Below are 230,686 nucleotides of genomic sequence, written 5' to 3'. Positions count from 1 at the left end.
CAGTTTTTTTATGGAATTTTAAACGTTGATATAAAAGGGTTCTTATTCATGGGTAAAACAATCATAGTCATTTTTTTCAAGGGGTATCAAAAATGAAATATGTGATAAAAGATAAAAATAACAAGATTAAGAAAAGGAGGTTCTGAAAAAATGGCAGGAAGACCTAAAAAACCAATTGAATTAGTAGTCATGGAAGGGCGAAAGCACCTGACTAAAGAAGAAATTGACCGAAGAAAAAAAGAGGAAATAAAGGCGCCTGCCGATAAAATCGAAGCACCTTCTTATTTGACAGCAGCTTTAAAAAAAAGATTTAATTCAATCGCTTTAGAGCTTATAGAGATTGGCATTCTGACAAATCTAGACACTGATGCATTAGGTAGATACGTCTATGCAGAGTATATGCACCAGCAAACCACTAAAAAACTTCGAAAACTGGATATGATTGAAAATATTGTAGAGTTTGAGAAATTGACCAAAATACAGGATCGGTATAACAAGCAAGCGCGAGCAGCTGCGACGGATCTAGGTTTGACCATCAGCAGTAGGGTAAAATTGGTAGTTCCGAAAAAGGAAGAGCCTGAAACGCCAAAAACTCCTGAAGAAAAATTGTTTGGAGGTAGTTTATAGGTGAAATTAGAACAAGAACGAGAAGACTTGCAAAAAAGAGTTATGCAATATGCTGATGACATCCAAAAGGATGAAATAAAAGCATGTAAAAAAGTAAAATGGATGATTCAGCGATTTTATAGTGACCTGCATCAGGTAACTGAACCTGAGTATCCTTTTTTTGTGGATTGGAATGAACTACTTAAGTTTAACCGTTGGGCGGGAATGTTTAAGCACACAAAGGGTGTGCTGGCAGGAGAACATATCAAATTGACAGATTATCAATTATTTTTGGCGGCCAATATTTTTTGTTTTAAGCGAAAGTCGACAGGTTTTAGAAGATTCAGGGAGGCTTACATCCAAGTTGCGAGAAAAAATGCAAAATCTCAATTTTTAGCAATTGTTCTCTCGTTTGTCGCTTTTCTATCCGAGGAACAAGAAGAAATATACATCTCTTGTTGGACGCGCGATCAATCGAACTTAGTATATAACGAGGTCTTGGCGCAAATTGATAAGGTTGAAATGCTAAAAGGTAAATACAGCGATTCATACAACATGATCAGAGTGGTAAAAAATGGTTCGATTATCAAGGCATTATCTCAGGAAGCTAGAAAAACTGGGGAAGGGACAAACCCGTCTGTAGCTGTATTGGATGAATATAAAGACAATCAAACAAACGAATTGAAAGAAACCCAACAGACCGGAATGCTAGCAAGAAAAAGCCCTCTGTTAACTACCATAACAACAGCTGGATTGGACCTATCTGTTCCTTGTTATTCTGACTATGAGTATTTTTCAGATATCTTAAATCCGGATAAAGATACAGAGAATGACGAAATCTTTGTAGCAATCTATGAACTGGATGAAGGCGACGACGTGAATGATGAATCGAATTGGATTAAAGCAAATCCTATAGTTGCGACATATGAAAGAGGCGTGGAGGCTCTGAGAAGTGCACTAAAGCAAGCTCAAGAGCAACCGGAGAAGATGAGATCCTTTCTTACTAAAAACATGAATATGTGGTTGAGTCAATCAGAAAGCGGATATATGGACCTTTCAAAATGGAACGCTTGTAAAATTAAGACTACAGAGAAGATGACGACATTAGTTGAGGGGTGGTCTATCTATGCTGGAATGGACTTATCTATGACGACGGACTTAACTTCTGTAGGGATTGTGGCAGTCAGAGGTGGAAAATTCCGAGTTTTCCAACACTCTTTTATGCCTTCTGAAAAATACAAAGAACGAATGAGTAAAGATAAAGTGAGATACGATTTGTTTGTAGAAGGAGGTTTCCTGACACTAACAGATGGAGAAATCGTAGATTATCGATTTGTCAAAAAGTGGATATTGGACTTTTTCAATTCTTCTAGTATTCGTGAATTGGGTTATGACAAATGGAATGCCACTCATATTGCTCAAGAGCTAGAGGCTGAAGGTGTACCTGTCGTAGAAATTCCACAATCAATTGCTCAATTAAGTATACCGACAAAAGAATTCAGAGAAGCAATTTACAGCGGAAAAGTCGAGCATTTCGGTGACCCCCTTTTAAAATGGGCGCTCGGAAATGCTGTTCTGAAAATGGACGAACAAGAAAATGTGATGGTTGGTAAGAAGGTAAGTAAAAATCGCATCGATCCTGTAGCAGCTGTAATAAATGCATATGCTCGGGCGATGTACGACAATCAAAAAATAGATTTGAATGAGTATATTTTGGGCGATAATTTCAGCTTTTGAGAGGTGGAGAGAATGAAAAATATTTTAATAGACTTATTTTTTTTAATGGGAATCATTTTGATGTTTATACCGCTGTTTCGACTTAGTAAGGATTTAGCTATTTTTTTAGCTGGTTGTTATTGCGCATACAACGCAGTCAACTTGAGTAAGAAACGGGGGGATAAAAAATGATTGTTGATCGTTTATTTCCTAAAACTGAGCAACGGAAGGATACAAGAAGTGAAGCTCAACTACAAACTGGCGGATTTAACTTTTTAACTGAACTTTTCGGATCGAAAAGAAAAACGGTTCGTGTTGATAACGCCGATACATTTGATGACATTTATACGTGTGTCAATATTTTGTCGGATGACGTGGCGAAGTTACCAGTTAAGCTGTACCGTAAAGACGATGAAAAAATAGTTAGGATTAGAAAAAAAGATAACAAATTAGCGAAGCTTCTGACAGGTCGCCCAAATGAATATATGAATATCAGTGATTATTTCAAGCTGCTTATGGTCGATGTGCTCCTTGATGGGAACCACTATTCATTAATGAAATTTGACAAGGACGGAGAAGTTGAAGCGTTGCTACCCCTGCCGAACAGTACACAGCCCGTGAAAGATCAATTGACAGGAGCACTCTATTATCAGACTACAATAGAGAATAAAAATAGGCTGTTACACCCCTGGGAAGTTATTCATGTGAAAGGGTTCAGTAGAGACGGAATCATCGGCAAATCACCGATTAGGGTTATTGCTGAGCGGGTACAGTCGAATGAGTTGGCGAATGATTACAATAAAAATCTTTTAGAACATGGAGGCACTCCTAAAGGTATTCTCAAAGTTCCAGGTATGCTGGCAGCTGACGCAAAGCAAAAGGCTAAAGATGAATGGAAACGTGTGAACGGATCGGACGCAATCGCCGTCATTGATAGCGGGCTGGAATATCAGCAACTTGGTATAACCAACGAAGATATGCAGTTTATTGATTCTCAAAAATTTAATACCCAGAAAATTGCTGCAATCTATAAAGTCCCTCTTCATAAAATAAATGAGATGGGACGAGCGACGTATTCCAATTCAGAAATTCAGTCTTTAGAGTATGTAAAAAATGCTTTGCAGCCATGGATAACCCGCATAGAAATAGAGTTTAATACCAAGATATTCACTGAAAAAGAGCAGGAAGAAGAACATTATATAAAATTCAATCTTGATAGTGAATTGAGAGGAGATTCAAAAACGCGGGCAGAGGTTCATAAAATTCAAGCAGAAACCGGGGCTAAAACGCTTGATGACATTCGAGCAGAAAATGAATCCAGCCCCTATGATGCTGAATGGAGTAAAACACCATTTATTACACTGAATTGGACACAAGCTGATAATTTAGTTCGCTATCAAAATGCTAAGGCTGGAGTTGATAAGATGTTTGAAGCCATGAAGGGAGGTGAGTTAGAAAATGAAAATAAAAACGGGGACGAAGGAGATCAGACAAACAACAACGACAATTGAACTGCGAAATGATCCAGAAAATCAGACTGATTATATTGAGGGGTATGCTCTTAAGTTTAATCGAATGAGTGAATTGTTAGGCGGGTGGTTCCGGGAGAAAATTGCTCCTGAAGCACTAAAGGATACGGATATTTCAAATGTGACAGCGTTGTTCAATCATGAAGAAAGTAAAATTTTAGGACGTTCAGGCATCAACTTAGAGATTGAAATCGATGCTATTGGATTACGTTTCCGTGTAAAACCTACGAAAACAAGTTATTCAGCAGACTTGCTCGAGAACATCCGCCAGGGAATAGTAAATCAATGTTCCTTCGCGTTTACAGTGTCAAGCGATCCAGAGTCGGAGGAGTGGGAACAGACTGACAAAGATGGGGCGGAATATATACGGACTATCCGACGCATAAATAAAATTTATGATGTTTCTATCGTCACCACACCTGCATATTCGGATACAGAGGCGGTAATTGGGTCAAGAAGTCGGGATCAAGTCGAGCAACTGGAACGAAAAAAACTTAATACAGAAATTGAATTATTAAAAATTGAGGCAGAAGCGTACAGCTAAGGAGTTGGAACGCTTTTTTTAGCCTAAAAATCAGAAAAGAGGAATGTAAAAATATGAACGAAAGAGAACTACGTCAACAAGTAGCAACAAAAAAGAAGGCATTTGATGAAGCTGTAAATGCTGGATCGTCTGCGGAAGAGTTGCGAGGATTAAAGGATGAACTGAAAGAAGCACGTGAAAAGCTCGATTTGACACTTGAAGCGCGCGAGTTGGACAATCCCGAAATCGACCCAGTAGAGCAAAAAACTACACTACCAGACGAACGATCCATTTCTGAATTGGATAACAAGGAAGTCGAAAAACGTTATAACGCGGTATTTTTAAAAGCAGTTCGAGGGAAGACGATTACTGCAGACGATGAACAGATTTTTGATCGTGTGAAAGAAATCAGGAGTTTCAGCTCGTCGACAGATGAAGACGGCGGCTTAATTATTCCTATCGATGTTCAAACGAAAATAAATGAGCTGCGTCGCACTTTCGTTGCTCTTGAAAACCTTGTGACAACTGAGCGAGTTAGCACGAAAAGCGGGAGCCGTGTACTCGAAAAGCTTGCAGATATCACACCTTTTGCGAACATTGAAGAATGGGACGAAATCGCAGAAGTTGAAAATCCTAAATTTGCGAATAAAAAATACAGCATTAAGGATTATGCAGGTATTTTGCCAATCCCTAACACCTTGTTGCAGGATTCAGATGCAAATCTATTGACTTATATTTATAAATGGATTGCAAAGAAATCTGTCATCACTCGAAATGCTGTCATTTTAACATTACTCAAGACGTTGCCGCAAACAGCCGATATTAGTGATGTGGATTCTTTGAAAGATGTTTTTAATGTGACATTGGACCCAGCTCTATTAATTACTTCGGGAGTTGTAACGAATCAGGATGGCTTTAACTACCTGGATAAGTTGAAAGATAAAGATGGAAAATATATTCTGCAACCAACACCAACAGATGCAACAAAAATGCAGCTATTCGGGAAATACCCGGTTACTGTCTTAGGCAACAAATTCCTACCTACTGAATCAGACAAGGCGCCGATTTTCTTAGGGGATTTGAAAGAAGCAGTAATCCTATTCGATCGCGGTGTTTATGAAATCAAAGCGACAGATACGGGTGGAAAATCATTTACTCGTAACACTACCGATGTTCGTGTAATTGATCGTTTCGATGTTCAACTATGGGATGATAATGCAGCAGTATTTGGTAAAATCTCAACTACCACGATTCCGGAGGGGTAAACATGAAATATGTAGTTTTAAAGGAATTTAAGGATAAAAAAACAAGTGAGATTTACGCTGTAGGGCAAGAAATCAATTTCACTGCAAAACGTGCTGCCGAAGCTGAAGATAATCTACAAGTTTTCGGCGGCGATTTTTTTGAAAAGGTAAAAGACGAAAAAATTACGCTTGAGAAATGAGGCTAAAGCATGGCAGATAAAGACATTCTACCAATTGACGAGCTGATGTTTTCTGGAAAATGGGAGGCTGAAGAAAAAACAATTGTCCGGAGCTATTTAGACGCATCTATTCAAATCGTGAAAAATGCCGGAGCATTCGATAAGAATAGTAAAATTTTGCCACTCGTCTTGTCATCGATGGTTATGTATCTCATGGAACATAGGGGTGAAGCTACGGATGCTCAATCGGTCGCCTCCTTCCCTTTATCAATTCAAGCACTTGTCAATTCAATCAAGTATTCTATTGGTGAGTCAGATGAGTAAGATTGCCTCGTATAGTCGCCCTGTACAGTTTTATGTTGCTTCTGACTATACTACAGATAAGGGCGGAAACCTTGTGCCCACATGGACTGAGCAAAAAAAGAAATGGTGTAATGTCCGGGATGTTATCAGTAGCAGTAAGGAAAAAGAAGGTTCAGCTGCTACGCTTGCAATCAAACGGGTACGACTTGCTATGCGATACAACAAAGATATTGATAACTCAATGAGTTTTGACTTTGAAGGCGATTTTTACAGCATTGTTTCTGTGGGTGACCCTGTAGGCGACCGCAAAGAATTGATAGTTTTCGGGGAGGTGTTAGCAAATGGCGGAAGGCTTTGATTTTAATATAGATGAAGTCATGAGGAATTTAGATTTGACGGAACAAAGGGTTAACAAAGGTTTGAATAATGTTTTGAAAGAATCTGCTGAGCCGCTAAAAAGTGAAATGCAACAGAATACAAATGTCTCAAATGGATCGTCTCACAGATATGGTGAAGGGCACGCAAGAGATAACGTAGAAATCACAGCAATAAAAGGTGGTGCTACTGATGAAAAATATGTCGAAGTAGGCTTCAATAAAAAGGTAGCTTGGCGAATGTACTTTGTTGAGTTTGGCACAGTTTACCAGCGTCCACAGAATATTGTACAGCGCTCCATCACTGCTAAGAAATCTGAGGTATTAAGGAAACAACAAGAAGGAATGAAAGGATTGTTAAATTTATGATTATTGAGCTTACTGCAGATATCGTGAATGGGGTTCTTTCTATTCCAGAAGTTGTTGAGTGGGTGGCAAGAGTACAAGGTGTACCAAACATATCTGCAAATAAATTGCCTGCGCTCGCCTATCCTGCTATTGCAATCTACGAGCTTGAAAATATTCCAGGAATGTTTGCTGATGATCAGGAGGAAACAAGTGTCGTAACTTTCCAGATTAGCCTTTTTTCAAAAGATGGCAGTCATGGGAATATTCAGAATTTTATTGACGGAAAAATGAAGCACCTTGGTTTTTTAAGAGTTGTGAGTTCGCCTCTTATTTTTGATAAAACAGAGAATACGATCCAGCGAGCATTGATTTATTCACAAGAAATAGAACAAGAAATATACAAGAAAGAAGGAAAATAGCACATGGCTAAAATTGGTATTAATGGTTTATATTGGTTCGAAATGGACGTAGAAACCGATCAGGAAAACGCAGCACAAGCACCAACATACAAGGAGCCTATTAAATTAGCAAAAGCGATTCAATTGACTCTTACCCCACAATTAGCAGAAGGAAACCTATATGCAGATGACTCAATTGACGAGACAGAAACAGCAGTCACTTCTTATGATGTGAGCTTGAATATCAATGATTTATTACCTGATAAAGAGGCATTGTTGCTGGGGCGACAAAAAGATAGTCTGGGTGGCGTAAAGGCAACAACAGAAGATTCAGCCCCATACGGAGCTCTGGCGTTTCGTATGCCACGCTCTAAAGGTGTGGGTGGTGGGTATCAGTACCGTATTTTATACAAAACTCGCTTTCAACCATTCACGGAAGATGCACAGACAAAAGGAGAGTCAATCAATTACCAGACGCCAACTTTGACAGGAAAGTCAATTAGTCGTGATTATGACGGGCTTTTCAATTACAAATTGGATGACGATGGCAAGAAAACTGATGTTACAGAAGTAACAAAGAAATGGTTTGAAGAAGTAACGGAGCCTGCAGCAATCAATACAATCCCAGAAGGTTAGTCTTTTGACTAACCTTCTTTATTTTTGAAAGGAGCATCAGGTATGGATTTAATTTTGACAATCAAAGGTAAAGAAAAGAAGATTCAAAGCCAGCCTATCAATTTCGGGCTTTTTAGAAGGGCAACAGAGATTCTAAAGAAATATAATGCTGGGGATTTCTTAGGCAACGATTATCCAACAGAGGAAATGGATGAAGCCGTGAATCTTATTTGCGAATATTTTAATATTTCATCAAAGCAATTTGAAACAGGTTTTCAAGTCGTCGACTCGACTACATTTTTCATGTTCTTTGCTCAGGTGCTAATGAGCATCCAACTAAATGACGGAAAAAGAGAGGTCGTAACAGACGAGTCGGGAAAGTAGAAACCGACTCTGATGCCATCGATCCAGATATTTTTATCAAGCAATTTTATAAATATCTCATGGAAAAATATGGTTGGCTTCCAGAAAGAATTGATAAAGAAGATTACTTTCAGATGCTTGATTTAGAATTTGGAAATTGGCAGCAGGGGATGACAGATGGTCCTGTCATTGAATATGCTGATCAGCTCAATTTTTAGGGAAGGAGGGCAAATAAATGGCAAGTGGGAATTTAGGTGTACTGAGTGCGAAGGTCGCGCTTGATACGATTGATTTTAATAAGAATATTACAGCGTTAAAACGAGAACTGAAAGTAGCGAAATCCGAAGCGCAGTTGGCATCGAAGGGTATAACGGGTTTTGGAACATCAACTTCTTCCAGTTCAGCACAATTAGGCGCTCTTACCAAACAAATAAATCTGCAACAACAAGCATTAGGAGTATATGATCAACGATATCGCGAAGCAATTGCTACTCAGGGAGAGGGCAGCCGAGCAGCACAGTTAGCCGCCCAAAGCTACAACGAGACTGCATTATCTATCCAAGAACTACAGCGACAGCATGATTTATTGAATGCTCAAATCAATTATCAAAACAGCGGATGGCGACGTGTTGGCGAAGGCATGGAGTCCGCCGGAAACACGATGACGAAAGTCGGGGACGGTATGATTTCCGTTGGGAAAAAATGGTCAATTGCTGGGGCAGCAGTTGGTGGTGTCATGACTTTAGGCGCAAAAGCTGCTATTGATTACGAAAATTCATTTGCAGATGTTACTAAAACCGTTGATGGAACAGCAGAAGAGCTTAATGCGCTCTCTGACGGAATCAGGGCAATGTCTGAGCGTGTGCCAACTTCTGCTGCGGACCTTGCACAGCTGGCAGCTACGGCAGGACAATTGGGAATTAAGACGCCAGAGATTGAAAGCTTCACGGAAACCATTGCAAAACTTGGTACAGCCACCAATCTAGCTGGAGAACAAGGTGCCAGCCAACTTGCTAAATTTGTGAATGTCACCCTCCCTAAAGGGGCTGTTGCTGAATATGATCGTTTAGGATCTTCTATCGTCGCCTTGGGGAACTCATACAGCACTACAGAGGCAGATATTATGAACATGGCTATGCGACTAGGTGCTGCAGGCTCACAAGTTGGAATGTCTCAGTCCGATATTTTAGGCTTATCTGCTGCTTTATCTTCAGTAGGTTTGGAAGCTGAGGCGGGAGGATCAGCAATTTCTAAAGCACTTATTAATATGCAATTAGCAGCAGAAACAGGTGCTGGTGCTTTTAACGAACTGGAGCAGATTGCGTCAGCAAATGGTGTGACCATGGAGCAGGTTTCAGCGGCGTTCCACGCGGGTGGAAAAGAAGCACAAAATCTATCGAATTATTTAGGCTTAGGCAAAAAAGGCATGAGTGAAATGTATAAAAGCGCTGCGGATGCTGAGGGCAAGCTAAGAGACTTTGCAGACGTTGCAGGCATGAGCGGAGAACAGTTCGCCCAAGCGTTTAAAGACGACGCAACAGGAGCCTTGGGAGCATTTATTCAAGGCTTATCAACTGCAGAAGAGCGAGGCACAAGCGCAATAAAAGTGCTTGACGACATGGGAATCACTGAGGTTCGCCTGCGAGATTCGTTATTGCGCGCCAGCAATGCCAGTGAGCTTTTCGCCGGAGCTGTTGATCTGTCTAATACTGCTTGGAAAGAGAACAACGCTTTAAATGCAGAGGCCGAAAATAAATTTGCTACCACAGCAAATCAGATCGAACTTGCAAAAAATAAAATCAATAATTTAGCAATTACATTTGGAAATGAATTATTACCGGTAATAGCTGATACCCTGGAAAAATCAGGCCCCTTGATTCAATCAATAAAAGATATGATTCAAAAATTTGCTGATGCTAAACCTGAAACTAAACAATTTGCTTTGGGCTTAACGGGTATCGTTGTTGCAGGTGGACCAGTATTGACATTCCTAGGAGGACTAACTAAAGGTCTTGGTGGAATAATCACTGGGACTGGTAAAGCAGTCCAATGGGTAGGGCGTGCTAGATCTGGATTATTAGGGCTAGAGTCAGCAGGTTCCGCAGCAAGTGCTGCAACAGTGACAACTGCCAATTCAGTAGCTGGAGCAACAGGCTCAATGAGCTTATTTGCTAAAGCGGCTGTGTGGGCAACTAGTGGTGTTACTGGAGCAACAGGAGCTTTAGGGCTTTTAACTTCTCCTCTAGGAATTGCGGCAGGTGCTCTAGTGGTTGGAACGGCTGTATGGAAACTCTGGGGAGAAGAAGCGTGGAACTCCTCACAACGTGTAAACCGTTGGGGCTTTGATGTTGGCGAGGAAATGGATAAAACCTTACTAGAAGTTCAAGGGTTTTCTACAGATAGCATGGTAGCTATGCAGGGATTTGAACTGGGTATTGATGGGAGCGCCGAAAAGGTAATAAACTCTTTCCGGGATATGCAGGAACAGATAAAAGAGACTGCGGCAGAAACCAACGAAGCAATTCAGGAAATGGCAGATGCGTTACCAGAACACCTACAAGAATCAGCACAGAAAAATGCCGAAACTCAAAAAGCAATGACCGACGAAGTTGTAGAAGCTACAGGGCGTATGGCTGATCAAGTCGCATCTATCTATGAACGACATAAAAACGATACATCGAAATTTACTGCAGAAGAAAAAGCCCTTGTTTTGTCAAATAGACAATCAATGATAGAGGCGGAATTAAACCTACTAAAGATTTCAGGAAAAGAAAAGGAATCAATCCTAAATGGTATGAACAGTAATGTTCAAAAGATGACACAGCAACAATTAGAAAACTTCACAGGTTCGATTGGAAATGCCCTTCGCAAGCAAACAGAGTCTTATAAAGAACAAGTGGAACAGATCACTGAGGCGAAAGATGCTGGTCTAATCAGCGCTGCAGAATATTCACAGGAAATGAGCAGACTCGAAGCTTCAAACGTTGCTATGACGGAAGAACTCGGACAGAAATATGCACAAGCATTGCGAGCTATGGGCTATGATACAGCACAAATTGAGGCAGTATTTAAGCAGCATGGGCTAAATTATCAGGAAATTTCCAGTAAAGCTATTGCGGCTAGTTCAGATTTTGAGGAAGCAAGCACGATTCTAGCAACTTCTACTGAGCATATGACACAAGAGGCAATTTTAGGCAATGAAAAATGGAACAGCTTAGTCTATGACGAAAAAACAGGAACCCTTAAGACCAATGTGAATGAAGTGATTATGGAGGCAGCTCAATCCGAAAGTGGATGGAATGACATCGAATACATTCTTAAACACGCAGAACTGAATACAAATGCTCACGAAACGGTATCGATTGCTCTGGGCGAGTCAGGAAAATGGAATGAAATGACTGTCGAGCAAAAAATGCTTTCAGTTGATAATGATGTTGCGATGATGAAAACTCTGGATGCTATCGCTGAAACAGGTAATTGGAACAACTTCAAAATTTTAGAAAAAGAGTTAGGTATGGAAAACTCAGACTTAATTTTAAAATTGCTAGGATCAGAGGAAGCATTACAACATTTTAATAGTTTGACACCAACACAAAAGGAACTACTAGCAAACAACTCAGATTTAGAAAGTAAAATATCATCATCGAAAGCTACATACAACGCATGGGAAAATATTCCGGATTCCATTAAAAATATTTACCTACAAGCAGACACATCCGGCGCAACATCGGCGCAAAATGCTATTAATAGCGTAAACGGAAAAACAGTCTATATTGATGTAATTACACGAGAACAGTATGTAAGAGGTCCGGGTGGCAAATCGCTTGAAGTAAATGAAAAGGGAACGAATTACCACCCTGGAGGCAATATGCTTGTAAACGATCAATCAGGATCGTTGTACCGAGAGGCAGTCAGATTTCCGGGCGGCGATTGGTTTGTTCCTCAGGGGCGCAATGTTTATATAGATGATGCACCACTCGGTACCCAGGTAATGCCTGCCGGAATGACACGAGCGAAATTTAAAAATTATGAATACGAATCGGGTACGGGTGTTAACGCTGGAATGTTACAACCTATTCCTTTTAAAAAATTGTCAGCGATGGGAACACAAGATGATCAACAAACTACGACAAAAAACACAACCATTACCAGTAAGCCAGTTTTTAACTTTAATTTTGATAATATTCATATTCATTCGGATGATGACATAAACCGATTATCTGAAAAACTGGCAGAAAATACAGAAAGAAGACTGAGGGGGCGTCTAGCATGATAGAGCCATATTTTATTATGAATAATAGAAAATCACTTGATTTTGATATTAAGTTGAAACAAGGATTTGAACTAATCCTGTCAAGTGACGATGTGCTCATTGAAACAGCCCCCGGGCTGAATCGCCGTCTACTCATTTCACGCGATCGTAAGGATGACATCGAAAGAAGTCTATCTGTAAGAATGAAGAAAAATAGAGGAGAAAATATTTTCCTGAAATTTCAAAGAGTTGGTGAATGGTTAAAAGAAAATAGTGATTACACCGATTTCTATTTTTCTGAGATTCCGGATTATTTTTATAAAGCTGTCTGCTTAGGATCAATTACAGCGCCGAAAGAGGCTGCAGGCTGGTTGGACTTCCAAATTCCCTTTTCCTTTCAACCATACATGTTTAAATCGTCGGGAGCCTTTCCCATTTCTGTTACAAATGGTAGCAGTTTGAATAATCCGGAAAGTTACTTTTCCGAACCTGTTCTGTCTTTCTATTTTGATGCGATAGCAAATGGGTCAATTATCATTAATGGAAATCTTTTTCAAGTTGATAAGACGATTGGAAAAGGGAACATAACGATAGACAGCACAGTTGGTATTGCGTACAGAGAGGGCGGACAAAATATTTCAAAGTCTATTTTAATCACACAGAATGGCTACCAGCCGCCGAAGCTACAGCCAGGGAAAAATAAATTTTATATCAATTCAGCAATTCAAAATTTAAAAGTAACACCGAACTGGAGGCGATTAGCTGTATGAGTACATTGTTGCTATATGAAAAAACGAATAACAATTACAATTCAATGGGACTAGGTGCGTTAGTTCATGCGATTCAACCACTTGTAACGAGAGAACGAAATGGGATTTTTACGCTAGGATTCTCTTACCCTGTTTTTTCGCCACTTTTTCATGAGTTGCAAACAGGTTGCATAATCAAAGCCGATGCAGGATCAGGCGAACGATCAAAAGGACAAAGATTTGAGATTGTTTCTATATCTAAACCTTTAAATGGTTTGATAACTATTTATTGTGAGCATATCAGTTATTTAACATTCAAAACAGCATTAAAAAAAGGAAACAATCATGTAAATGTCAGTGCTCAATATGCTCTTGAAGAATGGAAAAAATTGTTGCTTCCAGCTCGAGATTTTACAGTGCTTAGTGATGTAACAACCAAGTCTAGCATTGATTTTTTAGAATTAGGGAAATTCGAAAACGCCCGAGTTGCTTTGGGAGGGACGGAAGGCTCAATCCTTGATAATTTTGGCGGTGAATACATTTTTGATAATAACGAAATTCGTTTGATGAACAGAGCAGGAAAAGACAGCGAGGTTGTGATTGCTTATGGAAAGAACTTAACAGATTTAACGCAAGAAGAATCAATTGAAAATACGTTCACTTCTGTCTATCCATATGCTCGAAAAGACGGTGAAAATGACGAAACGCTCATTTTGCCTGAGTTGTATATTGACAGTGAGCATGTGACAAAATATCCCGAACGTTTAATAAAGATGGTTGACCTAAGTAGCGAAGAAATTGAAACTATTGACCAACTACGAACTGCAGCAAAAAGATACATCACAGTGAATGCAATCGGGGTTCCTTCTGTCAATTTAGCACTCAAGTTCATAGACCTTACTCAGACAGCGACTAGTGAAGAGATTAAACGACTTGAAGACCTAGAACTTTGTGATAACGTAACAGTTGCCTTTAATGAACTAGGGATAAATGCAACAGCGAAAATTATTCAGACTGTTTGGAATGTCTCTCTGGATCGCTATGAATCAATTGAATTGGGAAATGCAAAAAGCAACTTGTCAAAAACATTCTCGGATCAAATGAAAGAACAGGAAAAAATTAGCGATCATCTTTCAATTTTAGAACAGGCACAAAAAGAAGCCACTGACATTTTAACTAACCCGGCGAAAGGTCATGTCGTTGTTTATCCATCGCTTTCTGATCCTCAAGAAATTTTAATAATGGACACTCAGGATATAAACACAGCTAAAAATGTTTGGCGGTGGAATTCAGGAGGTTTGGGATTCAGCTCAACAGGCTATAATGGCAGCTATGGGCTTGCTATGACCAATAATGGGGCAATTGTTGCGGATCGGATCACAACGGGTATTTTAAGAGCAATAACTATTATAGGTGTATATATCGAGGGTAGTGAGATCATCGGGGGGAGAATTGAGGGAGCAACGTTTATTTCTCATGCGCCAATTGGATCGCTTTACTACACTATGGTAATGAAAAACGGTGGGATCAATTTTTATAAGCAAGGCAGTGATATTGAATCGCTATCGAGTCACGCTCAAATACAGGTGGCTCCCCTTTCAACAGAAGGGCAATTATGGATCAAAGTCGGCAACAGTATGTTTACTATTACGGGCGATAATACAGGAACAACAACAAGTAATCTGACCACAGGGTTACAAGTCGGAAAGCTTTTAGAAGCTAATGGAGGTCTGACAGCGAGAAGCCGTTTCACAATACCCAATGGTGTGGCACTGAACTTTTATTCTAGCCTTAACATGAACGGGTATTCTATATTGAATCAATCTGACATACGTTTAAAAGAAAACATTGAGGATACCATTGTGCAAGGAATAAAAGAGACTAAAAAATTGAAAATGGTTGATTTCGATTGGCGATCAGATTACAACAAGTCAGAGACAGAACAACGTCCAGATGAAAGACAATTCGGGATGATCGCACAATATAGCCCGTTCTTATCTCGTCAAGGGGAAGATAATCATTATTTGATGATAGATGTCAATAAGCAAATTAATTTAAATACGAAAACAAATCAGGAACTGATCACAATGGTTGAAAATCTACAGGAACGGATTGAAACAATTGAAAGGAGACTATTAGATGAAAATATTTAATCTGGATATATCTAAAGAAAGTAGTATAAATCCAGTTGTTTTCGGTCGAATTGGGGATAAGGATTTACAAATAATCAAAATAAATCTTTCCAATAATTTTGAGCAATTTGATTTAACAGACTGTGAAGTGAAGTTTGAGGCAGTTACTGCAGCTGATACTAAGGTAATGGATGCAGCAGGAATATCAGTAGTAGATGCCGGAATAGGGGAGTTCAATTATACCTTTCCATCACAAGCCTTTTCAGCAAGTGGAAAATACAAAAGGGCCTATTTCTCTATAACAAAAGGAGATAAGCGTGATACGACCGAAAATATTGACATTTTTGTATATAACAATGCTGATATCACTGGTGATGAAGCTGAAACAGTTATTTCAGAGTATGACAAGCTTGTTTCGGAATTAAACGAGGCGTATACAGCTGCTATTGCAGTTGTAAAAGAACAAAGCGACGCCTTTGATGACTACAGGGAAGAGATCACTGGTAAAGTTAACGAAATACAGACATTTGTTAATGAGAACCTAGCAATATTAGAAACGGCGATCGCTGATATTGAAGAAAAAATCAATAGTCTTGATATTTATACGAAACAGGAAATTGATACTATTATGAATTTGAAAGCTGATAAGGAAAATAGTTACACAAAAATGGAGGTTGATGCCAAACTTTCCAATAAAGCAGATACAGCCCGGGCACAATTGGACAAGTTAACTGCTGATGATGGTAGGCCAATAGCGACGATTCAGAGCGGAACGATTCTCAGTGCTGTACTAAGCAGGGCGCCGGGTATGAAGACATACACATTTACAAATGCAACCTCAGACTATCCGACAAGCGCAAGTACGAGTATGAGAGGTTATGCATATATGGCTTCTGTCAGCTACGGCTACGTTTTCGCTGCAGATATTGGAGGCGGTGTATTCGTCCGAACAATTGTAAACAGTGTATGGGTTGGTGCCTGGACGAAGCTTACCGGCACTGAAAAGATTGTCAATGTCTTTCAGAGCGCATCTTTGACAGGGGAAATGACTATTGAGGGTGAGAAAATTCGAATAGAGTATACAATACCAGATACTAATCAAAAAGGTTTTATGGAAATGAACCCACAGGCAATTGTCGGTACTATCTATGATTCTACTGATAATATTATTTCGATGTTTTCTCTTGATTATACTGGACTTCTTTTACGCCAAGGGGATAAATCAGCTTTGTTGAGTGTTAATGATCTAAGCTTATACACCACTACACTTACAATTGGCTATAACATCAATGCCGTTTTGACAAGATTTGGAAAAATGGTCACTCTTTCTATAACCAGAATTAGCAGGAATTGGTCTGATGTTGGCGAAAATGTACTTCTAACAGCTTCACTGCCGGCTGGCTATAGGCCGCTGACGCCAGAAACAGTTACAATCAATAAAAATAACAGTACGAATATTTCAACACCTGTTTTAATCCATGTTAACACAGATGGAACTATGAGATACACAAACAGTGCTTCTGGTCAGTTTATCTGTTCAGCATCTGCAACTTGGTTTACGAATGACCCATACCCAACATAGAAAAGAGGAAAGATATGAAAAAGAATGTTATGAGTTATCTTGTAGCAATTCAGTCAATTGTAATTGGGCTATGGCTTGTATTGCATCAAGGAAATTTAACTATACAAACGAAGTACGAGGGTTTCAGCGCATGGAATTCTTGAATAGTTGGGTATTTTATTCAGTAGCAATCATTCTGGGATTGTTGCTGATTTTTTCTTTAGTTAAGAAAAATGGTCAGTTACAAAAATGGTCGCTTATAGCAATGAATGGGATATGGTCAGCGTATACAGCTATTCTGATTATCAATGAACTATCCGGAGTACCTAATATGAGCTGGGCGTTGCTCCTTGGATACAACGTTGCTATTTACCTTGCTGCGAGATATGAGGTGGATGCTTAATGGAAAATTGGATGAGTTGGATCACACCAACATTGTTAGCAACTGTAATAACAGGATTTTTAACCTATAAAGGAACAAAGCAAACCAGCCGAGCAAGTATTGACGAGTTGTATCTACCGCGTGTAGAGAAGATGATGACCGAATTTGAGGAAAAGGTTGACAAGTTAAATAAAAAGGTCGCTGAGCTTGAGAGAAAACTAAATGCAAAAGATGAATTGATTATCGAGCTACGAAAAGAAATCAGCAGGCTTGAAAGAGAAAATACAGAACTGAGAGGAGAAGATACAAATGGATAATATTTTGATTGCAGCGACAACCATTATCGTTATTGTAATGGCAGCAACGGAACTTATGAAACGGTACGCAGGGGCAGAAAGCAAGTGGCTTCCGCTTATAAACTTATTAACAGGTTTGATTGTGGGGATTGGCTGGAGCTTGTCATTCGCTCCTGATGATCTTATTGTGTTCGTCTGGGGCGGTCTGATTGCTGGGCTTGCTGCTGGAGGTTTCTATGACCTAGGTGTGAATGCGTTCAGAAAGGATGACAGCGATGTTTAAATCAGAAGCTAAGGTTAAAACAATCGGGACCTTTACTGTTAAAGAAGTAACTGATGATTATATCGAAATGGATTCGTGGGAGAAAGGAACTGAGGAATCCTTAGATCGATATGAGTCACTAGGCTCCACTGAGCTGAACATTGATGGTTCTGAAAAAGAATTTGATGGATTCCAGAAAGGCGACTTCTTTAAATTTGACGGTGCTTATCCAGTTATTGAATCAAATGAGCTGTTCACAAAATTGGAGGTTGAAGGAAAAGAATTGTATTTTCCTAACCACAAATTACAGGAGGTTGGATAATATGTCGATTTGCGGTGGTATTGCAGGAAGTAGAGGAAGAAATCCTTCCGGTGTTGTTATTCACAATGATGCCGGGAGTATAAACGCAACCGCTGCTTTTTATAGGAATTGGTTGCCTAACCATAACTTAGTAAACGGGTTCGCTCATGAGTACGTTTGTAGCGATGGGATTGTACATGCTGAAGATTATGAATTTATGGCTTGGCATACTGCTAATTCTATTGGAAATGCGAACTATATTGGAATTGAAGTTTGTCAGTCTATGGGGAACGAAATAACTGTCATAGCAAATGAACAAGCTAGTTTTAAACTGGCTGCTGAGATTCTTAAGCGCTATGGCCTTGTAGCCAATGTTGCTACAGTTAAACTTCATAGAGAGTTTGTAGCGACTTCCTGTCCGCATCGTTCGTGGGAGCTTCATGGACAGGCAATTGAAGCGGTACGTAGCTACTATATACAAGAGATCAACAAGTACATGAATGCGACAAACGTTACACCAGAAGCACCAGATAACACAAATACAGAAGAAAACAAACAGGAGGAATTTGACATGGTATGTTTATTTGTAATTACACCAGGCGGGCAAGCTCTGCACTATTTTGACGGAAAGAACATCACGACACTGCAGCATCCGGATGAAGGGAATATTTTAAAAGCAATCTACAAGGAAAATTATGGTAAAGATATGCCGGTAATTTATCGTGATGGCGCTTGGTTTCAACGCCTGAAAGATGTAGCACAGCGCAAAGTGTTGTAACAAATAGAAAAGCCATGCCTCTCTTTATTGAGTGACATGGCTTATTTTTTTAACAAAAATGTTCCGCAAAACGTTCCACAGATTATACATAATCATCCCTTTTTTTCGATAGCTAGAAAACACAAAATCCTTATTTACCGCTGGTTTCAGGCTGTATCATAAACTGAAAAGACAACTACCAAGAGTAAATAACAACCTTCATTTCCACCACATTACCCGATGTGGTGGTTTTTTTTATGTATAAAGGGATAACAAAGCGGTTAGTTAGAAACAGTTTTCTCAACACCTTGTTGATTTTTTGTTTGGTCTAATTTATCATGGAGAAAAGTAAAAAGATGTTTTTCATAAAAATCAGGTATTAGAGCATTACTTGGTTAGTGGTGATAGACCTGACTGTTGGAAAAAATAGGAGAATATATGTCAGTTAAGACGGAGAAAACAAGAGATCATATTGTAGCGGTCTTTTTGAAATTGATGAATGATAGCGGCTTTGAAAAGCTTACAGTTGCTAGTATAGCGAGAGAAGCTGGGATCAATCGAGGGACATTCTATTTACATTTCACGGATAAGTATGCTGTTTTGGAGGAAGTTCAAGAGGATATCTATCAAAATTTTGAAACGATCGTGACCAAGTATATAGGTGTTTCTCTTATAGAAAAGCAATTGAATGAGTCAGTCAGCTTAGAAGAGTTGTTTCGCGGGGCTTGTCTAAAGTTGATGAATTTTTTATATGAGCGAAAAGAAGTAGCGCAAATTTTTCTAGGAGAGAATGGTGATGCGCATTTCATTGAGCGATTGGAAAAGGTTTATATTCGTGCTGTTAGAGGAAAAATAAGGAAAAAACTTCCTATCACGGAGGATTTCGAGTTAGAGTTTGTTTTTGCAGGGGCCATCGCTATTGTGAAAAAATGGATTCGAGAGGGAGCGGTTGAACCGCCGGAAACCATAGCAGACTTGCTGGCAGCGTGTATGATATCGTCTCCTATTGAAATATTTGAGCGAATTGAACAGGAGTAAAGTAACAGGTAACAGATTAGAGTACGGTGTACTGCATTTTTTAAACATAGGAATACTGTTAAGGATTTATTAAATGAGAAGTGGGTTTTCCAAACTTGCGCATAGCAAAGGAAGTTAGAAACAAGGGGCATTTCTTTAATAGAGCTTATATATGAACTATAGTAAAAAAGAAGCTTTTGCGAATTTTTCGTAAGGGTTTTTCTTTTTGTTTATGCAGCTGTTATACTGCTAATCAAAAACTGTACTAAAATAAATGTTTTTCTGCTATAATTTACAATGAAGAGATGAACAATGAGCCGTATGCTGGTGTTTTTAATTAAGCAAGGAGGCAGACAATGAAACTGATTTTTCATGGACATTCATGTATAGAGATACAATTGAAGGATGGGACAACTCTTTTGATCGATCCATTTATTACGGGAAATCCAGTTAGCGATCTAAAAGCGGAAGAAGTAAAAATGGATGTCGTTCTTGTCACACATGGTCATGGTGATCATATTGGAGACATGGTACCAATCGCTAAGAGTAATGACGCCTTGGTGATAAGTATTGTTGAAATTGCTAATTTTGCAGGAAAACAGGGGATTGCAAGTCATGGTATGAATTTAGGCGGTAAGTATGATTTTCCGTTTGGACGAATTCAGTTTGTTCCGGCGCTTCATAGCTCCGGATATGATTTTGAAGGCAGTACTCTGTACATGGGCGAGCCTGCGGGAATCATCTTGCAAGCAGAAGGAAAAACAATTTATCATGCAGGGGACACAGCGCTGTTTTCAGATATGAAATTATTGAATACATTTTATGATGTTGATGTTGCATTTTTGCCAATCGGCGATAACTTTACGATGGGACCTGATGAAGCTGTAGTTGCAGCTGAGTACATTGGGGCAAAAACAGTTGTGCCGATCCATTACAACACATTCGATCTTATTCGTCAGGATGCATCCGACTTTGTAGATCAGTTGAAATCAGGTACCGGCAAAATCATGATGGTTGGCGAGAGTATGGAACTATAGGAGGAGTACTATGGCAACAAAACACGATCAAATTTTACAGCATATCGAAGGTCTGCCGATTGGAGACAGGATTTCTGTTCGAAGTATTGCAAAAAATCTGGGGGTCAGCGAAGGTACTGCATATCGTGCAATAAAAGATGCAGAAAATATTGGTTTGGTGTCTACGATCCAGAGAGTAGGAACGATTCGAATTGAGCGAAAGCTGAAAAAGCATATAGAAAAACTAACATTTGGAGAAGTCGTGCGGATTATCGAAGGCGATGTTTTAGGTGGTTCAGCCGGCTTGGACAAGGTATTGAATAAGTTCGTGATTGGTGCGATGACGAAAAAGGCGATGGTTCGCTATATCACACCAGGCTCATTGATGATTGTCGGAAACAGGCATGAGGTACAAAAGCTTGCTCTGGAAAATGGCGCAGCAGTCCTGATTACCGGTGGTTTTGATACAGATGAAGAAATTGAACAGCTAGCGGATGAATTGGAAATGCCGGTTCTGCGAACAACTTATGATACATTTACGGTAGCTACTATGATCAACCGAGCATTGAGCGATCAGCTGATCAAAAAGGATATCATGCTTGTCAGTGATATCTACACGACATTGGACAAAACGAATTATCTTAGCGTGGCGAACAGTATTTCTGATTATCAGAAATTGTCCGAGGAAACCACCCATTCTCGTTTTCCAGTCGTTAACAAAAATATGCGGTTAGTTGGGATTATTACAGCGAAGGATGTTATTGGGAAAAATGATACAACGACAATCGATAAAGTCATGACCAAGGAACCAATCGTGGTCAAGAAGACAATGAGCGTTGCCAGTGTCAGCCATCAAATGATTTGGGATGGGCTGGAGGTCATGCCTGTTGTGGAGGATGACTTCTCTTTGATTGGATTGGTCTCTCGTCAGGACGTCATGAAGGCGATGCAGCTGGTTCAAAGACAGACGCAGATTGCTGATACGATTTCTGATCAAATCTCAGGTGAGGTCATGATTTCTGAAGATCAAAATCAGGAAAAAGGGAAGCTTGAGACACCGTCCTTTACTTTTCATGTTACTCCGCAAATGGTCAATGGTGTTGGGACAATCTCCTTTGGTGTACTGAGTGAAATCGTTTCGAATGTTACCCAGCGGACGATGATCGTTAATCAAAAAAGAAATGTATTGATCGAACAGGTCAATCTTCATTATTTGCGTCTGATTCAGCTGGAAAGTGATTTAGATATACGCCCAAGAATTTTAGAATTGGGCAGACGTTCAGCGAAGCTGGATGTGGAAATTTATTTGGAAAATGCCTTGGTAGCCAAAGCAATCGTTGTTTGCCAAGTGATGGAGCGTTCGTAGGAGGAAAAAGCATGAGTGTGAGAAATGACATTTTCTCAATGATCAAAGAATATGAAATAATAATTATTCATCGGCATCAGCGGCCAGATCCTGATGCTCTTGGTTCACAGGTAGGGCTGGCGGAAATTCTTCGTGCTAGTTTTCCTGAGAAGAACATATATCAGGTGGGTGGTCCAGTAGAAGGCTTGGAATTCCTTGCACTGATGGAGGATATTGCAGATAGTGTGTATCAAGGGGCATTAGTTATCGTGACTGATACGGCAAATTCGCCGAGGGTCAGTGACGCACGATACGCTACAGGTGCAAAGCTGATTAAAATCGATCATCATCCCAACGATGAGCCGTATGGCGATTTAGTTTGGGTAAATACACAGGCTAGCAGCTGCAGTGAAATGATTATGGACTTCTATCTTGAATTTCAGGATGAGTTGGTCATGTCTGATAATGCAGCAAGGCTGCTTTATGCCGGAATTGTTGGTGATACAGGAAGGTTCCTATATCCTGCAACGACCTCTCACACATTAGAGGTTGCGGCTAAGCTAAGAAATTATAACTTTGACGCAACAGGACTTAATCGAGAGCTGGAACAGATTTCAATGTCTGTTGCCAAATTAGCAGGTTCTGTTTATCAAAATTTAGAAGTGGACACGGATGGAGCGGGGAAAGTAATCATTTCTCAAGACATGCTGACTGAGTATGGAATCACCGATGCTGAAACAGCAGCCGTTGTTCCGCTTCCCGGAACGATCGATGAAGTATTGGCTTGGGGCTTGTTCGTGCAGCAGCCGGAAGGCTACTATCGGGTTCGTTTGCGTTCGAAGGGGCCTGTGATCAATGAGATCGCGAAGCGTCATCATGGTGGCGGTCATCCTCTGGCGAGTGGTGCCAATGCGAAGGATATGACTGAGGTTCAAGCGATTTATGAAGAAATCCAGCAGGCTTGTCAAGAATTCATCAAAAGAAAAGAATCATAGGTTCTTAAGAATAAACAATATAGAAACAGAAGCAGCAGCTCTGAAAAAGGAGCTGACTGCTTCTGTGTTTTTTTGTTTTAGAGTGACCATGAGAGTCCTCCAACGCCTCTTTTCTTTTTGATTGAAATACGATAGAATGAAAAGGATGTTGCTGTAAAATACGAGCTATGTCCCAAATCACAATAGGTAGTTGAATAAGGACTGGCGAATTGGCGTTGACTTGATGAAGAAAGTCAGAATCAATAATAATATTAAAGGAGAAATGACATGGAAACTTTACCAAACTGTCCGGAATGCGGATCAACGTATACATATGAGGATCGTGGAATGATGATTTGTCCGGAATGCGGACATGAATGGACACCGGGAGATGCTGTTGAAGAGAATGATTCAGCAATCAAAGACTCTAACGGCAATCTGTTGGCTGATGGCGATACAGTCACTGTCATCAAAGATTTAAAGGTCAAGGGTGCAAGTGGAGCGATCAAGCAAGGAACAAAAGTCAAGAACATTCGATTGGTTGAAAGCAGTGATGGCCACAATATCGACTGTAAAGTGGATGGCTTTGGTCCAATGAAGCTGAAATCAGAGTTCGTTAAAAAAGCATAAAGAAGAGGCTGAGACAGAAGTGTTTAGCTACAAGCAATAAGCCGGAATTCACGAAAATTGTTTCACAAATTTTTGTTGAATTCCGGCTTATTGTCGTAGGAGCTACTTCTGACTCGCCGTTTATTCGGATTTAGGGTATGGAAAAGAGTGGCAACAGATTATTGTCCCACTCTCTTTTTCAATTTCTACGTTCTAAAGCGGAGTAGATACAGCCATCTTACCTACTCAGTGAGGTTTTCAAAGCTAAACACTCTTCCTACAATCTCATCAATGACTGAAGCCGTATTTTTTGATTTCCTTTTGCTTGTGATACACAAGGTGTGCATTGTTTAATGCGGTAATTGCTTCGTTAAAATCCTCGATAAAATCAGCAGCTATATTCATGCCGAAGTCACCCCGTACGACGATGCGCTGAATAACTGTGGTATCCATAGATTTAGGGAGTGGATATGCAGGAACCTGCCAGCCCTTCATCAATAATCGATCAGATAAATCGTAAAGAGTCCATTCTCTTTCAGCGTCTGCTTTCAATTTGTAGCAAACCAACGGCAGCTGCGAGCCGTCATTGATGATTTCGAAAATATCAGTTTTCTGGATTTCCTTTGCTAGAAAAACAGCAATTTCATGGGTTCTTTCATGGATGGCTTGATAGCCGTTGAATCCATAACGGACAAAGTTGTAGTATTGCCCGATCAGCTGAGCTGCACTGTGAGAGAAATTGATGGCCATCGTAGGCAGTTCACCACCTAAATAACTGACCTCAAATACCAATTCTTTTGGCAGATAGTGCTTGTCTCGCCAAACAACCCAGCCGACACCAGGATAAACCAATCCATATTTATGACCAGAGGCATTGATAGATATGACATTTTCCAGTCGAAAATCCCAAAGTAAATCAGGCTCTACAAAAGGAGTATAGAAGCCGCCGGATGCAGCGTCAACATGAATATATACTTTATACTCAGTCTGGGCATTATAAACCTCTACCAGCTCATTTAAGGTCCTGATATCATCATAACGACCTGTGTAGGTAATACCCAATATGCCCACGATGCCAATTGTGTATTCGTCTACATAATCCATTACTGTATTCAAATTTATCGACAGATGTTTTTCGTCTATTGGAATCTCTCGTAGTTCGATATCCCAATAGACACAAAATTTTTCCCAACACACCTGATAGGCAGAGGAGATAACTAAATTTGGTTTTTTAGCCGCAGTATCCAATCCCAGCTTTTCAGCACGTTTTCGCCAAGAAAATTTCATAGCTAAACCAGCCAGCATACAAGCTTCAGAAGAGCCAATCGTTGATGTCCCCATAAATGCTTCATTCTCTTGAGCATGCCATAGGGAGGCAATCATATTCACACAACGGTTTTCGATTTCAGCTGTTCGGGGATACTCTGATTTATCCACTGCATTTTTATCTAGTGTCCGGCTCATCAGCTCTACGGCTTCAGGTTCCATATAGGTCTGGCAGAAGGTTGCCAGATTCAAGCGAGCATTTCCTTCATCCAGCATCTCATCTTGAACCAGTTGAAATGCTGTTCGTGGTTCGATTGGTTCATCGTTTAGCTTATATTTAGGTAAATCAACTTTCTCACTCTCTGAACCAAAAATAGGTTCTAAAAATTCGACTTCATCACGATCTCTTTTTCCATATAGCATTTTATCAACCTCCAAATAAAACGATTCTATTTTACTTTTTGAAAGAGTAGAGGACATCGATTCAGTATGTAGTGACCTGCCGAAAAAACAGCGAAACATGCATGTCAAATCGCTGCAATCAAACGGTTAATTCGGAATAATACCTGGATCGATCACATATTTTGTCAGTGAACAAAGAATGAAATAAACAGTCAGGATGATTATGACCTTACTGTAGTGAGGATTTTTTTGCCATTTATAATAAAGCTTATCTGCCTGAGGCTTGAGCCATTGAATGGTTATGACTGATAAAATGCCCCAAACTACTGCTGATTGCAGGCAAATCCGCCCTTGAAAGTTCATGAACTCATGGGAATAATTCCAGTAGGAATGGTGCAGGATATCAGAACAAAAATAACTGCCTAAAAGCTCAAAAAGAGTCATGAAGCCCATGCCGAAGAAGAACAGCTTGATGGGTTCATGCTTTAAATGCCGTAGTGAGTAGATGATCATGATAGCGCCATAGCCATACATATCAATGACAGGTAATCCCCAGACCACTCGAACCCTTCCAAGTAGTGAGTCAGCTGAGATACTCGGTAAATAGTAGTGAAGATTCCTGTAGGCAAAGAAGAGCCCTCGAAAAGTGAACTCATGGAAATTGATGAGCACCACCGTGGTTTCAAAAATCCATCCTAGAAAACCAAACACGAACAAATAGGTCAGCAGCTGAATATAATTAAACTCTTCTAGATCATCGATAATTCTTCCTGTGATGGAAAGCTCGTCATTTTTCATAGTAGCATCCCTTTCCTATTTAAATATTTCCATAAAGAAAGGCTGGATCAAATAGAACGTATAAAGTAGATTTCAATAGCGGCTTGATTCGTTATTGCCGCGCAAAAAGAGTGATATGTTCACTCTGTATGATGTTCTTTTCTTTCTTGCTGGAATTGATAAATCCGTCGAATACCGCGCCAGCAATTCAAAAAGACAAGAAGTAGGCCGATGATCATAGGCACCCATAAAATATCTGGGGAATAGCCTAACTGCAACTCTAATCGTGCGTCTGCGGACCAAAATTCCTGCAGGACTTGGAAGCTGAACACAGTCAGAAACGAAGCAATCAGCAATAAAATGAACCCTATATAATACTGAACCTGTGATTTTTTTCTGATCCCTTCAAACAGGATATAGAGAACAATCAAAAATAACGGTACACCAAATGCAAAATATCCGTTGAGCATAGTTTTCCCTCCTTATGAAAAATCACTAGCCGTTTCTCCGTCTACGGGTCTCGTCTCATATTACTGCCAGCCGTAACAACTATGGTGATTAGAACACCATTTATAACTGTCTAAGAGGCTGCAGCATACATGTATTGTACCACGCTAAAAAGTCAGTCTATGTAATATATGTTTACTTTATGATACCTGTAAATGCCTCAATTTTCAAAAAATCACCTCTTTTAGTCGCTTGAAATGACAAAATCGTTGTTTTCTAATAAACTGAAGGTATGCTAATCCTTTTATGTCAATGATTTCTTTGGTTTGCTTAAGCCAAAGTTCACTGAAGTCTTTTACATAATTTATATAAGTAGGAGGGATGTTTATGGGAGCATATGAAGCACCAATCAAAACGGCAATAGTCGTTTTTCCGTTTCTGGCATTTGCTATTTCATTTGTCTTTATTATCTATGATTATCGAAAATACGGTATCTTTCTTTTTCGACGAGCAGTTATCCTTTATTCGTTTGTATTCTATCTGTTGTGTGCTTATTTTCTGGTTATCCTACCGTTGCCTCCTCGTGAAGAAGTAGCAAACTACACAAGTCAGATCATTGAACTGCGACCATTTTATTCGGTGGTTCGCTTTTTAGATGAAACAAAGCTGGTCGTCGGTGATTCGAGCACCTATTTGCCAGCTTTGAGGCAGGGTGTGGTTCTTGAACCTGTGTTCAATATTTTGATGCTGCTGCCTTTTGGGATATATTTGAGGTATTACTTCAAACTGCCCTTCAAGAAGGTTGTACTGTTCGGCTTTTTACTTTCACTATTCTTTGAGCTGACACAGCTTAGCGGCTTGTATTTCATTTATCCGCGACCCTATCGATTAGCTGATGTGAATGATTTGATGAACAACACGTTAGGTGCGGTAATTGGGTATGCAGTGACACCTGTCTTTACCTTTTTATTACCGACTCGAGCTGACATCGATGAAGCCGCATATAGGAAAGGCCAGGATGTGACCATTTTTCGAAGGCTCGCTGCGTTTATGATCGACTGGGTGCTGATTTGGTTTGCTTCTTTTGTAATTGAGATTCCGTTACGGCTGATTCCGCAATATAGAGCATGGGATGACCAAGTTCATGTATTTGATAGTCGATGGCTGTTCTTTTTAACCGTATTTCTGGTTTTTATGTTGATCCCTACATTGACAAATGGACAGACACTTGGGAAAAAGGCTGTAAAAATAAGAATAGTGGAGGAAGGGCAATCAAGGATTCGCTTTAGAGCTTTATTCATGAGGTACGGCTACTTCTATTACATTTTTAGTATCAGTTCAGCTTTTCTGTCTTCAGCTGCTATTTGGCTAAATTCAAGTAATCGATGGCTGCAGATTGTCAGTTTCATTTTGACGATTTTCTGTTTTTTTCTGAATACATTATTTGTGATCAATATCGGTTATTCGATTTTGAAGAAAAGAAGGCGTCTGTTTTATGAGAAGGCTAGTCACACCTATACGATCAGTACCATAACTGTAGATGAAAAGTTTGAAAAAAGCAGGGAGCAAGACTGAATTTTATGTTATAATGCTTGAGGACTTATATACAAGAGAGAAAAGAGGTGGGCAAGTGAGTTCATTTGAGCAGTTTCAATTTCAGCCTTTTATTATGAAGGCGATAGAAGATAAAGGATTTAAAGCGCCGACAGAGGTGCAGGAAAAGCTGATTCCCGTAATCAAGAAGGGGAAAAGCGTTATTGGTCAGTCACAAACAGGAAGTGGGAAAACCCATACCTTTTTATTGCCGTTGATGGATAAAATCGATCCAACAATAGATGAGGTAAGTATTGTTATTACAGCACCAAGTAGAGAGTTGGCTGGGCAGATTTATCGAGAAGCCAGTCAAATTGCCCAATTTAGTCAACCGGAAATCCGTGTGACAAATTTTGTTGGAGGCACAGATAAGCAGCGCCAAATCGGTAAGCTTGGGAATCAACAGCCTCACGTAGTTATTGGTACACCAGGTCGTATTTTAGATTTGATCAATGAACAAGCATTAAAGGTTCATACAGCAGCCTATTTTGTTGTAGATGAAGCGGACATGACGTTAGACATGGGCTTTTTAGAAGAGGTCGATCAGATTGCCGGGCGATTGCCTGAACATCTGCAAATGCTGGTCTTTTCAGCAACAATTCCTGAAAAGTTGAAGCCGTTCCTTAAGAAGTATATGGAGAATCCTGTCATTGAGCACATCAAACCAAAGGCGATCATCTCAGAAACAATCGACAATTGGTTGATTTCAACAAAAGGGAAGGATAAAAATCGTCTGATTTATCAATTGTTGACAATTGGACACCCTTATCTAGCCATTGTTTTTGCCAATACAAAGCAGCGAGTAGATGAAATCACTGAGTACCTGAAGAAGCAAGGCTTGAAAGTTGCCAAAATCCATGGTGATATCACACCGAGAGAGAGAAAACGTGTGATGCGTCAGGTTCAGAATTTAGAATACCAATACGTAGTAGCAACAGATTTAGCTGCTCGTGGGATCGATATTGAAGGTGTCTCTCATGTCATCAATGCAGAGGTCCCGGCAGAACTGGATTTCTTTATCCATCGTGTTGGACGGACAGGAAGAAACGGTTTGGAAGGCACAGCGATAACGTTGTATGATCCGTCTGATGATCTGATGATTTCTCAAATAGAGCAGTTGGGCGTCAAGTTCTATCCGAAGGAAATCAAAGACGGAGAAATTGTAGAAACCTATGATCGTAACCGTCGAACAAAACGGACGAAATCAAAGGATGAACTTGATCCTACATTGATTGGTTTAGTGAAGAAAAAGAAAAAGAAAGTCAAACCCGGCTATAAGAAGAAAATCAATTGGGCAATTGCCGATAGTAATAAGAAGAAACGTAAAGTAGAACGCAGACAACAGACGCGTACAGCAAGAAAAGCGAAGAAAAACTCGAATCAATAAAAAATTTGATTGTTAGCGTCAGCTTATTCGATTCAATGTTTGGAGCATTGCCATTTCGGTAAATGCTCCAAACTTTTTTGCTTTAACCTCTATTCATTTTGCATGGAGCAAGTACTGAAAACTGTAGGCTGATTTTCTGGAATGTTTCTCTTCTGGTTCTGTGCTATAATAACCAAGTTAGTATGAAAATGGAGGAAAAAAGATGGATGGAATTCTTCCTTTATGGAAAGAAAAAGGAATGACCAGTCACGACTGTGTCTTTAAATTACGAAAGATTTTACATACAAAAAAAATCGGTCATGGGGGAACCTTAGATCCGGATGTTTCCGGTGTTTTGCCAATCTGTATTGGAAAAGGTACAAAAGTGATCGAATATATGGTGGATTCCGGAAAAACCTATGAGGGAGAAATCACCTTAGGATTTTCAACAACGACTGAGGATGTCAGCGGAGAAATCGTTGAACAAGAGCTTTTGACTGAGCCATTTACACTGGAAGAAATCGATCAGGCAATGGCAAAAATGACTGGTGAAATCACTCAGATTCCGCCAATGTTCTCAGCAGTCAAAGTCAACGGAAAACGTCTGTATGAATATGCTCGAAATGGAGAAGAGGTTGAGCGCCCACAAAGAAAAGCAATGATTTATTCGTTTGAACGGACGAGTCAACCAGTTTTCGATGAGGAAAAAGGGACGCAATCATGGCGCTTCAAGGTTGTTTGTGGTAAAGGGACGTATGTACGTACACTTTCAGTGGATACTGGCAAAGCTTTGGGCGTACCCGCCCATATGTCTGAGCTGGTGAGAACAGCCAGCAGTGGATTGCAAAAGGAGCAATGTGTAACTCTGGCTGAGGTTGCAGAGAAGATGGAGCAAGAAGCGATATCTGAGGTTTTATTGCCAATTGAAGTTGCCATAGCTGATTTTCCTAAGATCGATTTAACTGAGGAGCAGTACAGCAGGGTTAAAAATGGTGTTTTTCTTTCCCGAAAAGAGTTGGGCTTGTCTGATCCAATCGAAGGGTTGCTTGCGCTGTATCATCAGGGACTGGTTGTCAGCCTTTATCAGCAGCATCCAGAGAAAACCCAGCTTTTAAAACCAAGTAAAGTACTCAGAAATAATTAAAAGAAGGAAGTTTTGTGTGATGAAAATTATTTCCATTCGCCATCCGTATGATCCAACGCAGATTCCAACGGATGATGTAGTGATGGTATTAGGTTTTTTTGACGGCGTTCATCAAGGCCATAGAAGAGTGATTGAAGCAGGAAAAAGACTTGCGAAGGAAAAGGGATTGAAGTTGGCTGTAATGACCTTCAATCAACATCCGTCGATCGTTTTTCAAAAAATTGAACCAAAGGCAATGAAGTATCTTACTAGCCTGAAGCAAAAAGAGGATAGGATGGCTGAGTTAGGCGTAGATATTCTTTACGTGATCGATTTTACCTCTGATTTTGCGAAGCTTCCTCCTCAGGAATTTGTTGACCAGTATATCGTCGATCTTCATAGTAAGGCGGCTGTTTCAGGCTTTGATTATACTTATGGACCAAGAGATATTGCTGATGTTGCTCATTTTCCTGAATATGCTCAAGGCAGATTTGAAATCGTAACTGTTCAAAAGGAAGAGATGGATGGAGAGAAAATCAGTTCCACCAGAATTCGGGAAATGATGGATAGTGGAGATATGGAAGAGGCGACAGAGCTGTTAGGCTATGTCTATGAAACCGAAGGAACGGTCGTTCATGGTGATGCACGTGGACGAGAGCTGGGCTTTCCAACCGCAAATATCCGAGTGAAAAGCACAGTGCGCTTGCCGAGAATCGGTGTTTATGTTGTTCAGATCAAGATTGGTGAAACATGGTATGTTGGTATGGGATCAATCGGCCATAATGATACGTTCGGCGAAGGACGAGAGCTGACAGTAGAAGTCTATATCCTCGATTTCAAAAAGGATATTTACGGTGAACAGGTGGTTGTTCGATGGAATCACTATCTGCGTGATCAGGTAAAATTCGAAGGAGCTGAGAAGCTGATCGAACAGTTGAAGCAGGATGAACGTGATACAGCAGCCTACTTCAAATAAAGAGGTAATCAGCTGTCTCTATAATTGCTATAGAGCGACAAACGAAGTAAAGCTAGAGTAAGGGTTCCATGAAAGTAGGATAAAATTTGGAACCCTACGGCTGAGCAAGTAAAGAAAAAGAGGCTGAGACAGAAGTGTTTAGCTACAAGCAATAAGCCGGAATTCACGAAAATTGTTTCACAAATTTTTGTTGAATTCCGGCTTATTGTCGTAGGAGCTACTTCTGACTCGCCGTTTATTCGGATTTAGGGTATGGAAAAGAGTGGCAACAGATTATTGTCCCACTCTCTTTTTCTTCTGTCGTAACCTCTTACTTTAGTTGTTGTTCTGTATGCTTCCGTTTGAGAAGATAATTGAATTCGTCTTATTCTTAATTTTCACAGTATATGTTTGACCGGGCTTGATTGAAAGGTAATTGTACTTATAGCTATTTTCTCCATTCAATGTTTTAGAAACTTGACATAGATTTCCGTCGCTATCGTACAGCTCTACAATTAGTTTTTCTTTTTGATCCAAGCTTATGCCAACAAAAATAGCAGGTTCATTATTATTTTCTTTGATTGTGACTTTAAATTCTTTTTGACTATTAGGTAAATATATAGGGATGTAGCTTCTAAAAACAAACAGAAGTAGAGTCAAGCATATGATTAAACCAACTACTATGCTAAGTCGTGCAGCTACTTTTTTTGAAGTCATTTTTTCTCCTATTCCACTTTTATTTATTAAATTTGTTGAAATCGTTTATGCCGTCTTGAATCATTATACCGTCATCTGAATTATCTCCATATCTGTTATAATTTCAACATTTGCCCAAAATTGATCAGGCATGACCAGATAGCTCTGGCCTATTAATAAAATTTTGCATGCTCTGCGTGAGTTGAATTAAGCCTTCATAAACCAACTGTCGATTTCTTGTCTATCGTAGTCTAAAATGTACGCCTGATATTTCTGATAATAAAAAGCAGCAGTTTCTTTATCCGGTGACCAAATGTCACAACCACGGTCGTCATAAATATGAAACAACAGTTTTTTTGCGGGATTATAAAAGAAGATGCGCTCACTGATTTTCGGTACCAAGGGATTTGATCCGTAAAAATCAGAGTACAAGCAAGCGGTAATCAGTTTGTTCATGTAAAGATCTTGACGATCGATAGAGAACAAGAGAATGCCAGTTGTTCCCTCATAGTAACCGCTAAAGGCATCCGTTACAAAGTGATCGATATGGTGAAGTCTGTTTCTCTTTAGAAATTTTTGGAAGCGAGTGACATGTCCTTGCTCTGGAATAACGATTCCAATAGTCAGTGTTTTTTCGTCATGAAAGATATCTGCCGCAACAGCCCTGGGCAGCCATGAAATTTTGTTGATAGCATCAACAGCTCCCATACTGAAATCGTTTGTCAGCTCCAGTCTGACATTGTACTTTTCTCTGTAGGTGTGATGCTTTTTCAGCAGAAGTTCCTTCAATTCATCAAACATTGTCTTACCCTTCCTTTCATACTCATTCCTTTATTTGAGCATTATTATCATATAGATAGCTTATCCGTGTGTTTACAGTGAAATCATTGGTTTGATTGTACCAAAAGTAGAGATGCCAAACAATCTTTAATAGAAAGGCTTGTTCGACGATGATCCTTGATATCTATCATCTGCAAAAATGATTTGACAACAGCGACTATTTCAAAGAATATAAAGGAGAAGATAGGCAGATTTGATTTTATTGGAAAAGAACTGGCAGGGAGGTATGCGTGTATGGCTATTTATTTAGAAATGCCAAGGTTGGATAAGGAGTTCCCTTTTCGTATACTTGTGAATGACGGCAATATTTTAACAACACCTCATTGGCATCGAGAACTGGAACTGATTTATGTAACCAAGGGGACAATAACCTTAGGAATCAATGATCAGCCGTATACTCTCTCAGAAGGAGGAATTGTCTTCATCAATAGCGGTGACATCCATTATGTTTTAGCATCCCCTGGAAGCGAGCGGCTCGTTTATCAATTTGATTTTAGCTTTTTTTCTTCCGTAAGTACGGAAGAGGCTGATATATCACACAGTTTTCCCGATATTTTTCCGCTAAGTATTCATTGGTCTGAGGAGGATCAAAAGAAGGTTCGAGAAATTCTGGAAAATGTGTATCTGGAAAATCGTGAACGCCATCCAGGCTATCAGTATGTCATAAAATCAGCAATTTTCCAGTTAGCAGTTTTATTTATCAGGAAGCTCCCTAAAAGAGAGAATAGGAAAGTTCAGGAAATCAATGGTATCAAAAACAATGAGATCCTTGAAAAATTGGATCAAGTATTTCGGTATGTGGAAAATCGCTATCAGCAACATATTTCTCTTCAGGATGCAGCGTCGGAGGTTGGCTATAGCCCCTTTTACTTTACTCGTTTTTTCAAGAAAAATACTGGCAAGACATTTATCACATTTTTAAATGATTATCGTATTGACAAGGCGAAGTGGCTCTTGATCAACAGTGATAAAAATGTTTCTCAAATCATTTCAGAGGTAGGCTTTGAAAGTGACAAGACATTTTATCGTCTGTTCAAAAATTCATTGATGCTGTCTCCACTTGAGTATCGCAAAAAAATGAGTATAAACTAAAGAAATGGACGCATAAGAAAAGCGATTCTTTGTTGAAGTGATTGATTTCAGTAAAGAAGGTTTAAGACAAGCGGTAATAGGAATCTTCTGCATTAAGTCAAAATATTATTTAGGGTAATATGAAGGGGAAAATAATGGAAAAGAAAAATTTTAACATAGGCAATATACCTGCGGTTCTTTATGGAAGGTCTGCTGAAAAGGTCTTTCTATTTGTTCATGGACAAAGTGGAAACAAGGAAGAAGCGGAGCAGTTTGCTGCTGTTGCTGCAGAAAAAGGCTGGCAGGTACTGAGTATCGATTTGCCAGAGCATGGGGAAAGGAAGGCAGAGTCCGGTTTTGTTCCGTGGATCGTAGTTCCGGAGCTGCAGCTGGTTTGGCAATATATAGAAACACACTGGCAACGGTTTGGTCTTAGAGGCAATAGCATAGGTGTCTGGTTCAGTCTGCTGGCATTGAGGGACAAGGAAATTGAACAAAGCTTGTTTGTTTCCCCAATTTTGGATATGGAGCAGTTGATACGAAAGATGATGCGTTGGGCAGATGTTTCCGAGGAACAATTGGAAACGGAGAAAATCATTCAAACTGACTTTGGTCAGGAGCTGTCTTGGGAATATCTAACTTTTGCACGACAAAATCAGATAAATAAGTGGAAGAGTCCTAGTGCTATTTTATACGGTGATCAAGATAACCTTACTGACCATGAAACTATAACAGCTTTTTCCCTCAAATTTCAATGTGATCTTACAGTAATGGAGGATGGTGAACATTGGTTTCATACGATGGACCAATTGATTTTTTTAACGAATTGGCTAAAGGAGTCCGTGGGAAATAAATGACTGCAAGACAATAATGATTTTCATATAGAAAAAGGATGGGGTGTTCTTCAAAAATAGAAGCACACCTCATCCTTTTTTTGCGCAATATTTGAGAATAAGAAGTCAATTTTGTGGGAATGAAAACGGTTGATAATTCGTTAATATGATTATATCGTCGACGAACGAAAAGAAATAGATTGTTACATTGAAATAAAAATAGCTATTTTTGAGAGGTACGAGTGCATATGTTTATGGAAAAAGATTTTTTTTGGGGCGGAGCAGTTTCAGCAGCACAGTGTGAGGGAAATTATCTGGCTGATGGCCGAGGAGCCTCTAACTTTGATCAGCTGCCATTGAATGATCAACGATTAAAGCCGGTTTTTAAGAATAAGACGAAGAGTATTTTAACAGAAGAAACTGAGACGATTTATCCCGGTAGGATTGGTATTGATTTTTATCATACCTATAAGGAGGATATCAAATTATTGAGTGAGCTGGGCATCAACAGTTTTCGATTCTCAATTTCATGGTCTCGAATCTTTCCGAAAGGGAACGAAAAAGAACCTAATCAAGCCGGTTTGGCTTATTATGATGCATTGCTGAGTGAGTTGGAACGGTATCAGATCGAGCCGATTGTGACCTTGAGTCATTTTGAAATCCCCATGTATTTGGTGGAGGTATACAATGGGTGGGCAGCAAAAGAGGTAATAGAATATTATGTGCACTATACAAAAACAGTCATGGCGTATTTTGACGGGAGAATCAAGTATTGGATTCCTTTTAACGAAATGAACATGGTATTGCATATTCCATTTATTGGTGGAGGGATACAGTTTGAAGAAGGGCAGGATAATCTGTCATTACAATATCAGGCTGGACATCATCAGTTATTGGCAAATGCATTGACGATCCAAATAGGAAAACAGATCAATGGGAATAACCAGTTTGGAGCTATGTTGGCTGCAGGTAAAACCTATGCTTATACTTGTAGACCATCAGACGTTTTTGCTGCATTGAAGCATGAGCAGGAAAACTTGATGTTTTCAGACGTTCAGGTATTCGGCAGCTACCCGGCACATACAAACCATTTCTTTAAGAAGCATGGAATCAAGCTTGATGTAACGGAGTTGGATCAAAAGGTGTTGAGGGAAAATACCGTTGATTTTGTTTCCTTCAGCTATTACTCAAGTGCTTGTACAGCCGCTGAGACAGAGGGAAAAGAGACCGTTGCAGCCAACGGGTTTATCACCTTAAGAAATCCTCATCTGCCTGAAAGCAAAAGCGTTTGGCAAAATGATCCGATAGGCTTGCGCATCACATTGAATCAGCTTTTTGAACGATACCATAAACCACTTTTTATTGTCGAAAACGGCATTGGTACACAAGATGTATTCAACAAAGAAACGATTGATGACCCATATCGTATCGATTATTTGAATGAGCATATTAAAAACATGATTCTTGCGGTAAGGGAAGATGGCGTAGAGCTGATGGGCTACTTAATGTGGGGAATCATCGATCTTCCTAGTGTCAGTGAAGGCCGGATCAGCAAAAGATATGGCGTTGTTTATGTGGATCAGGACGATAACGGACATGGTTCAGGTAAACGTTACAAGAAAGAAAGCTATCATTTTTATAAGAAAGTAATTGAAACTAAAGGTGCAGCAGTGTTCGAGGAGTTACCTGACAGCACCAAGGATATTCGCAAAAGGAGCGATTAAAATGAATAAAAATAAAGAATTGGCAAAAGCGATCATCACAGCCCTTGGCGGCAGCGAGAATATCTATTCCGTGGTTCATTGTGCTACTCGATTACGGTTTTCTCTGGTAGAGGAGCAACGAGTCGATGAGCAGCAGCTAAAGGACATTGAAGGAGTGGTGGGTGTAAACCCAACACCGACACAGTATCAGGTCATAATTGGCAGTCATGTCAATACAGTTTTTCAGGCTATTATTGAAGAAGGGATAAGAAATGGTGATCTTGAAGCAATACAGGACAAGCAAGAGAGAAACACCTCTGCTTCTGTATTGGATAAAGTAGTAGATACGATTACCGGTTGTATGACACCGATGATTCCGGCGTTGACTGCTGCGGGGATGATCAAGGTGATCCTATCTCTGGGGACAACCTTCAATTGGTTATCCAATGAATCTTCTACGTATCGAGTCTTGGATTTTATTGGTGATGGCGCATTTTACTTTATGCCAATCCTGTTGGCAGTTTTTGCCTCTCGTAAATTCAAGGTGAATACGTCGATTGCTGTAGTCGTTGTAGGTATTTTTCTTCATCCAAATTTCACTTCGTGGGTGGCTTCAGGAGAGCCGATTTCATTTATTGGTTTACCGATTCAAGGAGTTGGCTATGCTGCTTCTGTGATTCCCGCACTTTTGACGGTTTGGGCAATGTCGTATATTGAAAAGGGAGTAGATAAGGTTACGCCGAAAGCAGTGAAGATCCTATTGAACCCGACACTGGTCTTATTGATTTCTGCACCGCTTGCATTGATTGTGATCGGACCTCTTGGCAATTATGCTGGTAACGGTCTGGCTTGGTTTATTGAGCTTATGCAAGGACAGTTAGGCTTCATTATGGTTGCTTTGCTGGCTGCTGCGATGCCATTCATCGTCATGACAGGGATGCATCATGCATTGACGCCCATTTTCGTTGCATCCTTTGCTGCAACCGGTACGGAATCCTTGATTTTAGTGGCTCAGGTTTGTGCGAATCTGGCTCAAGGTGGAGCGACACTCGCCGTTGCGATGAAATCAAAGGATAAAAGTTTGAAAACAATGGCTACAGCCGCCGGGATATCTGCAATTATGGGGATTACAGAACCAGCTCTATATGGCGTTACGATGAAATACAAGAAACCGTTGATCGCAGCTTGTATCAGTGCCGGAATCGCTGGCTGCTTTGCCGGAGTTATGCACGTGACATTGTATGTACCGCAAAATAGTTTAATGGCTATCCTTGGCTTCTCAGGAGAAAAGGGGACAGCGAACATTGTAGCTGGAGTTGTCATGATGCTCGTGTCAACTATCTTATCCTTTGTTCTTACATGGATATTGCAAAAAGAAGAGACGGGCACAGAAGTATCTCAGTCAACAATAGCTGCAGATACGATATAAAAAAGAGGAAAAGTGAGTGGACAATAATCTGTTGCCACTCTTTTCCATACCCTAAATCCGAATAAACAGCGAGTCAGAAGTAGCTCCTACGACAATAAGCCGGAATTCAACAAAAATTTGTGAAACAATTTTCGTGAATTCCGGCTTATTGCTTGTAGCTAAACACTTCTGTCTCAGCCTCTTTTTTCTCTTAGTTTTAGAATAGATGAGGTGTTAGAACCTACCTCTGAAGAACAAGAAGGTTATATAGAAGTTACCAGCTCATCTGCACTCATAGCGTTGTTTGTGTTGCGGAGCATCCTTCCCGTTACCAAAACCATCAATCAGTCATTTCAGTCCAGAGAATAGTTGTCTCGGGACTGTTTTTTTCTTTTTTCTCAACGAAAATGCATGAAAGTATAGTGTTGATAAAAGAAAATCACATTAATTTATAGATATAGACATTATGTAAAGCATGGTCCCATTATTCATAAAAATGTGAAAAAAATCAACAATAATTATATTCAGTGTGTTATTTTAATAATAGAGTTTATTTTATTTATGTTTATTTATTATTTAAAAACAGCAAAAAAACATATCATTTTATTTTCTCAATTCAACTAAAATTGAGAAATAAAATGATATGGACTTGATTACTTATCGCACTGATTTTCATGATTTACTCATTATATGACAATATCATTCTAACAATCGGTTCATTTTATGTCAAGAAAATAAATGAAATATTTTTTTTATCTATTTTCAATCGAAAAAAAGCGATATGAAATCAAAAAAATGTTCGGGAAGGATGTGCCGCTAATGAAATACGCCGTCAAAAAAAATGTCAAAAAATAACGGGAAGGATGCGGATGATTTGGCAAAAAAAGGTGAAAATATTTATAAGCGGAAAGATGGACGCTGGGAAGGACGTTATATTAAGACTCGGTCAACCAGTGGAAGGATCATTTATGGTTCCGTTTATGGAAGAAGGTATGCTGAAGTCAAAGAAAAACTGATCAGAGTAAAGGCCAAGCGCTTGGAAAGCAGCGAGCCTCTGAATCTTTATTACGGTTCTTTTGCGGACTGGTTACAGTATTGGGCGACTACGCAGGTAAAGAACAAAGTAAAAGCAACTACTTATTCTAATTACTATCGCTTAATAAAGAAACATATATTGCCGCTGTTAGGAAATTACCCCCTTACTAAGCTGCAGACAAAGGATATACAAAACTTTATTTATGTTTTGCAGAAGGATTTGACAGCTGGCTCAATCAAGAACGTGTTCAATATTGTAAAAAAATCTCTAAATGATGCAAAACGACAAGCTTATATTTCTGATAATCCATGTGATTTTGTTGAGTTGCCTAAGATGAGAAAGAAAGAGGTCTGTGCATTAACAATACGCCAGCAAAAACGATTGGAAATCATTGCATTTCAGGAAAAAGGCTGTTCTCCTGTGATCCTTTCATTATACTCTGGGATGAGGATTGGGGAAATCAGCGGATTGAAATGGTCAGATATTGATTTTGAAAATGAACTGATCTACGTTAAAAGGACGATATCCAGAGTTCTTGATGAGTCATCACAGGAATCAAAAACAAAATTGATTGAAGGAAGTCCAAAATCCAGATATTCACTTCGTCAAATCCCTTTAGCTTATAATCTGAAAAGCTATCTGCTTGAAAAGAGTAAAAAAGCAGTTTCGGAATATGTTATAGGAAATGGACGTGGTTTGGTAGAACCACGAACAGTTACAAATCATTTCAAAAAGAATTTGGAAGCAGCAGATCTGGATAATGTGAAATTTCACATATTGAGACACACCTTCGCAACCAGATGTATAGAAAAAGGAATCGACATAGCCAGCTTAAGCAAAATACTTGGCCACCAGTCAGTAAAAATGACATTAGATACTTATACGGATTCGTTAATGGAAACTAGACGGATAGCAATGTCCACCATTGATACGATGTTCCATGAGTCGCTATAACACGTCACAAAAATGGTCATAATTTTCGTTTTTCGTTGGTATCAATTGCTTTTGAGCCTATCTTTCTTAATTTTAGTTGAATTAAGAAACTTGTCAAATAATTGAACTGGTAAGAAATCAAATGACATCCGTATCTTGGAGAATAGCACAGAAAGACTGATTTTTTGAAGATGAAAAATAGAATACGAACTAGACGGGAGTAGTGATAAAAGATGTTTGGATTAGGTAAACGTAAAGATGATCAGGATTATGATGAAGTGTACATTTATGAAGATGAAGAAGATTACGGAGAATACACAGATTATGAAGAGGAAGAATATGACGAGCAGCCTCATTTTACCTCTAAGAGAAAAAAGGAAAAGAACGAGCCCCACAGATATGAAGAACCAATGATCTCTCGCCAAGAAGAGCAAGAGATGAAAAATGAAATCGATCACTTGGAAGAAACAGTAGAACGATTGACAGATCAATTGGAAGAGAAACAAGATGAACTTTATAAAGTCACTAATTTATTGACTGAAAAAGAAAACAGGGCTGAGACAGCGATAAACGAATTGCGTAAACAATTGGATGAAGAAATCACCCAAATACGAAGTGAATCAGATGCTGTATTGAGAGAATACAAGAACCATATAGAGCTGTTGGAAGACGAGCTTTCAGAACGGAAAAAACACGTTAGAAAGCAAGACAGTCAGGTAGATTCTGTAAAGCGAACGTATGAAAAGAAAATTGTTGATCAGGAGCAAAGAATCAAGGAATTGGAAATGAAAGTCCATCAGCAGGAAACGTTAAAAAGTGATTTAGCCAATATCATCATTGAAACCAAGGAGCAGCAGCGGGAAGTTATTGCTCGTGCTCAATGGGAGGGCGAGCAGGTTCGCGAGAGTGCTGAAGCAGAAGCACGTAAAGTGTTGTCTGAATCTGCAATGGAGTTGCATCTGATCAAGCAGGAGACAGAAAAACATCGCGGCAAGCTGATTGAACTGAAGGCCGAATCAGATCATATGTTTGACAGGTTAATTGCAAGTGCAGAAAGAGTAAGTCATCTGGAAATACGGGGAGGGAAATTTGCAGGTGAAGAAAAGAGAACTACAGGTGAACATTTACCCGACATCAGCCCCGTCAACAGAAGAGCTTCTTTATGAAGTAGAAACGCTGGAAGAAGTTTGTCAAACTTGTGAAAAGCTTCATTTGGAGAGGCAGCCTATGGGGAAGTGTGTGTATGAACAGGTCAACAAGCGTTTTAGCGCGATGTTTGAAGTGATGACAGCTGTCCACCATTTGGAGATTTCAATATTATCAGGGGAATTAAGTTGGGAGCGGGTTCTGCAAGAATTAGCAGTTCTGCTCCCTCAGTTTGCCTGGCTAAGCTGTAAAACAGAAGTGAGCAAAAATCATCGAAGAGTTTATTATATGGATTTCGTTCCAATTGCTTATAGTGACAATGGCTTTCCTTTCGAAATTCAGCTGCAGACCAGCATCCAGCAGCAGCTGTTTTATTCTGAGAAGGAAGCAGTGAGAGCATTGAGTCAAGAAATAGAAGAGCAGCTCTTGGAAAAAAACTTATGGTTATCTGGGAAAGCAGATAAAAGTGAGAGAAGCAGACCGGCAAAAAAAGCAAGGTCAATAAAGAAGCCAGTAATTTCAAGAGAAGCAGTTAGTGTGGAAAATCAGTTGTTAGTCTATAAAGAAGAAATCAAACGAAGTGATTATACAAAGGAACGCATGCGAATTGCAAACGAAAAACTGGAACTCCTGATTGAAAAATTGGAGCAGACGGTAGTGGACTGTGGAATCAGCTATTTGAGGCACTCAGATGAGGACAAAGAAGCCTCTAAGTATTTACATATTAGTTTGCGTGAGTATTCTTATTTAAAGCAAAAAGCAAAGTATTTAGAAAAATTATGGGACAACAACAAAGCGCTTATCAAGCAGACTGAGAAACTAGTTCCTGTTGGTTCATCAGTAACATATAAGCATAAGCAGGTTGCACAGCTGAAGGAAATGATTTTTGACAGTGACATCTACCTAGTGATGGATGAGTGCAGAGAAATTGATAGTAGAGCAATCATCAATCAATATCCCTGGTTTCGAAATCCCTACGTCAAATTGATGAAGGCTGATTATCATAGCTTAGCGAAGAAAGCTGCTTATTTTGATTTGCTGCAGGGCGAAAATTACTTTTTAAGAAAAATGATTCATAAAGAAGAATCCAAGAAAGAAACACCCTAATGTGTATAGGTTAGTCTTTGAAGGGACCGTACCACGTTCAATCACATCCATAGGGCTTGGTACTTTTTAACAAGGGAAAGATATGGGGGAATACAGAGTGTGCACAGTCAGTGTAGTTAATATCAATGGAGAACTTAATGAGAGATATGTCAATGAATTAACAAGAAATCAATACAATGTTGATTTCACAGAAACAGAAGAACTGTTAGCTGATATAGAAGACGTTGATGCAGTGATCATTCACTTCGATGAAGAAAATGAAGAAGTTATTTGGAAAATATGTAATTTGATTTTTCAAATAAAGGAAAGCTCAAAAGCATTTATCTGGACATTTTCAAACAAAATGATGGAAATCAATCGATTAGTTTATCTAAAACTAGGAATTCATGGCCACATCCCTGCGGTGTGCTCACCAGCAGAATTTGAGCTCATTATACATAACACCGTGAATCATTTTGAAGAAAAACAGATAGAGGAAATGATCGAAGTAATTGAAAATGAGACGAGAGAGAATCAGTTGACTATTTATGAACATAATCGGAGCCTTCAGTTTGAGAATGGGATTGAGATCAATCTGACCAAACTGGAATACCGGTTATTGACGATTCTATGTAGTAAAAAAGGGAAAGTTTTCGGTTATGAAGAACTGAGAAACTTTGTCTGGCAAGAAGAAGAGGTGGACTCTTATAGAGCCAGACTTGCCAATCTAATTTTCTATTTGAGAAAAAAGGTTGAAAGAAGAACCGGATACTCTGAATTTATTCGAACAATTTGGGCAAGAGGATATATGTTGGATTTAGAAATTGAGAAGACTTAGCCTGATAAAAATGAACGATTGAAGACAGGTGCTGATGAATACGGAAATCAATTCCATCAACATAATTATAATTGATTGAAAATTCTGTGAATTTATCACGCTGTTAACTTCATGAAAGAACAGGTCATGTCTTGGATAGCTGAATTTGAGGAAGGGGTTGTTGTTTATATGAATAGACGTCATCAGCAGATAAAGCGCTATACAATGCTGTACTGGTTGCACTTCACCATTTCTCTTGTGCTGCTGTTTATTTTTGGAATCGTATTTTGCTTTTGCTATTTCACTGGTTTTCAGGAAAAAATGACTTTAGCTCATTTGATATTGATGATGCTGATATTGATGCTGACGATTTTCTTTCGAATGAATGCGTGGCATTATCAAAATTTCCTGTGGAAAGAGACAGAGATAACGAAGATAAGAGTAGGTAGAGAACGACAGCAAATGCTGAGAGGGGAACGACAGTTTTATGAATAAAAAAATACACTGTTTACTTGGGCTGTTTGTATGCGGCGGAATACTTGCTTTAGGGATGAAAATGAATCCGGGTCAGCTGATGGCTATGGAGCAGGAACAAAGTGCTAATAATGAATCCATTAATGAGACAACAGAGAGTGCAGATTCAAAAGTTGCTTTTAGCATAGAGTCATCGGATATGGCTGTGGAGGTTTCAGAAGAACCGAACTATTCGGAAACCATCAGTTCAACGATCGATTCAACAACTGATTCTGAAATAGAGGAAACTAACCCATCGACAAGTGAAGTGCCTGCTTCTACAACTCCAAGTGAAAGCAGTATCAAAGAACAAACAACTGATTCATCAACACTAACAGGTCAGATCATAGTAAATGAGCAGCAACCTCAGCAAACACAGAATCCGGAAGCAGCAGAGCCGTCAGAGGATTTGGCCGAATACCTCCCAGGAGTTGCTGAAACAACAGAGGTTGAAGAAAATTATCAGTTTTCTGTGGTGAAAAATCAAAGTACAGGTGAATTCATCGAGTCGATCAGCAGTTTTGCTCAGGAAATTGCTTGGGAAAATGAGCTGTATGCATCGGTCATGATCAGTCAGGCAATCTTGGAGACTGGTTCAGGCAGCAGCAGTCTTTCAAGCCCGCCTAACTATAACCTATTCGGTGTGAAGGGAAGCTATGAAGGAAAAAGCGTCAGTTTTTCGACACAAGAAGACAACGGAAGCGGCAGTCTATATACAATTACAGCAAGCTTCAGAAAATACCCGAGCTATAAGGAGTCGCTAGAGGACTATGCCAAGCTATTGAAAAATGGGATTGATGGCAACAAGAATTTCTACGATAAAACCTGGAAGCCGAATACTGAAAGCTATAAAGATGTAACGATGTTTCTAACTGGTAGGTATGCAACGGATACTAAGTACGGAAGTAAGCTGAATGCATTGATTGAAGCCTATGATTTAACGCAGTTTGATGCAAAGCCGGGAACAAAGAAGCAAGCATCTACAGTGGAGGATTCCAGCACAGCGGAACAAGGTAGCTCTGTTAAAAAGAGGAAAGGTACTTATAAATCAAAGAGCAGCAGTGAAAACAATGACAATGAAGAGGAAACAGCTGCATCTGCAGACAAATCGACGTATATCATCAAAAGCTGGATAGAAAAAAATATTTCTGTTTTCAATCAGCCAGTCAAAGAAATTCTTGGCACTCAAAACATTTCTTCTCCAATAATGAATGAAGAATCTTCATCAACAGATAAGGAGACGAATAATGAATAAAACTATATGGTGCGTAATAGACGTTCTTAATCGTATAAAAATCGAGATGAATCAAAATGAAGAAGTCTAAGTTTGATTCTATACAAGTGACTAGTGGGTGCAAGCTGAAAAGAGTTTGGTTAGATGAACGCGGTTTTTCATTATTGGAAGTGCTTTTTGCAATAGTTCTTTTGGGTGTCTGTTTTCTGTTTATTTCTTCAATGATTTATCAAAATAAACAGGCGATTCAAATCAATACAAAAAAAGAAGAGGCAATTTTTGTACGAGAAGATGTAAAGGAATGGTTGGTATATAAGGCACAGATACAGGACATTGCCAACTTGAACACTTTTGTTTTTGTAGAATCAGCAGCTGTGTTTAATGAAGAACAGCTTGAAAGAAGGAACCATCTGATTTTAGATAATTCAGGTATTCAAAAAGAATCCGGCACAAACAAAGCGAAATATGGAGAGCTGGAGATGCCGGTAACTGATCCAGATCGCGGAACCTTCATTCAGAAAGTCAACTATCGATTGAATGATCCTGATTTCTTACCAGAAGCATTGCAATCAGATGTTAACCAGTTGTATCTGGGCCAATACCTCAATCACTTGGGAGAAGAGACCGACTTCTTGATAGAAGTGGTCGTGCAGCGTAAAGCAGCTATTGCTGAATATGACCCTCGAGTAGATGGCGTCGGTTTGACAATCAAGGTTTATGACCAGAATAGCGGCAGTTTATTAACGGAAACCTACATAAACTGGGTGGCTGAATCATAGGAGGGATAAGTTGAGAAAGCTAATAAAGGATGAGCGGGGACTATCATTAATGGAACTGATTGGTGCCATTATTCTTTTCGGTTTGGCTTCTCTATTGTTTGGCGGTGTGCTATTCAGCATTGCTAAGGCTTCGGAGGTTCAAGGCCAGCAGGTAGCGCTTCAGCAGACTGCTAATGGAATGGTTGCACAAATGGAAAGCATCAGTAGAATTGAAAATATTTATGAGAATGCCGGCTACCGTGGGAAATTCAACAGCAGTAACTGGACAGACACACATATTATAAAGACACTTTCAGAAGATAAGCTGTCAGAAATACAACCATTGGCTCAGGGAGAAAATCCGTTGTATATATCAGATATTTTAGATACCACAAACAAGCGAAGCTCAAGCTATCAAGTGAAAAATAAAAACGTAAAAATCAAGCTGATTCAACAGAAGAACGAAAACGAAGCAACGAATACTATCTATGCTACACCGAACTATCGAGATACATTCAGTATTCAGATCAACGGTATCATTCTTTTTTATGAAGATGAAATTACTTTTGCTGATTATTATGATTCAAGTTCAGGGTTATGGGAGATCGAAGAGCTTTTGCAGCAAAATGAGGCAATGATCGTCTACAGCAGAAGATTTGTTTTGACTTATAGAGATGATGAAAAAGCAAGTGGGGAGGTTCCGGGAAATGGAAGATGGTAGAGAGGAAGCTGGTTACGCATTACTGTACGCGTTAGGTGCGATTATATTGGTCAATGTGATTATTGGCGCCATCTTTGTTTTGGCGAGGACTGTTTTTTCCCAAGTTGAGCAGGTAGATACATTCAAACAGATAAAGGATGTTGAAGAGTATGCACTTCAAGATGCTAGTAATAAAATTAAGAAAAAGCTGGAAGCAGAGCTGTCGGGTCTAGGTTCCGGTGTGAACTTTGGAACGGATGAAGTGGCTCTGAGAAATCTTGTAAAAGGCTGGATCGATGATTTTGAAATGAATAATGAGGACATTGGCAGTAATCAGCAATTCTCTTATCAAGTGTCGTTCAACAGTAGTCAGCTTGAAGCAAAAAAAGTCCTTCCTTATGTATTGGATACGGAAATTGGCAGTTACGGATGGAAGCAGTCGAGTGTTTCTTTGGATAATGTAACGAATATTGAACTGACTTTTCCTATTATTGCAGAAGTTACTGAAATGAAGAGCGGAAAAGCAACGAAAGCTGTAGCTCGATGCGATTATATCTATGAGATCCAGTGGGATGAGGTAGATGTAAATGAAGAAATTTTAGCGTTGGATGTCTGGCGTAACGTATTTTATTCCTATTATCTGCCTAATAGTGCACAAGTAATATCAGCAGATGAATGGATGAGAAAATTTGATCGAATTTATCACTATCAAACCGATACTCAATTGTTCGACTATGCTTCTTACAATAATTATTCGGCTTTTCGATACGGTGAGGTAAATGGTCAAGTGATGGATGTTCGGGATGGCTCTCTATTAGATTTTTCAAGTGGTGATAAAACCATCCGAGATATCACTTTTTCAGGTTCTTTCCTTTTAGAAAATGGTGTAACAGTGAAAGGTACAGCAGGTGGACGACTTCAAACTGATAATTCTCTGGTGCTTCGTAATTCAACTGATCCGTCAGCACCGCAGCTTAACTATTTGCAGCTTGATCAAGTAGCAACAAAAATCGGTACATTCATTGATTTACCTAAAGAGCAGTCGCGACTAATTTTAGATGTTGGTCAATTTGATGCAGGCAATCTGTTGATCAATAACACAAATACAGTGAAGAAAGAAAACAGTTCAACAGAAGGGGTCCTATTTTCCAAAGGAAATCTTGTAATAAATAAACTCACAGGTTCAGAGACATTCTCTTTTGCCAATTATGCAGTGGAATCTGGGAAGAAAAATCCCAAAGATAGCCTGTGGAATGAATTTCTAAAAGGCTCTATGGTGGTGGCCAGCTCCAATTTTTTTGCTGGTCCAGTGAGTGAAGACACTTCTCTTCATTCTGAACAAGACGACCACCGAAACATTTCCGTTAATGGGAATTTTCTGCTGACCAATGCCATGTTATCGAGTGATTTGGGAGAAGAAGGCTTCTCCTATTTTCAAGAGAGTGGTGACTTTACTCATCCGAATACACCAGCAAAAATCACTTTGGATGGCTCGGACACAAAAATGTCAGTATATGGGAAAAGCTTTATTGATTCACCAAAAACAGAGCGAAGAAAAGCATTGACTGAAGATGGCGGAATGAATTTCACAGGGTTTTACAAGGACAAGGAATCTTGGAATTGTATCACACTTAAAAATGGGGCAAGCATGGAGTTAGATTATACAGGAGTTGAACCGTTTAATCTGGAAATCCAAAAAGACTCCTACCTGTCCTTAAAGACCTTGCCTGAGCTAGCTTTATTCGATACAAGCTTTATTGAGTATAGCGTCAGTCGAAGCCAGTTGAATGGAAAACTGATTATTCAACCCTTTAACAGGACAGATGCACTGAGCTTGGAAGCAGACCTGCGCAGCAGCAGTATTCCTGTTGCAATAGCCAATGGTTTTGCTGAAGCGGCAGCTGCCGATGGTGGGCAAGTTGTTATTGTCATGCCGGTAAATACTTCAGATAAAGATTCTATCCAGATGATTTCAAGAACCTTTGACTATGTAAAAGCGATCGATTATTAGAGCTTGCAGAATGAGAAATGGTTTTTAGGAACGCAAGGGCTAGGAAAAATACAGGTATATGTTATGTACCCTATTAAATAGAAAAGCATTCCGAAACCCATGAAAAATGGATGGTGTCGTTGATAAAAGGAGAGAGCAGTTTGAATTATGAGGAACGATTAGGTGGGAGAAATAAGTATAGAGCTGACAGAGCTGATAGTGAAAAACGGGCGATTTCCAATCAGCCCGTAGAACTTTTCAATATGACCTTGGACAAAGAACTGTTGAGACTGATTCCAAGAAGCTTTGCCAAGGAATACAGTGTGTTCCCTATAAAAAGAAAACGAAACCGCTTAGTAGTTGCCATGAGTAATCCGGGAGATTACGCTGCGCTAAATGAGTTGCGTTTGACAACTGGGCTTTTGATTGAGCCCATCAAAGCGAATGAAGCTGATATCCAGCAGATGATTGTTCGAGACTATCCTTCTGACATCAATATCGATGGGCTGTTTGAAGCAGATGCTGTAGAACAGAGTGGAATTGTTGCCAGTGAAAGCAGTAATGATGATTCTCCAATCATCAAACTAGTCAATACACTTTTGCAGGATGCAATCGATCGACGAGCCAGCGATATTCATTTTGATCCACAGGAAAAATATTTGGCTGTTCGAATACGGACAGATGGGGAAATGAAAGAGCTGAAAATCTTGCCTAAAAATGTTCAATCGGCAGTTACTTCTCGCTTGAAAATCATCTCATCACTGGATATAACTGAAACTCGTGTGCCGCAGGATGGGCGAGCAATGCTGAAAAATGGACATAAGATCATCGACTTACGGGTATCTGTGCTGCCTACGATACATGGTGAAAAAATCGTTATTCGAATTTTGGACCGATCGATTGGTATTCGCCAACTAGAAGATTTCAAATTTGATAAGCATACATTAAAGGATTTTCGAAAACTGTTGAAACAGCCTCACGGCATTATTCTGGTTACTGGTCCGACGGGCTCTGGTAAGTCTTCAACGCTGTATGCCGCTCTGGGCGAGCTGAACCAGCCAAATGTCAACATTATCACAGTGGAAGACCCGGTGGAATATCAACTGGAAGGGATCAATCAGGTAGCTGTGAATAGCAGTATTGGTTTGTCTTTTGCTAGTGGGTTACGCTCCATTTTACGACAGGACCCGAATATTGTCATGGTGGGTGAAATTCGTGATGGAGAGACAGCGGAGATTGCGATACGGGCTTCAATGACTGGGCATTTAGTATTGTCCACATTGCATACGAACGATTCAGTCAGTACAGTCAATCGGTTGGTAGATATGGGTGTAGATTCTTTTCTTGTAGCGAATTCTTTAGCTGGTGTTCTTGCTCAACGGCTAGTACGGACGATTTGTTCCAACTGTAAACAGGAGGAGCGGATTTCCAGCACAGAAGCAGCCTTCTTGGAAGAATACCAGCGACATGCTGCGCGTTTAGCTAAAGGAACAGGTTGTGCCAAATGCGGCTATACCGGCTACCAAGGAAGAATGGCTGTTCAAGAGCTGTTAGTGGTCACACCGGAGATGCGCCGCATGATTACCAGACAGGCATCAAATGATGAACTGCAAAAGTATGTGCAGGAATTAGGCATGAAGTTTTTGATCAATGATGGTCTGGATAAAGTATTGGCTGGTTACACGACGATTGAAGAGGTGTTAAAAGTCGCGGTAGAAGAATCATAGATATTTTATGAATGGGGATAAGAAGTAATGAGAGATGAGGAATTAAGACGTTCTAAAAGATATAGCGAAAGAACAGAAAATGAGGTAGAGGGTAGCTTGGGTTCACGTCCTTCTTATCGCTCACGTCGGCCGTCGACCTCAGACTTAATAGAGGAACGACCAAGGAAAAGCAGTCGTTATACAGAGCGGACCTCACCCAAGCAAGAGTTGGATGTTTGGCTGCAGAGCGCAGTGGAAATGCAGGTTTCTGATATCCATTTGATAGAAAATATACCACCTATGTATCGTTTGCATGGCGGTTTACAGCCGATTGAAGGTGCACCGATATTAACATCGGAAAGAATCTCTGCTATGGCTGAATCAATCTGTACGGAGAAACAGTGGCATGAGTTTAATCAAGCAGGCGAAGTTGATTTGGCTTACGAGCTAAAAGATATCAGTCGCTTTCGGGTAAATGTTTTCAAGCAGCTTGGCGCTGTTGCAATTGCACTTAGACAAATTCCCATCGGTATTCCTTCCCTTGACTCGTTAGGTGTACCGGATGTTCTTCGACGTATGATCCACAAAAGTCAGGGATTGTTTCTTGTGACAGGCCCGACTGGATCAGGAAAATCGACAACACTTGCCGCGATGCTGGATTATTTGAATGATTCAAAAAAGACACATGTTCTGACCTTAGAAGATCCAGTCGAGTATGTTCATAAACATAAAAAAAGCATTATTTCCCAAAGAGAGGTTGGGCGGGATACCGAATCCTTTTCTAACGGATTAAGGGCAGCTCTGCGACAAGATCCGGATGTTATCTTAGTTGGTGAAATGCGGGATTTTGAAACGATCTCAATTGCATTGACTGCGGCAGAGACAGGACATTTAGTTCTAGGAACACTGCATACTTCAAGTGCGCCATCAACAATTGAGCGTATTGTAGATGTGTTCCCATCAGAACAACAAGCTCAGGTTCGAACTCAGTTAGCTGGAGCCTTAGTAGGAATTTTGTCACAGCGCTTGTTGCCTACTCGAGATGGTAAAGGCCGAGTAGCGGCGACAGAGATGTTAGTGAATAAAAAGGGAATTGCCAGTATCATTCGTTCCGGAAAAACGCATCAAATCAATAACATGCTGCAAATGGGGAAAAGCGACGGTATGCATACAATGAGTAACTCCATTCAGCGACTGACGCAAGCGGGTCGAGTAGATGCAGATATTGCAGCAACCTATCTTGAAGAAGGAGGCGATTTTTAATGCCTTTGTTTACCTATCAAGGAATGACCTATACTGGCGAGAAATCTCGTGGAAGCATTCGAGCAAATTCTGCAATAGAGGCTGGAAATCTCTTGAAAAAGAAGCATATAAAGCCGCTTTCTTTAGTAGAACAGAAAGATACAGTAGCCAACAAGGAGTTGGATTTTTTTTCAAAGACCAGCTTGAAAGTGCTGGTTGCCTATCTACAACAATATTCCACCTTGATTACAGCAGGGATCACAGTTCTTGAAGCTGCCAGTATGCTGGAAGAACAGCAACAAGATAAAAAATTTAAAAAAGTATTATCCGAAGTAAAGCTGGATTTGGAGGCAGGACATACTCTTTCAGATAGTTACCGTAAGCATCCGAACTCTTTTCCACCATTATTAGTTAATGTTATTGCAGTCGCAGAAATGTCCGGCTCATTAGAGAAGAATCTGCAGCAAATGGCTAGGTATTACGAAAAAAGCTCAGAGAATCGCAGTAGTATCATTACAGCGATGATTTATCCAATAATAATGCTGATTGCTTCTATTGGTGTAGGAGTTTTCCTGATGATTTCGATTGTTCCAATGTTTGTCAGTGTGTTCGAAAGCTTTGATGCTGAGCTGCCAGCTATTACTAAGATAACGATGAAAATCAGTGATTTTCTGCAAACGAAAGGGATTGTCATTGCTGTCGCGATTTTTCTGATTTGGCTGGGAATTTTTCTTGGGAAAAAGAACCCTGCTTTTCGAATGAAGTATGACACGTTAAAACTGAAAATTCCCATTTTTGGCGAGTTTGTTCAAAAAAGCTATTTTTCTGTCTTTATGACGACACTGTCTTCCCTGTTATCAAGCTCTGTTCCAATGGTTACTGCATTATCCATGAGTAAAGAAGTCGTTAATAATCAATTTATTCAAAATATGGTGATGCAATGTGAGATAGAAGTAGAACAGGGCGGTCGATTGAGCAATATATTTTCTCAAAATTGGGCAGTTCCTATATTAGCAACCCAGATGGTCAAAATTGGCGAAAATACAGGTTCACTTGAAGATATGCTGGAGAAGCTCAGTAAAATTTTTGAAGCCGAAGCCGATGAGATGAGCGTGCGAATCAAGACGATCATGGAGCCGTTAGTGATGTTGATTATTAGTGGAATCGTTGGATTTATTATCGCAGCGATTATGATCCCAATGTTCTCTGTATATGGATCCATTCAGGGGTAATACAACGATGCATACTAGCTTTGCTAGAGAGTGGGATTTTTGAAATCTATGTGTTTGGTAGTACAAAAGCAACTACCTAATTCTAATTGTTATTAACTGGAAACCTAGACATCCAGATAATATATATACTTAAAAATGGAAACAACAGGAGGAGAACAAAAAAAATGACAGAAGTTTTAACGTTACAGGAAGAAAGCAGAATGAGTCGCCTTTTAAAAGATGAAAGAGGGATGACCTTAATTGAACTATTAGCTACAGTAGTAATCTTAGCGATTATTTCTGGGATTGGTTTAGTAGCTATTGGTAATGTGATCCAAAATTCTAGAGAAGATGCAGCGATTGCAGACGTTCAACAGGCGATGAATGCAGCTAAATTATATCAGTCTAGTCCATCATCAGCAATTGGTGCTACATTCAAATTAACGGATGTTATTGATGATAAGTTTATGGAAAGTGCAAGTGCAAACTTTGATGATGCAGACAACATCCAATTTGATGTAGATGCAGACGGCACATTAACAATGACAGTACCGGTTGGTGAGCTGAAAGCTGGTTCTAAGAAGAATACTGTAGCAATCACAGCTAGTAATCAAGCAGCCGTTAACGCATTAACTCGTGATTCTTTAGCATTTGCACAGTAATTGATTAGAGTTATGTAGTTATTGAAGAAGGAGTTTTTTTATGAATATATTGAGTTATACCATACCTGCAAGAATCGTTTATTGTTATATATTTGTCATAGGAATGTGTCTGGGCTCGTTCTTCATGGTTGCTGGCTACCGAATTCCTAGAAAGGAAACATTGATGGGACGTTCTCACTGTGAGAATTGCCAGCAGGAACTAGTCTGGTGGCAATTGATTCCAGTTGTCTCATATGTTTTCTTAAAAGGAAAATGCAAATATTGTGCTTCAAAAATAGGGGCAGCAGCCCCTGTTTTTGAAATACTTGCAGGTCTATTATTTATGGCTGTGGCAATTGTTTTCAATTTATCCCCAGAGGTAATGGTTGGTTGGACACTTCTTTCTCTACTGCTGATTATTAGTGTATCCGATGCACTGTATCAGATTATTCCCAACAAGGTGCTGTTGCCGTTCTTTATCGCAGCGATTCTTGAAAGAGTCATTATCCCGCAAAATGATTATTGGTGGTATTCTTTGGCAGGCTTTTTGGTTGGCTTTGTACCGTTATACATTTTAGGAGAACTCAGTAAAAACGGCATGGGAGGCGGCGATATTAAGCTTTTTGCTGTATTAGGTATTTTCCTAGGTCCTTTACAGGTATTTCTTTCCTTATTTTTATCGGCAGTTATTGCCCTTGTTTTTGCTATTATTTTATCCATTTATAAGAAAGAGAAACAGAAATATATCCCGTTTGGACCGTTTATCGCTATCAGTTCAGTGCTGGTTTATCTTTTATCGGCGGTATTAGCTGGGTAAGGACTGAAATTATTTTATTTTGAAAAAGGCAGGTAGAAAGATGTTTGGAAAAAAGAAACATGCAGCAATTGGTATTGATATTCAGAAAAACGTGCTGAGATACTGCACAGTAAAAAGCGGTCAATTTGTTTTTGGTGAAAAAGTGACCAATGGTTCCATTTTTAAAGATGGGAAAATAAGAAATCCAGAGGAATTCATCCATACACTGCAACAGGTTGCAGCGGAAGTACATATGAGAAATCCGGAGTTTATCATTTCTGTGATGAACGGTAAGCTGCTGATTCGCCAGATACCATTAGGGAATATGAAAAGCGAGAAAGAAATTCGCGAGTTCTTATACTTTGAGCTAGGGGATTCAATATCATTGCCTTTTGAAAATCCCATTTTTGATTTATTGATCCTTGAGCAGCAAAGTAAAAAGAAAATACCAAAGAAAAAAAGCAGACAACCGCAGGAAAAGTCTTCACGCAGAGAAGTGAAGATCCAACGGAATCGTTTTGCAGTCAATGGAAAGGTACCGGTAGTTATTACTTCGGAACCGATTTTAGAAGAAATTGGCTATTTGATTCAACGAAGCGGCGGTCAGCTGATTGGCGTGGAATGCAGTGCTTTGGCGTATACTCGCGTATTGCAAAAGCGTATCAATTGGGGACAGAATTTCCTTTTGGTAGAGTTGGATTCCGGTACAGCGACGATCACTATATTTGAGCAGTTAGTCCCGGTATATGTCCAATATGAAGACTATAATCAGGTCAACTGGCGTTATCTGGAAAAGGAACAGTCTGCGAAAACAGAGTTCAATCGCTCTGTTGAGTTGGAGGAGCTTGATAAACTTGGGCGCACAATCAACAATGTTATCCGATATTTTGAAACAGAGATATCGCCAGGGAAAGAGCTGGTACAGATTTATGTGGTTGGTGGTCATCCATTGTTGGATGGCGAGGTAGTGGAGATCATTCAGGAAACCAATGATCTGCCTGTAAAAGAGCTGCAGTCGCCGCTTCGACTAGCGAATCAAAAACGTTTACCGGAACGCTTTTTATTAGCTGCCGGTCTGGCGATGAAAGAGGTTTAAGTTATGAATGTTAATTTATTACCGAAAAAATTTATAAAAAATCGTGCAATGGAAGTTATCATTGTTCTGTCCGCTATTCTATTCGCCATACTAATTGTGGCATTTTTAATTGCGCATCTATTTTTCCAAACGCAGGTGAGAACCTATACGAATGCTGTACAAATGGCTCAACTGGAAAAAATCGGTCTGGAGAAGAACGTTGTAGAGCTTCAGCAGGAGCAATCTAAAGATATGCAGGAATTTATTCAGGTTTTAAAAGGAGAACAAAAGCTGATGGAGCCAATCATGACTGCCATAAGTGAGGCTGCCAATGAGCTTTCTCTGACGTTGACAAATTATGATATCTATTTAGCTGATGGCGATGGTTTAGACAACCAACTGTTAGTAGGAGCAGATGGAACAGAACTCCTACCCTCAATAACAGTTAAGTTTAGAGGCGATTTATTCACAAATTCTCCAAGCTTTAAAGATCGGATTGAAAAAATGGAATGGGTCTATGACTGTCAGCCGATTGCAATGAGCCGAGACAATGAGTATACAGAGTCAGAATTTGTTATCCGACTAAAAAAGGCTGAAGTTCCAATGGTAGCCAAGACAGAGGAGGCTACTGATGAATAGAGTTGTATTTACTAGAAAGCATATAATCGTTGCATCGCTGATTTTGGTAATGGGGGTATTTCTGAGTGTTAGCGGCTGGCTTTTTGCCATCGAACCGAGCCGAAAAGAACTAGGTGAACTGACTCAGAAGCTGAAGACAGTTAAACAGGAAATCACGCAAGAAGAGAAACTTTTGAGAACAGTAAAAGGCCTGCCTTCCTTGCTGGAATCAGATTTTGTAACGAACGATCCAATCATTCCTAATGGCATTCAGCTGCAGGAATATTTTGATCGTTTAAAACAGCTGGATGAGTCTATGGGGATATCTTTTCAACATGTTTCATTTGAAAATGTAACGATTTTTCCAGAACTTGCTGAGGGGGCTTCCAATACGTCGCTTAAGCAGCTGCAAAATACAACAGTTGCATTTGATGTTCTGGCTTCCGGAGAACAGGAGCTGCTGAATTTTGTGAAGGAGCTGGAAACCACCAATCGTTTCACAAAAGTAGAGCAGGTAACCTATCGCTGTAATCCGGATTCATTGGGAGAAGACAGTTATGCCTATTCAGCTAGTATTGTTCTACAAATGTATTATTTATCTTATGCAGAAACCGGGAGACCTGTCGAATAGCTGGGATGGTATCTCCTTTCAAATTATAGTTTGTTAGGAACATCGAAGGAACGAGACTACGGTGAAAGCAGAAAAGAGCACTAGGTGTATTGGTTAAAAAGAGGAATGCAGTGAAGAGGCATTTTCTCAAATTTGATGTAGAGGAGTGGGTAAGTATGAAAAAGTTCCATAGGAGGTCCATTCAGCCCAAGTTTTTTGTTATGTTAGGTAGTCTGCTTCTTACTTTATCCTTATTGATATTTTTGATCATCACTTTCTTGGGAAATCTTGGGAAAAATACATATGCTCTCTCAAGTGAGTATGATGACAAGGTGAATCACTATTATGTAAATATTGATATTGATCAGCCGAAAGAAGAGACGATCATTTTTCGATCAACAGAAGCAATGTCTGTGTCAATGGAAACGCTGGAGGATTTTCAGTCGGATGAGGTTGAATTTGCAGAGGCTCCTGATGACGAGGACGGGGTACAACTAAAAATCAAAGAGACGAATAAAAAAGTTCGATTGTCTATTCCGATTCCGATTCTTGAAACTGGTGAACAGACCTTTCAAGTCGTTCGAAATGGGAAGGTCGTCCAAAAATATAAGGTAGACATCTCATTAGACAGTAAAAATGAGAGTGAATTGGAAGAACAGGCTACGGAATCAGGGCAGGAAAAATACTCATCGCTGACGAATAGCCAAGTAAAGATGGTTGATTTGACAATGAATAGTGGGCGTGAGCAATTCCAACTATTGGATGACGGTCAAACAGGTACGGCAATTGTCGGGAATTACACAGAGCTGATTGCAGCTGTAAATAATTCGGGAATTTCAAGGATTGAGTTTTCTGCAAATATTGTCGCTACCAGCACAAGTCTTTCGAATATCACACGAGATCTGACAATAGACGGAAAAGGCTTTGCGCTTACAACTACAGCCAGTGTTGCATTTAAGTTGGGGGATACAAAGAAGGTAGACGCCACCTTTGAACTTCTCAATCTTTCAGTCAATTATACTGCTAAAAAGGATGGATTTATTTCGGCTTCCAGTGCAGCAGTCTCTCTTTATTGGACAATCAAGCTGCAAAACATTGAGGGGTCTTATGAACAAATTGGTACCGCAGGCTCTTATTTTCTAGATGCTTCAAGAGCGAATGTTGAAATACAAGGCTTCTTTTGGTGGTATAGTGACAAAACAGTACCGAGCTTAAGCAGTTCCAAGGGAGTTATCTGTGCAGCAAATGTTCACATCACAAATGAAGCAAATGTGGTGATAACCGCAGCGCATGCAATTATTCGTTTGCGACCGGGAACGGCTTCTGTTGAGACATCTCTAACTATAGATCAAGGGTCAAAAGTCAGACTAGCCAGCGAACTCCGACAGGCTGTTTGGGCCAATACAGAAGGAGATAACAACGTCATTGTTTTTTCAGTAGTTGATGAAGGAACTGAATTGATTGCAACATCTAAGGGAACCTTTTATGGTTCTGACGGCGGTGTGATCACCTTGCAAGGAAGTGCAAAGGACAGCAGAGAGTCTAAAACAGAAGTGCTAGGCGGAGCAGTGGTGAGTGTCCATGCTCAGGCTTCAAGCTCAGAAGCTGGAAAAGCCAATCCCAAGACAACTTCTGCCTTTGTTAATCAGGTCAAGGATGGTGTATTCAATCTTGACGGCGAAGGAAGTGCCTTAAATTTAGAGGCAGATGGAGAGGCACATAATTACTGTGCGACATTGCGTTTCAGATTAGTGGGAGCGCAGACATTTTCTGTTACAAATAAAGCAGAAATGAATGTCATCAAGCATTCCGGCTCAGCGGCAGCTATTCGGTTGTATGGAAAAAATAACAGCTTTATTGCAAAATCAGGCGGCAAGGTAAACATCAAAAAAGAAGGAACGAATCGAGCACAAAATGGTGGCGATACCGGTGGCCAGCAAGCCATTCAATTCACAGTTGATAGTGGCGGCGTCTCCTATTTTGAAGTTGAGGATTCAGGAAGTTCGATCTATGCAAAATCTGATGACGGGCCGGCAATCGAAGCGTTGAGTGGCAATTTCCAATTTACTATTGGAAAAGAGTCAACCTTCAGGATGGAAGGAACGACATATGCAGAAAATCGTGGAATCGTTCATGCAGGAGCTTCAAGAATCGATATCCAAGTGGATGAGCCGATTTTTTATGATTTTAGAAATAATCGCGTAAATGGCGGGCAGGTCTTTTCTACAGGAAGCTCAGGGACAAATCAGATTTTTTCTTCAAAGAATGTGAGTCTTTCCGTTTGGAAGAAGAAAACTAATGTTGATTTAGATGCGAATCCAGATGTTTTCTGGAGTAAGATCGGCTATGAATTGACTGGAAGGAATTTCGGTACGATTGCCTATTCTGAGTTCCCGAATCAATTCAATTCGACAAACTATGAAGGTGCAGATAAATATACTCGAATGACTGGAAACAATTATCGTGCAGTAGTTGATGAGTTAAGAGTACCTACAAATGCTGACAAACATATTTATGGACATGTGACTGTTCCGTATTCAGATGACAGCAGTGAGACACGTGACGCTTGGGAAGAGGAGGTTTGGGTCACAATCCAAATCTTGGCAGCAGATGGTACAGAGAAAAAGAAGGCGATAATACCAACGAAAGGAAAGAATGATACGCTACAGGGAGTCTCGATTTATGGTGAAGAAGCTAGAGGCGGGATTTTCGATTGGGAGCTGGATGATTTTCTTTCTGCGGGAGATCAAGTCAAGGTCTTAGCTGCATATCGTGGTGGTTCGGCAGATGCGAACTCCAGTCAGAATATCCATAGTGAGGATGAAGATATTCTGGTTGAAACAGTGCAGGTCCAAGATGTTACGCCTCCGTTGTCATTGCAGACAGATATGAACAAGGTATCAGATACAACAAAGCAGTTGACAGGAACGGTAGACTTATGGGACGAACGTGATCAAAGACAAGTAGATAGGCTGTTTATATTCGCGAAGAAAGATAATGCCTTTTTAACAGATTCGCTTGGGCAAGTATTGTATAAAGAAATCACAGCAGATAGCGAAGCAGTATCGGGAGCTAGTTCTAAGAAAAAGTGGGTCTTTGATCTCTCTGAGTATCTTCTTGTGGGGGAAACAATCGAGATTTTTGCGAAAGACACAGCTGATATCAATGGTGTACTCGGGACATTGCCGGAAACTTATATAGAAGCGCCGAATGCTGTTTTAGGAAATATCAATCCATCTGTACTTAGCTATGACAGCTATGCAGGGTATCATGATGCAGTTGGTGACGAACGATTTACTCCTTCGCTGTATTTTGATGTAGTAGCTGCTGCTCCTTCTACTCCGGAAATCATGATTGAAGTGCCGGAAGTCTTTGACCGAAATGAGGAAGGAACCCCTATCTTAACAGAAGGAAACCAGCTGCTTTATGAAGTCAGCGTTAAAAGCGGAGACAGCAGAGATTCTGGTAGAGATCCTGCGAAAAATCTAAAGGTTACCGTTACACTATCGGATCAGCTTCAATATGAATCCTTTGATAAGCTATTGAATAATGCAGCTGTTGCTTCTTATGAATACAAAGCCGCAGAAAAGGTTATCGATGTTTATCTGAAATCAGAGCTGAAGCCTGGGAATATCGCCTCCTTCAGCCTAAGCTCTATTGTGAAAGATGACAGTCAGCCAATCACGACTACTGCGACAGTTATCGGAGATTCGACCTTAGAGGAGCCGTTTATTGTTGGACCGCCAAATGATAACCATAACCATAAAAAGCTATCTGCATCAGATGATGTACTTGTCGTTCCAGGCGTCAAGAAAGAAGGCGGAGAAGCTGTTTACCTTTCAGTTGTGAACCAAAGAGTAAAGGTTTTCTATTCCAACATCACCGAATTTACAGTTTATATGGATGGAAAAAAATATAAATCTTATACAGTACCATTGAAGAAAACAACGGATTCAAAACAGTTAGATATTCCTATTGATGATATAAGGAATAAGATATCTGTAAAATATAATGACGGTACTGGAGACAAATGGGTATACTGGAACAACGATTGGAATTTTGTGACAGATCAGGAGTGAGAGGGATGAAGTTTTCATGGGAGCTTGAATTAACAATTTTTTCTACAGGGGAGATCGATCAAACGTTAAAACAATATTATGAGGAATTGCAGAATCAAGCCAGAGAATTGGTTGAACAGATTGCTGCTGAAAATTTTTCGGAAAGCCTTTCGAAGCTTCACGGCATTGATGAGAAATGCCAATTGCTTTTTTTCTTTCTAGAACACACAGAAGAATTATGGTTTAAAAACAGCTCGGAAGTAATTGGCTGCATTGAGGGAGACTATCAAAGGTCCTATCTGGAAAAGCTTCCTTCTCAGCTTGAGCATGGCAGAAATTCACTGCTTTATATCATAAGCTGAGTGATAGGGTAAAGAGAAAGTACTACGCAACAGGCAGAATCAGGAGAATCATAGCCGAATAGGGCAATGAAGTTCATTGAAAGTGGGACATTGTCCCACTCTCTTTTTAATGACTTCAATCTATAAAAATCAAGTATGCTGTGAGAAGAAGATTTTTATCAAACTAAAATAAACGGCTTAAGATGAAGCGTCTATGAGAAAGGGCTGGACTTTTTTCTATTTCGATTTATTAAACAGATAAAGGTATGTTAATATGATTACTGAGCATGACAGCTAATTTTTATGCGAAATGCTTGTTACTGTGCTTATTTTCGCAAGGGTGGTCATTTGGGAGATGATGCATATTTTAAAATTGAAGGAAATGATAAAATGATAGAAAAGAACAAGTTCATTAAAAGTAAGGTTTCGGCCTATATCCATATTCCTTTTTGTGAGCATATCTGTTTTTACTGCGACTTTAACAAAGTTTTTCTTGAGGGACAGCCTGTTGATGAGTATATTGAGGCTTTATTGAAGGAAATTCAGCTTACAACAGCGAAGCATCCGGAAAAATATATGGAAACATTGTACATAGGCGGTGGTACCCCAACCTCGTTGAACGCAAAGCAGCTAGATCGACTGCTTTCAGGAATCAGAGAGCTGCTGCCGTTTGACGATAGTCGAGAATTTACCGTAGAGGCAAATCCCGGAGATTTGAGTCAGGAAAAATTAAGAGTAATGAAGAATTATGGTGTCAATCGATTGTCAATGGGGGTTCAGACCTTTGACGATCGTTTGCTAAAAAAAATCGGACGGAAGCATACAGCAGAAGATGTCTATGAGACAATGCGTTTTCTGGAAAAAGAAAATTTTGAAAATGTCAGCATTGATTTAATCTATGCGCTTCCCGGTCAAACAATTGAGGGATTTCAAGATACCTTACGAAAAGCAATCGAGCTTGATTTACCCCATTATTCTCTGTATTCCCTGATCCTGGAAAACAAGACAATGTTCATGAACTGGGTAAGGCAGGGGCGCTTGGAACTTCCTGATGAAGATGCGGAAGCTGGGATGTTTGAGGCAACAATTGAAGAGATGGCTAAATCAGGACGACATCAATATGAAGTAAGTAATTTTGCTTTGAAGGGAAAAGAAAGTCAGCATAATTTGGTTTATTGGAATAATGAACATTATTACGGCTTTGGTGCAGGGGCAAGCGGCTATCTGGGGGATGTCCGCTATCGCAACTATGGTCCAATTCAGCATTATCTGCAACCATTGAGGGAAGGTAAGCTGCCTGTTTTAGAAACAGAACACCTGACCAAAAAGAATCAGATAGAAGAAGAGATGTTCTTGGGACTGCGGAAGCTGGATGGTGTCAGCAAAGAAAAATTCTTGGAAAAATTTCAAACAACGATCGATCAGGTCTATGGTCCGGTTCTTGAAAAATTGAAAATAGAAGGTCTGCTTTTGGAATCAGAAAAGTATTTCAGCTTGACTGAAAAAGGTCTCTATATAGGAAATGAAGTCTTTGAATCCTTCCTATTAGATTAAGAAAAAACAACGAAACAGTAATTTTTAGCACTCGGATGTAAAGAGTGCTAAAAATTGCTGTTTTTTTCTTGACAATTCAGTTAGGACTTGCTATATTTATACTTGTGTTAGCACTCATTAGATAAGAGTGCTAATGGAGGGTGGTAATTATGCTTACAGAAAGACAAAATGAAATATTGAGACTTATCATCCAACACTACACAACTACAGGAACTCCTGTGGGTTCGAAGAAATTGATGGAGGATGGAGTCAAGTCCAGTTCTGCGACGATTCGAAATGATATGAAGGCATTAGAAGAGCACGGTTTATTACTGAAGACACATTCTTCTTCAGGAAGAGTTCCTTCAATGGCAGGCTATCGTTACTATGTCGATCATCTGTTGAAGCCGACGGAAGTAGATTCAGGAGAAGTGAGCCTGATCCGTCAGTCCTTTGGAACGGAGTTTCGTGAAATCAATGACATCATCGAACAATCAGCGAAGATCTTATCTGAGCTGACCAGCTACACAGCATTTTCATTAGGACCGGAAGTGAAAGAAAGAAAACTAACAGGATTCAGGATGGTTCCTTTGAACGATCGACAAGTAATTGCTATTATTGTAACGGATAAAGGCAATGTCGAGAGTCAGGTATTTGCTGTGCCGGCAACAGTTTCAAGTGAAGATTTAGAAAAGATGACAAAAATCATCAATGATAAACTGGTAGGACAACCGTTGCTGACAGTTTATCACCGTTTGAGAACTGAGATACCTATGATTCTCCATAGATATTTCCAAACACCAGACGGCATGATGAATTTGTTTGACTCAATGCTAGGGCACATTTTTGAAGAAAAAGTATATGTGAGTGGTCGTTTGAATCTGCTGGATTTTGATGACGGTCTGGATAATGATCAGTTGAAATCTGTTTATTCATTTATGAAAAATACAGACGAACTGACTCACCTGCTGGATATGTCGGCTAACTCTACAGTGCCTATCAGTTTTAAGATCGGCTCGGAAATCGGCAATGACTTGCTGGATAATATGAGTATGATCACTGCAACCTATGAAGTAGCAGGGCACGGTAAAGGAACAATTGCTTTGCTGGGACCGACAAGTATGCCGTATTCCAAAATGTTTGGACTGATCGACGTATTCAGAAATGAACTGGCATCACAGTTAGGCTCTTACTATAGATTTCTTGATGGATAGAGCTTCGGTGATATCTTAAAGATAAAAATGATTCTACGAAATGAGAAGGGAAGTTGCAAGATTGGATAAAGACAATCAGGAAGAAGTAAAAGAAGAGATTCAGGATCAGGCGGAAATCGTTGAAGAAACAGAAGTAGATACGCTGAAAAATGAATTGAATGAAATGGAAGATAAATTCTTACGTGCACGAGCGGAGATTGCTAATATGAGCAATCGTTTCAAAAACGAACGTGAGCTTTTGGTTCGCTATAGATCTCAGGATCTAGGCAAAAAGATTTTGCCGGCGATGGATAATCTGGAGCGTGCAATGGCAATAGAAGTGGATGATGAACAAGGAGCAAGCCTGAAAAAAGGAATCTCAATGGTTCATGAAAGCCTACTACATGCACTGAAGGAAGAAGGCATCGAGGAAATCCCGGCAGTGGGCGAACCTTTCGATCCAAACCTGCATCAAGCGGTTCAGACAGTACCGGCTGACGAGGGTGTTGCATCAGATACAATCGTTGAAGTACTGCAAAAAGGGTATAAATTACAGGATCGTGTGCTGCGTGCCAGCATGGTCGTTGTTGCACAATAGTATATACAGAAATTTAATTGATATAAAAAACTATAAATAGACAGACAGGAGATAATAAATATGAGTAAAATAATCGGTATTGACTTAGGTACTACAAACTCAGCAGTAGCAGTATTAGAAGGCGGAGAAGCAAAAATCATTGCGAATCCGGAAGGAAATCGTACAACACCTTCAGTTGTTTCCTTCAAAAATGGAGAAATCCAAGTAGGGGAAGTTGCGAAGCGTCAAGCAGTAACAAATCCTCATACTGTTTCATCAATCAAACGTTACATGGGTGAAGCAGGCTACAAAGTAGAAGCAGATGGAAAAACTTATACACCTCAAGAAATTTCTGCAATGGTTTTACAATACCTTAAAGGGTTTGCGGAAGAATACTTGGGAGAAAAAGTAGAAAAAGCGGTTATCACCGTTCCTGCTTATTTCAATGACGCACAACGTCAAGCAACAAAAGATGCTGGTAAAATTGCTGGTTTGGAAGTTGAACGTATCGTCAACGAACCAACTGCAGCTGCACTGGCTTATGGTTTAGATAAAACAGATAAAGAAGAAAAAATTCTTGTATTTGACCTAGGCGGCGGTACTTTTGACGTTTCAATCCTTGAATTAGGAGACGGCGTATTCGATGTACTTTCTACTTCTGGGGACAACAACCTTGGTGGGGATGATTTTGACAACAAGATCATTGATTACATGGTTGCTGAATTCAAAAAAGAAAATGGTATCGATCTTGGTCAAGATAAAATGGCTTTACAACGTTTGAAAGATGCTGCTGAAAAAGCGAAAAAAGATTTGTCAGGTGTTACAAGCACACAAATCAGCTTACCATTTATCACTGCCGGCGACGCTGGTCCTTTGCACTTGGAAATGAACTTGACTCGTGCGAAATTCGATGAATTGACCGCTGATCTTGTTGAACGTACAAAAATTCCTGTACGCCAAGCATTGAAGGATGCGGACCTGAATGCTTCTGATATTGATGAAGTAATCCTTGTCGGTGGTTCTACACGTATTCCTGCGGTTGTTGAAGCAGTACGTAAAGAAACAAACAAAGAGCCAAATAAATCGGTGAATCCGGATGAAGTTGTAGCAATGGGGGCTGCAATCCAAGGCGGCGTAATCACAGGTGATGTGAAAGACGTAGTACTATTGGATGTAACACCATTATCCCTAGGTATCGAAACAATGGGTGGGGTCTTCACTAAATTGATCGATCGCAATACAACGATCCCAACAAGTAAATCACAAGTATTCTCTACAGCAGCTGACAATCAGCCGGCAGTAGATATCCATGTCCTGCAAGGGGAACGCCCAATGGCAGCAGACAATAAAACATTAGGAAGATTCCAATTGACGGATATTCCACCAGCACCACGCGGCGTGCCTCAAATCGAAGTAAGTTTCGATATCGATAAAAATGGTATCGTAAACGTACGTGCGAAAGACTTGGGTACTCAAAAAGAACAAACAATCACAATCAAATCATCTTCAGGCTTATCTGATGACGAGATCGAACGTATGGTTAAGGATGCGGAAGCAAACGCAGAAGCAGACAAACAACGTAAAGAAGAAGTTGATCTTCGTAATGATGTAGATGCGTTGCTGTTCACTGTTGACAAAACATTGAAAGAACTTGAAGGCAAAGTTGATGCTGAAGATGTAACAAAAGCAGAAGAAGCACGTGATGAGCTGAAAGCAGCGGTTGAAGCAAATGATATCGAGCTGATGAAGACAAAACGTGATGCATTGAACGAAATCGTTCAAAATCTTTCTGTAAAACTTTATGAACAAGCAGCTCAACAACAAGCTGAAGAAAATCCGGAAGCAGCACAAGGCGGAGCAGATGATGTTGTAGATGCTGATTTTGAAGAAGTTGAAAAAGACGAAGACTAATTTCTGAAATAGAACAGGTATGATTAGGGTGTGTCTGAAAACTACGGTGGAATCCGATTTTTCAGTTAAAGCTTTCAGATATATCCTATTAGGAAAGTGGGCGGGACGGAAGTGTAATTGCTGCTTCTGTCCCGTCATTTTCTTGTTGTACAGTTAAGAGACAGAGCGCAGCATAAGCTGTTTGCCTGTTTACTTGAGAAAAGCGACCTGAATAGGTTCTTGACTTTGTTTTTACATAAATGTATTTAGGTTTTACCTGAATTGTGTTATGATTACAACGATACTTTTGTTGTAAGACGTTGCTTTTAAAACAATGTTTATTCAGATTTAGAGTACAGAAAAGGATTGAGCAGTTTGTCTCAGCCTTAATGGAATTACAAGTTGGAGGGAAGCCAATGGCTACAAAGAGAGATTACTATGAAGTGCTGGGGTTATCTAAAGGTGCTTCAGATGATGAAATAAAAAAGGCTTATCGGAAGCTTTCCAAAAAATACCATCCGGATATCAATAAAGAAGCGGATGCTGAGGAAAAATTCAAAGAGTTGTCAGAAGCTTATGAGGTCCTAAGCGACCCACAGAAGAAAGCAGCATATGATCAATATGGTCATGCCGGAACAGATCCTAATTATGGCGGCGGAGCTGGCGGATTCGGTGGTTTTGGCGGTGGCGGCTTTAGCGGGAGCGGCGGCTTTGGCGGTTTTGAAGATATCTTTGATTCATTTTTTGGCGGCGGCGGTGGACGTACAGTGGATCCTACAGCTCCTAGACAAGGGGCAGATTTACAGTATACGATCCAGTTGAAATTCGAAGAAGCCATTTTCGGAATAGAAAAAGAAATCAAGTATAAACGTGAAGATGTTTGCGGTACTTGTCATGGTAATGGAGCAAAACCAGGTACACAGCCTGAAACCTGTCATAAGTGTCATGGTTCAGGATCGATCAATGTGGAGCGTCAAACACCACTTGGTCGTGTAATGAGTCGTCAAACCTGTGACGTGTGTCGCGGTACTGGTAAAGAAATCAAAGAACCTTGTCCGACTTGTCATGGCTCAGGTCATGAAAAGAAAGCACATCGTGTGAAGGTCAATGTTCCTGCAGGTGTTGAAGATGGTCAGCAAATGCGTTTGGCTAATCAAGGAGAAGCTGGTATGAATGGCGGACCTTACGGTGATCTGTATGTTGTCTTTAGTGTAGAGGAAAGCAATATCTTTGATAGAGACGGCGCTGAAATCTATTACGAGCTGCCATTGAGTTTTGTACAGGCAGCATTAGGCGATGAGGTTCAAGTACCGACTGTGCACGGCGATGTGAAACTGAAGATTCCTGCCGGTACACAAACAGCTACAAACTTCCGTCTGAAAGGAAAAGGTGCTCCTCGATTAAGAGGCGGTGCCAATGGCGATCAGCATGTGAAGGTGAAATTGATCACTCCGAAAAACCTGAATGATGAGCAAAGAGATGCATTGCGTGCCTTTGCAAAAGCAGGCGGTCAGGAAATCAATGAGCAGCAGGAAGAAGGTTTTTTCGATAAAATGAAAGATGCCTTTGGTAGTAAAAAAAGAAAATAGTGAATGAGTGAGAAGTAATCAGTATTTTGCTTGATCATTCATTGATGCAAATAGAAACAAGAGTTTGGGCGGTTACGTATAGCTCAAGCTCTTGTTTTATTTCGTTTAGCTGTGTTAAGAGAGTAAATAAGGAAAAGTAGACAGCAAAGATATTGAAATGTAAGGGTATTCATATCTGTATCTTTTAAAGGAATACAATTTGTGGGTCAATGTTTTTCTATTCTTTGTTATTTTTTATTTTACGGTCCAGTCAAATAGAAATAGCCGATTAGAGTTGTACCCAATTGTTCTGTGCATTTTGACTAGTGCATTATATAGTAAAGGAGGAGGAAGGATAACGATGGATTACAGAATTAGTTATATTATGTCGCTGGGAAATCAAACATTGTCTTTTGAAGAGGTAGCCGTAAAAACCGGTATAAGAAAAAGCGAGCTTTCAATTGAACTAAAGAAGTTAGCTCAGCTATCGAAGGAAATACTGCAAAAAGAGATCAATCTCACCGAAAATAATATCGGTATTCCTAAGCTGTCATCAAAAGATTGGCTCGCACTTATTTTTGGTCAACGAGAAGAAGAGGTGATTTATTCTGAGCAAGAGCGTCAGGCAATGATCTATTTTTTAACGTTTAGTAATTTTGAAGAGCTGTCGGTTTTCTATTTTCAGGAATTTTTTATGGTCAGTAAAAATACGATTTTGACAGATCTGAAAAGGCTGAGGAAATCGCTCGATGGGCAAGGAGCTTTTTTGGAATATTCAAGGCGTGAGGGCTTCTTTTTATCAGGAGATGAAGCGGCAGTCAGGACTATTGCATATGTTTTGTTGGGAGAAATAATGGCTTGCGGCAATGGAAAACGGTTGTTGTATAAGGGATTAATGACAGCTTCAATTGACTGTTACGCTAATGTTCGTCAGCGTTTTTCACACACAATCGAGGAGTACAGCTTAGTTCTTGTTCCCAGCCGTTTTGAAGAGATGGTCTATTTTGTTTCATATTTGCTTGGGCGAACAAGAAAGCATGAAATTTGTTTCGAGGAAAAAGATCAACAATTACTTACAACATTGATTGCCAGTCAAGCCTCCGAAAAATTTTTAGATGATTTCTCAGATATCCAAAACAAAGAAATGGAAGTTTTGTATATCACCATTCTTTTTATGACGGTCGTCCAAGGAGAAATACAAGATACTTCTTTGGAATTTCTATTGGAATGTTCCGGGAAAGTCATTCATGAGGTCGAACGTTTGGCAGCGGTGGAATTTCAAGAGTATAGAAAGCTATTACTGGATCTGTTTTATCATCTTGTGCCAGCCTTTTTTCGAATCAAGTTTGGTTTGCCATTAAACAATGTATTGATCGAAGAAATCGTTGTTCAGTATCACGAAATATTTGAAATCACGAAGCGAAGTCTATTTCCTCTGGAAGAACTGGTACAGCAAGAAATCCCAATCGAAGAAACAGGATATTTTACTGTGTTGTTTGGCGGTGCAATTCGCAGTAGGAAAGTAAGAAAGCAGGATAGACAGCTGAAGGCGTTGATTCTTTGTCCTAGCGGGATCAGTTCTTCAATGATCATGAAAACCGAGCTTCAGGAACTGTTTCCGCAAATCGATTTTTCTGAAACAAGCTCATTTGAAACCTACAGTAAGACAGAAAGCCATGAAGAAGTTGATTTGATTTTTTCCAGTGTCTCAATTAAGACAGCAAAAAAATTATACGTAATCAATCCAATCATGTCTCAATTGGAAAAAAACACTTTGATGAGAGAAGTACAGGAAGATTTTCTTTTTCAGAAAACATTGATCCCTTCCGTAGATGAAATCATTGATATCCTATTCCCCCATGTCGTGTTGAAAAAGGGAATTACAAAAGAAAAGCTGTATAAAATCGTACAGAGAAAAATGAATAAAGAGATGAAGAGAAGGGAAGATGATCGACCGATGTTATCCGAGTTATTGACAGAAGATATGATCCAATTGTCGGAGGTTCCGATGAATTGGGAGGAAGCAATAGATTATGCAGCAGAACCGCTGAAGGAAAAAAATAAAATAGAGCAACGCTATGTGACTGCGATGATCGATAAAGTCAAAAAGCATGGACCATTTATTCATATTGGCGAAGGTGTGGCACTGCCTCATGCTCGTCCGGAAGATGGCGTGAAAGGTTTGGGGATGTCCTTGTTAAAGGTGCAGAAGCCTGTTCTATTACTGGATGATGAAAAGCATCCAATTCAAATATTCATTTGTCTGGCAGCCGTTGACAATGAAATGCATCTGAAAGCTTTAGCAAGCTTGACAAGGATTTTGTCTAATAAAGAAAAATTGGCGGCTTTGCTTCAAGCTGAGACAAAGACAAGTATTCTTGAAATTTTAGCAGAAGGAGAGGAATAAGATGAAATTTGCAGCAGTTTGTGGATCAGGATTAGGGTCAAGCTTCATGGTCGAAATGAACATCAATACAGTGTTAGGAGAGCTTGGTGTAAGTGATGTAGAGGTGTCGCATTATGATATGGGGAGCGCGGCTCCTGAATTGGCAGACGTATTTTTTGTAGGCGGTGACCTGGCAGACAGTGCCCAGCATTTAGGTGAAGTTGTTGTGCTGAACAGTATCATCGACATGGACGAGCTGAAAGAAAAAGTAACAGCAGTTTGTAAGGAAAAAGGGCTGCTTTAAAAGTAAAAAACAAGTGAAACAGCTAAATAAGTAAAGGAGTTGGAGACATGGATAATGTTTTAGATATTTTAATTGATATTGCCAGTACGCCGGCATTGTTAGTTGCATTGATTGCAGTTTTGGGGAACGTCTTGCAGAAGAAGGATCTGGCATCGACTGTTAAAGGCGGAATCAAGACCTTTGTTGGTTTCCTAGTCGTTACAGCAGGAGCTGGAGTGATTGAAGGCTCATTAGCTCCATTTGGAGAAATGTTTCAAGTAGCATTCAATATGCAGGGTGTCGTGCCTAATAACGAAGCAATCGTTGCTTTAGCTCTGACAAAGTACGGCACATACACCGCACTTATTATGTTGACAGGGATGGTATTCAATATCTTGATTGCTCGCATTACTCGTTATAAATATATTTATCTGACAGGACACGCAACACTTTACATGGCATGTATGATTGCCGTGATTTTAAGTGTGACAGGGATGGATACCATTGCTTTAGTGGTTTTTGGCGGATTGGCATTAGGCTTGGCAAATACGATTTTTCCGGCGATTGCTCAACCGTTTACACGTCAAATCACTAAAAATGATTCCGTTGCACTGGGACATACAGGAAACTTTGGGTATGCATTAAGTGGTCTGATCGGAAAATATGTCGGTAACAAGGATAAATCAACAGAAGACATCAACTTCCCTAAAGGACTTTCATTCTTACGTGATTCTACAGTGAGTATCACATTGACCATGTCGGTTGTTTACGTCATTGTTGCTCTTTTCGCAGGAAATGAATACATTAGTGAAAACTTAAGTGGAGGAATGAACTATATCATTTACTCATTACAACAGGCGGGTTCATTTGCAGCGGGAGTATTTGTCATTTTAGCTGGTGTTCGTTTAATACTTGCAGAAATCGTCCCAGCGTTCAAAGGAATCTCTGAAAAGCTGGTACCGAATTCTATTCCGGCATTAGATTGTCCAATTGTTTTTCCTTATGCGCCAAATGCTGTTTTGATTGGTTTTCTGACAAGCTTTGTTGGTGGGATCGTTAGCTTGGCAATTATGGTCATGACAGGTACGACGGTAATCATTCCAGGAGTTGTTCCACACTTTTTCTGCGGTGCTACGGCAGGTGTGTATGGAAACGCAACAGGTGGTGTGAGAGGCGCTGTGATTGGTTCATTCATCCATGGGATCATCATCAGTTTCATGCCGATCCTGCTTATGCCGGTCATGGGTGATTTAGGCTTCCAAGGCTCTACCTTTTCGGATACGGATTATGGAGTCACAGGGATTTTCCTTGGTAATTTAGCCAATAGCGGTGGTCAATTATTAGTTATTGGCGGAATCCTTGCAGTTCTGGCAGTTTTACTGGGACTTACTTTTTTTGGGAAAAAGAAGACAGCAACGATTTCAGAATAAGAGGTGAAAAGGGGTAAGAAAAATGGCGATAGCTACGTTGAAGGAACAAGAATGGCAGCAGGTTGAACTATTGGCGAAAAAAATCAGACAGGATACATTGTTTGCAATCAAGCACATGGGGCAAGGTCATTTAGGTGGTTCATTGTCAATCGTTGAACTGCTTGCAGTTCTTTATGGAAAACAGATGACGATCGATCCAAATCATCCGTCATGGGAAGATCGAGATCGATTGGTGTTGTCAAAAGGTCATGCCGGGGCAGCCTTATATAGTGCTTTAGCCAATGTCGGTTATTTTGATCGAGGGCTTTTAAAAACTCTTAATGAAGGAGGGACAAGCTTACCCTCTCATCCTGATCGAAATAAGACACCAGGTGTGGATGCAACCACAGGCTCACTTGGACAGGGAACGTCTATGGCAGCAGGAATAGCTGCTGGACTGAAGCTATCTCAGAGAAATAGTTTTGTGTATCTGATTGTTGGAGATGGGGAACTGAACGAGGGGCAATGCTGGGAAGCCTTTCAATATATTGCCCATAGCAAGCTTAATAACTGTATCGTGATCATTGATGAAAATAAAAAACAGCTGGATGGTACCACAGAGGAGATATTGAATCCTTTTGATCTTTCAGAAAAAATGAAGGCTTTTGGCTTTTACGTGAACAAAGCCAAAGGGGATGATCTTTCGGCAATCGACCTGGCGATTCAGCAGAGCAAAGCTGTTGTAGATCAGGCAGTATGTATCATTTTGGATTCGACGAAGGGGCAGGGGATTCCATACTTTGAGCAGCTGGCAGATAATCATTCAGTGAAATTCAATAATGATGAAGTCAATCAGGCCGCTGAAAAAGCTCTTGCCAAGCTTGAATTAGAAATCAAGGAGATGACAAAGTGATGGTTGAACTGAAAGAAAACAGAGAGCTGGGACCAGAGCTTCGCAGCTGTGTCGTTTCAGCAATCGAGGAGCTGATGGCTGAAAATGAAACAGTTGTAGCCTTGGAAGCAGACCTTGGTGCGGCGAGTGGTTGGAATAGGCTAGCCTCAGCTGATCCACAGCGTTTTATAAATGTAGGGATTGCCGAAGCAAATATGATCGGTGTTGCAGCAGGATTAAATTTGGCTGGTTATACACCCTTTGTCCATACCTTTGGTCCTTTTGCCACAAGACGAGTATTCGACCAATTGTTTTTATCAGGCGGATATTCAAAAAACACTATAAATATTTACGGCTCAGATCCCGGTTTTACAGTCGGACATAACGGGGGCACTCATACGACATGGGAAGATGTTGCTTTACTTCGAATGATCCCGGAAGCAGTTGTCTGTGATGCGGCAGATGCTGTTCAAATGAAGTGGATCATCAAGGAATTCAGCAAGCATAAAGGCATCCATTATGTTCGCGGAAACAGAAAGAGTGTTCAGAACATTTATGTCGAGGGAACTGATTTTCAGCTTGGTAAAGGCAATGTTCTAGCTGAGGGAGAAGATATTCTCATCATTGCGGCGGGTCAATTAGTTTCTGAAGCGTTGACTGTTTCAAAAGAGTTATCGAAGCAGGGAATTCGGTGTGAGGTAATCGATATGTTTACCATCAAACCCCTTGATCGACAGTTGATAATGGATGAAGTACGTGGGAAAAAAAGGGTCGTTACAATAGAAAACCATTCAATCACAGGTGGTTTGGGAAGCGCGGTAGCAGAAGTACTGGCAGAAGAAAATCTGGCTGTTCCGTTACTTCGCATTGGTGTGGACGAGCAGTTTGGACAGGTAGGAACACCGGAATATCTACAAGAGGTATATGGATTGACTGCGGAACAAATCAAGAATAAAGTTATTGAATCCATGAAATAATAAGAAGCTGTACCGTGCATGAGGATGCGGGGTACAGTTTTTTTGCATAAGAAGGAAGCTTATGTCAGCTAGCAGTATATGGATGAAAAGTATAAGATTTTTTAAACTGCCAAATTTTTTAACTATTCGTATTGACATTAGTTAGGTACCGAATTATAATTTAATTTATAAAACATAGGTACCTAACTAATTGGTGTGATTGTTGATAATAAGCAAGAGACAGAAAGAAGGAATAATCATGAGTGACTATACTGAAGAGTTATTGAAAAACTTATCGATTGTTGGAACTGCAGGCAGCCGATTGATCAATACTGCTATGCTAAAGAAAAATGCACCTACACAACAACTGGTTTTGGACCTTCTGCTTGAAGAAGATGGGATGACGCAGGGGGTTTTAGCTGAAATATTAGATATCCGACCCAGCTCCCTAACTGAAATATTGAAAAAACTGGAACAGCGGGGAGAAATCGAACGACGGGAAGATCCAAATGATAAACGAATCAAGCAAGTATTCATTACAGAAGTTGGTCGGAAAAAAGCGAATCCTGTAAAGCACAATCAAAATCGTTCGGAAGAATTTTTTGCTGGTTTATCTGATGATGAGCAGCAAGAATTAAATCAGCTGCTGAATAAAGTGAAAAATGGCTGGGGCGAAGATTTCTGTGATCTATCTGATTTTCCAAAACTGCCATTTGAGATGTTGGGTTCAATGAAGGAATTCCGTGAGCAATTCATGAAAGAATTTGCCGGAAAAGATATAAGAAATATGTCTCCTCATGAACGGAAAGAGTTCAAAAAAGAGATGAGAGAAATGAAGCATATGATGCGTCGTCAGTTCGACCGCCGCGGCTTCAGAAGACAAGATTTTGATGCATTCTATAAAGAAGGAACAAGAGGCAGAAACTGTACAGATCAACAAGACAAGCATGAAGATAGCGAGTGGGACAACTGGTAATCATTACCAAAGCCAAGTAATCAGAAAAGTAGGACACCCGTATAGAGCACAGCATGTCACTTGTCCTAAAGTTCTGATCCCTAATGTGAATCAGCGACAGTCCGAAATAATTTCTGTCACTGAAAAAGGAGGAAATCTGATTATGGATATTCAATTAGTACCTAAATTCAGCCAAAGGGATTATGAGGCGATGACGCTTCGTAAACAAGTGCTGAACAGCAAAATTGACTTGAAGCAAGAGGAAAAATGGACGACATATGTCGCTGTTGAAAACGGACAGGTGATTGGGACAGCATCTATTCAGCTTTATTCGCTGAAATTTGCACGGATTCGCCAAGTCGCTGTAGCGCCTGAATTCCAAGGAAAACGAATTGGTAATCACTTATTGGATCACTGTGAAGCCTATGCACTAGCGCAGGGACACTCGGTTGTTCTTTTGACTGGTCGAAAGAACGCCAGCTTGTTTTATCTGAAAAGAGATTACAGATTACTACTTTTCCCATTTAAGAAACATGACATCAACTTTTTCTGGATGGGTAAAAAAATAACGGAAGAAGCATATTCTAGATAAGGAGGAAACAGCATGAAAGAAATTATTGAGAACTCAAAAAAAATCATAAAAGAAACAAGCACACTTTCCAGACTGGAACTGGAAAAAAAGAAAATCGAATTAGATGCAAAAACAAAGGTGTTTGCTGAGACATTTGGTTTGATCAATACCCGAGGTAATCTTTCCGGTTATTATTAGGAAAGTAGGATACTGCCGGAGGTATTTCTGAAAAAATATAAACGTTTTAGGTGAGTGAAGTACGATTGCATTAGGTGATGGAATCGACAGATGAAAGCATTGTTCATGGGAAGACGGCCCATGCCAATGCTTTTTTTGTTATACTGAATAAAATAGGCTTGGCTGTAAGTAACCAGCAACCAATTTTACATCATGGAGCAAAGGGAGGAAGAAAGCGTGAAGGGACAGAAAGTAGTATTGGTTCCAGCAGAGCTAAACGACAGAAGGCGTGTATATGAATGGTGCTTTCAGTCGGAAACAACGAAATCACATACGGGTCCGCCTGACTATCCGGAAAAATCAATTGCTTCCTACGAAGAGTTTTGTGCAGAATATTACGAAGAATACTTTTTTACAGGAGCAAAGCCAGAGGATGGCAGAGGCTATCTGATCGTATATGAAGATACGGCAGTGGGTTTTATCAGTTACTCTTCTTTTCATGTGAAAGCAGGCATTGCAGAGCTAGATATCTGGATGGATAGTGAAGCAAATTGTGGTATGGGATTTGGTACAGATGCGATACTTATACTTAGTGAGTTCTTAAATAGAGCAAACGGGATTTCTGAGCTGATTATTGCGCCGGCTATGCAAAATAAAAGAGCAGTGAGGTCTTATGAAAAAGCTGGATTTACACATTCTGCAAAGGCGATGGTAGATTTTTTAGAAACCAACTATGTTGCTCTCTATGGAAGCGGGGACTATGGCTTGGAGGAAACAGCACTAATGGCAAAATCGTTTCATTGATGACTGATGAAATAAAAGAGAGTGGGACAATAATCTGTTGCCACTCTTTTCCATACCCTAAAACCGAATAAACGGCGAGTCAGAAGTAGCTCCTACGACAATAAGCCGGAATTCAACAAAAATTTGTGAAACAATTTTCGTGAATTCCGACTTATTGCTTGTAGCTAAACACTTCTGTCTCAGCCTCTTTGACTGTGCAGCAAGCTAGTTTTAGTTTTTACATAATCAACGTTTATATTCAGAGACAAGTTATGCTGATTTGAACACATGAATTTTGATTGAATGACCAAACAGATAAGTAACTATTGGATATTCTTCTTACAAGATTCAATAGATTAAACCCAAAATGCCCATCGCACATCAAATCTGTCAATGAATCTAACCACACATGGGCTGTAATCTGTAGACTGTATGGTTTCAATGGTAGTACTGCCATCTTCTATTGCAGCGTATGCCTCTTGCAGTGCTGCTTCATTATCAAATTGAACAGAAAGCTGATATCCTCCGGAGGTTGAAATCCCATCATCGTTTCCAAAATCGTTTAGCATCAACAATTCATCATGAATAATTATTTCAGCATGAACGACGAGCGAATGATCCTGGTTTTCAATCAACGTTTTAACCGTAGCATGAAACACTTTTTTATACAGCTCTATCGCTTGCTTACATTGTCCGTTAAAGTAAATATGAGTTACTAACAATACAATCCCTCCCAAGAGTTTGTAAATTACTTACTACTATCTACTTTGTCTAAAATCCAGTCGTCCTTGCTAAAGAAGATCGTCTCTATTCAAGCAGTAGTTACATAGGCTTCAGATTTTTTTCTAATCGATCGATCATCCAAGCTAGGCGTTTTGTACGACCCGCCTCTGTTTTCGCGTCTAAATAAGCTCTTGTATATGTCTTTCTTACAGAAGGAGACATTGCCTGAAAGTTTGTATGAGCCTGTTCGCTTCCCACCAACAGCTTTGCAACCTCTTCTATTTGGTCCTCAGTAATTCCTGAGGGTTTTGTTGCGTTATCCCACTGTCCATTGCTTTTTGCCTCTTCTATTTTGGTTCTACCGTAGTCTGTCATTATTCCGCGTTTCTCAAGTTTTGTAGTTAGTTCTTTATTTTTCGCCGACCATTTACTGCCTTTTCTGCGTGCAGCGAAATATTTGATATAAGAATGCTCATCAACTTTTTTCATCAATCCATCGATCCAGCCGAAGCAGAGAGCTTCTTCTAATGCCTCGCCAGCCTTCAATGTAGCCACTTGTTTTGTCTTTCCGAAAACAAGCCAGACCCCCTCACTGGACTGACTATTGTCAGAAAGCCAGCTTCTAAATGCATCTCTTGTTTCGAATTGCAACGGTTCTTCCATTATTTTCCCTCCTTGCTCACTGAGTAGAGCCAACATCTGATTTTTTTAATCAAGCACAGCCTCTTCAAGAACAGTCATCTCATGAAAAAGGATTTTTTCCTCAACCTTTACAGCAAAGGAAATAGAATCAGCTGTCATTACTTAATAGGATGTATCTATTTCTTTAAGTATACGGTTACTTTCTGCAAAAATATAGTTAAAATTTTAAAATAGGACGGCTGCTGCTCTTAAGATATTTAGCATACTCTTCAATAGAAAGACTGGTTCCTACACTCTTATGCAATGTTAGCTGTAAAAAGTCAGCATTTCTTTCAATCTTCTAACGAGCTCATTACGGATGTTATCAGGAGCCAGACACCTACAGCGGGTGCCGAATCCTAAGAGCATATGATAGCCAAACTCATCAGGGATAAAATAGGGGAATTCGACACGATAGCGATCAGAATTTTTTTGTTGGGTAAATTCTAAGTCATTGAAGCGTTCAGTCATTTGATCCTTTACAGAATAATCCACTTCTAATAAAAGTGTAACAAACGCTGTTTTGCCGGAAGAATCTCTTTCAAAGGAAACTGCAGGAGGTGTTCTCTGTTCAAAAGGCGTATCAGTTTGCTGGATATTCTTCATTCTTGATAGCTTGAAGATGCGAAATTCCTGCTTTGACAGACAGAAAGCCTGTACATACCAGCTGCTTTCCTTCAAAATCATGCGATAAGGTTCGATTGTGCGCATTGAATAGTGCCCTGCTCGATTTTCGTACTCGATCGACAGAACAGTATGATTATCCAATGCCTGCTGAATCAAGTCTATTGAAGCTCCTGCCTGTCCATTTTGTATCCAAGGAGAGAGGTCAATGATCAGCTGGTCGGTTTTTAATGCAACCTCTTGTTCCAGTTGCTTTGGAATCAGTGATTTCAGTTTTTCTATAGTATAAGTAGTTTGCTTGTTGTTCATATGTTTATGGATGCCGTTTAAGCTGGTCAAAAGTGAAATCAAATCTGAAGAGGTAAAGAACCGTTGATCGATCTTATAATTTTCCATGATTCGAATCCCGCCTTTACTGCCGGGAAGAGCGACGACGGGAATCCCAGCCTGGCTGAGTGATTCGATATCTCTGTAGATCGTTCGAACGGACACTTCAAACATTTCCGCAAGCTTAGGGGCGCTGATCTGTTCTCGCTCCAGAAGCAGCATAGTGATAGCCAATAAACGTTCGCTTTTCATCATTTTCTCCTTTAAGGGCTGGTTTATGTAGCATTGATTCTGTTTGAAAATTTCAATTATCAAATGTGCCCTAGTTAAAATAAAAAAATTTCTCTACTAAAAGAATAGAACCCTGACAAATAGTTGTCAAGGTTTGTTTGTTAGAATTATCTTGTATCAGGCAACAAAAGAATTTAGGAGGAATGAATATGAATGCAAAAGCAATGTTTAAAGAAATGATGGATAAACAACAGGAAATCGCACTGGCAACCAGTGTAGAAGGACAACCAAATGTCAGAATCGTCAACTTTCTCTATGACCCGGAGCGAAAGGTTGTCTATTTTTCAACTTTCAAAGGGAATGAAAAGGTTGCTGAGCTCCAAGCAAATCCTCAAGTTGCTTTTACAACAGTCATCAAAGGGGACGAAAGCGATCATTTACGGGTACTGAAAGGAATTGCGAAGCCAAGTGAACAGTCTTTGCAGGATTTGGCAGAAGCATGGGTTGCAAAAATGCCGTTTTATGCGGAAATCATTGAATCCGGTGCGGAACAGCTGCAAGTCTATGAAATTACTTTTGATCAAGCGACAGTGATTTCAGGAATGACCTTTAGAGAAGACATAGCTGTATAGAAGGAGCATATCGTTATGAAATATTGGGTAGGCGTTGCATCAAAGGATCATGTAGAGTTAGGTGTTGCAGGTGGATTTGCTCAACTTTGTCATGGCAAAGGCGCTCCCTTGAACAGGATGAAAGCTGGAGACTGGCTGATTTACTATGCGCCGAAAAAGAGTCTAAAAACAAATGAACCTTATCAGAAATTTATGGCTGTTGGTCAAATTCTGGAAGGAGATGCCTATCCGTTTGAAATGTTCCCAGGCTTCGTTCCGTACAGAAAGAATGTTTCTTTTGCTCCTGTGAGCAGCCCGCTTTCTTTGGAAGCAGTCAAGGCATTTCCGTTATGGACGGACTATCGGTCAAAACTGCGATTTGGGCATTTTGAAATTTCGGAAGAATTGTTTGAGATCATTGCCTTCAGTATGGTGGAAGGGTAAAAATTTGAGATACATTGATGCTTGGCTGAAAGGTCACTATCAGTGTATCTTTTCTTTATATTGCTTATTGCTAAGGGAAATGGCGCAGGTTGTGTATTTATTTCTTATGGTCTGGTGGAATAATTGGTGTGTGCTGTTGTCTTTTTCACAGGGTTTATAGAGCAAGTAGTTATTTTTCTTTTACGAGTGAGGTATACTAATAGGAGAATAGGACGTGAAAGTGAGGTGTTCCCATATGAAAGAATATGTATATGCCATTAGTGATATCCATGGTGAATATGAGCTGTTTCAGCAGCTAGTCGATTATTACGATGAAGAAAACCACCAGCTGGTTTTGATTGGTGATTTGAATGACCGAGGAAAGAGGACGAAGGAGTGTTTTCTGCTTGGAAAGAAGCTAGTGGAAGAACGAGGGGCAATTTATCTTAGAGGAAATCACGAAGAGTACTTTCTCCAGTTTTTACAAAATCCTGAGGACTGGTATCCGGGTTATGTTCGAAATGGCGGCAAGGAAACGATGGAAAGCTTACTTCATAAAGGAGCGACAGAAGAGTATTCACCGACAGAAATTGCGATGATGATCCGCAGTCGATATGCTGATTTAGTGGACTTTCTCGTTCAGCGTCCATTGTACTTTGAATGGGAAAACTATATTTTTGTTCATGCTGGAGTAGATTTGACGAAAAAGAACTGGCATGATACAAGTCCCCACGATTTTATTTGGATCAGGGATGCATTTCATCAAGGGAAAAACAACACAGGAAAAACGATTGTTTTTGGACACACAATCACCCCAATGCTTCATGGTGATATGCAGACGACCGATTTATGGTTGTCTGATCACAAAATTGGGATCGATGGCGGCGCTGTATTCGGCGGTTCCGTTCATGGCGTTATTTTCAACAAATATGGTATCGTGCAAGATATTGAATACCAAAATATGAAGGGACCTTGGCAGCCTGATTTTTAAAATAGAGAGCAGCTGTTGACGGAAATGCTAGGCAGCTGTTTTTTTGTGCTTGATTTATTAATGGATCAAAGTGGTGTAGACTCGCTAACTTTCTATAAAAAAGAGGTAGGATATGCTAAAATAGACGAGTATGCTAAAGAAAGAGGTTGAAAAAATGGCAGAGGCTTATAATCAGGAAGTAGTGGACCTGCTTCAAAAAGAATTGACAGGGTATCGCCCAAAACAAATCATCACAGTATTGACACTTTTAGGTGAAGGTAATACTGTTCCTTTTATTGCTCGTTATCGAAAAGAGATGACTGGTAGTCTGGATGAGGTACAAATCAGAGAAATCGAAGAGCGTTATACTTATCTGGAAAACCTGGAGAAACGAAAAGAAGAAGTACAACGCCTGATCGCTGAACAAGGGAAGCTGACTGATGAGCTAAAAAAAGATATTTTAGCTTCAACAAAAATGCAGCAGCTGGAAGATATTTATCGTCCATACAAGCAGAAGCGTCGGACGAAGGCAACGATTGCCAAGGAAAAGGGCTTGGAACCTTTAGCCGACTGGCTGGCAGCATTGCCCGAAACAGGGAATGCACTTGCTGAAGCAACGAACTACATTGATGCAGAGAAGGAAGTGTCTTCAGCAGAGGAAGCCTTGCAGGGAGCACATGAGATTCTTGCTGAACGAATCAGTGATGAAGCAAAATTCCGAAAATGGATCAGAGATTATACCTTTAACAAAGGGCAATATGTCAGTGTGGTGAAAAATGCTGAGAAGGATGAAAAAGAAGTCTATGGTATGTACTATGACTTTTCAGAGCCTGTAAATAAGATGGTTTCCCATAGAGTATTGGCAACTAATCGTGGGGAAAAAGAAGATATTCTAAAGGTTTCGCTTCTTGTTGACGAACAGAAAATCAATGAGTATTTCAATAGACAGCTGATTGGGAAAAAACAACAGGCTGTTTCTGCTTCTTATATTGAATTGGCTTACCAAGATAGTTATAAGCGGTTTATCGGTCCTGCGATCGAGCGGGAAATTCGAAATGAACTGACTGAACAGGCAGATGAACAAGCGATAAATATATTCGGAGAAAATTTGCGTAACTTATTATTACAACCGCCATTGAAGGGGAAAGTTGTGTTAGGATTTGATCCAGCCTATCGTACCGGCTGTAAACTGGCAATTGTTGATCCCACTGGGAAGGTTCTAGCTATTCAGGTGATTTATCCTCATAAGCCTGCTTCAGGAGAGAAGCGGGCGGCAGCTGGTCCCGCACTGCGTAAGCTGATTCAGCAGTATGGTGTAGAAATGGTTGCGATTGGAAATGGGACTGCTAGCCGTGAATCTGAGCAATTTGTTTCCGAACAGCTGAAGCAGCTGTCTCAAGAAGTTTATTATGTGATTGTCAATGAAGCAGGAGCTTCTGTTTATTCTGCCAGTGAGGTTGCTCGTACGGAGTTTCCAGATCTTCAAGTAGAAGAGCGAAGCGCCGTCAGCATTGCTCGTAGATTACAGGACCCCTTGGCAGAACTGGTTAAGATTGACCCGAAGGCAGTTGGCGTGGGACAGTACCAGCATGATGTATCACAAAAGCGTCTGGCTGAACAGCTGGGATTTGTTGTTGAAACAGCGGTAAACCAAGTAGGTGTTGACGTGAATACTGCCAGTCCTCAGCTGTTACAATATATTTCCGGTCTGAATAAGACGACTGCTCATAATTTGGTTGCTTACCGTGATGAAAATGGTGAGTTCACTGCTCGTAATCAAATCAAAAAGGTTCCTCGTTTAGGACCGAAAGCCTATGAACAAGCGATTGGTTTCCTGCGTATTCCTGATGGGAAAAACGTGTTGGACAATACTGGGATTCACCCTGAAAGCTACGACACAGCGAAGGCAGTTCTGGAAAAGGCTGAGGTATCATTGAAGGAGCTGGGCACTGCTGAAACAACAGAGAAAATCAAAGGATTGAAGCTGGTTGATCTGAAGGATGAGTTGTCTGTCGGTACAGAAACACTGAAGGACATCCTCTCGTCTCTGGCTCAACCGGGAAGAGATATGCGGGATGAAATGTCTGCACCTCTTTTAAGAAAAGATGTACTATCTATGGAAGATCTGAAACCGGGAATGGAGCTGCAGGGAACCGTTCGTAATGTGATTGATTTTGGTGCCTTTGTAGATATTGGTGTGAAACAGGATGGTCTGGTTCATATATCCAAGCTGAGCAATCGCTTTGTCAAGCACCCGACAGATGTTGTAGCAGTCGGCGATGTTGTGACTGTTTGGGTAGAGGATATCGACTTGAAAAAAGGGCGGATCAGCTTGACGATGCTTCCGACAGCTAAGGAGAAAAAGTAAGGTGACTGCTTTGTCTACAGATACGGATCTACGTTCCGATAGTCAGCTGCAGCAGTTAGTGGAACAACTATCGCTGAGTTTCTTTGGAAAACCATTTCTTCATCGCGCATTTTACAATGCGCGACTGAAGACGACTGGCGGCCGCTATCATTTAGGCAGCCATGATATTGATTTTAATCCAAAGGTTCTGGAAAAATATGGACAGGATGAATTGGTAGGTGTGATCAAGCATGAGTTATGTCACTATCACCTCCATTTAGCAAATAGAGGGTATCAGCATAAGGACAAAGACTTTAAGGAGCTGTTGTCAAAGACTGGCGGCAGCCGCTATGTCCGACCTCTGCTGGAAAAAAAGACAGCGTATCATTGCTATCGATGCCAAAACTGCGGTGCAGCAATTCGAAGACAACGAAGAATCAATCTTGATCGCTATGTCTGCGGCAGCTGTCGTGGTAAATTACAGCTGATAGCAGGCTAATAGCGAAATAGAAAGAGGCCGAGACAGAAGTGTTTAGCTACAAGCAATAAGCCGGAATGCAGGAAAATTGTTTCACAAATTTTTGTTGCATTCCGGCTTATTGTCGTAGGAGCTGCTTCTGACTCGCCGTTTATTCGGATTTAGGGTATGGAAAAGAGTGGCAACAGATTATTGTCCCACTCACTTCTATTTCTAAAATCACCTGTTGTTGTATCTTCAGGCGTAATTATAGTTGAAAATCTGTGGGCGATATTCACTACTTTCGAAGGATTCTGTATCCTCTGAGTAAAATCGCTGTGTCCACTGGTCTTCACTGTAAAACTCCAATAGATCATCCATAGTATCTTCATAAGGAGAGTCTAGAAAATCAAGAAGTTTGGCGAAATCAGCCTCTCCGATAATGAAGATATTTTCCGGATTATAAAAATGATAGTGTCGAATCTTTTTATTTGTAGTGATCAGCTTTTTCTTAAAGAAAAGCGATTCAAGTGAACGAAGTGTAATACCTGTTTGACCGGGACGCATGATTTCCAGGATACCTTTACTTTCGGCAACCATTTTCAAGTAGTCTTTATAAGGGAGATAGCCTTTTTGAGTATTGCCGCGTCCATTTAAGATAAAGTAGTTAGTATCGAGTTTGAGGTAATTGAAAATCATCAAGATCGATTGAGCCATCTCTTTCCGGCCATTATCTGAGGCACCAAAGAAGATATCATGTTTGATTTGCTGATCAGGGAGCATCATTTGTCGGGAGTAGAAGGTTGAGTTGTGGTTCAGGTGGAATTCCTGAGCCTCCAGAGGGTCAAAGGTGTAATATGCATCGATATAAGGTTCAGCTTGTGTTTTATACAAGAGCTGGATTTTTTCTTTTGTCATGTGGTTCCAGAAGAAAAGCACCAATTTTGCCTGTGTCAATGGGCGAATGACCTCCGCCATTTTCGGCTCAAAACCATAATCAAGAAAAACAATCAGAGAATATTGGGAAAGCTTTTCTTCCCAGTTGATTTTATCCCAAGGAGCGCGAAGCAGTCGGTGGCCGGCAATAACATCAATATCAGACAACGTATCAAAGAAATATAAATGTTCATCTTTTGCAACTAATAAAGTCGTTCGATCGTTCATCATTCTTTCCCCGCTTTCCATAAGATAATAGTTTTGACTATACTACCACGATTGAAAGAAATAAAAACTTATTTTGCTTGAAAATAAATGCACAAAGTTTCAGAAAATTCTTTATATTTGATTATATGCTGAAAAAATATGAAAGCGTCTGGGACAATAGTCAAAATAAAAACTGTCTGACACTATAAATACGAATCAACACCAAACGAAAAGCGGGATGCTCCTTCTTGATTCTCAGAGCATCTCGCTTTTGATTCGACCTTATGTTAATATAATAATTTTTCTAAAATACAATCTGTTTCTCGTTCTTTATAAGTGGAGTAGCCGTGCTTGCGATACAGCTTGTGCGCAAACAGATTATGCTTAAATACACCTAAACGAATAGCAGTCGTACCCTCTGAGCGAGCAATGGCTTCAACTTGCTTCAAGGCTTCGGACCCAAATCCTTGACCTTGATATTTCGGAAAAACAAGGAAATCTCCAATAAAGGATACTTCATTTTCTATTAGCAGCCAGATGATTCCGACTGGTTCATCTTCATGAATAAGATTGAAAATAAATGTGTTTTCAGTGTGGCAGCCATCCTTGAAGATATCTTCTTTGAATTCCCACGAAGCAAAGGCTATTGCTTCTTTCTTAGTGGAAAACCTACAGCTATTTAACAATTCATTCGCATAACTGTCAATTGCATCATCAAGGTAGTGAAGAAATGCTGTTTCTGACATTTTTTGTAAATTCATGATAGCGCCTTAATCAATCGTTTGTATAGCTGGAAATCAGATGAATCGCTAAATCAACCCATACTTCGAATAGACTCTATGAGATCAGGGTATATCTTGATTATAATTATGGCGAACTGAGCAATAAAGACGAGTGTGCCTGTAATGACAGCAAGAAATACAAAAAATATTTTATAAGCAATATTATTTACTCGCCTTTTATTTCTAACTAAAAGAACTAATAGAGACGCAAGGATTGAAATCGCAACAATGTTCCAAAATAGAAATACCATAGACAACACTTCTCCTCTCAGCAATCCACTAATATAGCCATCAGCCAATTTTTCCTACTGTCTCCAAAAATTTAAGAATCATTTCAACGAGCAAAACGACAAAACATAGTAAGCATAAAATGACAACAGATAGAGTGAACAGCACTTTGTATAAATCAATATTCATTTTTTTCTTATTTTTATCTAAGAGAATCAACAACAATACCAAAACTAAAATTATTACTAAAAGCCAAGATTGAAAACCCATGAACACTGCCTCCTACTATAACTATATCGTATTATAAGATACGTAACAACAAGAGAATAGCTGCTTAGGGCGGGCTGTAGTCTGAAGATTGATCCGTTTATTGTTGATCCTCAGTTTTTTGATGAGCAATTAATCTACAAGTGGTATTTGCAGCTCGGTTAAACGGTTTTCATTTTCAGTTCCCTCTGTTGTGTCTACTCGATGGTAGATTTCCCTGACTGGTCCCTCCACAGTATATTTATTTTTTTCAATCCAAAGCATCATATTATCAAATACTTCCCCAATGCCTGTTAAGTCTCCATTATGGATTGCGGAAACAACTTTTTGAGCTGGTAATGTGATCACTCGAGCTTCTTCTGATGCTGTAATAGACAGCGGTTTGCTAAGCGGCTCAACGATTTCTAAATCGATTTGCTGATTTTCTTGGTCGAGAAAAAGTCCCTCATAATAGCAGGTCATACAAGGAGTTGTTAATGTCGCTTGATGCTTTTCAATCGTTTTTTCTAAGTCCTGCCAAATCTCTTCTGAAAAGTCATCAAAACTTTGAGTGGGGTTATTTTTTCTATAGCTGCGACGCAGACTGAGTGCCTGGATCGGCTCTATATGTTTAACTATGATTTCATTCATCGCTGGGATTCCTCCATTCTTTAGTAAAAATAAATTTGTTTGTATTCGTTGAATCCGGTTTTTTCTGTCAGCAACTTCTTTTTCAAGCGTGGACATATTCTCTTCAAGTAATGTTGTTAAATCAGAAATATCAGGTTGAGTATTGAGTAATTTTTTGATTGTTTCCAGTTTGATACCAGAGTCTTTTAAGATCAAAATTTTATTCAGCTCATATAGCTGTTCGATGATATATTCACGATAGCCGTTGTGATCATTTTTCTTTGAAGGAGAAAAAAGTCCTAACTTGTCATAAAAATGAAGAGTACTGACAGATACACCGCTGATTTTTGAAAATTGCGCAATATTCATAAGAAACTCCTTTTCATTAATTATCAATTGATAACTCTATCATAAACTATCAAGTCACTTCAAAGTAAAGAGAATAATGAAAGTAATCTAAACAAATTTCTCTTTTCGCAGTGAAAGTTTTGTTACAAATGATATTCTCCTTTCACGAATGTGAATAGTATGATATAGTTTGTTCAGACAATAAAGGAGCGTAATTATGGACGAAGAAAAATTATTAATAAGAATTGCTGAGATGTATTATCAAGAAGATAAAAATCAAAGCCAGATCGCTAAAGAATTGAATATCCATCGTACAACGATCAGCCGATTACTGAAGCGTTCCAGAGAAGAAGGCGTTGTTCAAATAACAATCAATTATGATAAATCTGCCAGCTATTCGTTGGAACAGACCTTGGAGCAGAGATTTGGATTGAAAAAGGCGGTGGTTATTCCGGTTGCCTCTGAATTGACACGACAGCAAAAGGAGCATTTTTTAGGGAAGGCTGCAGGTGATTATTTTCTAGACTATGTATCTGATGGTATGAAAATTGGTTTTTCATGGGGACATGCTTTAGCTGCAATGGTAGAAGAGATGGGTACAAAGTCTGTCACGAATGCGCTGTGTCTGCCAATGATCGGAGGGCCGTCAGGAAAGCTGGCAAGCGAATATCATGTGAATACAATTGCTTATGCCGCATCTAAAAAGCTTGGCTGTGCCGCATTGATGATTGACTCTCCTGCAATCACGGAAACGGCAGAATTAAGAACTGCATTGATGAACAATGCTTTTAATCAAGAGCTTTCTGAGCTTTGGCAAGAGCTAGAGGTAGCGGTATTTGGTATCGGCAGCCCAATCCTTAGTACCAATGATGTTTGGCAGGGATTCTATGGCGAAGATGTGATCAAGGATTTGGAAACTAAGGGAATTGCAGGAGATGTACTGTCGCGCTTTTTCGATAAGGAAGGTGTATCAGTGAAAAGCGCATTGGACGATCGAATCATCGGATTATCAATGGATCAGCTGAAGAAAGTCCCCCAGCGTATTGGGATCGCTGAATCAAAAGAAAAGGTTGGTAGTATCCATGCAGCACTCAAAGGCGGCATTCTAACAACATTAGTCACTACTGAAGAGACAGCGAAAGAGATACTTTTGTTAGACTAAAAAGGCGATTAAAATGACTTTTCTATTAAAATAAGAACGACACTAGGGTGAGTGGATCATGATTTGATTATCTTAGTGTCGTATTTTGATTTAGAATCTTGAAAAAATCGGATGATGTACGGATTTTCACTTAAATGAAATTTGATATCCTTTTAATAGAGACGGAAAATAAAGTGAAGAGATACATTTGAACAAGCTTAATTTTATGAAACGGCGGTATAGCCAAGTGGTAAGGCAGAGGTCTGCAAAACCTTTATCATCGGTTCAAATCCGGTTACCGCCTTTAGTTATTCATGTTGAGTTGAAGTGTAGAATATTCTAATTAATCTAACCCAAATTGTTTTATACAAAGCGTATAAAACAATTTGGGTTTTTAACGTTTGTGAATTTGTTTGCACAAATGCGCAGAAAGTTGTTGACATTGTGAAAGCATATACATATAATGAATTTGTGGTATCACAAATGTTAATTTAAAATATCAAATGTGAAAAGAGGCTGGATATCAGATGGACTGGTTGAATATCAATGGAAAAGTAGTGATCGTTACAGGAGCGTCATCAGGAATTGGCGCAGCAGTTGCAGAGGAATTATGTCAGCTTGGCGTTTTCGTTATAAATGGCGATGTCAACGAAGGAAAGCTAGTACATGAGAATTTGGATTTTGTTCAAACCGATGTTACCTCAAGAGAATCTGTTGAAGGATTAGTTGCTTTTGCAATGGAAAAATATGGAAGAATCGATGCACTGATCAATAATGCCGGTGTGAACGCACCTGCGTTACTTGCCGACAAAAAAACTGAAAGCGACTATGAGTTGACTGATGCATTATTTGAGCGAATGACCAATATCAATCAAAAAGGCGTTTATCTAGCTAGTCAGCTGGTTGGGAAAATCATGCTTCAGCAAAAGTCCGGCGTGATAATCAACATGTCTTCTGAAGCTGGTCTAGAAGGATCAGAAGGCCAGAGCTGTTATGCGGCAACGAAGGCAGCTGTAAATAGCTTCACTCGCTCTTGGGCAAAGGAGCTCGGCAAAGAAGGGATCCGAGTTGTTGGGATTGCTCCAGGAATCATGGAAGAAACAGGTCTTCGGACGTTGAACTATGAAACAGCACTAGCCTATACCAGAGGCAAGACAGTTGAAGATATTCGGAAGGGATACAGCCAGACAAGCACGATTCCATTAGGTCGCAGCGGGAAGCTTTCAGAGATCGCGAATGCAGTTGCTTACCTGATTTCTGACAAGGCAAGCTATATCAGTGGAGTAACAATCAATGTTGCCGGTGGAAAAACTAGAGGATAGGAGAATACAGGATGGTAAAAGTAATCTTGGCAGCCCATGGTCATTTGGCAGTAGAAATGAAGAATTCGCTGGAAATGATTTTTGGAACAAATGAACATTTTTATCCGGTGGTATTTGAGAAGCAGGACGGTTTGGAAAGTCTGGAAAAGAAGCTTAAGGAGACATTGGACAGAATCAGCGAGCCAACGTTGATCATGACCGACTTGTTTTGCGGAACGCCCTATAATGCCAGCTGTAGTATTGCGTTGAAGGAAGAAAAGGATATTCAAGTGCTATCAGGAATGTCGTTGCCGCTTGTGTTGGAAGCAGCCAGTCTCCTTGAGACTGAATCAATAAATGAAATCGTATGCAAAATGAAAGAGCTGGCAGCGCAGACCGTACAGTGTTTTTCTGGAGAGCTGATAGAAGAAGAGGAGGAATTATAATGGAAATCAGATTAGCTAGAATTGATGATCGCTTGATCCACGGCCAGGTTGCGACAGTTTGGGCCAAAGAGGCTGGTGCACAGAGAATCATCGTTGTTAGTAAAGAAGTCAATGAGGATATGATTCGAAAAACACTGGTTAAGCAAGCTGCACCTCCAGGGATCAAAGTGAATATCGTTGATGTAGAGAAGGCAGTCAAGGTATTCAATAATCCTAAATATGCAGCTGATACTGTTTTTTATCTTTTTACAAATCCAACTGAGGTGCTTGAGCTAGTACAGGCAGGTGTTCCGCTAAGTTCAATTAATATAGGCGGCATGCAGTTTAAAACCGGAAAGGTTCAGATTACAAAGGCAATTTCTGTAAACGACCAGGATATTCAAGCATTCAGAGAATTGAAGAAACAGGGTGTAGAGCTGGATTGTCGTGTAGTCGCAACGGATTCGAAAATCGATTTTGAAGCGAAGCTCAATGAAGCTGTCGTGTAAAAGGAGGAGCATAAATGGAACTTTCAGTGATCCAAATTATTCTTATATTTATTTTTTCAGCTATTGCAGGGATGGGAAGCGTACTTGATGAATTTCAAACACATCGCCCATTGATCGCCTGTACAGTAATTGGTTTGATTTTAGGGGATTTGCCAACTGGAATTATTCTTGGAGGGACATTGGAATTGATTGCTTTAGGCTGGATGAATATTGGCGCTGCACAGTCTCCTGACTCGGCATTAGCCAGTATTATCTCAACGATTCTTGTTGTCGTTGGTCAACAGGATATTCAAGCAGGGATTGCCATTGCTTTACCTGTTGCGGCAGCGGGTCAGGTACTGACGGTCATCGCACGAACGATTACAGTTGCTTTTCAGCATGCAGCTGATCGTGAAGCAGAGAAAGCAGCGTTCAATAAAATCATTCTGCTTCACTTCAGTGCATTGTTCGTTCAGGCGTTGCGGGTAGCTATTCCTGCGACAGTTGTGGCAATGTTTGTCAGTGCGGATATGGTCAATACGATGCTGTCGATGATCCCTGATGTAGTGACTGGCGGATTAGCTGTTGCCGGTGGATTCATCGTTGTTGTCGGTTATGCAATGGTATTGAATATGATGAGTGTCAAATACTTGATGCCGTTTTTCTATCTGGGCTTTGTATTAGGTGGTTACTTGGATTTCAGTCTGCTTTCATTTGGAGCAGTCGGTCTGATTACTGCATTGGTCTATGTTCAGCTGAACCCGAATTTTAAGAAACAGTCGCTTGAGCAAGGGGCTGGAAATATAGCTGCAGCAGGAGTTTCAGCAGCTGATGATGAACTGGAAGATTAAGGAGGAGTAAAATGGAAACAGCAAATACAGCAGTGAATACTGAAAAGCAGACACAATCTCTCATTACGAAAAAGGATTTGATGACCACCTTTGTTTTCTCCAATTTTCAGCAGGCTTCCTTCAATTATGAACGAATCCATGCACTTGCCTTTTGTGTAGATATGATTCCAACAATCAAGCGAGTATATAAGACGAAGGAAGAGCAAGCAGAAGCATTAAAACGTCATCTGACATTCTTTAATACAACGCCGGCAGTCTGCGGTCCAGTTATCGGTGTAACGATTGCCATGGAAGAGGCACGGGCAAGCGGTGCAGATATTGACGATGGAACGATCAACAGCTTGAAAGTCGGATTGATGGGGCCGCTAGCAGGTGTGGGTGATCCGTTGGTTTGGGGGACGTTAAGACCAATTACGGCGGCAGTTGGTGCATCATTAGCATTGAGTGGTAGTGTATTGGGACCGTTGTTCTTCTTTGTTGCATTCAATCTGGTTCGTCTATCTATGAAGTGGTTTGGTTTAACTTACGGTTTTAGAAAAGGATTGGACATTGTTCAGGACTTGTCTGGTAATCTATTGCAGAAGCTGACTGAAGGTGCAACGATTCTCGGTCTGTTCATCATGGGAGTCCTAGTCACAAAATGGACGACAATCAACATTCCTTTAGTAGTATCTGAAACACCAGGGGCAGATGGAGAAACGATCGTGACAACTGTTCAAAATATTCTGGATGATTTGGTTCCGGGACTGTTGGCATTGGGTTTGACGTTATTGATGATGAAGCTATTGAAAAAGAAAGTCAGTCCAATCCTGTTGATCTTTATCCTATTCGCAGTGGGAATAGCTGGTTACGGTTTGGGAATTTTGCAATAAAATGAACATTGAGACATCAAGACAAGAAAATATCCTCTGTTTCTTTCAAGCGCTTTGTGGATAAATGGAATAGAGAGAATGAGCATTCAGTTTGCATAAAAACGAAAAGGGGATACAGAAATCATGAAAACGAAAGCTGTTCGATTATATGGAAAAAAAGACTTGCGTCTGGAAGAGTTTGAACTTCCGGCAATCAAAGAAGATGAAATTTTAGCTTCGGTCATTACGGATAGTATCTGTATGTCGACTTGGAAGTTGGCAAATCAAGGAGCGGATCACAAAAAGGCGCCTGACGATCTCGCAGAAAACCCAATCATTATCGGACATGAGTTTTGTGGGGAAATTCTTGAAGTAGGGAAGAAATGGCAGGAGAAGTTTAAACCTGGAGAAAAATATGTTGTTCAGGCGAATCTACAGCTTTCGGATCGGCCGGACTGTCCGGGATATTCCTATGCGTATACAGGCGGCGATGCGACGTATATCATCTTATCAAAGGATGTGATGGAACAGGATTGCCTGATTCCTTACAACGGAGAAACCTATTTTGAGGGTTCATTGATTGAACCGTTGTCATGTGTGATTGGCGCGTTTGAGGCAAATTATCATTTGATTGAAAATAGCTATGAGCATGAAATGGGTATCAAAGAAGATGGGGCATTGCTTATCATGGGGGGAACAGGTCCAATGGGGCTGTTGGCAATCGATTATGCACTACATGGCGAAAGAAAGCCTAAAAAAGTTGTAGTGACTGACGTCAATGAAGAAAAACTACAGCGAGCAGAAGCGCTCTATCCAAGTCAAAATGGTATTGAAGTATTCTATGTCAATGTAAAGGATGAGCAAAACCAAGTAGAAAAGCTGCAGAAAACAATCAACGGAAAATTTGACGATATCTTCGTGATGATCCCTGTTGCACAAGTAATGACGGAGGCTTCGGCATTATTGAATCCGGACGGCTGTCTGAACTTCTTTGCCGGACCACAGGATAAAGCATTTTCTGCACCAATCAACTTCTATGATTTGCATTATTCCTTTACACATTATGTTGGTACATCCGGCGGGAACACAGAGGATATGAGAAAAGCGGTGGCACTTATTGAAAGTAAAAAAGTTCATGTTGCTAATGTCGTCACACATATTTTAGGTCTAAATGCGGTTGGCGAAACGACATTGAATCAACCGGAAATCGGTGGTGGAAAGAAACTGGTTTATACACATAAGAATTTTGAACGAACAGACTTGAATGACTTAAAACAGCTGGACAAACAGCTGGAGGAAATCGTTAAAAGAAATGACGGTATCTGGTCGAAAGAAGCAGAGGAGTATGTACTAACACATTTTTCTGAAATATAAAAAGAAGTAGAGACAGAAGTATTTAGCTATAAGCACCAAGCAGGTACTTTTCAAGCGTCTGTTCCGGTTACTATGTAAGTAATAAGAAGAAATTCACGAGAATTACATCTAAGGTTTTCGTGTTGCTGCGATCCCCTAAGCACAGAAATCTGGGCTCGCTGCTTAATGCGGATTTAAGGTATGAGAAAGAGGTATGGGGAATTATTGTCCCACACCTCTTTTTACATATCTAGAAATATCGTAAGCTAGTGGATTCAAACACATCCAATTTTTTTAAAACCCACGTCCGCTGCTGCTGAAGGTGCCGCCGCCAGTCGTATGGGTAGTACTTCCACCGCCGCCAGCACTACCGCCGCCACCGCCGGAATTATTTCTTGGAATGTGTCTTGTCGTAACGAATGAATTAACAAAACGGTCTTCCTTCTCTGTCAGTTGTAAAGACGACTTTTCGTGTAGAGGGTAGTTATAGCCACCGCCGAATTTCAGTTTATATCTTGAAATCGATAGAAGAACGAATCCTCCGGCAATCGCCGCTGCTGCGACAACAGCGATAATGATTTCTGTAGTTGTCAGTGATTTGTAATAAGTGATTTTTCCAGTTTCAGAATCAATACGATAATGGCCTTTTGGTACACCTTTATCAAAGAATGTGCTGACACTAGTTAGATAGCTTTCAGCTGCGCCAAAATAATCCTGATCGCTCATAAAATACTCAATATCATCTAGTGCACTTTCTGTTCGTTTATCATTTAAGTAATCAATCATATTACCGGATCTGGAAATAACGAACTCGCGGTTGTTCATGTCAATATAAAATATGATCCCATTTTCATCTTTGCCGATAGTATCCAATAAATAATAATCTGCAAACGTATAAGGATCTTTGTTGCTGTCATCTGTTGTGACAATAAAAACCTGAGCCTTCGATTTTTTCTCAATTGCTGCAGCTTTCTCGTTCAATTGCTGGATTTCATCTGATGAAAACAGGCCGGCCTGATCATCTACAGTGTTATCAGAAGCGTAGGCCATAGAAGGCAAAGCCAAAAGAAAACTGAATACAGCGATTGCCAGTACTAAATAGCGTTTTCTCATATCATATATCCCCCAATCAAAAAGAGAACCAAAAGAACAGCAAAAATGATTCCGCCGGTTATTCCTAATCGTTTATAACTGATAGGTAATTCTCCGCTGACTTTGCCAGTTTGTCCGTTCATTGCGTAATAATAGACCTTGTCATCGCCGGATCGATTATTATAGGTAACCAGCCAGATTGGCAGCAAAACATAATTCAGCTCTTGGTCATCGATGGTGATGCTTGTTTGAACCTTAGACAAATGAGTGTATGCAGAAGCCGAGTCTTCCAGCATAGACTGAGAATAGCCTTTGATCTCCTGTTCTACGTCATTCTTTAATGCTTCGAATTCAATATCTCTTTTTTCAGCTTGGAAACCAGCCAGATATTGAGATTTAAAAGGGACAGCCTTTTCCATTGGGAATGGCTGAACACCTTCAACCATTTTCTGCTGAACATTTTTAGACAACGCATTTTTGATCAGCTCTTTGAAAGAAAGCTTTCCTTTGCGTCGAACTGCAAATTGCTTCGTTTCAGTATATTCTGTGTCGCCAGTACGCCAAACACGAAGAGTGGTTCCTTCAGCGTGCATGTCTCCGCTTACCTCAGAATCAACCAGCCAATATGGAAAGTAAACGCCGGTCATTTTCTCAATTTGCTGCTTGTTGAAAAAATCTCTCGGAATAAATCGTTTTTTCTTAGTCCAAGCAAGGAATTTTTGAACGGCTTCTTCCTTTTCAATAGCAAAAGGGAGCACCTGATTTGGTAAAAATTTCCCGCTGATCCGACCAGAAAGAACGACAGGATTATGGCAGAAATAGCAATAAGTTGCAGCAGTCGTCGCATCGGTCACGATTTCTGCACCACAGCTGGAACAAGTAAAGAGTTCCATGTCACCGGCATCTGTTTGAGCTGCTGTATTTTCTTGTGGTGTATCTTCAGCTGTTGCTGTAGTTTGAGGAGCACTATCTTGTAGATGTGCTTCTTTTTGAGCCTGTTCAAAGGCAGTCAACTGTTCTTCTGAAAAGATGCTTAAGCAGTATTCGCAATGGAATTTCTGATCTTTTGCATCAAAAAACAACGGGCCGCTGCAATTTGGACATTTGTGTGTAAAGGTACTATCCATCTTTTTATTTTTCTCCTTCTATTGATAGAAAAAAGGTCAGTAATAGAAACAGGGCATACGCATTCATTGCCCTCATGTGACAATGAACCGTATGCTTTATTTCTAAAATAGTTGTTCCTGTTTACTCAATGAAACCAAAGGAACAATGCACCAACCGTTTTTTCTTTTGTTTCTTAATTAAAGAGGTACTCCTTGGAATGGTTTTCCGCAGTTCGGACAGAATTTTGGAATGCCGCTGGACAAATCGACAACCTCACCACAGTCTGCACATTTCATTTCCAACTTTGGTTTGTTTTCTTCTGGTTTTGATGTACCGCAGTTTGAACAGAACTTGCCATGGTTCTCTGTCCCGCAATCAGGACAGATCCAGCCGCCTTCAGCATTGCCATTTTGTGCTTGCTGGTTTTGCTGCATTTGCTGTTGGTTTGTCTGAGAAGCTTGACCGAAGTAATTGCCGCTGGTATTCATTCCCATACCGACACCCATAAATCCAGTTGTCGCACCGCCAGGATTTTTTCCAGCTTCTTCCATTCCACGAGCCATGGCACCTTGAACATAGCCTTCACGAACACTTGGGTCACCAAGCATAGCTCCTTGGTTTCTCATGTTGATCAGTTTCGTTGAATCATCAGTGTAAGAAATGCTGGCAACCGCTGCAGAGACGATTTCGATCCCTCTTAGAGAACGCCAACTATCATCTAACACATTAGATAGATAGCCGCTTAGTTCCATGCTTTTTGAAGGAACGTAAGAAATTCTTTCGCCGTCAGCAGACATTTTATTGATAGATGCTTGCAGAGCAGTTAGGAATTCTGCTAAATACTGTTCATTGATATCATTCATATCTACCTGATTTTTATCTCGAGGCACTGAATTGGTAAAGAACAATAACGGATCAGTGATTTTTACTGAGTAGGTTCCGTGAGCCCTTAAGAAAAGCTCAGCGTTATAGAAATTATCAAAGTAATTGATCGGTGTAGCTGTCCCAAATTTAAGTCCTTTGATTTCTTGTAAATTGATATAGAAGACCTGTTGTTTTTGAGGAGTTGTTCCACCGAACTTGACCCGGTTGAAGGTTTCAGCAACTGCATCCTTCAAGCTTCCGTTGAATAGTGAGGGAGCAGAGTTGTTCTTAACTGTGTAATAGCCTTCTTCTGCAGAGTAATCGATGATTTTCCCGCCATCTACAAGGATCATCATCATATTAGGATAGACATGAATGACAGAGCCGTCTGTTATCACATCTGTTGTTGATTTTTTATTTGAGCCGCGTTTATCATCTCTTTTGACAAACACACCTTTGGTCATTACAGTGGTTGCAGACATTTCATCTGGTTCAATGACCTCGATCCACTGATCCGCCAAGCCTCCAGAGACAGAGTCTATTGCTGCTTTAATAATACCCATTTTATTTCCTCCTTTAAATGAATGTATTCGTATTATACCATAGGATTTATAAGGAAGAATAATACTTTGAAAGGAAAACTTGCGGTTAAAATTGATTCGTAGAATAAAATCATTTTTCGAGTTTTTACCTTGGCGTGAAAATGTGCTACAATAAGTCGACAAAAGAAAGGGAAAGGCTGGTTTTTTTGTGCGCATTTTAGCTATAGATACCTCTAATCAGACACTGTCTGTTGCTGTTATGGCAGAGGATAAGATTCTAGGAGAATACACAAGTACAACGAAGAAAAATCATAGTATGACATTGATGCCTGCTGTTAATGAGCTGATGAAAGCAAGTCAATTGAAACCAAAGGACTTGGATCGAATTGTCGTTGCTCAGGGACCGGGTTCATATACAGGACTTAGAATAGGTGTTACTACGGCGAAAACTTTGGCTTATACGCTGAAAAAAGAGCTTGTCGGCGTTTCCAGTATACTAACACTGGCTGCCGGCTGTTTGAATGTGAATGGCTTGATTGTACCGATTTTTGATGCTCGTAGAAATAATGTTTATACAGGTGCATATCAGTACAATACTGTTCAGGGTAAATGGGAGACGATCATTGAAGATCACCATACCGCTATGGATGCTTGGCTTACTCGTTTGAGTAAGTATGAAGCTGTCTATTTTGTGGGGGAGGATACAGAGAAATTCCGTATGATGATAGAGGAGGCTCTTCCGCAAGCCGTGGTTAATGAGTATCCACAATGGCAGATTCCTTCTGCTGTTGTATTAGCTCAATTAGGCGCTGCGGAAAAACCTGAAAAAGATATCCACCAGTTTCTTCCCCGCTATTTAAAGAGAGTTGAGGCAGAGGAAAATTGGTTAAAAGAACATTCTGTGGGAGATGAGAACTACGTTGAAAAAATTTGATTCTATCCGGAAATTATTTGGAAAAAAGAAAACTCGGACAAGCTATACTGAACGATCAGTCACTGTTGGGGAGGATACTTATCTTTTAAGAGAGATCACTCCGGATGATATCAAAGACTTGCTTTCTATCGAGCGGGAGGTCTACGCAGGAGAGCTGCCGTGGACCAGATCGGCGTTTTTGTCTGAGCTTCATTCGACAAACCCTCACTTGTACATACTTGCTGAAAAAGAAGGTAAAACAATTGGGTTTGTTGGTTGTCGGATCATTGATTTTGATGGGCATATCACAAATGTTGCGGTAGCCGCAAATAGTCAGGGAAAAGGTTTAGGTACATTTCTCTTGAACGAGGCTTTTGCATTTGCTAAGGCTCAAAGCTGTACAAGAATGTCTTTGGAAGTTCGTTTGAGTAATAAACACGCACAAAGTGTGTATCGAAAAGCTGGGTTTATTTCCAGCAAGATCACTTCTGCTTATTATGACGATGGAGAAGACGCATTGGAAATGATCAAGCCGTTGGATGACAGTAAATGATGATTGAATGGAACAAGCAAAATGAAGGAGCTTCAGAGCAGCTTTGGCAGCTTTGTGAGCAAAGCTATTATTATGGTTCCCCTTGGTCACAAGCACAGTTCCAAAATGATCTGGAGCAGGAGAATAGCTGGTATTTAGTTGATGACCTGATACGACCGACTGGATTCGTCAGCTATTATCAGATACTGGATGAAATTGATATCACCCATGTGGTTGTCAGTAAGGAAAAACATGGGCAGGGGTATGGAAAAAAGTTATTGGAAGAAGCAATCAGCTGCTGGAAACAAAAACAGATCAAGCGAGTGCTGCTCGAGGTAAGGGCGTCGAATCAGGCAGCTCAAAAGCTTTATGAAGGTGTTGGTTTCCAATGTATTCATAAGCGAAAAAACTATTACCATCTTCCTCAGGAAGATGGCTTGATGATGGAGCTCATTCTGTGAGCAGAAATATACTCTTCCAGTAGAATGGCTTCTCCTTGATAGATGATGACTTAAGGTTTGAAGCGGTAAGAATAATTTAAAGACGAGTTCATTATACAAATAGAAGCGAAAGGATGGACTGTTTGGGATGGAAACAGAAAATGAATTGCTGCTGGCAATTGAGAGCAGCTGCGATGAAACCAGTGTAGCGGTAATAAGAAACGGCAGTGAGGTTCTTTCGAATATCATTGCTTCTCAAATAAACAGTCATCGACGATTTGGCGGTGTTGTACCTGAGGTTGCCAGTCGACATCATGTAGAGCAGATCACCTTATGTATTGACGAAGCATTAAGTGAAGCGGAGGTCAGTGTTGATGAGCTTTCCGCAGTTGCAGTTACCTATGGACCTGGCCTGGTAGGGGCTTTGTTAATTGGTGTTTCTGCAGCAAAAGCCTTTGCCTGGGCACATGACTTACCTTTGATCCCTGTGAACCATATGGCAGGACATATTTATGCAGCACGTTTAGTGGAACCGCTGAGCTTTCCATTGATGGCTCTTTTAGTTAGTGGTGGACACACTGAGTTAGTCTACATGAAGGAAGACGGAGCGTATCAGATTATTGGAGAAACCCGGGATGATGCAGCTGGAGAGGCTTATGATAAAGTAGGCAGAGTATTGGGACTCCCATATCCGAGTGGTCGAGAAATTGACGAGCTGGCACATAAGGGCAGCGATACCTTTCATTTTCCGAGAGCGATGATCAAAGAAGATAACTATGATTTCAGCTTTAGCGGGTTGAAAAGCTCCTTTATCAATACGGTTCATAATGCGGAGCAACGAGAGGAAATCCTGAACAAAGAAGATTTGGCAGCTAGTTTTCAAGCGAGCGTCATTGAAGTCCTGACAACAAAGACACTTCGTGCCTGCCGAGAGTATCCAGTGAAGCAGCTGATTGTAGCTGGGGGCGTAGCGGCTAATAAGGGCTTGCGTGAAGCTCTGGAAAAAATGGTTGCAGAGGAATTGCCAGATGTTGGATTGATCATTCCGCCATTGAAGCTTTGCGGGGACAATGCCGCAATGATTGGTGCAGCTGCACATATTGAGATGGAGAAGGGACATACAGCAGATTATTACCTGAATGCTGTACCTGGATTGAGTTTTAATTGATCTAAAGGTATATTTGATAAACAGCAAAAAACGAGGCCGAGACAGAAGTGTCTAGCTACAAGCACCAGGTAGGTACTTTTCAGCATCTGTTCTGCTTAATTTATAAGCAACCACAGTGATTCAAAACAATAAGCCGGAATGCACGAAAATTGTTTCACAAATTTTTGTTGCATTCCGGCTTATTGCCGTAGGAGCTGCTTCTGACTCGCCGTTTATTCGAATTTAGGGTACGGAAAAGAGTGGGAACAGATTTATTGTCCCACTCACATTTTTTTTGAAGTTATGTGCATTGAAACCGAGTGTACGCCATATTGCCATGATCTGTATTTTGATGAACAAATCACCTTCAATGCTCTTGAAAAAGGGTATATTAAGCATTTCTTTTTTTTGTAGAATCTCGACTGACCAACTCTGTTCCAATCATGATTTTTCTAGGAGTAGGTGCGTCTTCCTTCATTAATTCCGTCATGGTATTAACAGCAAGCTCACCCATCCATTCGGTATAAACCTTTATTGTTGATAAGGGTGGAGAAACGTACTTCGCTACACTGACATCATTAAAACCGATAATAGAGATATCTTCAGGAATTCGAACCTTCTTCTCCTGTAAAGCACGCATAGCGCCAATTGCTAAGGCATCACTGGAAGCAAACAAAGCATCGGGTAGAGGCTGATCATTTTCTAGAACTTCGATCATTTTTTGATAGCCGCTTTCGACTGCAAAGGGTGCCTGAATGACAAGCTCTTCTTTAAAAAGCCCTTTCTCAATCATTTTTTGCATGAATAGTCGATAGCGAGGATCTGATAAAGGTAAATCAGACCCTTTTGTATGCTCAATACCGGTAAGTATCCCTATACTTTTGTGGCCTTCTTCTAGGAATTTCTCTAATACGAGGTCAATACTTTGAGAAAAATCAACAACCAATGAATCATGGCCTTCAGTTGAAGCATCAAAATCGACAAAAAGCAGCTTTCCATCCAGCTTATTCAATGCATCGATTTGCTTTTGATCGAATTTTCCCAGGGCAATCGTTCCGTCAGCTGCTTTATCCGTCAGCTGATCAAGTGGTTCCTTTAGTAATGTGAAGCCAAGTTCTTCTGCTTTATGCTCAATACCTAGGCGAATCGACAAATAATAGATATCTGCCAGTTCCTCCTGATCGTTGAACCACTGAACCAAGCGAATCGTCTGACGGTCTCTAAGGGCATTCTTTTTGTATTTTGTATAGTTCAGCTCTTCTGCAGCCTCAAAGATTTTTTTCTTTGTTTCGTCTCCAACAGATAATCCCTGATCATAGTTCAGGACACGAGAAACGGTAGCGGAAGAAACGCCGGCTAGCTGAGCAATGTCTTTGATTGTAGCGATACTGTTCACCTTCTCTTATTGCAAATAATCGATAAACCTTTGAAAAGCATCCTGTCCCTGTTGATTTCGTTTGAAAACCCCAGCATCCTTAAGCACCTGTTCAAATACTTTTCCGACAGCTGTCTGAACAATGGCTGTAACATTTTCAGCAGTTGCTGTATGCTCAGCCTTCAATTTCTCAGCCCAATCTCTGTGACAATCAGCCAACTCATTTTCCTGATCAAGCAAGTAGCGCTCCACTTCTTTTAGCTCTAGTGCTAAACGAGGAGGAAGGACAGCTAAGCCCATCACTTCGATAAGTCCGATATTTTCTTTTTTGATATGATGCACCTCTTGATGAGGATGGAAAATACCATCTGGATATTCCTCAGAAACATTATTGTCACGTAATACTAAGTCGAGTTCAAACAATTCATTTTTACGGCGGGCAATTGGTGTGATGGTATGATGCGGCGTTCCATCAGCTGAATATGCACTGATTTGAACTGTTTCATCCGAATACTCACGCCACTTGTTCAGAATCCAATCTGCTGCTTCTGTCAGTTCATCAACAGCTGTTCCCTGTAGACGAATCACTGACATCGGCCATTTGACAATTCCTGCTTGAATGGATTCGTAGCCGGCTAATTTGACTGTTTTTTCAATAGCTGCTTCTGCCATGGCAAACGTATGACGTCCGCCTTGGTAATGATCATGAGAAAGAATTGAGCCTCCAACAATCGGCAGATCCGCATTCGAGCCTACGAAATAATGGGGCAGCACCTCGGTAATAGCGAGTAGTCGTTTGAAGGTCTCCTTTGAGATTTTCATTGGACGATGCTCTTGTGAAAGGATGATTGCATGCTCATTATAGTAGGCATAAGGAGAGTATTGGAATCCCCAGATTTCTTCGTCGAATGCCATTCGAATGATTCGATGATTGGTTCTGGCAGGATGATTCACTCGTCCTTTGTAACCTTCATTTTCCATGCACAGCAAGCATTTTGGATAATCGACTGATATGCTGTTTCTTTCAGCGGCGATTTGCTTTGGGTCTTTTTCAGGCTTGGAAAGATTAATCGTTATTTCCAGTATACCATAGTCACTTTCTGCGGGAAAAACGATGTTCTGAGCAATGGCCTTTGTCTTGATATAGTTATTATTCTTACATAATCGATAGAAGTAGTCTGTTGCCGCATCAGGTGTTCGTGCATAGAGCTGAGCAAAATGTTCGTTAACAGCAGAAGGAGAGGGCGTCAATAAATCTGTTAATTGAGCTTCTAAAATATCATATTCTGCTTGTAGAGAACCGATGACCTTATTTTTTTCCGCCTGTGCCATCAAGGCTTCAACAAGTGTAAGTGTGTCCGCTTCAGCTGCGTTATCTTCACTTGGTTCCAGTGCTTCTTCTCCAATCATTCCAAGGATGCGATTTTCCAAATAAATGCGATCCAGCTCTTTCCAACTGCCGCTTTGAATGGCTAAATCAGCAAAGGCTCTGACGGTTTGACTGATAGACATATGTTTCACTCCTGTTCTACATAACCATTCGGATGGCTGGTATGCCAATTCCAGGCGGTTTCGATGATTTCTTTGATACTGGTATACTGGGGCTGCCAGCCAAGAAGTTCTGTTGCTTTATCACTTGAAGCAACTAGAATACTTGGATCACCTGCTCTTCTTGGCGCAACGACTGCAGGTATTTCTTTTCCAGTAACTTCACGAGCGGCCTCCAGCATTTCTTTGACAGAATAGCCCTGACTGCTTCCAAGGTTGAATACATTGCTTTCATTTCCTGACTGCAAGTATTCCAATGCTAGAATATGTGCAGCAATCAGATCTTCAACATGAACGTAGTCACGAATGCAGGTTCCATCAGGTGTGGCATAGTCATCGCCGAAGATAGAAAGCTTGTCTCGCTGTCCCAATGCCACCTGAAGGATGATAGGAACGAGATGGGTTTCAGGCGTGTGGTCTTCGCCAATAGAAGCGTCAGCCTTTGCTCCGGCTACATTGAAATAACGTAGAGCAACATAACGCATTCCATAGGCTTGATCACACCATTTCATCATTTTTTCCATGATCAGCTTACTTTCTCCGTAAGGATTCTTTGGATTGGTGGGAAAGCTTTCATCAATCGGCGATTTTTCCGGTTCGCCATAAGTCGCGGCAGTGCTGGAGAAGACGATTTTCTTCACGCCGTAGGACTCCATCACTTCTAATAAAATCTCCATTCCGTAGACATTGTTGTTAAAATATTTTAGTGGCTTCTCAACGGATTCACCGACTAAAGAACTGGCAGCGAAATGAATCACACTGTCGATTACTTCTTTTTTGAAGACACTTTCAACAAATTCCTTATCTCGAATGTCCCCTTCATAGAACACAGCCTCAGGATGCACAGCGTTTCTGTGCCCTGTCAACAGGTTATCAATCACAACAACACGGTAGTTTTTTTCTATTAATTGGCTGACTGCATGGGAGCCGATATATCCGGCACCACCTAGTACTAATACTGACATATTTCTTCCTCCTTTACGAATGCTTTCTGTTTATAATTTTCTTGCACCATCATCTATATGTGCCTTATAGAAATCAGCAGTATAACCGATTTTTTCCGAGTACTCTTGACCAACTGCTTCAATAAACGTATCGAGAACATCTTCTTTTACCAAAGCGATGGCACAGCCGCCAAATCCAGCTCCAGTCATACGTGCGCCGAGTACACCAGGCTGTTTTTGTGCTGCTTCAACCAATGTATCCAGTTCGACACCGGTTACTTCATAATCTAATTGTAGTGAGCGATGAGATGCATTCAATAATTTTCCAAAAGCGGTTAGGTCGCCATTTTGCAATGCTTTTTTTGCTTTTAATGTTCGCTGATTCTCTGTGACAGCATGGCGTGCTCGTTTGATAAGGGTTTCGTCATCGATCAGTTGCGTATTATCTTCAAAGGTTTGCTCATCCAGTTCACCCAAGGCATCGATCTTCAGCTGTGCCTGCAGTCTTTTCAATGCTTCCTCGCATTCGGCACGACGTTCATTGTATTTAGAATCAGCTAGCTCACGCCGTTTGTTAGTATTCATGATTGCAACCACATATTCTCCGAATACTGCAGGTACAAGATCATAGCTCAATGTATTTGTGTCCAGTAAAATCGCTTGGTCCTTTTTTCCCATACCGATAGCAAACTGATCCATGATACCTGAATTGACACCGATAAATTCGTTTTCTACTCGTTTTCCTGTTTTTACAAGATCCAGCATGTCTGCATTCAAATCAAACAAGTCATTTACGATCACGCCAGTCAATAATTCGATAGAGGCAGAAGAAGAGAGGCCTGCACCGTTAGGAATCGTGCCGTAGAAAAGGATGTTCATTCCTTGGTCGATGGAAAAACCTTGCTCAATCAAATATCGAATCATTCCCTTTGGATAGTTCGTCCAGTCATGCTCCTTTTGATAAGACAAATCATCTAAGCTGAATTCAATGATGCCTAACTCAGAAAAGTTCTCTGAGTACAATCGTACTTTTTTATCTGTTCTTTTCTCCGCAATCCCGTAAGTTCCAATCGTAATTGCTGCTGGAAATACATGTCCGCCGTTATAATCTGTGTGCTCGCCAATCAGGTTGATTCGTCCCGGTGCAAAGTATGCTTGCCCCTCATCTGAATTAAAAATCGTGGTATACGTTTTTTGAAGCTGTGATTCCATAGAAAATCCCTCCGGTAAATTATTTAGTAAATATATTGTAAAACATTTACTAAATAATTTCAAGAGGGAATAGAAAGCGTTTTACAGTAGATGAATCCTACGAAAGAAATAGCAAGTATTTCTAATTGGTTTGGCGGGGACTTTGTGGAAAGTCTGCTTTTTATGTGATGAATCCTCAATAGGATTCCTATAAATCTATTTGCAAAAAGAAACGCAGAGGGGAGGAACATTTTTTTAGAAAATAAGTTATACTAATGGGGATGATTGGAAGAATCTGTCAAGGAGTGAGAACTATGGCTATCCACGAGTTTGTACGAAGTGACAACCCGCTGCTGCCGATAAAAATTTGGAATCAACAACTCAGCGGACCGGAGCTGACTTCTCCGGTCCATTGGCATCGAAGTCTTGAAATTCTATTTGTTACCTCTGGAAGAGTTGGCTTGATACTTGAAGGGAAGCAGTATATTTTAGAAGCTGGTGAGTTAGTAATTATTAATAGTGGAGAAATCCATCAGATATTTGCTGTTGAACCGGAGGATCGGATGAAGGGGGTCACATTACTGATTCCCTCTGAGTTTATTCAGACATGGTTTCGTGAGCTGGATAAAGGGCTCTTTGCGCCTGAACTCGTTCAAAAAAATAAAACTATTTTGCTTGAGCAAATAAAAAAAATCAGTCACCTTTATGAACAGAAGGCTGACTATTATGAAGTCGAGATTGTTTCACAAGTTCTTCAGCTTCTTACCCAGCTGTACAAGCATACTCGAGTTCCTGCTGAAATAGAAAATCGGTTATTTGAAATCAAGGAACGTCTGTCAGCTGTTTTAGATTTGATCGAGCGTTCCTATCAGAATCCGTTGACACTGGAAGAGGCAGCATCAGCAGCAGGTTATTCTGTTTCTTATTTTTCAAAGATATTTACGGCAACAATGAAGATAAGTTTTTATCAATATCTGATCGATTTTCGTCTAAGCAAATCAATTCGAGAACTACAGACGACGGATAAAACAATCACTGATATTGCAATAGACAATGGATTTACAAGTATCCATTCCTATATCCAAAGCTTTAAAAGAAGCTATCAGCTGACACCGAAGGAATATCAGCTGAGAATAAGAAATCGACATAAATAAGAGAAGATTTGAAAAGAAATCGATTACAAGATGATGGTACACTTAGCTCAAAGAAGAGAGGAGCAGGGTGAATGAGTAAACAAATGACTAGACGAGATTTTGCGTTGACAAATGAAGAGCTAAGACTTCAGGAGACACTTTTTCATACAGCAAATGGTTATATTGGCGTTCGTGGAAATTTCGAAGAGGGGTATCCAGAGGACTTTGTTTCAAGTAGAGGACAGTATATCAATGGTGTGTTTGACATTGCTGACATGAAGCAGGCAGAGCAGCTGTATGGCTTTCCAAATAAGAAAGAGGTCATTTTGAATGTCGCAGATACGCAAACGATTCGTCTTTATCTTGACGGAGAAGAAGTGACAGCTTTCGGTCAGGGTGTTCGTGAGTTGAATCGAGTGCTGGACATGGAAAAGGGGACAGCTTTGAGGAGCTTCATTTGGAAAAGTCAAAAAGGGGAAGAAGTGACTGTTAGTTATCGGAGAATGACTTCTTTTACTCTGTTGCCTTTGTTTACTATAGAGGTAACGATTATTTCTCATGATTTTGAAGGCTCGGTCTCTATTGTTTCTGAGCATCATGGTTCTGCTCAGAACTTTGTTAATCCTAATGATCCGAGGATGGCTGCAGAGGCAGAGGATTATTTGTCTGTGGCTGAGACTCGTTACGATGAAGAACAACAGCTTTCCAAAATTACGGCTGTGACAAAGACGTCAGAGCTGTCCGTTCAAACGCTGGTTTTCCACGATGTTTCATCGCAGCTGGAGCTTGGGCTGGTGGAAGAGGATGAATCGGTTTCTGTGGTTTATGATGGTCAATTAACTGTTGGGGTAACCATTGACTTTGTCAAATACAGTTTATTCTTGGATTCCAGAAGATATGATTTAGAAAAAGATGGCGGAAGCTTTGTCGAGACTGTTCGACAGAAACCATTGAATCAGTGGTATCAAGAGCAAGAGGAGTATCTTGATAAATTCTGGCGTCAGGCTGAGCTGTCGGTTGTCGGAGATCCATTGCTTAATGAATCATTGAACTACAGCTTGTACAGCCTGATCCAGTCAGCAGGCAAAGACGGTATCTCAAACATTGCCGCTAAAGGTCTTAGTGGAGAGGGCTACGAAGGTCATTATTTTTGGGATACGGAAATCTACATGATGCCGTTCTTCACATTGACCTATCCAGAGATTGCCGCTAAGCTGATCGAATTCCGTTATACAATCTTAGAGAAAGCAAGAGAAAACGCCCGCATCCTTGGGCATAAGCAAGGAGCGCTTTTTCCGTGGCGGACGATTTCCGGAGCAGAGTCTTCTGGGTATTATCCATCAGGAACTGCGCAATACCATATAAATAGCGACATTGCCTATTCCATCATTCAGTATTATCAAGCAACAGGAGACTTGGATTGTCTGTTGCGTTTTGGTGGAGAAATAGTAGTTGAAACCAGTCGTTTATGGCTGGATGCCGGCCATTATGAAGGAAAACGTTTTGTTTTAAATTGTATGACGGGACCAGATGAATATACCTGTGTTGTAAATAATAACTATTACACGAATCTCTCTGTTCAGTATCAGTTGAATTGGCTGGTGAAGCTATACCCGCTATTTAAGGAGCAAAAGGCGGACTTCTTAGACAAATTACAGGTCACCGATCAAGAGATTTCTGATTACGAATCAGCAGCTGCAGCAATGTATCTTCCTTATTCAGAGGAAAAGCAGATTCACGCACAGGATGACAGCTTTTTGGAAAAACCGGTGTTGCCGATCAATGAGCTGCCGAAACAGGATTTCCCGCTTCTGCTTCATTATCATCCCTTGTATTTGTACAGACACCAAGTCTGCAAGCAGGCCGATATAGTACTGGCTTATTTTCTTCATGATGAGGCTTTTGATACAGAAGCGATTCAGCGGGGATATGATTATTATGAGAAGCTGACGACGCATGATTCGTCCTTATCATCCTGTATCTTCAGCATCGTTGCCAATCAAATCGGCGATGTGGAAAAGGCGTATCGGTATTTTGAAGAGTCGTCCAAAATCGATATCACCAACTCTCATCATAATACACAGGATGGAATCCATGCTGCCAACATGGGAGGAACATACCTAGGTTTGGTCTTCGGCTTTGCTGGTCTGCGCATCAGAGAGGATTCTCTGGTGTTGACTCCTCGATTGCCTCAGAAATGGACAGGTTGTCATTTCTCAGTGAATTATCAAGGCAGTCAGCTTCATATTGTCATCAATAAAGAAGAAATCCATGTATCAATGGAAACAGGTGCGCCTGTAAATCTTACGGTATATGATGAACGAAGAATTCTTTCTCAGGAAAATGACTGGAAAATTCCCTATAGAAAAGAGAGGTAATTATGTTTTTTCATCATCAAATGATTGTAGAAGAAGAGTTTCAAGCGAAGCTGACTTATTATCTGCAGGAAAGCTATCAAGACATTGATCCAAATAGGAAACGTCCGCTGATTCTGATTTGTCCGGGCGGAGGCTACGAGAATCTGTCCAACCGTGAGGCGGAACCGGTAGCATTTAAACTGCTTTCATTAGGCTTTCATGTGGCGGTTTTAAGCTACAGCGTGGCACCAGCAGAGTTTCCGATAGCGTTAAGGCAGTTGGGAAAAGCGATGCTTGCTGTGAAGGAGGCCGCGAAGGTCTATCCAATCGATCCCAAGCAAATTTTTGTGATGGGCTTTTCTGCCGGTGGTCATTTGGCAGCTAGCTTTGGGGCCTTTTGGAATCAACCGCTGTTAGCTGATTTGACAGAGCGACAGAAGGATCTTTGCCCAACTGGCTTGATTTTATGTTATCCAGTCATATCTGGAGGGGTGTACCAACATGAATCCAGTTTTCAACGACTTTTGGGTAAGCTTGTTGAGGAGAAGAAGGAAGAGCTGTCTATCGAACGACTGGTGACCGAAAAGTTTCCGCCATGCTTTGTCTGGCATACCTTAGAAGATCAGGTCGTACCTGTACAGAACAGTCTGTTGCTGATTGAGCAATTAGTTGAAAAGCAAATTTTCTGCGAGTTTCATCTCTTTCCTAAAGGTCCTCATGGACTGTCGTTGGGAACAAAAGAGACCGATTCGCCTAATGGAGACATGCAAAATCGAGATGTACAAGGATGGCCGGAGATGGCCGCACGTTGGGTGAATGAAGTTTCTTTACAGAATGGATAATTTGTATCAATTTAAGTAAACAAGATGAGAATCTTGTTTACTTTTTGTTTTCCTCTTGATAAATCAGACAATTGGACTTATAGTTAAGGCGAGAATCAAGTAAACGATTTCAAGTGAAGTCGATGAGTGTTTACTAATAAGGAGGAGCTAATATGGCTGGAATAAGAGATGTAGCAAGAAGAGCAGGTGTATCACCGACAACCGTTTCACGTTTTCTAAATGAGGATGCTGGTTTGTCGATCACAGATGAAACGAAGAAAAGGATTGAGACTGCAGTAGCTGATTTGGCTTATGTAAAAGGACCGGCCAAACGTTCCAGAGCAGCGTCAGTGGCGATCGTTACCACTGTGTCAGAGGCGGAGGAGATCGACGATCCATATTTCCGTTCGATTCGGTTAGGGATTTTTGAAGAAGCGAAGAAACAGAAGCTGGCAGCAAATCGAATTTTCAGATTGGATAGTGAATTCCGCAGTGAAGATCTGGAACCATTCGGCTGTGTGATCATTCTTGGACATTTGGAAGAAAGCTTTCTTGAAGAGCTGTACAGTCATAATAGCGAGCTGATTGTTGTGGATGATCCTTATACTTCGGAAAAATATGAAACGGTTTATTCTGATATTGAAGGTGCCGCACGGCAGCAACTTGAGCGTTTATATGAAAAAGGACATCGACAAATTGCCTTTATTGGTGGTGTCCGAACAGCACATCTGCCTGACGGATCGGTTACGTTGGATGAAGAAGACGTCAGGACGGTTACTTACAAACGGTGGATGGCTGAAAAAGGACTGCAGGACAATATTCAGCTTGCCTTGGGTGAATGGAGTACCTTGTCGGGAATGGAGCTGACAGAGGCATTCATTGAAGCGAATAAGGCAGCATTGCCTAGTGCAATCATGGTTGCCAGTGACCCTATGGCAGTAGGCGTTTATCGAGCGATTCAAAAAGCCGGATTGAATATTCCAGAAGATATCTCATTGGTTTCCTTTGACAACATTGAGGTTTCAGAATATTTAACACCCCCGCTCTCTACTGTAGAGCTGAGAACCAATGAGCTGGGAAGGATGGCGATTCGCTTTGCAAGAGAAAAAATCGACGGACTGAGAGACTATCCTTTGCGCTGCGTTATCCCCGGAAAAATTATTAATAGAGAAAGTGAATAATAACTATTGACAAACATTTTAGTAAACAGTAATGTGTGCACATGAGTTGGTGGAAACGCTTTTTTTAAAACTAGAGAGGGGTACACTGTGATGAAAAGAATGAAGAAATTAGTGTTACTGACAGCAGCATTGACTTTAGGGGGAGTACTAACAGCCTGCGGCGGCAAAACGAATGATTCCGCTGATGGAGGGCAAAAAGAAATTGAATTCTTTTTCCAGAAGCAGGAAATGGTTCCAACGATGAAAGAGATCATCAAGGATTTTGAAAAAGAAAATCCGGACATTACTGTGAAGCTGACAAATGTTCCAGACGGCTTGACTGTGCTGAAAACAAGAATGGCCAGCAACGATGTTCCTGATATCGTTCATGCGTATCCGGCACTACCTGAATTTGTTGAATGGTCCCAAAATGACATGTTTGAAGAGCTGACAGGATCAGATGTGTTGGCTGACCTGAAGGATGGAGCGGCAGAAGCGTATGCTGTTGATGATAAGATTTATTCCGTTCCATTGACAAATAATGCTTATGGTTTCTTTTACAATAAGACAGCTTTTGAAGAGCTGGGGATAGAAGAGCCTAAGACTTGGGCCGAATTTGAAAAAATTGTAGAGACAATCAAAAAGGACGGACAAACACCATTTTCAGCAGCGTTAACAACGGATGCTGCCGGCTTTCTAAACGGCTTCCATCAGCTAGCTTGGGCAACAATCACTGGTGGACATGAACAGGCAAATGATTATCTGCTGCGTAGCTCTAAAGATGCCATAAAAGCTGATGATCCGACCTTTGAAAAGGTTGCCGGTGAACTGGATATTATGCGTGACAATACACAGAAAAATGCGAACGGTGCCACATATGATGATGCTGTTGCAGCTTTTGCTTCAGGCGATGCATTGATTTTCCCTAACGGAATTTGGGCACTGCCTGCTATCCAAAGTCAGGACCCTGAGTTTGAAGTCGGTATGTTTGCTCATCCTGGAGTAAACGAAGGAGAAGAGCTGACTGCAGGGGCAGCTGATTTGGCGGTTTCAATTAGTAAGACAACAAAGAATAAAGAGGCTGCTGAAAAATTTGTCAGCTACCTTGCAAGCAAAGAAGCGATGCAGAAATATTACGATGTCGATGGTTCACCAACCTTCGTAACAACTGTAGACACAGATGGTAAATTTCCTGAAATCAAAGAAGTCTCTGATCTTGTTGGTACAGATAAGCAAATTATCTGGCTTCATAATGAATGGGATTCAGAAGCAGACTTTTGGTATGTAACGGTTGACTATATCAACAATGGGGATCGTGACCAGCTGGCTAAAAATTTAAACACATTTTTTAATGCAATGAAAAAATAATTATTAATAGAAAGAGGGTAACGATCAAATGAAAAAGAAAGGTGTCCTCGGCCTTGGCTGGGCGTATTCGTTCTTGATCATCCCTATCCTACTGCAGCTGGTATTTTTTTACTTCCCGATGCTGCAAGGGTTCTTTTACAGTTTTACTGATTGGACTGGTCTGACATCAAACTATAATTTTACCGGCTTTGATAACTTCAAAGAAATTCTTACGGACGAGAAGCTGCGCTCTTCTATCTGGTTCACTGTAATTTTTACAGTGGGCTTGATAGTAGGGGAGATCGTGATTGGTATTTTTATTGCCAGATTGCTGAACGGCAAGCTAAAAGCATCCGGATTTTTTCGGACAGTTTACTTCTTTCCAGCAGTCTTGAGTACAGTAACACTGGGATTGATCTTTAAGCAGTTCTTCAACTATGGACTGACTCAGGTTGGGGAGACGTTGAACATTGCGTTCTTACAAGAAAACCTGATTGCCAATGAAAGAACGGCTGTACTAGGTGTGCTGTTTGTTGCCTTGTGGCAAGGGATAGCGATCCCTGTTGTGATCTTCCTCTCAGGGCTGCAAAGTATTCCAAAGGACGTGATGGAAGCAGCGGAGATCGATGGTGCTTCTTCGGGGCAGCGTTTCTGGAACGTGGAAATCCCCTTTCTGCTTCCCTCCATCAGCATGGTTTTTATCCTGGCGTTGAAGAACGGGTTGACTGCCTTCGATTTGGTCTATTCCCTGACAGGCGGCGGACCAAGTGGGAAGACAACTTCTGTTGGTCTGCTTGTGTACAATTATGCATTCAAGAGCAATAAATTTGGTTATGCGAATGCAATTGCTGTTGTTCTGTTTCTTGTGATTGGTCTGATATCTGTTCTGCAAATACGGACCTCACGAAAATTTGAAGTGTAGGGGGAGTAAATATCATGAAAAAACAGTCCACTGTGTTGAAATATATTGGTTTACTGATTGGTCTGGTCCTGATTTTTATCCCGCTGTTTTACACAGTCATCAGTGCCTTTAAGGAAACAAAACAAATCACAAGAGATTTTCTAGGCATGCCGGCACCGTTTATTGGAGAAAATTTTACACGGTTACTTGATGATGGCATTAGTCAGTATTTTCAAAATTCCGTCGTTATCACAGTCGGCTCTGTGGTGCTGATCACTATTTTTGTCCCTATGGCTGCATACTCGATTGCCAGAAATATCTCAAGAAAAAAAGCATTTGGTATTATGTATAGTCTGTTGATTTTAGGGATTTTCGTTCCTTTTCAAGTGATCATGATCCCAATCACCAGCTTGATGAGCAAGATGGGGCTATCTAATATTCCCGGTTTGATTATTCTGTATTTAGCTTATGCGATTCCTCAAACCTTATTCTTGTATGTAGGATTTATCAAAAATACGATTCCGGAAGAAATCGATGAGGCGGCAGAGATCGATGGCGCAGGAAAACTGCGAACATATTTTCAGATTATCTTTCCATTGATGAAGCCGATGCATGCGACGACACTGATTATTAATGCCTTATGGATTTGGAACGATTTCCTGTTGCCGTTGCTGATTCTAAATAAAGACTCATCCAACTGGTCACTGCCATTGTTCCAGTACAATTATTCCGGTCAGTACTTTAACGATTTTGGGCCGTCCTTTGCCTCCTACGTGGTAGGGATCGTTGTGATTTTGATCGTTTATCTAATCTTCCAAAAAAATATCATTTCAGGAATGACCAATGGTTCTGTGAAATAAAACAATTATAATATCGAGTTATGGGACTGGGACATTGAGGGATTGATAAAATGTTCCGGTCCCGACTTTTTCAAAACGACTATATGAATCCTACTAAATACGCGTCGTGCGAAATGTGCTCTTTCTCTCGCATTTACAGCAGATAAAATAGAATTGGGTGTCATATATTTAATAGGCTTTATATGGATAAATGAGTACAAAAGGCTGACTATTTACAGCACAACTGACTCTCGATGAAAGGATCTATACGAATGAAATTAATCACTTATGATGAAAAAGAGCAGATTTTTCATCTATCTAATAATAGAATCAGCTATCTGATTCAGATTGAAGAGGAAAATATTCCGGCACATCTCTATTTTGGCAAAAGGATTCGACGGTACCATCATCATTTTCAGTACCCGAGAACCGATCGTTCTTTTTCCCCTAACCCACCCTTTTCAGAGGAACGACAATTTTCTTTTGATACTGTTATGCAGGAATTTCCGGGAAATCCCGGAGACTACCGAACCCTTTCCTATGAATTGCTTCATGAAACAGGAAGTAGGGTCAGTGATTTTCGTTACTATGACTACACGATCGAAAAGGGCAAGCCGAAGCTTTCAGGGTTGCCGGCAACCTACATCAACGGACAAGAAGAAGCAGAGACGTTGACCATCATACTAAAGGATCAGCTATATGATCTCTATCTGGAGTTATCCTATACGATATTTGCGGATCAGTCTGTAATCACACGATCTAACCGGTTGCGAAATGAATCGGATGAGCAAGTATTTGTTAACAAGCTCGCCAGCCTGACTCTTGATTTTGCCGGCAGGCCGTTGGAGCTGATCCATCTAAACGGCACATGGTCTAAGGAACGAATGATGATGCGTGAAGCGATTACACCGGGAATCAAGCTGTTGGGCAGTACAAGAGGTTCAAGCAGCCATCATCAAAATCCTTTCGCTGCAATCGCTGCCCCTGAAACAACAGAAGATCAGGGCGAAGTCTATGGTTTTTCTCTAGTGTACAGCGGAAATCATCAAACCACTATTGAGCGTGATCCTTATGATCAAGTACGAGTGACAATGGGGATCAATCCCCATCAATTTTCATGGAAGCTGGCACAAGGAGAGCAGTTTCAGTCACCGGAAGCAGTGATGGTCTATTCTGATCAGGGACTTAACGGAATGTCTCAGAGCTTTCATTCTCTGTTTCAGGATCATTTGGTTCGTGGAAACTATCAATACGCACAACGTCCGATTCTAGCAAATAACTGGGAAGCAACTTTTTTTGACTTCGATGAAGAAAAGATTCTGGCGATTGCAAAAGAAGCACGAGATTTAGGTGCTGAGCTGTTCGTATTGGATGATGGGTGGTATGGTCATAGAGATAACGACGATTCCTCATTAGGTGATTGGGTGGAAGACAAGAACAAGCTTCCAAATGGCTTGGCTGGGCTGTCTCGAAAGGTTCATGAAATGGGATTGAAATTCGGATTATGGGTTGAGCCGGAGATGATTTCTGAGGACAGTGAGCTGTTTCGACAGCATCCGGACTGGGCCTTGCAGGTTCCGGGAAGGGGGAAGACGGTTGGCCGTGGTCAATTTGTTTTAGACTTTTCTAGACAAGACGTTCGTGAAAATATTTATCAGCAGCTAAAGAATATTTTTGAAGAGGTTCCACTGGAATATGTGAAATGGGACATGAATCGAAACATGACAGAGGTCTATTCCACATTGTTGGCAGCAGACCAGCAAGGGGAGACTGCCCATCGCTATATGTTGGGTCTTTATGAATTTCTGGAAAGGCTGACCACTGAATTTCCTGCTATTTTATTCGAAAGCTGTTCCGGCGGCGGCGGGCGATTCGATCCGGGAATGTTGTATTATATGCCGCAGGTTTGGGCTAGTGACAATACAGATGCTGTATCCAGAATGCAAATCCAATACGGCACAAGTCTGGTTTATCCGATTTCTTCAATTGGGGCTCACGTGGCAGCAGTGCCGAACCATCAGACTGGACGAATCACCAGCCTTGAGACAAGGGGAAATGTAGCGATGTCCGGTGTGTTTGGGTATGAACTTGATTTGACACATCTTTCTGATGAGGAAAAAGAGCTGATGAAGCAGCAGGTAGCATTTTATAAAGAGCATCGTCAGCTGATTCAATATGGTAGTTATTATCGCTTGAAAAGTCCATTTGAAGGAAATCAGGCATCTTGGCTGTTTGTGGATGAGAAAAAAACAGAAGCATTGGTCTTTTACAGCCGTATCCTGGCAGAAGCATCGACAGCCTTTCATGTGCTGAAGCTGACAGGGCTTGATCCAAACAAAGAGTACATCGTCGAAGGACAAATAATCGGTGGTGACGAGCTGATGCATCTTGGCCTATATATTGATGAGGATATGTGGGGGGATTACGCCAGCAAGCTGATTTATCTAAAGGAAGTCGACTGATTGTAACTGACGAAAAAACAACTGAGGATCAATGAACGTCTGATTGTCTGCTGAAAAGCGAAAAGAAATTCTGGCAGAATCACTAGTCAAACCAGAAATTTTTTGGTATACTTCAAAAAAGACAAGATACTAAATACACACTAACAAAGAGAGTACCATACTTAGATTCATCTTAGCGATTTCGGGTAGGTGGAAGCCGAAAATGATAGAGTAAGGGGAAGCGCACTTTGGTGATGCCTAAATAGGCCGGTCGATCTACCGTTATCAGATTTGAGTAGATCAGTTGGCTAATCAATTGATAAGTAGAGTGGTACCGCGGGAATTTCTCGTCTCTAATCATCGTGTTTTCGATGATTAGGGGCGTTTTTTTTTATCATTATTTTCTAGGAGGACAATCATGAACAATAAGCAAATCGTCGCAGAGGCAATTTTTGCCGTTGTAAAAAATGACTTAGAACTGGAACAAATCGCACAACTGTTGGAAAATCCTAAATCATCCGATCATGGAGATGTCGCATTTCCGACGTTTTCATTGGCGAAGATTTTCCGTAAAGCACCACAGCAGATTGCAGCGGATTTAGCAGAGCAAATCGACCAATCTGCCTTTGAAAAAATCGAAGTAGTCGGACCGTATCTGAACTTCTTTATGAATAAAGAAACAGTCAGTGGTGTTGTGATCAAAGAGATCGTTGAGAAGAAGAACCATTATGGAGAGGCGTCCATCGGGAACAAGCGTAACGTAACAATCGATATGTCTTCTCCGAATATTGCCAAACCGATTTCTATGGGACATTTACGGTCAACAGTGATTGGGAACTCACTTTCATTTATTTTTGAAAAAATTGGCTATCAACCAATAAAGATCAATCATTTAGGTGACTGGGGTACACAATTCGGGAAATTGATCGTCGCTTATAAAAAATGGGGCTCAGAAGATGCGGTTCAGCAGGAACCGATTACTGAACTATTACGTCTGTATGTACAATTCCATGAAGAGGCAGAAGAAACACCTGAATTGGAAGACGAAGCAAGAGCGTGGTTCAAGAAGCTTGAAGAAGGCGACGAAGAATCCATGCAGCTATGGCAATGGTTCAGAGACGAGTCTTTGAAAGAATTCAATAAAATCTATGATATGCTGGAGGTTTCCTTCGACTCATTCAATGGCGAAGCTTTCTTTAACGATAAGATGGATGAAGTGATCACACTTCTGGAAGAGAAACACTTATTGAAAGAAGATAAGGGGGCAGAGATTGTTGATTTATCTGCTTATGACCTGAATCCTGCCTTGATCCGTAAATCAGATGGAGCAACACTTTATATCACTAGAGATTTAGCTGCAGCTCTTTACCGGAAAAAAACATATAACTTTGCGCAATCTTTGTATGCTGTAGGGAATGAACAAACAATTCACTTCAGACAGTTGAAGGCTGTACTGAAGGAACTTGGCTTTGACTGGTCGGATGACATGCACCATATTCCGTTCGGATTGATTACTCAAGGGGGTAAGAAGCTTTCAACTCGTAAAGGGAAAATCGTATTGCTGGAGGAAGTATTGAATGAAGCTGTTCAATCAGCTGAGCAGCAAATCGTTGAAAAGAATCCTACGCTTGAAAACCGTGAAGAGGTTGCCAAACAGGTTGGGATCGGTGCTGTTATTTTCCATGATTTGAAGAATGACCGGTTGAATAATTTTGACTTTGTCTTAGATGAAGTTGTTCGTTTTGAAGGTGAGACAGGCCCTTATGTTCAATATACTCATGCACGTGCAATGAGTATTCTGAAAAAAGGCAACTTTACACCTAGCGAAGGGGCAGAGTATAGCTTAGACGATAAAGAAAGCTGGGAAATTGTTAAGATGCTGCAAAAATTCCCTGAGACTGTACTGCAGGCAGCAGAAAAATATGAGCCATCTGTGATTGCCAAGCATGCTATTCAGTTAGCGCAAGCCTTCAACAAATATTATGCCCATGTGAAAATCCTTGTTGATGATGAGAAGAAGGAATCACGTCTGGCATTGGTTTATGCATTAACAGTTGTACTGAAGGAAGATCTACGTCTTCTTGGACTGCATGCACCAGATGAAATGTAAACGACCAATAGCCGTTGCAATAACAATATAAAGAGTGATGTGGAGGAAACAGTATGAATGCAGGACAATCAAAATTCAATGATTTTATGCTGGAGCGTTCTAAGCCTGAGCACTTTGAAGCAATGAAGCTATTGCTGGCGGATGCGTTTGACAAAGCTGCTGCAGGACAACAAACACCTGAGTTTTTTGCTGAGTTTAATCAAAAGGTTTTTTCGTATTTGAAGCCTGAAGCGATTGAAGAAGTAAAACAAGCAATGGCACATTTTCAATCACAGAAATAAAAGCTCGTAAATTTATTGAATCAAACAAGTGTGGAGCAGATCGTTGTCCCACACTTGTTTAGCTTTGATTAGGGCAGTAGAAGCAGAGCTTCGCAGACAGAAGGAACCTGTCCTTTGCATTCGAGAGTGGAAACAGAAAAATTATTTGCTGCAATGAATCAATAGTAAAATAGAGGGGGGAATGTATTGCTCTTTTTTATCCTAACATTTGGATTTTCATTTTTTGTATCAATGCTTCTTTTGCTAATCAAAGACGCTCCACAAATCGTTTGGTTTTTACTTTTGGGGCTAAGTACTGCGGCTCCTTCAATCACTGCGATTTTTCTGATTTACTTGAAGAAGGGTTCCCTCTTAAACTATTTGAAGCAAAAATACATTAAGAATATATCAGTAAAATATATCCTTATTGGATGTCTAATTCCAGTGCTGTGTATGGCTTTGATTTCTCTATTTGTTAATCGAGAGGTTAGATTGAGCGATTTGTCATTTCACAGTTTTATTATTATTTTGTGGGCGCTATTTGCAGAAGAGCTGGGTTGGCGTGGTTACTTACAGGATTATTTATTGAAGAAGACAAAGGAACAGCTTGTCCCTCTTATTACTGGAACTGTGTGGGCACTTTGGCATGTAAATTTTTATATGCTGGGAACAATGGAAATTCCGTTTCTCATTTTTTTCATTGGCTGTATAGTAGATAGCCATATCTATTTTTCTTTAACAAAAAAGTCCAAAGGAAATGTTCTACCAGCGTCATTTCTACACTTTTCTTATAATCTTTCCATCACACTCTTTTTGATTAATCCTAGTAAAAACAATGGCAGTTTGACTCCTTATATCTTTACAATCTTGCTTTTTCTTTTTATAGCACTTTTCCTAAAATATAGTGAAAAGCAAACACAAACCACTTGAGCGATTTCTATATTTATTCAGTAAAATTCATTTTGACGTGCTAAATAGCTCAAAGAAAAATATCCTAAAGAAGAGCTAAAAGCATTTGCTAAGAATGTTCTTAAGAGATAGGTGTTGAAGCTTGTTACAGTCCGTTGTCTACCAATCAAACCATGATACATTGTAATAATTGATTTTTTTAGGAGGGGTAAAATGGTTCGAAAAATTGAAGTGGTTCCTTATGATCAAAGCTGGCCGATTAAATTTGAAGAAGAAAAAGCATCCCTGATAGACGCTCTTCCAAAGGAGCTAGTTGTTAATGTTCTACATATTGGCAGTACTTCTGTTCCAAGACTCGCAGCGAAGCCGATCATTGATATCGCATTGGTTGTCAGAAATATCGAGGCGTTAGACAGCTATCAGGATGAGATGCTGACGCTTGGGTATGAAAGCTGGGGAGAGTATGGACTTCCGGGACGCAGGTATTTTCCAAAGGGGGGTGATGTGCGTACCCATCAAATCCATGCCTATCAATTTGACAGCCTGTATGAACTTGGCCGTCATGTTACGTTTAGAGACTATTTGCGTGTACATCCTAAAGTAGCTGAGGCGTATGGAAGGATAAAACTACAGGCAGCAGCCGCTCATCCGACAGACATCGACGGTTATATGGATGATAAGGACGAGTTTGTGAAAAAGGTAGAAAAAGAAGCGTTGCTTTGGCTTTGGAAGGATAAATAATCTTTGTTTTAAAATTGGTATGATTGTTTCTGTCAAGGTGTTTGATTACAAATATTAAGCTTTGTTTACGTCATGCGAAAAATCTAGAATTTTCAGAAGAAGGATGCTATAATTTTCACAAGCTTGAAGCTTAACTACTTATAAAAAGGTGGCACCCATATCTATGACAGAAAAATGGACTGAAGATAAAGAATATATGTCTTATGTAGAAGATTTATTGGCAACTGAGGAAGTGCAACGGTTAGGGAATTATATTCAACATATGAATTCAACACGTCTAGAACATTCCATCAGTGTTTCTTACAACAGTTACAAGCTGGCAAAAAAATGGAATGGTGATGCACGCGCTACAGCTAGAGCAGGTCTTTTACATGACTTGTTTTATTATGACTGGCGTACAACAAAGTTTGATGAAGGATCTCATGCGTATATGCATCCGAGAATCGCTGTGAAAAATGCAGAGAAGCTGACTGAGCTGTCTGACTTGGAACGGGACATCATCATCAAGCATATGTGGGGAGCTACGATTGCTCCGCCAAAATACAAAGAAAGCTATATCGTAACAATGGTTGATAAGTATTGTGCCATTAAAGAAGCATCAATGCCGATATTAGCTACAGTAAGAGGCAAATGGGCGCATCGCTTCGGCAGAGAACCAGTACAATAAGAATACACATGATCAGCGCAGAACCCCTCTTCTGTGCTGATTTTTTGTATCTATCTGAACTTTTTCTTTGGAATTACAACGGGTGAAACATGAAGCTAAAACTGCTGAACGCTCTTCCACAAGAGTTTTTAATTGTCTAACTTCCCTCTTTATGCTAAATTATATTCAGTTAAATAGTCTATGATGGCGATGGTGTTCGCCGATAAATGTTTATTTTTAAATAAATTGATGACGCCTACCAAACAAGGGAGATTTCTCTCGTTTGGTAGGCGTTTTCATTTGTTCAATAGAGGAGAGAAAAATGATGAAGAAAAACAGACAGAAAATATTTTTGACAGGAATCTATATGGTGAAATGGCTGTTGATTGCCTTGATCATCGGCGCAATCATGGGGTCGTTGTCTGCGTTCTTTCTGAGCAGTTTAACATGGGTTTCAGCTTACCGAGAGACACATCGCTGGCTGCTGTTTCTGTTGCCGGTCAGCGGTGGTATTTTTGCTTATCTATACACTTATCATGGAAGAAACGCAGCAAGAGGAAATAATTTGATTATCAGTCAGGCGAATGGCGGGGAGGAAGATATCCCTCTACGGTTGATTCCGCTGACCTTGTTTGGAACAATCACTACGCATCTATTTGGCGGCTCAGTCGGTCGTGAAGGGACAGCTGTGCAAATGGGGGGAGCGGTAGCAGATGCGCTTAGAAGAGTGTTTAGACTCTCTGGTTACGAACGGGAAATCATCCTTATAGCGGGAATCAGTGCCGGCTTTAGTTCGGTCTTCGGTACTCCCTTGGCAGGAACGATTTTTGGTCTTGAGGTCCTTGCGTTAGGTAAACTTCGATCAGAAGCAATTTTTCCAAGTTTCTTTGCGGCTTTTTTTGCAAATCTTATCACTGAGATGTACGGTATCACTCATATTCATTATGCAATGGGCGTTATTCCTGACTGGTCTGTTTTGCTGTTTCTCAAGCTATTTTTGGCAGGAATCTGTTTTGGATTGATAGGCTGGGTTTTTAGTCGCTCGATTGTTTTCCTAAAAAAGACTTACAGTAACTGGGTTTCAAATCCTGTACTCCGCAATTTTCTTGGTGGTGCAGTAGTGGTAGCAGCAGCTCTACTTCTAGGGACACAACGTTACCTTGGCTTGAGTCTGCCTTTACTATCAGATGCTTTTTCAGGAAAAGCGAATCCTTTTGATTTTGTCGGTAAACTGTTCTTTACGATTCTTTCATTGGGTGCTGGGTATCAGGGTGGAGAAGTAACGCCATTGTTTGAAATTGGCGCGACACTAGGAAGTACACTTGCTCCGATACTTCATCTTTCGATTCCATTTTTAGCAGGTCTAGGCTTTATTGGTGTCTTTTCAGGTGCAACGAATACACCAATTGCCTGTTTTATTATGGGCGTTGAGCTTTTTGGTAGTCAGTCGGCTGTCTTTCTTTTGATGATTTGCATTATTAGTTATATGTGTTCAGGAAACAGCGGTATCTATTCAGCTCAGGAAACAGAGCTTGAGAAGGGCAGAGTGTCCTTGCCGCTTTATGAAAGCTGGAAAAACAAACGAATAGACAGATAATCTAGTTGAATGCTTTCAGGGCTATGCTACTTATGCTACACTGAAATAGATGAGGTGAAAAGATGAAAGAATATCAATATCCATTGGATTTGGATTGGACCACAGAAGAGATGGTCGTTGTAACAAATCTTTGGTCTGCCTTGGAGCAGGCAAATGAGTCGGGAATACAAACAGCAGACTTTCTTGACGCGTATAAAAAATTTAAGCAGGTAGTAAAAAGTATTGGCGAAGAAAAACGTTTGGGGAATGAATTTGAGAAGGCTTCTGGGTATTCCTTATATCGAACAGTTCAGGAAGCAAAAAAACGGGAAACCGGCAAACTGAAAATAGGAGGATAGGATTCATGCAGATCGTAAATGTTGAAGAAGTTAAAAATTGGCTGAATGAAGCAGGAGAATTTATTAAAACGAGCTTAAGTGATACGTTGGAAATTAAAGAGAAATCAAATCGAACAGATTTAGTGACGAATATCGATGAAGAAACACAGCAGCTCTTGATTCAAAAAATCCAGCGGGTCTATCCTGATGATAAGATATTGGGCGAAGAAACCGGCTATAACACAATTGACTCGATGGACGGGCGTGTATGGATCATTGACCCCATCGACGGCACGATGAACTTTGTAATGGAGCAGGAAAATTTCTGCATCATGCTGGCAGTTTTTGAAGATGGAGTCGGCAAGCTTGGCTTTATCTATGATGTCATGCGGGATGAATTATATTGGGGTGGAAAAGAAGCGGGCGTTTTCAGAAATGAAGAGGAGATCTCGGCACCTCAGCCTTCCAAACTTAGTGAAGGCTTGTTGGGCTTCAATGCGTATATGTTTGGTGAAAATATTCATGGTTCAAAGGACATTGCCAATGCCAGCATGGGCATTCGTGTCAGCGGCTGTGCCGGACTGGAAATGATTGCTTTGTTAAAAGGAAATCATATCGGCTATGTTTCGAATCTGGCTCCTTGGGATTATGCTCCGGGAATGGCACTGATCGAAGCCTTTGGATTCCATGCAACAACTCTTAAGGGAGAAAAGTTGTCTTTTGATGAGCGAGAATATTTTGTTGCAGCTCAACCGGAAGTGCATCAGGAAATTGTTGAAATGTTCAAGAAGAACAGCAGCTTTTAGAATAAAATCAGTCGTTATCCACAAGAAATCAGCAAGTATATAATTCCTGTAAAAGAATGAGTCGATTCGTTGTTTATATTAAGGACAAAGGTCGCTTTTCATGCAAAGAATCTTTTACAGAATTTATATAGTCTAAAGTTTTCATGGTTTCTGAAAACTTTAGACTATATTTCATGAAAAAAATTTGTTATAATAAACAGTCGGATTTAGATGAACAGGCACAGTAAGCAATGGATAAGGAGCAAACAATGGTAAATTATAGAAATGATATCCGTAACGTCGCAATTATTGCCCACGTTGACCACGGAAAAACAACCCTAGTAGATGAATTACTGAAACAATCAGATACATTAGATGGACACACGCAATTACAGGAACGCGCGATGGACTCCAATGCAATTGAGAAAGAGCGTGGAATCACGATCTTAGCTAAGAACACAGCTGTTGATTATCAAGGAACAAGAGTCAACATCATGGATACACCTGGACACGCGGACTTCGGTGGAGAAGTAGAGCGTATCATGAAAATGGTTGATGGTGTATTACTAGTAGTTGATGCCTATGAAGGAACAATGCCGCAAACACGTTTTGTATTGAAAAAAGCATTGGAACAGCATTTGACACCAATCGTAGTAGTAAACAAGATCGACAAGCCTTCGGCACGTCCCGAGCATGTAGTAGATGAAGTACTTGAATTGTTTATCGAATTGGGTGCAGACGAAGATCAGCTGGAATTCCCAGTTATCTATACTTCTGCAATCAACGGTACCTCAAGCTTGTCGGATGATCCTGCAAATCAGGAAAAAACAATGAGCCCGATTTTTGATACAATTATTGAACATATCCCTGCTCCCGTTGATAATAGCGATGAGCCATTGCAATTCCAAGTTTCGTTGCTTGATTATAATGACTATGTTGGACGTATCGGTATCGGTCGTGTCTTCCGTGGATCTGTAAAAGTTGGTGATCAGGTTGCATTGATGAAACTTGACGGCAGTGTGAAGAAATTCCGTGTGACGAAATTGTTTGGTTTCTTTGGTCTTCAACGTCTTGAAATCCAAGAAGCAAAAGCAGGCGATTTGATCGCTGTTTCCGGTATGGAAGATATCTTTGTTGGGGAAACAGTAACACCAGTTGATCATCAAGATGGACTACCAATCCTGCATATTGACGAACCAACGTTGCAAATGACATTCCTTGTGAACAACTCTCCGTTCGCCGGAAGAGAAGGGAAATTCGTTACATCTAGAAAAATTGAAGAACGTTTGATGTCTCAATTACAAACAGATGTATCTTTACGTGTTGATCCTACTGACTCTCCCGATGCTTGGACTGTTTCAGGTCGTGGTGAGCTTCACTTGTCTATTCTGATTGAGAATATGCGTCGTGAAGGATATGAGCTGCAAGTTTCTCGTCCGGAAGTTATCGAACGTGAAATCGAAGGCGTGAAATGCGAGCCGTTTGAACGTGTTCAAATTGATACACCTGAAGAATACATGGGAAGCATCATCGAATCATTAAGCCAACGTAAAGGTGAAATGCAAGATATGATCCATACTGGAAATGGACAGATTCGTCTGATTTTCCTTGCACCTGCACGTGGTTTGATCGGCTATACAACTGAGTTCCTTTCTATGACTAGAGGATATGGAATCATGCACCACACCTTCGATCAATATCTGCCAATGATTCAAGGAACAATTGGCGGACGTCACCAGGGCGCGTTGGTTTCTATTGATACTGGTAAAGCAACAACTTACAGTATCATGAGTATTGAAGAGCGTGGAACCGTGTTTGTTGAGCCGGGTACTGAAGTATATGAAGGTATGATCATCGGTGAAAATAACCGTGATAATGACTTAACGGTGAATATTACGAAGGCGAAACAAATGACTAACGTACGTTCAGCCAATAAGGACCAAACGTCTGTTATCAAGAGACCTAAGCTGTTGACTTTGGAAGAATCTTTAGAATTCTTGAACGAAGATGAATATTGTGAGGTAACTCCTGAAAGTATCCGTCTGCGTAAACAGATCTTGAATAAAAACGAACGTGAAAAAGCTTCTAAGAAAAAGAAAAAAGCAGATTAATCAGAACTGAATAAGTATAAGCAGTACATGTGGGCGTATTCCACTGTGCTGCTTTTTTTGTCAAAAATTAGGAAATGTAACTACTTCTTGTCATGAATGAAAAAATTCTACATGTTGTCGGGTATTCATCTTTAAAATGAATAAGTATATACTAAGTAGAGAGCAATCAAATTTATTGGAGGTGCCAATGGCTACTTGGAGCGGGATAAGAAATAAATTAGAAAAAGAGTATTTAGCGGAAAACTTGCGGGGGCATATCCACTATTATGCGACCTCTTACAGTAAAAGCCCTGATCATAACGGACGGGCGGCCATTAGATATGATGGGAAAGAAATAATAAAGGGATGTTATTGGGATACATGGTTAAACACAAAATCTTTTTCAAGAGAGAATGATTCTGTAACCTCTGAATCAGCTTATGTGGATGATACAGTGAGCTTAGGAGCATTTGACCAGCAGAGTTTTTATGCAGCTTTTGCTGAATTTGATAATCAAAGTATTGAAACCAGCTTAGAAAGTAATGATCCTTTAGTAAGAGTCTTTGCAGTGTTGGACAGACGAGTAGGGAAAAGGAAATTGAAGAATATGCAGGATAATATTTTAAATGAGCCAGCAGCTTTTCAAGCGTTCTATGCCATACGAGTAAAGGCAGAAAACATTGGCTCCTTTCAATTTACAGCGCTGAATGATGATTGAGTAACTGCTGCAGCAAAATTAGATAGATTGAATATTGAATCAAGTATTACTAAGGGATCATGGGAAATATTCTATCTCTATTGAGCTGGTGAGCTTCTTTATACCACGAAGTATAAAAGAGTGTGCTATGATGGGGATGTAAAAAGGGGGAGAAGGATATGAAATTATACCATCAGGAGGGAAACATTTGTTTTCAGACAGAGCTGGTAATACAAGCGGATGTTTCTGAAGTCTGGAAGCTGTTGACAACGACTGAAGGATTAGCGAAATGGTTCCCTGAATTAAAAGCGGAGCATCTTGCTTCAGATAATATGCTGACCTTTGAGGCCGATGGATTTAAAGCGGAGATGGCTGTTTTGGTATATGAGGAACAGGAGCATCTCAAGCTGATGTGGGATTCCGGAGAAGTGAGCTTTCGCTTAAAGGAAGTACATCCGGGAGAAACAAGTCTGGCATTTTTGGAACGGCTGCCGCTAAGCTTTCCTAATCTCTATCAGGATCTGGCAGGATGGCATTATGAGCTGAAAAGACTGAAGGGCGCAGCAGAAAAGCATGAAGTGAGTTTTACCGCCGAATGTATCAAGAAAAAAGCTGAAGAAATGAAACAGTTGATGGCGGAACAAAAGCAGCTGAGTGAAGAGAAAGAAAAACTATAGATTTAAAAATAGAGAAAAGAGGCTGAGACAGAAGTGTTTAGCTACAAGCAATAAGCCGGAATTCACGAAAATTGTTTCACAAATTTTTGTTGAATTCCGGCTTATTGTCGTAGGAGCTACTTCTGACTCGCCGTTTATTCGGATTTAGGGTATGGAAAAGAGTGGCAACAGATTATTGTCCCACTCTCTTTTTTATTTTTCGTATAAAATGCTGGTCAATCAAGTATTTTAAGTCTGTCGACTCTTCTTTGCGGCCATCCGTTTTAACAGCCGTTCCACCATATTGGTAACCATGAACCCTGCAGCAATCGATCCCGCTGTCATGATTACAATCATCATGCTATGAAGCCCTGAGATGTAGTTATCTAAGACAAAGCTTCTGACAGCCTGATAAGCAGGTCCGCCGGGAACTAAGGGAACCAGACTAGGGATATTGAAGATAATCGTCGGCATTTTCTTTTTTCTAGAGAAGTAAATACTGAGTAGACCGATACAAAGGGAGCTGAAGAAGTTGGCAAAGGCATCACCGGCTTCCAGCTCTCTGGTAAATATGAAAATCAGCCATCCTGTAGCACCAGTAAGTCCGCAGACATTAAGCGCCTTTCTGGGAATATTGGTAATGACTCCAAAGGCGACAGTACCCATATAGCTGAATAAAAACTGTAAAAGAATGTTCATGTATTATTCTCCCTACAAAAATAAGATAAAAACCATTGCGATACCTATACCGATCGAACCGGCAACAAATAAGGCTTCCGTTACCCTTGCCATCCCGCTGATCAGATGTCCGGCTAAAATATCCCGAAAGGCATTGGTAATTGCAACACCTGGAACAAGGGGCATAACAGAGCCGATAATGATGTTATCGATATTACTAGCCAGCTGAAGACTGACTAACAAATAAGCGGACAGACCGATGACGACAGATGCGACAAAATCATCCATAAACTTCATCTTTAAATATTTTTTGATTAAATAAGAGACAGTAAAGCCCAACATCCCTACAAAAAAAGCAGCAGCGAAATCCTGCATTGAAAGACTGAAGATATACATCAATGTACAGCTGACGATCCCGGCAGAAAATATTTGCAGCGGAATTGGAAAACTTGGTGTTTCGACGTCCACTTTTTTTAGTTTTTGATGAAGCTCCAGCAAGCTCAGTTCTTGCTGTTCATACTGTCTGGAGAGATGATTAACGGCAGCTACCTTTTCTAAATTCATGCGACGTTCCGTTACATTTTCCAGCTGAGTGTAAGGCATTGAGCGCAAGCCTATAAATATGCCTGTCACAGTAACGTGGGTCACGCTGTCGGGATGCCCGGCATTAGCAGCAATACGATTCATTGTGTCCTCCGTTCGATAAACCTCGGAACCATTTTCCATCATGATCCTTCCGGCAGTCAAACAAATATCAAATAAAAGCTGTATTTCTTTTTCTATAGTTTTTTCCATAATTACCTCTGGTAGTTGTGATAGATAACAAAATCAGTTTACCATTTTTCGTGAAAGAGTGAAACTAGGGCGTATCTGAAAATGCTTGAGGTATTCGAAATTTTCAAGAATTTTGGTGGAAAGCTAGATACATCCGATTAAAGAAATACCAACTGCAGCTAATTCCTTTATTATGCACTTTAGGCAAAGGTCGCTTCTCATATATCAAAGCTTTGATTTATGACAGAAAGAAAACACAGCTTATGTGGTATACAAGCAAGTATGTATGGCAATGTGTTCCCCAGAAAATTTGCTGCTAGCATGTTAAGATACTTCCTAAAGAAGAGCAATTTTTATCCATGAGACTTTTTTAATTTAATTGGTGATTTACTTGAATCTACTTGATTTTTATTTAGAAAAGTCCTATGCTTGACGTAGCAAATCAAAGGGGTCTTTTGGACATGGATAAACAATGGTCATTGTATTCAGCAAGTAGTTTGATTGTACTGGTGTTACTCAGGAGGGCTCTTCTCCAAGAGCATTTCTTTTTGAGCGTATTACTTGGTGCAGTACTGCTGTTGCAGATGACAGGTGGAGCAATCTGTTTCTATCAAAACCGGAAGAAGAAAAAAATCCCGACTTCTAAATAGGAGTTGGCTTTTTTTATGTCTGAAAATCATGTCTATTGATGAATAAATAGCAAACCTTTCTTGAAGAAAGATAGAATTTATTGGAGCCGCGGGTTTTTTAGAGTATACTTATAGATGAATACGACTAAATAAAAAAACAAGGAAAAGGCGCTCTATTTTTTGTGCAGAGGGGAATCAATAGTTCCCATGCAGCGAATTATTTAGTGAGTATATAATTACTGTTGGTAAAGGAATGAGGAACGATTATGAACGTATTAATGATAGAAGATAATGAATCAGTTTCAGAAATGATGCAGATGTTTTTCCTGAATGAAGGTTGGGAAGCTGTATTCGAGTATGACGGAAAAAAAGGGTTGGATACCTTTATGGAGAATCCTGAAAAATGGGATATGATCACGCTGGATTTGAACTTGCCGTCAATGGATGGGATGACCGTTTGTCGGGAGATCCGTAAGGTATCCCACTCGGTGCCGATCATCATGCTGACAGCGAGAGATTCGGAAAGCGATCAGGTAATTGGTCTGGAAATGGGGGCAGATGATTATGTAACGAAGCCCTTTAGTCCGTTAACCTTGATTGCACGAATGAAGGCTCTCCACAGACGTTCTGAGCTGGTGGAGCACGTAGGTGAAGGAGATCAGTCAGATGAAACCTTTGACGTTGTGACGCAGCATTTCAAAATGAATACGAAAACCAGAGAGGCTTACTTGGATGATCAGCTGATTGAAGGGCTGACACCTAAAGAATTCGATCTACTTTATACGCTGGCAAAGAAACCACGTCAGGTTTTCTCCAGAGAACAGCTATTGGAGATGGTTTGGGATTATCAATACTTTGGTGATGAGCGAACAGTTGATGCTCATATTAAAAAGCTGAGACAAAAAATCGAAAAAGTGGGTCCACAGGTAATCCAAACAGTTTGGGGAGTCGGTTACAAATTTGATGACTCCGGTGTTTCTTCATGAAATACTTGTATCAACAGCTGTTAGCTTTTTGGGGAATCATTATTTTGATCATCATCATTATCGGAACGTCATTTACACAATTGACGAAAACGACGATGCAGGAAGATAATTATGAGCGATTGTACGGCTATGCAGAGGAAGCACTGCGGGCAAAGGCTTATTTCAACGAGTCTTTACCGACAGAGCAGATGAGAGTCAATGCAGCTTTTCAATTGACAGAGGATATTCTAAGAAATCAGAATGTGCAGTTTGTTTACTTTGATGTGAACATGGAGCGCCAGTTCCCTCAAGTAACGGATGAGCCGCTAGATTTTTCTATTTCGAAAGAAGAATTTAAGACACTGTCGAAGGGGGAGCGCGTCTATAAAACGATTGATAAGGATTTGTATGGGAATAAACAAGCAACCTCCTACGTATTGTCGCCAGTGATGCTGACAGTATCTTACAATAACTCAGAAAGTCAAAATCTTGTTGGCTACCTTGTAGTAACTCAGCCAGCTAAAAATGTGTCGGACAGTGTTGCTCAGGTAACGTCAAATCTGTTTAAGGGCTTCTTGATTTCCAGTGTTGTAGCATTGTTTGTCAGCTATGGTCTGGCTGCGTTTCAGGTGAAGCGGATCAATCGAATGCGTAAAGCAACGAGGGAAATCACTAGCGGAAACTTTGATATCAAGCTGGATGTTCACGATAAAGATGAGTTCGATGACTTAGCTGAAGACTTCAATAAAATGGCCGAGTCACTAGCGGAATCGCAGCTGGAAATCGAACGGCAGGAAGAGCGACGCAGGCAGTTTATGGCGGATGCTTCCCATGAAATGCGTACACCGCTGACAACGATCAACGGATTACTTGAAGGTTTGGAGTACGACGCAATCCCTGAAAATCAAAAAGCGAATGCACTTAAATTGATGCAAAATGAAACAGCACGTCTGATTCGTCTGGTGAATGAAAATCTGGATTACGAAAAGATACGAACCGATCAAATCAGTATCGTAGTGAAGAAATTTGACGCTGTTGAAGCGATTAAAAGCATCTTCACACAATTAAGCAAAAAGGCTGAAGCAGCAGGAGATACTCTTCATTTAGAGACTGAGGACTCTGTAGAAGTATTTGCTGATTATGACCGTTTTGTACAGATCATTGTTAACATTCTTCAAAATGCCATTCAATTTACCAAGGACGGCGAGATACGTGTTCAGGTAGAAAAAGGGTATCTGGAAACAATCGTTAAGATATCCGATACTGGTATCGGGATGAGTGAAGAACAGCTGGTCAATATATGGGATCGCTATTATAAAGCAGATCCATCAAGAAAAAATACTAAATATGGAGAATCAGGGTTGGGACTGCCGATTGTTGAGCAGCTAGTTCGCCTTCATAAAGGGAAAGTTTCTGTGGAAAGTGAACTTGGTAAAGGAACGACATTTACCATCACCTTCCCGGATATCGAGATAGAAGAATAAGAAGATACCTGAGGCTAGTAATTATAAGCCTCAGGTATTTTTCTCCATGAAAAGACACAAAAAGACTTTAGAAGCCTTCTGCAGCTGCAGGAGTTCTAAAGTCTTTTTCTTTATATCTTATGTTAATCTGAAAAGATGTTCTATTACTTACGCGACAATCGTTTCATCTATATACGGGCTGTCAGCGATTTTTTGATCATCTGTGATTAGCCAGAATGAAATAGATGTCTTGGTTGCCAATTCCTTTAATAAGGGAAACAGACACTGCTTTTCATATACAGACAGCTTGGAAAAGTCATTTGCTAAAATAATCTTCTTCTTATCTGCTAAAATAAGCTGCAGCAATTGAAGCTTTACTTGCTGAAAGGTTGATAGATTGTCAAAGGAATCTGAAAAAATACTCATTGGCAATTCAAGAAGAACTGCCCATTCCTTTAACACGGATTTTCGCTGACGATCTTTAATGGAGCTGCAAATGAAGAGATTGTCAGTCAATGAAAAGGATGGAAAGAAAGCAGAGTCGTCTAATAAAAAACCAATTTCCTTTATTTGGTTTTGCTGAAGCGCTGCTTCAATGAAATCTGGTAATTCCGTTACTATCTGTTCTTTGTCCTTAAGAACTGCAAAAACTTTATGTTCATCCGGTTGAGAAAACTGCTGGATGAATGTTTGATAATGTTCGATCGTTTTCAAGCTAATCACTTCCTAAAAGAAACTTTTGATTTGCAAAGAGCACATCCGGTAAAGAAGGCTGAAACACAAAGACTGATACCAATCAGCACCGCACTGTTTCTATTGAATTTGCCGAAGATATCAACTAATGAAAGTCGCTGTATATCGAATGAGAACAACCCAGATGCCTGATAAACTGAATCCGTTGTAGAGGTAGGGAGGTTCTCGGCAATGATGATCGAGCTAGTAGCCATTGGGTGTTCTACTTCAGCAAAGGAATGAATGTGGAACAACGCAGACTCATACATATTTTGAAAAATAACTAGAAATGAACTGACGATAAGAGTAGCAGCCAGTGCGATAATCAATACTTCCAGCAGGACCTGTTTCAAAATATATACTTTGGAAAAGCCAAGCAGTCGCCATTTTTGCACAAGTGCTTTTCTTTTGTTGCCCTCAACAAAGAATCCAATACTGATGAACAAGCCAAATAAAATGATACTACCTATGTACGTTGATGAATAAATAGAGTTCCAGCTTTGATACGAAAGAAGCGCTGAGTCGTTTGAACCGCTGGCTACTAACTTATTGATCCAATATTTATTAAGATCGATTAGATTAAGAACAGTATTTATTATCAATAGAAATACAGAAAATATGATTGTTGTGACGATTGTAAATTTTTTGTAGTAATATAGATCAGCAAAAGCATAATGAAGGCTTTTCAATATTTTTCACCTCTTTGATTACCTGTACTAAAAGTATAAAAAAAGAATATGAATTAATTATGAAGAACTGACAAAAAAGCGTAATAGATTCAAAAAAATTCCATGAAGGAGAGTAGAAAAAAATTCAAGGAGTATGAAATTAGTTAGACAAGTACTTTGAAGACCGTTTGGCTGAAAAGTAGACTCATTTAAAAGTAAAAAAAGAAGATCAAGGCTGCATATCGGCCCGATCTTCTTTTGGATTATTGACTGTTGCCTGTTTCATATCCTTGATAGGTGTTGGTCTTGTATTCATTTACAGTGCTTTGATTGTTATTCAGACTGTAAACACTTGTTGATTCATCACCTTTTTCTTTTTCGATATCTAAAAGCTGCTGCAGTTGGTCTTTGTAGTTGTAAATTGAAGCATCTACAGCTGTAAGGCCGCTGCCTGAATAGAAACGAAGCAAGTCGCCAGTATTGATTTCATCTGACATACTTAATTGCGTATTTGCCGCTTCTTTTAACGCTTCTGCTTCTTGTTGAACTTCTTCAGTAGGAGAATCAATCAAGTTTCCAGTTGCTGTTTCATAGATATTTGAACCTAGCATCGTATACTTCTTAGATACGTAATTCCCGTTACGGAAAGCCACTAGCTGATCATGTTCTGGAGAGAACAAATCTTGCCCTAGCATGATGTAATCCTTAGTGTCTACACCCAGTAAGTGAAGCAGGGTAGGTAATGCATCAACTTGACCGCCGTATGTGGAGCTGATCCCGCCATTTTCTTGTCCTGGAATATGGATCATGTAAGGGACACGCTGTAATGCGGCATTGTCAAAGTCACTCCAAGCTGCTTTTGATTTACCAAGAAGCTCTGCAAGGTTTTGGGCTCTTGAAGAAGAGATTCCGTAGTGATCACCATAAAGGACGATCACTGAATTATCGTATAAGCCTGAAGCTTTCAAATAGTTGAAGAATTCTTCAACAGATTTATCAAGGTAATTCGCTGTTGCAAAGTAGCCGTTGATAGTTTCATCAGAAGTATCTGCAATCGGGAAGCCGCCTTCTTCATTTGTAAATTGAGAGTACGGATAGTGATTGGATACCGCTAAGAATTTAGAGTAAAACGGCTGTTGTAAATGTTCCAAATATTGCACGGATTGTTCAAAAAATGGTTTGTCATGAAGACCGTATTGGAATGAGTTATCGTCGTTGACATCATAGTAGTTTGCGTCAAAGAAGTAATCATAGCCTAGGTTCTTATAGGTCTCGTTTCTATTCCAGAAGTTACCGGCATTACCATGGAAAACGGCACTTGTGTATCCTTGTGTTTGATCAAGAATCGTTGGTGCTGCTTCAAATGTATTTTTTCCGCCGATTTGAGTGAAGAGAGAACCTTGACTCAAACCAAACAATGAATTTTCGAATAATGTTTCTGCATCACTTGTTTTTCCTTGTCCAACTTGATGGAAAAAGTTTTCAAAGCTGAATGTGCTGTTGCTATGGAATAGGCTGTTTAAGAACGGTGTTACTTCATGTTCTACGCCGTTTTCGTCTGTCAGCTTATAGTCAATGACAAATTGCTGCAGGCTTTCCAAATGGATATAAATAACGTTCTTGCCTTTAGCGATGCCAAAGGTTTCATCATTAGGAGCCGCATAATGACCATTTACATATTCTTCAACAGCAACCATATCGCTGTCACTGGCTTCTGCTCTAACTTGGTTGGTCTGATAAGTTTTCACACCATCATAAACAGTAAAAGCATTCAAACCTAGGAATTTCACAATGTAATCACGTGAAAATTCTCTTCCTAAAAGCTGTGGACGTTCAGTTTCTGCTAAAAACAAGTTGAATAAAAAGAACAGTGCAGAAACCAGACTGATTGAAACGGCCATTCTTGCACGAATAGGTCTCTCATCCATTTTGATTTTTTTAGATAGTAATAGCCCGCCGACAACAATAAAGTCGATCCAGTAGATGAAGTCATAGGGTCGGAACAAGCGCAGGGCACTTTCTCCTAAACCGCTGGCTACCTTGCTGGCACCAAGCATTGTATTCACGGTGATGAAATCTGTAAATTCTCTATAGTAAACAATATTTGAGAACAGCAACAGAGTCATCAAGAAATAGATGACCATCATCGTGATATATGCCCGCTTGGTTTTACGAACATAAAGCGCAATCGCAAGTAAAAAGAAGGTTGTTGCGATCGGATTGATCAAAAGGATTATATATTCAGTGATATTTTCCAGTCGTAAATGGAAGTCTGTTGTATAAGCTAAAAGATTCTTCAGCCACAAGAGCACTCCTACAGTAGTAAATAAACCCAATCTGGTGTTTAAAAAGTTCGGTAATTTTAATTTTTTTAACATAATAATTCCTTTCCAACACTACGTTCGAAAAAACAGAACATGTTTTCATGAAAATAGTAAATTGCATTCATGTAATTTTACCCCGTTCACTTGACCCTGTCAATTACAGAGAGGATTATTCATGCGTTTTGTTAAGAATTTGGAGAATCCTTAAGAATCTTTGAAAAGAAATGATTAAGAATGCTGATAGGCAATCATTTTCAAATCGCTTTGTTGAGGGAAAGTGTAGAGAGGAAGGGGAAAATATCTAGCCATACAATCAAAAAAGCAAGAAATCTTTTGGTATTTAGATTTTTAGCTTTCTTTCTTATAAATGAGAGGAATAGAGAAGTGAATCGACTATTCTAAAGGAAAAATGAGAGAAGATAAAGTTCGCGTATTTTCGTTTACAGACAAAAATTGACAATCATTTTTTTGTTGAGGATAAAAGGCTGGATGCTCGTGAAAGCTGCTGTTTGATGAAAAAATGGGTTTTCAAAGTGTCTTCAATAGGTTCTTTTGTCACATATGGCTTTTTTTGATATACTTTCTAATGCAGTTCATTTGTGAACAGATTACAGAGAATCAGGAGAAAAAATAAGTGAAAATTCAAGTGACGAAACAAGCAGCAGCAAAATTTTTAAGCGGCTATCCGTTAGTACAAGAAGAAGATATACAAAAACTGCCAGCCGATTTTCCAAAGGATTGGGTAGAGTTTGCAGATTCCTCGGGTCGCTTTATTGCATACGGATATTTAGCAAAGCAGAACAAGGGGATTGGCTGGCTGCTGAGCTGGAAAGAGGCGATTACAGCCGCTTTTTTCGAAGGGATCTTTCAGGAAGCAAAAGAGGCACGGCAGTCTTTTAGCTATGATGACAATACCTCTGCCTATCGCTTGATCAATGGTGAAGGTGACGGACTTGGCGGCTTGACAGTTGACCGCTACAACGAGTTTGCTGTGTTTTCTTGGTACAATGAAACCATTTACGCTTATCGCGAGATAATTGTTGATAGTTTTAGAGAAGTGTTTGGAGAAATTGATGGAGCCTACGAAAAAATCCGATTTTCAGGGAAGGGACTGCCTGAATCTCAACATCTGTTTGGGAAGGAAGCAAAAGAGCCGCTTTTGGTAACTGAAAATGGTGTAACGTATGCGACATACTTGAATGAAGGATTGATGACAGGGATTTTTCTTGACCAGAAGGAAGTACGCAGTGAACTGATCAATGGCTATGCTGTCGGAGAAAGCGTGTTGAACATGTTTAGCTATACAGGTGCTTTCTCAGTTGCAGCAGCAATGGGTGGTTCTTCAGAGACCACAAGTGTGGATCTGGCAAAACGAAGCTATGGCAAAACGACAGAGCAATTTGAGGTAAATCAATTGCCGTTGGAATCACAAAGAATCGTTGTAATGGATGTATTCGAGTATTTCAAATATGCGAAGCGCAAAGAATTGACTTACGACTGCATTGTGCTTGATCCGCCAAGCTTTGCAAGAAATAAGAAAAAGGTCTTCACTGTAGCAAAAAACTATGGAGAACTGATTGAACAATCGATTGATATTTTATCGGATAAAGGATCGATCATCGCTTCGACAAACGCGGCGAATATTTCCCTTGGGCGCTTCAAGAAAATAGTTATAGAGGCATTAGAGGCTAAGAATGTTTCCTATAAAATAGATAAGATTTATCAGCTCCCTGCTGATTTCAAAGTGAATCCGCAGTTTCCGGAAGGAAGCTATTTAAAAGTACTGTTCCTGTCTGTAGAAAAATAAAGACGAGGGATGAATTGATGGAGAGTGTTGATGCTGTTGGACATCAGGGGATAAGAATTCAAAGAGAGTTTGGGCAGTCAAAGCTGTCCTATTGATTCTTTTCAATGACAAAATTTTAGCTGGAAGGTGAGCGTATGGCTAAAAATAAAAAGCATAAGACAAATGCGATGCGAATCGCAGAACAGAAAAAAGTAACCTATAAAGAATATGAATTTCCTTGGATGGAGGATCATCTGGGAACTGACCGAGTTTCTGAGCTCCTTGGGGTAGAGGAGGAACGGATATTTAAAACATTGGTGGCAGTGGGTAATAAAACAGGTCCCATTGTTGCTGTTATTCCCGGAACAAAAGAGCTGGATCTAAAAAAACTGGCAAAAGCCAGCGCGAATAAAAAAGTAGACATGCTTCATTTAAAAGATTTAGAAAGTACAACAGGGTATATTCGAGGGGGCTGTTCGCCAATCGGCATGAAAAAGCTGTTTCCTACGTATCTTGCTGCCGAATCTTCCGTCTATCCGGAAATCATTGTTTCAGCTGGACAGCGAGGTCTGCAAATGGCATTAGACCCGGAGGCAATTGTGTCGTTGACCAATGCGGTTGTTGTCGATATCACTGCTGACTAAGGAAAGTGAACGAACCGAGGAACCCATCCGGATGCATTTCTTTAGCTGCTCCTGATATATTTCTGCAAAGCTTGTCGAGCTAGATTATCAGCTCCTTTGTTTTTACTTTCAGGAATCCATTGAAGGAGGATCATGGAGAAGTGCTTTTCCAGTTCTTTGAATTTTATTAAGTAAGGCTGGAAGGTTGGATTTCCAGTATAGTTTTTATCAATAGTCTGAACAGTGACTTTACTATCAGAATGAAGGAGAATAGTGGTTTGTGTGTGCTTGTGTTCAATCAGCCATTCAATCGAAGCAATCAGAATTTTAAATTCTGCTTCATGGTTGGAACACTCGCCTAAAGAAAAATGCAGCTGCTCATGGATTTGCCGGTCATTGGACTCGCCAGTGATAACGACACCACCACCGCTGGGTCCCGGATTTCCTTTTGTTGCAGCGTCGACATAAACTCGTAACATAATTTTCTCCTTTATTTTTTCTGTTTGAAGTGTAAGTGTGCTACTATTATATCATATGAAATTTTCAGGTAAGGGGTCGCTATATGAAACAAAAAAAATATCATTGGCAGCCGGAATTGTCAATGGCCATCATTTCCTGGTCATGTACATTCGCTATATTGTTCATGAGTTTGATTTTGACATTGGAATACACAAGACCTTATCTGGTGAGTAATATTGTATTGGCTGTCTTTTTCGTTTTTGCTTTATTGGGGCTCAATCGCTATTTCAAATTGTCGGAGCAAGGTGTAGTGATTCATTACTTGCTGCCAATCCGCAAAAAGAGACTTCGTTTTGAGAGGATACAAACAATTATCGTTGGGACAAAGAGCATTAAGATTGTGTCTGATGATTTTTCATCCGGATCGAGTATGTTTATTATGCCGAAGAAGCAAAGGGATGGACTGATTGAGGCGCTTAACAAAGAGACATCTTTTTCCGGCAAGGTTATTTATGATGATCAGTTGAAATTAGGGGAATATGAATAGGATGAATGTAGTGGTATGGTGTATGGAAAATTGTCAGTAATTTTCTATGCGCCTTTTATTTTTATTTAAAATAGGCTATGATAAAAAGAAAAAAATGCAAGTGAAGGGGTAGATTAAGATGTGGAAGAGTGAAAAACACAAACGAGAAACCTACGAGCTGATGATTCAGCAATTGACTGGATTAACAGAGATCGAGCATGATACGATTGCCAATTTGGCGAACTCCTCCGCTTTATTAGCTGATGCGTTGCCGGAAACAGTTTTTGCCGGTTACTACTTATATAATGGGAAAGAGCTGATCTTAGGTCCTTTTCAGGGAAAAGTTTCCTGTACACGAATAAAAATGGGCAAGGGAGTTTGCGGTGAATCAGCAGAAAAACAAAAAACGGTGATTGTTGATAATGTCAAAACTCATGAGAATTATATTTCCTGTGATTCAGCAGCCATGTCGGAAATTGTTGTTCCAATGGTCAAGGATGGCGTTCTTCTAGGGGTCCTGGATATCGACAGTGGCATCACTTCGAGCTATGATGCAATTGATCAGGAATATCTGGAAAAATTTGCAGCTGTACTAATCGAGCACTCTGCATTCTAGAAGCAAATGCTTCGCATACTCCTCAGCATCGTGAGATAATGCAGGAAACAAGGGAGAGGATGAACTGCAATGGAAGTGTATCTGAATTTTAAAACGGAAGCTGCTGAAGCAATCAAGCATTACGAAAAAGTTTTTGAAACCTCTACAACGAATATTATGACATTCGGTGAAATGCCGGAAGATCCTGAGCATCCAATAACCGAGGAAATCAAGGATTTGATTTTGAATGCCAGCATGATCATTGAAGGAACCTATGTCATGTTTTCTGATGTGCCGGATGGGATGGGACAGCCATTTGTGCAGGGGAACAATGTTTCCTTAGTTGTCAGTACTGATGATGAAGAGAAAATAGACCGTCAATTTGGTCTACTTGCAGAAGAAGGAACTGTTGTCATGCCGCTGGGGCCAACCTTCTGGTCTAAGAAATATGGTATGGTTACAGATAAGTTTGGAATTAACTGGATGTTTTCTTATTATAAGGAAGAATCTTGATTGATCAATAGTGATAAGTAGAACATCAGACAGCAAGTCTCTTTCAAGCTGTGTGGTGTTCTTTTTTCATTTAGCGTACACGGTTACTTACCGCATCTTACGGTTGGCTAATTCTGGTTTTCTTAAAGAAATTTTAGTCTGAACTATTTTGACTATTTCAACAGATATGTTATACTATTAGGGCACCAATTATCTGGGGGCGTTACGGATTCGACAGGCATAGTTGAGCTTGAATTGCGCTTCGTAGGTTACGTCTACGTAAAAACGTTACAGTTAAATATAACTGCTAAAAACGAAAATAACACTTTCGCTCTAGCTGCGTAAAACCAGCGGGTGAAGATCCTCTCGGCATCGCCCATGTGCTCGAGTAAGGGTCTCAAAATTAGTGGGATACGTTAAATTTTTCCGTCTGTAAAATTTAAAAGAGATCATCAGACTAGCAAAAGTTCGGGCCTGTTATGCGGCATGAGCTTGCGCGAAATTCAAATAGTATGACTATGAGCGTAGAAGTTTAAGTGGCAATGTGTTTGGACGCGGGTTCGACTCCCGCCGTCTCCATCAGAGTTTTAAGAATAGACAGTAGAAATGCGATTGTACAGGGATTTGTACAGTGTTTCTACTGTCTTTTTTTGTTAAGTGCCGTTTAGATTTCAATGTGGCTTGTAAAAAAATCAACGGTCCTCTACTTCATTTTTTTGAAGAATGGATACCATGTGTTCAGCCTATTGATTGCCTAGACATTATGAATCAATAGGTTGATACACTTACTCATAGAGAACGAATGAAAAAAGAGAGTCAGAGCTCTCTTTCATGATGATCCTTAATATCCGAAATGCTTATGTTATCTAAGCTGCGAAAAAGCAAATTAAGTATTAACGACTCAAGTCTACCAAGTGCTTTCATGGCACTCCTCCTTTCGAAATAAAAGAATATCACGAGTTTCGTTAAGTTGCAAATATATTACTTTCGTTTGGAAGGATGACTAAGTGAGTCAATTGCATCTATTATTTTCAGACTGTAATTTTATCAATAAACCTAGGATATTTTCAGGTTTGTTAAAATAGAAAGAGGCTGAGACAGAAGTGTTTAGCTACAAGCAATAAGCCGGAATTCACGAAAATTGTTTCACAAATTTTTGTTGAATTCCGGCTTATTGTCGTAGGAGCTACTTCTGACTCGCCGTTTATTCGGATTTAGGGTATGGAAAAGAGTGGCAACAGATTATTGTCCCACTCTCTTTGCATTTTTTTACAATTTTGTTTAATAGTTATTCTGATATTCTTCAATTGTTGAATCGCCAAGGTGTTGGAATACTTCTCCTTCACTTGTAAGTGTTCCATCAAGTTCCTTGATTATTTCCTTTGAAACGCCATTCTCAGAATAGGAGAGCGCGCTTCGTCCATCTTCTGTGTAGTATAAGTAGAGATTTTCCATTGGGAAGTTGGCTATACTCCCATCTAATGCAATACTTGATGTCGATTCATCACTATTAACAAAAAATACTGTTTCACTTTGAGTTCCTCCCCAGCCACCAGCAAATTCTTCGATAGAGGGCTGTAAATCTTTAACAGAGGAATCCGTCATTTCGCTTGTTTCAGTATCAGAGCTTTGGTGGAGGTCTGTACTTGATGTAGGTGTTGTAAAACTGTTTGTGCTGACTGAGGTAGAATGATCCGTAATTTCTGCGAATTGATTTTGAGGGTTACGGAAGAACATCATACCTGCAAAGACTAGAACAATTACAACTGATAATGATAGCAAAATCACATCATTTCGAAGCTTCCTATCTCGTTCAAGTTTAAAAATAAACAGCTTCCAATTTTTTTTCATCTAATTCCTCATTTCATTTTTGGATATAAGTGCCCTTCTTCATGACACCTTGTTGTAACAACCTATGATAATGAGCGTGGTTTCTATTTCTTTTTCTTCTCAGAAAAAATAAGAAATAGATAGCTTAACAATGCAGGAATGCCTAAATATACAGTGAACTGCCCAACGTTATATGCTGTATTTTCAAAAAAAACGGGAATAGTCTCAACGATGGCTGGAAATACGAGGACTACCATAGAGATTGTTAAAAATAAGCACAACCATTTAAAAAATGTTCTCATTACTAAACTCCTTTTTAATTGTTGTCAGTTTTAGATTAGCAAAGAAGTGGCGCAATGTCTATAGATTGGATGGCTAAAAATACAACCTTTTCTCCTGAGTGAATGGAAGGAGGAGAGACTAAGTGAAAAAATTCATTTGTATTTTATAGTTATATGATTTCAAATTTTTTATTCAAAAAAAGTTGTTTAAAATAAGTAAATTGATATTTATATATATTTTATTGGATGGTTTGAGCAACATGTCCGTGTTATACTTTCTTTAATTAAGAAAGGATGATTGAAGTGAAGAAGTGTGGAGTGATTTTTGTGATGGGTTTAGCTATAGGTATAGCAGGTATGTCGGTAGAAGCAGAGGCTTTTGGCTATAATGATCATGTGCAGTTTCCTAATGATTCTATAAGAGATGGTATTGCCTATAAACTGGAAACCTTTGATTTGTTGCCGGAGTATTATTATGAGAATGGAAATTTTAGCGAGTTCAATTTTGATCTGGTACCTGGTGGAAGATTTGATTCAGTCGGTCCTTTTGCGTGGTCATACTTCTCTAATAGCTTGGAAGGCTTGCAGTATGTCAAAACAAGAGAGCTGAATCTGGATGCCTCCTATGTTGAATTGAATCAGATCGGCGAAAATGCCTCTTATGAAGTGATGAACATTAGAAATAGCAATACTGATTATCCCGGAACTCAGACGAATGGTGTGACCGATTTATCTTTTATGAAAGATTTGCCAAATCTGAAGGAATTCAATTTTTCAACAGAAAATGGGTATGCTTTAGTTGATATCTCAAAATTAAGTGAATTTCCTTCAATAGAAAAAGCAGTAATTCAAACAAATGCGTTTATGCCGACAATTTCTCTTAGTTCAACCTATAGAAAATATGAGCTTTTTGACCCGATTTTACTTTCGTCTCAGTTCGCTGACGCTGCAGTCGCATATTCTTCTACAGACAACAGCTTTACAAATACGGATGGACTGTTGAGATGGTCGGAAATACCTGCAGGAACAGAATACCTTAATTTAGAATGGACAGTAGAGAATGGGGATTTCAAGTATGATGGAGTTGTAATGATTCCAATTGTTTGGAAATAGGAGTTAGTAATCGATGAAATGGTACTTAAGGGATTCTTTAGAATCCCTTTTTTACTACTTCTAGGGAGTACTCAAATTGTACTTTATCAGGTAAGTGTGATAGGATGAAAAGGTAGTATCATTCTTGATTAAACTAATCGGCTTTATCCTGTCACTATTTTAGAATAATTCCTTTTACGTTATCGTGAACATATTGCAAATAAATTGTGCGAAAGCACTTGGAGGAATTTTTTTATGAATACTGGAACAGTGAAATGGTTTAATGCGGATAAAGGTTTTGGTTTTATTACTGGAGAAGACGGAACAGATGTTTTCGCTCATTTTTCAGCTATCCAAGGTGAAGGATTCAAATCGCTTGACGAAGGTCAACAAGTTACTTATGACTTAGAAGATGGACAAAGAGGTCCTCAAGCAGTTAATATTGTCAAAAACTAGTTAGCACTGGTCAGAAAACAGCCTTCAGGGCTGTTTTTCTATTAAGGAGGACAAATCATGTCTGAAGAAAAACCAACAAGAGCTTACGGTAAAAAAAGTAAGGAAGATTCAGAAATAAAAAAATCCTTTGATATCGATCAATCTGTATCTTTTATATACAAAAGTGAGATTCGAACAGGTAAGATCGTCAAAAAGTTAGAATATGCAGCTGTTGTAGAAATTGATACTGCAAATGGCTCCTCTCACTCAGAAGACCGCACAGTGATCAACTACAGCGATTTATACGGAAGATAATTTGAGGTTATAAACGAATGATTATTGAGGCATTCACTGACTTGTACTCGGAGTAGTCATGAAAAATCTATCAACCAAAAACTACTTAACTCTTTTAAAGTAGTTTTTTTTATTTCATTAGTGCGGGGATGCAGGGATCTATGGTGTATTTCCGGCAATAAATTGGGCAATTTCTTTATTTGATTGCCAGTTGATTATAGAAGAATTTTTACAAAAAATCATGTGTTCATTAAATTGTTGTTTTAAAATAAAGGAATTTCTTACGAAAAAAATAAATATTTGTAAATAAATATTTATTTTTTATAATAAGTTTACTAAAATTTCATTAAAGAAGGATTTTTTTGAGGATATCTTTCTGAAGTTGAGTACAAAGGAAATGATAGAGGAGATCAGCTAAACATCTGTTGTATGCATTAAGCATTATCTTCCTCAAGATGGTTAGAATAACAATCAGCTCTTATCAACTCCTGAAGTGGGCCTTCTTGAAGGGTAGAGGGCCTACTTCTATGATGTACCAACCATACAAAAGCCGAAATGATTATACAGAATCATTTCGGCTTTTTGTTTTGGGATATGTCAATCAAGCTGCATATGCAGAATAGGGTATGGTAAGCCTTGAGTATCAGTAGGGGACTCACTGATCAGCTTGAAGCCATTCTTTTGATAGAATTTGTACGCAGGGAAATTCTGCTTATTTACATCAACAGAATCTACCCAATTCATTTGAATAAGAATTTGCAAAATGTCACTGCCATATCCTTTTTGCTGAAAAGGAGGATCAATAAACAGCATTTCCAAATGGTTGTCTTTGGTTCCGGAGAAGCCTATGATGTTCTGGCTGGAATCATACCAGACTAAAACAACCACAAAACTAAAATAGGTAGGCAGCATGGCCTTTATCTCTTGCTTATGTGAATCCTGCAGGAAATCATGTGTAGCGTCAACAGAGCGCTCCCAGAGGCTCACAAGTTTATCGATATCCTTCTTTTCAGCAATTTGATGATGTAGCATTATTTTACCTCATTTCATTTGTATTATTTTACAAGTGGGGGAAGACGTGCAATGATTCTTTTGGCATAGGAACAATAAAAAATCAGCTGAATCGAATCGGCATAAGCACGATCGCAGATTCAGCTGAAGAATAACGTGTATTAGAGTCCTAAAAGAGGAGCTGGATTAACATATCCAGACCAAAGCCCAGTCGAGATACCAAAGTGAAGGTGAACACCTGTAGAGTTTCCAGTTGTTCCCATATAGCCAACTTGCTGTCCCTTTGTTACTTGTTGACCAGTACTGACGGTTGAACTGCTAAGATGGGCATATAGTGAGTAGTAGCCATCACCATGATTGATGATCACATAGTTTCCTGACATGCCGTCGTAACCAGCGTCTGCAATCGTACCGGATTTCACCGCCATGATCACTGTGCTTGAGCTTCCGCCAAAATCAATTCCTTCGTGGAAGGTTCCCGAAATACCTGTAGGGTCTTCGCGGTAACCGTAACCACTAGTCACAACGACACTACTGACAGGCATACCCCAACCGCTGCTTGTATCTACAGGGGTTTCAGCTGTTGCTTCTGAATTTTCAGGTACAATATCAGCAATTTCGTCCTCAGTGTCAGTGTTTGTTATTTCAGTAGTAGGAGCAACTTCGGCTTGAGGAATTTCTTTTTCAGCTTCTGCTTGTGCAGCTTCCTGAGCCTGCCGTTCCTTCTCAGCCTTTTCAGCTTGAGCCTGAGCTTCCGCCATTTTTTGTTTTCTTTCTTCTAAAGCTTTCAGCTCTTCTTGTTTCTTACGTTCTGCTTCAGCCTTTTGCTGTTCAAATTGTTCCTTTTCAGCTGTTTCTTCAGAAAGGCTTGCAGCAAGCTCGTTCAGTTTAATTTCCTGATCAAGTTTTGCTTGAGCTAATTGTTCTTCTTGCTCAGCGAGTGCAGTTGTTTTTTCTTCTAAAACAGTAGCTTGTTCAAGTAAAGAATCCTTTAATGTATTTAGGTCTTCTTTGTCTGTTTTTTGCGCTTCAATGATATCGTTATTGGCACTGACGATCGTATTCACAGCCAGCACTTTTGAGATTGCATCAGAGATAGATGTAGCATTCAGCATAACAGAAATGATCGAAGTCTCTTGGCCGGTCTGTGTTGCACGAGCCTGAGCGTTCAATTGCTCATTTCGTTTTTCTATTTTTGTTTCAAGATCTGCAATGTCTGTATTTAAATCATTGATTTCTTGTTCAACGCTCTGCTTCTCACTTAAGACAGTATTGTATTCTTCTTCTAATACACTGATTTCATCTTCTAGTTCACTTTTGTATGCTTCAGCATCTTCTTGAGAGCTGATGATTGCATTGATTTTTTGATTTTGTGCTTCTATCTTGTCGTCGATTGTTTCCGCTAAAGCAGAAACAGGTGTGCTTCCCAACAGCAAAACAAATGAAAGTGTCAAAATTAATTTTTTCTTCAAACCATAATCCTCACTTCTTTATTGTTAGATGATTGCTCTTTGTTTCTCATCGCTTCATTAGATAATAATGAGCGAAACCTAATTACCAGTATACAATAGATTAAGAAAAAAAGAATGTTCTTTACTTTTTTTTAATCAGATAGCAAAGAGAAAACATAATTGTAACATAAGACATTGGATTTTAACGTGTTCAATCGATTCATGAAAGAATCACAAGTATCATAAGTAAAAAATGTCTTTCTATTTTGTCGAATACTGAATCTGTCTTTATATCTTTGGCAACTTCTTTGTAAGAAAAGAAATAGTTTCAGCATCTTCTTCAACTAAAAGGACAGCAGCGGCAGCAAGCAGCTCCAATCGTCCCGGTTTGCTGGAAAGTGTGTTAATGAGGGGAAGCAGGTGATTACGGTAATTATTTTTCTTTTCAACCAGATAGTTTGGGCAATCTTCTGCAATCAGTGCAGTCACTTCTTGATGATCTTCGTAACCTTCTCCATAGTAATGCTCAAAGAGTTGCGGGTACTCTTTTTTTACCTCCATTAAAATTTGGACATCGTCCTCATAGGAGATATTCTTCTGTTTAAGATGTTTGCTTAAGTGCTCCAACTCTTTTTCGGAAAGAGAGGAAGTAGCGGCAGTCTCATGCAGTAGTGTTTGAATGTATTCTTTAAAATCTCCATACTTGATCCAATCAGTCGTGGTGCTGCCTAAGATAGCAATTTTTTCCAGCCGATCTGCTTTCGGCAGATTATTACCCTTCTCCCAGTTATTGACAGTACTGGCACTGGAATTCCCAACTAATTTAGCAAAAGCAGCCATAGAGTAGTTGTGCTTTTTTCGAATTTGTTTGATTCGGTACCCGGAGTCGATCAGATTGACAGGCAATGGTTGTTCCTCCTTATCTAAGTAAATTTTTCTTCTTTCTATAATATACCATAATTTATTCATAAATTCATCCCGTTTTTTGTTCATTTTTATCTTGAGTCTTTTTTCTATTAATGCTATGATGAATTTACCGAAATTTATTCATTTAATTCCAGTATCTCTATTTTTATTTGAATATTAAAAGAATTGGAGGATTGACTTTTCGATTTATTTTTACCGAAATTCATTCATTAACAGGAGGGCTTATGAGAAAAGTAGCAGCAATAGAAGAAAGAAATCGACAGCAAGTTTACAGAATGCTGAACGAACTATCGGTAAGAATACCGAGTGATGACTCAGATGTAGTGGTTTTTGATCTTTATATTCAGGAGTATGAGCGAATGGTTAACAGGATGTTCAGCGCAAATGTTTTTTTCAAAGGTATGGATCATGCATGCAGGATATACAAGCATATTGTGAAAGTGGAGTATCGCCGGTTTTGTCGATTGATCATTCAAAAAATAGAAGACATTTCTTTAAGAGAACGGGTTTTGCTGAATATAAGAAAAACACGAACCCGACTTTTGAAAGTGGCGCCTTCTATTTCGCGAGAAGAGCTGGGCTTTGAAATTTTTTACGGGACGACTGGAGGGTTTAGAAAAAAATATAGAACAGATCGAAAAGTAATCCAGCAAATGCATGAGGGTCTTAAACAGACATCGGCAATCCCTCTTTATCCTATCTATTACTGGTGTATGAAGTTTATGCGTTTTTTCAGCTACCTAAAAAAGCATTTGCTTTGGGAGCTGCGTTTATTTGTCCGACAGTAATAGATACTTGGAGAGAGTCAATTAGTGTGAAGGAATTTGAACTTATGCTATCCTGTAATTGAGTGAGAAAAGTCTTTCAAATCAAGACTACAGGAAGGATGGCTTACTATGAAAATGGACGATATGCATACTGAACATGAAAAAATGGAGATGGGTCCTAAGATGAACCATCACAACATGGATGGTCATGAGCCGCATGAGCACAATCATTCTGGCGGACATTCTATGGAGGGAATGGATCATTCCATGCACATGGGTGATTTTAAGAAAAAGTTTTGGCTTTCATTGGTTTTGGCAATCCCGATTATCTTCCTGTCACCTATGATGGGGGTAGATTTGCCCTTTCAATTTACTTTTATCGGCTCAGATTGGCTGGTGTTGGTTTTGGCCAGCATTCTGTTCTTTTACGGGGGAGCACCTTTCTTATCAGGTGCTAAGACAGAGTTGAAGCAAAAGGCACCGGCAATGATGACCTTGATTTCAATGGGGATATCTGTGGCTTATTTTTATAGCTTATATGCTTTTGCGATGAATCATTTATTTACTCATGAGCATATTATGGATTTCTTTTGGGAGCTGGCAACGTTGATCGTTATCATGCTTTTGGGGCACTGGTTGGAAATGAATGCAATAATGAACGCCGGCGATGCACTGGACAAAATGGCGGCACTTTTACCGGATACGGTAAAGCGTTTGACGACTGAGGGTGTTGAGGAAGAAGTTTCCATCAACGATGTAAAGGAAAGTGATCACTTGATTATTCGTTCCGGGGATAAAATTCCGGCAGATGGACGAATTTTATCCGGAGCAACCTCTGTAGACGAATCTATGGTAACTGGTGAGTCTAAGATGGTCATGAAGCAAAAGGGCGATACAATCATTGGTGGAGCAATCAATGGGAGTGGAACGATCGAAATAGAGGTGACTGGTGTTGGAGAATCCGGTTATTTATCAAAAGTGATGCAGCTGGTGCAGCAGGCTCAATCAGATAAATCAAAGCTTGAATCTCTTTCTGACAGAGTGGCTCGTTGGCTGTTCTACATTGCTCTAGGTGTTGGGATAGGCTCCTTTCTTTTGTGGCTTGTATTAACAGGAGATTTGAGTATGGCTTTTGAGCGAATGGTTACAGTTTTCATCATTGCCTGTCCTCATGCGTTAGGACTGGCCATTCCTTTGGTTATTGCCCGTTCTACATCGATTGCTGCAAGACATGGACTTCTGATCAAGAATCGTAATGCGTTGGAACAGACAGAAAATCTTCGATATATTTTGTTAGATAAAACTGGTACATTGACAGAAGGTAAGTTTACAGTAGCTGGGCTTGAGCTTTTTAGTGGTATGTATGACGAAGAAGAAACATTGAAATACATTGGTGCATTGGAATCCGGTGCAAACCATCCCTTGGCACTAGGGGTCATGAATTATATAGAAGAGAAGCAGCTGGAACCTTATAAAGCTGAAAATCTTCAAAGTCTTTCCGGAATAGGATTGATAGGTGAAGTCAACGGAAAAAAGGTCAAGATCATCAATGAAAAGGAAGTCAACCGCCTGTCATTGACTATAGATGAAATGAGAAAAGAGAAATATTTGCAGCAAGGCAACACATTAAGTTATGTGGTTATTGATGACCAGCTGGTTGCATTGATTGCACTTGGTGATAAGATAAAACCTCAAGCGAAGCTGTTTATCAGTGAAGTAAAAAAACAGGATATTATTCCAGTAATGCTGACAGGAGATAACCAAACTGCGGCGGCTTCAGTTGCTGATTATTTGGGAATCGATGAATTTTACAGTGAGCTGTTACCTGAAAATAAAGAAGAAAAGATCAAAGAGTATTTGGCTAAGAATGAGAAAGTAATGATGGTTGGAGATGGAATCAATGATGCTCCAGGACTGGCCCGGGCAACCATCGGCGTAGCAATCGGTGCTGGAACCGATGTTGCAATCGATTCAGCAGATGTTGTTTTGGCTGACAGTGATCCGATGGATATCATCAGATTTTTGGACCTTGCAAAGCAGACTCGAAGGAAAATGATTCAAAATCTATGGTGGGGAGCTGGCTATAATATTTTTGCAATTCCATTAGCAGCAGGGATACTGGCCCCAATCGGTTTTATACTAAATCCCGCTGTTGGTGCGGTACTGATGTCATTGAGCACAATCATTGTGGCATCAAATGCGATGACTTTAAGAATCAAAGGAGAATAATCCGTAGAGGACTTGTGATGATTCATAGGAAACAGCTGAGGCATAATTGTCTTAGCTGTTTTTTTACAAGAAAAAATGAGAATACGTAAAAAAGGAGTAATTTGTTTTTAGAAACGATTATTGAAATGTGGAGATTGGTATGGATATTAGAGAGATTTTAGATTTTGAGACGAAAAAGATTTTGGAGATATTGCGCCTTCTACAGCAATCGACGAAGGAGCTTTCTTTTAGAACACTTGCAGAAGAGCTATCCGTGCATGTGAAAACAGTAGCCCGATATGTGGAGAAGATTCAGAGATTACTGGTAGATTATGGAATGAGCCGACAGCTGAGTCTGACTGTTCGAAAAAAGTTAAGGCTAGTGTTTGTAATGGAAAATCCTTGGTATCTGGAGAGATTCCGAATATTTTTGATACAAAGGGCACCGGAGATGGTCATTCTTGAGAAGACGATTCATTCTTCTTCTTTTACGATAAAAGAGCTGTCTGTACAGTTGGAGGAAAGCGAGCCTCAGGTCAAGAAGAGATTGACTAAGATAAGACGGTGGCTTCAGCCTTTGAAACTGACCTTAAGGCGCAACACCTTTGAGCTTATTGGTAATGAGTTGCAGATACGCGGATTTATTCAGCAATTCTATCGAATAACTGCATATCATCAGGAAAATATTGACCAGTATCTATTTAGTAGAAAAGCAGAACGAATCTGTCAAGAAATCGCGTTGTTCTTTCATCTGCGACTTAACTACCTACAGGAAAAACAATTGTGGTCACTTGCTTATATTCAGCTGGTCCGTGTCAAAAAGAGAAAGACAGTTGCGCTTGATGAGTCTCTGAAAAAGTATTGTTTAAATAGTGTAATGTATTCTTCCTTTGTTTTGCAGCTTCAGTCGAAAGGAATACAGGAATTTTCTGCTGAGGAAAATATGTATCTGTTTTTGATTGTTCAAGCAATGTTTGCGGAGAATTTTAGTCAATCACTGAAAGAAAAATTTATTTATGAAAACTACGCGAATAAAACAGCTGCCCACATTCAGACTGCTTACGGTGCAGAGATGCTGAAAAACAGCTTTAATGAACACGAATTTCTTTTTGATAAGCATGTGTATACATCTTTGTTGAGTTTTCACTTGTATTATGAACTGAGTGATTTTTTACCCTATGAAGATCTTTCATTTTTTAAACAGTTAGCGATTGCTTATCCAGTTTCCTTTCATAAGCTGAATCAAGGGATTCGAGGGCTTTCGAAGATGAATGATCACTTTCAGAAGATTCCCAAGGCTCAGCTGCTTTTACGTTATTTTTACATATTTTCTGAGATGGTTGCGCCTGTTCTTCTTGAACGTCAAAAGAACATTTATTTAGTCTTAGACTGGGGACCAGAGCAAAAAAAGCACTTGATACAGAGAATATCCTCTCACTTTAAAAACAGAAGAAACATTCGATTTGTTGAAGGAAGAATTTATTCTGAATATAAGAATGCCGATGTGATTTTAACAACAGCGATCCATTCTTTTTTCATTGAGCAGCGATTGAGCTGTCCGGTACTTACAATCATCAATTTGCCGGAAGGTGCGTTGCTGGATCAGTTGGAAATTATTTTAGCAGATTAAAACTAAAACCCTTTCACTAATTTGTGATAGAATAGAATCATTAATGAATGGGAGGCTTTTCGATGAAAAAAATTCAATTTGGTACAAGTGATTTGACCGCAGCTTCAGTGATTTTAGGCTGTATGCGTATGAACGATGCTGAGGCACCTCAGCGTGTGTTGGAAACTGCTTATGAACATGGAATCGATTTTTTTGACCATGCAGATATATATGGCGGGGGAGAATGTGAAACAATTTTTGGTAAGGCGCTAAAGGACAGCAGTATCTCCAGAGATGACATTATCATTCAAACAAAATGCGGCATTCGCAAAGGGATGTTTGATTTTTCAAAAGAGCATATCGTTGAATCTGTTGAGGCTAGTTTGAAACGTTTGGGTGTTGATTATGTAGATGCGTTGCTTTTACATCGTCCGGATACTTTAGTCGAACCAGAAGAAGTCGCAGCAGCGTTCGACCAGCTTGAACAACAGGGAAAGGTAAAATATTTTGGTGTAAGTAATCAGAAACCTATGCAGATCGAATTGCTAAAAACAGCAGTTAAGCAGCCGCTTGTTGCTAATCAGCTGCAATTTGGGATCAAACATACGGAAATGGTGGATCAAGGAATCCATGTAAACATGAGTGATTCAGGAAGTATCGATCATGACGGCAGTGTGCTAGATTATTCTCGTTTGAAACAAATGACGATTCAAGCATGGTCTCCTTATCAATATGGATTCTTTGAAGGTGTCTTTATTGGTAACGAAAAATTCCCGGAATTGAACAAGAAGATGGAAGAAATTGCAGAAAAATATGGTATCACACCAACAGGTCTGGCGACAGCTTGGATTTTAAGACATCCAGCGAACATGCAGGTAATTGCCGGAACGATGAATCTTGGTCGAATCGAAGAAATCGCTAAAGCTTCAGAAGTTGTGCTTAGCCGTGAAGATTGGTATGCCATCTATTTAGCAGCAGGAAATATTTTACCTTAATCATAAAGTGAGGAAACAGTGCATGAAATCTTCACAACAGGAGCTTTCCAATAGAGGATACTTAGAGAAAGGCATCATTTCAAGCAACTCAGCAACTAGAGAAGAGCTTTTCACACAATTAACTAATTCTGAACCTGTGCAGCGATCATTAGCAGCGCGCGAACTTGGCAATCGCTTCATTCTGGTAGCTGGGACCGCTGAAGTGCTGCTTGAACACTTGATTCTTGAAAAGAAGCTGTATACTCGCTTGGAAATCTGTCAGGCTTTAGCAAAAGGAGATGCTCTAACGGTTTATGCGATGATTCCATACCTGAATACGATTGGCAACAGCCAATATCGATCAATCGCAGAGGCAAAAACCTCCAAAAAGAAATCATATCCCCTGCCAAGGGGGATCGTTGCTCGAACATTAGGGAATATGGGGGCATTTGCGGCAGATATTTTACTTGAGAATCTGAAACAGAAGGAATATGCCGCAGAAATGATTGAAGGCCTGGGCTATCTAACTTATAACAAACCAGAATTACAAACACAGGAGAACTACGAAAGAGCTAAGGGCTACTATGAATTGTATAAAGAAGATTTGCTTTTTGTTTGGAAGTTTGTCATTTTCAGCTCAGCCTTTCCATATACCTATACGGAGCCAACATTAACTGAAATTGGTCGACAGTTTTCAGAAGAAGCGATTCAACAAGAACTTAAAAGAACAGTTGTTGTTTGTAAAAGACATTGATCTATCGTTAAAAGTTTACAAAATGAAAAATTTTCAGTCACAAAATATTCAAATTTGAGCAGTACAATGAACTCAATAAGAAATTGAAATTAAGTGTGAATTTCATTTGTGTGAACTCTAAATTGACCAAAGCAGTCCTCCTAAACTGATGCGGTCACCAGATAAGAATCTCTTTAGCTAGTGTGGGCTACAGAGATTCTTTTTTTGTCTTCCAATCTCTGTATAAAAAGACATAACAAACTGTAAAGAGAAGGCTTATAAAAAGAGCGATTGTCAAAAGCCGTGTGCTCTTCTTACTGCATTTTTCATGAATATTTGTTAAAATAGAACAGAGTCTGATTCTGAAGGAAGAAGAAAAAAATCAGTATCGATGAAGCAAAATAGTGATTTTTGGAGAAGCAAAAAGTCTTCGATCACAAGACTGAGGAATAATGAAAAAACTGAGAAATCACTTGACCAGTTTTTACAAAAAATAGAAGGAGCACGTAAATGGCTAAAAACAAATTATTATTAGTAGATGGAAATAGTGTAGCTTTTCGAGCATTTTTTGCTTTACACAATTCTTTGGAGCGTTTTAAAAACAAGAATGGGCTGCATACGAATGCTGTTTATGCCTTTAATACAATGTTTGAAAATGTGATGACAAAGGAGCAGCCAACACATGTGCTGGTCGCGTTTGATGCTGGGAAAACAACGTTTAGAACGGAGTTTTATGCAGAATACAAAGCGGGACGTTCAAAAACACCAGGTGAATTCAAAGAACAAATGCCTTATATCCGTGAGCTGCTTACCGGTTTAGGTGTTCAATATTATGAGTTGGACAACTATGAAGCGGATGATATCATCGGCACGTTAGCGAATAAAGTATCAAAAGAAGAATTTGATGTAGTTGTTCTTTCTGGAGATCGAGATTTGACACAGCTTACGACAGATTCTGTGAAGGTGGATATAACAGTTAAGGGAGTCAGTGATATTGAATCCTATACACCGGAATATGTAGCTGAAAAGTACGATGGATTGGTACCTCTTCAAATCATTGATATGAAAGGTCTGGCAGGTGATACCTCAGATAATATCCCTGGCGTGACTAAAATTGGAGAAAAAACAGCAATCAAGCTGTTGAAGGAATATGGTTCTGTTGAAGGTGTCTATGAGCATATCGATGAAATGAAGCAAAGCAAAATGAAAGAAAATCTGATCAATGACAAAGAAAAGGCCTTTTTATCGAAACGTCTAGCAACGATTGAAGTAAATGCTCCTGTTGAAGTAGACATAGACAGCTTGAAATATGAAGGAAAAGATTTAGATAAGCTTGTTCCCTTTTACAAAGAAATGGAGTTCAAGCAATTCTTAAGCAAGCTGAATATTGAAGAAGAAGTTCAACCTATGGAGGATGTTCACTTCAAGGTTGTCGATTCATTTACAGAAGATATGTTTACAGATGATATGGCGCTATACATTGAAATGATGGAAGACAATTACCATATTTCGCCAATCGTTGGGGCAGCTTGGGGAAATGAGAAGCAAATCTATGCGACAAATGATCTGGGACTATTCGAAGCACCGGCTTTTGTCAATTGGTTGTTGTCTGATAGCTACAAGAAGAAAGTGTATGACATGAAACGCACTTATGTAGCCTTGAATCGTTATACTGGAAAAATGCAGGGCGTAAGCTTTGATGTGTTGTTGGCGGCGTACCTGTTGGATACGAATGATAATAACGCAGATATTGAAGGCGTTGCACAGCATTATGGCTATACAGATATTCAATCAGATGAAGCAGTTTATGGTAAAGGCGCGAAAAAGGGTCTGCCGGAAGATGAAGAACTCTTCTTTAGTCATTTGGCTAGGAAAATTCAAGCAATCAATATTCTTTCCGATAAACTGGACAAAGAACTGGAAGAAAAGGATCAAGCAGATCTTTTCTATAAAATGGAGCTGCCGTTGTCTCGAATTTTAGGCGATATGGAAATAACTGGAATTCGCGTAGATGCACAACGCTTGAGAGAAATGGGTGTAGAATTTTCTGAGCGATTGAGAGAAATCGAACAGAAAATCTATGAGGAAGCAGGAGAAGAATTCAATCTGAATTCACCTAAACAGCTTGGTGTTATTCTATTTGAAAAAATGGGACTTCCTGTGATCAAAAAAACAAAGACAGGCTATTCTACTGCGGTTGATGTGCTGGAGCAGTTGAAGGAACAGGCGCCAATCGTAGAGGATATTCTGATTTACCGACAAATTGCCAAAATTCAATCCACTTACATTGAAGGATTATTGAAGGTGATTCAGCCAGATAATAAGATCCACACTAGATACGTACAGACCTTGACCCAAACGGGACGTTTAAGTTCTGTTGATCCGAATCTGCAGAATATTCCTATTCGCCTGGATGAAGGGCGTAAAATTCGTCAAGCATTTATCCCTAAAGCAGAAGACTGGTTGATTTTCTCCTCTGACTATTCTCAAATCGAGCTGAGGGTATTGGCTCATATTTCAGATGATGAGCATTTGAAGCAGGCATTTATCGAGGGGCAGGATATTCATGCAAGTACAGCAATGCGTGTCTTTGGATTGGAGAAGCCGGAGGATGTGACACCGAATATGCGTCGTCAGGCGAAGGCAGTAAACTTTGGTATCGTGTATGGTATCAGTGATTATGGCTTGTCACAAAATCTGGGAATTACTAGAAAACAGGCACAGCAGTATATTGACACTTATTTTGAGAAATACCCAGGTGTAAAAAAATATATGGAAGAAATTGTTCGTGAAGCAAAAGACAAGGGCTATGTTGAGACGCTTTATCATCGTAGACGTTACCTAAACGATATCAATTCAAGGAACTTTAATCTTCGATCATTTGCGGAACGGACAGCTATCAATACGCCGATTCAAGGAAGTGCGGCAGATATCTTGAAGCTGGCGATGATCAATATGGCGGATCGCTTGGAAAAAGAACAGCTTGAAGCAACCATGCTTTTACAGGTTCATGATGAGCTAGTCTTTGAAGTACCGGAAAATGAGCTGGATAAACTGAAGGAAATCGTTAAAGAAGAAATGGAAAATGCTGTAAGCCTTCATGTGCCGTTGATAACAGACAGCAGCTGGGGCAAGACTTGGTACGAAGCCAAATAATTAAATCTAAAAATAGCCAATGACAGAAGTAGGTTAGCTTTAAGAGAGAGTCTTTTTATTGTTGTGGTATGGCTTAAGTATTGTAGATAAGCTATGCAAGGACTGAAAGGCTTAACAGAGTTTGATATGACTGAATTGTTGGGTTTTAGCTTATGGGGTGAGTGGAACGAGTGATGTCCCACTCACCCTTTATTACTTGGCTAAAAACCAACTGATCATGTGGTTGATCTCTGGGTAACACTAGAAAAAATGCGTACGATTGGAGGGCAAGAATTATGCCGGAATTACCAGAGGTTGAAACAGTTCGTAAAGGATTGGAAAAACTGGTTACAGGAAAAAAGATTGCATCAGTAGAGGTGCTTTGGGGAAGAATCATTGAGCAGCCGGAAAAGGAGTTGTTTGAGCTTTCTCTTCAAGGTCAGAAAATAGATAAAATTGAGCGTAGGGGAAAATTTTTGATTTTTAAATTGACGGATTTTGATATGATTTCTCATTTGCGTATGGAAGGGAAATATGAATTCCATGAATCCAAAGAAGACCCTGTAGCCAAGCATACTCATGTTCGTTTTATTTTTACAGATGATACAGAACTGCGATACTTAGATGTGCGTAAATTTGGTCGGATGGTTCTTGTAGAAAAGGACAAGTCTAATGAGTACAAAGGAATTCTGTCATTAGGACCGGAGCCAATCCCAGAAGTCTTCTTGCTCGAACCATTTCGAGCTGGACTAAAAAAACACCATAAAGCAATCAAGCCCTTGCTGTTGGATCAAAAGCTAGTAACTGGGTTGGGAAACATTTATGTGGATGAAGCACTTTGGGAAGCAAAGATCCATCCGGAGCAGCCGGCAGATACGTTGACGAAAAAGGAGACAGAAGCATTATATCAATCAATTATAGATGTGTTGGCACGTGCGGTAGAGGCTGGTGGTACAACGATTCGCAGTTACCTGAATGCTTTAGGCGAGGCTGGTAAATTTCAGATATCTCTTCATGCCTATGGGCAAACCGGAGAACCATGCCTGCGTTGTGGTACGCCGATTCAGAAGACTAAGGTTGCACAACGTGGTACACATTTCTGTCCAAACTGTCAAAAGCTGAAAGTGAGGAAAAGCAGATGAGTTTAGTGCTGGGGTTGACAGGCAGCATAGCAACGGGGAAAAGTACTGCTGTAGAAGTGTTCAAAAAAGCGGGCTTTCCAATTGTAGATTCTGATCAAATCGCTCGTGAAGTTGTTGAACCCGGCACTCCTGGATTGGCGGCTATTATCACTGCTTTTGGGTCGTCTGTTTTGCAGTCTGATGGTTCATTGAATCGAAAAGCGCTTGGAAAAATAATCTTTTCTGATGATGGAAAACGAGAACAGTTAAATGGGATTTTAGCGCCATTTTTACTGGAAAAGATTGTAGGCGATATTGAAGAGGCGAAGAAGGGAAGCCCGCTGGTGATAGCTGATATTCCTCTCTTATATGAGCAGGGGTATGAAAAATACGTGGATCTGGTGGCAGTGGTCTATATACCCGAGCAGGTGCAGATGACTCGTTTGATGAATAGAGATTCGCTAGATGAAGAAGAAGCCAAACGTCGGATGAAAAGTCAAGAATCAATTGAAGAGAAAAAGAAACAAGCAGACATTGTCTTTGATAATCAAGGAACCGTTGCTCAGTTGGAAAAGCAGGTGGTCGACTGGTTGACAGCAATGGAGCTGTTGAAGAAAAGCTAGTTTAGTATTTATTCGACTACGTTTTTCAAGTAGAGAGACCGTCAGTAAGAAATCCTCCGAATAACTGGTATATCATACATTTCATGTTATAATATAACTACTAATCAACTAAATAAAAAATCGAGGTGATCACTGTGCGTTGTCCAAGATGTCATCATAACAACTCAAGAGTAATCGACAGCCGTCAGGCTGACGATGGAAGAGCCATTAGAAGAAGAAGAGAGTGTGAAAGCTGTCATAATCGTTTCACGACCTTTGAACGAATTGAAGCAGCTCCTCTGTTAGTCATCAAGAAAAATGGTGATCGTGAAGAGTTCAATAGAGATAAAATTTTACGAGGTCTGATCCGTTCAGCGGAAAAACGGCCAGTCACAATGGAACAAATGGTCAAAATTGTAGATAATGTAGAAAATCGTGTACGGGAATTAGGCGAGAATGAAGTATCAACAACACTGATTGGAGAGTATGTAATGGAGGATCTTGTTACATTGGATGAGATTTCCTACATTCGCTTTGCCAGTGTATATCGCCAATTCAAGGACATGAGTGTTTTCTTGAAGGAGCTTCAGGAAATTGTCGATAAGGCAAATTCTCAGAAAAAAGATGCGGAGCAGGAATAAGGGGGTCTTTCCGTGACGAACAATAGGAAAGAAATCCAACCAAAGCAAATCTTCAACGTGTTGGTAAATACGCCTTTTTCTGATCAGGAGAAAGAGATACTGACCTTTTTATATCAGCCGATTGTAGGTGCGGGAGCATTTAGTCTCTTTTTAACACTGTTGTCGGAGGTTCGTTACTCTGGTATGAGTGAGAGCTTGTTTCACAGAGAACTGATCATGCTCTTGGACATGGGGAGCAGACAGTTAGAAGAAGCACGTGCCAAGTTGGAAGGTATAGGCTTGCTTGATACCTTTGTTAAGGAAGATGGCGAGCTTGGCTCAATCTATGTTTATCGGTTGAATCATCCGGAAGCTGTTGAGAGTTTTTTTAAGGATGAAATATTGGCTCTGACATTATTGAACCAAGTAGGGGAGAAGAAATTCAATCAGCTGTTCGAACGATTCCAACCAAACTACATGGAGTTAGATGAGTATCAGAATATTTCTGCTGATTATCAAGAGGTATACGGTTTTAGGGAAGAACAGCTTATTACTGAAGGCCCTCACTTGAATGAAATCAAGCAGGCATTTGATGATCCTGAACCTAAAAGAAAGATTTCTGCTGTAGATTCGACGCTTTTTGATTGGGCGTTCTTTGTGTCTCAGGTTGAGCGTTTTGGTTTGAAGTTGCCGAAAAAGGTGGATGAGCTAAAAGAAGAAATCTATTTATACAATCGATTGTATGGAACAGATGAGCTGGAAATGCTGGAATTTGTTAAATTCTCCTTTGACTATCATACAAATGAAATCAATCGCAAGGCGCTGCGGCAAATTGTTGATCGCTCCTATCGTGAGAATCGACAACAAAAGACCAGCCAAGTGAGAAGAAATGAGGAAGCTGTTTTGACGGAAGAGGAACAACGATCTTACCGTTTCAACTCGCTGAAAATGGAAGGATTCTCTGAAGCGGATATTCGTTCAATCATTGATAGTGAGACGATTCCCCCCCTGAAATATTTGGCAGCTGTACAGAAACAGACCGGCGGCTTTGGGACAGGGCAGGAGGAGAAGATCATTGAGAATCTGGTCAAGCGTTCAGGATTGCCTAACAGCGTCATCAATATCCTGATTTCCTACGTATTGATCATTCAAAAGCAGCCCACATTGACGGGAAGCTATGTATATACGATTGCCAATGACTGGGCAAAGAAAGAGATTTTTTCTCCGGAAAAAGCAATTACTTATCTGAAGACCAAACAGGCGGATAATCAAAAGAAAAGACAGGGTAGAGAGTACTCATCGAATAAACGCCAGCAAGTTGTGCGCAAAGAAAAGCTGCCGGATTGGGTGGATAATCCAGTACCGGAAGAAAAGCTTTCAACAGAAGCGCAGGAAAAACTGGATAGAGAAATGGAAGAATTTTTACGGAGACGAGGTGAGCGATAATGGAAGATGTAGGAAAAGAGATGTCGAAGATCATTCGAAGCAGAGACTTGAACGACCGTTTCAATGAGTTGGTCAAAACTGTGATGGATGATCCGGATGTGAAGAAATTCATCGCTGATCACCGAGACCAATTGACAGATGAAGACATTGAGAAAAGCTATTCAAAGCTTTACGAGTTTGTTCAGGAAAAGAAAAAATTCAATTTGAATGATCCGTCAATGATCGCGCCCGGCTATGAACCAAAGCTGACCTTGAATTTCCATTATATTGATGTCACTTATGTCCCGACTGAGATACTTATTGCGAAGCAAAAAGAAGATGAACTGCGAAGAAGGGTCAGCGCAATGACGATGCCGAAGGATGTTCGCCAAGCGACTTTTGCAAAATTCGATCGATCATCAAGCGGGCGTTTTGAAGCATTGAGCGAAGCAACAAGATTTATTGATGATTATGTCAGTAATCCTCGAGAGTTTCATAAAGGCCTGTACCTGCAAGGAACATTTGGTGTAGGGAAATCGTATCTTCTAGGAGCCATAGCTAATGAGCTGGCAAAAGATGCAGTCTTGACGACAATCATTCATTTTCCGACATTTACGGTAGAGATGAAGCAGGCAATCGCAAAGGATCTTGTAGGAGAGAAACTGGACGCTGTGAAAAAAGCTCCTGTTCTGATGATTGATGATATCGGTGCAGAGTCAATGACCAGTTGGATCAGAGATGACATTTTAAGTGTGATCTTGCAATATAGAATGCAGGAACAGCTGGTAACATTTTTCTCATCCAACTTGGATATGAGAGCATTAGAGGAGCATTTGACGATTTCTCAAAGAGGCGAACAAGAACCATTGAAGGCAAAGCGTTTGATGGAGCGTATTCGTTACTTGGCTAAGGAGATCACCTTAAGCGGACAAGATCGTCGTAATGGGTAGAAAAGATTGACTACAAATTTTTATGCACTGTAAAACATTATTTGTTGAAGAGTGATTTTAATTACTGAAAAACTGCAGTATGAGGTGGATTATCATCTTATGCTGCTTTTATCTATTCATTTTTAATTAATTTTTCTTAATAAATAAGTCGAATGATTTACAGCAATCACTTTTCCTTTTAAACTAAAGGTAGTTCTTATAATAACAAATGGTGGGAGAGTGGACGTATGAAAAAAGTTAAAATGGTTATTGCAGGTGCTGCTTTGCTCGTTTTACTGGGGGCTTGCGGTCAGCAAAATAACGCCACAAAGGAAAGTAGTGAGGCAAGCGTGTCAACGGAACAATCAACGAATCAATCAACAGCTGACAGTACATCTGGTTCAAAGGATCAGGCTTCTGAAAGTTCTGTATTTACTGGTGTCTTAGCTGAGGATGCAAATGTAACTGATAGTGATAATAGTATACGAATTTCATTGGATAAAATAGAAGCAGTTTCAGATCCGGAAGAGATGCTGCCAAGCTTTCAAACAAATGGTGTGATCTTGAATGCACAAGAGGAACAGCTGGCTGAAGGGTTAACTGTTGAACAGCTGAAGGCTGGAGATAAGATCCAATTTACATTAGCAGAACTGCCTATAATGACGATGTCCATTCCTCCTCAAATACCGGGAAATTCAATCACGTTGATTGAAAAAGTAGAAGAATAAATAACGGTGAGAATTACATCCGCAGCTGATTCAATGAAAATCAGCTGCGGTTTTTTTGTACTTCAGTAAAATGTGTATGATTTGCTGGCATCGTAATCACTCAAGCATCTAGTTATTTTTGATAAAGGGATATCCACTATAAGATACTTACTCAGGTTAGTCCTACAGACTGATTTTTATTTGTTTCAGGTTTGCTACACTGGAACATAGGAGATCGAAGCCTGGATGTTTTAAACGAAGGTCAACAAAGGAATAGATAATGTTTGACCTTCTTTGACCAATTGGGTATAATTTACTCATGAACATTCATTATCTTTGAATTTTATATGGGAGAAGCCCATAATAAAGTTGAGGATAGTTATATATAAATCCTATAAAAGAAATAGGTTTAGACTTATATTAACCTACGGATAAGGAGCACTGATCAAAAAGGAAGTGTTGAATATCCTGATACGTATTCTTCTATCATTGGAGTAGAGATACCTAGATTAGTCTAGTGGAAGGAACAAAGTGGAAAAACCAGCTTTTCAAGTAATGACAGCTTTTACAGGATATATATAGATCACCATGTTTAGGAGGAAAATTCTATGAAGATTGAAAAAATGACTACAACTTTACAAGAGGCAATTGCCGAAGCACAGCAAATCGCTGTTACACGTCGCCATCAGGAGATAGATATCGCACATTTATGGAAAATATTCTTGCAGCCGAATCATTTTGGACGTAATTTCTACACGGATGCTGGAGTGGATGTTGATGCCTTTGAGCGAGAAATTGATTCGGCATTGGATGAATATCCAAGTATTGAGGGTGGAAACGTGCAATATGGTCAGACAATGAGCCAGAACCTTTTCAGTTTATTCAGTGAAGGAGATAAGCTGAGAGAAGCATTTCAAGATGAGTTTCTGTCGACGGAGATCGTCGTACTGGCGTTGATGCGATTAAAGAACTATCGTCTGACAAAGTATCTGCAAAGTCAGGGAATTACTGAAAAAGAGTTGAGAAAGAATATTGAAGCAATGAGAGGCGGGGAACGAGTGACTTCTCAAAACCAAGAAGAACAATACAAGGCATTGGAAAAATACGGTGTTGATTTGGTGCAGCAGGTCAAAAGCGGCAAGCAGGACCCAATTATTGGTCGTGATGAGGAGATCCGTGACGTTATCCGTATCTTATCCAGAAAGACGAAAAATAATCCTGTGCTGATGGGTGAGCCTGGGGTCGGTAAAACGGCAATCGTTGAAGGCTTAGCACAACGAATTGTTCGAAAGGATGTGCCGGAGAATTTAAAAGATAAAACCATTTTTTCTTTAGATATGGGGGCGTTGATTGCAGGTGCCAAATTCCGTGGTGAATTCGAGGAACGACTAAAAGGCGTTTTGAAGGAAGTCAAGAAGAGTGATGGTCGAATCATTCTATTCATCGATGAAATTCATAATATCGTTGGTGCCGGAAAAACAGAAGGCAGTATGGATGCAGGAAATCTGCTGAAGCCGATGCTTGCACGTGGAGAGCTGCATTTGATAGGTGCGACAACACTGGATGAATACCGTCAGTACATGGAAAAGGATAAGGCTTTGGAACGTCGCTTCCAAAAGGTTCTTGTCAAGGAACCAACTGTCGAAGATACTATCAGTATTTTAAGAGGCTTAAAGGAGCGCTTTGAAATCCATCATAGCGTGAATATACATGATAATGCGTTGGTCGCTGCTGCGACTCTTTCAGATCGCTACATCACGGATCGCTTTTTACCGGATAAAGCAATTGATCTAGTGGACGAAGCAAGTGCTACGATTCGAGTAGAAATGAACTCAATGCCGACTGAACTGGATCAGGTAACACGTCGTTTGATGCAGCTGGAAATCGAAGAAGCAGCGTTGAAAAAGGAATCCGACGATGCTAGTAAAAAGCGGCTAGGCAATCTTCAAGAAGAGCTGGCTGATTTGAGAGAAGAAGCCAACAGTATGAAGCTGCAATGGGAAACAGAGAAAGATGAAGTGAACGCTGTCAGCAACAAGCGTGCTGAGATCGATAAAGCGAAACATGAGTTGGAGGATGCAGAAAACAACTATGACTTAGAACGAGCAGCAGTTCTCCGCCATGGAACGATTCCAGATCTTGAAAAAGAACTGCAGGAGCTGGAAGAAAAGAATAAGTCAAACAATATCCGAATGGTACAGGAAGCAGTTACTGAAAATGAGATTGCTCAAGTAGTCGGGCGTTTGACAGGTATCCCTGTAACGAAGCTGGTTGAGGGAGAACGCGAGAAGCTGATGAAACTGAATGAAACATTGCATAAACGTGTAATTGGACAGCATGAAGCGGTAGATGCTGTCAGTGATGCGGTGATTCGTTCTCGAGCAGGGCTTCAGGACCCTAATAGACCTCTAGGCTCATTCTTATTCTTGGGGCCGACAGGTGTCGGTAAAACAGAGCTGGCTAAGGCATTGGCTGAGAACCTATTTGATTCAGAAGAGCATATGGTTCGAATCGATATGAGTGAGTACATGGAAAAGCATAGTGTGTCACGTTTAGTTGGAGCTCCTCCAGGCTATGTCGGCTATGAAGAAGGTGGTCAGCTGACAGAAGCTGTGCGTAGAAATCCTTATACGATCGTCTTATTGGATGAGATTGAAAAGGCCCATCCGGATGTGTTCAATATCCTCCTTCAAGTGTTGGATGATGGACGGTTAACGGATTCCAAGGGAAGAGTTGTTGACTTTAAAAATACTGTATTGATTATGACGAGTAATATTGGTTCACAGCTGCTGTTGGAAGGCGTAACTGCGGACGGAGAAATACCGGAAGCTGTTGAGGAGCAGGTCAGAACGATTTTGAGAGGGAACTTCAAACCGGAATTTCTGAACAGAATCGATGACACCATTCTATTTACACCGCTTAGTCTGGATAACGTAAAGGGAATCATTACGAAGATGACGGTTCAGCTTTCTAAACGTTTGGAACACCAGGAAATTGAACTGGTTATTTCAGATGAAGCGAAGGATTGGATTGCACAGCAGGCCTATGATCCGGCCTATGGCGCAAGACCATTGAAACGTTTCCTGACAAAAGAAGTAGAAACACCGTTAGCAAAAGAAATCGTTTCTGGAAGAGTGATGCCGAAAACAAAAGTGATCATTACTTTGCTGAATGATCATCTGGTTTTCGAAAATGAACCATTGGAAGAGATTGTCATCAGTAAATAATAAACTAGAGCTTAAGCAATAACGTCGTTTGGATGTTATCTTAAGCTCTCTTTTTTCGATTTCATGAACTATTTTTCTAATTATCAATCAGGAGAAATAAGGATTTCTAAAAATGAAATAACTAATGAAAACGGGATTTATATATGTTTTGTATAAAAAAGTATATATATGATTCTGTTTAAAAAATATCTTTTTTTGATTTTTGTTAAATTAATTTAATGATCTTTGTGTTATGTTACAATTGTTATGAAACTATTTAGGAGGAATATAAATGAAAAAATGGGTTTTTTTGGGGTATGTTAAGTATTTTTAGTATTTCTGGTATTCAGGCAGCAGCAGAGAGCTACGAAACGCCTGCTTCTGTTGAAGCACTAGGCGGGGAAATGAGTATGGAGGTATCACATGGAGGGCTCAACTTTGGGGAAATTACTCCTTCGCAAGATAAGAAACAATATTTTCCTGAAGTCAATCAAAGAGAGCATATGAAAAATATCAACCTGCCAATTGAGGTATTCCATAATGAATGGATGATGAATCCTTATGATCCTTATATTCAACCTGCATATCCAAGTGAGTGGCCTCCTTGAACATACATGGATGCAAGAGCCTACAATGTAAGAATTGTAGATAATACATTGGGAAATAGCGGTTGGAAGCTATTAGTGAGGCGGATACCATTTGTTCATGTCGGCACTGGAAAGCAGATTGAAAATGAACATTTCTTTGTTGGACAAATGAAGGACAATGCAGAGGTCCATGGCGTAGATATAAGCGATCCAAATAGCAATTGGAACGACCCTAATGGGTATGAACTATACTCGGCGACGACAATTGGTTTTGATAACATTGGGGTTGCCAACTATAAAGGAACGGCTGCAAAAGGCGAACACTTGATTTCAATGCTCTCTCCAGATAACGAAGAAGGCAAGAACTTGAAGCAGCCTGATCTTCCAATCGATCAGGACTATATTTACACAGAGAAAAATATCACACTTGGGCTGGATAAGCATTCAGTGATTTCCGAAGCGGGCCAATATCAAGCGACCTTGGTTTGGACCTTGCAGGTTGCTCCGGCTCTTTAACAATAAATAGATATTAAACGCAAAGAGGCTGAGACAGAAGTGTTTAGCTACAAGCAATAAGCCGGAATTCACGAAAATTGTTTCACAAATTTTTGTTGAATTCCGGCTTATTGTCGTAGGAGCTACTTCTGACTCGCCGTTTATTCAGATTTAGAGTATGGAAAAGAGTGGCAACAGATTATTGTCCCACTCTCTTTTTATGCGTACGGACTTTTGCGACAAGCCTAACAACTGCCAGTATTCTTCAATCGTGCTATACTAAAAAGTATCGAGTTAACAAAATGGTACGCAAGGTAAATGTCCTATAAGGATGTGTTTCAGTATCAAGTATTACAGGATATAATCAAATTGGAAATTGGCTGAAGGGGAGAATTGCTATGGAGAAGATGAAGGAAAGAATTGTTGCATTTGGAGATGCGATTATTGCAATCATTATTACGATCATTGTATTGGAGCTTCCTATCAAGCTGTCTTCATCGGGCGAAGTGGACATGTATGTTTTGTTTCGTTCGATCGGCATCTACTTTATCAGCTTCTGTTTTGTAGCAGATCTGTGGTATCAAGGCGCCCAAAAATTCAATCAAATCAAAAAGATCAAAAACAAGGATTTTGTCATCTATATGCTCTTTCTTTTCACGTTGTCTTTGATTCCGACCTTTACTCGCTTGTTGATTGAGGACACAAATAGACAGGTTGTTTTTTTCTATGGCATCCTTAGCTTTGTCGTTACGCTTCTTTGGTCACGCCTGATCCATTCTTTGGGAGCACAGATTGAAGAGAAGGAGAAGCTGCCTGAGTTTTTCCTGCAAAGAGAAGCGAAGCGGCAAGGGCTTATGCTGTTGTTCCGCTTATTGATTTTAGTGTTTGCCTACTTTTTCCCAAGATACGGATTGGTTGTCTACTTAGTCTTGCCAATCATCGGTTTTATGCAAAATATTGTGGACAAAGAAGAGGATCACTATGTTTCTCAAATGAACGAAGAACAGAAGGATTACTATGTAGATGATTTGAAAAGAGAACGTGGGAGTAACGTTCGGAACTACGTGCAGCTGCTTCGATCTTCTTTTTCTAATGAAGGACAAAGTGCTGCTGAAAAACAGCAGTGGTGGTTGAGCTTTAATGATCAGTGGCAAAAGCAGCTGGACAACCAATTAGATGAAGTAAGTAAAAAGATAGAGGCTGCAAAGAATGAGTCAGAGAAACAAGCATTTGAAATGAAGAGGCAGCGACTACTGGCAGAACAGCAGAAGATTCAAAAAATCATGAAAAGAACAGATGAACGTCTTAATTCGAGAAGAAGACATTAAGAATAAGGGATTCGATTTGATCAAACCGAATCCATTATTTTTTTAGCTGATTTCTGTCAGATATTGTTCAACCTCAGTGGTTGTTAGTTTGCGTATCTGCGTACCAGTAAAGGTTTGATAGGCAGAAAAACGATAAACAGGGACTTTATCAGAACAGCGCTTGTTCTTATTTTTTTTTAGGTAAAGATCCAGTGCCTCATCAGAAGAAAAGATCTTGTATGATTCTCGTCCATTATTATTAGTCAGGCAATAAATGCCGCAGGATTTTTCTTCCGTAACATCAGCTGTTCGCAAATAAAGAATAGCAGTCTCAAGAGATTGAAAAGGGAAATTCCATCGCTGGAGATTCCGTTTCTCATCCTTTTGGATACAAATGCAGCGACCGCAGCTTCCACAAATATATTGCTCATGATTTTCAAGGCACTCTCTTACGCCATTCAAAGGGGTGATTCTATTATGTTTACTGTAGCATTCCTTACAAAGACTCATGATATGTCCTCCTCTTATAACACTTGAAAATTCCAACCTTTATTTCAACATCAAGTCCAGCTAGTCAATGGATAATGCAGCTGTTTCAGAAGCTCGCAGTTGACGAAAAGTCAAAAAGCAGGCAATAGACAATGGAATTGCTGCAAGTGCCCATGCTAAAGGGTTCGCCAGTGTTAAGCCAAAGAAGCCGAGTTGCTCGGACAAAAGAAAAGCAGCGATAAAGCGACTGATCAGCTCCATAGCCCCTGAGATCGTGGGAACAGCACTTTTACCAAGACCTTGAAGTGTAAAGCGACAGATAAACAAGATGGACAATAGCCAGTAACTTAATCCGTTGATTTGCAATACTTGAATGCCAAGCTCAATTACCTCATGTTCCTTATGATTGACAAAAATCCCAATCAGCTCAGCACCAAATAACCAGTTGAAGGCACCCATCACGACAGCAATTATTAAGGATACAAATAGCAGGCGTTTAAAGGCGTAACGAATGCGGTCAAATTTTTTCGCACCAAGGTTTTGTCCTGCAAAAGTGGCAAGGGCAGTTCCTAAAGCTTGAACAGGCATTGATGAAAAGTATTCAATTTTTCCTGCAGCAGTATAAGCAGCAACTGCTGCGGTTCCCAACAGGTTTAATGAATATTGCAGAGCTACCTGTCCTAAGCCAATGATGGAATACTGAAAGCCCATAGGAATTCCCAACGCCAATTGCTTGTGTACCTCTTGTTTATCCAACTTAAAATCTTTTTTCCTAACCTGCAGTAAGGGAAAGCGGTAGACGATGAATAAACCACAACCTATAGCAGCAACGGCTTGTGCAATGACCGTGGCAATTGCAGCCCCGCGAACCCCCATAGGAATGACCTGAACTAAAAACCAATCCAAAAAAACATTCAGAATACAGGCAACAATCAAAAAATATAAAGGAGTCCGACTATCTCCTAACGCTCTAAGCATATTGCTAAGTAGATTGAAACCGAATGCGGTGATACTACCTAAGTAAATAACAGATAAATATTGATAAGAAAGTTCCATGATCTCAGGCGGCGTCTGCATAAATGTGAGCAGCGGACGAATCGACAGAAAGCTGATGATCGTTACAACCACAGCTATCGCCAGACTGAGTAGAATACTCGTCGCAAAGCTCTCCTTGATTTTCTTTTCATTCTTACTGCCGAAATGCTGTGAAAGAATAATTGAGAATCCAGCACCGCAGCCTTGTGTAAAGCCGAGAACAACAAACATTAGGCTGCCGGTTGCACCAACAGCCGCCAGCTCATTCACACCCAACAGCCGCCCGACAATCATTGTGTCAGCAAAATTATAAAATTGTTGAAACAGATTTCCAATAAAAATTGGAATCATAAACCATAAAATCTTTTTTATTGGTTCCCCATAAGTTAAGTCCTTTTCCATAATGCTCCTCAATTCTTTTCTGTTGTCGAACTTATGTTCTTTTTCAGTCTAGCATTAGTATTTGTCTCCGTCAAGACAGTAAATAAAGTTGAGGCAGCTTTCTAAAAATCGGGATTTCATAAAATAATCAGCTGTTTGTTTGCGCTATTATTTGCTATCATTGATTGTATTAAATGAAGGAGAAAATAAATGGGACAACGAGCAAATCTTATTATCATGGAGAATAATACATACAGCATTTATTACGATCATTGGGCAGCGAACTCTTTGGATTCCTATCTATTTTGGGGGCCTGAAAAGGCGATTACTTTCTTTAGAGATCATGAAAAATCAGGAGCAGAGTATTGGTTGGACACAGTTTGGTGTGAAGGAGGAGCTGTGATTGATTTAGATTTGAACGTTCTGATATTCTTTGGCGGGGAAGATATCAAATATGACATCCCTTTAAGAAACATGTATTTGAAGCTGCTAAGAATAATGTGGTCAGGCTATTTAGTTAAGTGGGGATTCAATGGCGTCTTGGATTTGGCAGCCTATGTTGGCTACAGTGCTGTTGATCAGCTTGGGGAGCCAATGCATTCATACGATAAATCGAATTGGGAAGACTCTTTTACCGAGGCTGTAGGGCGGGAACTGGAGGGGGCGTTAAGTGTCACTAGCCATGAAACACTGAAAATACATCCGATTTTTGGATACGATGCCGGAAGTAAGCTTTTGTTTGCAGGAGAAAGAATCGTGGAGAACGTAGAGCAGCAGGCAGGGTGTCTTGAATTTTCATTTCCCGATTTATCAACAGAGACCTACACGGATTTTGCAAGGCAAGGATTGCATTTGGATTTGGATAACCATATGCTTTTCTTTTGGATGGATAGACCACTTGCTGTTTTTGAAAGTCAGCTTCAGCCGTTGTGGCCAACTTGGACAATTGTGAATTTATGGGATGATTATAGAAAGCATGAATTGTTGACTCAAAATCGATTGACTTATTTAGGGAGTGAGGAAAACAGATTGATCAATCAAATTCGTACAATTGTCTGCCGTCCGTACAAAAGCGAAGGTGATGCTGCCGATAAGTTGATTTCAACACTTGAAGAAGATGGAAAAACAGTCGAAGTCAATCCATTGGTTCATGCAACAAGTCTGTTCGATATGCCGGTTGATTTAAGGTTGCAGATATTTGATAAGGTTATTGTTAAAGCCGGTCTGTAAAGCATAAAGAGTGAAAACAACTGGATAGAAGGAATTGAATGAAATAAGTACAGAAGCATGTGTCTTTCATGAAATGACTTGTCAAGTAGGACCTGTCAAATTTCATGAGACACATGCTTTTATTGGTGCATATTTTTCATTTATGGCTGTAGCCAGCTATCAGCTATAAAGCACACTTTTCAGGAAGTCTATCCTCTTAGCAATATTTTCTTTCGTGATCGTGCTTTCTGCTTCGGCATCATAGCAATGAATCGTTCGTTTTGTTTCATTTAGCTGAACAGGAACCCCCGCTTTTGCCATTGACTTGGCATACGCGATTCCTTCATCTCTGAGGCAATCAAATTCAGCTGTCTCCATATAAGCCTTTGGTAAATTCTCAAAGGAAGCCGTTTTGATAGGAGAAACATATTGAGGAGTACCTAAATCACCATTTTTCAAATAAAGCGGCCACATTCCTTTGGAAAGAACCGAATTCCAGATAGGTGTGTCAGTGAAAGCTATCATGGATTCTGTTGCCATGTCGGCATCTGTTGTAGGAAAACAGATCATCTGTCCGGTGATGCTTGGACCATTTTTATCCCTTGCCATTTGAGCAACGGCTGCAGTCATACAACCGCCGGCACTATCTCCACCAATAGCAATACGTTCAGGATCGATTCTCAGCTCATCAGCATGTTCCGATGCCCACTCAAGTAAAGAGTAGCAGTCTGTTAGAGCCGCCGGGAATGGATGCTCCGGCAATAAGCGATAGTCAATATAGATCACTTTACAAGGAGTCGAAAGTGCATAATCCCGCAACAAGCCAATATGGTGAGCCATACCTGTTATTAGAAATCCTCCTGCGTGATAGAACAATAAACAAGGAGCATCCTTTGTATTTTCCAAAGAATGAGGCTCAATAATCTGAATGTCACACATGTAACCATCTGAGCTTTTTATCTTCTTTTTGGTAACGCTTACCAAATTATCGCTATTGTTTTCTGACCATAGCTTACGAAGCTCGACATTCAACGCAGCGAAGTCATCCAATGTTGCTGTGTTTAGAAAATCATACTGCTCACTGATACTGTCAAAATCTGAATGGTAATCATATTTTTTAATCATAATAACTCTCCTTTATAAGTGTAATTTCTTACATGATAACATTATTATGTAATTGGTGCTATATTAATTTTAAACTATTTTTTTAATAAAATTTAAAAACTTGTGAGGTAGAAATATTTAAAAATGGGTGAGAGCGTACTGTTTAGAGGAGGGAAGAAAAAAACTGCGCAGTCTCTAAGTCAGAAAGTACGCAGTTTTATAAATTAAATACTCAGGATTCTTTTGTAGTTGTCTCTTTTCTAAAAGCATAAGATTTAAAATACTCAGGCTTATGACGTTGAGTGAAACTGTAAACCGTCAAAATCAATGCACCCAAGGTATTCGTCAGAAGATCGCCCATCGTATCCATCAAAGCTTCTCGACCAATGTACGGCTGTCCTGCTTCTGTCATATAGCGCTGCAGATTCATGTTTCCGATGCTGTCACATAGAAATTCCCAGAATTCCCAGAACACGCCGCAAAGACCGGCAAAGGCAAACCCCATGACGATAAAAAGCCAAGGACTGACTTTTGAAAAATCACTGTCCTTCATGTAGTAGCCAATCAATGCATAACCAACTGCAACCAGTAAGATTGGGCTGACCGCATGGAGAATCTTATCCCAGAAAGGAATAACGATGATCAGTCGCAGCCCAGTTCCTAGAAAAACGGAAATCCATAAAAAGAACCAATAATATAGGCGGACGATCTTAGGGAAGACCAATCCGGTAAAACGGGTAAAAATAAATGGTAGGAAGATAATTGCAATCCCAGCAATCATTTCCACAGTCAGCAATTGATACTGACTTGCCGGCTCCACAGTAAATATTTTTACAATGTTTACGCCTAACGTGATAATCCCAAAAATCAGCAGGAAGAAAAACGCCAGCCGTTCCTGTTTATCCTCAAATTGTAATTTCATTTTTTTCTCCTCCTAAAATCGTATGAACTATTTCTCAATAAATTCCTGTATGGCTTCTAAAAAACCTGCTTCCGTGTTATAAACATCGCCATTCAGCTTGATCAGGCCAACTGTGTAAAGATTCAAATAGTGAAACTGATTCTCTCCGGTTTCTTGTAGTGCCGCCAGTTTTTTTGAGTTATCAGCACCTTGCTGGCGAGTATCTGTGTAGACTGCAATGACAGGAATGTCTTTTGCATAAGCAACACCGATCTCGGAAGCAACTCCTGCATCAATTGTTAAACCATCCAGAACAGCAACCAGCAGGTCACTTTCCAATACTTTTTCTGTATCTGCCAACGCAATCATCTTACTGTCAGCATAGGCTGCTTTATCATTGATTGCCTCATTTTCCTGTGGCAAGTATACTTGAATTTCCGAGCTCAATGCTCGAATTTCCTTCACCAAGTATTCATTATAAAGTAAATCTGCTTTTGCGAACATTGGACCAGCGAAGTAAATTTTCATAAAATAAATCCTCCAATATTAATTAATTAGAAATATGTTTCAGTAAACTATTAGTTGCTTCCTCTATGGAGAGAGTGGAAATATCAATACATGTTGTGTTGAGTTCTTGATACAGAGGGAGTCTGATCAAGCTACTTTCCAAGTGTGCAGCCGCTCTATTTCCCTGTTGGACATCCTTCATAAAGTGATTCGTCAATGTCTGTTCATCACTGATTAATGAGAAGGAATGAAACTCAAACGGTTCATTCAAGCCGGTGACTAATGAATCAATAATTGTCTGTTCATGCATCACCCAACAAAAGACGATTGTTTGAATGGTTGTATTCTCCAAAAAAGAATTGAGCAGAAAGGTTATGTTTTTTATGACCATTTCTTTATTTTCATCATTGACGATAAATGGATGAGTATCCCAGCACCAGTCGCCGTCAAGAAAAACAGAGTGCTCTAACTTCTTGGCAAGCGACTTACTGATCGTCGTTTTTCCGATGCCCATAGGTCCGCCAATAAATAGGACTTGCTTCATTAGATTGCTCCTTTCTTAGAAATCATCACTAAAATAAGCTTCCTGATCAGGTAAGATTCTTTCAAGAGTGTCTAAGGTATCTTTATCGGTTTCCAGTCGTTCGATCCGATAGAGATAGTTGGGGCGGCGGTAATTCATGAACAGGCAGGTCAGTGTCTGAATATCTAATGTTACCGGATTGCCTATAGGCTCATCACCGATGATTACACGATCATTCTCATCCCATTGTAAAGAGAAGACGCCGTTATTCCACTCAGCAACAGGATCTTTTACAACGAAGTGGAAGGCCTCAGTCGTTTTTTTAAAGGGATACATTGAAAGAAATCCTTTTACATCCACAATTCGAGCCATAAAATAGGGTTCAATCGTCTCTTTTATCTGACTATCCTCAAGTAAGAAAGCTAATGGTTCATTTTTATAGATATTTCCTTTGACCCAGTAAACCATTGAGAAGTGAGCGGTAATAAAATTCCACAGTCCGTTTCGTGCTTCTTGATTTAAATAGAACATTTCTTTAATATGGAAAACTTCTTCAGCTACCCAGTAAAAGAGGATACCTGTTGGCTTATGGTCTGCATCATAATAGATAGCGGCTGTACGTTCTTCTTCATTTTCAAAACGCCAGTACTCTTTCCAGTTGAATTTGCTGCGGATCATTGCACCGTGGTTTTGTAAGGCAAACTGATCATAGACTGTAAATACATCCTCGTGATCGACCGCTGTTCTTTCGACTAATCCCGGTACAGTAACCGCTTTTGGCAGCTGGGTATCTCGAATGCTGAAGGTCAGCTTATCTGACATGATTTCCCAGCCTTTGCGGCGATAATAAGGAATGCTATAGGGATATAAGTAAGAAATCCACTGCTTGTCTTCTTTCATGGTCTTGAGTGCTGTATGAATCAAATCTTGCATCAATCCATGATTAGCATACTCAGGATAGGTGCCGACACCAGTGATCCCGCCCATTTCATAAATTGAACCATGGATATTTACACGACAGGGATAGATGGATATTTGTGAAATCAGCTTGTTATCATGAAACCAGCCGAATACCTTGGACAGCTCTAAAATAGGTCGTTTGGAACGGACAAATTCCCGTTTATTATCAAAGCCGCTTTCTTCTAAATCAGATTCAGTAAATTGGAAGACATAGCTGAGCAGCTCGTTGAATTGGTCAAGGTATTCTTCACCAACAGGCCTCAGCTCCAATTGTTTTCGAAATTCATTCTGATCCATTTTTATCTCTCCATTTTCCTTCTTATTTTTATAACAAGTATATCAAAAAACACGAAAACATACAGAAAAGTAGTGCTTATCGTAAAAAAAGAGTGAAGAAAACGTTTTCTAATGGTTGGTTATTTTTTTTACAGATACGGAAAGGCAAGAATCTGATTTTATCAGAAAAGCATTTGATGAAAGTTCTTTAAATCTATAAAAAACCTTGTTATAATGAGAACTGCTGATTGAAAAGAAATGAGGAAGACAATGAATATAAATGATATGAAAAAAAGGCAGGAAAAAATTCGTAATTTTTCCATTATTGCCCATATAGACCACGGAAAATCAACGCTTGCTGATAGAATATTGGAGAAAACCAATACAGTGACTTCCCGTGAAATGCAAGCTCAGCTGTTGGACTCGATGGATCTTGAGCGGGAGCGTGGGATCACGATCAAGCTGAATGCTGTTGAGCTGAATTATACAGCGAAGGATGGGGAGACCTATATTTTCCACTTGATCGACACTCCGGGACACGTCGATTTTACCTATGAAGTATCAAGAAGTTTAGCTGCCTGTGAAGGAGCTGTGTTGGTTGTTGATGCTGCACAAGGGATTGAAGCACAAACGCTGGCGAATGTTTATTTAGCATTAGATAATGATTTGGAAATTTTACCGGTCATCAATAAGATTGATTTGCCGGCTGCTGATCCGGAGCGTGTTCGTCAGGAAATCGAAGATGTGATTGGGATCGATGCCAGCGAAGCGGTTTTAGCTAGTGCGAAAGCAGGAATCGGGATCGAGGATATTCTTGAACAGATCGTTGAGTATGTACCAGCACCGGCAGGCGATGTTGAAGCCCCGTTGAAAGCATTGGTTTTTGACTCCGTTTATGACAGCTATCGCGGTGTTGTTTTAAATGTCCGTATCATGGATGGGGTTGTTAGACCTGGAGATAAAATCCAGATGATGAGTAATGGTAAAACCTTTGATGTAACAGAAGTTGGCGTATTTTCTCCAAAAGGGATCGCCAGAGATTTCTTGATGGTAGGAGACGTAGGCTATATCACAGCCAGCATCAAGACAGTACAGGATACACGTGTCGGAGATACTGTTACTTTAGCGGATAACCCTGCTGAAGAAGCACTAGATGGATATCGGAAGATGAATCCAATGGTGTATTGCGGACTATACCCAATTGATAATTCTCGCTACAATGATTTAAGAGAAGCGTTGGAAAAATTACAGCTGAATGATGCAGCTCTACAATTTGAACCGGAAACATCTCAGGCTTTAGGCTTTGGATTCCGTTGCGGCTTTTTGGGATTGCTGCACATGGACGTTATTCAAGAGCGTCTGGAAAGAGAATTCAATCTGGAACTAATCACAACAGCACCATCAGTTATCTATCACGTGAACAAAACAGACGGCTCGTTGGTTGTTGTAGATAATCCAGCAGATTTCCCAGACCCAGGTGTGATCGAGTCTGTGGAAGAGCCTTATGTGAAAGCGCAAATCATGGTGCCAAATGACTATGTTGGAGCAGTGATGGAGCTTTCTCAAAGAAAGCGCGGCGAGTTTATTACGATGGATTATCTGGATGATTACCGCGTGAACGTGGTTTACTATATTCCATTATCAGAAATTGTTTTTGATTTCTTTGATAAGCTGAAATCAAGTACAAAAGGCTATGCGTCTCTGGATTATGAGATGAGTGACTATCGTACAAGCCGTCTGGTGAAGATGGACATTCTTCTAAATGCTGAAAAGGTCGACGCATTGAGCTTTATCGTCCATAGAGAGTTTGCCTACGAACGTGGGAAAGCAATCGTTGAAAAGCTGAGAAAGCTGATTCCAAGACAGCAGTTTGAAGTACCGATCCAAGCAGCAATTGGACAAAAAATCGTTGCCCGTTCCGACATCAAGGCCTTGCGTAAAAATGTATTGGCGAAATGTTACGGCGGTGACGTTTCCCGTAAGCGTAAGCTGTTGGAGAAACAAAAAGAAGGTAAGAAGCGGATGAAACAGATTGGTTCTGTAGAAGTGCCTCAGGAAGCCTTTATGGCTGTTCTTAAGATGGACGAGGACGAGCCGAAGAAATAAATATAGAGTAAAAACAGGAGCGATTGTCAGTTCGATGATCGCTCCTGTTTTTTTATGAAGATGACGTGTGTGGCATATAAGCAGGATGTCTCATAAAAGAAGTATTTTGTTGAAAATAGGGCTGATGGAATATCCATCAGCCCTAGAATGCACAGCTTTTAAATTTTATCCAAAATCAACTGCGCGCAATCGATTTGGTTAGGAATGTTGCCTTGTTCATCTTTAACGCGCCAGATATCCGGGGTGATTTCATCAACGACATACATTTTTCCTTCATCATCATATCCGATTTCAATTTTGAAATCAATCAAGGTTAGATTCATTTCAGCTAAAGCATCTTTAAGAACGGCACCAACCTTTGTTAAAATCTCAAGTGCTTCATCGTATTGACCAGGGACTAAAATCCCCTTCATTTGACACAAACGATCAGTGATCAATGGATCTCCTTGTTCGTCATCTTTTAAGGTCACTTCCAAATATGGCGGGTCAAAAGGCAAGCCTTCCGGTAAGCTGAAGCGACGGCACATACTACCGGCAGTGAAATAGCGTAAAACAAACTCCAAATTCGGGACAGTCAGTTGGCGAACTTTCATCAACCCTTTTTCGATGTCTGCATCTAAGTAGTGAGTAGGAATATCATTTTTTTCCATTAATTCAAAAAAATACTTGGAAATAGCTAAGCCGATTTTTCCTTTACCGGCAACGCTGCCGCCGACTGAGTTGGAACCAGGATCAAAAACGCCATCTTCTCCAGTTGCGCTATCTTTAAACAGTAGGTTTATTTCTTTGCTTCCTTCATCAAGTAAGACTGTTTTCGTTTTACCATCGTACAACGTTTTCATGCTCTTCCTGCTTTCTCTAAAATATCTAGTGTTTTCAATAATGATAACATTGGATATTTTCCCTGTCGATGATTTTTCGTGTTTTGTTGGTTATGTTTTTTGTAATGTTCGTATTTAATCCATTTATAGTTCTACAATCGTATTAAATGGAAATGATATCCTATTTCGTTCGTGTTTTGAAGTAACTTGGAAAAATGGGAGAATTTAGTCTAAACTATCAAGATGAGGATAGGGATCAGCAATAGCGTATATAATAAGTTCAGCCATGCCATGCTCTGCCTATCTTTCATAATAACGATTTGTTATAGTTAAGAAAAAGCTAGGAGGTGAGTATGATGAATAGTAAGCTTTTGTTTCAAGCACTGATCAAGTTTGTTTCGGGATTGGCAGCAATTAGTCTACTCCTACTTCTTCCAGCGGGAACATTTCAATTCTGGAATGCTTGGCTGTTGATAGGTATATTGTTTATACCTATGTTTTTGCTTGGAATTATTTTATTCCTTAAAGCACCTAAGTTGTTGACGAAGCGTCTAAATACGAAGGAGAAGGAAACAGAACAAGTACAAGTCGTTTCTCTATCCTTAGTAATGTTTCTGGCAGGTTTTGTTGTTGCCGGTTTGGACTTCAGATTTGGCTGGAGTCATCTACCACTATGGCTGGTTATACTTGCTTCCATTTTTTTGTTAGTTGCTTATGGATCGTATGCAGAGGTCATGCGGGAGAATATGTACCTTTCAAGAACGGTTGAGGTACAGGAAAACCAGCAAGTGATAGATACGGGCTTGTATGGCGTAGTGAGGCATCCGATGTATTCTGCAACTGTCGTGCTTTTCTTATCAATGCCAGTCATTTTAGGGTCAGTTCCGGCTTTTTTCATTTTCTTGATTTACCCATTTTTATTGGTAAAGCGGATAAAAAATGAAGAGATGGTACTTGAACAAGAGCTGAAAGGCTATAAAGAATATAAGCGGAAGGTAAAATATAGATTGATTCCTTTTATCTGGTAAATATCTATCTATGTAGTATTGAGTGAACAATTGCCTAGTGTAAAGAAAAAAGACAGTCATGAAATCAGTGACTGTTTTTTTGCTGTCTGTTTTCTTAAGAATTTGTTAACACTAGCTTAACAATTCTTCGCTACTATATGCTTCAAGAACGAGTGATTACTGTTATCGTACATTATTAGAAGTAATATACATATTTTTCACAAAAATAGTCTAGAAAATAATTTTGTCTGGTGGTATCATCTTAATGGGTGAAAAATAAGATGAATAGTTAGCTTGTTCGAATAAACGATTTGTTTTTGAAAGGAAGGAACACAGTGAAAAAGATATCAACATTTGTTTTTTTATTTGGAGTAAGCCTTGCAGTAACAGGCTGTTCTGCAACTAGTCAAAGTCAGACCGAAGAATCAAGTTCAGTCAAATCTGAAAGTACGTCGGAGTCAGAATCGGCAGAGGGACACATTGATTATGATAATCAGGAAGAGTGGGAATTTACTGCAGGACAGATGCAGTCGCCAATCGATATCCCAACGAGCAAGGCAGAGGCGATGACAGAAGATGCCGGAACGATTGCGTTAGATTACGATTCAGATATTACCAGTGTAGAAAACAATGGTCATAGTATTCAAGTATCTGATGGAGGAACAGCGCAAATCAACGGAAGAAACTTTACCTTAACGCAATTTCATTTTCATGCCCAGAGTGAGCATACAGTAGATGGAGAGCACTATCCGATGGAAGCGCATTTTGTTAATACTGCTCAGGATGGTCGAATCGCAGTTGTGGGTGTCTTCTTTGAAGAAGGAGAGGAGAACAAGGGATTTCAGGAAGTCTTGGATGATGTCCAAAATGAAAAGGATGATCCTATCACTGATTTAGATGAGATGCTGCCAAGCAATAAGAGCTATTATCATTATTTGGGTTCACTAACTACGCCGCCTTTAAATGAAAATGTGGAATGGTATGTGATGGAAAATCCGGTAGAAATTTCTTCAGAGCAAATCGAATCATTCAAAAAACTGTATTCACATAATAATCGTGAAGTACAGCCGTTGAATGACCGGACAATACTCAAATATTCAGAGTAGATTAGAAAAATAAAGAAGTGTAGGAGCATAATCTGTTCCTACACTTTTTCTTGTCCTAAATCCAAATAAACGGAGAGGGCCATAGGAGCGAAACGCTTCACTCCCAGTCTCTGTTCCATAAGTTAAGCGCTAGTCAGAAAGGGGATAGTTCTACTATCTCCCTACAATAAATGTTAGCTCGCATTCGCAGACTTTTTTACCGTCAACATAGGCAACAGCTTGGCCAACACCGACAAAATCGCGTAATTTAACAATTTCAAAATGAAGCTTCAGTACATCGCCGGGAACGACCTTTTGTCGGAACTTGGCTTTGTTTATTCCTCCTATATAAGCTGTTTCCCCTTTAAACTGATCCATTTTTAGTATGAGGATAGAGCCTACCTGTGCAAGAGCCTCAATGATTAAAACGCCAGGCATTGTAGGATTTCCGGGGAAGTGACCTTGGAAAAATTCTTCATTGATCGTCACATTCTTCGTTGCGATGATTTTTTTATCCGCAATGATTTCATCAACATAATCAATAAAACAGATAGGGTATCTGTTTGGGATCAATTCCATTATTTCAGTTACAGTCATTACTTTTTCCATGTTATTCATCTCTCCATTTCTTCATACAGATAACCGCATTATGACCGCCGAATCCAAACGAGTTGCTAATTGCATAATCAGCCTGAATAGAGCGGGCTCCTTCTGTTAAATAGTCTAAATCACATTCCAGATCAGGCACTTCATAACCAACAGTCGGATGAGCAATGCCTTCTTCTAATGTTTTCGCACAAGCAATCGCTTCAATTCCGCCGGCAGCGCCTAACAGATGTCCCGTCATGCTTTTTGTACTGGAAATAGGGACCTGTTTTGCTCCTTCGCCAAATACACGTTTGATGGCTGTTGTTTCTGCTGCATCATTTGCCGGTGTAGAAGTTCCGTGAGCATTGATATAGCCAACATTACTTGGTTGTATACCCGCTTCCTCCAGTGCCATCAGCATGGCATCTGCTGCGCCGCTGCCGTCTTTCAATGGAGCAGTCATGTGACTGGCATCACAGTTACTGCCATAGCCGACGATCTCACCAAGAATCTCTGCACCTCTTTTTTTCGCATGCTCCAGCTCTTCCAAGACAAGCATCCCAGCTCCTTCGCCCATCACAAAACCCTTGCGTTCTTTATCGAAGGGGATAGAGGCACGTGCAGGGTCATCTGTTGTGTTCAGCGCATTCAGTGCGGCGAAACCAGCGATCCCAATCTCGCAGATGGTTGCTTCAGTTCCGCCAGTTATCATGATATCTGCTGTTCCGTGCTTGATTGCTCGAAACGCTTCACCAATAGCATTGGTGGCTGAGGCACAAGCAGTTACAATTGTCTGAGAAGTCCCTTTAGCTCCTAAACGAATCGAAATGTTTCCGGAAGCCATATTCGCGATAACCATAGGAACGAAGAAGGGTGTTACTCGTTTCGGTCCCTTTTTATCCATCACTCGAACTTGATCCTGCAAGGTGGTCATACCACCGATTCCGCTGCCGACAATGACGCCAAATCGCTTAGCATCAATGGAAGTCTCAGCTAATCCGCTCATTTCCCATGCTTCTAGGGCAGCTGTCAGACCGTATTGAGAGAATAAATCCATTCTTTTTTGTTCTTTTCGATCTAACACAGGACTGGGATCAAAGTCATTTACTTCACCGGCTAAAGATACACCGATTTCCTCTGAGATAAATTTTGTGATTTTCCCAATCCCCAGCTGTCCATTTTTCAGGTGCTGCCAATATTCTTTTACTGTATTGCCGAGAGGAGTCACTGCTCCTAATCCGGTTATTACAACTCGCTTCATTTGAATCCTCCTAGTTGTTTTGATAATCAAAGTAATAATTCTGTTATTAACCAATACTTTTTTTGTTAAACTGAGTAAAATAGTTTGACTTTCAAAGTATTATAGTTAATAATTCAGACATTAAAAAATGTCTGTCTCTTTTTTTATTCTCAATTATGGAATGATATTATCATTCTCAAACAGATAATACCAGTTGTGTTTTTATTCGTCAACTTAAATCTATTATATGCTATTTGTAAAAATATGATTATGTTAAAATATTCACAAATGATAATAAATATAAAATGATGTTGTAAAAGAAGTTGATAAGACAGAAGGGGATCTTAAAGAAAAAATTGTCTAAGTAATTTCTTGAGAGTGGAAGAAACAAGGCTGGCTTCTTACCTAGGATCAATACATGCTATAATAAGAGAGGATTTCTAGAAGAAGAAACAAAGCCGTCTAGGGGAAAGATTTCCCATAGACCGTGAATGAAGTGGAGAAATAGTATGAATATCTTAATTGTTGAAGACGAAAAGAACGTAAGGAATGAATTGAAACGACTGTTGGAAAATGCTTTTTTTAAGGTGACTGTTATTGAAAAATTTGAGCATGTAGTTGATCAAATACTGGATTGTTCTCCAGATTTGGTCCTTTTAGATTTAAAGCTGCCGGATCAGGAGGGTCAAACAATCTGTCGTTCATTGAGGCAGACGTCAGCAATCCCTGTGATTTTTTTAACAAGCGACAACAGTGTCATGACGGAGCTTGACTGTATTTTACTTGGCGGCGATGATTTTATCACAAAGCCGTATACACCGTCTTTGCTTTTGGCACGTATTCAGGCTGTACTGAAAAGGACGATCAATCAGCCTAGCGAACAGTTTCTGTTGACCCACAAAGATTTGTCCTTGAATATCAGTACGTATAAGGTTCTCTTCAAATCAGAGGAGGCGGAGTTGACCAAAACAGAATTTAAACTGCTGCATTACTTGTTTCAGCGAAAGGGAGAGGTCATCCCAAGAATGGATATTATTGTTTATCTTTGGGATAACGATGTTTTTATAGATGATAACGCATTGAGCGTCAATATGACGAGACTGCGAAATAAGCTGGAAGCTTTGGGCGTTTCTGATTTCATTCAGACGAAAAGAGGAGTTGGGTATCAAATATGAATCTATTTCGTTATATACATGACAAGCTATTGATTGTCGTTCTGAACCTTTCTGGTGTGCTGTTGCTGTCCTTTTACTTATTGACTGTGGGAAACACACTCCTCACGATCGCATTGATCGATCTTGTTTGGGGGAGTGTGTTTCTGCTGTATTTTGGTATTGAGTATTATAAAAGAAGACAATATTTTGATGGTATCACTAGGCAAATGACGCGGCTGGATAAGCCCTATCTGATCTATGAAATGATGGAGAAAACATGGCGTTACGAGGACGAGGTTTATAAAGATATCCTAAGAAAGTCAACGATCTCAGCAATGGAAGTAATTGTTTTATTGGAAGAGGAACAGGGTGAATACAAAGAATTTATTGAAGCCTGGATTCACGAGGTAAAACTTCCTATAACCAGCTTGTATTTGATGAGTGCTGAGCTAAAAGGAGACTCAGCTCGAAAGCTGCAGGCGTATCTGATCGATTTGGAGAATCAAGTGGATCAAGCTCTTTTTTATGCACGAAGCGATTATGTTCATCAAGATTACTTGATACGAGAAGCGCCAGTTCAGGAAATCATCAGTGAGCTGGTCAAGAAAAACAAATTTCTGCTTATTCAAAATCAGATGCAGATCACTATCGATTGTGAGGGTATGGTGCATACCGATAAAAAATGGCTCGCTTTTATTATCAATCAGCTTTTGTTTAACGCCGTCAAGTATAAGAAAGAGGGTTCGGGTCAAGTTTCATTCAAGACTATCTCAACAAAGGAAAGCACTCGATTGATCATCAGGGATGAAGGGCTCGGCATAGTCTCTCACGAGCTGCCTCGTGTATTTGATAAGGGGTTCACTGGCACGAATGGCAGAGATGCAGGAAAAGCAACAGGCTTTGGTCTTTATTTGTGTAAGAAGCTATGTACCAAATTAGGACTGACGATCGAAGCAAACTCTACTGAAGATGAATACACAGAGATGATTCTTACATTTCCCAAAAATAGTTATCTTTCAGATTTGTAACTTCCATGCAATCTAAATAGATATAACATCAATTTATTTATGAATATACTTAAGTTGTAGCGTTATATTGTTTCTATATAAATCCTGTTAAAGATTCAATGCACGAAAAGTGAGCTTTGCACAAAGTATGCAGCAAAGGAAATGAAAGTAGTTATTATTTCTTTAATAGGATTTATATACGAATCCTGTTAAAGATTCAATGCACGAAAAGTGAGCTTTGCACAAAGTATGAAGCAAAAGAAATGAAAGTAGTTATTATTTCTTTTCTCTTGCCCCTACACTACTCACTCGGCTGACGTGACATGAACATAGGGATGATGCGTCTATTTAACAGGATTTTTTATAAGAGGAAGGGTGCTGGAAAATGAATGAGCTAATCAGAATAGACAATGTAGAAAAATACTATGGAAATAAGGGCAGTACGACAAAAGCCTTGAATAGAGTGAGCTTCTCAGTGAATGAAGGAGAGTTTACCGGTATCATGGGGACGAGCGGCAGTGGGAAAACGACGCTGTTGAATATGCTGGCAACGATCGATCGAGTCAGTGCCGGTCATATTTTTTTTGACAATCAGGATATCACTCAGTTTGATGAAAATCGCTTGGCACAGTTTAGGAAAGAAAATCTAGGCTTTATTTTTCAGGATTTTAATTTACTGGATACATTGACTTTGGAAGAGAATATCACTCTTGCATTGAGCCTGCAGGTAGGTAAAGGAGCAGCACCAGACCGAGTGAAGAGGATGATGGAGCAGCTTGGGATATATGAGCTGAAGGAAAAATTTCCTTATGAAGTATCTGGAGGGCAAAAGCAGCGCTGTGCCTGTGCTCGTGCACTGATTACTGAGGCGAAGTTGATTTTGGCTGATGAACCTACAGGGGCGTTGGATTCAAAATCTTCAGCAATGCTTTTGGAAACGATGGAAAAAATGAATCGGGAAATGGCAGCAACGATTTTGATGGTCACCCACGATGCTTTTAGTGCCAGTTATTGCAATCGCATTCTGTTTCTCAGCGATGGGGAAGTGTTTCAGGAGCTGTATAAAGGTGATCGAACCAGAAGAGAATTTTTGAATGAGATATTGGACGTATTGGCGGCTATTGGAGGCGATGGCCATGCTTAATAAATTATCATTTAGAAATGCAAGGAGATCTGTGAAGGATTATCTTGTCTATGTTATTACGATGATGATCATTTCTTCGTTGATGTTTGCCTTTAACGGCTTACTCTTCTCAGCCTCAGTTAGAGAGCTTTTGAATGAGGTGACCTCTATTGCGGTATTTATTGGCTTGGCTACTTTTTTTGTTGTTGTGATCGTTATCTGGCTGACGAAATATATTATCAATTTTATGCTGGAGAGACGAAGCAAGGAATTTGGCACTTATTTACTGATAGGAATGGATAAAAAGCAGGTAGGGAAAATGTTTAAAAGAGAGCATCTTTTTTTAGGAGCACTCACTTTTTTTCTAGGACTGATTCCTGGTTATTTGCTGCATCTTGCCTTGATCAATATATTTTTTACCGTATTTGATTCACAGTATCAGTTCGTTGTTGATATAAATATGTACACCTATCTGCTTACGTTTGCTGTCTATCTATTTGCTTATTTACTGGCACTGCTGCGGATCAACAAACGATTCAAGAAGATGGAAATTCGTGAGTTGCTTTATTTGGAAAACAATAATGAAGTAAGTACGAAAAGGAAAAGCCTGTTTGTGATTAGCTTGATTTATCTTATATTCTTCCACCTGATCGTCTATACCGGACATGCGAATGTTCAGCTTATCTGGCCGTTACTTGCAGGCTTATTTGCTTCGATTTATGGTCTGTTTATAGGAATGTCCGGATACTTAACCAGCTATATTCAAAGAAAAGGAAGAACGATTACTAAGGAAGCCAATATTTTTATTTTCCGACAGTTGGCTTCGAAAATAAAAACCATGCGTTTTACAATGGGCTCACTCACGATTCTATTTGCCGTAACCATCTTAAGCTGGATGTTTGTTTTACTATTTACCAGCTATCAAAAAGAGGTGTTTGATGGGAACTTGATGGATATTGATGTTTTTTATCTTAAGGATGGGGTTTCAACAGATTTCCAGCAGCAGCTGAGTGTGATTGAAAAGCATGGTGTAATAGAAGAAGCATATACCTATCATGTATACGAAAATGATAAACAAACGAAGTTGAATGACTATTTATATGAAAATGTCAAAGGAGCCTATGATTCTGAAGGCCGGAGTGCATATTTTGATTACGACACATACATGCTCTTATCTGATTACAATCAGTTGAGAAAAATGGCAGGATTTGACACAGTTGTTTTAGATGAGGGGCAATACCTGATTCAGGCAAAAGAAAAATTAGCCGAAACGTTTTCTGACTATGGGGAAAGGAATGATCTTTCTATAGGGGGAGAAGTATTGGATTGTCGACAAGTGATCACAGATCCATTTACTCAAAGCGGGATGAATGGTGCTGACTACATCCTTGTTGTTCCAGATAACAACCTGCCGAAGCTGCTGCCATATTACAGTATTCTAGCTGCTAATGTAGGGAGCGATTCGATGTATGAGATCGAGCAAGAGCTTGAAAAAGATTCAGGATATCTGGAAGATGGCGATATTGAAGACAAACTATTGGCAATCAAGTACGGAACCAGTAGTGAGCAGCTTATTACCTTCAGTACACCAATCCTGGTACGAGAAAGTCTAATCAAAGAGCTGGACAGTGTAACGGCTAGTGCGAGCTTTACTTTAGGATATGTTGGAATCGTCTTTTTAGTCGTAGCGATGAGTATTTTAGCGGTTCAACAGTTATCTGATGCCTCTAAGTATAGATACCGGTACCAGATACTGAAAAATTTAGGACTGAACCGAAGAGAACGTAATAAAGTTGTCCTAAAACAATTGGCTATCTACTATTTGTGTCCGGTCATAATTGCTACCCTTATCAGTGCCTTTACAGGAATATTTGCAAGTGACAGCTTTGCTTACTATACTGGCTTAAGTACATCGGGGAGCTACTATTATTTGATTGCATTGGGCATATTTCTAATGATCTTCTTCATTTACTTCCTAGTGACATATATCAGTTTTATTCGAGCGATAGAAAAAGAAGGGTGAATACATTTCTTCGCCATTGGGTGATACCATGAATGGGGTCGGCAGACTGAAAAAAGCAAAAGGGTGATCTGTTTGGGTCATTTAGTAACACAGAACTTTACTATATAGGGTCATAGACTGTTGAAGTATCAGACTGTCTATGACCTTTTTGTTCGTCGTCTATTTATGATAGTAATTGATTTTGGAGTGAAAAATCTGCTGCTCTTCTTTTTTGTTGATTGCACGATTTAACGCTGTGGTTTGCTTGTAGAAAGTCAAAAAATGGAATTAAAGCGAATTGATTATGCTGATTTTATGATGAAAAAGGTGACTATTTACTGATCATTATCTGCTTTGAAATAATTTTTTAATTAATTTAACTTTCTTTGCAATACTGACTTTTGTTGAAGAAATGAAATAAGCCAATTTTAAAAAAACGAGTATGTAGCATAAAAAAACAAGTGAATATCAAAAAAATAACGATTTTTAAGACGTTGTAGATTATTTGATAACCTTATGAATAGTTCTAGCTAGATGTATGATTTTGACTGTCTTATCGTATCTCAAAATATTTATCTTTGAGATAACATTTATTTGATTACAAATTCATTCTAAACTAATAAAAGGAGCAAGTCTACAATTTTTTTCTCATTTTTCTCTCAATTTATTCATAAATTTTGTAAAAATATGATATAAAACACAGTTTGATATCAATAATATCGGTTATGTATATCAAAAAATAGGCGTTGTGACAGCTTTTACCGTCAGTTAAGCCGTCTGACAAAAAACACCATCATGTGATTTTATATAAATTCTCTATTTTTTTAACATGTAAATCGAAATTTCTTTCCCAAGTCTTCATAAAATAAAGCGTCAATTAAGCCGTCATCAAGAAAATTAGACTCTTTTCTATTAGGAATTATCAACTATATCTCAAAGATAAATACTTTGAGAAAAAACCAAGAAAATCATGTTTTGATTTGTTTTTTGTTATAAAGGAAGTTATGAAGGAGATGTATCTAGTATGCTTGCAGGGGTTATCAGCTTATCGGAAAATTTTTCTGAATCATTCTTCGATAAACTTAAAGAAAAAGACATTGATGTGGTTCAATTGACACCCGAGGATTTTGAAGAAAAGATTTCAAAAATAGAGGTAGTCATCATTCGTGGAAATACAACCAAGGATGCAGCGGAGGTTTGCAACATTTTGATAAAGCTTAAAGAAAAATCAGATGCTCATGTGTGGACATTTTTATCAAAAACACCTCAAATGATGAGAAGTGTATATCTTCAATTAGGTGCATTGGGAATTGTTCCAGAGGATTGTCAAGAGGATGAACTGCAACTACTTATCTCTAACAACTTAAATAAAATTAACAATCTATCCAATGATTTTGGAAAAAATCAAGAAGGAATTAGTGGGGAAAAGGGGAAAGAATCACTTGAGAGAGTTGTGCTCAATTCTAGAAACCTTAGTGTACAAATTTTGGGAAATGAAGAAATTTCATTAACGAAAATTGAGTATAAGACATTATATGTACTTTATAAAAATTTAAATACTACTGTTACATACAGCGAAATATCAGAAGAAATATGGAAGAAGCAGATTCGTGATTCGAAAATTCGAATAGCAAATATCATTTTTCATCTAAGAAAAAAAATAGAAGCTAGCGGCATACTTCCCGATGTGATTCGCACGGTTCGATCTAAAGGGTATATGCTGGATTTATCAGGAGATATTAGAAAGCATCGAGAAGTGTAGATAATAGATTCGTATTTCTTTTCAGGAAAAGTTGAGGGAATAACATAATATGAAATCTAAGCATCCTCTCCTTTTTTGAAATTGAAATAGATTTGTATGTCTTTGAGACAGGCATACATAGAAGTATGAGAAAGGAGATGAAGTAACTAAATGAAAATCGGAAAAAAGTCTTGGGTACTTGGCTCAATTATCGTTTTATTATTGACGGCTGTACTTGTTATCTGGAATAACGACATATCCTTGATACGAGGAGCAGAAACGGAAACAATTGTTAAAACAAGGACGACTCTTGAAGAGGATAAGCTGCTTATTGATATATCGATTCCGAATCCTGAATCTGGAGAATATACATTTGATTTTGAAGGGGTGGATGAGGTGACGGCTGAGACGATAGAAGCCGGCATCATCAATAAGGATGAGGATAAAGTAGCTGTCTTAGACAATGGAGATGGTACATCGAAAAAAGTCGTTTTTTTTAGCGAGGATGCCCAGTCATTTGATTTGACCGTTGAAGTTCAAAAAAGTGATGATTCAGAGCAATCTGTAATCAGACTGTTTGATCCAAAGGGTGGATTGATTGTTGAAAGGAATCTTGATTTTACGGCTTTGGCGGAGTTTTCAGCTGCTAATGAACTGCGAACTGGCTCATGGTCAGGGGCTAATGTCTTTCCGACAGACTCAATCTCTTTATCGGATGTGTTTAGAAGTCCAATCGGTTCAGGGCCAAACCTGATGGATGAAGGAAGAGTTCTTCAAATCGTCGGGGGAAATTCCCAGACCGGAGCAATTTGGTCTAAGCGGAAAATTAATCTATTAAGAGATTTTTCATTTACCTCATATATCTACTTGGGGAATGGGAATAATGGAACAACAACTTCAAACAGCACAGTTGCAGATGGTATCACGATGGCTTTTCAGAATGATCCAAGGATGGAAACGACTCCTAATACAGTTGTGGGACCGGGGGGAGCGGGGCTAGGTATCTATAGTGTCAATTCAGCTAATTCCAGCAATTTTATTCGAAATGCTATTGCCTTGGAATTCGACCCCTTCAACAACGGAAATATCGATTCAAATGTCTCCACTAGTGGAGGGCATATTGCTGTCATGATTCCAGCAGGCCGAAATGATCAATCCGCAAACAGAACACACCATGGATTGCTAGTCGCTCCAACCAATAGTGCTACAGCAGCTGATCGAATGTCAAATGATACTTGGCGAACACTGGATATTCGATGGGATGCAGCAACACGAACACTTCATTATACAATTGATGGTTTTGGAAGTAACTCGTATACTGTGGCTAATTTGAATACAGCATTTGGCGGTACATCAGTGTACTGGGGATTTACTGGTGCAACAGGTCAGTTAATGATGGATGCCAGAATCGCCATGACGGAAATTCCAGGGAATACAACACATGATTTAAAAGTTCAGAATATTACTCAAAGCTCAGCGATAGATACTACTGTAAAAGCCTTCAAAAATGATACAGTTCGCTTCACCGATTCTATTGTACCCGATGAGGATGCAATTTTGAGCGGAGATGGAGCCTCTGTTGTAATCAACTTACCAGAGGGATTAGCATATAAGAGTGGAACAGTATTTTTTGACGGCAATCCTGTGGATGACAGCCAGTTGGAAATATCAAATCAAACAATCAAATTGTCTAATTTACAGCTAACAACTAGCCGGGCATATGATCTGACTTTTGATGCGGAGGTAACAACAGATGATGATGATATATCACTTGCTACAGTAGTAGAAGTCTTTTCTGCTTCGGGAGCTGCCTGGGGAATTTCTGGTGAAGCAGTTGTTACTATCCCCAATATAGGAAGTGTTACGTTTCATTATTTGAATGATTCGGGCACGCCGATTGCGGGAGTAAATAGTAAAACGATTTATGGCGAGCTTGGAGAAGGCTTTTCTGAATCACCACAGGCTATTCCGTATTATACGTATGATCGTACAGAAGGATCAGCTACAGGAAACTTTACCGATACACCGCAAACTGTCAATTTTTACTATAAGAGAAATCAAGTTTCTTTAACAGTCAGGTTTGTTGACGAAGAGGATAACAATTTGCGGACACCGATTACACAATTAAAAGATGTTGTATCAATCGTTGATTTGACTGGAGATACAGCTATAACTGCAGTAATCGATGATCTTTTGGGAGATCACTATGAAGTGATAGCCAGACCTGATGATGAAGATAGGCTGGAAATACCTGAAACTAATATCACTGTCAAATATGTCTTTAAGCAAACAGATATCTCATCTGTTTTGACGGTTGAATTTGTTAATGAAGTGAATCAGGTGCTTTCAGGATACACAGTCACTATAGATGCTCAGATTGGCGATACGATCAATCTGCTGCAGCAACCAAATGTGACAGCACAATTAGCAAATCTGGAAACTGCTGGCTACGAAATAGCTGAACGTCCGTCGAATGAAACTGCGGTAGCAATCAATGCAGCGACAGTTACTGTTCAATATAAAATACGAGGACTTTTGAGTTTGACTTCCGTACCTAGTGCGTTGGATTTTGGTTCACTCACATATAATGCAACTGCTAAGCGAGTAGAGAACCCCTATTTTGATGAAAACTTGGTGGTAACTGATACTAGAGCTAGTGCTGAAGATGGTTGGCACTTAACAGCTACATTATCTGCGCCGATGAAAAATCAAGATGGGAAGATATTGAACAACGCATTACGCTATGTCTATAACGGAGATGAAACAATTTTAGATAGTAATGCGGTACCAGTTTACTTGAATACCACAGGAGCCGCAGGGGTATTGAACATAAGTGATACTTGGGGAGATTCCGCTGGTACAGATGGTGTGAAACTTCAAATCGAATCATCGGATATTGTTTATACAGGAGATTATGTCGGCGTGATTACTTGGAAAGTGATGGCCGGTCAGCCTTAGAAGGAGAGAAAAAAATGAGATGTAAGAAAATAATCGTTCTATTCTGCTCCTGGGTTGTGATTCTAAGTATTTTTAGTACTCCAGTTGTTGTCCATGCGAGTGATGGAGCAGGAGGACAGGTAAAAACGGGTGGTAAGATCTCATTTTACGAAGGATCAACGACAAGTTCATCCACTGAGTCAACCACATCAGATGAACCGAATACAAGTCAACCGAGTACAAGTGAAATAACCGACTCCGCCACTGTGGAGAAGCCAGCCGGGAAATATCCCAGCACAGGTGAACTTATAAAGAATTACAGCTTTATCGGCAGCAGTATACTACTCATTTTATTGTCACTGCTCTTTTTACGTAAACGTAGAGAGGGGGACAAGCCATGAGATGTTGGGAGCAAAGACTTATTGGTTCAGCGATATTGCTGCTTTTGTCAATAAGTGCAACAGGTAATGCTGCTCAAGCAACGGAGAATTCCTTAGGAAGTGATGGATCTATAAAAGTAGAAGTCAGTGATACGACAGTTCCGGTTGATCCGGAAAATCCGGAGGATACAGTCAATCCTGGTGAAGGGCCATCGACAAAAGGTACATTACGTATTGATTATGCTTCTTCATTGGATTTTGGTGATGTTCAAATCACGGAAAGCGAACGAGTCTATAAAGGGTTGGCGCAGCAGTTTTTTAGCGACACAGCAGCTAGAGGCAGTTATATTCAAATTACCGACCAACGAACAACGTCCACAGGATGGACATTACAAGTGAAACAGAACCATCCTTTTAGAAATTCTGTGATTCAAAATGCTGATGAGCAGGAACTGATAGGCTCTGTTCTTTCATTGGATAAAGCTTGGGCTAACAGCAGTAGCTCCAGTGATGCACCTAATGTTACAAGAGAAACGATTGCATTAAGTGCAAATAATACGGCGTATGAGCTGGCGACAGCAACTGTTGGAACAGGTAGAGGTGTTTGGACAATCAGCTTTGGTGCTTCAAAAACCAATACCGATAATCAGGAAGCGACTCTAGCACCAGTTATTGATCAAGCAGGTAATCCTGTGATTGATGAACTATACAATAAACCGATGTACAGCAATTCTGCTATCACTCTATCTATACCTGAAAAGGTAAAAATACATCCGGTTTATTATGAAACAGAAATTACTTGGATTCTTGCAGCACTACCATAAAATTGTGATGCCCTCAGGGAAACCTGAGTATCAAATAGAAAAACACTACACACATATCTTAGGAGGAAAAACACATATGAAACTTAGAACATTATCTTCAGCTGCATTAGTAGCTGCACTGACAGTAGGAGCACTTTCACCAATGACGGCATTTGCGGATGCAACTGAGCTAGATTCAACAGGAAATGTTATCGTTGAAGAAGGCGGAGACGAGCAAATTCCTGGGACAGTCGATCCAGAAGATCCAGATGAGATTTTACCAGAACCAGATCCTGATGGACCAGACGAGAATACAAACCCGGATCTTGGTGCTTTGATGATTGAAAAAACAACAGACTTGGATTTTGGTACAATCAAAACTTCTGCAAATGAAGTAACAGCTTACGCATTGCCAATGAGCTTTGGTGGTGGAACTGAAACACGTGGTGCTTATGTACAATGGCGCGACATCCGTTCAGCAAGTTCTTTCGGCTACACAATATCAGCTAAAATGACACAACAGTTTACAGGAACAGACGCTTCTAATGTATTGACTTCTTCAACTGTTTCATACAACAACGGAATGGCAGTAGCACAAGGCGATAACACAAATACGGTTCCTTCTAACGTTTCATCAGCATTCACACTACAATTGAATGTTGCATCAACAGTTGTTACAGCGGATAAAGATGCTCAAGAAGGTAAAGGTCGTTATATCATTGAGTTTGGTCAAAGTGAGACTTCTACAACTGGAACTCCAGGAACAGATGCTGAATCTGTATTGCTGACAGTTCCAGCGGCAACAGCTTCTAACATGGCGGAAGACACATATACTGCTAAAATCACTTGGTCAATTGTAGCAGCAGCATAATTTACTCACTTTGTTGAGATAAGGACAGGAGTGTTTCGCTCTTGTGGATAGAAAGAAATATTGAGGAATCGTCGGATATTTCGATTTATCTTCAGGAGCAATGCTTCTGTTTTATATTCTGTTTATGAAAGCGTGAGTAGATCGGCTAAGCTTTTTGACAAAGAAGGTATGTTTACATAGAAATAAAGATGAGAATGAGGTTTTTAATTATGGAGAGACGGCTACATCCAATAGTAGTATTTACTTTTTTGACAATGGTATTTGTATCATTTTTTTCAACTGAGGGAGCAGTATTTGCTGACGAAAGTGGTGATGTGTCAGGAGCAACGGGCTTTACTTACAGCATCAATTTTCCAGATAATCAAATGGAAGAAGATATTGGCTACTTCAAGCTGAAAATGAGTCAAGGGCAAGAACAGACGATCCAAATTTCACTGAGTAATCCCAGTACAGAAATTGTAGAAATAAATGTAAGCTTGAACGGAGCTAAAACAAATCAAAATGGCGTGATTGAATATGGCGATTCTGATATTGAAAATGATCCGTCACTGAAGTTTGATTTCACTGATATTGTCACTGGTCCAGATTCTATTACACTCGAGCCGGGAGAGACAAAGCATTTGGCTATGAAGATACAAATGCCGGATACAGGTATTGACGGTGTGATAGCCGGAGGGATTCAGTTAATGAGGGCTAACCAAGACGAGCAAGCCTCCGACGAAGGTGGTTCTAGGATCATCAATCAATATGCATATGTTGTAGGGGTTCTTTTACAGGAATCAGAAGATCTTCCCGAAGCCGATTTGGCATTGAACAGTGTTTACGCAGATCAGGATAATCATAGAAATGCTATCTTTGTAGACTTCTCCAACGTAATTGCATCTTATTTAAATGATATGACAGTAGAGGTTCAGATAAATAAAAAAGGAAACAACAGTGTCCTTTACGAGCGGAAGCAGACAGCGATGCGAATGGCGCCTAACACATTTCTTAAATTTCCAATCAGTATGAATGGCGAACGAATGGCAGCGGGAGAATACACTGCTGCAATATTGGTAACATCCGGCAATCGTAAATGGGAATGGTCAGAAGATTTTGAGATAACAAATGAAGAAGCCGATAAATTCAATGAGCGGGATGTAGGTCTTGTTCAGGAAAAAGGGCTGGACTGGAAGTTAATAGCAATCATTGTTGTTAGTGTATTAGCAGTCATCGGGATTATTTTCTTTATTATTCTTATGATCAAAAAAAATCGACAAAGAGCAGATGCGCACAGAAGAAAAAGGAACAGGAAGAAAAAAGATTAGGAGCCGGGGATTATGTCAGTTTTAGATAGTATATTTATTGGCGTTGTTGTTGCTGCGATCCTCTTTTTCATTGGTACAGTTTATTTCCTTGTTCAATTTGCAGTGATTAGAAGAAAAATCCAAAAGCTATCGACTAGACGAGTGAAAAATAAAAAGAAGAAGCAGCTTAGGAAGAGGCTGAATCAACTCAAAAAAAAGAAGAGAAGAAGTGTAACTTCTTTCGTCGTTTTCCTTCTACTGACGATGAGTTTTTCCGGTGGTTCATTTTATATTTCCTATTATCAATCGAGAAATCTGACGACAGAGGATTCTGATTTGGTAGTAAAAGGATATTACCTACTTAGAGATTTTGAAGAACAGCTGTTAAAAGCTGGAAATCAGGAAGAGGATGAGATCAAGATCCAACAAAATATTCGTTATTTAGCTGCAACGTTAGCGAGCTATGGAACGAAAAAGGCAAGCAATGTCAATTCAAAGGAGGGGCAGCTGGCTCTTAACCGTTATTATACTTCACTCATGCAAATCGGGATGAATACGAGTACTCAGACCAAAAACTTTTTCGCCAATATGGATTTAGTCGGAGAATTTTTGAATGATGCGGATAGAATAAAGGAATATGAAAAAGCTGCATTTGAGTATTATCAGGTGGATGAATCTGCCCTTTTAGAAGAGTAACCAGAGCTATTTAATGATGGAAAAAAAGCAGACACAGGTACGAAAGAGAACAACTACCAGTGGAAATATCCAAACAAACACCTTGTTGTCTCAAAAAAAAGGCCGGAAGAAGCATCAAAGTCAGCCTTCTTTTTTGAAGGCTGGGAATAGGAAGAAAAAACGGAGCAGAAGTTTTGTCAAAGAGATATCCTTATCCGTTCTTCTTGGGCTAGTTTTGTCTGTCCTGCTTGCCTCTTTTTTCTTTACGTTGGTTACTGTTCGTGGTTTTAGTATGTCTCCAACACTAAGAGATGGCAATGTCTTGCTGGTAAGAAAGACAGATAGGCTCCAGCGGTTTGATTTGGCGGTTTTTTCAAGGGGAGAAAATACCCACGTTCGTCGTGTTATTGGTCTGCCTGGAGATAAGCTGCAGTATAAGGATGATACCTTATTCATCAATAATCAACCGTTGGATGAAAAATTTCTTGTAGAAAAGGTAAATCAGAGTCAAAAGAATGGAAAAAATTTTACAGAGGATTTTTCTCTTTCCATGTTAGGGGAAATGACAGTTATTCCGGATGACCGCTATTTATTTTTGGGGGATAATCGCCCCTATTCGACAGATAGTCGACATTACGGCTTAGTCAAGGAGGAACAGATTATTGGAATAGCTAAGGTGAAATTTTTACCATTAAATCAATTGCAGGGGTTCTGAGTGAGTAATAGATCAAAAATGGCAAGGGAATTTAATTTTATCTACAATTCAGAGCTTGAAATAGCCTTGTAGATACGGAGATAACGAGTTTCGAAAGGACAATCAAATCCGCTTCTATAAAAAAAGTTGAATAGTCGACTTTGCTAACTGAGGGATACTGTTGAGTTGGGGTCTGAAGAGTAAATCATCTCCCCCTTTTTCAATGAGGAGTGCTTCTTGTGAAAGCAGGGACAGGGTGTGTTTATTTGAAGAAAACATCTACCCCGCAAAGAAAGAAAACGGGATCTTGGTTCTTGTATGAATAGTAAATATGACTGTCTATTTTAAAAACATTCGTTATTCACGTAGGATTGATAGGGTTTTCAACAAAAATAAATTAAATCGCTTTTTCAGCTTGTAAATTCAAAAAATACGTGTTATTCTGATTACGTTAATGGATTGTTACTGTTAGGCAGGCAAAACCAGAATCAACTTATGTAGGCTATATTTAGTCGAAGCAGTAGGAGGATTCTAGGTTTTTTTATTTTGGAGTGGGGAGCGTTCATTATGATTATTGAAAAAATATTGAATAACAATGTAGTGATGGCGCGGAACAGTTCAGGCGAAGAAACTGTCTATATGGGAAGAGGACTAGCCTTTAAAAAGAAGGTTGGCGATGAGATCCAGCAGGAATTCGTTGAAAAAGAATTTGTGCTGAAGGATTCCGTTCTTTCTACACAATTTCAACAATTGTTTTCTGATCTGCCTTCTGAAGAGGTGGAAGCTGTAAAAAGAATTGTTGATCTGGCTGAGGAGCAGTTAGGCACAGAACTTTCTTCTAATGTGTATCTGACCTTGACTGACCACATTCATTATGCGATTGCTCGGGCGAGGGAAGGTATCGAGCTTCCTAATCCGCTAAAATATGAAACACGCAAGTTTTACCCTAAAGAATTCGATATTGCCAGACAAGGGATTCAACTGATCAATGAGCAATTTGATGTGGAATTCGCCGATGATGAAGCCGGTTTTATTGCTTTTCATATCGTGAATGGCGAGCAAGGTAATAACACGATGGAAGAAACGATGACTGCTACTGAGATCGTTGGGAATGTGTTGACGATCATCAGCAGATACTTCGGATTACCCTTCGACGAGGATTCCTTGAACTATCAACGAATGGTTACCCACTTACAATTTTTTAGTCAGCGATACCTAAAGGATGAGCTGAACAGTGAGGAAGATGAATTTCTTTACGAGCTGATTCAATCAAAATATCCAAAGGCTTTCCAATCGGTGCAGCGTATCAATCAGTACTTAGTGACGAAATACGATAAGCCCGTTGGCAAAGCAGAGCAAACTTACCTGACCATTCATATTCAGCGACTGGTGGGAGAAAAAAACGAATAATACTCAATCATAGGATTGTTACTGGTTATGCAGGCTAAACCCGGATTGAAAAGATAAGTGAGTACAACACTGCTTTGTACTGCTATTTTTTCAATTTGGGTTTTTCTTATATATAAAAACAGAAAGAGGGAGAACAATGAGTAAAAATCAAGAGACAGCGAAGCGCGTGCTTACGCTAGTAGGTGGAGAAGGAAATGTCAATAGCGTTGTTCACTGTGCAACACGACTACGTTTCAACTTAAAAGATGAAAGCGCTGCGGAAACAGAAAAATTAAAGAACGATCCGGATGTCATCCAGGTGGTTCAAAGCGGCGGGCAGTATCAGGTTGTTATCGGCAGTCATGTGAGTGATGTCTATAAAGAATTACTGGCACAAAGCGGTTTAGGAAACGAATCCAATGAGAAATCTGAAGGAGCAAAAGGCAATATCTTTAATCAGTTGATTGATATTATTTCTTCGATTTTCACACCATTCTTAGGTGCAATGGCTGGTGCCGGTGTATTGAAGGGGTTCCTGACACTGGCATTAACAATGGGGTGGCTGGCAGCTGATTCCGGTGTTTATCTGGTATTGTTTGCTGTTGCTGATGGTATATTCACGTATCTGCCAATCTTGTTGGCCTTCACTGCTGCAAAAAAATTCAATACGAATCAGTTTTTAGCAGTCTGTCTGGCGATGGCATTGGTTCATCCAAGCATCAATGCGTTGGCTGGTACAGAGTTGAGCTTCTTCGGTATCCCAGTGATTTTGGGTGCTAGCGGCTATACATCTTCAGTTATTCCAATTATTTTAGCAGTTTTTGTTATGCAGTATGTTGAACGCTTCTTCAAAAAGGTTGTTCCAAATGCATTGCAGATCATTGTTGTTCCACTAGCTGTATTCTTAGTAATGACACCATTGACATTCATTTTGATTGGTCCAATCGGGACAGTCGCAGGTAATCTGCTTGGTGGTGCCTATAACTCTATTTACGGCTTGAGTCCTTTACTGGCTGGAGCTGTTATGGGTGGTTTATGGCAAGTGTTTGTTATGTTCGGTATGCATTGGGGCTTTGTGCCGATCATGATGCTGAATCTTTCAGAAGCCGGCGGTGGGATCGATTCTATGATGCCGATGCTTTTACCGGCAGTAATGGCGCAAGGAGGAGCTGCGTTGGCTGTCTTCTTGAAGAGTAAAGATGTGAAGATGAAAGGATTGTCACTTTCTGCCGCATTGACGTCTATTTTTGGTATTACAGAACCTGCCGTTTATGGTGTGACATTACCATTGAAAAAACCATTTATTGCAGCCTGTATCGGTGGTGCAGTTGGTGGTGCGTTCGTAGCATTCAGCGGTGCGAAAAACTATGTCTTTGGTTTGGTTAGTGTCTTCAGTTTACCTGGGTTTATTGCTCCTGGTTCAAATGATACTTCTGGTGTGGTTTCAGCAGCGATTGGTACTGGGATTGCGATTATTCTGGCATTTGTTCTGACCTTTGTATTAGGATTTGATGATCCTGTTCAAGCAGAAGCTGCCGAAAAAACAGACGATGGTATAGGTGATGCAGCAATTTCCGGTGAACAAAAGATCGTATTAGCAAGTCCAATCAGTGGAGATATCCTACCTCTTTCTGAAGTAAAGGATGATGTGTTTGCTTCAGGTGCGATGGGCAAAGGCTTGGCAATCCGTCCGAACGACGGTAGTGTATATGCACCTGTTGATGGTGAGATCACAACGATTTTCCCAACAGGACATGCAATCGGAATCACTTCAAAGGATGGTATCGAGCTGTTGATCCATATCGGTATGGATACGGTTGAATTAAATGGCGAAGGTTTTGAGACTTTTGTGAAAACAGGTGATAAAATTACTAAAGGAGATTTGTTGGTAAAATTTGATGCAGTGTTGATCACAGAAAAAGGATACTCTGTAGAAACGCCGATCGTTGTGACAAATAGCAATGATTTTTTAGATGTTTTGGATTTGTCTCAAGAGAATGTTTTACATGGCGAAGATTTTCTAGTAGTAATCAAATAATTGATTTGGAGGAAGCAGACGATGAAAAAAATTACCGGTTTTCCTGAAGGGTTTTTATGGGGCGGAGCGACAGCCGCAAATCAGCTAGAAGGTGGTTATCGTGAAGATGGTAAAGGACTTTCTGTTGCAGATGCGATGCCGGGTGGCAAAGAGCGCTTAGCAGTATTATCCAGTGAAGAATTTGACTGGTCGATTGATGAAGAAAAATATGTTTATCCAAACCATCGTGGGATCGATCACTATTATCGTTTCAAGGAAGATATCAAGCTGTTTGCAGAGATGGGCTTCAAATGCTATCGCTTCTCAATTGCTTGGGCGCGTATCTTCCCGCAGGGAGATGAACTTGAACCAAATGAAGCTGGCTTAGCATTTTATGAGTCAATGATCGATGAGTGCTTAAAATATGATATTGAACCAGTCATTACGATTTCTCACTATGAGCTTCCTTTGAATTTAGCGGTAGCATACGGCGGTTGGAAGAATCGTCAGCTGATCGAATTCTTTGAACGCTATGCGAAAATAGTTTTGACACGCTTTCATAAAAAAGTAAAATACTGGATGACCTTCAATGAAATCAATTCAGCATTCCATATGCCTGTTTTAAGTCAAGGCTTGATCAAGCAGACAGGTGCTGGAGATAAGCAGAATCTATTCCAAGCGTGGCATAACCAGTTTGTTGCAAGTAGTTTGGCGGTAAAAATTGGTCATGAGCTGGATCCGAATCTGCAAATCGGCTGTATGATCATTTATGCGACAACTTATAGCTTAGATGCGAATCCAATCAACCAAATGGCAACATTGGAACAAAATCAGGAGTTCAATTTCTTCTGTACCGATGTGCAGGTTCGTGGAGAATACCCAGCATATACGAGTCGCATCTTCAAAAAATATGGTATTGATGCAGATAAACTGGAAATTCTTGATGGTGATTTGGAGCTGTTGAAGCAATATCCAGTGGATTATATTGGTTTCAGCTACTACATGTCTACTGCTGTAACGATCACTGAGCAAAGTGAAGAAGTCGGCGGCAATCTACTTGGTGGCGTTCGGAACCCATTCTTGGAAGCGAGTGAATGGGGCTGGCAAATCGATCCGGAAGGACTGCGGATTGCGTTGGATGAATTATATGACCGTTACCAAAAACCATTATTTATTGTTGAAAATGGTTTGGGAGCGATTGACAAGGTTGATGAGCATTTCTATGTTGCAGACGATTACCGTATTGATTATCTGCGTCAGCATATTGAGGCTATGGAAAAAGCCATTGAAGATGGCGTAGATTTGATGGGTTACACGCCTTGGGGTTGTATTGATTTGGTCAGTGCTTCGACAGGAGAAATGAGCAAGCGTTACGGGTTCATCTATGTTGATCTGGACGATAATGGAAATGGCACAATGAATCGCTATAAGAAAAAATCATTTGATTGGTATAAGCAAGTGATTGAGTCGAATGGTAAAAATTTAGCTTGATTAGTTGAACGTAACTAATCAACTAGATGTTAAATGAGAACACTTAAAGTAATGGTTGGTCGACTAACCTTGCTTTAAGTGTTTTTTACGTCCGGTAATCGGGTTAACATTTTCAGCATAAAACATTTCATGCTATATTTACTAGTGAAGCAGGAAGGCCAAACTCCTGGCTTCTAAGACTATGGACATTAGAGGAGGAAGACGATATGAAGAGAAATAGTCTGTTGTTTTTCATTTTATTATCCATTGCGATAGGGGTAGAGTATGAATTCAATGACTTAGGAGGATTGGAACTCTCGACAGGCAATTATTTAGAATTATTAGTCACGTTCTTCTTATTAGGTATATACATACTCCCGATTTGCTATTTACTTGTAAAATATGCCGGAAGATGGAAAATCCCGAAATATATCATTCCGTTGTCAATTGTCAGCGGAGCCTATGCGACCGGTTGGTTGGCAGGCTATGGGAATGATTATCTGCTGGAAGGTCTAAAGCATGTATTTGGCAGCTCAAAAGCATTGGAGGACTGGTCCGCAGCGTTGACAGCGCCATTCGTTGAAGAAGCACTTAAGCTCTGCTGCGGGCTCGTCATTTTGTATCTGTTGAATCGCAGGAATGTACAATCTGCCTTTATTGTTGGTGCGAGTGTTGGTCTGGGTTTTCAAATCATTGAAGATATCTCCTATATCGTGATGGAGGCACAAGAGTCTTTTCAGACAGTTGTTCCGAAAACTTTGGAACGTATCTCAGGGTCGATCAGCTCTCACTGGTCCTTGACCTGCATTTTTTCTGTAGCTGTTATTTGCCTGCTTTCAAAGAATCAGTCGATCCAAAAGAAAACGGTTCGATTATGGTTGGTAACGCCTATTTTATTCCATTTCATTTGGAATTCCCCAATCAATGATCTACCATTAGTCAGTGCAGTTCTGTCTGCATTTACAATCATGATCGTCATCCAAATTATCAAATTTGTAGAAGCCGATCAAAGAAAGATTCCTCAAATCAAAAACTGATCACAACAAAGAGATGACTGAACAAGTCGGAGGTATTAGGCGACTGTTCAGTCGTTTTTTTATTTATGGTTAATTAGTTAGTCATGTATTTTATTACTCAAATGAAGTGAATCTGGATTGACTGTTTTATCTTTGTTATGATAGTAGAAGAGATCAGCTGTGCTTATAGAGAAAAACCAGTTGATACTAAAACGAAAAAGTCAGGAGCATAGGTATGAAAGAAAGAGTATTTGAATTATTTAATGAGCATGAGATGATTGAACCTGTTACTGCTGAAACGCTCACAAAGGCTTTCGAAGGTCTTGATCAGGGAAAGTCTCATATATTGATATTAGAAGCGACGCCTTTGATTGAAAAAAGTCCTTTCATTCAGGTTGCATGGGAGAAGGGCATTTACGTGGTTGAAATTCAGTTTAAGGACGGCAAACAGTTTCAGCAATTCCGTAAAAAGACAGAAGATGTTAGGGAATGCCATGAGCTGTTTCAGAGCTACCTATCAGGGAAACTTCCAGAGCTATCTGGTTGGCAGGATGTGACTGCTGAAATCATTTATTATTATGACGATGAAGAAGAGGGGGTTGCGAAGAAGACCTCACATCCGTTTTTTGTCCATCATTTTACCCATGAGCTGTACTATAATATTATCGATGACTATGCACCGTTTGGTAATGATACCGGCAATGATAGCCTTCGTATGATAGAAGACCACTTAGCTAAAGAAGAGGATGTAGAGGATTTTGACAGCTTACCCGTCTATGTTGCGAACTCATGGAAAATTGAGTATCTTGATCCGATGAAAATGACGGATGATCCCGATCTTATTTCTAAAAATGAACAAATGATTTTTGAATCTTGTCAACTTACGATTGCGGTTGGCTTTGGTGTTATTAAGATCACAGGAGGGATTGACTCACCGCTTAAGGAACGAACGATTTGTGCATTGGCGCAAATGTCGACATTGCTGCCGGACGGGAAAAAAGCCTATCAATTACAGATCGATGATTTGAAAAAATTCCAAGCTTATGACGAGTAGCAGCTGTCCAATGGGCAATATCAAGGGCAGAACGAGGGGAGGACAATATGGGTACTTTTGAACAGTTTGATCAAGAATTGAGGGAACAATTGCCTTCAGTTATTGAAGAAGCTTTATCAGCGGAGGCAAATGATAAAATTTACAGTATAGCATTTGTTACGACGGATGATTATTATGGATTCTATGTAGCCTCTGATCACGATACGGAGAATAATCCACATAATATCTGGGAATTTTTTGAATGGAAGCAGGCAATATATCCTAAATTTCTTTATCAGACAGTTGTAGAAATTGTCGAAAGTTCACCAATCGACTTTACAAAAAGATCTGATGAAAAGTGGAACTTTGGGCAACAATTAATGGGTTTGTTGAATAAGCATATCCAGTCGCTTCAAAGTGAAGTGTTTGAAAAGCACGGCTATCAGAAAGAAGATATTCTGTTCTTTATGACCATGTCTGACGGTGATTATATGGATGAACTGCTAGTTGAATCGGTAAAGCTGTTCAATCAGTCAGAAACGATCGAGAAGTACCAGATTTCTTTGGAATGATGTTTTTCTATCAATCAAAAAAGCTTGTGTATCTGATATGGATAGAGTTCGTCTCATTTAGTGCTTCTTTGCTCTTGAATAATAAAAATCCTTCACGCAGCATCAGCTGCATGAGGGATTTTTTTGACTCTATTTTGCTGCTTCTGTAAAGCTTAATGCAAGCTCCAAAGCATTTTCTAAGCTTTGAATTGCTGCATTGACATCACCGACTGTTGATTTCAAGCTAAGCTGAACTCCAACGGCTCTAGTGATCACTTTGTTTAAATCGTTGTATACAGCAAAAGGTACTTTCCCTAAGATTTTTTTATCTCTTTCAAAGCGAGTTGCCCAAATTGCAGCATCCAACTTTTGTTTTACGGGATAAGTTGCTTTTGCGTTTAAGTCTAGATCAGGATAAGTTAGTACCTTCTCCATTAGGTTTTGTAGAGAAACGATTTGCTGTTCGATTTTTGATACGCTGGCAAATGGATCAGCTACAGTGATAACTGCTTTTGTGATTTCGACACCAAGTTCACGGTGTGCTTGTTCGACTTTGTTTCCTAGTTGCTCAACTGAAAAGGCAATCGCATTACTGATTTCAGTGATTAGCTGTAGACGTACGCCGATACTATCAAGATCGTAGATAGTTACCATATTAAAGCGCGCCTTATTTGCTGCAGCATTAACATCTTGCTCAAGATTATCCAACACAGGAATCAATTGATTAAGAGCGTCTTCATAGTCGGTACCGGCAACTTTATCTTCCAGGCCTTCCAGTTTTTCTCTTTCCTGCTCAATCACTCCTGCTTCATTTTGAGTGACTGCCTGTCCTTGCTCTGCAAATGCAGCTGTTACTCCTGTGCCAATGCTTGCCCCAAACAATGCTAATGTCAGCACGCTGATCAATGTTACTTTTTTCATTTTATTCCTCCTGCTTTCTATTGAGATTATTTATACTCGAAAAATTATTATAATAAATAAAAAGTAGAAACGCAATGTTTTTTTTACAAATAGTATGCGTTGTTTTTTGTATAGAAATGAATAGTCAATGATTTGCCTGCTGAGTTAGTGGCTTGATGCTTATGCTTTCTGAATTCTGTGCAAATATTTTAAATGCTTTCTATTTGTTTTTTTATGTGGGAGTTCTGTATTTTGTATGATTTTAATAAATAAAAAACATTCATTTTTTTGATTTTATCCGAAGGAAAATGATTGAAAAAAATAAATTTAATGGATTTTTATAAAGTTCTTTATGTTATTATTTTATTATATATTGAGGAGGTATTTTAAAATGAAAGTGAAAAAAATGTTTTTAAGAACATTGGTATGTGTTGGAATGTTGGGTTCTCTATTTATTGGGGGAACAGTATCGGCAGAGGAAAATGAGTCTGTGTATATCCCCGATTTTAATGTGAGAGATGCCCTAGCTGGTTCATTTCTAAATCAGCTTCCAACTCAATCCGATTTGGCCGATTTAGAAATGGATTCTTTGTATACGATTGCTGGTCAGGATCCTTTAAATGCTAATCTAAGCGGGTTTCAACATGTTGCTAACTTGAAAGAGCTGGTAGTTATGTATGGTACAAGTATTATGGATTATCGACCAATCAGTGCCATGACTAACTTGGAGTCATTGCATTTTAATCTTCCTGGAAGCGAATTTCCAAAACATTTTGCTGATTTAGATTTTGTCACAAACCTGAAGAAATTAAAATCATTTTCCTTTGAGAAAAATGTATTGGATTTGACACCTTTAGATGAGCTTCCTGAACTAACCGAGGTATCTATTGGCTACGCTTATGCTGCTCCGACCACAAGCACAGTGAAGCATTTGATATCAAACACAACGAGAGAATTGGTTTTTGCCAACCCAGTGACTTTCTCTAGTCATTTCGATGGTGGAGAGCTAATTGTAACAGATAGAGATAGATACACAGAGAATATTGAAGTCTCTCAAGATGAAAAAGTAATCAAAGTTTCTGAAATCCCGGCAGGATCAGAAAGTATTGTTCTCATGTTCAAAAATAGTAACTATTCTGAAGGTTGTTATGCAGATTATATTATGGAGTATGAAATTCCTTTAGTCTGGTATGACATGTAAAATTCTGCAATAGAATATAAAGGCTGCCTCCTTTGTCCATTGAAGACGAGGAGGCAGTCTTTTTCTATTACTTTTTTTCGAAATTTAATAGTATAGTAAGGAAAAATAATTTATTCAATAAACTGTTTCATGAAAAATGATTTTTTACAAAGCATAGAACAAAGAAATTAGAAGCAAGTATCATTTTATAATAGGATTCATAGATACTATGAGTTTTTAACAATTTACAAACAATTTACAAGTAATTCAGAAACAAAACGACGGTAAGATACAAACAGATCAAGAGAAAACAGTTACTAATTGAAGGAGAGAACAAAAATGATGGAAGAAAGAAATAAGGATTTTATCGGTTATGAGTATAAGGAAGCAACAGTAAATCGTTCATTGGAGGCATTATTTGTGGACAGCTATGCTAGTATGGGCTGGCAGTTAGTAGAAACTACGATGCCCATGCAGGGAAATGGAAAGATATCCATGCGATTCAAGCGTGATCGAAAAATTCGTAATAAGAGTGAGCTAACAAGACTTCAACGTCAGCTAGATGGACTTATTACGGAAATCGATCGGTTGGAGTTTTCCAAGAATACGAAAGCAGCTGGTACTGCTTATGTGCTCGGACTGATTGGTACAGCCTTTATGGCAGGCTCTGTCTTTGCTTATATAGCAGGATTGCTGGTGCCCAGTATTATTCTGGCGATTCCGGGATTTCTAGGGTGGATCATTCCTTATTGGGTGTATCGGAAAATTCGTCAGGAAAAGGTCAATGAACTCAACCCATTGATTGAACAACGATATGATGAGGTCTATAGTACCTGTGAACAGGCAAGTGCACTGGTTTAAGAGTGGTATATACGTTATTGAATGCTAGTCAAACAGTAACGATGACTATACAGATAAAATAAGGAGGAACCGAAATATGGTAAAAATAGTTATTGCAGCAATTGTGATCGTCGTAGTGTTGGCGGTAGGCACGTTTATTGTTAAAAGAAAAAAATGAGTTGAAGAAAGTAGTCAAATTGAGGCTGAGACATAAATAAATTTCCATGCCTCCTTTATATCTATAGCTGAGTAAGCGGTGGGACAGAAGTGGTTTTTTCGGAAATAAGCCGAGATTTGTCAGAGCTGAATACTTCTGTCCCAAGCTCATTTGGCTGTATACATAGTGTTATTCAATGTTTAAGACATAGGTTAATTTTAGAAAAAATCTGGGTCAAAGGAAGTGAGGATATGGTGGAGGTTATTTTGGCGGTAATGATTGCAGTAGTCATTGTATTATCTACACAGCAATTAGAGCTTGTTTTTAATGGATAATGGAGGTGGAAAATAGTGGATATACATCAAAATAGGCAGTATTCAGCAGCCATAGATCTAAAAAGAAGAGAAACAGCAAACGTCTTTGGAGTACCTGTAAATCAACGACTTTTACTAACGTACACTATTGATAACTTTCATGGTACAGCAGTTTTTTCATTAGATGGCATCGGAAAAATAGGCATTTGGAGCCCAAAGTCTCGAAGTGGTATTTTGTTGAGCTTTATTATAGAAAAAGGGTTCTTTCAGATAGAGAACCTGCCAAGTGAAGTAACTATTCTGGGGATTTCTTGGATAAGCTGATTTCTGAATGATCTAGCGACTGGGTGCCGTTAAAAATCGACAATGATTTTGAAGAAATAAATGCTGTATTTTAACAAAACAGAAACAATGCTATGCTATATTAAGTAAAACAGCTATTTGGGAGGTCGAAGATGAAAGAATGGATGGCTCGAATCATGGGGATTCAACCAAGGCTTTTACCAACCAGTATCTTATTACTTTTATCAGCAGGAGCCTCTTTATGGATTGTTTTATTGCCGGATACTATGAGCATCCCAACATGGGGAATCTATCCTGTTTTTGTTATGGCGTTCGGCAGTCTGCTGCTATTGATTTGGTCACTGATCATTCATGCTAAGGGTCATCCAATAAAGAACCTGATGAGACACTTAAGTGAAGAGAGCGCTCTGTTGACAAAATTTTTTAATGATTATTCGTTTCGAACGATAACAGGGGCGTATGGTTCTCTATTCTTCAATAGTCTTTTAGCGGTCTCGAAGGGCTGGACCGGAGTGGTTTCTTCCTCCTCTTGGTTTGTTATATTGGCAAGCTACTATTTGGCAGTAGCCGTTGTTCGTTTCTTATTATTGAAAAGTAGTAGAAAACTAAAAAAAATCACTGAACCGAGCATGCACAGTTCGTATCAATGGAAGACCTATCGTTTGAGCGGCATTTTTTTATTAGTGATCACACTCTTGCTTCAGCTGACAGTTGTTCACATTGTAATAGCCGGCAGTGGGCATATTTACGAAGGCGTGTTGATTTATGCGGTTGCTTTTTATGATTTCTATTTTTTATCGAAAGAGATCGTCCATTTGATCAAAGCACGGAAAACAAAAGATCCAATTTTAAAAGCGATAAAAGCCGTCAGCTTTATGACAGCGATGGTTGCAATGCTTTCTTTACAGACCGCAATGTTTGCTTCTTTTGGTGTAGAAACAGAACGTTCTTTTCAACAGCTGATGAATGCACTGAGTGGAACGGTGATCTGTCTGATCGGCTTATTTATGGGGATCCGTATGATTATTACTAGTAAAAAACAGCTGTTGCTATTGGCAGAAAATCAAGCTGAATAAAAGGTCTATGCTTAAAAAATGAGAAGTAGTTACTCAGGAGGAATGTTGATGATTCATATTTTAGTAGTGGAAGATGATAAAAAGCTTAACCAGATTGTATGCACGTATTTAGGTGATAAAGGATACCAAGTAAAGGGATGTCTTGATGCAAACGAAGCCTATGATGCAATGTATAGTCATTTGTATGACTTAATCATTTCTGATATTATGATGCCGGATATTGATGGCTTTGAATTTGCTCAGACGGTTCGTGAAATCAATAAAACGATTCCAATCCTTTTTATGACTGCCAGAGATGATATGACTGCCAAGCAAAAAGGATTTCAAGTGGGAATAGATGATTATCTTGTGAAGCCCTTTGATCTTGAGGAACTGGCCTTACGCGTAGGGGCCATTTTGCGTCGAGCAAATATCGAAGCAGCGAAGGAGTTGACAGTAGGAAATCTGGTATTGGATTCAGACGCATTGAGTGCGATTGTTGATGGGGCAGAGGTTGCTGTCACATTACGGGAGTTCAACATCCTTTATAAGCTTTTAGCCTATCCGAAAAAGACTTTTTCACGTAGTCAGCTGATGGATGAGTTCTGGGGGCTGGAAAGCGAAACAAGCCTGCGATCTGTAGATGTCTACATCACAAAGCTGAGGGATAAATTTTCTGAGTGTGATGGCTTTGATATTGTAACTGTACGGGGATTAGGTTATAAGGCGGTTTTACGATGAAGCAAAAGAAAGGCATGAAAATCGGTCGCTTTTCTTGGGTAGAGTACCTGATTCTTTTTTTCAGCTTAGGAATTTTATCTGCGCTTCCGGCTATCTTTTATGGTGGGTTTAAAACGCTTTTAGCACATGCAATGCCTTATCTGGCGTGGTATGTTTTGTATTGGTTGATTGTAACGGCAGTTGTTTGCGGGGTATCTGCATATGTTCGTTATCATTCCTTTGATAAGCCGATGCACACGCTAAGCGAGGCGACAAGGAAGGTCGCTGAAGGAGATTTTTCTGTTTACGTCCAGCCGCCAAATATCGTTGCCGAAAAACAGAATTATATTGATGTGATGATAGAGGACTTTAACAAGATGGTGGAAGAGCTGGGAAGCATAGAGACGATGAAAACAGATTTTGTTTCTAATGTCTCCCACGAAATGAGAACACCCCTGTCGATCATCCAAAATTATGCAACAGCAGTGAAAAATCCAGCTATCTCAGTAGAATTGAAGGAAGAATATTTAGATACGATCATTGACAGTACGCAAAAGTTAGCTGATCTGATAACGAATATTTTAAAATTAAGTAAGCTTGAAAATCAAGTGATTCAGGCGATACCTGAACCGTATGATCTTTGCCGGCAATTAAGTGACTGTGTGCTCAGTTTTGAGGAACGTTGGTCGGAAAAAGATATCGATTTTGTATTTGATACTGAAGATCAGGCTATGGTATGCGCAGATAAGAGTATGCTGGAACTGATTTGGAATAATCTGCTGTCAAATGCTATAAAGTTTACGGAGCAGGGGGGAAGTATTTCGTTGATCCAGAAATCCGAACAAAAGGATATTGTTGTTTCGATTACTGATACAGGTTGCGGGATGACAAAGGAAACGATGAATCATATTTTTGATAAATTTTATCAAGGAGATACTTCTCATGCGCTGCAAGGGAACGGACTTGGTCTGGCCTTGGTTTTGAGAGTCGTACAGGTTTCAGGTGCAACGATTTCAGTGAACAGTGAATTGGATAAAGGCACGACCTTTAATGTTAGGATACCTGCAGTAAAATAAGCTGGATTGGAGAGACCTATGAATCGAATAGAAAAAGAAGGACATCATTTTATTGGGTATGAATACAAAGAAATATCTACAGCCAGTCCAATGTTTTCTTTGTTGGTGGATTGCTACGGATACTTTGGCTGGGATGTAGATGAGAATACACGTCATGCTCATACCGATCATTTCATCAAGCTAAAGCGTGACCGCCGAATCATCAATAAAGCGGAGCTTACCCGATTGCAGCGAAAATTTGAAGCTGGTGTAGCTGATTTAGTAGAACTGGAAAAGGCGAAAACGACAAAAGCAACGATCGCCGCATTAACATTAGGGATCGTCGGTACAGCTTTTATGGCAGGATCTGTTTTCGCTGTTACAGCAGAGCCTCCACGGATTTTCTTAAGTATTCTATTAGCTATCCCGGCATTTATTGGCTGGATATCTCCATATTTTGTCTTTAAGAAGATGAAGGCGATTCAAATAGAAGCCTTGAATCCTGTCATTGAAGAAACCTATGACGCCATTTATTCCGTTTGTGAAAAGGGAGCAAAGCTGCTCCATAAATGATAGCATTGCTGTCACACACTACTTTATTGGGATGAAAAAACCGAACCGGATCATACGAAGATCAGAAAACCTGATTTTGTGTGATCCGGTTTTTTTGTATTTCTTGAACTAAGTAAACGTCCATCTCATTGATGTATCTTAAAAGTTGATCATAGACACCAACAATTAACTGCTGTTCCATTGAAGATGGGTGCTTGAAAACGTAAAATAGAGTTGAAAGGATGTGCAGTCATGAAAATGAACCTGGGCTCTGTTATTGCAGAGAAAAGAAAAGAGAAGAAAATCACACAGCAGGAGCTGGCAGAATTTGTGGGTGTTTCGAAAGCAGCTGTTTCCAAATGGGAGACTGGCTTGACATACCCCGACATCACGCTGCTGCCGTTGCTTGCGGCGTATTTTGATATGACGATTGATTCATTGTTGAATTATGAACCGCAGCTGACGACGAAGGAGATCCAGCATATTTATACCTCTCTTAAGGGCTCCTTTGAGACAAAATCACCAGAGGATGTGCTGACCTCCATCAGAAGCTTTGTTCATCGTTATTATTCCTGTCACCCGTTTGTCTTACAGATGGGGCTGCTGGTGATCAATCATATTGACCGCCTTCCGGGAGCAACGATGGAGGACAAAGTACAGCAATATATGAAAGAAGCAGGAGAATGGTTTGTCCATGTTCGCACAGAATCGAAAGATCCTGAATGTATCATCCATGCTGCAAAATTAGAGGCCTATACTCTGCTTACCTTACAGGAAGCTGATCGGGTTCTAGAGATATTGGGAGAGACACTGCCGACCAGTTTTCCAGTTGAAAGCTTGATTGCCGGCGCATTTCAAATCAAAGGAGAAAATGATCGAGCAATAGCGACACTTCAAAGTGCTTTATTTCAGTATATAGGTGTAATAATGAGTCTGTTCACGAATTATCTTCAGTTATTAACAGATGAGCCTGAAAAATTTAAGGAGACAGTTAAAAGAGGGGAACAATTGGCAGAGATTTTTGATTTACAGCAGCTGCATCCCATCCTTTTATTGAACTTCCAGCTGTCTGCTGCGTCCGGCTTTGCACAAATGAAAGATGATCAGGGAGTTGTCGTTCTTGAAAAGTTTACGGATGTGTTGAGTAGGACAAGCTTTCCAACAGGATTTCATGGAGATGCTTACTTTGATCAGGTGGATCAGTGGTTTGACAGTCTAGAAACTGGAAGCCAAACTCCGAGAGATTCTGAGATGGTCAAAACAGATATGATTGATTTTGTTTTGACCAATCCTCTATTCTTGGCTCTTAGTGATCAAAAAGATATTCAGAAGATAGTTCTTCGATTGGAGCAGCTGAAAAAAAGAGACTTGATCTGAGACGGAAAAAGAAATACTGCTTTGTAGTTTAACTGAATCTATAGGTAAAGAAAGTATCTTATTAGGATACTTATATTCCCGACAGTTTCCTGCAACTCCTTTGCTTCTGTTCCAAACTATTTCTATAATAAAGATAGGCAAAGTAATATAAATACTGTTTTTAAGGGGTTGTCATATCATGACTATATTATCTATTCAACAATTGACCAAGGTCTATTCCGGCGGTTTCGTGGCTGTCGATGATTTGAATCTGTCTGTAGAGGCAGGAGATATATTTGGTTTTATCGGGCATAACGGTGCAGGAAAAACGACGACATTAAAATCTGTTGTAGGAGCACTCCATTTTGATCAGGGAAAAATACTGATCGATGGACACGACATAGTCGCAGAGCCTCTTGTTTGTAAATCCCAATTGGCCTATTTGCCTGATAATCCAGATTTATATGATTATCTGACTGGCTATCAGTATATCAATTTTATTGCTGATATTTTCGAGGTACCAACGTCTCTTCGACAGGAACGGGTACAGCAATTCTCACAACGGCTGACGTTGACGGATCAGCTGGGGAATTTGATTAGTACCTATTCTCATGGGATGAAGCAAAAGCTGGCATTGATTGCGGCATTTGTCCATCAGCCAAAGCTATTGATCATGGATGAGCCCTTTGTCGGCTTGGACCCAGAAGCGACATACCATGTGAAGCAAATGCTTCATGAGCTTTGTGAGGATGGCAGTGCAGTTTTTTTCTCTACGCATGTACTGGAAGTTGCTGAAACTTTGTGCAATAAGATTGCCTTGATTGATCATGGGCAGTTGAAGAAATGCGGAACGACAGAAGAGGTACGCGGTACTCGAACATTGGAGGAAGTGTTCTTGGAGGTGGTCGGCGGTGAATAAATTCAAAGCACTCGTTCAACTGCAAGTAAGGGGCTATGGATTGAACAAGCTGCGTCATCAAAGTAAAACGAAGCTGACCGCAATTGTTATCGGGGCAGTTCTTCTGACGGTTCTTGCAATCAGCTATCTGTTGGGAATCGGTTTTCTGTTGATTGAAATGGGGCTGAAGAGTTATGTGCCGGGGATGATGGTCTTTCTGTCTTCGATAATCTGTTTAGTTTTAACTTTCATGAAAGGCAGCGGTTTTCTTTTTGGTTTTCGTGATTTTGATACCTTGATGGCTTTACCAATAGCACCTCAGATCATAACGATGAGCAAGGTTTTCAGTCTTTATTTGTTGAATCTTCTTTTTAGCTTCATTGCTTTAGTTCCTTCTATGCTGCTTTACTGTTGGCATACCCAGAGTATTTGGCCGTTACTTGGTACACTGGTCATTCTCCCATTTGTTCCATTGCTGCCGTTAATTCTGGGTGTGATTGTGACAACAGTAATTTCACTGATTGCCTCTAACTTCAGATACCAACAGCTTGTTGTCGTTCTCTTAAGTCTAGGTGGTGTAGTTGCTCTAATGGCGGGATCAATTTCTTTAACGAATTATGACAATGCCCAGCTGAACGAGTTACTCAAGAATGGGTTGCTTCAGCTGGAAAGTTCCTATCCATTGCTAAAGTTGATTAACAGTGGATTTTCAAATCAGCCGTTTTTGCTTCTGGTATTCATCATACTTTCAGTTCTACCCGCACTTCTTTTTTTAGCGCTGCTGAATCGCTATTATTTACAGATCAATGCAAAGCTGTCTTTACGCGTGAGAAAAAGTGTATTCAAACTTGAAACCTTCAAGCAACGTAATCTGTTTCGTAGTTTACTGGAAAAAGAATTTCGACTTTACTTTTCCAGTGCACTTTACGTAACGAACTCTATGATAGGAGTGATCCTCTTTTTGGCAGCGGCATTAAGTGTTCCCTTTCTACTGGATCAATTAAGAACTGCGCTTCCTGAAGGGATGACGATCCAGCAATTTTTACCTTGGCTGCCTTATGTTCCATGTCTTTTCTTAGGAATCACTACGACAACAAGTGCAGCTATCAGCATGGAAGGAAAGAGTGACTGGCAGTACGCCAGTTTGCCGATACCTATTGGTAAAATATACGCTGCTAAGCTGGCCGTTAATTTGCTATTGTTTTTGCCAGGGCTATGGGTAGGTTGTGTTGCATTGATTTTCTCCCTTTCTCTGACGGGATTTTCTGCATTTTTACTGTTTCTGTTTCCAAGCTGTTTTTGTATTTTTATGGCAATGATTGGGCTAAAGCTGAACCAGATGTATCCTAATTTTAAGTGGACAAATGAACAGCAGCCTATAAAACAGTCGATCCCAGTCCTTGTGACGATGCTTATTGGATTACTTAGTATTGTTTTGTCTGTAGGAGCGGCGTTTCTTCTCGGTCATTCTGGGATAACGATCCTGTTATCTAGTGCAATCCTATTGGTGATAAGCTATATTACGTGGCGCTCAATGCACAGAAAAAATGTGTTTGTCCACTCCTCTGTAAGTTAAGCAGTGTCATTTTCTTTAGAAAACAGTGGGGATATGTACTAAGGGAACAGCTTAAGATTTCTTAAGGTACTACTAAGCGAATATTAAAATATGATCTTCCTGCACATGATTAAATGAGAGTGCAGGGAGGTCATTTTATGTATAAAAAAAATAATTTTATAAAAACAATTGCGATGCTTATATTACTTATTCTTGTATTGATAGGGGTCAATCTCTTTTTATTTAATCGTTCTAGTGCTGAGCGTCCGTTTTCACTTTTACAAGATCAGTCGAATGCTGTTTCAGGGCAAAATTATTTGTTGAAACAAAGAGGAGGGAAGACGCTGAAAAGTAAAAAAGCAACAGAACGGATTGCAGTTGCTTCAATGACAAAAATCATGACGGCTCTTACTATCATTGAGAATGTCGAAAATCTTGAAGAGCTGGTGGAGGTACCACATGATATTTTTCCGGAAATAGAAGCGCAGGGGCTGGCGACAGCTGGTCTGATTCCGGGAGAAGTTATCAGCTATCGTGAGTTATTGTATGGCATCATACTGCCTTCGGGAGCTGACGCAGCCTTGGCAGCCGTGCGAGCAATCAGTGGAGATGAGCAGTCTTTTGTAGCTGATATGAATGAGAGAGCTGTTGCTTTAGGTATGAAAAATACACACTTTTCCAATGCGACAGGAATGGATGCACCAGATCACTATTCAACGGTTGAGGACATCATGAGGCTCTTGGAATATGCATTGGACAATGAAACCTTTTACCATGTTTTTACTTCTCTGTCTTATCAGAGCAGCGGCACTAATATGCACGTTGACGGGCTAACCTTTATCAGCACTGTTATCAGCCGTGATGAATCCTTAGAGCTGGACAGCGGTCGGATCATCGGTGGGAAAACAGGGTATACAGTTGATGCTGGTTTATGTTTGGCGAGTCTTGCAGAAGTAGAGGGGGAGGAATATCTGCTGGTATTAGCAGGAAGCGAAGGTGACAGCCTAAGTGAACAACATAACATAATCGAGAGCCGATTGCTGTATAATCAGATATAGAAGAGAATGAAGGAAGAGGAAACGAGTAGACTTCCAAAAAGCAAAAGAGAGGGATCAGTTCTTTTCTATACTTTGACTAGCGATATGGTTTACAGCAGCTGTCTGTTGTTTTAGTTTCAATATAAAAAAATTAAGCGAGCAATCGCTTTTTTTCTCTTTGTATTCTCATGTGTTTTATGTTAAGTATTAAGAGGGAAGTATTTTTTTATGATCTTTGATTCTGCTTTTCTAATTTTTTGATGCAAGGGAAAACAAGTTAAGTTAGCTACCTTTGATGAGAATGTACACATTCTATTTTCATTTGATGAGAAAAAATCTTTTGAAAAAGAAGCCTTCTCTTGCTATTCTTTCTGGTAAATGAGGAGGACAGAAAATGAATCTTCGTAAGAACGATTTTTTGATAAAGGCTGATTATGCTAAGGGGCTGGAAGAGTTGCTCCAACCGTTGAGAAAGGAAATGCTTGAAGCCGACTATCCGGGACTTCATCTCGGCAGCAGCGGAGCTGTTTATGATCAAAAACGGTCAGATATGGAAGCGCTTATCCGTCCCTTGTGGGGACTTGCACCCTATTGGGAAATGGTGACAGATGATGCATTAAGAGATGCTTATATTGATAAGCTGACAAAAGGCACCGATCCATCAAGTCCGTATTATTGGGGAGATATTGAAAATTATGATCAGTACATCGTAGAAATGGCGGCACTGTCGCTGACTTTGCTGCTGCATCATGATTACGTGTGGCAAGCTCTGACAGAAGAGGCACAAAAAAATATTTCTACATGGCTGAAGCAGGCATTAGAAAGAAAAATACCCAAAAATAATTGGACATTTTTCAAGGTATTGATTCGTGTTGCTTTGTTCCATTGCGGAGAAGAGCTGGATCGAAAAATGCTGCAGGAAGAATTGCACCTGATTGACTCTATGTATGTTGGAGAAGGCTGGTATGTGGATGGCAAGACGGCCCAAAGAGACTATTATATTCCCTTTGCCTTTCACTATTACGGCTTGATCTATTCTGTGTATATGAAAGAGGAAGATCCTACAGGCGCGCAACGGTTTATCGATAGAGCGAAGTGTTTTGCTCAGGATTTTATCTATTATTTTGATGAAGATGGAGAAGCGTTGCCTTATGGTCGAAGTCTGGCGTATCGTTTTGCACAGGGCGCTTTTTTCTCAGCTTTAGTTTTTGCTGATGTAGAGGCACGTCCATGGGGAGAAATCAAAGGTCTTCTTTCAAGCCATCTTAAAAATTGGCTGGCGCAGCCGATCTTTACCTTTGATGGCCGTCTTTCGATTGGTTATCACTATGAAAATATGGTTATGGCTGAAGGCTATAATGCACCGGGATCTCCTTATTGGGCACTTAAAACGTTTTTGCTTTTAGCTGTACCCGAGGATCATCCTTTCTGGCAGGCAGAACCTGTTCAGATACAAAAAAAGAAACGACGGCTAGTAAAGAATGGACAAATGCTGCTTCAGTGTGAAAAGGCGGGTCATCACGTATTAGGCTTTCCTGCTGGCTTATTCATTGAGGGCCAAGCTCATGCAGAAGCAAAATATAGTAAATTTGTTTATTCAACAAAATTCGGCTTTAGTGTTCCAAAAGCTGGAGTTCGTTATGAAGAAGGTGCTTTTGATAACACTCTGGCACTTTCTATGGATGCTTGTTATTTTCGAACAAAGGGAGAGACGCTGAATTTTGAGCTGTCGGAGGATCATGTTCGTCACTATTGGTCTCCTTTTTCGGGGGTAGAAATTTGTACAGAACTATATCCATTAGGTGAATGGCATGTACGGATTCACGAAATCAATACACAGCAGACCTTGTTTTTCAGAGAAGGCGGCTTTAGCGTTGGAATGAAAGGACGCCAAGCCCAGGGGACGGTTTCAGGAGAGTCTGCCTCAGTTGATGAAGGGAATCTGACATCTCATATTATAGGGATCGAAGGCTATGATGAAGCGATGATTGTTCAGCCGGAACCCAACACGTCATTATTTTTTCCAAGATCAAGCTTTCCCAGCTTAAAAGGGAAAATTTCCGCAGGAAGTCATCGGCTGATTTGTTTGGTCGGCGGAGAAATCAAGAGAAAAGAGGAAGCGAACGAATGATAAGAATAGAGCTGAAAAATCAACAGGATGCAACGATTAAAGGAAAAATTGACCATGAGAAGGACATTGACTTATTTGCTGCTGATGGCGAAGAATTGGCAGTTTTGGCTATCAAGGACTACGTTTACGAGGCCGGAGATAAAATTGTTGTAACAACAGATGAAGCAGACAAGTTTTTCGTAGTCCAACTTGACGAAACGCTGTCACCATCTTTGATCTATTTACCTCAAATGACATGGGAGTATACTATCCCTACAACCGAGGAAGCAAGAACAGCTTCTGTAGATACTGGTTTCCAGTCCAAACGTCACCACATAGTGGTTCGTAAGGCATACGATTTTGAAATCGAGAGCTATCAGAATCTATCTGTTAATACACATGATCAGAAAGAGGCATCGGGAGCCTATCCTCATGCCAGTGCGAATGTTGAAACAAGAGGAGAAGCAGTTTTCTTTGCAAAAAATGCAATCGATGGGAAATTAGGCAATCTTTCTCATGGATCTTATCCCTTTGCTTCATGGGGGATCAACCAACAAAAAGATGCAGCATTGACTATTACATTTGGACGTAAGGTCAAGGTAGACTGGGTACGCCTATTGTTCAGAGCAGATTATCCCCATGACAGCTATTGGACAAAGGTGACATTGGCGTTTTCCGACGGGGAGGAAATCACCGTTTCAACTGGCGATTCCCTTGTATTCCAGGATGTCAGATTTGCAGAGAAAGAGACAGAATCCATTACCTTGAAGGACCTGAAGAAAGCTGAGGATGACTCGCCGTTCCCAGCACTTACACAAATTGAGGTGTTCGGAAAAAACAGCTGATTTTCAGACTGGATAAATGAAAAAGAATAAAAGATGAAAGGTGAGTGGGGACAATAATCTGTTCCCACTCTTTTCCATACCCTAAATCCGAATAAACGGCGAGTCAGAAGCAGCTCCTGAAATGTACCTATCTGGTGCTTGTAGCTAAACACTTCTGTTTCAGCCTCTTTTTATATAGATTCTGTTAAGAGAATCATCACTCAATTCAGCTCTATAGGTAAGACAGGCAATGGTATTCCTCATTTTTTATGCAGGATTTATAGATGTTCAAAGACATTTTTTATAGAAAGTTCGCTTTTTTTATTTTTATGGGGTATAATAACATAAGTTAATATGTTAACAAGTTAAGGAGATGTAATAATGACTCTTCAAGAAAATAAAGTGCGTTTGATTGACTTAGGAAAGAATGTTACTGCCGAATGGCTAGAGAAGCAAATCGATTTCTGCATTCAGAAGCTTGAAAAGAATATGGAACGATACGGAACAGCATTTCCCTCAGCCTCTGCAACAAACGGAATCTATCGAATCAAACCAAATGATGATTGGACAAATGGTTTTTGGACAGGAATGCTTTGGCTGGCTTATGAGTGGACAGGAAACGACCGCTTTTTAAAACGAGCGTTAGAAAATATTCAGAGTTTTCAGCAGCGCTTAGATGATCATTTCGTGTTGGATCACCATGATATTGGTTTTCTTTACAGTCTATCTGCCGGAGCGGGTTATCGGATTACCGGAGATGAAGCCTGTAAAAAAGAGCTTTTACAAGCTGCAGATGTACTGACTGCTCGTTTTCAAGAGCAGGGCAATTTTATTCAGGCTTGGGGGAAATGCGGTGACCCTAAAGAATATCGTTTGATCATTGATTCATTGATCAATCTGCCTTTATTGTTTGAAGCAGCAAAAATATCCGGTGATGCAAGCTATGCAGAGACAGCTGAAAAACATTATCGAACACTTTTAGATACAGTGATACGTGAAAATGCAACAACCTTTCACACATACTATTTTGATCCTACCAATGGAAAACCTACTCATGGCGCGACACATCAAGGGAATAGTGATGACTCGATCTGGGCGAGAGGACAAAGCTGGGCTGTTTTAGGGATTCCCTTGAATGAAGTGAGTATGGGAGCGACAGTTGCCCCCGAGATTTACAGCAGCGTCGTAGATGTTTTTATTGAAAATCTGCCGAGCGATTTGGTTCCTTATTGGGATTTTGATTTCAACGATGCGCTTCCTTCTGAGAAAGACAGTTCCGCATTAGCTATTGCAGCATGTGGTTTGTTGGAGGCATCTAGTTTAGACGCCTATCCTGAGGCGGCAAGTATTGCTGCAGGGATGATCTATCAATTGGGCGAGCTCTATACGACAAAGGATTTACCGGAAAATGAAGGACTGCTTTTACATGGTGTTTATGCTCACGGAGAAGGCAAAGGAATTGATGAACCTAACCTATGGGGGGACTATTTTTACTTTGAGGCTCTGATGCGACTAGCGAAACCGGAATGGCAGAGATATTGGTAAGGAGAGAGAACATGGAAACATTTGAGATAAAGGAAGATTTTCTATTAGACGGTAAGCCTGTGAAACTGATAAGTGGAGCAATTCATTACTTTCGAATGACGCCTGCGCAATGGGAAGACAGCTTATATAACCTAAAAGCATTGGGTGCAAATACTGTTGAGACCTATATTCCCTGGAACATACATGAGCCGATTGAAGGTCAATTTGATTTTGAGGGATTGAAGGATATTGTTGCCTTTGTGAAATCCGCACAGAAAATGGAGCTGATGGTCATATTACGCCCATCGGTATATATTTGTGCAGAGTGGGAATTCGGTGGATTACCAGCTTGGCTGTTGAAGGAAAGCGGTATGAGGCTACGTTCAACAGATCCGCGGTTTATGCAGAGAGTCCGTCAGTATTTTCAAGTGCTGCTTTCTAAATTAGTGCCGCTGCAAATCACTCATGGCGGTCCTGTCATCATGATGCAGATTGAAAACGAATATGGCTCTTATGGCATGGAAAAGGAATATCTTCGTCAAACGAAACAGCTGATGGAAGAGCTGGGCATCGATGTTCCTCTGTTTACATCAGACGGTGCATGGGATGAAGTCCTGGATGCTGGAACATTGATCGAAGAAGATGTTTTTGTGACAGGAAACTTTGGTAGTCATTCAAAGGAAAATGCTGAGATTTTGTCCAATTTCATGAAGCGACACGAAAAAAAATGGCCGATCATGTGTATGGAATATTGGGATGGCTGGTTCAATCGTTGGGGTGAGCCAATCATCAAACGAGAGGCCGAGGATTTGGCTTCAGAAGTCAGAGATATGCTGGAAGTCGGCTCGTTGAATCTATACATGTTTCATGGCGGAACCAACTTTGGTTTCTATAATGGGTGTTCTGCCAGAGGAACAACGGATTTACCTCAAGTGACCAGCTATGACTATGATGCGCTATTGACGGAGTGGGGCGAACCAACAGAAAAATACTATGCAGTTCAAAAGGCTATTAAAGAAGTTTGTCCTGACGTATGGCAGGCAGAGCCTCGCAAAAAGCAAGTAATAGAATTGGGCAGATATCCAGTGACTGCAAGTGTTTCTTTATTCCAAACAAAGGACAAGCTTGTGGAAGGGATTCATTCTGCTTATCCGTTGACGATGGAACAGGCAGGAACTGGCTATGGCTATATGCTTTATTCAGTAAAACTAAAAAACTATCAGCATGAAAACAAGCTGAAGATTGTTGAAGCCGGTGACCGAATTCAGATTTATGTGGATGGTAGGCATGAAGCAACACAATATCAGGAAACCAATGGGGAAGAGCTGTTGATCAAAGGAAATACGGATCAAGAGGCGATTGCTTTAGACCTTCTTACGGAAAATATCGGGCGTGTGAATTATGGATTCAAGTTAAATGGTCCAACCCAATCAAAGGGGATTCGCGGTGGCATCATGCAGGACATCCATTTTCATCAGGGATATGTCCAGTATCCTTTAACGCTGGGAAAAGAACAGCTGGCGGCTATTGATTTTCAAGCTGGTCAGAATTCAGAACAGCCGTCTTTCTATCAAGTAACCTTTGACTTAGAACAGGTAGGCGACACATTTATTGACTGCTCGGATTATGGAAAGGGCGTTGTTTGTGTCAACGGCTTCAACCTCGGACGCTACTGGAATCTCGGTCCAAATTGTTCCCTTTATTGCCCAAAGGAATTGTTGAATCAAGGGAATAACGAAATCATTATTTTTGAGACCGAAGGAATTGAAATCCAGAATCTGCAGTTTTCAGAAAAACCGATTTTTAGCAAATAAAGAAGAAGTAGAGGCTTATTCAGCTTCTACTTCTATTTTTGTCTTGAAGTATTTCCAATGCTTATAACTGATAATGTACTCCGCAACACTGCGATCAGGTAAATAAGAATGCTTGATCTGCTTAACAGCCGGCTCACGAAAACTAAGATGTAGAAGATTCAAAAGCTCAGGATCATCTGGGAAGACAATCTCATTTGTCTCTGTTGATGCTAGAGAAAATAGGTCGATGCCGAAATCCTTTCGAACCTTTTCATAGACACTGGCATAAGCAGAAAGATCCTCTGAGAGGGGCTCTTTGACCAGTTTCTTTGGCAGGTGAGTAATATGAACAAGGAATGGGATATCGTCGAAGGAACGAACTCGCTTGATTTTATAGTAGGAGCTGCCTGCGGGCAAACCCAGTTCCTTTAAAATATCCGGCTCCTGTTCTTCCTCAATAGAGAGGACCTGAACTTTTTCGGTATCAAGAGAGTGCAGCTCAATATCAGAAAATTTTACGTTTTGAGAAATTTTCGATTTTGATACGAAGGTTCCTTTTCCTTGGATTCGATAAAGATATCCGGCATTTGTCAGCTCATTCAAGGCCTTTACTGCAGTAATTGAGCTGACCGAGTAATTTCGTTTGATATCTGCTTCAGAGTAGAATTTGTCGCCGGGGATAAATGTATGATTTTTGATCACTGATAGAAGATCTTGTTTGATTTGTTCATATTTAGGTATCACAAAAATGCCTCCTTTTCTATAATTACTGTCAATTTAAGGATAACATGTCAACTTAACTTTAGCAATCGCTTTAATTTAAAGTAATTGTACACTATAATTACTTGAGGATAAAATGAAAAAAAAATTCAATATATTAAGATATTAGGTTTACGAATGACTTAACATGTGATATAGTATGCATGTAAGCGATATAACATGTTAAGTGGAGGCGACCTGCACTTTTAGGAGGGAATCAAGTGAAGAATATTTTATTGATCAGTCATGGAGCGATGGCTGAAGGGGTCAAAGGGAGTCTGGAAATGATCGTCGGTCACTTAGAACAGATCCATACCGTTTCTTTAAAGCCCGATGGGGATAATATCCAGTTTGAAAACGATCTGCTTGCTAAAATGAAAGCCCTTAACGGACAGACATTGATCATAGCAGATTTAGCCGGAGGGACCCCATGTAATGTTGCAGTAAAGAACTATTTGGAAGACGATCAGGTAGAAATCGTTGCAGGTATGTCTCTTCCGTTAGTAATAGAAGCGGCAGTCAATTCAACTATCACAGCAGATGAGCTAGTCGGGCTTTCTAAGGACAGCATAGTGAATGTCAAAGCGAAGATGCAGCAGACGGTAGAAGTGACGGCAACAGAAGTGGAAACTGATTTTGACAAATACAAAGAATACGAAGGAAAAGCAAAGCTGGTGAATGTTCGAATCGACGAACGACTGATCCATGGACAAGTTGCAGGCATTTGGGCAACAAGTCTGGATACTCAGCGGATTATTGTTGCAAACGACGAAGCAGCAGCAGATTCTTTGCAAAAGTCATCTCTTCGAATGGCAGCGCCAACATCTATTCGGTTATCTGTTTTACCTGTATCGGAAGCAGCAGCCAATATTCAAAAAGGAAAGTACGGAAAGCAACGCATATTTCTATTGTTCAAGAATCCAGCAGATGTTTTAAGATACTTGGAGGCAGGGGGCAGCTTTGAAACAATCAACGTTGGGAATATGAGCTATAAAGAAGGTGCTCGTGAGGTAACGAAGAGCATTCAAGTCATGGAAGAAGAAGAAACGGTTTTTGAAGTGATTGCTTCCAAAGGCGTAAAAATCACAGCACAGTTAGTACCAAATGATCCATCAATCGACTTTATGGACAAACTAAGAAATTAATTTCAGGAGGAAAAAATCATGCATTTAGCTGCGTATCAAATCATTCTTATTACGATTTATGCCTTTATTGCAATCAACGATTCACTTATTTCAAATACTTTGACACAGCCGGCCATTGCCGGTATGATTTCCGGGATGATCATGGGAGACCTTAAAACCGGCTTGATGGTCGGCGGCACCTTGCAGTTAATGCGTTTGGGGATCGCGGCGTTTGGCGGCGCTTCTGTACCGGATTATTTCACTGGAGCAGTTTTGGGAACAGCCTTTGCGGTTATTTCAGGAAAAGGAGCTGAATATGGGATTGGTTTAGCGGTTCCTGTATCCTTACTGATGCTTCAATTAGATGTTGTTGCTCGTTTTTGTAACGTGTATCTGCTGCATAGAGTAGATAAAGCAATTGATAATATGCAGGTCAATCGTATTCCTCGTTTTGTTCTTTCCGGTTCATTCCTTTGGGGCTTGTCTCGTGCCATTCCAATTCTATTGATGTTGCTTGTTGGCGATGCGGCAGTTACAACAATTACTGAGAATACACCAGAGTGGCTGATGACAGGACTAAAAACAGCCGGTGGGGTTTTACCGGTTGTCGGTGTAGCGATTCTGCTGCGCTACCTACCAACAAAACAATACATTCCATATTTATTGCTGGGCTTTTTCTTAGCTGCTTATCTGCAAGTGCCTATGCTGGGAGTGTCAATTATCGGAGTTGTGGCGGCAATGCTGGTATTCAAGCGAGACAGTGATAAATCAGTAACGCAATCAGTTTCTGGAACAAGTACGTTCGAAGGAGGATTTGACGGGGATGAGTAATCAAAAATTAACGAAAAAAGAACTAAATGCAATTAGCTGGCGTTATATTCTAGGAAGTCAACTGAACTGGAACTACGAACGTATGATGAGTACAGGATATCTCTATGGGATTCTACCAGTACTGAAAAAATTCTACGGTCATGATGAGACGCAGCTCCAAGACATGCTGCGCACGCATAACCAGTTCTTCAATACAAATGCAATCTTTGGAAACTTGATCATGGGGATCGATGTGGCCATTGAAGAGCAGGACGGATACAAAGCGAAAGACACAATCGTTGCATTGAAAACAGCCTTGATGGGTTCACTTGCAGGTGTGGGAGACTCACTATTTCACGTGATTTGGGGAACGATTTTCGGTTCTGTTGCCGGAACTCTTGCTCAAAACGGTTCGGTTGTCGGCTGTGTGATTTGGATCATTGCCAATATTGCTTTACTATTTGCACGTGCGGCATTACTGCCGCTTGGGTATAAACAAGGAGTGAAGCTGGTAACGACATTAAAGGATAAACTGTCTGCATTTACAAATGCCGCAACGGTTTTGGGAGTTACAGTTATTGGAGCGCTGATTCCTTCCGTTGTTAAAGCTACTGTTCCATTTGTATACAAGAAAGACGGTGTTGAGTTGGTCATTCAAGATACCTTGGATGCTATCCTGCCATCACTGGTTCCGATTTTATTGGTGCTATTGACTTATTGGATGCTGGGACAGAAAAAATTGAATTCAACTAGAGTGATTTGGTTGATCTTGATTCTTTCTATCGCATTGAGTGCATTCGGTATATTAGGATAAAAAAGAAGCTGTAGAATACCTTGATCATGGATTCTGCAGCTTTTTTGGATCAATCAGCTTTGCTTTTGAGGGGAAATCTAAACATTCGTAAGTCAGAAATAAAGCTTATGGAAATCGGTAAGAGAAGACAACTAAGTTTATGTTTCCCAGAACATTGTATTGGGTCAATGATTCTGGAATGTAATAGCAGCTGGCAGCAGTAAAGGGGGGACCACGAAAACAGAGACACAGCTGAACAGCTGGTTAGCACTGGGGATGGGGAGCACTACAATTGAATGAAAAGGACGTGCAAAAATGATGACAAGTTACAAAAGTTCGATTTTATTGATTAGCTGTTCTATTTTGGCGGGAGCCGTTTTATGCAGTAGTGATACAGCATTCGCAGAAGAAGTAAATCATGGGCAGGCAGCGGCTCTTTATGAGTCTAGTGGAAAAAGTCTTGCTGAAGCTAGTTCAAGCTATCAGGAGCTTCAAAAGAAGTGGCGAGATCAGTTAGTCTCTGATCAATACGACGAAACAAGCCCTGAGGTTGTGCAGTATGTTCAAACACTATCGGCAGCTGCGGAAGATCTATATCAGAAAATGGATAAGGACCCAGATCGAACATTTCTTTGGGCGCTTGAAGCGGGCAATACGCCCTCCGCTGATTTTACGACTCAGTTTACCAAACTGCAGAAGCTGGCACTTGCTTATGGAACGAAGGGAACCAGCTACTATAAAGATCCGATGATCCTTTCGGCAGTTGAAGCAGGGATGGATTTCATGATTGAAAAAAAGGGCTATGACGGCAAGAAATATCATGGTAATTGGTGGGATTGGCAGATTGGTGTTCCACAGAAATTTATCAGTATCTTAATGGTTCTTGGCGATGAGCTTCCTCCTGAAAAAATGCAAAACTATACAACAGCAATCAGCGGCTACGTACCAGATCCGTTCAAACAGCTTTACACAAAACCGCAGGGCGTATTTATCGATTTGGCTTTTATTCCCAATTTTGTGACCTCGGGTGCGAATCGGACAGATTTAGCGCAAACTGTTCTAGGCTTGGGGATTCTACAGAAGGATACGGCAAAAATTCGTCAAGCATCTGATAGTATTGTCGATGTGTTTGAATTAGTCTCAAAGGGTGACGGCTTTTATGAGGACGGGTCCTTTATCCAGCACAACAATATTCCTTATACCGGCTCTTACGGAAATGTTTTGATAAAGGGTGTCGGACAGATACTGAGTATCACACAAGGCTCCGAGTTTGAAATGGCGCCGGAGGTCACTGCTTCTTTCGTTGAAAATGTGGAACGTGCTTTTTTACCATTGGTCTATCAGGGAGAAATGCTTCCGGGTGTTAATGGCCGTTCCATTTCAAGAGCACCGTCCAAAACTAAAAATGGTTACGGCTCAACGACTATGTATAATCTATTGATCGTTGCGAAATTTGCGCCGAACGAAAGCCAGAAGAAGCTGAAGGAAGCTGTAAAATACTGGATGAAAGAAAATCCGGATTATTATTTGACAAATACTAGGGATTTTAATGATTTGTCTATGACTCTTGATTTATTTGCCGATTCATCGATCATTGGAGATCAGCTTCCCTTTGTAGGTGCTAAGATGTATGCATCAATGGATCGATTCGTTCAGCGAACTCCTGAATATATGCTGAGCCTAAGCTTGTATTCCAGTCGTATTTCTTCCTTTGAAGCTGGCAACAAAGAAAATAAACGAGGCTGGCATACTGCAGATGGGATGATGTATCTCTATAATGATGATGAGGTACAGTTCAATAAGGCTTATTGGCCAACTGTAGATCCGTATCGATTGCCGGGAACAACGGTTGATACAGTACCGCTACAGGACGAAATTTCCGCGTTTACGACAGTGACCTCTAAGGAAAGCTGGGTAGGTGGTGTTTCCCTTGAGGATAAAGCTGTTGTTGGAATGGCACTGAATAAAGCTGGTACCAAGAATAATGGACAAGTTTTACCTATGAACTTGAAAGGTAAAAAATCATGGTTTGTCGTTGATGGGCAGGTTGTTGCATTGGGAGCCGGTATTACTGGAGACACAACAGCTTCCATAGAAACAGTTGTGGATAATCGTTTGCTGAATGATGGTTATGATTATCAGGTTCTTTCGAATAACGGAGCAATCACAGATCCTGTGGAGCAAAGCAAGAAGGAATGGCTGCTGCTGACGTCGGATCATGCCAACACTTCAGTCGGGTATTATTTCCCAAATGAAACAACAATTGATGTCATTAGTGAAACCCGTACAGGAAAGTACAGTGAAATCAATGAAGCCTTTCCGAGTACCGATGTCTATACTGGAAACTATCGTAAATTCCTGATCGATCATGGTAAGCAGCCAGCAGAAGCTGCCTATGCGTATGTTGTATTACCGGGAATCAGTGAAGCTAAGCTAACAGAATATGCTCTGGAGAAGCCAGTAACGATTTTAGAAAACACAGCAGATATTCAGGCAGTAGCACTGAAGGAAAAAGGCTACACAGGGATCAATATATGGAAAACTACTGGTGGAACGATTGCAGGAATCAGCGCAAATAAACCTGTTTCACTGTTGAAGCAGGAAACAGGAACCGAAAAAACCTATGTGTTGTCTGATCCAACACAATCGAATGCAGTAATGACAATCAAGCTTCCAAAGGATTATGGAAATATCCTGACAATGAGTGAAGGAATCACTTATGACAGTACGCAGGATACGTTCACAGTTGACTTCACAAACAGTGGAGGCAGCAGTAAGGAAATTGTTGTACAGTAGAACTTAAATCACCAGAGAAGCAAAGGTGAGTGGAGCAACAATCTGTTCCCACTCTTTTCCATACCTTAAATCCGAATAAACGGCGAGTCAGAAGCAGCTCCTGAAAAGTACCTATCTGGTGCTTGTAGCTAAACACTTCTGTCTCGGCCTCTGTTTATCTTCTATTATTAATACCGAAGAAAAATAGTTTATGACGTAAGACACATAGAAAAATTCGATGGCTGAGGAGGTTTACTTAGCTATCGAATTTTTTAGCTTATTTGTTCAAAAGAGCAATATTTTTATTCGGCTCTGTCATTATAAGACGCAATTTCTTTCGAATTTGTTTTTGATTTTCAATGTTCAATCAAAAAACCACAATCTTATGATTTTTGTACAGTTTTTTATTGACGAATGAGAGGATTAATGGAAGAATGTTATGGGATGGTCGAGGATCAAGAATCTAGTTCCTCGCAAAAGAGCTGACAGAAGAAATAGGAAGAGTCAGACTCAGTTTTGATCAATTTAAAACAAAGTAACAAGAGGTTCGTGTCAATAATAAGGAGGAGTACGATTGCTCTAGTCGTAAAGTTGTGTAGAGCAAATCGCTAACGGACCTGCAAAAAGAAGGGAACTTAAAACAAAGTAACAAGAAGTTCGTGTCAATAATAAGGAGGAGTACGATTGCTCTAGTCGTAAGGTTATGTAGAGCAAATCGCTAACGGACCTGCAAAAAGAAGGGAACTTGAAACAAAGTAATGAGAAGTTCGTGTCAATAATAAGGAGGAGTACGATTGCTCTAGTCGTAAGGTTATGTAGAGCAAATCGCTAACGGACCTGCAAAAAGAAGGGAACTTAAAACAAAGTAACAAGAAGTTCGTGTCAATAATAAGGAGGAGTACGAATGCTCTAGTCGTAAAGTTGTGTAGAGCAAATCGCTAACGGACCTGCAAAAAGAAAGGAACTTGAAACAAAGTAATGAGAAGTTCGTGTCAATTATAAGGAGGAGTCTTGGTGAGAGAGATTGGATTCGATTCAGAGAAATACCTTACAGAGCAATCCCAGTATATTTTAGAGCGAGTGAATCAGTATGATAAGCTTTATCTGGAATTTGGAGGAAAGCTGGTAGATGATAAGCATGCCAAACGGGTGCTGCCGGGATTTCAGGAGGATATCAAGGTTAAATTACTGCAAAAGCTGAAGGATCAGGCGGAGATACTGATTTGCTTATATGCAGGAGATATTGAACGCAATAAAATTCGTGGAGATTATGGTATTACGTATGATATGGATATCCTGCGTTTGATTGATGAGCTGAGAGGCTACGGATTGCTGATCAATAGCGTGGTAATCACTCGTTACAACAATCAACCGGCAACAAAGGTATTTATAAACAAGCTGGAACGAAGAAATATCAAGGTTTATAAGCATGAAGCAATCGAAAATTATCCGCTGAATGTTGAAAAAATCGTCTCAAGCGAAGGGTTTGGAAAAAATGACTATATCGAAACAGAAAAACCAATTGTTATTGTCACTGCTCCCGGGCCGGGAAGCGGTAAATTGGCTACTTGTCTAAACCAGCTTTATCATGAAAGCAAAAAGGGACATGCGGCGGGCTATTCAAAATTTGAGACGTTTCCTGTATGGAATGTTCCGTTGAAACATCCGCTGAATATTGCTTATGAAGCAGCGACAGCAGATTTAGGCGATGTAAATATGATTGATTCCTTCCATTTAGATTATTATGGAGACATGGCAGTAAACTACAATAGAGACATTGAAACATTCCCTGTGATCAAGCGGATTATTGAGAAAATCACTGATCAGGAATCTGTATATAAATCACCTACAGATATGGGTGTTAATCGAATCGAAGCTGGTATCATCAATGATGAGGTTGTTCAAGAAGCCTCTCGTCAGGAAATTATTCGTCGTTATTTCCAAACAGAAGGAGATTTTAAAAAGGGACTAGTCAATGAAGAAGCTGTGAATCGAATCAGTCTGATCATGGAAGAGGTAGGGCTGAAACCGGAAGATCGCAGTGTAGTTGCTCCTGCTCATGAATATGCAGAAAAATTTGAATCACAGACAAAGGACCCAGTTGCAGTGATTGCGTTAGAATTGCCCTCGAAAGAAATCATAACGGGAAGAACAACTTCATTAATGGAAGCTCCGGCTTCTGTCATACTGAATGCTGTTAAATCTTTAGCCAATATTGATGATGACATTCATTTGTTGTCGCCAATTACGCTTGAAACGATCCAAAAGTTGAAGAAAAATGAGATGCATATGAAGGAGCATTCGTTAGATGTCAGTGAAGTATTGATTGCACTTGCTATCAGTGCAGTAACTAATCCGACAGCACAGCGTGCCTATGAAAAGCTGGTGGAGCTTGAGGATGCTCAGGCACATTCTACAGTGCTGTTAAGCAAGGCGAATGAACAGGCGTTAAGAAAGCTAGGTATCGACATCACTTCTACAGCCGCTTATCCATCAGAACAGTTATACTATCAATAATAGAAGAGAGTGGGACAATAGTCTACTCTCAAAAAGAAAACAAGTCTGATTTTGATGATCAATATCAAAATCTGGCTTGTTTTTTCTTCTTTCCGTCTCTTTCTCTCCATGTGCTTCCCTAATTTCCTTAGATTTAGAGCCATCAGTGCCAAACCAACATCAATCTTCGCTCCTTGTTTTCCACGCAAGTGGAAAC

The 230,686-nt window shown here is 40.0% G+C and carries 214 protein-coding genes, 1 tRNA gene, 1 other RNA gene, 1 pseudogene, 1 riboswitch and 1 other annotated feature; of the genes and pseudogenes, 174 read left to right on the top strand and 43 right to left on the bottom strand.

From position 1 onward, the window contains the following. Positions 1 to 150 precede the first annotated feature (150 nt). From I6N96_RS01085 to I6N96_RS00955, 27 genes are all read left to right on the top strand, one after another. On the top strand, positions 151 to 627 hold the full coding sequence (locus tag I6N96_RS01085) for a phage terminase small subunit P27 family (RefSeq protein WP_209555652.1): 477 nt from the start codon (positions 151 to 153) through the stop codon (positions 625 to 627). Further along, positions 628 to 2,343, top strand: a complete 1,716-nt coding sequence (locus tag I6N96_RS01080) for a terminase large subunit (protein WP_209555651.1) — start codon at positions 628 to 630, stop codon at positions 2,341 to 2,343. 167 nt (positions 2,344 to 2,510) lie between these two features. Next, positions 2,511 to 3,833, top strand: coding sequence for a phage portal protein (locus I6N96_RS01075; protein ID WP_209555650.1), 1,323 nt, complete (start codon positions 2,511 to 2,513; stop codon positions 3,831 to 3,833). Continuing rightward, positions 3,781 to 4,395 carry an HK97 family phage prohead protease gene (locus I6N96_RS01070; protein WP_209555649.1) on the top strand — a complete coding sequence of 205 codons (615 nt, stop codon included), beginning with the start codon at positions 3,781 to 3,783 and terminating at the stop codon, positions 4,393 to 4,395. Before I6N96_RS01075 ends, I6N96_RS01070 begins: the two co-directional genes overlap by 53 nt. A gap of 53 nt (positions 4,396 to 4,448) precedes the next feature. After that, the gene (locus I6N96_RS01065; RefSeq protein ID WP_209555648.1) at positions 4,449 to 5,639 is read left to right on the top strand and encodes a phage major capsid protein; all 1,191 of its coding nucleotides are present in this window, start codon (positions 4,449 to 4,451) and stop codon (positions 5,637 to 5,639) included. Between the two features lie 2 nt (positions 5,640 to 5,641). After that, positions 5,642 to 5,818 carry a hypothetical protein gene (locus I6N96_RS01060; RefSeq protein ID WP_209555647.1) on the top strand — a complete coding sequence of 59 codons (177 nt, stop codon included), beginning with the start codon at positions 5,642 to 5,644 and terminating at the stop codon, positions 5,816 to 5,818. A 9-nt stretch (positions 5,819 to 5,827) separates the two neighbouring features. After that, positions 5,828 to 6,121, top strand: a complete 294-nt coding sequence (locus I6N96_RS01055; protein WP_209555646.1) for a hypothetical protein — start codon at positions 5,828 to 5,830, stop codon at positions 6,119 to 6,121. Next, positions 6,114 to 6,458 (top strand): phage head closure protein, encoded by a 345-nt coding sequence (locus I6N96_RS01050; RefSeq protein ID WP_209555645.1) that lies wholly within the window; start codon positions 6,114 to 6,116, stop codon positions 6,456 to 6,458. Before I6N96_RS01055 ends, I6N96_RS01050 begins: the two co-directional genes overlap by 8 nt. Next, entirely contained in the window at positions 6,442 to 6,843 is a 402-nt protein-coding gene (locus I6N96_RS01045) for an HK97-gp10 family putative phage morphogenesis protein (RefSeq protein ID WP_209555644.1), read from the top strand. The genes I6N96_RS01050 and I6N96_RS01045 overlap by 17 nt, the downstream gene beginning before the upstream one ends. Next, positions 6,840 to 7,241 (top strand): hypothetical protein, encoded by a 402-nt coding sequence (locus I6N96_RS01040; RefSeq protein WP_209555643.1) that lies wholly within the window; start codon positions 6,840 to 6,842, stop codon positions 7,239 to 7,241. The genes I6N96_RS01045 and I6N96_RS01040 overlap by 4 nt, the downstream gene beginning before the upstream one ends. A 3-nt stretch (positions 7,242 to 7,244) precedes the next feature. Then, a complete protein-coding gene (locus tag I6N96_RS01035) occupies positions 7,245 to 7,856 on the top strand; it encodes a major tail protein (protein WP_209555642.1) in 612 nt (203 codons plus the stop codon). 42 nt (positions 7,857 to 7,898) lie between these two features. Next, positions 7,899 to 8,219, top strand: a complete 321-nt coding sequence (gpG, locus tag I6N96_RS01030; RefSeq protein ID WP_209555641.1) for a phage tail assembly chaperone G — start codon at positions 7,899 to 7,901, stop codon at positions 8,217 to 8,219. 59 nt (positions 8,220 to 8,278) lie between these two features. Then, the gene (locus I6N96_RS01025) at positions 8,279 to 8,416 is read left to right on the top strand and encodes a hypothetical protein (RefSeq protein WP_209555640.1); all 138 of its coding nucleotides are present in this window, start codon (positions 8,279 to 8,281) and stop codon (positions 8,414 to 8,416) included. A 17-nt stretch (positions 8,417 to 8,433) separates the two neighbouring features. After that, the gene (locus tag I6N96_RS01020; protein WP_209555639.1) at positions 8,434 to 12,471 is read left to right on the top strand and encodes a phage tail tape measure protein; all 4,038 of its coding nucleotides are present in this window, start codon (positions 8,434 to 8,436) and stop codon (positions 12,469 to 12,471) included. Beyond that, positions 12,468 to 13,220, top strand: coding sequence for a hypothetical protein (locus I6N96_RS01015; protein ID WP_209555638.1), 753 nt, complete (start codon positions 12,468 to 12,470; stop codon positions 13,218 to 13,220). The genes I6N96_RS01020 and I6N96_RS01015 overlap by 4 nt, the downstream gene beginning before the upstream one ends. Further along, a complete protein-coding gene (locus tag I6N96_RS01010) occupies positions 13,217 to 15,352 on the top strand; it encodes a phage tail spike protein (protein WP_209555637.1) in 2,136 nt (711 codons plus the stop codon). The genes I6N96_RS01015 and I6N96_RS01010 overlap by 4 nt, the downstream gene beginning before the upstream one ends. Next, positions 15,339 to 16,913 (top strand): BppU family phage baseplate upper protein, encoded by a 1,575-nt coding sequence (locus I6N96_RS01005; RefSeq protein ID WP_209555636.1) that lies wholly within the window; start codon positions 15,339 to 15,341, stop codon positions 16,911 to 16,913. Before I6N96_RS01010 ends, I6N96_RS01005 begins: the two co-directional genes overlap by 14 nt. A gap of 130 nt (positions 16,914 to 17,043) precedes the next feature. Continuing rightward, entirely contained in the window at positions 17,044 to 17,295 is a 252-nt protein-coding gene (locus I6N96_RS01000; RefSeq protein ID WP_209555635.1) for a hypothetical protein, read from the top strand. Continuing rightward, positions 17,295 to 17,591: a hypothetical protein gene (locus I6N96_RS00995; RefSeq protein WP_209555634.1), complete on the top strand. Its 297-nt coding sequence runs from the start codon at positions 17,295 to 17,297 to the stop codon at positions 17,589 to 17,591. The genes I6N96_RS01000 and I6N96_RS00995 overlap by 1 nt, the downstream gene beginning before the upstream one ends. Further along, positions 17,584 to 17,853, top strand: coding sequence for a holin (locus tag I6N96_RS00990; RefSeq protein WP_209555633.1), 270 nt, complete (start codon positions 17,584 to 17,586; stop codon positions 17,851 to 17,853). The genes I6N96_RS00995 and I6N96_RS00990 overlap by 8 nt, the downstream gene beginning before the upstream one ends. Continuing rightward, on the top strand, positions 17,846 to 18,154 hold the full coding sequence (locus I6N96_RS00985) for a hypothetical protein (protein WP_209555632.1): 309 nt from the start codon (positions 17,846 to 17,848) through the stop codon (positions 18,152 to 18,154). Before I6N96_RS00990 ends, I6N96_RS00985 begins: the two co-directional genes overlap by 8 nt. Before the next feature lies 1 nt (position 18,155). Further along, complete coding sequence (locus I6N96_RS00980; RefSeq protein WP_209555631.1) at positions 18,156 to 18,911, top strand: peptidoglycan recognition protein family protein; 756 nt, start codon at positions 18,156 to 18,158, stop codon at positions 18,909 to 18,911. A 417-nt stretch (positions 18,912 to 19,328) separates the two neighbouring features. After that, positions 19,329 to 19,928: a TetR/AcrR family transcriptional regulator gene (locus tag I6N96_RS00975; protein ID WP_209555630.1), complete on the top strand. Its 600-nt coding sequence runs from the start codon at positions 19,329 to 19,331 to the stop codon at positions 19,926 to 19,928. Positions 19,929 to 20,263: 335 nt separating this feature from the next. Continuing rightward, positions 20,264 to 20,944, top strand: a complete 681-nt coding sequence (locus tag I6N96_RS00970) for a metal-dependent hydrolase (RefSeq protein WP_209555629.1) — start codon at positions 20,264 to 20,266, stop codon at positions 20,942 to 20,944. Positions 20,945 to 20,954: 10 nt separating this feature from the next. Continuing rightward, positions 20,955 to 22,289, top strand: coding sequence for a DRTGG domain-containing protein (locus tag I6N96_RS00965; RefSeq protein WP_209555628.1), 1,335 nt, complete (start codon positions 20,955 to 20,957; stop codon positions 22,287 to 22,289). A gap of 11 nt (positions 22,290 to 22,300) precedes the next feature. Beyond that, positions 22,301 to 23,263, top strand: coding sequence for a DHH family phosphoesterase (locus tag I6N96_RS00960; protein WP_209555627.1), 963 nt, complete (start codon positions 22,301 to 22,303; stop codon positions 23,261 to 23,263). A 267-nt stretch (positions 23,264 to 23,530) separates the two neighbouring features. Then, positions 23,531 to 23,872 carry a zinc ribbon domain-containing protein YjdM gene (locus I6N96_RS00955; RefSeq protein ID WP_209555626.1) on the top strand — a complete coding sequence of 114 codons (342 nt, stop codon included), beginning with the start codon at positions 23,531 to 23,533 and terminating at the stop codon, positions 23,870 to 23,872. Between the two features lie 267 nt (positions 23,873 to 24,139). On the opposite strand, the gene gad is transcribed toward I6N96_RS00955, so the two are convergent. The 3 genes from gad to I6N96_RS00940 form a co-directional block, all read right to left on the bottom strand. Further along, positions 24,140 to 25,540, bottom strand: a complete 1,401-nt coding sequence (gene gad / locus I6N96_RS00950; RefSeq protein ID WP_209555625.1) for a glutamate decarboxylase — start codon at positions 25,538 to 25,540, stop codon at positions 24,140 to 24,142. Between the two features lie 126 nt (positions 25,541 to 25,666). Then, positions 25,667 to 26,317: a putative ABC transporter permease gene (locus tag I6N96_RS00945; RefSeq protein WP_209555624.1), complete on the bottom strand. Its 651-nt coding sequence runs from the start codon at positions 26,315 to 26,317 to the stop codon at positions 25,667 to 25,669. A gap of 119 nt (positions 26,318 to 26,436) precedes the next feature. Next, the gene (locus I6N96_RS00940) at positions 26,437 to 26,766 is read right to left on the bottom strand and encodes a hypothetical protein (RefSeq protein WP_209555623.1); all 330 of its coding nucleotides are present in this window, start codon (positions 26,764 to 26,766) and stop codon (positions 26,437 to 26,439) included. A 364-nt stretch (positions 26,767 to 27,130) separates the two neighbouring features. Here I6N96_RS00940 and I6N96_RS00935 point away from each other — a divergent pair, with 364 nt between their 5' ends. From I6N96_RS00935 to ribF, 4 genes are all read left to right on the top strand, one after another. Then, entirely contained in the window at positions 27,131 to 28,318 is a 1,188-nt protein-coding gene (locus tag I6N96_RS00935; protein ID WP_209555622.1) for a VanZ family protein, read from the top strand. 13 nt (positions 28,319 to 28,331) lie between these two features. Continuing rightward, the gene (locus I6N96_RS00930) at positions 28,332 to 29,723 is read left to right on the top strand and encodes a DEAD/DEAH box helicase (RefSeq protein ID WP_209556201.1); all 1,392 of its coding nucleotides are present in this window, start codon (positions 28,332 to 28,334) and stop codon (positions 29,721 to 29,723) included. Between the two features lie 202 nt (positions 29,724 to 29,925). After that, entirely contained in the window at positions 29,926 to 30,846 is a 921-nt protein-coding gene (gene truB, locus I6N96_RS00925) for a tRNA pseudouridine(55) synthase TruB (protein WP_209555621.1), read from the top strand. Between the two features lie 19 nt (positions 30,847 to 30,865). Then, the gene (gene ribF / locus I6N96_RS00920) at positions 30,866 to 31,801 is read left to right on the top strand and encodes a riboflavin biosynthesis protein RibF (protein WP_209556200.1); all 936 of its coding nucleotides are present in this window, start codon (positions 30,866 to 30,868) and stop codon (positions 31,799 to 31,801) included. A gap of 315 nt (positions 31,802 to 32,116) precedes the next feature. Here ribF and I6N96_RS00915 read toward each other — a convergent pair whose 3' ends face one another. Together I6N96_RS00915 and I6N96_RS00910 are read right to left on the bottom strand one after the other, a co-directional pair. Continuing rightward, a complete protein-coding gene (locus I6N96_RS00915) occupies positions 32,117 to 32,497 on the bottom strand; it encodes a hypothetical protein (RefSeq protein WP_209555620.1) in 381 nt (126 codons plus the stop codon). Positions 32,498 to 32,683: 186 nt separating this feature from the next. Continuing rightward, a complete protein-coding gene (locus I6N96_RS00910; protein WP_209555619.1) occupies positions 32,684 to 33,277 on the bottom strand; it encodes a DUF3885 domain-containing protein in 594 nt (197 codons plus the stop codon). 273 nt (positions 33,278 to 33,550) lie between these two features. Here I6N96_RS00910 and I6N96_RS00905 point away from each other — a divergent pair, with 273 nt between their 5' ends. From I6N96_RS00905 to I6N96_RS00725, 37 genes are all read left to right on the top strand, one after another. Continuing rightward, complete coding sequence (locus tag I6N96_RS00905) at positions 33,551 to 34,408, top strand: helix-turn-helix transcriptional regulator (protein WP_209555618.1); 858 nt, start codon at positions 33,551 to 33,553, stop codon at positions 34,406 to 34,408. A gap of 134 nt (positions 34,409 to 34,542) precedes the next feature. Then, on the top strand, positions 34,543 to 35,244 hold the full coding sequence (locus tag I6N96_RS00900; protein WP_209555617.1) for an alpha/beta hydrolase: 702 nt from the start codon (positions 34,543 to 34,545) through the stop codon (positions 35,242 to 35,244). A 230-nt stretch (positions 35,245 to 35,474) separates the two neighbouring features. After that, on the top strand, positions 35,475 to 36,944 hold the full coding sequence (locus I6N96_RS00895; protein ID WP_245186795.1) for a family 1 glycosylhydrolase: 1,470 nt from the start codon (positions 35,475 to 35,477) through the stop codon (positions 36,942 to 36,944). Position 36,945: 1 nt separating this feature from the next. Continuing rightward, positions 36,946 to 38,352: a PTS transporter subunit EIIC gene (locus I6N96_RS00890; RefSeq protein ID WP_209555615.1), complete on the top strand. Its 1,407-nt coding sequence runs from the start codon at positions 36,946 to 36,948 to the stop codon at positions 38,350 to 38,352. Between the two features lie 853 nt (positions 38,353 to 39,205). Further along, entirely contained in the window at positions 39,206 to 40,321 is a 1,116-nt protein-coding gene (locus tag I6N96_RS00885; RefSeq protein ID WP_209555614.1) for a tyrosine-type recombinase/integrase, read from the top strand. Between the two features lie 212 nt (positions 40,322 to 40,533). Next, a complete protein-coding gene (locus I6N96_RS00880) occupies positions 40,534 to 41,466 on the top strand; it encodes a hypothetical protein (protein WP_209555613.1) in 933 nt (310 codons plus the stop codon). Next, a complete protein-coding gene (locus I6N96_RS00875; protein ID WP_209555612.1) occupies positions 41,396 to 42,553 on the top strand; it encodes a hypothetical protein in 1,158 nt (385 codons plus the stop codon). Before I6N96_RS00880 ends, I6N96_RS00875 begins: the two co-directional genes overlap by 71 nt. 82 nt (positions 42,554 to 42,635) lie before the next feature. After that, positions 42,636 to 43,370, top strand: coding sequence for a helix-turn-helix domain-containing protein (locus tag I6N96_RS00870; protein ID WP_209555611.1), 735 nt, complete (start codon positions 42,636 to 42,638; stop codon positions 43,368 to 43,370). Positions 43,371 to 43,538: 168 nt separating this feature from the next. Next, positions 43,539 to 43,844 carry a hypothetical protein gene (locus tag I6N96_RS00865; RefSeq protein ID WP_209555610.1) on the top strand — a complete coding sequence of 102 codons (306 nt, stop codon included), beginning with the start codon at positions 43,539 to 43,541 and terminating at the stop codon, positions 43,842 to 43,844. After that, positions 43,837 to 45,117 carry a glucosaminidase domain-containing protein gene (locus tag I6N96_RS00860; protein ID WP_245186794.1) on the top strand — a complete coding sequence of 427 codons (1,281 nt, stop codon included), beginning with the start codon at positions 43,837 to 43,839 and terminating at the stop codon, positions 45,115 to 45,117. The genes I6N96_RS00865 and I6N96_RS00860 overlap by 8 nt, the downstream gene beginning before the upstream one ends. A 56-nt stretch (positions 45,118 to 45,173) precedes the next feature. After that, positions 45,174 to 45,875 (top strand): type IV pilus modification PilV family protein, encoded by a 702-nt coding sequence (locus I6N96_RS00855; protein WP_209555609.1) that lies wholly within the window; start codon positions 45,174 to 45,176, stop codon positions 45,873 to 45,875. A 10-nt stretch (positions 45,876 to 45,885) separates the two neighbouring features. Next, on the top strand, positions 45,886 to 46,575 hold the full coding sequence (locus I6N96_RS00850) for a PulJ/GspJ family protein (RefSeq protein ID WP_209555608.1): 690 nt from the start codon (positions 45,886 to 45,888) through the stop codon (positions 46,573 to 46,575). Beyond that, positions 46,562 to 48,565, top strand: a complete 2,004-nt coding sequence (locus I6N96_RS00845; RefSeq protein ID WP_209555607.1) for a hypothetical protein — start codon at positions 46,562 to 46,564, stop codon at positions 48,563 to 48,565. Before I6N96_RS00850 ends, I6N96_RS00845 begins: the two co-directional genes overlap by 14 nt. Positions 48,566 to 48,705: 140 nt before the next feature. Beyond that, a complete protein-coding gene (locus tag I6N96_RS00840; RefSeq protein ID WP_245186793.1) occupies positions 48,706 to 50,271 on the top strand; it encodes a GspE/PulE family protein in 1,566 nt (521 codons plus the stop codon). 27 nt (positions 50,272 to 50,298) lie between these two features. After that, positions 50,299 to 51,513 carry a type IV pilus twitching motility protein PilT gene (locus tag I6N96_RS00835; protein WP_209555605.1) on the top strand — a complete coding sequence of 405 codons (1,215 nt, stop codon included), beginning with the start codon at positions 50,299 to 50,301 and terminating at the stop codon, positions 51,511 to 51,513. After that, positions 51,513 to 52,724, top strand: coding sequence for a type II secretion system F family protein (locus I6N96_RS00830; protein WP_209555604.1), 1,212 nt, complete (start codon positions 51,513 to 51,515; stop codon positions 52,722 to 52,724). The genes I6N96_RS00835 and I6N96_RS00830 overlap by 1 nt, the downstream gene beginning before the upstream one ends. A 164-nt stretch (positions 52,725 to 52,888) precedes the next feature. Continuing rightward, complete coding sequence (locus I6N96_RS00825) at positions 52,889 to 53,365, top strand: type II secretion system protein (RefSeq protein WP_209555603.1); 477 nt, start codon at positions 52,889 to 52,891, stop codon at positions 53,363 to 53,365. Positions 53,366 to 53,405: 40 nt separating this feature from the next. Next, positions 53,406 to 54,161 (top strand): prepilin peptidase, encoded by a 756-nt coding sequence (locus tag I6N96_RS00820; RefSeq protein WP_209555602.1) that lies wholly within the window; start codon positions 53,406 to 53,408, stop codon positions 54,159 to 54,161. 40 nt (positions 54,162 to 54,201) lie between these two features. Continuing rightward, positions 54,202 to 55,236 (top strand): type IV pilus biogenesis protein PilM, encoded by a 1,035-nt coding sequence (pilM, locus tag I6N96_RS00815; protein WP_209555601.1) that lies wholly within the window; start codon positions 54,202 to 54,204, stop codon positions 55,234 to 55,236. Positions 55,237 to 55,239: 3 nt separating this feature from the next. Beyond that, on the top strand, positions 55,240 to 55,854 hold the full coding sequence (locus I6N96_RS00810) for a hypothetical protein (RefSeq protein ID WP_209555600.1): 615 nt from the start codon (positions 55,240 to 55,242) through the stop codon (positions 55,852 to 55,854). Next, positions 55,847 to 56,464, top strand: a complete 618-nt coding sequence (locus I6N96_RS00805; protein ID WP_209555599.1) for a hypothetical protein — start codon at positions 55,847 to 55,849, stop codon at positions 56,462 to 56,464. Before I6N96_RS00810 ends, I6N96_RS00805 begins: the two co-directional genes overlap by 8 nt. Before the next feature lie 155 nt (positions 56,465 to 56,619). After that, positions 56,620 to 60,522 (top strand): pectate lyase-like adhesive domain-containing protein, encoded by a 3,903-nt coding sequence (locus I6N96_RS00800; RefSeq protein WP_209555598.1) that lies wholly within the window; start codon positions 56,620 to 56,622, stop codon positions 60,520 to 60,522. 5 nt (positions 60,523 to 60,527) lie between these two features. Continuing rightward, a complete protein-coding gene (locus I6N96_RS00795) occupies positions 60,528 to 60,863 on the top strand; it encodes a DUF7006 family protein (RefSeq protein WP_209555597.1) in 336 nt (111 codons plus the stop codon). A 369-nt stretch (positions 60,864 to 61,232) separates the two neighbouring features. After that, complete coding sequence (gene hemW, locus I6N96_RS00790) at positions 61,233 to 62,396, top strand: radical SAM family heme chaperone HemW (protein WP_209555596.1); 1,164 nt, start codon at positions 61,233 to 61,235, stop codon at positions 62,394 to 62,396. Positions 62,397 to 62,545: 149 nt separating this feature from the next. After that, entirely contained in the window at positions 62,546 to 63,589 is a 1,044-nt protein-coding gene (gene hrcA / locus I6N96_RS00785; RefSeq protein ID WP_209555595.1) for a heat-inducible transcriptional repressor HrcA, read from the top strand. A gap of 61 nt (positions 63,590 to 63,650) precedes the next feature. Continuing rightward, entirely contained in the window at positions 63,651 to 64,166 is a 516-nt protein-coding gene (gene grpE, locus I6N96_RS00780; protein WP_245186792.1) for a nucleotide exchange factor GrpE, read from the top strand. A gap of 60 nt (positions 64,167 to 64,226) precedes the next feature. After that, on the top strand, positions 64,227 to 66,056 hold the full coding sequence (gene dnaK, locus I6N96_RS00775) for a molecular chaperone DnaK (protein WP_209555593.1): 1,830 nt from the start codon (positions 64,227 to 64,229) through the stop codon (positions 66,054 to 66,056). A gap of 395 nt (positions 66,057 to 66,451) precedes the next feature. After that, the gene (gene dnaJ, locus I6N96_RS00770) at positions 66,452 to 67,624 is read left to right on the top strand and encodes a molecular chaperone DnaJ (protein ID WP_209555592.1); all 1,173 of its coding nucleotides are present in this window, start codon (positions 66,452 to 66,454) and stop codon (positions 67,622 to 67,624) included. 340 nt (positions 67,625 to 67,964) lie between these two features. Next, a complete protein-coding gene (locus I6N96_RS00765) occupies positions 67,965 to 70,010 on the top strand; it encodes a BglG family transcription antiterminator (protein ID WP_209555591.1) in 2,046 nt (681 codons plus the stop codon). Between the two features lies 1 nt (position 70,011). Then, positions 70,012 to 70,293, top strand: a complete 282-nt coding sequence (locus tag I6N96_RS00760; protein ID WP_209555590.1) for a PTS sugar transporter subunit IIB — start codon at positions 70,012 to 70,014, stop codon at positions 70,291 to 70,293. A 47-nt stretch (positions 70,294 to 70,340) separates the two neighbouring features. Then, the gene (ulaA, locus tag I6N96_RS00755) at positions 70,341 to 71,702 is read left to right on the top strand and encodes a PTS ascorbate transporter subunit IIC (protein WP_209555589.1); all 1,362 of its coding nucleotides are present in this window, start codon (positions 70,341 to 70,343) and stop codon (positions 71,700 to 71,702) included. A gap of 22 nt (positions 71,703 to 71,724) precedes the next feature. Continuing rightward, entirely contained in the window at positions 71,725 to 72,594 is an 870-nt protein-coding gene (locus I6N96_RS00750) for a transketolase (protein WP_209555588.1), read from the top strand. Then, positions 72,594 to 73,550, top strand: coding sequence for a transketolase family protein (locus I6N96_RS00745; protein WP_209556198.1), 957 nt, complete (start codon positions 72,594 to 72,596; stop codon positions 73,548 to 73,550). The genes I6N96_RS00750 and I6N96_RS00745 overlap by 1 nt, the downstream gene beginning before the upstream one ends. A 238-nt stretch (positions 73,551 to 73,788) precedes the next feature. Then, positions 73,789 to 74,505 (top strand): MarR family winged helix-turn-helix transcriptional regulator, encoded by a 717-nt coding sequence (locus tag I6N96_RS00740; protein WP_209555587.1) that lies wholly within the window; start codon positions 73,789 to 73,791, stop codon positions 74,503 to 74,505. A 142-nt stretch (positions 74,506 to 74,647) separates the two neighbouring features. After that, positions 74,648 to 75,076, top strand: coding sequence for a GNAT family N-acetyltransferase (locus tag I6N96_RS00735; RefSeq protein WP_209555586.1), 429 nt, complete (start codon positions 74,648 to 74,650; stop codon positions 75,074 to 75,076). Between the two features lie 12 nt (positions 75,077 to 75,088). Further along, complete coding sequence (locus I6N96_RS00730) at positions 75,089 to 75,253, top strand: hypothetical protein (protein WP_209555585.1); 165 nt, start codon at positions 75,089 to 75,091, stop codon at positions 75,251 to 75,253. Between the two features lie 216 nt (positions 75,254 to 75,469). Continuing rightward, the gene (locus tag I6N96_RS00725; RefSeq protein WP_347339053.1) at positions 75,470 to 76,036 is read left to right on the top strand and encodes a GNAT family N-acetyltransferase; all 567 of its coding nucleotides are present in this window, start codon (positions 75,470 to 75,472) and stop codon (positions 76,034 to 76,036) included. Between the two features lie 335 nt (positions 76,037 to 76,371). Here I6N96_RS00725 and I6N96_RS00720 read toward each other — a convergent pair whose 3' ends face one another. The 3 genes from I6N96_RS00720 to I6N96_RS00710 form a co-directional block, all read right to left on the bottom strand. Continuing rightward, positions 76,372 to 76,737: a VOC family protein gene (locus I6N96_RS00720; RefSeq protein ID WP_209555583.1), complete on the bottom strand. Its 366-nt coding sequence runs from the start codon at positions 76,735 to 76,737 to the stop codon at positions 76,372 to 76,374. A gap of 100 nt (positions 76,738 to 76,837) precedes the next feature. Then, positions 76,838 to 77,401 (bottom strand): YdeI/OmpD-associated family protein, encoded by a 564-nt coding sequence (locus tag I6N96_RS00715; RefSeq protein ID WP_209555582.1) that lies wholly within the window; start codon positions 77,399 to 77,401, stop codon positions 76,838 to 76,840. 285 nt (positions 77,402 to 77,686) lie between these two features. Then, the gene (locus tag I6N96_RS00710) at positions 77,687 to 78,625 is read right to left on the bottom strand and encodes a helix-turn-helix transcriptional regulator (protein ID WP_209555581.1); all 939 of its coding nucleotides are present in this window, start codon (positions 78,623 to 78,625) and stop codon (positions 77,687 to 77,689) included. A gap of 185 nt (positions 78,626 to 78,810) precedes the next feature. Between I6N96_RS00710 and I6N96_RS00705 the strand changes: the two genes are divergently transcribed. The 5 genes from I6N96_RS00705 to I6N96_RS00685 all read left to right on the top strand — a co-directional run bounded on the left by I6N96_RS00705 (position 78,811) and on the right by I6N96_RS00685 (position 83,451). After that, complete coding sequence (locus I6N96_RS00705; protein WP_209555580.1) at positions 78,811 to 79,233, top strand: pyridoxamine 5'-phosphate oxidase family protein; 423 nt, start codon at positions 78,811 to 78,813, stop codon at positions 79,231 to 79,233. Positions 79,234 to 79,248: 15 nt separating this feature from the next. Then, on the top strand, positions 79,249 to 79,656 hold the full coding sequence (locus I6N96_RS00700; RefSeq protein ID WP_209555579.1) for an EVE domain-containing protein: 408 nt from the start codon (positions 79,249 to 79,251) through the stop codon (positions 79,654 to 79,656). Positions 79,657 to 79,891: 235 nt separating this feature from the next. Continuing rightward, positions 79,892 to 80,626 carry a metallophosphoesterase gene (locus I6N96_RS00695; protein WP_209555578.1) on the top strand — a complete coding sequence of 245 codons (735 nt, stop codon included), beginning with the start codon at positions 79,892 to 79,894 and terminating at the stop codon, positions 80,624 to 80,626. A 154-nt stretch (positions 80,627 to 80,780) separates the two neighbouring features. Next, complete coding sequence (locus I6N96_RS00690; RefSeq protein WP_209555577.1) at positions 80,781 to 82,973, top strand: Tex family protein; 2,193 nt, start codon at positions 80,781 to 80,783, stop codon at positions 82,971 to 82,973. A 1-nt stretch (position 82,974) separates the two neighbouring features. Then, positions 82,975 to 83,451: a SprT family protein gene (locus I6N96_RS00685; protein WP_347339052.1), complete on the top strand. Its 477-nt coding sequence runs from the start codon at positions 82,975 to 82,977 to the stop codon at positions 83,449 to 83,451. 216 nt (positions 83,452 to 83,667) lie between these two features. Here the strand turns inward: I6N96_RS00685 and I6N96_RS00680 are convergent, their stop codons facing one another. The 4 genes from I6N96_RS00680 to I6N96_RS00665 all read right to left on the bottom strand — a co-directional run bounded on the left by I6N96_RS00680 (position 83,668) and on the right by I6N96_RS00665 (position 86,807). Beyond that, positions 83,668 to 84,576: a WaaS/CpsH family glycosyltransferase gene (locus I6N96_RS00680; protein ID WP_209555576.1), complete on the bottom strand. Its 909-nt coding sequence runs from the start codon at positions 84,574 to 84,576 to the stop codon at positions 83,668 to 83,670. A 263-nt stretch (positions 84,577 to 84,839) separates the two neighbouring features. Next, on the bottom strand, positions 84,840 to 85,313 hold the full coding sequence (locus tag I6N96_RS00675) for a GNAT family N-acetyltransferase (protein WP_209555575.1): 474 nt from the start codon (positions 85,311 to 85,313) through the stop codon (positions 84,840 to 84,842). A gap of 312 nt (positions 85,314 to 85,625) precedes the next feature. Then, positions 85,626 to 85,832 carry a hypothetical protein gene (locus I6N96_RS00670; protein WP_209555574.1) on the bottom strand — a complete coding sequence of 69 codons (207 nt, stop codon included), beginning with the start codon at positions 85,830 to 85,832 and terminating at the stop codon, positions 85,626 to 85,628. Positions 85,833 to 85,961: 129 nt separating this feature from the next. Next, positions 85,962 to 86,807 (bottom strand): MerR family transcriptional regulator, encoded by an 846-nt coding sequence (locus tag I6N96_RS00665; protein WP_209555573.1) that lies wholly within the window; start codon positions 86,805 to 86,807, stop codon positions 85,962 to 85,964. 196 nt (positions 86,808 to 87,003) lie between these two features. On the opposite strand from I6N96_RS00665, the gene I6N96_RS00660 reads away from it, so the two are divergent. From I6N96_RS00660 to I6N96_RS00625, 8 genes are all read left to right on the top strand, one after another. Then, complete coding sequence (locus I6N96_RS00660) at positions 87,004 to 87,948, top strand: sugar-binding transcriptional regulator (protein ID WP_209555572.1); 945 nt, start codon at positions 87,004 to 87,006, stop codon at positions 87,946 to 87,948. A gap of 212 nt (positions 87,949 to 88,160) precedes the next feature. Continuing rightward, positions 88,161 to 88,231, top strand: a tRNA-Cys gene (locus I6N96_RS00655). A gap of 223 nt (positions 88,232 to 88,454) precedes the next feature. Continuing rightward, complete coding sequence (locus tag I6N96_RS00650; protein ID WP_209555571.1) at positions 88,455 to 89,249, top strand: SDR family oxidoreductase; 795 nt, start codon at positions 88,455 to 88,457, stop codon at positions 89,247 to 89,249. 11 nt (positions 89,250 to 89,260) lie between these two features. Beyond that, positions 89,261 to 89,674 carry a PTS sugar transporter subunit IIA gene (locus tag I6N96_RS00645; RefSeq protein WP_209555570.1) on the top strand — a complete coding sequence of 138 codons (414 nt, stop codon included), beginning with the start codon at positions 89,261 to 89,263 and terminating at the stop codon, positions 89,672 to 89,674. Beyond that, positions 89,674 to 90,162: a mannose/fructose/sorbose PTS transporter subunit IIB gene (locus I6N96_RS00640; RefSeq protein ID WP_209555569.1), complete on the top strand. Its 489-nt coding sequence runs from the start codon at positions 89,674 to 89,676 to the stop codon at positions 90,160 to 90,162. The genes I6N96_RS00645 and I6N96_RS00640 overlap by 1 nt, the downstream gene beginning before the upstream one ends. Before the next feature lie 14 nt (positions 90,163 to 90,176). Next, complete coding sequence (locus I6N96_RS00635; protein ID WP_209555568.1) at positions 90,177 to 90,992, top strand: PTS mannose/fructose/sorbose transporter subunit IIC; 816 nt, start codon at positions 90,177 to 90,179, stop codon at positions 90,990 to 90,992. An 11-nt stretch (positions 90,993 to 91,003) separates the two neighbouring features. Beyond that, entirely contained in the window at positions 91,004 to 91,864 is an 861-nt protein-coding gene (locus I6N96_RS00630) for a mannose/fructose/sorbose PTS transporter subunit IID (protein ID WP_209555567.1), read from the top strand. A 123-nt stretch (positions 91,865 to 91,987) separates the two neighbouring features. Continuing rightward, the gene (locus I6N96_RS00625) at positions 91,988 to 93,217 is read left to right on the top strand and encodes a zinc-binding dehydrogenase (protein ID WP_209555566.1); all 1,230 of its coding nucleotides are present in this window, start codon (positions 91,988 to 91,990) and stop codon (positions 93,215 to 93,217) included. A gap of 273 nt (positions 93,218 to 93,490) precedes the next feature. On the opposite strand, the gene I6N96_RS00620 is transcribed toward I6N96_RS00625, so the two are convergent. The 3 genes from I6N96_RS00620 to I6N96_RS00610 form a co-directional block, all read right to left on the bottom strand. Further along, positions 93,491 to 94,309, bottom strand: coding sequence for a TPM domain-containing protein (locus tag I6N96_RS00620; protein WP_209555565.1), 819 nt, complete (start codon positions 94,307 to 94,309; stop codon positions 93,491 to 93,493). Continuing rightward, on the bottom strand, positions 94,306 to 95,415 hold the full coding sequence (locus tag I6N96_RS00615; protein WP_209555564.1) for a TFIIB-type zinc ribbon-containing protein: 1,110 nt from the start codon (positions 95,413 to 95,415) through the stop codon (positions 94,306 to 94,308). The genes I6N96_RS00620 and I6N96_RS00615 overlap by 4 nt, the downstream gene beginning before the upstream one ends. 177 nt (positions 95,416 to 95,592) lie before the next feature. Next, positions 95,593 to 96,822, bottom strand: coding sequence for a DUF7130 family rubredoxin-like protein (locus I6N96_RS00610; protein WP_209555563.1), 1,230 nt, complete (start codon positions 96,820 to 96,822; stop codon positions 95,593 to 95,595). Positions 96,823 to 97,009: 187 nt separating this feature from the next. On the opposite strand from I6N96_RS00610, the gene tsaB reads away from it, so the two are divergent. From tsaB to tsaD, 4 genes are all read left to right on the top strand, one after another. Then, positions 97,010 to 97,735, top strand: coding sequence for a tRNA (adenosine(37)-N6)-threonylcarbamoyltransferase complex dimerization subunit type 1 TsaB (gene tsaB, locus I6N96_RS00605; protein ID WP_209555562.1), 726 nt, complete (start codon positions 97,010 to 97,012; stop codon positions 97,733 to 97,735). Then, a complete protein-coding gene (rimI, locus tag I6N96_RS00600) occupies positions 97,722 to 98,267 on the top strand; it encodes a ribosomal protein S18-alanine N-acetyltransferase (protein WP_245186791.1) in 546 nt (181 codons plus the stop codon). Before tsaB ends, rimI (I6N96_RS00600) begins: the two co-directional genes overlap by 14 nt. After that, positions 98,264 to 98,707, top strand: coding sequence for a ribosomal protein S18-alanine N-acetyltransferase (gene rimI / locus I6N96_RS00595; RefSeq protein WP_209555560.1), 444 nt, complete (start codon positions 98,264 to 98,266; stop codon positions 98,705 to 98,707). Before rimI (I6N96_RS00600) ends, rimI (I6N96_RS00595) begins: the two co-directional genes overlap by 4 nt. A gap of 127 nt (positions 98,708 to 98,834) precedes the next feature. After that, a complete protein-coding gene (tsaD, locus tag I6N96_RS00590; protein WP_209555559.1) occupies positions 98,835 to 99,854 on the top strand; it encodes a tRNA (adenosine(37)-N6)-threonylcarbamoyltransferase complex transferase subunit TsaD in 1,020 nt (339 codons plus the stop codon). A 370-nt stretch (positions 99,855 to 100,224) separates the two neighbouring features. Here the strand turns inward: tsaD and I6N96_RS00585 are convergent, their stop codons facing one another. From I6N96_RS00585 to I6N96_RS00570, 4 genes are read right to left on the bottom strand one after another with little or no spacing between them, the layout of a single operon-like run. Beyond that, a complete protein-coding gene (locus I6N96_RS00585; RefSeq protein WP_209556196.1) occupies positions 100,225 to 101,220 on the bottom strand; it encodes a LacI family DNA-binding transcriptional regulator in 996 nt (331 codons plus the stop codon). 15 nt (positions 101,221 to 101,235) lie between these two features. Next, positions 101,236 to 102,720, bottom strand: a complete 1,485-nt coding sequence (gene galT, locus I6N96_RS00580; RefSeq protein ID WP_209555558.1) for a UDP-glucose--hexose-1-phosphate uridylyltransferase — start codon at positions 102,718 to 102,720, stop codon at positions 101,236 to 101,238. A 5-nt stretch (positions 102,721 to 102,725) separates the two neighbouring features. Then, positions 102,726 to 103,721: a UDP-glucose 4-epimerase GalE gene (galE, locus tag I6N96_RS00575; protein WP_209555557.1), complete on the bottom strand. Its 996-nt coding sequence runs from the start codon at positions 103,719 to 103,721 to the stop codon at positions 102,726 to 102,728. Between the two features lie 30 nt (positions 103,722 to 103,751). After that, positions 103,752 to 104,912: a galactokinase gene (locus I6N96_RS00570; protein ID WP_209555556.1), complete on the bottom strand. Its 1,161-nt coding sequence runs from the start codon at positions 104,910 to 104,912 to the stop codon at positions 103,752 to 103,754. A gap of 293 nt (positions 104,913 to 105,205) precedes the next feature. Here I6N96_RS00570 and I6N96_RS00565 point away from each other — a divergent pair, with 293 nt between their 5' ends. The 19 genes from I6N96_RS00565 (at position 105,206) to I6N96_RS00475 (ending at position 126,719) form a co-directional block, all read left to right on the top strand. Then, complete coding sequence (locus tag I6N96_RS00565; RefSeq protein ID WP_209555555.1) at positions 105,206 to 106,045, top strand: AraC family transcriptional regulator; 840 nt, start codon at positions 105,206 to 105,208, stop codon at positions 106,043 to 106,045. A 71-nt stretch (positions 106,046 to 106,116) separates the two neighbouring features. Beyond that, positions 106,117 to 108,402 carry a glycoside hydrolase family 65 protein gene (locus I6N96_RS00560; protein WP_209555554.1) on the top strand — a complete coding sequence of 762 codons (2,286 nt, stop codon included), beginning with the start codon at positions 106,117 to 106,119 and terminating at the stop codon, positions 108,400 to 108,402. A 2-nt stretch (positions 108,403 to 108,404) separates the two neighbouring features. Continuing rightward, on the top strand, positions 108,405 to 109,223 hold the full coding sequence (locus I6N96_RS00555; RefSeq protein ID WP_245186790.1) for an alpha/beta hydrolase: 819 nt from the start codon (positions 108,405 to 108,407) through the stop codon (positions 109,221 to 109,223). Positions 109,224 to 109,375: 152 nt separating this feature from the next. After that, positions 109,376 to 110,383: a LacI family DNA-binding transcriptional regulator gene (locus I6N96_RS00550; RefSeq protein WP_209555553.1), complete on the top strand. Its 1,008-nt coding sequence runs from the start codon at positions 109,376 to 109,378 to the stop codon at positions 110,381 to 110,383. Positions 110,384 to 110,473: 90 nt separating this feature from the next. Then, positions 110,474 to 111,730 carry an extracellular solute-binding protein gene (locus I6N96_RS00545; protein ID WP_209555552.1) on the top strand — a complete coding sequence of 419 codons (1,257 nt, stop codon included), beginning with the start codon at positions 110,474 to 110,476 and terminating at the stop codon, positions 111,728 to 111,730. 28 nt (positions 111,731 to 111,758) lie between these two features. Further along, positions 111,759 to 112,631 carry a carbohydrate ABC transporter permease gene (locus tag I6N96_RS00540; protein WP_209555551.1) on the top strand — a complete coding sequence of 291 codons (873 nt, stop codon included), beginning with the start codon at positions 111,759 to 111,761 and terminating at the stop codon, positions 112,629 to 112,631. A 14-nt stretch (positions 112,632 to 112,645) separates the two neighbouring features. Next, positions 112,646 to 113,470, top strand: a complete 825-nt coding sequence (locus I6N96_RS00535; RefSeq protein WP_209555550.1) for a carbohydrate ABC transporter permease — start codon at positions 112,646 to 112,648, stop codon at positions 113,468 to 113,470. Positions 113,471 to 113,721: 251 nt separating this feature from the next. Further along, on the top strand, positions 113,722 to 115,911 hold the full coding sequence (locus I6N96_RS00530) for an alpha-galactosidase (protein WP_209555549.1): 2,190 nt from the start codon (positions 113,722 to 113,724) through the stop codon (positions 115,909 to 115,911). A 131-nt stretch (positions 115,912 to 116,042) separates the two neighbouring features. After that, positions 116,043 to 116,248, top strand: a binding site (T-box leader). 60 nt (positions 116,249 to 116,308) lie between these two features. Then, on the top strand, positions 116,309 to 118,000 hold the full coding sequence (gene argS / locus I6N96_RS00525; RefSeq protein ID WP_209555548.1) for an arginine--tRNA ligase: 1,692 nt from the start codon (positions 116,309 to 116,311) through the stop codon (positions 117,998 to 118,000). Between the two features lie 53 nt (positions 118,001 to 118,053). After that, complete coding sequence (locus I6N96_RS00520; RefSeq protein ID WP_209555547.1) at positions 118,054 to 118,281, top strand: hypothetical protein; 228 nt, start codon at positions 118,054 to 118,056, stop codon at positions 118,279 to 118,281. A gap of 471 nt (positions 118,282 to 118,752) precedes the next feature. Next, complete coding sequence (locus I6N96_RS00515; protein ID WP_209555546.1) at positions 118,753 to 119,190, top strand: CPBP family intramembrane glutamic endopeptidase; 438 nt, start codon at positions 118,753 to 118,755, stop codon at positions 119,188 to 119,190. A 192-nt stretch (positions 119,191 to 119,382) separates the two neighbouring features. Then, a complete protein-coding gene (locus I6N96_RS00510) occupies positions 119,383 to 119,910 on the top strand; it encodes a GrpB family protein (protein WP_209555545.1) in 528 nt (175 codons plus the stop codon). Between the two features lie 163 nt (positions 119,911 to 120,073). Beyond that, on the top strand, positions 120,074 to 120,577 hold the full coding sequence (locus I6N96_RS00505) for an HD domain-containing protein (RefSeq protein WP_209555544.1): 504 nt from the start codon (positions 120,074 to 120,076) through the stop codon (positions 120,575 to 120,577). Positions 120,578 to 120,753: 176 nt separating this feature from the next. Then, positions 120,754 to 120,822, top strand: a riboswitch (Fluoride riboswitch). 59 nt (positions 120,823 to 120,881) lie between these two features. Further along, on the top strand, positions 120,882 to 122,153 hold the full coding sequence (locus tag I6N96_RS00500; protein ID WP_209556194.1) for a voltage-gated chloride channel family protein: 1,272 nt from the start codon (positions 120,882 to 120,884) through the stop codon (positions 122,151 to 122,153). Between the two features lie 62 nt (positions 122,154 to 122,215). Continuing rightward, complete coding sequence (locus I6N96_RS00495; protein WP_209555543.1) at positions 122,216 to 122,491, top strand: UPF0223 family protein; 276 nt, start codon at positions 122,216 to 122,218, stop codon at positions 122,489 to 122,491. A gap of 5 nt (positions 122,492 to 122,496) precedes the next feature. Further along, entirely contained in the window at positions 122,497 to 123,276 is a 780-nt protein-coding gene (locus I6N96_RS00490) for an inositol monophosphatase family protein (protein WP_209555542.1), read from the top strand. A 248-nt stretch (positions 123,277 to 123,524) separates the two neighbouring features. Next, on the top strand, positions 123,525 to 125,366 hold the full coding sequence (gene typA, locus I6N96_RS00485) for a translational GTPase TypA (RefSeq protein WP_209555541.1): 1,842 nt from the start codon (positions 123,525 to 123,527) through the stop codon (positions 125,364 to 125,366). A gap of 187 nt (positions 125,367 to 125,553) precedes the next feature. Next, entirely contained in the window at positions 125,554 to 126,063 is a 510-nt protein-coding gene (locus I6N96_RS00480) for an SF0329 family protein (RefSeq protein ID WP_209555540.1), read from the top strand. 158 nt (positions 126,064 to 126,221) lie between these two features. Further along, complete coding sequence (locus tag I6N96_RS00475) at positions 126,222 to 126,719, top strand: SRPBCC domain-containing protein (RefSeq protein ID WP_209555539.1); 498 nt, start codon at positions 126,222 to 126,224, stop codon at positions 126,717 to 126,719. A 228-nt stretch (positions 126,720 to 126,947) separates the two neighbouring features. Here the strand turns inward: I6N96_RS00475 and I6N96_RS00470 are convergent, their stop codons facing one another. Continuing rightward, positions 126,948 to 127,397, bottom strand: coding sequence for a threonine/serine exporter family protein (locus I6N96_RS00470; protein WP_209555538.1), 450 nt, complete (start codon positions 127,395 to 127,397; stop codon positions 126,948 to 126,950). A 12-nt stretch (positions 127,398 to 127,409) separates the two neighbouring features. Further along, complete coding sequence (locus I6N96_RS00465) at positions 127,410 to 128,171, bottom strand: threonine/serine exporter family protein (protein WP_209555537.1); 762 nt, start codon at positions 128,169 to 128,171, stop codon at positions 127,410 to 127,412. 440 nt (positions 128,172 to 128,611) lie between these two features. Between I6N96_RS00465 and I6N96_RS00460 the strand changes: the two genes are divergently transcribed. The 3 genes from I6N96_RS00460 (at position 128,612) to I6N96_RS00450 (ending at position 131,228) form a co-directional block, all read left to right on the top strand. Then, positions 128,612 to 128,800: a hypothetical protein gene (locus tag I6N96_RS00460; protein WP_209555536.1), complete on the top strand. Its 189-nt coding sequence runs from the start codon at positions 128,612 to 128,614 to the stop codon at positions 128,798 to 128,800. A 245-nt stretch (positions 128,801 to 129,045) separates the two neighbouring features. After that, entirely contained in the window at positions 129,046 to 129,765 is a 720-nt protein-coding gene (locus tag I6N96_RS00455; RefSeq protein ID WP_209555535.1) for a response regulator transcription factor, read from the top strand. Next, positions 129,762 to 131,228, top strand: coding sequence for a sensor histidine kinase (locus tag I6N96_RS00450; RefSeq protein WP_209555534.1), 1,467 nt, complete (start codon positions 129,762 to 129,764; stop codon positions 131,226 to 131,228). The genes I6N96_RS00455 and I6N96_RS00450 overlap by 4 nt, the downstream gene beginning before the upstream one ends. Positions 131,229 to 131,375: 147 nt before the next feature. Here the strand turns inward: I6N96_RS00450 and I6N96_RS00445 are convergent, their stop codons facing one another. From I6N96_RS00445 to I6N96_RS00435, 3 genes are all read right to left on the bottom strand, one after another. Further along, entirely contained in the window at positions 131,376 to 131,921 is a 546-nt protein-coding gene (locus I6N96_RS00445) for a hypothetical protein (RefSeq protein ID WP_209555533.1), read from the bottom strand. Positions 131,922 to 131,926: 5 nt separating this feature from the next. Further along, positions 131,927 to 132,628 (bottom strand): hypothetical protein, encoded by a 702-nt coding sequence (locus I6N96_RS00440; protein ID WP_209555532.1) that lies wholly within the window; start codon positions 132,626 to 132,628, stop codon positions 131,927 to 131,929. A 242-nt stretch (positions 132,629 to 132,870) separates the two neighbouring features. Next, on the bottom strand, positions 132,871 to 134,985 hold the full coding sequence (locus I6N96_RS00435) for an LTA synthase family protein (protein ID WP_209555531.1): 2,115 nt from the start codon (positions 134,983 to 134,985) through the stop codon (positions 132,871 to 132,873). A 580-nt stretch (positions 134,986 to 135,565) separates the two neighbouring features. Between I6N96_RS00435 and I6N96_RS00430 the strand changes: the two genes are divergently transcribed. Together I6N96_RS00430 and ybaK are read left to right on the top strand one after the other, a co-directional pair. After that, on the top strand, positions 135,566 to 136,738 hold the full coding sequence (locus I6N96_RS00430) for a class I SAM-dependent rRNA methyltransferase (RefSeq protein WP_209555530.1): 1,173 nt from the start codon (positions 135,566 to 135,568) through the stop codon (positions 136,736 to 136,738). Between the two features lie 134 nt (positions 136,739 to 136,872). After that, entirely contained in the window at positions 136,873 to 137,361 is a 489-nt protein-coding gene (gene ybaK, locus I6N96_RS00425; protein WP_209555529.1) for a Cys-tRNA(Pro) deacylase, read from the top strand. A gap of 41 nt (positions 137,362 to 137,402) precedes the next feature. Here ybaK and I6N96_RS00420 read toward each other — a convergent pair whose 3' ends face one another. After that, entirely contained in the window at positions 137,403 to 137,819 is a 417-nt protein-coding gene (locus I6N96_RS00420; RefSeq protein ID WP_209555528.1) for a ribonuclease HI family protein, read from the bottom strand. Positions 137,820 to 137,902: 83 nt separating this feature from the next. Between I6N96_RS00420 and I6N96_RS00415 the strand changes: the two genes are divergently transcribed. The 4 genes from I6N96_RS00415 to ssrA all read left to right on the top strand — a co-directional run bounded on the left by I6N96_RS00415 (position 137,903) and on the right by ssrA (position 139,994). Then, entirely contained in the window at positions 137,903 to 138,346 is a 444-nt protein-coding gene (locus I6N96_RS00415) for an EbsA family protein (RefSeq protein ID WP_209555527.1), read from the top strand. 118 nt (positions 138,347 to 138,464) lie between these two features. Further along, entirely contained in the window at positions 138,465 to 138,941 is a 477-nt protein-coding gene (locus I6N96_RS00410; RefSeq protein WP_209555526.1) for a GAF domain-containing protein, read from the top strand. Between the two features lie 69 nt (positions 138,942 to 139,010). Next, positions 139,011 to 139,433 (top strand): VOC family protein, encoded by a 423-nt coding sequence (locus I6N96_RS00405; RefSeq protein ID WP_209555525.1) that lies wholly within the window; start codon positions 139,011 to 139,013, stop codon positions 139,431 to 139,433. A gap of 195 nt (positions 139,434 to 139,628) precedes the next feature. Next, positions 139,629 to 139,994, top strand: a transfer-messenger RNA (tmRNA) gene (gene ssrA / locus I6N96_RS00400). Positions 139,995 to 140,693: 699 nt separating this feature from the next. Here ssrA and I6N96_RS00395 read toward each other — a convergent pair. Together I6N96_RS00395 and I6N96_RS00390 are read right to left on the bottom strand one after the other, a co-directional pair. Further along, a complete protein-coding gene (locus I6N96_RS00395) occupies positions 140,694 to 141,263 on the bottom strand; it encodes a DUF4950 domain-containing protein (protein ID WP_209555524.1) in 570 nt (189 codons plus the stop codon). A gap of 83 nt (positions 141,264 to 141,346) precedes the next feature. Beyond that, positions 141,347 to 141,544, bottom strand: a complete 198-nt coding sequence (locus I6N96_RS00390; protein WP_209555523.1) for a hypothetical protein — start codon at positions 141,542 to 141,544, stop codon at positions 141,347 to 141,349. A 282-nt stretch (positions 141,545 to 141,826) separates the two neighbouring features. On the opposite strand from I6N96_RS00390, the gene I6N96_RS00385 reads away from it, so the two are divergent. From I6N96_RS00385 to I6N96_RS00375, 3 genes are all read left to right on the top strand, one after another. After that, a complete protein-coding gene (locus I6N96_RS00385; RefSeq protein WP_209555522.1) occupies positions 141,827 to 142,636 on the top strand; it encodes a hypothetical protein in 810 nt (269 codons plus the stop codon). Between the two features lie 234 nt (positions 142,637 to 142,870). Continuing rightward, complete coding sequence (locus I6N96_RS00380) at positions 142,871 to 143,071, top strand: cold-shock protein (protein WP_209555521.1); 201 nt, start codon at positions 142,871 to 142,873, stop codon at positions 143,069 to 143,071. Between the two features lie 57 nt (positions 143,072 to 143,128). After that, positions 143,129 to 143,365: a hypothetical protein gene (locus tag I6N96_RS00375; protein WP_209555520.1), complete on the top strand. Its 237-nt coding sequence runs from the start codon at positions 143,129 to 143,131 to the stop codon at positions 143,363 to 143,365. A gap of 576 nt (positions 143,366 to 143,941) precedes the next feature. Here the strand turns inward: I6N96_RS00375 and I6N96_RS00370 are convergent. The 3 genes from I6N96_RS00370 to I6N96_RS00360 form a co-directional block, all read right to left on the bottom strand. Further along, a complete protein-coding gene (locus I6N96_RS00370) occupies positions 143,942 to 144,376 on the bottom strand; it encodes a GNAT family N-acetyltransferase (protein ID WP_209555519.1) in 435 nt (144 codons plus the stop codon). 140 nt (positions 144,377 to 144,516) lie between these two features. Then, the gene (locus I6N96_RS00365) at positions 144,517 to 145,827 is read right to left on the bottom strand and encodes a murein hydrolase activator EnvC family protein (RefSeq protein ID WP_209555518.1); all 1,311 of its coding nucleotides are present in this window, start codon (positions 145,825 to 145,827) and stop codon (positions 144,517 to 144,519) included. 267 nt (positions 145,828 to 146,094) lie between these two features. Then, positions 146,095 to 146,775 carry a helix-turn-helix domain-containing protein gene (locus I6N96_RS00360; RefSeq protein WP_245186789.1) on the bottom strand — a complete coding sequence of 227 codons (681 nt, stop codon included), beginning with the start codon at positions 146,773 to 146,775 and terminating at the stop codon, positions 146,095 to 146,097. 182 nt (positions 146,776 to 146,957) lie between these two features. On the opposite strand from I6N96_RS00360, the gene I6N96_RS00355 reads away from it, so the two are divergent. From I6N96_RS00355 to I6N96_RS00280, 16 genes are all read left to right on the top strand, one after another. Further along, on the top strand, positions 146,958 to 147,521 hold the full coding sequence (locus I6N96_RS00355) for a hypothetical protein (RefSeq protein WP_209555517.1): 564 nt from the start codon (positions 146,958 to 146,960) through the stop codon (positions 147,519 to 147,521). Positions 147,522 to 147,629: 108 nt separating this feature from the next. Further along, positions 147,630 to 149,729, top strand: coding sequence for a heavy metal translocating P-type ATPase (locus tag I6N96_RS00350; protein ID WP_430650112.1), 2,100 nt, complete (start codon positions 147,630 to 147,632; stop codon positions 149,727 to 149,729). Between the two features lie 139 nt (positions 149,730 to 149,868). After that, on the top strand, positions 149,869 to 151,338 hold the full coding sequence (locus tag I6N96_RS00345; protein ID WP_209555516.1) for a helix-turn-helix domain-containing protein: 1,470 nt from the start codon (positions 149,869 to 149,871) through the stop codon (positions 151,336 to 151,338). Positions 151,339 to 151,400: 62 nt separating this feature from the next. Next, complete coding sequence (locus tag I6N96_RS00340; RefSeq protein WP_209555515.1) at positions 151,401 to 152,312, top strand: aldo/keto reductase; 912 nt, start codon at positions 151,401 to 151,403, stop codon at positions 152,310 to 152,312. 22 nt (positions 152,313 to 152,334) lie between these two features. Then, positions 152,335 to 153,045: a hypothetical protein gene (locus tag I6N96_RS00335; RefSeq protein WP_209555514.1), complete on the top strand. Its 711-nt coding sequence runs from the start codon at positions 152,335 to 152,337 to the stop codon at positions 153,043 to 153,045. Between the two features lie 489 nt (positions 153,046 to 153,534). Beyond that, positions 153,535 to 156,180, top strand: coding sequence for a DNA polymerase I (gene polA, locus I6N96_RS00330; protein ID WP_209555513.1), 2,646 nt, complete (start codon positions 153,535 to 153,537; stop codon positions 156,178 to 156,180). 275 nt (positions 156,181 to 156,455) lie between these two features. Then, positions 156,456 to 157,301 carry a DNA-formamidopyrimidine glycosylase gene (mutM, locus tag I6N96_RS00325; protein WP_209555512.1) on the top strand — a complete coding sequence of 282 codons (846 nt, stop codon included), beginning with the start codon at positions 156,456 to 156,458 and terminating at the stop codon, positions 157,299 to 157,301. Beyond that, positions 157,298 to 157,903 (top strand): dephospho-CoA kinase, encoded by a 606-nt coding sequence (gene coaE / locus I6N96_RS00320; protein ID WP_209555511.1) that lies wholly within the window; start codon positions 157,298 to 157,300, stop codon positions 157,901 to 157,903. Before mutM ends, coaE begins: the two co-directional genes overlap by 4 nt. Before the next feature lie 134 nt (positions 157,904 to 158,037). After that, positions 158,038 to 158,523 carry a transcriptional regulator NrdR gene (nrdR, locus tag I6N96_RS00315; RefSeq protein WP_209555510.1) on the top strand — a complete coding sequence of 162 codons (486 nt, stop codon included), beginning with the start codon at positions 158,038 to 158,040 and terminating at the stop codon, positions 158,521 to 158,523. A 12-nt stretch (positions 158,524 to 158,535) separates the two neighbouring features. After that, entirely contained in the window at positions 158,536 to 159,948 is a 1,413-nt protein-coding gene (locus I6N96_RS00310; protein ID WP_209555509.1) for a replication initiation and membrane attachment family protein, read from the top strand. Beyond that, positions 159,948 to 160,877, top strand: coding sequence for a primosomal protein DnaI (dnaI, locus tag I6N96_RS00305; protein ID WP_209555508.1), 930 nt, complete (start codon positions 159,948 to 159,950; stop codon positions 160,875 to 160,877). The genes I6N96_RS00310 and dnaI overlap by 1 nt, the downstream gene beginning before the upstream one ends. A 227-nt stretch (positions 160,878 to 161,104) precedes the next feature. Next, positions 161,105 to 161,584, top strand: coding sequence for a hypothetical protein (locus I6N96_RS00300; RefSeq protein WP_209555507.1), 480 nt, complete (start codon positions 161,105 to 161,107; stop codon positions 161,582 to 161,584). 587 nt (positions 161,585 to 162,171) lie between these two features. Beyond that, a complete protein-coding gene (clpB, locus tag I6N96_RS00295; protein ID WP_209555506.1) occupies positions 162,172 to 164,790 on the top strand; it encodes an ATP-dependent chaperone ClpB in 2,619 nt (872 codons plus the stop codon). A 296-nt stretch (positions 164,791 to 165,086) separates the two neighbouring features. Further along, positions 165,087 to 165,377: a hypothetical protein gene (locus I6N96_RS00290; protein ID WP_209555505.1), complete on the top strand. Its 291-nt coding sequence runs from the start codon at positions 165,087 to 165,089 to the stop codon at positions 165,375 to 165,377. Positions 165,378 to 165,383: 6 nt separating this feature from the next. Continuing rightward, positions 165,384 to 165,872 carry a WxL domain-containing protein gene (locus I6N96_RS00285; RefSeq protein ID WP_209555504.1) on the top strand — a complete coding sequence of 163 codons (489 nt, stop codon included), beginning with the start codon at positions 165,384 to 165,386 and terminating at the stop codon, positions 165,870 to 165,872. Between the two features lie 377 nt (positions 165,873 to 166,249). Then, on the top strand, positions 166,250 to 167,179 hold the full coding sequence (locus I6N96_RS00280; RefSeq protein ID WP_209555503.1) for a TMEM175 family protein: 930 nt from the start codon (positions 166,250 to 166,252) through the stop codon (positions 167,177 to 167,179). Between the two features lie 42 nt (positions 167,180 to 167,221). Here I6N96_RS00280 and I6N96_RS00275 read toward each other — a convergent pair whose 3' ends face one another. Next, the gene (locus tag I6N96_RS00275) at positions 167,222 to 167,668 is read right to left on the bottom strand and encodes a hypothetical protein (RefSeq protein ID WP_209555502.1); all 447 of its coding nucleotides are present in this window, start codon (positions 167,666 to 167,668) and stop codon (positions 167,222 to 167,224) included. Positions 167,669 to 167,728: 60 nt separating this feature from the next. Continuing rightward, positions 167,729 to 169,084, bottom strand: coding sequence for an MATE family efflux transporter (locus I6N96_RS00270; RefSeq protein ID WP_209555501.1), 1,356 nt, complete (start codon positions 169,082 to 169,084; stop codon positions 167,729 to 167,731). A 189-nt stretch (positions 169,085 to 169,273) separates the two neighbouring features. Here I6N96_RS00270 and I6N96_RS00265 point away from each other — a divergent pair, with 189 nt between their 5' ends. After that, a complete protein-coding gene (locus I6N96_RS00265; protein ID WP_209555500.1) occupies positions 169,274 to 170,293 on the top strand; it encodes a hypothetical protein in 1,020 nt (339 codons plus the stop codon). A 159-nt stretch (positions 170,294 to 170,452) separates the two neighbouring features. On the opposite strand, the gene I6N96_RS00260 is transcribed toward I6N96_RS00265, so the two are convergent. From I6N96_RS00260 to I6N96_RS00240, 5 genes are all read right to left on the bottom strand, one after another. Further along, entirely contained in the window at positions 170,453 to 171,397 is a 945-nt protein-coding gene (locus tag I6N96_RS00260; protein ID WP_209555499.1) for an alpha/beta hydrolase, read from the bottom strand. A gap of 211 nt (positions 171,398 to 171,608) precedes the next feature. After that, positions 171,609 to 172,298: a DUF2238 domain-containing protein gene (locus tag I6N96_RS00255; protein ID WP_209555498.1), complete on the bottom strand. Its 690-nt coding sequence runs from the start codon at positions 172,296 to 172,298 to the stop codon at positions 171,609 to 171,611. A 27-nt stretch (positions 172,299 to 172,325) separates the two neighbouring features. Next, a complete protein-coding gene (locus tag I6N96_RS00250) occupies positions 172,326 to 172,805 on the bottom strand; it encodes a nucleoside 2-deoxyribosyltransferase (protein WP_209555497.1) in 480 nt (159 codons plus the stop codon). Between the two features lie 22 nt (positions 172,806 to 172,827). Further along, complete coding sequence (locus I6N96_RS00245; protein WP_209555496.1) at positions 172,828 to 173,328, bottom strand: AAA family ATPase; 501 nt, start codon at positions 173,326 to 173,328, stop codon at positions 172,828 to 172,830. 15 nt (positions 173,329 to 173,343) lie between these two features. Then, entirely contained in the window at positions 173,344 to 174,564 is a 1,221-nt protein-coding gene (locus I6N96_RS00240) for a GNAT family N-acetyltransferase (protein WP_209555495.1), read from the bottom strand. Positions 174,565 to 174,813: 249 nt separating this feature from the next. On the opposite strand from I6N96_RS00240, the gene lepA reads away from it, so the two are divergent. Continuing rightward, positions 174,814 to 176,649 carry a translation elongation factor 4 gene (gene lepA / locus I6N96_RS00235; RefSeq protein ID WP_283811149.1) on the top strand — a complete coding sequence of 612 codons (1,836 nt, stop codon included), beginning with the start codon at positions 174,814 to 174,816 and terminating at the stop codon, positions 176,647 to 176,649. A gap of 158 nt (positions 176,650 to 176,807) precedes the next feature. On the opposite strand, the gene I6N96_RS00230 is transcribed toward lepA, so the two are convergent. After that, positions 176,808 to 177,491: a phosphoribosylaminoimidazolesuccinocarboxamide synthase gene (locus tag I6N96_RS00230; RefSeq protein ID WP_209555493.1), complete on the bottom strand. Its 684-nt coding sequence runs from the start codon at positions 177,489 to 177,491 to the stop codon at positions 176,808 to 176,810. Positions 177,492 to 177,823: 332 nt separating this feature from the next. Here I6N96_RS00230 and I6N96_RS00225 point away from each other — a divergent pair, with 332 nt between their 5' ends. Beyond that, positions 177,824 to 178,498: a methyltransferase family protein gene (locus I6N96_RS00225; RefSeq protein WP_245186788.1), complete on the top strand. Its 675-nt coding sequence runs from the start codon at positions 177,824 to 177,826 to the stop codon at positions 178,496 to 178,498. 314 nt (positions 178,499 to 178,812) lie between these two features. Next, on the top strand, positions 178,813 to 179,583 hold the full coding sequence (locus tag I6N96_RS00220) for a carbonic anhydrase (protein WP_209555492.1): 771 nt from the start codon (positions 178,813 to 178,815) through the stop codon (positions 179,581 to 179,583). Between the two features lie 153 nt (positions 179,584 to 179,736). On the opposite strand, the gene fabZ is transcribed toward I6N96_RS00220, so the two are convergent. Further along, positions 179,737 to 180,171: a 3-hydroxyacyl-ACP dehydratase FabZ gene (fabZ, locus tag I6N96_RS00215; RefSeq protein ID WP_209555491.1), complete on the bottom strand. Its 435-nt coding sequence runs from the start codon at positions 180,169 to 180,171 to the stop codon at positions 179,737 to 179,739. A 1-nt stretch (position 180,172) separates the two neighbouring features. After that, on the bottom strand, positions 180,173 to 181,411 hold the full coding sequence (gene fabF / locus I6N96_RS00210) for a beta-ketoacyl-ACP synthase II (RefSeq protein ID WP_209555490.1): 1,239 nt from the start codon (positions 181,409 to 181,411) through the stop codon (positions 180,173 to 180,175). Between the two features lie 488 nt (positions 181,412 to 181,899). On the opposite strand from fabF, the gene I6N96_RS00205 reads away from it, so the two are divergent. From I6N96_RS00205 to I6N96_RS00120, 18 genes are all read left to right on the top strand, one after another. After that, the gene (locus tag I6N96_RS00205) at positions 181,900 to 182,565 is read left to right on the top strand and encodes a response regulator transcription factor (RefSeq protein ID WP_209555489.1); all 666 of its coding nucleotides are present in this window, start codon (positions 181,900 to 181,902) and stop codon (positions 182,563 to 182,565) included. After that, positions 182,562 to 183,572: a sensor histidine kinase gene (locus I6N96_RS00200; RefSeq protein ID WP_209555488.1), complete on the top strand. Its 1,011-nt coding sequence runs from the start codon at positions 182,562 to 182,564 to the stop codon at positions 183,570 to 183,572. The genes I6N96_RS00205 and I6N96_RS00200 overlap by 4 nt, the downstream gene beginning before the upstream one ends. 364 nt (positions 183,573 to 183,936) lie before the next feature. After that, positions 183,937 to 184,695: an ABC transporter ATP-binding protein gene (locus I6N96_RS00195; RefSeq protein WP_209555487.1), complete on the top strand. Its 759-nt coding sequence runs from the start codon at positions 183,937 to 183,939 to the stop codon at positions 184,693 to 184,695. Then, the gene (locus I6N96_RS00190; RefSeq protein WP_209555486.1) at positions 184,646 to 186,697 is read left to right on the top strand and encodes an ABC transporter permease; all 2,052 of its coding nucleotides are present in this window, start codon (positions 184,646 to 184,648) and stop codon (positions 186,695 to 186,697) included. Before I6N96_RS00195 ends, I6N96_RS00190 begins: the two co-directional genes overlap by 50 nt. A gap of 1,003 nt (positions 186,698 to 187,700) precedes the next feature. Further along, complete coding sequence (locus I6N96_RS00185; protein ID WP_209555485.1) at positions 187,701 to 188,438, top strand: helix-turn-helix domain-containing protein; 738 nt, start codon at positions 187,701 to 187,703, stop codon at positions 188,436 to 188,438. Positions 188,439 to 188,588: 150 nt separating this feature from the next. Beyond that, positions 188,589 to 191,375 carry a lectin-like domain-containing protein gene (locus I6N96_RS00180; RefSeq protein WP_209555484.1) on the top strand — a complete coding sequence of 929 codons (2,787 nt, stop codon included), beginning with the start codon at positions 188,589 to 188,591 and terminating at the stop codon, positions 191,373 to 191,375. Positions 191,376 to 191,389: 14 nt separating this feature from the next. After that, positions 191,390 to 191,755, top strand: coding sequence for an EF2685/EF0750 family sortase-dependent surface protein (locus I6N96_RS00175; protein WP_209555483.1), 366 nt, complete (start codon positions 191,390 to 191,392; stop codon positions 191,753 to 191,755). Next, positions 191,752 to 192,558, top strand: coding sequence for a WxL domain-containing protein (locus I6N96_RS00170; RefSeq protein WP_209555482.1), 807 nt, complete (start codon positions 191,752 to 191,754; stop codon positions 192,556 to 192,558). Before I6N96_RS00175 ends, I6N96_RS00170 begins: the two co-directional genes overlap by 4 nt. Before the next feature lie 76 nt (positions 192,559 to 192,634). Continuing rightward, positions 192,635 to 193,408 carry a WxL domain-containing protein gene (locus tag I6N96_RS00165; protein WP_209555481.1) on the top strand — a complete coding sequence of 258 codons (774 nt, stop codon included), beginning with the start codon at positions 192,635 to 192,637 and terminating at the stop codon, positions 193,406 to 193,408. A gap of 209 nt (positions 193,409 to 193,617) precedes the next feature. Continuing rightward, a complete protein-coding gene (locus I6N96_RS00160) occupies positions 193,618 to 194,715 on the top strand; it encodes a WxLIP family cell surface protein (protein WP_209555480.1) in 1,098 nt (365 codons plus the stop codon). 12 nt (positions 194,716 to 194,727) lie between these two features. Next, positions 194,728 to 195,390, top strand: coding sequence for a hypothetical protein (locus I6N96_RS00155; protein ID WP_209555479.1), 663 nt, complete (start codon positions 194,728 to 194,730; stop codon positions 195,388 to 195,390). A 13-nt stretch (positions 195,391 to 195,403) separates the two neighbouring features. Beyond that, complete coding sequence (lepB, locus tag I6N96_RS00150; protein WP_245186787.1) at positions 195,404 to 196,084, top strand: signal peptidase I; 681 nt, start codon at positions 195,404 to 195,406, stop codon at positions 196,082 to 196,084. Positions 196,085 to 196,630: 546 nt separating this feature from the next. Next, complete coding sequence (licT, locus tag I6N96_RS00145; protein WP_209555478.1) at positions 196,631 to 197,473, top strand: BglG family transcription antiterminator LicT; 843 nt, start codon at positions 196,631 to 196,633, stop codon at positions 197,471 to 197,473. Positions 197,474 to 197,609: 136 nt separating this feature from the next. Then, positions 197,610 to 199,490, top strand: coding sequence for a beta-glucoside-specific PTS transporter subunit IIABC (locus tag I6N96_RS00140; RefSeq protein WP_209555477.1), 1,881 nt, complete (start codon positions 197,610 to 197,612; stop codon positions 199,488 to 199,490). Positions 199,491 to 199,511: 21 nt separating this feature from the next. Continuing rightward, positions 199,512 to 200,960 carry a glycoside hydrolase family 1 protein gene (locus I6N96_RS00135; protein ID WP_209555476.1) on the top strand — a complete coding sequence of 483 codons (1,449 nt, stop codon included), beginning with the start codon at positions 199,512 to 199,514 and terminating at the stop codon, positions 200,958 to 200,960. A gap of 206 nt (positions 200,961 to 201,166) precedes the next feature. Continuing rightward, positions 201,167 to 201,976, top strand: a complete 810-nt coding sequence (locus I6N96_RS00130; protein ID WP_209555475.1) for a PrsW family glutamic-type intramembrane protease — start codon at positions 201,167 to 201,169, stop codon at positions 201,974 to 201,976. 214 nt (positions 201,977 to 202,190) lie between these two features. Continuing rightward, positions 202,191 to 203,009, top strand: a complete 819-nt coding sequence (locus I6N96_RS00125) for a hypothetical protein (protein WP_209555474.1) — start codon at positions 202,191 to 202,193, stop codon at positions 203,007 to 203,009. A gap of 47 nt (positions 203,010 to 203,056) precedes the next feature. Continuing rightward, entirely contained in the window at positions 203,057 to 203,560 is a 504-nt protein-coding gene (locus I6N96_RS00120; RefSeq protein ID WP_209555473.1) for a DUF4303 domain-containing protein, read from the top strand. 129 nt (positions 203,561 to 203,689) lie between these two features. On the opposite strand, the gene I6N96_RS00115 is transcribed toward I6N96_RS00120, so the two are convergent. After that, positions 203,690 to 204,460, bottom strand: coding sequence for a CAMP factor family pore-forming toxin (locus I6N96_RS00115; RefSeq protein WP_209555472.1), 771 nt, complete (start codon positions 204,458 to 204,460; stop codon positions 203,690 to 203,692). A 370-nt stretch (positions 204,461 to 204,830) separates the two neighbouring features. On the opposite strand from I6N96_RS00115, the gene I6N96_RS00110 reads away from it, so the two are divergent. From I6N96_RS00110 to I6N96_RS00040, 15 genes are all read left to right on the top strand, one after another. Continuing rightward, complete coding sequence (locus I6N96_RS00110; RefSeq protein ID WP_209555471.1) at positions 204,831 to 205,640, top strand: hypothetical protein; 810 nt, start codon at positions 204,831 to 204,833, stop codon at positions 205,638 to 205,640. A 318-nt stretch (positions 205,641 to 205,958) separates the two neighbouring features. Next, complete coding sequence (locus I6N96_RS00105) at positions 205,959 to 206,480, top strand: hypothetical protein (RefSeq protein WP_209555470.1); 522 nt, start codon at positions 205,959 to 205,961, stop codon at positions 206,478 to 206,480. 486 nt (positions 206,481 to 206,966) lie between these two features. Next, positions 206,967 to 207,254 carry a hypothetical protein gene (locus I6N96_RS00100; RefSeq protein WP_209555469.1) on the top strand — a complete coding sequence of 96 codons (288 nt, stop codon included), beginning with the start codon at positions 206,967 to 206,969 and terminating at the stop codon, positions 207,252 to 207,254. Positions 207,255 to 207,385: 131 nt separating this feature from the next. Next, on the top strand, positions 207,386 to 208,309 hold the full coding sequence (locus tag I6N96_RS00095) for a hypothetical protein (RefSeq protein WP_209555468.1): 924 nt from the start codon (positions 207,386 to 207,388) through the stop codon (positions 208,307 to 208,309). Between the two features lie 48 nt (positions 208,310 to 208,357). Beyond that, positions 208,358 to 209,029 carry a response regulator transcription factor gene (locus I6N96_RS00090; protein ID WP_209555467.1) on the top strand — a complete coding sequence of 224 codons (672 nt, stop codon included), beginning with the start codon at positions 208,358 to 208,360 and terminating at the stop codon, positions 209,027 to 209,029. Then, on the top strand, positions 209,026 to 210,084 hold the full coding sequence (locus I6N96_RS00085) for a HAMP domain-containing sensor histidine kinase (RefSeq protein ID WP_209555466.1): 1,059 nt from the start codon (positions 209,026 to 209,028) through the stop codon (positions 210,082 to 210,084). Before I6N96_RS00090 ends, I6N96_RS00085 begins: the two co-directional genes overlap by 4 nt. A gap of 18 nt (positions 210,085 to 210,102) precedes the next feature. Further along, positions 210,103 to 210,636, top strand: coding sequence for a hypothetical protein (locus tag I6N96_RS00080; protein ID WP_209555465.1), 534 nt, complete (start codon positions 210,103 to 210,105; stop codon positions 210,634 to 210,636). A gap of 231 nt (positions 210,637 to 210,867) precedes the next feature. Beyond that, a complete protein-coding gene (locus tag I6N96_RS00075) occupies positions 210,868 to 211,992 on the top strand; it encodes a helix-turn-helix transcriptional regulator (RefSeq protein ID WP_209555464.1) in 1,125 nt (374 codons plus the stop codon). Between the two features lie 184 nt (positions 211,993 to 212,176). Next, on the top strand, positions 212,177 to 212,890 hold the full coding sequence (locus tag I6N96_RS00070) for an ABC transporter ATP-binding protein (protein WP_430650113.1): 714 nt from the start codon (positions 212,177 to 212,179) through the stop codon (positions 212,888 to 212,890). After that, complete coding sequence (locus I6N96_RS00065; protein ID WP_209555462.1) at positions 212,883 to 214,445, top strand: hypothetical protein; 1,563 nt, start codon at positions 212,883 to 212,885, stop codon at positions 214,443 to 214,445. Before I6N96_RS00070 ends, I6N96_RS00065 begins: the two co-directional genes overlap by 8 nt. A 137-nt stretch (positions 214,446 to 214,582) precedes the next feature. Continuing rightward, positions 214,583 to 215,482: a D-alanyl-D-alanine carboxypeptidase family protein gene (locus tag I6N96_RS00060; RefSeq protein WP_209555461.1), complete on the top strand. Its 900-nt coding sequence runs from the start codon at positions 214,583 to 214,585 to the stop codon at positions 215,480 to 215,482. A gap of 373 nt (positions 215,483 to 215,855) precedes the next feature. Next, positions 215,856 to 217,592, top strand: coding sequence for a DUF2264 domain-containing protein (locus tag I6N96_RS00055; RefSeq protein WP_209555460.1), 1,737 nt, complete (start codon positions 215,856 to 215,858; stop codon positions 217,590 to 217,592). Next, entirely contained in the window at positions 217,589 to 218,416 is an 828-nt protein-coding gene (locus tag I6N96_RS00050; RefSeq protein ID WP_209555459.1) for a hypothetical protein, read from the top strand. The genes I6N96_RS00055 and I6N96_RS00050 overlap by 4 nt, the downstream gene beginning before the upstream one ends. 360 nt (positions 218,417 to 218,776) lie before the next feature. Then, entirely contained in the window at positions 218,777 to 219,940 is a 1,164-nt protein-coding gene (locus I6N96_RS00045; protein WP_209555458.1) for a glycoside hydrolase family 88 protein, read from the top strand. Positions 219,941 to 219,951: 11 nt separating this feature from the next. Further along, positions 219,952 to 221,733 (top strand): glycoside hydrolase family 35 protein, encoded by a 1,782-nt coding sequence (locus I6N96_RS00040; protein ID WP_209555457.1) that lies wholly within the window; start codon positions 219,952 to 219,954, stop codon positions 221,731 to 221,733. 15 nt (positions 221,734 to 221,748) lie between these two features. On the opposite strand, the gene I6N96_RS00035 is transcribed toward I6N96_RS00040, so the two are convergent. Next, positions 221,749 to 222,456, bottom strand: a complete 708-nt coding sequence (locus I6N96_RS00035) for a GntR family transcriptional regulator (RefSeq protein WP_209555456.1) — start codon at positions 222,454 to 222,456, stop codon at positions 221,749 to 221,751. A 236-nt stretch (positions 222,457 to 222,692) separates the two neighbouring features. Here I6N96_RS00035 and I6N96_RS00030 point away from each other — a divergent pair, with 236 nt between their 5' ends. The 5 genes from I6N96_RS00030 (at position 222,693) to I6N96_RS00010 (ending at position 230,490) form a co-directional block, all read left to right on the top strand. Further along, positions 222,693 to 223,616 (top strand): PTS sugar transporter subunit IIAB, encoded by a 924-nt coding sequence (locus I6N96_RS00030; protein ID WP_209555455.1) that lies wholly within the window; start codon positions 222,693 to 222,695, stop codon positions 223,614 to 223,616. Positions 223,617 to 223,634: 18 nt separating this feature from the next. Beyond that, a complete protein-coding gene (locus tag I6N96_RS00025; RefSeq protein ID WP_209555454.1) occupies positions 223,635 to 224,426 on the top strand; it encodes a PTS mannose/fructose/sorbose/N-acetylgalactosamine transporter subunit IIC in 792 nt (263 codons plus the stop codon). Further along, a complete protein-coding gene (locus I6N96_RS00020; RefSeq protein WP_209555453.1) occupies positions 224,419 to 225,219 on the top strand; it encodes a PTS system mannose/fructose/sorbose family transporter subunit IID in 801 nt (266 codons plus the stop codon). Before I6N96_RS00025 ends, I6N96_RS00020 begins: the two co-directional genes overlap by 8 nt. A 294-nt stretch (positions 225,220 to 225,513) precedes the next feature. After that, positions 225,514 to 227,994, top strand: a complete 2,481-nt coding sequence (hylB, locus tag I6N96_RS00015) for a hyaluronate lyase HylB (protein WP_209555452.1) — start codon at positions 225,514 to 225,516, stop codon at positions 227,992 to 227,994. Between the two features lie 993 nt (positions 227,995 to 228,987). Next, positions 228,988 to 230,490: a DUF1846 domain-containing protein gene (locus tag I6N96_RS00010; protein ID WP_209555451.1), complete on the top strand. Its 1,503-nt coding sequence runs from the start codon at positions 228,988 to 228,990 to the stop codon at positions 230,488 to 230,490. Here the strand turns inward: I6N96_RS00010 and I6N96_RS00005 are convergent. Beyond that, positions 230,484 to 230,686: pseudogene (locus tag I6N96_RS00005) on the bottom strand (IS5/IS1182 family transposase); the annotation flags it as partial. The gene I6N96_RS00010 and the pseudogene I6N96_RS00005 sit on opposite strands and share 7 nt — an antisense overlap.

Source organism: Enterococcus larvae (assembly GCF_017830045.1).
Classification (GTDB): domain Bacteria; phylum Bacillota; class Bacilli; order Lactobacillales; family Enterococcaceae; genus Enterococcus_L; species Enterococcus_L larvae.
The sequence above is the reverse complement of the archived record's forward strand: the minus strand, read 5'-3'. Positions and strand labels throughout refer to the sequence as shown.

Bases quoted from the DNA above. Each gene is read 5' to 3' on its own strand.
- I6N96_RS00240 (WP_209555495.1), bottom strand. From the start codon at position 174,564: ATGGATCAGAATGAATTTCGAAAACAATTGGAGCTGAGGCCTGTTGGT.
- I6N96_RS01040 (WP_209555643.1), top strand. From the start codon at position 6,840: ATGATTATTGAGCTTACTGCAGATATCGTGAATGGGGTTCTTTCTATT.
- mutM (WP_209555512.1), top strand. From the start codon at position 156,456: ATGCCGGAATTACCAGAGGTTGAAACAGTTCGTAAAGGATTGGAAAAA.
- dnaI (WP_209555508.1), top strand. From the start codon at position 159,948: ATGGAAGATGTAGGAAAAGAGATGTCGAAGATCATTCGAAGCAGAGAC.
- I6N96_RS00640 (WP_209555569.1), top strand. From the start codon at position 89,674: ATGGAAATCAGATTAGCTAGAATTGATGATCGCTTGATCCACGGCCAG.
- I6N96_RS00570 (WP_209555556.1), bottom strand. From the start codon at position 104,912: ATGGAATCACAGCTTCAAAAAACGTATACCACGATTTTTAATTCAGAT.
- I6N96_RS00230 (WP_209555493.1), bottom strand. From the start codon at position 177,491: ATGAAAACGTTGTACGATGGTAAAACGAAAACAGTCTTACTTGATGAA.
- I6N96_RS00225 (WP_245186788.1), top strand. From the start codon at position 177,824: ATGATGAATAGTAAGCTTTTGTTTCAAGCACTGATCAAGTTTGTTTCG.
- I6N96_RS00495 (WP_209555543.1), top strand. From the start codon at position 122,216: ATGAAAGAATATCAATATCCATTGGATTTGGATTGGACCACAGAAGAG.
- I6N96_RS00055 (WP_209555460.1), top strand. From the start codon at position 215,856: ATGAATCTTCGTAAGAACGATTTTTTGATAAAGGCTGATTATGCTAAG.
- gad (WP_209555625.1), bottom strand. From the start codon at position 25,540: ATGCTATATGGAAAAAGAGATCGTGATGAAGTCGAATTTTTAGAACCT.
- rimI (WP_209555560.1), top strand. From the start codon at position 98,264: ATGATGATTGAATGGAACAAGCAAAATGAAGGAGCTTCAGAGCAGCTT.
- I6N96_RS00675 (WP_209555575.1), bottom strand. From the start codon at position 85,313: ATGAATTTACAAAAAATGTCAGAAACAGCATTTCTTCACTACCTTGAT.
- I6N96_RS00435 (WP_209555531.1), bottom strand. From the start codon at position 134,985: ATGTTAAAAAAATTAAAATTACCGAACTTTTTAAACACCAGATTGGGT.
- argS (WP_209555548.1), top strand. From the start codon at position 116,309: ATGAACAATAAGCAAATCGTCGCAGAGGCAATTTTTGCCGTTGTAAAA.
- I6N96_RS00965 (WP_209555628.1), top strand. From the start codon at position 20,955: ATGGCAACAAAACACGATCAAATTTTACAGCATATCGAAGGTCTGCCG.
- pilM (WP_209555601.1), top strand. From the start codon at position 54,202: ATGTTTGGAAAAAAGAAACATGCAGCAATTGGTATTGATATTCAGAAA.
- lepB (WP_245186787.1), top strand. From the start codon at position 195,404: ATGATGGAAAAAAAGCAGACACAGGTACGAAAGAGAACAACTACCAGT.
- I6N96_RS01060 (WP_209555647.1), top strand. From the start codon at position 5,642: ATGAAATATGTAGTTTTAAAGGAATTTAAGGATAAAAAAACAAGTGAG.
- I6N96_RS00390 (WP_209555523.1), bottom strand. From the start codon at position 141,544: ATGAGAACATTTTTTAAATGGTTGTGCTTATTTTTAACAATCTCTATG.
- I6N96_RS00630 (WP_209555567.1), top strand. From the start codon at position 91,004: ATGGAAACAGCAAATACAGCAGTGAATACTGAAAAGCAGACACAATCT.
- I6N96_RS00615 (WP_209555564.1), bottom strand. From the start codon at position 95,415: ATGGATAGTACCTTTACACACAAATGTCCAAATTGCAGCGGCCCGTTG.
- I6N96_RS00750 (WP_209555588.1), top strand. From the start codon at position 71,725: ATGGCGATAGCTACGTTGAAGGAACAAGAATGGCAGCAGGTTGAACTA.
- I6N96_RS00245 (WP_209555496.1), bottom strand. From the start codon at position 173,328: ATGAAGCAAGTCCTATTTATTGGCGGACCTATGGGCATCGGAAAAACG.
- I6N96_RS00275 (WP_209555502.1), bottom strand. From the start codon at position 167,668: ATGAGTCTTTGTAAGGAATGCTACAGTAAACATAATAGAATCACCCCT.
- fabZ (WP_209555491.1), bottom strand. From the start codon at position 180,171: ATGGAAAAAGTAATGACTGTAACTGAAATAATGGAATTGATCCCAAAC.
- I6N96_RS00075 (WP_209555464.1), top strand. From the start codon at position 210,868: ATGAAAATGAACCTGGGCTCTGTTATTGCAGAGAAAAGAAAAGAGAAG.
- I6N96_RS00735 (WP_209555586.1), top strand. From the start codon at position 74,648: ATGGATATTCAATTAGTACCTAAATTCAGCCAAAGGGATTATGAGGCG.
- typA (WP_209555541.1), top strand. From the start codon at position 123,525: ATGGTAAATTATAGAAATGATATCCGTAACGTCGCAATTATTGCCCAC.
- I6N96_RS00475 (WP_209555539.1), top strand. From the start codon at position 126,222: ATGAAATTATACCATCAGGAGGGAAACATTTGTTTTCAGACAGAGCTG.
- I6N96_RS00395 (WP_209555524.1), bottom strand. From the start codon at position 141,263: ATGAAAAAAAATTGGAAGCTGTTTATTTTTAAACTTGAACGAGATAGG.
- I6N96_RS00255 (WP_209555498.1), bottom strand. From the start codon at position 172,298: ATGAAATTACAATTTGAGGATAAACAGGAACGGCTGGCGTTTTTCTTC.
- I6N96_RS00680 (WP_209555576.1), bottom strand. From the start codon at position 84,576: ATGATGAACGATCGAACGACTTTATTAGTTGCAAAAGATGAACATTTA.
- I6N96_RS01050 (WP_209555645.1), top strand. From the start codon at position 6,114: ATGAGTAAGATTGCCTCGTATAGTCGCCCTGTACAGTTTTATGTTGCT.
- I6N96_RS00140 (WP_209555477.1), top strand. From the start codon at position 197,610: ATGAGTAAAAATCAAGAGACAGCGAAGCGCGTGCTTACGCTAGTAGGT.
- dnaK (WP_209555593.1), top strand. From the start codon at position 64,227: ATGAGTAAAATAATCGGTATTGACTTAGGTACTACAAACTCAGCAGTA.
- I6N96_RS00890 (WP_209555615.1), top strand. From the start codon at position 36,946: ATGAATAAAAATAAAGAATTGGCAAAAGCGATCATCACAGCCCTTGGC.
- I6N96_RS01010 (WP_209555637.1), top strand. From the start codon at position 13,217: ATGAGTACATTGTTGCTATATGAAAAAACGAATAACAATTACAATTCA.
- hrcA (WP_209555595.1), top strand. From the start codon at position 62,546: ATGCTTACAGAAAGACAAAATGAAATATTGAGACTTATCATCCAACAC.
- I6N96_RS00700 (WP_209555579.1), top strand. From the start codon at position 79,249: ATGAAATATTGGGTAGGCGTTGCATCAAAGGATCATGTAGAGTTAGGT.
- I6N96_RS00970 (WP_209555629.1), top strand. From the start codon at position 20,264: ATGAAACTGATTTTTCATGGACATTCATGTATAGAGATACAATTGAAG.
- I6N96_RS00870 (WP_209555611.1), top strand. From the start codon at position 42,636: ATGGGGGAATACAGAGTGTGCACAGTCAGTGTAGTTAATATCAATGGA.
- I6N96_RS00985 (WP_209555632.1), top strand. From the start codon at position 17,846: ATGTTTAAATCAGAAGCTAAGGTTAAAACAATCGGGACCTTTACTGTT.
- I6N96_RS00160 (WP_209555480.1), top strand. From the start codon at position 193,618: ATGGAGAGACGGCTACATCCAATAGTAGTATTTACTTTTTTGACAATG.
- polA (WP_209555513.1), top strand. From the start codon at position 153,535: ATGGCTAAAAACAAATTATTATTAGTAGATGGAAATAGTGTAGCTTTT.
- I6N96_RS00175 (WP_209555483.1), top strand. From the start codon at position 191,390: ATGAGATGTAAGAAAATAATCGTTCTATTCTGCTCCTGGGTTGTGATT.
- I6N96_RS00810 (WP_209555600.1), top strand. From the start codon at position 55,240: ATGAATGTTAATTTATTACCGAAAAAATTTATAAAAAATCGTGCAATG.
- I6N96_RS00265 (WP_209555500.1), top strand. From the start codon at position 169,274: ATGGGACAACGAGCAAATCTTATTATCATGGAGAATAATACATACAGC.
- I6N96_RS00290 (WP_209555505.1), top strand. From the start codon at position 165,087: ATGTTAAGTATTTTTAGTATTTCTGGTATTCAGGCAGCAGCAGAGAGC.
- I6N96_RS01035 (WP_209555642.1), top strand. From the start codon at position 7,245: ATGGCTAAAATTGGTATTAATGGTTTATATTGGTTCGAAATGGACGTA.
- I6N96_RS00185 (WP_209555485.1), top strand. From the start codon at position 187,701: ATGCTTGCAGGGGTTATCAGCTTATCGGAAAATTTTTCTGAATCATTC.
- I6N96_RS00420 (WP_209555528.1), bottom strand. From the start codon at position 137,819: ATGTTACGAGTTTATGTCGACGCTGCAACAAAAGGAAATCCGGGACCC.
- I6N96_RS00155 (WP_209555479.1), top strand. From the start codon at position 194,728: ATGTCAGTTTTAGATAGTATATTTATTGGCGTTGTTGTTGCTGCGATC.
- I6N96_RS00090 (WP_209555467.1), top strand. From the start codon at position 208,358: ATGATTCATATTTTAGTAGTGGAAGATGATAAAAAGCTTAACCAGATT.
- I6N96_RS00115 (WP_209555472.1), bottom strand. From the start codon at position 204,460: ATGAAAAAAGTAACATTGATCAGCGTGCTGACATTAGCATTGTTTGGG.
- I6N96_RS00955 (WP_209555626.1), top strand. From the start codon at position 23,531: ATGGAAACTTTACCAAACTGTCCGGAATGCGGATCAACGTATACATAT.
- I6N96_RS00705 (WP_209555580.1), top strand. From the start codon at position 78,811: ATGAATGCAAAAGCAATGTTTAAAGAAATGATGGATAAACAACAGGAA.
- I6N96_RS00835 (WP_209555605.1), top strand. From the start codon at position 50,299: ATGAGAGATGAGGAATTAAGACGTTCTAAAAGATATAGCGAAAGAACA.
- I6N96_RS00905 (WP_209555618.1), top strand. From the start codon at position 33,551: ATGGCTATTTATTTAGAAATGCCAAGGTTGGATAAGGAGTTCCCTTTT.
- I6N96_RS00375 (WP_209555520.1), top strand. From the start codon at position 143,129: ATGTCTGAAGAAAAACCAACAAGAGCTTACGGTAAAAAAAGTAAGGAA.
- I6N96_RS00540 (WP_209555551.1), top strand. From the start codon at position 111,759: ATGAAAAAGAAAGGTGTCCTCGGCCTTGGCTGGGCGTATTCGTTCTTG.
- ribF (WP_209556200.1), top strand. From the start codon at position 30,866: ATGAAAATTATTTCCATTCGCCATCCGTATGATCCAACGCAGATTCCA.
- I6N96_RS00935 (WP_209555622.1), top strand. From the start codon at position 27,131: ATGGGAGCATATGAAGCACCAATCAAAACGGCAATAGTCGTTTTTCCG.
- I6N96_RS00340 (WP_209555515.1), top strand. From the start codon at position 151,401: ATGAAAAAAATTCAATTTGGTACAAGTGATTTGACCGCAGCTTCAGTG.
- I6N96_RS00805 (WP_209555599.1), top strand. From the start codon at position 55,847: ATGAATAGAGTTGTATTTACTAGAAAGCATATAATCGTTGCATCGCTG.
- I6N96_RS00500 (WP_209556194.1), top strand. From the start codon at position 120,882: ATGAAGAAAAACAGACAGAAAATATTTTTGACAGGAATCTATATGGTG.
- I6N96_RS00350 (WP_430650112.1), top strand. From the start codon at position 147,630: ATGAAAATGGACGATATGCATACTGAACATGAAAAAATGGAGATGGGT.
- I6N96_RS00610 (WP_209555563.1), bottom strand. From the start codon at position 96,822: ATGGGTATTATTAAAGCAGCAATAGACTCTGTCTCTGGAGGCTTGGCG.
- I6N96_RS00880 (WP_209555613.1), top strand. From the start codon at position 40,534: ATGTTTGGATTAGGTAAACGTAAAGATGATCAGGATTATGATGAAGTG.
- I6N96_RS00530 (WP_209555549.1), top strand. From the start codon at position 113,722: ATGAAATTAATCACTTATGATGAAAAAGAGCAGATTTTTCATCTATCT.
- I6N96_RS00455 (WP_209555535.1), top strand. From the start codon at position 129,046: ATGAACGTATTAATGATAGAAGATAATGAATCAGTTTCAGAAATGATG.
- I6N96_RS01085 (WP_209555652.1), top strand. From the start codon at position 151: ATGGCAGGAAGACCTAAAAAACCAATTGAATTAGTAGTCATGGAAGGG.
- I6N96_RS00975 (WP_209555630.1), top strand. From the start codon at position 19,329: ATGTCAGTTAAGACGGAGAAAACAAGAGATCATATTGTAGCGGTCTTT.
- I6N96_RS00260 (WP_209555499.1), bottom strand. From the start codon at position 171,397: ATGATTAAAAAATATGATTACCATTCAGATTTTGACAGTATCAGTGAG.
- I6N96_RS00855 (WP_209555609.1), top strand. From the start codon at position 45,174: ATGAAGAAGTCTAAGTTTGATTCTATACAAGTGACTAGTGGGTGCAAG.
- I6N96_RS00465 (WP_209555537.1), bottom strand. From the start codon at position 128,171: ATGGAAAAAACTATAGAAAAAGAAATACAGCTTTTATTTGATATTTGT.
- I6N96_RS01020 (WP_209555639.1), top strand. From the start codon at position 8,434: ATGGCAAGTGGGAATTTAGGTGTACTGAGTGCGAAGGTCGCGCTTGAT.
- I6N96_RS00195 (WP_209555487.1), top strand. From the start codon at position 183,937: ATGAATGAGCTAATCAGAATAGACAATGTAGAAAAATACTATGGAAAT.
- I6N96_RS00980 (WP_209555631.1), top strand. From the start codon at position 18,156: ATGTCGATTTGCGGTGGTATTGCAGGAAGTAGAGGAAGAAATCCTTCC.
- I6N96_RS00300 (WP_209555507.1), top strand. From the start codon at position 161,105: ATGAAAAAAGTTAAAATGGTTATTGCAGGTGCTGCTTTGCTCGTTTTA.
- I6N96_RS00105 (WP_209555470.1), top strand. From the start codon at position 205,959: ATGATGGAAGAAAGAAATAAGGATTTTATCGGTTATGAGTATAAGGAA.
- I6N96_RS00405 (WP_209555525.1), top strand. From the start codon at position 139,011: ATGGAAGTGTATCTGAATTTTAAAACGGAAGCTGCTGAAGCAATCAAG.
- I6N96_RS00745 (WP_209556198.1), top strand. From the start codon at position 72,594: ATGGTTGAACTGAAAGAAAACAGAGAGCTGGGACCAGAGCTTCGCAGC.
- I6N96_RS00710 (WP_209555581.1), bottom strand. From the start codon at position 78,625: ATGATGAAAAGCGAACGTTTATTGGCTATCACTATGCTGCTTCTGGAG.
- I6N96_RS00490 (WP_209555542.1), top strand. From the start codon at position 122,497: ATGCAGATCGTAAATGTTGAAGAAGTTAAAAATTGGCTGAATGAAGCA.
- I6N96_RS00135 (WP_209555476.1), top strand. From the start codon at position 199,512: ATGAAAAAAATTACCGGTTTTCCTGAAGGGTTTTTATGGGGCGGAGCG.
- galE (WP_209555557.1), bottom strand. From the start codon at position 103,721: ATGTCAGTATTAGTACTAGGTGGTGCCGGATATATCGGCTCCCATGCA.
- I6N96_RS00410 (WP_209555526.1), top strand. From the start codon at position 138,465: ATGTGGAAGAGTGAAAAACACAAACGAGAAACCTACGAGCTGATGATT.
- galT (WP_209555558.1), bottom strand. From the start codon at position 102,720: ATGTCTATCAGTCAAACCGTCAGAGCCTTTGCTGATTTAGCCATTCAA.
- I6N96_RS00165 (WP_209555481.1), top strand. From the start codon at position 192,635: ATGAAACTTAGAACATTATCTTCAGCTGCATTAGTAGCTGCACTGACA.
- I6N96_RS00690 (WP_209555577.1), top strand. From the start codon at position 80,781: ATGGCAGAGGCTTATAATCAGGAAGTAGTGGACCTGCTTCAAAAAGAA.
- I6N96_RS00060 (WP_209555461.1), top strand. From the start codon at position 214,583: ATGTATAAAAAAAATAATTTTATAAAAACAATTGCGATGCTTATATTA.
- I6N96_RS00205 (WP_209555489.1), top strand. From the start codon at position 181,900: ATGAATATCTTAATTGTTGAAGACGAAAAGAACGTAAGGAATGAATTG.
- I6N96_RS01005 (WP_209555636.1), top strand. From the start codon at position 15,339: ATGAAAATATTTAATCTGGATATATCTAAAGAAAGTAGTATAAATCCA.
- I6N96_RS00665 (WP_209555573.1), bottom strand. From the start codon at position 86,807: ATGAATATTGCGCAATTTTCAAAAATCAGCGGTGTATCTGTCAGTACT.
- I6N96_RS00335 (WP_209555514.1), top strand. From the start codon at position 152,335: ATGAAATCTTCACAACAGGAGCTTTCCAATAGAGGATACTTAGAGAAA.
- I6N96_RS00380 (WP_209555521.1), top strand. From the start codon at position 142,871: ATGAATACTGGAACAGTGAAATGGTTTAATGCGGATAAAGGTTTTGGT.
- hylB (WP_209555452.1), top strand. From the start codon at position 225,514: ATGATGACAAGTTACAAAAGTTCGATTTTATTGATTAGCTGTTCTATT.
- I6N96_RS00095 (WP_209555468.1), top strand. From the start codon at position 207,386: ATGAAAGAATGGATGGCTCGAATCATGGGGATTCAACCAAGGCTTTTA.
- I6N96_RS00200 (WP_209555488.1), top strand. From the start codon at position 182,562: ATGAATCTATTTCGTTATATACATGACAAGCTATTGATTGTCGTTCTG.
- I6N96_RS00900 (WP_209555617.1), top strand. From the start codon at position 34,543: ATGGAAAAGAAAAATTTTAACATAGGCAATATACCTGCGGTTCTTTAT.
- gpG (WP_209555641.1), top strand. From the start codon at position 7,899: ATGGATTTAATTTTGACAATCAAAGGTAAAGAAAAGAAGATTCAAAGC.
- I6N96_RS01070 (WP_209555649.1), top strand. From the start codon at position 3,781: ATGAAAATAAAAACGGGGACGAAGGAGATCAGACAAACAACAACGACA.
- I6N96_RS00910 (WP_209555619.1), bottom strand. From the start codon at position 33,277: ATGTTTGATGAATTGAAGGAACTTCTGCTGAAAAAGCATCACACCTAC.
- lepA (WP_283811149.1), top strand. From the start codon at position 174,814: ATGAATATAAATGATATGAAAAAAAGGCAGGAAAAAATTCGTAATTTT.
- I6N96_RS00625 (WP_209555566.1), top strand. From the start codon at position 91,988: ATGAAAACGAAAGCTGTTCGATTATATGGAAAAAAAGACTTGCGTCTG.
- I6N96_RS00080 (WP_209555465.1), top strand. From the start codon at position 210,103: ATGAATCGAATAGAAAAAGAAGGACATCATTTTATTGGGTATGAATAC.
- I6N96_RS00040 (WP_209555457.1), top strand. From the start codon at position 219,952: ATGGAAACATTTGAGATAAAGGAAGATTTTCTATTAGACGGTAAGCCT.
- I6N96_RS00940 (WP_209555623.1), bottom strand. From the start codon at position 26,766: ATGCTCAACGGATATTTTGCATTTGGTGTACCGTTATTTTTGATTGTT.
- I6N96_RS00995 (WP_209555634.1), top strand. From the start codon at position 17,295: ATGGAAAATTGGATGAGTTGGATCACACCAACATTGTTAGCAACTGTA.
- I6N96_RS01065 (WP_209555648.1), top strand. From the start codon at position 4,449: ATGAACGAAAGAGAACTACGTCAACAAGTAGCAACAAAAAAGAAGGCA.
- I6N96_RS00555 (WP_245186790.1), top strand. From the start codon at position 108,405: ATGTTTTTTCATCATCAAATGATTGTAGAAGAAGAGTTTCAAGCGAAG.
- I6N96_RS00830 (WP_209555604.1), top strand. From the start codon at position 51,513: ATGCCTTTGTTTACCTATCAAGGAATGACCTATACTGGCGAGAAATCT.
- I6N96_RS00945 (WP_209555624.1), bottom strand. From the start codon at position 26,317: ATGAAAAATGACGAGCTTTCCATCACAGGAAGAATTATCGATGATCTA.
- I6N96_RS00505 (WP_209555544.1), top strand. From the start codon at position 120,074: ATGACAGAAAAATGGACTGAAGATAAAGAATATATGTCTTATGTAGAA.
- I6N96_RS00480 (WP_209555540.1), top strand. From the start codon at position 125,554: ATGGCTACTTGGAGCGGGATAAGAAATAAATTAGAAAAAGAGTATTTA.
- I6N96_RS00025 (WP_209555454.1), top strand. From the start codon at position 223,635: ATGCATTTAGCTGCGTATCAAATCATTCTTATTACGATTTATGCCTTT.
- I6N96_RS00635 (WP_209555568.1), top strand. From the start codon at position 90,177: ATGGAACTTTCAGTGATCCAAATTATTCTTATATTTATTTTTTCAGCT.
- I6N96_RS00960 (WP_209555627.1), top strand. From the start codon at position 22,301: ATGAGTGTGAGAAATGACATTTTCTCAATGATCAAAGAATATGAAATA.
- I6N96_RS01055 (WP_209555646.1), top strand. From the start codon at position 5,828: ATGGCAGATAAAGACATTCTACCAATTGACGAGCTGATGTTTTCTGGA.
- I6N96_RS00730 (WP_209555585.1), top strand. From the start codon at position 75,089: ATGAAAGAAATTATTGAGAACTCAAAAAAAATCATAAAAGAAACAAGC.
- I6N96_RS01025 (WP_209555640.1), top strand. From the start codon at position 8,279: ATGGAAAAATATGGTTGGCTTCCAGAAAGAATTGATAAAGAAGATTAC.
- I6N96_RS00370 (WP_209555519.1), bottom strand. From the start codon at position 144,376: ATGCTACATCATCAAATTGCTGAAAAGAAGGATATCGATAAACTTGTG.
- I6N96_RS00845 (WP_209555607.1), top strand. From the start codon at position 46,562: ATGGAAGATGGTAGAGAGGAAGCTGGTTACGCATTACTGTACGCGTTA.
- I6N96_RS00120 (WP_209555473.1), top strand. From the start codon at position 203,057: ATGGGTACTTTTGAACAGTTTGATCAAGAATTGAGGGAACAATTGCCT.
- I6N96_RS00545 (WP_209555552.1), top strand. From the start codon at position 110,474: ATGAAAAGAATGAAGAAATTAGTGTTACTGACAGCAGCATTGACTTTA.
- I6N96_RS00765 (WP_209555591.1), top strand. From the start codon at position 67,965: ATGGATTACAGAATTAGTTATATTATGTCGCTGGGAAATCAAACATTG.
- I6N96_RS00620 (WP_209555565.1), bottom strand. From the start codon at position 94,309: ATGAGAAAACGCTATTTAGTACTGGCAATCGCTGTATTCAGTTTTCTT.
- dnaJ (WP_209555592.1), top strand. From the start codon at position 66,452: ATGGCTACAAAGAGAGATTACTATGAAGTGCTGGGGTTATCTAAAGGT.
- I6N96_RS00085 (WP_209555466.1), top strand. From the start codon at position 209,026: ATGAAGCAAAAGAAAGGCATGAAAATCGGTCGCTTTTCTTGGGTAGAG.
- I6N96_RS00645 (WP_209555570.1), top strand. From the start codon at position 89,261: ATGGTAAAAGTAATCTTGGCAGCCCATGGTCATTTGGCAGTAGAAATG.
- I6N96_RS00180 (WP_209555484.1), top strand. From the start codon at position 188,589: ATGAAAATCGGAAAAAAGTCTTGGGTACTTGGCTCAATTATCGTTTTA.
- I6N96_RS00695 (WP_209555578.1), top strand. From the start codon at position 79,892: ATGAAAGAATATGTATATGCCATTAGTGATATCCATGGTGAATATGAG.
- I6N96_RS00565 (WP_209555555.1), top strand. From the start codon at position 105,206: ATGGCTATCCACGAGTTTGTACGAAGTGACAACCCGCTGCTGCCGATA.
- I6N96_RS00270 (WP_209555501.1), bottom strand. From the start codon at position 169,084: ATGGAAAAGGACTTAACTTATGGGGAACCAATAAAAAAGATTTTATGG.
- I6N96_RS00450 (WP_209555534.1), top strand. From the start codon at position 129,762: ATGAAATACTTGTATCAACAGCTGTTAGCTTTTTGGGGAATCATTATT.
- I6N96_RS00560 (WP_209555554.1), top strand. From the start codon at position 106,117: ATGAGTAAACAAATGACTAGACGAGATTTTGCGTTGACAAATGAAGAG.
- I6N96_RS00990 (WP_209555633.1), top strand. From the start codon at position 17,584: ATGGATAATATTTTGATTGCAGCGACAACCATTATCGTTATTGTAATG.
- ulaA (WP_209555589.1), top strand. From the start codon at position 70,341: ATGGATAATGTTTTAGATATTTTAATTGATATTGCCAGTACGCCGGCA.
- I6N96_RS00355 (WP_209555517.1), top strand. From the start codon at position 146,958: ATGAGAAAAGTAGCAGCAATAGAAGAAAGAAATCGACAGCAAGTTTAC.
- I6N96_RS00280 (WP_209555503.1), top strand. From the start codon at position 166,250: ATGGAGAAGATGAAGGAAAGAATTGTTGCATTTGGAGATGCGATTATT.
- fabF (WP_209555490.1), bottom strand. From the start codon at position 181,411: ATGAAGCGAGTTGTAATAACCGGATTAGGAGCAGTGACTCCTCTCGGC.
- truB (WP_209555621.1), top strand. From the start codon at position 29,926: ATGGATGGAATTCTTCCTTTATGGAAAGAAAAAGGAATGACCAGTCAC.
- I6N96_RS00520 (WP_209555547.1), top strand. From the start codon at position 118,054: ATGAATGCAGGACAATCAAAATTCAATGATTTTATGCTGGAGCGTTCT.
- I6N96_RS00360 (WP_245186789.1), bottom strand. From the start codon at position 146,775: ATGAATAAATTATGGTATATTATAGAAAGAAGAAAAATTTACTTAGAT.
- I6N96_RS00915 (WP_209555620.1), bottom strand. From the start codon at position 32,497: ATGACTTCAAAAAAAGTAGCTGCACGACTTAGCATAGTAGTTGGTTTA.
- I6N96_RS00930 (WP_209556201.1), top strand. From the start codon at position 28,332: ATGCTTGAGGACTTATATACAAGAGAGAAAAGAGGTGGGCAAGTGAGT.
- I6N96_RS01015 (WP_209555638.1), top strand. From the start codon at position 12,468: ATGATAGAGCCATATTTTATTATGAATAATAGAAAATCACTTGATTTT.
- ybaK (WP_209555529.1), top strand. From the start codon at position 136,873: ATGGCTAAAAATAAAAAGCATAAGACAAATGCGATGCGAATCGCAGAA.
- I6N96_RS01045 (WP_209555644.1), top strand. From the start codon at position 6,442: ATGGCGGAAGGCTTTGATTTTAATATAGATGAAGTCATGAGGAATTTA.
- I6N96_RS00045 (WP_209555458.1), top strand. From the start codon at position 218,777: ATGACTCTTCAAGAAAATAAAGTGCGTTTGATTGACTTAGGAAAGAAT.
- I6N96_RS00535 (WP_209555550.1), top strand. From the start codon at position 112,646: ATGAAAAAACAGTCCACTGTGTTGAAATATATTGGTTTACTGATTGGT.
- I6N96_RS00460 (WP_209555536.1), top strand. From the start codon at position 128,612: ATGGATAAACAATGGTCATTGTATTCAGCAAGTAGTTTGATTGTACTG.
- tsaD (WP_209555559.1), top strand. From the start codon at position 98,835: ATGGAAACAGAAAATGAATTGCTGCTGGCAATTGAGAGCAGCTGCGAT.
- I6N96_RS00800 (WP_209555598.1), top strand. From the start codon at position 56,620: ATGAAAAAGTTCCATAGGAGGTCCATTCAGCCCAAGTTTTTTGTTATG.
- I6N96_RS00795 (WP_209555597.1), top strand. From the start codon at position 60,528: ATGAAGTTTTCATGGGAGCTTGAATTAACAATTTTTTCTACAGGGGAG.
- clpB (WP_209555506.1), top strand. From the start codon at position 162,172: ATGAAGATTGAAAAAATGACTACAACTTTACAAGAGGCAATTGCCGAA.
- I6N96_RS00895 (WP_245186795.1), top strand. From the start codon at position 35,475: ATGGAAAAAGATTTTTTTTGGGGCGGAGCAGTTTCAGCAGCACAGTGT.
- licT (WP_209555478.1), top strand. From the start codon at position 196,631: ATGATTATTGAAAAAATATTGAATAACAATGTAGTGATGGCGCGGAAC.
- I6N96_RS00345 (WP_209555516.1), top strand. From the start codon at position 149,869: ATGGATATTAGAGAGATTTTAGATTTTGAGACGAAAAAGATTTTGGAG.
- I6N96_RS00415 (WP_209555527.1), top strand. From the start codon at position 137,903: ATGAAACAAAAAAAATATCATTGGCAGCCGGAATTGTCAATGGCCATC.
- I6N96_RS00550 (WP_209555553.1), top strand. From the start codon at position 109,376: ATGGCTGGAATAAGAGATGTAGCAAGAAGAGCAGGTGTATCACCGACA.
- I6N96_RS00110 (WP_209555471.1), top strand. From the start codon at position 204,831: ATGAAAGTGAAAAAAATGTTTTTAAGAACATTGGTATGTGTTGGAATG.
- I6N96_RS00825 (WP_209555603.1), top strand. From the start codon at position 52,889: ATGACAGAAGTTTTAACGTTACAGGAAGAAAGCAGAATGAGTCGCCTT.
- I6N96_RS00285 (WP_209555504.1), top strand. From the start codon at position 165,384: ATGGATGCAAGAGCCTACAATGTAAGAATTGTAGATAATACATTGGGA.
- I6N96_RS00715 (WP_209555582.1), bottom strand. From the start codon at position 77,401: ATGGAAGAACCGTTGCAATTCGAAACAAGAGATGCATTTAGAAGCTGG.
- I6N96_RS00865 (WP_209555610.1), top strand. From the start codon at position 43,539: ATGAATAGACGTCATCAGCAGATAAAGCGCTATACAATGCTGTACTGG.
- I6N96_RS00510 (WP_209555545.1), top strand. From the start codon at position 119,383: ATGGTTCGAAAAATTGAAGTGGTTCCTTATGATCAAAGCTGGCCGATT.
- I6N96_RS00050 (WP_209555459.1), top strand. From the start codon at position 217,589: ATGATAAGAATAGAGCTGAAAAATCAACAGGATGCAACGATTAAAGGA.
- I6N96_RS00130 (WP_209555475.1), top strand. From the start codon at position 201,167: ATGAAGAGAAATAGTCTGTTGTTTTTCATTTTATTATCCATTGCGATA.
- I6N96_RS00190 (WP_209555486.1), top strand. From the start codon at position 184,646: ATGAGATATTGGACGTATTGGCGGCTATTGGAGGCGATGGCCATGCTT.
- I6N96_RS00670 (WP_209555574.1), bottom strand. From the start codon at position 85,832: ATGGGTTTTCAATCTTGGCTTTTAGTAATAATTTTAGTTTTGGTATTG.
- I6N96_RS01000 (WP_209555635.1), top strand. From the start codon at position 17,044: ATGGAATTCTTGAATAGTTGGGTATTTTATTCAGTAGCAATCATTCTG.
- I6N96_RS00660 (WP_209555572.1), top strand. From the start codon at position 87,004: ATGGACGAAGAAAAATTATTAATAAGAATTGCTGAGATGTATTATCAA.
- I6N96_RS00860 (WP_245186794.1), top strand. From the start codon at position 43,837: ATGAATAAAAAAATACACTGTTTACTTGGGCTGTTTGTATGCGGCGGA.
- I6N96_RS00170 (WP_209555482.1), top strand. From the start codon at position 191,752: ATGAGATGTTGGGAGCAAAGACTTATTGGTTCAGCGATATTGCTGCTT.
- I6N96_RS01075 (WP_209555650.1), top strand. From the start codon at position 2,511: ATGATTGTTGATCGTTTATTTCCTAAAACTGAGCAACGGAAGGATACA.
- I6N96_RS00020 (WP_209555453.1), top strand. From the start codon at position 224,419: ATGAGTAATCAAAAATTAACGAAAAAAGAACTAAATGCAATTAGCTGG.
- I6N96_RS00470 (WP_209555538.1), bottom strand. From the start codon at position 127,397: ATGAACATTCTTTTACAGTTTTTATTCAGCTATATGGGTACTGTCGCC.
- I6N96_RS00125 (WP_209555474.1), top strand. From the start codon at position 202,191: ATGAAAGAAAGAGTATTTGAATTATTTAATGAGCATGAGATGATTGAA.
- I6N96_RS00820 (WP_209555602.1), top strand. From the start codon at position 53,406: ATGAATATATTGAGTTATACCATACCTGCAAGAATCGTTTATTGTTAT.
- hemW (WP_209555596.1), top strand. From the start codon at position 61,233: ATGATAGAAAAGAACAAGTTCATTAAAAGTAAGGTTTCGGCCTATATC.
- I6N96_RS00250 (WP_209555497.1), bottom strand. From the start codon at position 172,805: ATGAAAATTTACTTCGCTGGTCCAATGTTCGCAAAAGCAGATTTACTT.
- I6N96_RS00760 (WP_209555590.1), top strand. From the start codon at position 70,012: ATGAAATTTGCAGCAGTTTGTGGATCAGGATTAGGGTCAAGCTTCATG.
- I6N96_RS00740 (WP_209555587.1), top strand. From the start codon at position 73,789: ATGAGTGACTATACTGAAGAGTTATTGAAAAACTTATCGATTGTTGGA.
- I6N96_RS00650 (WP_209555571.1), top strand. From the start codon at position 88,455: ATGGACTGGTTGAATATCAATGGAAAAGTAGTGATCGTTACAGGAGCG.
- coaE (WP_209555511.1), top strand. From the start codon at position 157,298: ATGAGTTTAGTGCTGGGGTTGACAGGCAGCATAGCAACGGGGAAAAGT.